Below are 230,686 nucleotides of genomic sequence, written 5' to 3'. Positions count from 1 at the left end.
TTCATGATTCGTCCTCCCAATGGAGCGAGTCGATTGCATCGAGCACGCGGTCAACGTCGGGAAGATGCCAGTGCTCAAGCTTTGGAGAGGGGTAAGGGATGTCGAAGCCAGCAACCTTTCGCACGGGTGCTTCGAGATACTCAAAGCACTGCTCAAAGATGCGGGACTGTATTTCAGAGGCAACGCTCGCGAAGCTAGGCGCTTCGGCAATCACGATCGCGCGGCCAGTGCCGCGCACGGCATCCATAACTGTTTTGTCGTCGAAGGGGGTGAGGGTGCGAACGTCAATCACTTGCACGCTACGACCTTCGGATTCTGCTGCCTCTGCCGCACTAAGGGCCACGGGAAGCGACTGGCCATAGCTGATGAGAGTGAGATCGCTGCCATCCCGCACGACCTGTGCCTGCCTGAGCACTGCGGTCACTGACGTATCGACGGGACCCTTTGCCCAGTACAGCTTTTTGGGTTCCATAAAGACCACCGGGTCGGGTGAGGCGATTGCTGCACGTAATAGCGAATAGGCGTCCTGGGGCGTTGCTGGGGAAACGACAGTGAGGCCCGGTGTGTGCGCGTAGTAGGCCTCCGACGAGTCGCAGTGGTGTTCTACGCCGCCAATGCCTCCGCCGTATGGAATTCGGATGACGATGGGTAAGCGAACCGAGCCCTTCGTGCGGTTTCCGATCTTCGCGACGTGACTCACAATCTGTTCGAAGGCGGGGAATGCAAAGGCATCGAATTGCATTTCCACGACTGGACGCATGCCGTTCAGTGCCATGCCGACTGCGGAACCCATGATGCCCGATTCTGCGAGTGGGGTATCGAAGCAGCGGGCCTCGCCGAATCGCTCGGTGAGGCCATCGGTGATACGAAATACGCCGCCGAGCGCCCCAACGTCTTCACCAAAAATCAGTACGCTGCTGTCTTGGGCGAGTGAATCGGCAAGTGCGAGGTTGAGTGCAGCCGCCATCGTGAGGTTTTTGATCTGATTCATGAGTCTTCCTCCGTGCGCTCGATCTCGTCTCGTAAGAAATTCCATTGCGTTTCAAGTGACTCTGGGCGCTCGGCAAACACGTGGGTGAAGAGCTCTTCGGGATCAACTTTCGGCTCGGCGTGCATGACTTGGCGAAGTGTTGCGGATAGCTCATTCGCTGAAGCTGCAAACTTGTCTTCGAGAGAGTCCGTCAATATGCTGCGGTCGCGCAGGAGCTTGCTGAGCCGCACGAGCGGATCTTGTGGCTCCCATTCCTGCACGGCTTCCGGTTCTCGGTAACGACTGTCGTCATCGGCGTTGGTGTGAGCAAGCATTCGGTAGGTGTGAGCCTCAATCAAGGATGGGCCGTCGCCACCGCGCGCGCGGTCAACCGCTTCACCGAGCACAGCAAGGAGTGCCGCAACGTCATTGCCGTCGACCCTCTGGCCAGGCATGCCATAGCCGATTGCCTTGTGTGCGAGGGAAGGCGCCGCGGTTTGGCGGGCGAGGGGCACCGAGATTGCGAACTCGTTGTTTTGTACGAAGAAAACGACGGCCAGTTTGAATACAGCTGCAAAATTCATTGCCTCGTGGAAGTCGCCTTCGCTGGTGGCTCCGTCGCCGCACATCGCGAGTACGACGGTGTCCTCGCCGCGAAGCTTTGCTGCGTGGGCAAACCCCACCGCGTGCAGTAGCTGGGTTGCAAGGGGTGTAGCCTGCGGTGCGACCCTGTATTTGCAAGGATCGTAACCCGAATGCCAGTCCCCGCGAAGAAGCGTCATGGCGTCCTCTGCTGGAACGCCACGTCCGATTACAGCGACCGAATCTCGATAGGTTGGAAACAGCCAGTCGCTCGATGCGATTGCTAGTGCTGCAGCAACCTGGCACGCTTCCTGGCCATTCGAAGAAGGATAGACGGCGAGGCGCCCTTGTCGGACCAACGCGTTGCACTGGTCGTTGATGCGGCGGCCCGTCACGAGTGCTGCGTACGCGGCGAGAAGGTGCTCGTCTTCGGGCGTTACATAGTCCGCATCTGGCGTGTGTGTGCCGTTGGGGGAGATGAGCTGCACGGGGGTATCCCGCGGCAAAAAGCGTAGGACCGAATTCGGGGTTGTTTGGTGAGGCAACTGCTCCTCCTTGAGCTTGGCCGCAGCAATGTGTGAATACGATTGCTGTTTCGGTGCCCCCAAAGGTAGTAATTCTCTTATGGATTCAACTGATTGTTGAACAACCGTTTATAAATTCCTCAAAAATATGTACGATTGCCCATCCAAGGTGTTCATCAAGTGACGCAGGAGCAACATGGAACTGGACGATGTGGATCTGGCCGTTCTGGAAGTATTGCGAGGTGATGCGAGAGCCTCAATGACGACTATCGCTGAGGCCGTGCATATTTCGCGGGCAGGTGCGCACGCGAGGGTGAAGCGGTTGCGCGAAAGCGGGGTCATCGCAGGGTTCACCGTGCGCACTGACCCGTTGAAAATGGGTCAGCATGCCTCTGCGTATGTGACGCTCCATGTCGAACAGCCGTCGTGGCAGGAGGTTCGGGAGCGCCTAGTGCTCATCCCGGAAGTAGAGCACATCGCCCTTGTTGGGGGCGAATATGACGTGCTGCTGCTGGTTCGTGCGCGGGACAATCGAGACCTGCGACGTGTGGTGCTGGAGGAAGTGCAATCGATCCCGTCCGTGCGAAGCTCACGGACACTGTTGATCTTCGAAGACTTCCCAAACATCACGAAGGGATAGTGGATTTTGCTGGGCCGCGACCATTTTTGGGGTCGCGGTCCTTTTTGTGTGCGTGTACACTCGACACCTATCCGACCGTTCGGTCAGGATTTCATGCAGCAGCGGACGAACAATGGAGTTCTCAATGAATGACACTGCAACACTTGAAAGAGACGCGGAATGGGCCAAGGCTCGACGTAAAGAAGAACGAAAGGTACTGGCCGGAACGGTCGTCGGAACCACGATCGAATGGTACGACTTCTTTATCTACGCACAGGCTGCCGGCGCAGTGTTTGCGACCCTCTACTTTGCTCCCGCGGGCGAGACCGTGGGGCAGATCGTTGCGTGGGCATCGCTGGGAATCTCCTTCCTCTTCCGCCCGCTTGGTGCAATTGTGGCGGGCCACCTAGGAGACAAATTGGGTCGAAAGCGCATGCTGGTGCTGACGCTCATCCTGATGGGTCTTGCGACGGCGCTCATTGGTGTGCTGCCCACCTACGCTCAGATTGGTATCGCGGCGCCAGTGCTACTCATTTTGCTTCGAGTGCTGCAAGGATTCTCAGCTGGTGGAGAGTGGGGCGGAGCCGCGCTCATGTCAGTCGAACACGCGCCGAATCACCGCCGCGGCTTCTTCGGCGCCTATCCTCAGATTGGTGTGCCGCTTGGCATGATCCTGGCGACAGCAACCATGTGGGTGATCACTACGACGCTCACGGAAGAGCAGTTCCTCACTTGGGGTTGGCGCATTCCATTCTTGTTCTCGATTGTCCTCATTGTTGTTGGCTATTTCATTCGAGGAGCAGTCGAAGAGTCGCCAGTGTTCAAACAGCTGCAGGAACGCAAGGGTGAGTCGGCTACCCCGGTCAAGACGCTGTTCTCGAAGCATTCGCGCGAGGTTGTACTTGCGGCGCTGATCTTTATTGCGAACAATGCGGCTGGCTATCTACTTATCGCGTTCTTCACGGCCTACGCGACCCGACCTGTCGCTGACGGTGGACTCGGACTCGAGCGCCCACCAGTGCTCCTAGCAACAACCCTGGCATCGTTTGGTTGGCTCTTCTTCACGCTGTACGGCGGCATCCTGTCTGATCGAATCGGTCGTGTTCGAACCTTCCAGATTGGCTATGTGTTACTGGGAATCTGGGCTATCCCCATGTGGCTTCTGATCGATACAGGCAACCTCTGGATGTACTTCATTGCGCTGTTTGTCATGACGATCGGCTTGGGGCTCTCCTACGGGCCGCAGGCGGCATTGTACGCAGAGATGTTCCCCGCTGACGTGCGCTACTCGGGAGTCTCTATCGGATACGCAATTGGCGCGATCCTTGGTGGAGCGTTCGCGCCCATGATTGCCGAGCTGGTTTTTGGGGCAACTGGCGCTTCTTGGACTATCGGCCTCTACATCCTCGGCGTCACCATTATTTCGTTGATTGCGGTGTCGCTTGTTAAAGAACCAAAGGGCGTGAACTTGCACACGCGCTCGAACGAAGTGATTGTTCCTAACTAGCGCTGAATCCCTCTCGGCGCGGATAACCCCTCAGCGGTGGCAGAGAATGTTCTGGCCACCACTGAGGGGTTTCGTCTTAGACCGTCTCCGTGCTGATTTTCGATCTACAAGGGTCAGACCTCGAAAGTGACTGAAGCATTGATCGCAGGCGGTGTGAAGCTCGCGCAGAGCTACCACAGCAGGAAAGGCCGCCGAGCCTGGTAGATGGTGCACTGCGACTCGCTGTCGCAATCATCATGAAGTGATGAAATCGATCGCGGCTGGCAGGTGCTCCGCCACATCGAGCGCGGTGATTGGTCGGCCCTGAGATGACGTCCCAGCCGCCGACCTGGCGGCTGCGTCGTGCAGCAACGCTGCCGTCGCGGCGAGCTCGGCGAAGCGGCGGCCGGTCAGGGTGATGTCGGCTGCATGCCGGGCGGCAAGTGCGCCGAGGATCCCCGCGAGGACGTCTCCTGTACCGGCGGTTGCGAGCCACGGCGTTGCGGGACCCACCCGCAGAAGCGTGCCGTCAGGTGCTGCGATGAGCGTGACTGGCCCCTTCAGTACGACCGTGCAAGAGAGCGCCAGGGCGAGCGCCGCGGCGGCCTCGGAGTTATCTGCGGGCTGTGGCCGACCGAGAGCCCGCCATACGGCAGCAAACTCGCCCGCGTGGGGCGTGAGGGCGAGCGGTGCTTTCGGGGATGCGGAGAGTCGCGTGCGCACACAGAGTTCAAGCGCGCCAGCGTCGGCTACGACGGGTCGCGACCCGGCGAGAACCGCGAGCAGCTCGGCGGTCTCGGCGGGGGAACGCTCTGCCGGATCGGTGCCGCTCCCGATGAGCCATGCGGTGAGTTTGCGATCCGCCCGAGAAATCACGGTCTCTGGTCGCGCCGCGAGGACTGCCGCAGCTGGGGTTGGAAGGCCGAACTTGGGCGCGTTCGCATCGATCTGCGGTACGAACTGCACGAGACCGACACCGGTTCGCCATGCGGCTTCAGCCCCGAGCACAGCTGCGCCGGGGTAGGTGACTGATCCGGTGCGCAGTCCAAGCACTCCGCGGCTGTATTTGTGATCGTGGGTACCGGGCGGCAATAGGAAAGAGGCGGCATTCGATGGCTGCCAACGGCTAACGGCGTCGCTCACGTGTGCTCCTTCACGACCTCGGTGCGGCAACATCGGTTCTGGCGTCAGTCTTATGTGGCTGAGTCGCGGCTCAACTCGGCCTGGAGCTTTTTCGAGAGCGAGCCGAATACGATCTCGTAGGCGTGTTCAATGAGCTCGCGAACTCGTTCCTCGGGAATTGTTGCATCTGGCACGAAGCGGATCGTGTTCCAATGCACCTTGTGTGAGTAGTACCCGGGCACGACCTCGGGATACGCCTGGCGCAGGGCCTCGTTTTCGTGTGGGTCGCCCTTCAGTGTGATGGAAGGAACTCCTTCGCCGTCTTCACCGAGCCTTGCGAACTGCTTTGTTCCGACCGCGAGAATGTACGCGTCCCACTCAGGCTTCACGAACGTGACGGCCCCCGGGAGCTTCACCACGAGTTCGTCGAGCCAGGGGATGGTGATGAGTTCTCGAAGTGTGTTCGCTGTCATAGCTCACAGCATGGCACCTCAATCGACTGAACGGAATAGGCGGTGGCGAAACCGTCGCGTCGCTTTCCCCCTTGTGTGGCTTCGCCCCAGCATTGCTACTCCGAAGTAGTGGCCAAAAACCGCCGCGCCAGCGGTGACAGCTGCCCATCCCATACGCCACGGAATACCCGGGTCATGACGGGTCCGCTGAGTGGCACGCGCACAAGTTTGCCGAGCGCGATTTCACCCTCCACGAGGCGTAGGCTCAGCACGGCAGGAGCGATCCCGGCGCGGGCGTTCGCGCGAATGATGCCGCTCGTCTCGAGCACCGCGGCTGGTGTGGCGAGACTGCGTCCTACCGCGCCGAGATAGCTTTCGATCGTTGCGCGCGTGCCTGAACCTTCCTCGCGCACGAGGAGGGGAGTAGCCGCAAGTATCTCGGGCGTGATTGACACCGTGTGCGCCCACGGGTGCGTGGGTGACGTGACCACTGCGAGTTCGTCGCTTGCGACATCGGCCGTGTTCAGGCCGACTGGCGCGTGCGGGCCTTCGCAGAATCCGAGGTGGGCGGATCCTGACCGCACGAGATCAGCCACCGTCGTCGAGTTGCCCGCCACGAGCCGGACCGTCACGGATGGCGCACGTCGCTGGAACTCGAGGAGCCAGTCGGGAAGCATGAGTTCAGCAATCGTCTGTGACGCCGCAACGACGAGTTCGCCACTGGGCTGCTGCAGTGCTCGCACGCCGGCGTCGAGTCGATCTGCCGCCTCGAGCACGGGCTGGGCGAGGCCAAGTACGAACCTCCCAGTTTCTGTGAGTGACGAACCAGAGGGGGAGCGGCGCACGAGTTGATGGCCGACGGCGCGCTCCGCGATCCGCACTCGTGCAGAGACTGCTTGCTGGGTGACTCCAAGGGAATCTGCGGCGCGAGTAATCGACCCGGTCGCAGCGACCTGCTCGAGCACCTCGATCGTGTCGAGGTCGAGCGTGCGGTCGGTGATGCGTCGATTGGAGGTCACAATTATCTATTGTGCCCTACCAATCTGACCGACGTAGTGGGCAAAGCTGTCGCGCGCCAGACTGGATACATGACCGCAACCACCAGTGCACCGCCCCAGTACACGCCGCCTGCTGCGCACCATGGGAAGGCGCCGCACCGCCTCTTCGCGGCGCTCAGCTCACCGCGCGAGATCTACTCGAACCTCACCCCGAACTGGTATGCCTCGATCATGGGCACCGGCATCGTCGCGATTGCTGCCGCCTCACTGCCGCTCCAGTTTCCCGGACTGCGCACCGCAGCGACGGTGATCTGGGCGCTCGCCGCAGTGCTTCTGGTGGCGCTTACCGTGACGACTGTGCTGCATTGGATCCGGTTTCGCGGCACTGCATCAAAGCATCACCTGCACCCGGTAATCTCACACTTCTACGGCGCTCCACCCATGGCATTTATGACCGTCGGCACTGGCACGCTGTTGCTCGGCAAAGACTGGATCGGGATCGACGCCGCTGTCTCGATTGACTGGGCGCTCTGGACCATCGGCACGATCGGTGGCCTGATTACCGCGGTCATGGTGCCGTACCTCGCGTTCACGCGTCACGACTACAAGCCCGAGTCGGCGTTCGGTGGCTGGCTCATGCCGGTCGTGCCGCCCATGGTCTCGGCGACCGGCGGCGCCCTGCTGCTCCCGTACGCTCCGGAAGGCCAGATTCGCGAGACGCTGCTCTGGACCTGCTACGGCTTCTTTGGTCTCACGCTCATGGCCGCGGTCATCATCATCTCGCTCATCTGGAGCCGTCTCATGCAGCACGGTGTCGGTGCGGCGGGCATGGTTCCGACGCTCTGGATCGTGCTTGGCCCCGTGGGACAGTCGATCACCGCGGCCTCGCTGCTCGGTGCAAACGCGAGCGGCGTCGTGAGCGATGAGATCGCCGCGGGCCTCAACACCTTCAGCTTAATCTACGGCTTTGCAATGCTCGGCTTTGGACTGCTGTGGACAACGGTCGCACTCGCCATCACGATCCGCACCGCCCGCGCTGGTCTGCCCTTCAGCCTGACCTGGTGGTCGTTCACCTTCCCCGTCGGCACCTGTGTGACCGGACTCAACGGGCTTGCAGCACACACCGGCCTCGTCGCGGTGCAAGTGCTCGCCGTGATTTACTACATCGGTTTGGTCGCCGCGTGGATCATCGCGGCATCGCGCACCTTCCACGGCTCCGTCATCAAGGGCACGCTGCTCGCGCCGCCCCAAGCTGCGTAAACTGGTCTGCGGCCGTTTCTTCTTTGCCAGTGACGCGAGGAAAACGGCCAGAGAAGGGGAGTGCGACGTATGCAGCGCGAGAATCAGACGGCCACGAAAATGAGCGGATCAGCGCACCCTCCCACGGTGCTCAGCGCGCTACGCTCGCCGCGGTTGCTCACTCGTGAGGTGCTCGCGGGACTCGTCGTTGGTCTCGCGCTCATTCCCGAGGCAATCTCATTCTCGATCATCGCTGGCGTTGACCCGAAGGTTGGCCTGTTCGCTGCCTTCGTGATGGCAGTAACGATCGCTTTTGTGGGCGGTCGCCCCGCAATGATCAGCGCCGCGACCGGCGCCGTCGCTCTCGTGATCGCACCGGTGTCGCGCATCTACGGCATGGACTACTTCATCGCCACGGTCATGCTCGCAGGCGTCTTCCAGATTCTGTTCGCGGTGTTTGGCGTCGCCAAGCTCGTAAAGTTTGTGCCGCGCAGCGTGATGACTGGATTCGTGAACGCACTGTCGATTCTCGTGTTCATTGCGCAGCTGCCGCACCTCATCGATGTCCCGTGGGCGGTGTATCTGCTTGTTGCTGCTGGGCTCGTGATCCTCGCGGTCCTGCCGCGCTTCACGCGCGCGATCCCAGCGCCGCTCGTCACGATCGTCATCATCACCGCCGTCGTGATTCTCTTCGCTATCAACGTGCCCAACGTTGGCGATCAGGGCGAACTGCCGCACAGCCTGCCTGAGCTCTTCATCCCGAACGTGCCACTCAACCTCCATACGCTCGCGATCATTGCGCCGTACGCAATCGCAATGGCACTTGTTGGCCTCATGGAGTCGCTCATGACCGCGAAGCTCGTCGACGACATCACGAAGACGCCATCGAACAAGACCAGGGAAGCGTGGGGTCAGGGCGTCGCGAACATCGTGTCTGGCTTCTTTGGCAGCATGGGTGGTTGCGCGATGATCGGCCAGACGATGATCAACGTGAAGGTCTCGGGCGCCCGCACCCGCATCTCGACGTTCTGCGCCGGTGGCTTCTTGCTGCTGCTCGTGGTCGTGTTCGGCGACCTCGTCGCTATGATCCCGATGGCGGCACTCGTTGCCATAATGATCATGGTCTGTGTGGCGACCTTCGACTGGCGCAGCATCACGCCCCGGGGACTCAAGACGCTTCCCAAGCGCGACACCATCGTCATGGTCATCACGGTCGCGCTCGTCGTCGCGACCTCGAACCTCGCGGTTGGCGTGATCGTCGGAACGCTTCTTGCAGCGCTCATCAACGCGACCGCGCGCAAGTTCGCGCTCGAGCGTTAGCCCCAACGCGAGCCCCAACGCGAGCGCCAGGCCGTCACCCGGCGCCCCGCACAACGTTCGCTGATCCGCGCCCGGTAGAATTGAACGATGCCCCCGAAGTCTCCGCTCGCGCAACGCAACGGTCTTGATCCTGCGTGGTTGCGCACTGACGGCTTCGATCGCAACCAGCCGAGCCCGTGGCTGACGATGCGCGATTGGCTCGATGATCGCCTGCGTGTGCACATGGACGTCGATGAGCGCATTGCCGAGGAGCGGTTCATTCTCGCCGATGGTCAGCCCGTCAGAGCGGAAGACCCATATAAGCCGTACACCTTCGTCTGGTTCCATCGTGACCTGCGCGAGGAAGCGACGGTTCCTGGCAAGATCCACACGGTGTTTGAAGACGAGCGCATCATGGTCGTCGACAAACCGCCGTTCCTGTCGTCGATTCCGCGCGGCAGGCACGTTATGCAGAGCGTCGTGGTTCGCCTACGGGCCGAGCTCGGGCTGCCAGAACTGACGCCCATGCATCGCCTCGACCGTGTGACGAGCGGACTCCTGCTCCTCGCGAAGGAGCGGCAGTGGCGCGGCCCGTACCAGTCCATGTTCCAGTACGGCCAGATCACCAAGACCTATCGTGCGATCGCTCCGCTGCGCGAAGGTCTTGAGATCCCGACCGTCGTGCGCAGCCACATCCAGAAGGAACACGGCATCATGCGCGCGACCGAGATCGCGGGAGCCGAGCCGAACTCGGAATCCATCGTCGAGCTGGTGGGGGAGCTGGCTGGGGGATCCGCGCCCCTCGCATACCCAGAACTGCCAGGAGCAGACGGCGAAATTGCCGCGCCCCCGCGCCTCGGCGAATACAAGCTGTCACCCGTGACCGGTAAGACGCACCAGCTGCGCATTCACCTCGCCAGCCTCGGGATCCCGATCGTGGGCGACCCGCTGTACCCGGTCGAGCGCGACGTCACGATCGACGATTTCACCACCCCGCTGCAGCTGCTCGCGAACCAGCTGTCGTTCACCGATCCTGTCGATGGAACCGAACGCTCATTCACGAGTGCACGCGCGCTGCCGTTGCTGACGAACGAGTAGGGCGCGGATCCGCCCACCCCTCAGCAACCTGCAACGTTAGGCGGCGGGGTGCGAGCCGATCGCGGTCTCGAACGAAGCGCCGTTGAGCTCAACGTACAGCGTGCCCTCCGTGCGTGACACCGACATCGTGTTGCGACGATCGAGTGCGCCAGCGAGGTCATCGATGAACTTCGAGTCAAAGCTGTGCACGACAAGGGCCTCTGCGTTGTAGATGGTCTTGCCCTCCCACGCGCGCAGCACCTTCGCGGGATCGCGATGGGTGTACACCGCAGCGTAGTCAGCGAGCTTGCTCCCGAAATGCATGCGAGCTGCATCGGGTGCGCCAATCTCGATCCACGAGGTCACCTTGCCAGTGAGGTCCTTCACCCACAGGGTGGGTTCGTCGGTCGTTGAAACGCCGCCACCAAAGTCGATGCCCTCCTGAAACTCCAAGCAATATGCCAGCACGCGCGTCACCATGAAGGCCTCAGTCTCAGACGGATGCCGTGCTACGCGCAGCGAGAAATCCTCGTAAACGCCGCGATCAATATCAGCGAGCTGAATCGAGAAATTAAGAATGGTCGAACCGATAGCCATAAACACCGATTTTAGAGGCTCCGTGCGCCGAGTGTTTCTCGTACGCTGGGGATATGACCGCAACACGTGGAGCACTCATCACCGGATCATCCCGCGGCATCGGCGCCGCCATCGCCAAGGCGCTCGCCGCGGCTGGGATTCCGGTGGCGCTGCTCGCGCGCGACGAGGCAAAGCTCGCGGCTGTCGCTGACGAGATTCGTGCCACAGGTGGAGTCGCTGAGTATCAAACGGCAGACATCACTGACGCGGCCGCTGTTGCGGCCGCGGTCGATGAGCTTGTCGCTGCGATGCGGGTACCGCTCACGCTCATTGTGAATGCGGCAGGTCGCATCGATCGTGAGGTGCCCCTTTGGGAAGCAGACGTCGAACAGTGGCGTGCGGTCGTCGAGACAAACCTCATCGGTTCGTTCCATGTGTCGCGCGCGGCGATCCCTGGAATGCTCGCAGCGGGCGGTGGACGTGTGGTAGAGCTCGCTTCTGGTGCTGGCGCGAATGATTGGGCGAAAGCGTCGGCGTACACCCCGAGCAAGGCGGGTGTCATCCGGCTCGCAGGCCACCTGCACGAGGCTGGCTTCGAGCAAGGGCTGCGGGCGTTCGCGGTCGCTCCGGGCGTCGTGAAAACCGACATGACCGATTCGATGGACCTGCACAAGGGTCGCACCGAATTCACCCCGGTGTCAGATACCTGTGACTTGGTGCTCGCGATCTTCGCTGGCGAGCTCGATGCCTGGTCGGGCAAGTATCTGCGTGCGGGGCAGGATTCGCCCGCGTCACTCGCGGCGTATGAGGCGGCGAACGGTGCTCCTGAAAGCTGGGTGCGTCGGCTCGGCATTGAGTCGTGGGGAGAAGGCGACCCCAGCGCGCGACGCTGACGACCGATCGGCAGTTGGCTAGCGGCTGAGCGTGCCGATCACGTCGCCGTCGACGTTGCTGATTTCTAGTACGTTGTTGACGACTTTGCCGGTAGCCATCCCGTTCAGCCAGTCGTCGACGTCCATGCATGCCATGAGGGTCATCGCGCCGTCTGTACCGAACGTGATCGTGTCGCCCGAGGTGGAGAAGCTACCCATGAGCTGGTTACAGCCGTCATTGCCGGTGTAGGTGCCGTCGTCAACGAGGGTGAGGTTTGGCTCGCCGTCGTTCACGGAGCCCCAGGTGCCGAGGACCTGGGTGCTGAGGTCAGTGGTGGACTCGATGCCCGGGGTGTCTGCCTGGCCGGCGGTGCCGTTGCCTGCGCAGCCCGTGAGTGCGAGTGCGAGGGCGCCGGTGACGCCCGCGGCGAAGAGCAAGCGGCCGGTCGAACGAGAGGTGATGTGCATGCTTCACATCTTCCCAAAGAAGTGTGTGAACGGGGTGGAAAACAGATGAAAAGTCGCGAGTCTGAAAAGTGGGTTGGCGTAAGCTGAGAGTCGTCTCCCGTTCGTACAGAAGGGCGTTGCTGGATGGCTCATCCTTACCTCACAGGTGCTACTCAACCGAAGATCTTCGCGCACCGTGGTTTCGTGCCGCTTGAAGCCCGCGATACGTTCGTTGAAAACACCCGGGAAGCGTTTCGTGCAGCGGTTGCTGCGGGGGCTGAATACGTAGAGACTGATGTGCATCTCACGCAGGATGGCGTCGTGGTCTGCTTCCATGATGCAGATCTCGTTCGGGTGGCTGGTGATCCGCGCCCCGTCGCCTCCCTCACGCGTGCCGAATTGGCGGCGGTCATGACCGACAAAGGCGGGTTGGTTACGCTCGAGGACGCGCTTGCGGAGTTTCCAGGTACGCGATTCAATATCGACGTGAAGGCTGTCGCTGCTGCTGAGCAGACCGGCTGGATCGTTGCTGGGGCGGCGGATCGCGTGCTCCTCACGAGCTTCTCCGACCGCGCACGTACTCGTGCCCTCGCTGCAGCCCGTGAGCGTGGTGCGCTGCCAGCGACCTCCCTTGGCAAGCGTGGCATCATGACGTTGCTTGCTGCGTTGGCGACCCGCTCCGAGTGGGCAATTGACCGAGCGCTTGCTCGCGTTGATGCGCTGCAGATTCCACTAAAGAGTGGTCTCGTGCCCGTGCTGACTGAGCGGCTGGTGCGCCACGCACATCGGAACGGCGTCGAGGTGCACGTCTGGACCGTGAACAACCCGCTTGATATGCGCGTGCTTATGAAGTTCGGTGTCGATGGCGTCGTGACTGATCGCACAGACCTCGCGGTGGCAGAGCTGCGCTAACTGGCGCGACGAGCGTCGCGCGCTGGGTACCGTGGGCGACGATGTGAGGGTTTTGCTTGACAACATGAATACCCCCGGGGGTATAATTTTGGCAACGAAAGAACGAACTGAATGGAGCCCCCATGCGCATTGTTGTTGTCGGTGGAGTTGCCGCGGGAATGAGCGCGGCCGCACGTGCCCGCCGCCTTGATGAAGACGCGCAGATTATCGTGCTCGAGCGAGGTGAGCATGTCTCGTTCGCGAACTGCGGTCTGCCCTACTTCGTTGGCGGCGAGATTGTTGAGGAGTCCTCGCTGCTGCTGCACACGCCCGCGACGCTGCGTGACGCCCTCGACCTCGACGTGCGCACGGGTCACGACGTTATCGGCCTGAACGCTGATGCGAAGACCATTACGGTGCGAAACGCGGCAGGGGAGCAGGAACTCACGTATGACGCGCTGATTCTCGCGCCCGGAGCGACCGCAGTGCGCCCGAGCATTACCGGCCTCGATTCGCCGCGCGTACGCACGCTGCGAACTGTCGGAGATGCGGTCGCTCTGCGTGAGACCGTCGAGGCAGGCGCGCGCCGCGCGGTTGTGCTTGGAGCTGGCTTCATCGGCGTCGAAGCCGCCGAAGCGCTGCGCCTGCAGGGGCTTGACGTTGACGTTGTGCAGTCGGCTTCACACGTGCTTGCGCCGCTGGAAACTGAAATCGCGAGCCGCGTGACTGCAGAGCTCGGACGCCTGGGCATCACGGTCCACGCCGGGACCACCGCGAACGCAATCACTGAAATCGGTGATGGTGCAGAAGTGATGCTGAACGATGGGCAGCGGATCGCCGCAGACCTGATCGTGCTTTCTGTTGGAGTGAGTCCAGACACTGAGGTGTTCTCGGCAGCTGGCATCAAGGTCGAGCGCGGCGCAATCGTGGTTGATGAGCACGGCCGCACCAACCTGGCAGACGTGTACGCCGCAGGCGATGCAACGGTCTCGACGGACTGGGTGACCGGGATCCGTCGTCCGGTAGCGCTCGCAGGCCCCGCGAACCGTGCTGGTCGTCAGATTGCAGACGCGATTCTGCGCCCCGAAACCGCGCGCCCAGTGCCGGCGCCAGTCGGCACCGCAATCGTGCGCGTTGGTGAGTTGACCGCCGCAATGACCGGTGCGAACCGTGCCGCGTTGGATCAGGCTGGCATCGCGTATGAGACGCTGCACCTGCATCCGGCCCAGCATGCTGGCTACTTCCCTGGCGCTACCTCGATGGCGCTCGTAGTGCACATTCGCAAGAGTGACGGACTTGTGCTCGGCGCTCAGGGCGTTGGCAAAGAGGGCGTCGACAAGCGGATCGATGTGCTCGCTACCGCGATCCGCGCGCAGTTCACTGCGGCAGACCTCATTGACCTTGATCTCGCATACTCGCCGGTATACGGCAGTGCAAAGGATCCCGTGAATATGATCGGGATGGTCGGCTCAAACGTGATCGATGGGACGCTCACGCTGTGGTACGCCGAACAGTGGGCATCGCTGCGTGAAGACGCGCTCATTCTTGATGTGCGCAGCGTCGGTGAGTTCGACTCGGGACACCTGCCCGGTGCCTTGAACATCCCGCACACCGAGCTGCGCGAGCGCATCAGTGAGGTGCGTGAGGCCGCGGCAGGCCGGCCCGTGCGCGCGCTCTGCGGTTCTGGTGTGCGATCGCACATCGCGAACAGAGTGCTTGTGCAGGCAGGATTCGACTCTGCGTCGATGTCGGGCGGCATGAACACGCTGCGCGACGTGCTCGGCACCGATATTCTCGTTCGCTAGGAGCTCCTGGCCTGTATGCCGCTAGGCAAGAATATTGCTGAGCGGCATACTGGGCACAGGGATCTGCGGAGCAGAGGAGACGATGGTGAGCGAGCCGCTGAACGAGCAGAGTGTATCTGGCGAGCGCCAGGAGGCAGCCGAGCGCGGTGACACGGGCACGAATGCACCATTGCGCGGGTGGGTGAAACGTCTTACCTCGCGGATCCTCAAGCTCCGCATTGTTCGAGCCTTCATGTTGTACGGCGAGAACCGTGGCGCAACCTATGCTGACTCCATCACTTACCGGGCGCTCTTTAGCGTGTTTGCCGGAATCCTGCTGGTCTTTTCGTTTGCGGCACTGTGGGTTGGGGGAGACCCCTCAGCGATGCGCTCCCTTGAAGCTGCGCTGTCTCGTGTGGTCCCCGGCGTACTGGAGCTCGTCGACCTTGAACAGGTGAACATGCCCTCGGCGTTCACGATCGTTGGCGCCCTCTCGCTCGTCGGCCTCATTGGCGCTGCTATCAGTGCGATCGGCAGCCTGCGCGTGGGCTTCCGTGAAATTGCAGATGAGCTCCACGATGACGGATTCTTCGTCTGGGTTGTACTGCGCAACCTCCTGGTTGCGATTGGATTTGGGGGCTTACTGGTAGTTTCCGCTGGCCTCAGCGTCGTGAACTCGATCGGTGTCGGCGCGCTTGCATCGTGGATCGGAATTGCAGAAACCTCTCCGGTGATGCGCGTGCTCACCCAAGTGCTCGGGGTGGTCGCGGTACTGATTATCGATACCTTGGCCATCGCGATTGCATTCTCCCTGCTCTCGGGGTTCCGTGCAGCTGGGCGAGCGTTCTGGGCTGGCTCCCTGCTTGGCGGCATCGGCTTGACTGTGTTGCAGGAGCTCTCTGGACTGTTCGTGCGTGGCGCAACTTCGAACCCGCTGCTCGCCTCGTTCGCGGCACTGATCGCGCTGTTGCTCTGGTTCAATCTTTCGGCGCAGGTGATCTTGCTCGCGGGAAGCTATATCGTCACGGCAACCAGGGAACTGGCGGATCGCAAAGCCGGAAACCAGGCACCCGAAACCATGGCCGAGTACCGAGTACGGCGTGCCGAGGTGGTGCATCAGGTGGCCACGCGTGACCTGGCGATCGCACGGGCAACCGCCGTGCGCGAGAAGGATAAAGGGTGACGCGAACGGTAACGCGGCGCTCACATAAACGTATACACTGCGGGGTATCCTGAGGGTACCTTGAATATTTGGAGGATCACTTGACTGAGCAAACCGTCGAAACACCCGAGGCGAGCCAGCACGATGCTGAAGCGCAGCGCAAGGTATTGAATCGTTTGCGACGCGCTCAGGGTCAGCTCGGCGCCGTGATCTCCGCAGTCGAGCGCGGCGACAACTGCCGCGATATCGTGCAGCAGTTGTCAGCCGTCTCGAAAGCGCTCGACCGGGCAGGGTTCCTCGTGATCTCGTCTGCACTCAAAGACTGCATGACGAACCCTGATGATGGAAACAACCCAAATCCTGAGGAGCTTGAGAAGCTCTTCCTATCACTGGCCTAGTGAATGAAATAGTGAGGGCGCATGCAGTATCTGCATGCGCCCTCACTATTTTGGGTGAGCGCCCGCTCAGTAGGTGCGAGTTTGGGGCGCCTTGGTGATCCGCCGGTACTTGCGGTTGCGGGGTACCAAGATGATCGACGCGACCAAGATCGCAACGAGCGATGCCGCAATGATGGCAACCTTTGCGTCTGATTGCTCGAAACTGCCCGCGGCGAAGCTCAGCTCTGCGACGAGCAAGGAAACGGTGAAGCCGACACCGGCAAGCGCGCCGATGCCGATGAGGTCGATCCAACGAATCGATGGGTCAAGCGGCTTGCGGGTGACAAGCGTCATGATCCAGGTCACGAGAGTGATGCCGATCGGCTTGCCGAGGACGAGCGCGGCGACGATCGCAAGTGTGAGCGGGGCCGTGACTGCCGCCTGCACGCCTGCCCAGCCGCCGATGTTTACGCCCGCTGCGAGGAACGCGAAAACTGGGACGGCAAAGCCCGCTGACATTGGTCCGAATCGGTGTTCCATGCTCTCGGAAAGCCCCGGTGTGCCCTCTGCTAGCTTGCTGCGTCGTGAGTGCAACACCGGAACGGTGAAGCCCAACAGTACGCCGGCGATGGTTGCGTGGATACCTGAGGTGTGCATGAGTGCCCATGCAATGACGCCGAGTGGTAGCAAGATGCACCATGCGAGCAGTGGGCGTGTCAGGAACGCTGACTGCCAGCGCTGCGCGACGAAGCCGTAGATCGCGATGACGAGCAGCGACAGCACGAGCGGGACGAAGTTCAGAGTGTCCGTGTAGAAAATCGCGATGATGCCGATCGCGATGAGATCATCAACGACCGCGAGCGTGAGCAGGAAGATGCGGAGCGCGCTGGGAAGATACGAGCCGATAATCGCGAGCACAGCAACCGCAAAGGCAATATCGGTGGCTGTCGGAATCGCCCAACCACCAAGTAGTGCCGTGTCGTCGCGCAAGAGTGCTACGTAGATGAGCGCGGGAATGGCCACGCCACCAGCGGCCGCGGCGATCGGCACGATCGCTGTACTGAACTTCCGCAGGTCGCCGGTGACGAATTCGCGCTTCAATTCAAGCCCGACGACGAAGAAGAAGATCGCAAGCAGGCCGTCTGAAGCCCACTGGCCAAGTGAGAGGTTCAGGTGCCAGGGTTCGTAGCCGATTGTGAAGTCGCGCAGGGCGAAGTAGCCGTCGGACGCGGGGGAGTTTGCCCAGATGAGAGCTATGATCGCTGCAATGACGAGCAGCATGCCGCCGACGGTCTCGCGGCGAAGAAAATTACCGAGTGCCGAGCGCCGTCTGCGAGGCGACGGAGTAGGAAATGCGGGGGAAGTAGTGGCTTCAGCCATGAGACTCCTTGGGTGCGTGGAACAGAATGTCGACCAGGCTTCCCGACGCACCATCCATGTGCTGAACACGGAACTCTGTTAATACTACCCATACCGGCTGGGGCAGCGGGATACAAGGGATTCAGAGGAATTCGTGGAAACAGAGAGAATCGGTCGCTCACCCCGTGCGCTGGATAGTGTCTGGAAGTATGAAGCAGCCAAATTCGACCAAACGATTAGCGCGTGCGTTCACAGGCGTCAATGACACCACCCAGATCCCGCACCCGGCCCTCCTCCCCGGAATCGGAGTAGAGCAAACTGCGACGCGATTCCCAACCAACAAGTTCGTGCTTGGTGGCGCCGTCGTAGTGACGCTTGCGGTGATCTCGTGGGCGTTCATTGCGCCAGACAATCTCCTCGACGTGGGTTCGACGTCGCTCACCTGGGTCACGATGAACTTCGGCTGGCTGTTCGGTGCGCTGGCAATAGTGGCTGCGCTATTCATGGTCATCGTTGGCTACGGTCGCACCGGCGGCATTCGTCTCGGAGCCGACGATGAAGAACCTGAGTACTCGACCACCTCCTGGGTCTCGATGCTTTTCGCCGCAGGCCTGGGTATTGGCTTGCTCTTCTACGGCCCGCTTGAACCGCTCACCTATTTCCAGTCACCTGCCCCGAGCCAGTCGGTGGTTGGCGGAACCCCTGCTGCCGCGCTGCCCGCAATGGCGCAGACGATCTTGCACTGGGGTCCGATCGCCTGGGCCTTTTACGCGCTCGTTGGCGGCGCGATTGCCTACAGCACCTTCCGTCGCGGTCGTGCCCCGCTCATCTCGGCACTCTTTGAGCCAGTCTTTCCTGGTTCGAGTCACCGTGTGCTCGGTCGCCTCATCGATTTCTTCGCGATTGTCGTGACGCTCTTCGGAACGGCGGTCTCGCTCGGTATCGGCGCGCTGCAGATCCAGAGCGGATTCATGCTCGTGACCGGCCTTGGCGACATGGGCAATATGTTCCTTATCGGCTCAATCGCAATCCTCACGGCGCTGTTCATCGCTTCGGCGGTGTCTGGCGTGAAGCGCGGCATTCGAATTCTGTCGAACACGAATATGTTCCTCACCGGCATGCTTGGCCTCTTCGTGCTTATCGCCGGGCCAACGGTATTCTTGCTCAACTACATGCCGGCGTCGCTCGTCGAATTCGTGAACCAGCTCGGCGCGATGCTCTCGCTCAACGCGAACGACGGCCCGGAAGCAGTGGACTTCCTTGGAGCTTGGACCACCTACTACTGGGCGTGGTGGGTGTCATGGACGCCGTTCGTTGGCATGTTCATTGCGAAGATTTCTCGTGGCCGTACGCTGCGTGAGTTCGTCACCGTTGTGGTGTTCGTGCCTTCAGCGATCGTAATCGCCTGGTTCGTTGTGTACGGCGGCACCGCGATCTGGATGGCGCAGCAAGGCGTCGACCTGCAGGCCGGCGGTACGAGCGAAGAAGTGCTCTTCCAGCTGCTGCAGCGCCTGCCGCTCGGCATGATTACCTCGGTCATCGCGATGATTGCGGTCATCATCTTCTTCGTCACCGCGGCCGATTCTGCCTCGATTGTGATGGCATCAATGTCACAGTCTGGCCGGCCAGAACCCGCGAAATGGGTGACGGTTCTGTGGGGACTCCTGCTCGGCACGATTGCGGCGTCGCTGTTGCTCGCTGGCGGCCGCACTGCGCTGTCTGGTCTGCAGTCAATCATGGTCGTTTCGGCGCTCCCATTCGCGATCATTGTGATCGGGATCATGATTTCCTGGGCAAAGGAACTGCGCACTGATCCCTTCATCATCAGGCGCCGCTACGCGAAAGCGGCTATCGCGCAGGGCGTGCGCCGCGGCATTGATGAGTACGGGGATGACTTCGTATTCGGCACTAGTGAGGTTCCGGCGGAGGAGGGTGCCGGAGCTGGCTTCGACAGTGAGGATCCCGCACTCACCGAGTGGTACATCGATGCGACCACTGGGCCGATCGATACGATCACCGCCGAGGACGTTCGCCGTACCCTTGAACCGGGTCGTATCCAGCCGCCGGCAGAAGCCCCGCCCGCACGCGCTGCCTCGGGCGATGCCTCGCTCACGGTTGGCGAGAAGGTCGATGACACTGGTGCGGATCCCGATGCCGAAAACACTGACGGCGATCCGAAGCCGCAGGCCGATCCGCCAACGGTCTAACGGGCGCGGATCTCACGCGCTATCGTGCACAAACACCGAGGGGTGCAGCCGAACGAATCGGCTGCACCCCTCGGTGCGTGAAACGGATAACCGGAGTTACTTCGCCTCGTTCTGAGCCTTCAGGAGATCGCGGATCTCAGTGAGGAGCTCGTCGGTGCTGGGGCCAGCTGGTGCTTCTTCAGCGGGCTTGCCCTTGAGCTTGTTCATGGGAAGTACAAACACGAAGTAGACAACAGCCGCGACGATGACGAAGTTCAGCAGGGCGCCAAGTACAGCGCCGAATGCGAGCGCGCCGCCGCCGGGCAGAGTGACCACCATCGCGCCGTCGAGCGAGTCAGCCTTGAACACCATTCCGATGATCGGATTGATGAACGACGTCACAACGCGCTCAATCACCGCATTGAACGCTGCGCCGATCACGACAGCGACCGCGAGGTCGATGACGTTGCCGCGCATCAAAAACTCTTTGAATCCCTTGAGCATGGATTAACCCCCTGTGCCAGAACTATGAATAGTTCGAGCGTAATCTACTTCGCGGCAGCAGCAAGCGCCTTTTCGAGATCAGGATCAACTGAGTAGTCCCACTGCTCACCGTTGATGAGCACGAGCGGGGTGCCCATGAGGCGCTGCGGGCCGTCTGCCTGCGGCTGACCGTACTGGTCCTGCAGCTTCGCACCGTCAGCGAGCTGCACTACACCTGCGCCGTTGAGTACCTCATCTGAGTTGGTATTGAGGAACTCAGCGTAGGGAGTCGTCTTGGCGCAGTCGATGAACTCCTGAGTTGCCTCAACGCCTGCCTTGGTCGCCACCTTAATGAGTTCGTCGTTCGAGAGACCCTTGGTGTTTTCTGCTGGCTGCACCTTCGAGCTAAAGAGCGAGGCGTGAACCTCGTACGCGTGCTCAGGCTGCTGCGAAACGGTGCAGGCGAAGAGGTTTGCCGCGCGCGTCGAGTAGTCGGTGCCCTGCGACATGCGGTTGAGGAAGGTCATCGGCGTGACCTCCAGCGAGATTTCACCGGCATCGAGCTTCTCGGTGAGCATGTCGCCAAAGCTCTGCTCGAACGAGCCACACGCGGGGCACATGAAGTCAACGAAGACCGAGACCTGGGTCGGGGCCTTCAGCGTGGTGGGGTCGACAGCCACGCGATCCGCGCCCTGTGCGAGCGGCTCTGACGCAACAACCGCGTCGGTGGAAGTGAACACCGCGCCACCCGACTGCATATTCGCCGGGGTCGAATCGAACTTGGTTTGTGCGACGTAGTCTGCGTCACTTCCCGCCGAGCAAGCCGTCAGGCCGCCGAGCGCGAGCGCCGTGATAGCGCCAGCCCCCGCCAGAATGGTCAGTTTCTTGCGGAGGTTGTTCGCGTTCTTCATACCGGGTGCATCCTTTGCGTCGTAAAGTGTTCTGCGCATAACCGTAGTCGGCAAAAGCGTAAAGATCCGTGAGAAAACTCTTCAAGTTTCGCGTCGGCATGTGAATCCTGGAAGAATGAGGACGGTCGGCACACAGTGATGTGGCGACGGACGACTGGCCTGCAGTGGCCTGGACACGGCCAAAGGAGCGACGTGAAGTACATTTCGACCCGTGGGGGTATGGATCCGGCAGAGTACGGTGAGGTGCTCCTCGAAGGCCTCGCGACTGATGGCGGCCTCGTAGTTCCAGAGACCGTTCCCCAGGTGACGAGCGAGACGATTGAATCGTGGCGCGACCTTTCGTACCCTGAGCTCGCAGCTGAGGTGCTGAGCCTTTATGCGCACGACATTCCTCGCGCCGACCTCGATGCAATGTGCGCACGCGCATACACTCGTGAATCGTTCGTTGCAGACGAGGTAGTCCCCGTTACGAAGCTCGATGCTGACATCACACTCGTCGGCCTTTCGGAGGGCCCAACCCTCGCGTTCAAAGACATGGCAATGCAGTTCCTTGGCCAGTCGCTTGAATACGTGCTCGCGCGTACCGACCGCACACTCAACATTGTTGGTGCGACCTCGGGAGACACTGGTTCGGCTGCGGAGTACGCGCTGCGCGGTAAAGAAGGCATCTCTGTCTTCATGCTGTCGCCTCAGGGGCGCATGAGCGATTTCCAGCGTGCTCAGATGTACTCGCTCGACGACGAGAACATCCACAACATCGCGCTCGAGGGCGTATTCGACGACTGCCAGAACCTCGTAAAGGCACTCTCGGGCGACCTCGAGTTCAAGCGTGAGAACCACCTCGGCACCGTCAACTCGATCAACCTCGGCCGCATCAGTGCGCAGATGGTCTACTACTTCTGGGCATGGCTGCGCGTCACCGATTCATTGCCCGTCACCGAGCGTGCCGGGTACGAGGTGTCGTTCACTGTTCCCTCGGGCAACTTCGGCAACATCCTTTCGGGCCACATGGCGAAGACGATGGGTCTGCCTGTTCGTAAGCTGGTTCTCGCTGCGAACGAAAATAACGTGCTTGATCAGTTCTTCCGCACGGGCATGTACGCACCGCGCAGCTCGGCTGAGACCTACCTCACTTCGAGCCCTTCGATGGACATTTCGAAGGCTTCAAACCTCGAGCGCTTCATCTACGACCTGCTTGGCCGTGATGGCGAGCGCCTCTCGGCCGCATGGCGCGAGCTTGATGAGACCGGCAAGATCGACCTCACCGCAGAGCTGCCACGCCTTGAAGGTGAGTTTGGCTTCGTCAGTGGCACGAGCACGCACGCGGATCGCGTTGCCACGATCCGCTCGACCTTTGAGAATACGGGCGTCATCATTGACCCGCACACCGCAGATGGCGTGAAGGTTGCTCGCGAGCATCTCGAGCCGGGTGTGCCCATGCTCGTGCTCGAGACGGCAAAGCCTGAGAAGTTCCCCGAGATCGTGTTCGAGGCAACGGGCAAGCAGCTCGGCATGCCTGAGCACCTCGCCGGGCTTCTCGACTTGCCGCAGCATGTCACTGAGATGGCAAATGACGAAGCGCAGCTTCGCGAGTTCGTTGCGGCGCGTGCGGTCAAGCCGTAACCTCGACAGCTGACGCGCCCGAGTCGCACAGAACGGGGCGGGGAGTTTTGCTCCTCGCCCCGTTTTGCGTCGTCTGAGAGGTGGGGCAAGGGGCTCGTGGCGGGGTCTGGGGGGATTGAGTGTGTCGGGCGCTGAACAGGGAAAAGTTATGTGACACTCCCGAATGAGTCTGCTCGATTTGCGCGGGGTGTATGCAACGTGCCAAGATATATCTCGTTGCCACGGCAGCGGGAAGCGATTCCCGAAGCGAAGTCAGCATGGCCCCATCGTATAGCGGCCTAGTACTCCGCCCTCTCACGGCGGCAACGCGGGTTCGAATCCCGCTGGGGTCACAACTAGGCAAAATCCCTCATCTATTGCAGATGGGGGATTTTTTGTTTCTGGGTTGGGATTTCCCATCGCCCCATGGAGTGGGTCGTTGGTGGGTTTCAACTGTTGAGCGGCGCAGCGCGTGGGGTCGGAGCGCTCAAAACTGAGACCATTGCTTGCGACTTGCCGAGCGTATGCCTCGATTTGCGAGTGAAGTTCACTGCGTGCAAAAATATATACGTTGCCACGGCAGCGGGAAGCGATTCCCGAAGCGAAGTCAGCATGGCCCCATCGTATAGCGGCCTAGTACTCCGCCCTCTCACGGCGGCAACGCGGGTTCGAATCCCGCTGGGGTCACAACTAGGCAAAACCCTCACTCGGTAGAGTGAGGGTTTTCTGTTTCCCGGCCTGAATCTCGTCCGATCCGCTCTAATGGGACGTTCTGCGGAATGCACGCGCAGCCTCTCTGGGGAAGCGTGGACGCCTGAATTGACTTGGATGTCCGTCATCGGCGGCAGCGGGGGCGTTGCTGCCCGTGAAAGTCGTGGACTGCGTACGCCAGGCTCCTGCCAGAGAGACACGCTGTAGGTGCAGCGCGGAGAAAGGCTGGAGCGCCGAGTATTTGGACAGGTTGCCGGGCTGCTCAAATCATTGGAGTCTCGGATGTGTATCGCCAAGATCGTTGAGAATAGGCCAAACACTGCGCCTTGGGGTGCACCAGTTTGTGCGGTGGTGTCGCTGAAGCCTGGGTTGCTGGTGAGGTGCTTCGGGGTGCGTCGCACGGAGTGTGCCTCGGAGTGTGCAAGAATTGATCCGTTGCACAGATGAGCTTGCTCAGAAGCGCCGCACGGCCCCATCGTATAGCGGCCTAGTACTCCGCCCTCTCACGGCGGCAACGCGGGTTCGAATCCCGCTGGGGTCACCAACTAGGCAAAAAACCCTCACTCATACAGAGTGAGGGTTTTTTGTTGCCTCAGTGAGGTATGTGAACGATTCGAGTCTTACTCGGACGTGCCGCGGAGCGCCTCGGTAACGAACTGGGAAATAACCGTCGGGCCGAACCCGAGAGCGCGCAGATCTGCGACGTATGTGGTGCTGAGCGCTGCCGCTGTGCCGGCCGCCTGCGGATCCGCGGGCGCGATATCCGAAATAAAGGTACCGGCCCGACCGCGTGTGATGACGTAACCGTTTGCCTCGAGCTCGCGATACACGCGTGCAACGGTATTGGCAGCCATGCCAAGCTGCTCAGCGAGCCTTCGTACGGGCGGAAGACGGTCTCCAGCGGCAAGCTCATGGTTCATGATCTGCTTCGCGATCTGACGACGTAGTTGTTCATATGGGGGAACTGCCGATTGCGGGTCAACCGAGAGCGACAGGGTGAGGTCCATGTGTTTCTCCTGCTCGGGTGTAGCGGTACCGGGCGGCAATGCTCGATATCCAGCTATTTTACCGCGTTACGGGGTGGTTAACGTATCTATGTGATCCAATGAACAACTACATGAAGTGGTTAGGGTAAGAATTATGAGTACTCCAAAGACACAACCTACTGATGCGAACGTCGATGTGTTTCTTGACGCGGTCGAACCCGCGAAGCGGCGGGCAGATGGCCTCGAACTGGCGCGTATCTTCCATGAGGTGACAGGCGAAGCACCCGTGCTCTGGGGGCCGACGATGATTGGCTACGGCAGCTACAACTATGTTTCACCGGCAAATCCGGCAACGCGGGGCACCTGGCCAAAGGTTGGCTTCTCGCCGAGAAAGGCGCAGCTCTCGCTTTACGGCCTGAAAGACCTGCCCGCAGGGGAGCAGCTGCTCCCAAAGCTCGGGAAATACACCGAGGGTCGCGGGTGCGTGTACGTGCGCAAACTCGAAGACATCGATGAGTCCGTACTGCGCGAGCTCATTCGGATCGGGGCCGGCCGCGCTGACGATCCCGATCCGCGCGCAGTTTGAACGAGTGCGTCAGCGCTACGCGAGCAGACGCACAGTGCGTAAGGGTGCGTCTGCTTACTCGGCCTTGCCGCCAGCAATCGCGTCGTCGATGAGCTCGCGGTAGGTGTCGGTGGTCTTTGCCGCGGCTTCCTTGACTGCTGGGCGCTCAAGACCGGGCAGTGGCAGCATCGCCGCATCGCGGAAGTACGCGAGCTCCTGAATTGATTCCGCAATGTCCGCGAGTGCACGGTGGCCACCGCGCTTCTCTGGCGCAAGCGAGTAAGCGTTGGGGTACCAGCGGCGGCTGAGCTCCTTGATTGTGGAGACATCGATGCTGCGGTAATGCAGGCGCTCCTCGAGCGTCGGCATGTACTTCGCAATGAAGCGACGGTCCATGCCGATGGTGTTACCTGCGACGAGCGGGCGGCGGCCCTTCGTGACGAGGCTATTCACGTACGCAAGTACCTGTTCTTCGGCTTCGGCCACGGTCGCGCCCGAGGCGATCTTCGGCAGGAGGCCCGACTTCTCGTGCATGCCGCGTACAAAGTCATTCATGTGCTCCATGGCAGCTTCACCCGGGTTGATGATGATCTCGAAGCCCTTGGCGTCAAGCGGCTTCAGATCGAAATCGGTGATGATGAGGGCGATTTCGCAGAGCCCGTCGAGATCCGCATCGAGCCCGGTCATTTCGCAATCGATCCAGACGATCTGCTCAGCGGGTGTGTTCGACACGGGTGCCTCCTGTGGACATGCGAGAAAAGTGGCGCGAATTCCTGCAATAAGTTGCAGGTCACGAATCTCCAGTCTATCTCCGTGGGTATTCTTAGAGGTATGGCTGTTCTTCCCATTACGATCTGCGGCGAGCCCGTATTGCATCATCCGGCTGAGCCGGTGACCGAATTTGACGCAGATCTGCGCAAGCTCGTTGACGACATGTACGACACGACCGTGGCAGCGCCCGGAGTCGGCCTCGCGGCACCGCAGGTCGGCGTGAACAAGCGCATCTTCGTGTGGATGTACGAAGATCAGGACGAGGCTCCAGCAACGGGCGTCGCGATCAACCCTGAACTGTGGATTTCCCCGCCCGTTCCAGGCATCCCCGGCGAAGACGAAGAAGAGGGGTGCCTCTCGTTCCCCGGTGAGCGTTTCGCGCTTCGCCGCTCGGAGCGTGCGCTCCTCCGCGCACAGGACATCGACGGTAACCCCTTTGAGATTGAGGCCTCGGGGTGGTTTGCTCGCATCCTGCAGCACGAGTACGATCACCTGGACGGTTTGCTCTACGTAGACCGTCTCCAGCACCCCGAAAACAAGGGTGCTCAGAAGGCTCGTCGCCGCAACGGTTGGGGCCAGCCCGGCCTCACCTGGATGCCAGGAGTAGACGACATCGACGCCTAAGCGATCCGCCAACTACTGCTTCGTAAGCCCCTCCTTGTGAGGGGCTTACGCATTTATCGGGTGCGCAGGGTGCGCGAATCGGGCATGGTCGCCCAGTAGACGGCCGCAATTGCCGTGAGCGCCGCAGTTACTGCGAACGCCAAGCCAAAGCCGGCGGCGTCGACGATTGCGCCAGCGACAAGGGGGCCGAGTAGACCGCCAAGGTCGCTCGACATCGAATACGTCGAAACGACGGTACCGCCGCGACGATTGCCGAGCACATCTGCGAGCACTGCCTGCTGGCCAGGGTTGGCGAGCGCTGATCCCAAGCCCGCGACCACCATGATCACGGCGGCCTGCCAGACCGAATGCGCGAGTGGGAACACGAGGTAACTCACCGAGACGACGCTCAGGCCAATAATGAGGAGCGGTTTGCGGCCGATCGTATCGTTCCAGCGGCCTGATGGCAGGATGAGGATCGCATTGCCAGCGGCGTACCCCGCAAGGACCCATGCCGCGAGGGCGGCATCGCCGTTAAATACGATCGCCACGAAGAGCGGAATGATCGAAATGCGCACGCCGAACGATGTCCAGCCGAAGGCAAACACGGAGACCAGGAGCGCGCGGTAGTGCCGGATGCCGAGGGCTTCACGGAGCTGCATTGGCTGATCCGCGCTCTTCGCCTGGGCCGTGCCCCCGGTCGCGCGCTTGCTGCGGAGCGCGATGGTGACAATGATCGCCGCAATGACGAGCGTGATGAAGTAGAACACGAAGGGGGCGCGCACACCGTAGCCAGCGACGACACCGCCGAGGACGGGGCCAAGGAGGCCGCCGAGGAGGAAGGACGCCGCATTGACGCTCGCGACGCGTCCGCGGGCATCTGGGGGACTGACCTCAACGAGGAGCGCGGTCGCGGCGATCGTGAACATCGCCGACCCGAGACCGCCAATGCCCCGCAGCACCATGAACTGCGCGTACGTCTGTGCGAGCGCAGCCGCCCCCGTCGATGCAGCAACGATCAGAATGCCAAGCGTGTAGGTGCGTCGTTCACCGAGCTTGACGACGATCCAGCCGGCAAGCGGGGCGCCAACGAGACGCATGAGCGCAAAGGCACTGACGATCGCTGAAGCAGCAAAGGTCGACACACCGAACTCGAGCGCAAACTGCGGAATGACCGGAGCCACCACGCCGTACCCAAGCGCGACAGTAAACCCACCCGCGACCAGCGCCCAGACTTCAAACGGCAGCTTGTGCTTCGCGGGTTTCGGCATCCTCCTAGCTTAGCTCTGGGGCGCGGATCGCGGCTGCCCAGAAACAAGTCAACGTTACGCAGTGCGCGCTGCGATCTCGGGGTCTCGCTTCGTATAAGCTTGAGTGGTTGCCTCCGTAGCTCAGGGGATAGAGCAAGAGCCTTCTAATCTCTTGGTCGCAGGTTCGAATCCTGCCGGGGGCACGATCGTGCGGGGCAGGGTGCCAAACACCCTGCCCCGCACCTCTTTACGGACGTGTCGCCTGCGCCTCGTAGGTCACCCAGGTCGTGCGCGATGCGAGCGAGTCGTACAGCGTCTGAGCGGTGTGGTTGTCGTCTGCGGTTTCCCACTGCACGATGTCGCATGCCTCTGCGCCCGCGAGGTCGGTGAGCGCACCGATCAACGCGCGGCCGACACCCTGGCCGCGGGCTGCGGGATCGGTGAAGAGGTCGTCAAGGAAGACGTTCTTCGTACCGACGTATGGCGAGAAGAAGAAGCGGTGGTGTGCAATGCCCTGGATGGTGCCGTCGACCGAGGCGACGAGTCCGGAAGTGGGGTGCGCAGGGTCGAGCAGCCAGCTCCACACGCGGTCCAGCACCGCGTCCGATGGTTCGAGCTTGTAAAACTCGCGGTATGCAGCAAACAGCTCGCGCCAACGGGGCTCGTCTGCGGCGGTAATGGGGCGAACGGTGACGGCAGGTTTGGTAGCCATTGCGGGGTCCTCACTGTGACGCGCCAGGTAGGCGCGGACTTCTGATGATCACTCTCCATCCTGCCCAAAACTGGTATGTTTCAAAATGCCAGAATGCGCATTCTGACGCATACCACTTGAAGGAGTTTGTGTGGACCCCATGTCGTTCGTGCGGCTCAACAGAAACGGGGCGGCTTCGCTGTCTCGACAGCTGGCAGACCAGATCCGCGCATCAATCGTGAGCGGGCAGCTACACCCGGGGGAGCGCGTGCCAGCGACCCGCAAGCTCGCTGAGTCGCTCGGCGTCTCACGCACGGTCGTCGTGAACGCCTACGATCAGCTGTTGGGTGAGGCTTTCTTAGAAGGTGTCGCGGGGTCTGGCACGCGGGTATCGCGCGAGCTCCCTGATTGGTTGCAGCCGCGAATGCACGAGATAGTGCCACCGCCGACGCTCACAGAGCAGCAACCGCTACCCAGTTCCCCGCTCATTGATCTCGCACCTGGCTATCCCTACGTCGCCCCTGATCCGCCGCGGGACTGGCTTCGCGCGCTTTCCGCTGCCGCGCACGATGCATGGTCGGCCCCCGTGCCGGGAGCCGTTGGCGCGCGTGAATTGCGTGAGCAACTTGCCGCGCATGTGCGGTTCTTCCGCGGGGTGCCGTGCAACGCCGAAGACGTCGTGATCACGTCGGGAACGTCAGAAGCGCTCCTGCTCGTCGGGTTGGCGTTGCGTACCGTGCAGGGATCCGCGCCCAGAATCGCGGTCGAGACTCCTGGCTATCCGGAAGGGCGACGCGCACTCGAGCTGGCCGGCGCCGAATGCCATGCGGTGCCAGTCAGTGCGAACGGCATCGATCTTGCCGCCTTGCAGAGCGCGGATCACAGCCAGCCACTCGCAGCGGTTATGCTCACGCCGAGCCACCAGTATCCGATGGGAGGGCGGCTCCCCGCCGATGAGCGAATCGCGATCCTCGAATGGGCGCATGCGCGTGGGGCGACAGTGATTGAAGATGACTACGACAGCGAATTTCGGCACACCGGCCCTGCGCTTCCCTCGATGGCATCGCTTGATGCGCACGGCAGGACGGTCTATATCGCGAGCCTGAACAAGACCTTCCATCCGTCACTACGGTGCGGGTTCATTGTGCTTCCAGCCGGCGATATGGAATTTCGAGCCGCGATTCTTGCCGCTCGGGGCGGTGTGGGTGCCACGGTCTCAGCGCACACGCAGTTCGCCCTCGCGCGGTTCATTGAAGGCGGCGGGCTGAAGCGAGCAGTCGCACGAAACCGGCGCGAATACCAGCACCGGCGGTCCCTCCTGCTGGCGCACTTTGCCGACAGCGGGTTGCCAGTTTCGGGTGCCGACGGCGGGCTGCATGTGGTCTTGCAGATGCCGGCGGCGATTGACGCGAGGGAGCTCGCTGGTGAGCTTCGAACGCGCGACGTACACGTTGAGCCGCTCGCTGACTTTACGGTGCCACCTGGCAGCCATGAATCAGCAAATGGGCTGATCATTGGTTACGGCCAGGAGACCGTTCCGCGCCTCATGCAAGGTCTTGCTCGTGTCACCGAAGCGCTGCGGGCGCGGGGCTACCCGGGCTGATTGATGAGTGAGAAAGCGGCTCGTTCGACGTAGTCGCGAATCGCAGCATCGTGCATCGGGGGCAGCGCCGCAGCGTCGAGTGCCGCGTTCATGTGCGTGAGCCAGCGATCGCGCGCGTCTGAGTCGATGTGGTATGCCGCGTGGCGCATACGCAGGCGTGGATGGCCACGCTCTGCAGAGTAGGTTGCTGGGCCTCCCCAGTACTGTTCAAGGAACATGCGGAGGCGACGGGTTGCGCCATCCCAGTCATCTTGCGGGTACATGGGGGCGAGAACGGAGTCGGCCTTGACTCCCTCGTAGAACTTGCGTGCGATGAGCTCGAAGGTCTCCTCGCCGCCTATTTGTGACCAGACCGTATCGGTGAGTGCATCACCGTTTTCGTCCTTGCGCAGCGTCAAGCGCGGCTGTGCGGGAGTCTGTTCGGTCATGCTTGTCCTCCGAGGGCTGGGGGGAGTTCGTCTGCGAGTTTGATGCCTTGTTCGTTAAAACTGCGGCGGATCGCGGCGCGGAGTGCGCGGCGAACCTCGTCGCGCGCTTCAGGTCTGGTGCGCATGGTGAGACGCAGGGTCGCGCGGTTACCAGACACACTCTCGAGGCCGAGGATCTCAGGGAAACCCGTGACCTTGCGACGGTACTGCTCTTGTGCGAGCAGGTCTTCTGCGGCGTCGATCGCGACTTCGCCAACGTGCTTGAGGTCTTGGTCGGCTTCAACAGTGATGTCGATCACTGCTCGGCCCCACCCCTGAGAAGCATTGCCGAGCATGAGAATTTCGCCGTTGCGGATAAACCAGAGCGTGCCGTCGTATGCGCGTACCTGGGTGACGCGGATACCTACGTCTTCGACCGTGCCAGTCACCGCGCCAATGGTGACGGAGTCACCGACGCCGAGCTGATCCTCAAACGCCATGAACAGTCCGTTGAGGATGTCTTTGACGATGTTCTGCGCGCCAAAGGTGAGGCCTGCGGCGACGATACCCGCTGATGTCAACAGTGCCGCGAGGTTCACGCCCATGTTCGCGAGAATCGCGATGAGGGCGAAGACAACGATCGACCACGTGATGACGTGGCGGCCGACCGTGCCGAGGGTGCGGGTCCGCTGCACCGCACGTGCGTTGATGTACGGTGCAGCGGTGAGCTCTGAGGTGGAGTCGACGTCCTGTGCTTTCTTCACTCCCTGCACGATTCGCTGAACCGTGCGGCGCAGTGTGAACCGCAAGAGCCAGTTCGCAAAGAGCGCGATCACGATGATCAACACAATGTTGATCGGTCGCTTGAAGGTTGTATAGAAGTCAGTGAGCGGCGCCGCCACCTCAGAGATGAACATCATTAAGCAGCCGCGTCAGCCTGCTGTGCTGCGAGTGCGCGCACGATGCCCGAGTGGTTCTCGATGATGAGTCGGCGCAGCGCGGGTGCTGCGTCGGCGTTAGCGTCGAGCCATGCCTGTGTAGCCTGCTCGAGCGCTGCATCAGCGAGGGGTGACGGGAAGAAACCGTCGACGAGTTCTTCGACGATTGCGTAGCTGCGCGAATCCCAAAGTGCGGTGAGCGACGAGAAGTACTGCTCAACGAACGGGGTCAACAGCTCACGATCGTGTGCGCGCAGGAAGCCAAGGCCCGTTGCGCGAACGATGGCGTTCGGCTTGTCTGACTCAACGAAGACCGAATCCCATGCTGCGGACTTCGCCTCTGCAGTCGGGAGCGCTGCGCGCGCGTGCGCGGCCGACTGATTACCAGTCGCGGTGCGGTCGCTTGCGAGTGCCTTGTCGATCTCTGCAGTAGTTGCGCGATCGCCAGCTGCGAGCGCGATGAGGAGCTCCCAACCGAGGTCAGTGTCAATGTCGAGCTTCTCGAGTTCGATCTTGCCTTCGAGGAGCGCGAGCACCGAATCGAGCTGATCGTCGGTTGCAGCGAGCTGCGCGAACGACTTCACGAACTGGAACTGTGCGTCGGTGCCAGGCTCTGCATCGATCGAGCGCTGCCACAGGGTGTCAGCAACCTTTTCGAGGGTTTCTGCACGACGCTCAGGAGCGACGTAGCTCGAGGCCGAGAGGATGAGCTGGTTGAGCAGGGTGCGCAGGGTCGTTGAGTTGGTCTCACGATCCATGTGCGCGAGCACGATGTCAACGAAGCGCGAAGCAGGGAACTCTGCGTCACGGGTTGCGTCCCACAGTGCGCTCCACGCGAGCGCACGAGCGAGTGAATCGGCAATGTCGCCCAGGCGAGCTGAAACCGTCTCAAGCGAGCGCTCGTCGAAGCGGATCTTCGCGTAGGTCAGGTCATCATCGTTGAGGAGCACGAGTGCGGGCTGGGTCTCGCCGATAAGCTCGGTGACCTCAGTGCGCTCGCCATCAACGTCGAGTTCGACACGCTTGGTGCGAATGATCGCGCCGTCCTGCTCCTCGTAGAGGCCAACCGCGATGCGGTGGGGGCGAAGCGTGGGGTAGTCGGCGTGCGCGGTCTGCTCGATCACAAAGCTCGTGAACTTGCCGTCTGCGTCAACCTCAAAGACCGGGCGGAGCGTGTTCACGCCAGCGGTCTCGAGCCACTTCTTGGTCCAGTCTGTGAGGTCGCGGCCGCTCTGTGCCTCGAGCTCGGTCATGAGATCAGGAAGCTCAGTGTTCGAGAACTGATGCTTGACGAAGTAGTCGTGCACACCGGTCATGAACGGCTTGCGGCCAACCCAAGCAACGAGCTGCTTGAGTACCGAAGCGCCCTTGGCGTAGGTGATGCCGTCGAAGTTGACGAGCACGTCCTGCAGATCACGAATTTCAGCCTTGATCGGGTGCGTCGAAGGCAGCTGATCCTGGCGGTACGCCCACGACTTCTCGCTGGCAGCGAAGGTCGTCCAGCAGTCTGACCACTCGGTTGCCTCAGCAACACCCAGCGTCGACATGTACTCAGCGAACGACTCGTTCAACCAGAGATCATTCCACCAGCGCATGGTGACAAGGTCACCGAACCACATGTGCGCGAGCTCGTGCAGAATCGTCACCACGCGACGCTCGCGAATGGCATCGGTCACCTGGCTACGGAAGACATAGGTCTCGGTGAACGTGACAGCGCCAGCGTTCTCCATTGCGCCCATGTTGTACTCGGGGACGAAGAGCTGATCGTACTTATCGAACGGGTACGGGAAATCGAACTCGTTCTCGAAGAACTCGAAGCCCTCACGGGTCTTGTCGAACACGTAGTCGGCGTCCATGTACTCTGACAGCGAATGGCGGCAGAAAACGCCGAGGGGGATGATCCGCCCATCCTTGCTCGTCAGTTCGCTACGAACCTCGTAGTACGGGCCGGCGATGAGCGCAGTGATGTAGCTCGAGATCACCGGGGTTGGCTCGAACGTCCAGGTAGCGAGTTCCTCGCCGCCGAGCGCACCAATGCCAGAGGGCTCAGCAACTGCGACGGGCTCAGGCGTCGGCTGGTTGCTCGTCACCTTCCAGCGCGCAGGAGCCGTGACGATGAACTGGAAGTTCGCCTTCAGATCAGGCTGCTCGAACACGGGGTACATACGACGCGAATCAGGTACCTCGAACTGCGAGTACAGGTAGACCTCATTGTCCGCAGGGTCGACGAAACGGTGCAGACCCTCGCCAGTGTTCATGTAACGCTGGGTCGACTTGATCCGCAATACGTTCTCAGCAGCGATACTGGGCAGCTGCACACGCGAGTCCGCAAATACCTCTGCGGGGTCGAGCGCGACACCGTTCAGCTCAACGAGCTCAACCGATGCAGCAATGAGGTCGATGAACGTCGAAGCGCCAGCTTCGCCCGTGAATCGAACCGTCGTATCTGACTGGAACGTCTCGTCGCCCGAAGCAAGATGCAGAGCGATTTCGTAGCTCTGACTCTGTACTACGCGGGCGCGTTCCTGGGCCTCAAGACGAGTGAGGTTTTCTCCTGGCACTGTGATCTCCACTCCACGAAAAACAATGTAATTGAGTCAACTGTATTCGCATATCCAATGACCGCGCTGAACGGCCTGCAGAACCGCAGTCATTCTGTGCGGAAAAGGCATGCGCGCGAAGCCAGTACGCAGATAGGGTGAAGCCATGACCGAGCAGACCCCCACCGTAGAGTTTTACTTCGACCCAAGCTGCCCCTGGTGCTGGATGACCAGCCGTTGGGTCCACGAAGTCTCAGAAGTTCGTAACTTCCCTGTGCTGTGGCGCCCCATCAGCCTCGCCATCTTGAACGAGGGTAATGAAGCGCTGCACTCCAGCCCCGAGGCTGCCCCGTACGTCGAGGGCCACCGGCGCGGCAAGCGCTTTGGCCAGATCGCCATTGCAATCGGCGAAACCGCAGGCGACGAAGCCGTCGGCAAGTTTTACACCGAGGTCGGCACCCGCATTCACCCCGAAGCCCGCACCGATGACGACGCGATTGCGCTCGAAGCGCTCGCTGCAGTTGGTCTCTCTGCTGAGTTGGCGGATCGCGCAGACGCCACCGACGACACCATCCTTCGTGCGAACACCGACCACGCAATGGCGACCGCCGGCCCCGACGTTGGCGTTCCGATCATCTCCGTCGACGGCAACGCATTCTTTGGCCCAGTGATGACCCCCGCGCCGACCGGTGATGACGCACTTCGGCTGTGGGACGGCATGGTAATGATGGCAAGCGTTCCCGGTTTCTACGAGCTCAAGCGCGGTCGTACCGCGGGTCCGCAGTTCTAGTTCCGAGCAGGTAAACTAGAGATTATGCGTATTCACGTTGCCACCGACCATGCAGGCCTCGAGTTCAGCCAGCAGCTTCAGCAGCACCTGGCAGACCAGGGCCACGAAGTAATTGACCACGGCCCTGAGGCCTACGACGCGCTTGACGACTACCCCTCGTTCTGCATCAACGCAGCACTCGGCGTTGCGCGTGATGAGCGCGACGGCGTGCAGGCGCTCGGCGTCGTGTTCGGCGGTTCGGGCAACGGCGAGCAGATCGCTGCAAACAAGGTTGAGGGTATCCGTGCGGCACTCGTGTGGAACGACTCGACCGCTGAACTCGCGCGTGAGCACAACAACGCCAACGTGATCTCGATCGGCGCGCGCCAGCACCCGGTCGAAGACGCGATCCGCTTCATCGATCTCTTCATCGCTACGCCGTTCCCCGGTGATGAGCGCCACGTGCGCCGCATCGGTCAGCTCGGCGAGTACGAGCGCACCGGTCTTATCGCAGGCAAGCAGGTCGATTCGCTCTAGAGAGTTTCTCTCGGAGTTCGCGAAACTAACTCGCGAGGTGGGGTTTCGGGTTCGTGCGCAGCGCGTTCCTGAGCCCCACTTCTTGTATATGTGAGGTGAAATCCATGCCTGAAGGGCATTCCGTACACCGAATTGCGCGTCAGTTCGGCGTGAACTTTGTTGGCACCGCGCCTGAAATCACGAGTCCTCAGGGACGTTTTGCGCAGGGCGCAGAGCTTATTAGCGGCCGCAAAATGATTGATGCGCGTGCCGTTGGGAAGCAGATGTTTCTCGAGTTCGAGGGCGGTTACTGGCTGCGCGTCCACCTCGGCATCTATGGTGCCTGGGACTTCGCGGGCGAGGTTCGGGTCGATGACTCAATTCAGATCCATGGCCAGACGCCGGGCCATTCGAAGCTTGGCCAAACGGGGGAGCACTCGCGACCGAGCGGCTCACGCCCGGTCGATGCTGACGCGGAAGACTCAGTCACCTCGATCGGCGCACCTCGTCGCAGTCGCGTACGTATGGCCGAGAGCGACAAGGCATCGGCAGCGTCGTCGGTCTGGCCGCCCGAGCCCGTTGGGCAGGTGCGGGTGCGATTGCTCAATGATCTCGTGTGCGCGGATCTGCGCGGCCCCACCGCCTGCGAAGTGCTGACGCCTGCCGAAGTCGATGCGGTAATACAGAAGCTTGGGCCCGACCCGGCAAACGCGAACACCCCGCTTGAGAAGCAGCGGTTTGTGGAGCGTGCGGGCAAAAAGAAGACCGCAATCGGCATCGTGCTTATGGATCAGTCGGTCGTCGCTGGCATCGGCAATGTCTACCGTGCCGAGATGCTGTTCCGTGCGGAAATCGATCCGCACACCCCCGCAAATACCATCGACCGCACGGTGCTTGAAGACATGTGGGACGACTGGGCTGCGCTCCTGGACACCGGTATTACGGTCGGTCAGATGATGACGATCGACGGCCTCGAGGGAGAAGCGTACGAGAAGGCCCTGGTCGAGCGCGATGAGCGCCACTGGGTCTACAAGCTCGAGGGCACTCCGTGTAAGCGCTGTGGGACGAACATCGTTCTCGAAGAAATGGCGAATCGCAAGCTGTACTGGTGCCCCGGCTGCCAGCACTAGCTCTGCCGGAGCCCCCTCATTGAGCCCCGGTAGCAAAACGAGCGTTGGGTACGACGATTCTCAGGGAAAACGTCTTACCCAACGCTCGTTTTCTGCGTCTAGCGGTGCGACGAAGCGAGCGCGCGAGTTGCCGTAGATATGCAATCGGCCGTCAATATGCCAGATTCTGCGTTCTGGAGCATATTGACGGCCGATTGCATGTCTCCGGAGAATGATTCCGCGACGGGAGCCGAGACACCGCACCGAGCGGCGCCAAGCGTCTACTCGTTAATGTCGACGTTCTTCGTCTCGGGCGTGAAGATCAGCGAAACGAGCGTGATGACCGCTGCGATCGCGAGGTACCAGCCGACGTAGACGGGGCTGCCATCTGCGAGGCCCCACAGCCAGACCGCGATGATTGGCGCAAGTGCTGCACCGAGAATCGACGAGACGTTGTACGCAAAGGCCGAACCCGTGTAGCGCACGTTTGTGGGGAACATCTCTGGCAGGAACGCGCCCATCGGGCCAAAAGTGAGGCCCATGAGTGTGAACCCGAGTGCGAGGAAGAACATCACTGCAGCGGTTTCGCCGCCGAGCAGCGGCGCAAACGTGAAGCCGAAGAGGACAATCGCGATGGTCGTCCAGATGAGCGTGCGGCGGCGGCCAAAGCGGTCGGCAAGCGGACCCGAGACCAGCGTGAAGATGCCGAAGAAGACGACGCCGAAGACCAGCATGAGAATGAACTGGTTGTACGTGTAGCCCTGGCCAGCAACGTAGGTCGAGGCATCGAACGGAGTGCCTGCAGCCTCAGCGTTTGCCTGCGCGGTCTCGAGCGTCGGGCGCGTGCCGAAGGTGAGAGTGAACGAGGTCATGAGGTAGAAGAGCACGTACGTTGCGAGCATCGCGAAGGTCGCGCGCACGAGCGCCTTGCTGTGGTTCTTGAACGCCTCAACGAGCGGCATGCGGATGACCTTGCCGGTCTGCTTCGTGCGCTCGAATGCCTCAGACTCAACGAGCTTCAGGCGTACCCACAGGCCAACGATGACCATGACAGCCGAGAAGAGGAACGGGATGCGCCAGCCCCAGCTCAGGAATGCTTCGGAAGCAATGCCGGGAGCTGCCGGGTCTGCGAGTGCATTGTTGATCACGAAGAAGAGCATGTTCGCGATAACGAATCCGAGCGGTGCGCCAAGCTGGGGGAAGGTGCCGTACCAGGCGCGCTTGCCCTCAGGCGCGTTTTCGGTGGCGACAAGTGCGGCGCCCGACCACTCGCCACCGATGGCGAAGCCCTGCGCGAGGCGCAGGATGAGCAGCAGAACCGCTGCCCAGATGCCGATGTTCTCGTGCGTGGGAAGCAAGCCGATGAGGAACGTCGCGATGCCCATCGTGAGCAGTGACGCGACGAGCGTGGTCTTGCGGCCAAGTCGATCGCCGAGATGGCCAAAGAAGATTGCGCCAACCGGGCGTGCAAGCATCGCAGCACCGAAGGTTGCGAATGATGCGATGAGCGCGGTGGTCTCGTTCCCAGTGGGGAAGAACAGCACGGGGAAGACGAGCACTGCAGCGGTCGCGTAGACGTAGAAGTCGTAGAACTCAATCGTCGTGCCGATGAGGCTCGCGAGAATCACGCGTGAACGAGAGTTTGCGGGCGCGGCGCCCGAGTTCACAGTTGAGGAAGCTGAAGTAGACAAAATGTCGCTTTCGAAGAATCAGGTAGTAGGCCTGAGTCACTCAACTGGGGGTGCTGCTTCGATGACTCAGCGCCGTTGACTGTCGTGACCATAGGTGTTGGTCATCGTGTCAGTCTACGCCGATTCTGGCCGTCTGCTGACACGCGCGGGAGCCTGTGACGAAGAGTGGTCGCAGTTATGGCATAATTGAAGCTTGTGCCACGACGCGACGCTGCCGCGAGGGTTTCGCATGGTTCGTGTTGCACGCATTTACTTTTCAATTTATATTTCAGCGTTCCGGCTTGCGGCGGGCGCAGAGAGAGACAATCATGCAGAAGCTCGACCACGTCGATGCATCGTCGCTCAAGAGCGACATCCCCGCATTCCGCGCCGGTGACACCGTTAAGGTTCACGTGAACATTGTCGAGGGCAACCGTTCGCGTGTTCAGGTGTTCCAGGGCGTTGTTATCTCCCGTCACGGTGATGGCGTTCGCGAGACCTTCACTGTTCGTAAGATCAGCTTCCAGGTAGGCGTGGAGCGTAAGTTCCCCGTCCACTCGCCCGCGATCGAGAAGATCGAGGTCGTCAGCCGCGGTGATGTTCGCCGCGCAAAGCTGTACTACCTCCGTGGCCTCACCGGCAAGAAGGCAAAGATCAAGGAGAAGCGCGACAAGTAATTGTTGCCTTCGTGATCTTCTCAGGCTCTCATCTACTCGTAGGTGGGAGCCTGAGGCGTTTTTAAGTAGCAATGCAATACGCTGAGTACATCCCCGCGCGCTGCGGGGATCCGCTAATTTCAGGAGCGATATGAGCGAAACAGCCCGCGGGCGCCGATCCGGTTTTCTTACGTTTATCCGGGACCTGCTCGTCATCATCGTGGTGGCATTCCTGGTGTCGTTCCTGCTGAAGACGTTCCTCGTTCGGAGCTTCTACATTCCATCGCAGTCGATGGAGAACACCTTCCAGATCGATGACCGCATCCTCGTGAACCAGCTGGTCCCGAACGTGCAAGACATTAAGCGCGGCGACATCGTTGTGTTCAGTGACCCGGGTGGGTGGCTATACCCGCGCGCGCACGAGACTAAGCCAACCGGTGCCGAGAAAGTCTTGCAGGCGGTGGGCCTCGCAGCTGACACCAGTCATGACTACGTTGTGAAGCGTGTCATCGGTGTTGGTGGCGACCGTGTCGCCTGCTGCGATACCGGGGGGCGGGTAACCGTCAACGGTGTTCCGCTTGACGAGCCGTACATTGTGCTCCCCGAAGGTGAAAAGCGCGCCTCAGCGATCGATTTTGACGTTGTCGTGCCAGAAGGATCGCTCTGGGTTATGGGTGACAATCGCTACGCGAGCAAAGACTCGCGTTACAACCAAGACGGTCCCGGTAAGGGCTTCGTCCCAGAGGCTGATGTCGTTGGCCGTGCGTTCCTCCTGAACTGGCCGCTGAATCGTCTGAGCTGGCTGTCAAACCCCGAGAACACCTTCGTTGGAGTGGAAGAAGCACGTGACAACTGAGTGTGAGCCGCTGACCTGCAAGGCCCCACCCGAGAAGGACCCGACGCTCGACATGGAGTGGCAGTGGTTCGACGAGGGGGCAGAACTCGTCATCGGAATCGATGAGGTGGGTCGCGGTGCGATTGCTGGCCCGGTCGCGGTCGGTGCTCATGTGGTCACGCGCGGCACTGACTCGTTCCCTGAGGGGCTGCGCGATTCCAAGCTGCTCACTGAGAAGCGACGGGAGAAGATCGCACCGCTCGTCGAAGCATGGGGCGCAGGGGCAGTTGGCTATGCAACCGCAGCTGAGATTGATGAGCACGGGATCACCGCGATGCTCGGTGCTGCCGCGCGGCGTGCGTTGCTGCAGCTCCATGAGCAGGGCGTCGATGTCACTCGCGCAGTGATTCTCGTCGATGGCTCGCAAGACTGGCTCACGCCGCAGCTCAAATCACCGCTCGATGTGCGCACTCGCGTGGGCGCGGATCGCGCATGCGCGAGCGTTGCAGCCGCCTCCGTGCGCGCGAAGGTGGAGCGCGACGCGCTGATGCGTGAGGCGCACGAACAGCATCCCGGTTATAGCTGGGACACCAATAAGGGCTACGGATCCGCCGCTCACTATGCGGGCCTGGAAGAACATGGCGCAACCGAATTGCACCGCATCACCTGGTTGAAGGAAAAGTAGCCGAAAGGCCGAAACGGTAGACTTGACCCGTGAAGTTTGGCAGTAACCCCCAGCACGCACCCATCGGAGTCTTCGATTCGGGCGTCGGGGGATTGACGGTGGCGCGAGCAATTCGAGATCAGTTGCCGAATGAATCCATGATTTATGTCGGCGATACGGCCCATACGCCGTATGGTCCCCGGCCGATTGCCGAAGTGCGTAAGCTCGCGCTTGAGGTGATGGATCGGTTGGTTGCCGAGGGCGTGAAAATGCTCGTGATCGCGTGCAATACCGCCTCGGCTGCGGTGTTGCGTGACGCGTACGAACGCTACGACGTTCCCGTGGTTGAGGTCATCGGCCCAACCGTGCGAAGCGCGCTCGCGATCACTCGCAATGGTCGAATCGGGTTGATTGGCACGAAGGGGACGATCCGTTCCCGTGCCTACGAAGACCTGTTCCGTGTGAGTTCGAGTGTGAATCTCACCTCGCGCGCGTGCCCCCGCTTCGTCGAGCTCGTTGAGGCGGGCAAGACCTCTGGCGAAGAAACGCTTGCGATCGCCTCCGAGTACCTTGCACCGCTCAAGGCGAAGGAAATCGATACACTCGTGCTCGGCTGCACGCACTACCCGTTCCTGCGCGGCGCGATCCGCCAGGTCATGGGTCCCGATGTTGCGCTCGTCTCGAGCGACATTGAGACAGCCAATCGTGTCTACGAGGTGCTCACCGATGAGCAGCTGCTGCGACCCGAGGGCGCGGGAGACCCCGTGATCCGCTATGAAACTACCGGTGAAGACGGCGAGCATTTCGCTGATCTCGCGCGCCGAATGCTCGGCATCGAGATCGATCCCGTCGAGCCACATCCCCAGAAGGAGAACTGATGAGCGATATGACCCGCGTTGATGGCCGCACGCCCGAGCAGAAGCGCACCGTAACGATCGAGCGTGGCTGGAGCAAGCAGGCTGAGGGCAGCGCGCTCATCAGCTTCGGCGACACCAAGGTGCTCTGCACCGCATCATTTACCCCCGGTGTTCCCCGTTGGCTCAAGGGCCAGGGCACCGGTTGGGTAACCGCTGAGTACTCGATGCTGCCCCGCTCGACGAACGACCGCATGCAGCGCGAGTCGGTGCGCGGCAAGATCGGTGGCCGTACCCATGAGATTTCGCGCCTTGTTGGCCGGAGCCTCCGCGCGGTAATCGACACCGCTGAGCTCGGTGAGAACACCATCGTCATCGACTGCGACGTGCTGCAGGCAGACGGCGGCACGCGCACCGCATCGATCACCGGCGCGTACGTCGCGCTCGCTGACGCGATCGAGTGGGCACGCGCGAACGGTCACATCGGCCGCAACGCGAAGCCCCTGAAGGACAGCGTTGCAGCGATCTCGGTCGGCATCGTTGGTGGCGTTCCCATGAGTGACCTGGCATACGTCGAGGACTCGAAGGCCGACACCGACATGAACGTTGTCGCGACCGGCAAGGGCGGCCTCGTTGAGGTGCAGGGTACCGCTGAGGGAGCTCCCTACAGTCGTGATGAGCTCAACACCCTCCTCGACCTCGCACTCGCAAGCATCGCTGAGCTTGCTGAGGCGCAGACTGCTGCACTGGCAGGGGAGTAATCGTGACCAAGGTTGTTCTGGCAAGCCACAATACGAAGAAGCTCGCTGAGCTTCGTCGCGTGCTTGAACCGCTCGTGCCTGGCATTGAGATTGTCAGCTATGACGGCCCTGAGCCCGTAGAAGACGGCCTGACGTTCGAAGCCAATGCGCTCATCAAAGCCCGCGCTGCTGCGAAGCACACGGGGCTGCCCGCTGTCGCAGATGATTCGGGCATTGCTGTTGACGTGCTCGGCGGGTGCCCCGGCATCTTTTCTGCCCGTTGGTCTGGCCCAGAGCGTGACGACACGAAGAACCTCGAGCTGCTGCTCTGGCAGCTCTCTGACGTCGCTGAGCCAAATCGTGCGGCAAGTTTCGTCTGCGCCGCGGCGCTCGTGATGCCAGATGGCGAAGAGGTGTGCGAGCTCGGCCATTGGCAGGGTGAGATTCTTACCGAGCGTGCTGGCGTTGAAGGATTCGGTTACGATCCGATCTTCCGCCCGGCGGGAGAGCGTCGTTCTGCCGCTGAAATGCGGCCGGAGGAGAAAGACCTCATCTCGCACCGCAACCGTGCCTTTAGCGCACTCGCGCCTGAGATTGCGAAGCGCATCACCGCGGACTAACGCACTCAAGCGCACCGTGATGCCGCCGCAGGGAAGCCCCTGCGGCGGCATTCGTGCGTTCTGGGCGGTAATATTTGAGCTGTACCCGCTTCGCGCAGCGAGGCCTGGAACAAAGGAACTGTAAAGATGCACAACCTGACCGACATCACCGAGCCGGGCGGCCTTGTACGCCCCAACGTACGTGTGGCTGACGCGATTACTATCGCGTTGGATCTGTACGGGGTCGAGGTGTCTGCGACGGAACTTGGGAGCAACCAAGATCGCAACTTCATGATCGTCGAGGCTGACGGCACGAAGAGCGTATTGCGCATCGACAATCCGGTGTTCGGCGACGAGGCGCGCGATGCGCAGCACGCTGCGCTCGACGCCTACCGCGCGGCGAACGTGCGTGTCGCAAGCGTCCTGCCCGGTCTGAACGGTGAGCTGACGCAGCGTTGGAACGGTTTCGCCGTGCGCCGCAGCGAGTTCGCACACGGGAAGTCACTCGTCGACCATGGCTACCTCGCGCCGGTCGTGCTTGAAGAGTTCGGTGCCCTCGCGGCGGCTTCGGTCAACGCGCTCGCTGACCTCGAACACCACGGTCTCGGCCGCCCGAACCCGTGGGACATGCGCGGTGCGTTCGAGGAGACCCTGCGTCTTGCTGCTGCGATCACCGACGAAGACCTGCGTGAGGACGTCCTTGAAGCCGCCATCGCCGCGCACTCTGCGCTGCAGCCGCTCATCGAGTCGCTGCCGGTGCAAGCAATTCACGGTGACCTCACCGACGACAACGTTGTGGCCCAGCCCGGGGATGATCGTCGATACCACCCACACACCCTGCTCGATCTCGGTGACCTCGGTTACGGCTGGCGCATCGCAGAACTCTCGGTCACGGTGTCATCGATGCTGCACCACGAGCCCGCACGCCCGCTGCGTGCGCTCGACACCATCGTCGCGTTTGACCGCGTTGCGCCCATTGCTGACGCAGAGGCGCGTGCAGTGTGGCCGCTCGTCGTGCTGCGAGCTGCGCACCTGGTTGCGAGTGGCTGGCGTCAGCTCGAGATCGACGGTGACAATGACTACGCCCGCGAGCGTATCGCCGGCGAGCAGGCAATTTTTGACTCCGCGACCCACTTCACGCTCGCTGAGATGACCGAACAGGTGCTCGCAGCGCTCGGTCGCGATGGAATTGCGTGCGGAGCTGGGCTGCGTGAGCTCGCAGCGCCCGCTGCTTCGGTGGCGGATCCGCTGCGCGCCCTGCTCTCCGCCCTCACGGGTGAGGTCGCAGTCATTGACGCTGGCGTCGAATCTGAGGCGCTTGAGGCTGGCAAGTTCCTCGCAGCAGATGCTGATGTCACGCTCGTACATGAGGCGCTCGGTGGGGGAGCAGCTGCGGTTGTGCTGCCCTATGGCGTCTTCCGTCTGACTCGCACTGCGATCAATTCAGCTGATGGTGCTGAGACCTGGCCGCTCGCGACCGAGATCGTTGTCGCAGCTGGCGAGGAGCTCGCGGTTGCTGCCCCGGTCGATGGCAAAGTGGTCGTTGCGACCGACCGCGGTCTGCTCATCGAGCTGGCAGGCGCCGAGTGGTACCTCTCGATTGACGGTGTGCAGGCGACGGCTGAGGCCGACGCACAGGTGCAGGCCGGCGACGTGGTGGCGACTCTGGTGGCTGCTGCCGATCCGCGCCCCATCGCCGTTACTCTGTGTCGTGCCGATGCCGTAGGTGAGACCGCTGGAAACACGCAGTCCGAGTTCGGTGAACTCGTTGAGAGCGTGCCGCCGATCCTCGCACTTGAGGTGCCAGAGACCGGCCGCGCGCAGTTTGTCGCGCCGGAGCGCGTGCCAGCGTGGGATCGCTTCACCGTTGATCCCGCTGACATTCTCGGCCTGGAATCCTTCGCCCAGCGCGACGAGGCAGCTGCGGAGCTTGAGCGTCGCCAGCGCATCTTTGCGAGCGCGCAAGAGCGCTACTACGAGCGTCCAATGCAGATCGAGCGCGGCTGGCGCCAGCACCTCATCGACACGACCGGCCGGTCGTACGTCGACATGGTGAACAACGTCACGGGTCTTGGCCACGGGCACCCGGGAGTTGCTGCGGCGGCGAGCCGACAGATCCGCATCCTCAACACGAACTCGCGCTTCCTGTACCGCGAGTTGACTGAGTACAGCGAGCGCCTACTTGAGATGCTGCCCGAGGATACCGGTCTTGACACCGTGCTGCTCGTGAACAGTGGCTCGGAGGCGGTCGATCTCGCGCTCCGGCTGGCGCAGGCGGCGACCGGCCGCAAGACCATCGTCTCGCTGCGTGAGGCGTACCACGGCTGGACCATGGCGAGCGACGCTGTCACGACGAGCGCATACGACAACCCGTACGCGCTCGATAACCGCCCCGATTGGGTGCACGTTGCTGACGTGCCGAACCGGTTCCGCGGCACCTACCGCGGCGCGGTGACTGACGCGACCATTGGCGCGCAGTATGCGGCGGATCTCGGCAACGACCTCACCGCCCTCGCCGAGGCCGGGCGAGACGTTGCAGGGTTTATCTGCGAGTCGGTGCTGGGGAACGCCGGCGGCGTCCTCCTGCCTGACGGCTACCTGCGTGACGTGTACGCACGCGTGCGTGCCGCAGGTGGCGTGTGTATCGCTGACGAGGTACAGGTCGGCTTCGGTCGTATGGGATCGAGCTTCTGGGGCTTCGAACAGTCGGGTGTCACACCTGACATCATTACGATTGCGAAGCCCATGGGTAACGGGTTCCCGATCGGTGGCGTCATCACGACCAAGAAGATCGCCGACGCGCTCGCGACCCAGGGCCAGTTCTTCGCATCGGCAGGCGGCAACCCGCTGTCGTGCCGCGTCGGCATTGCCGTGCTTGATGCGATGCGTGACGAGCAGCTGCAGGAGAACGCGCGCGTGGTTGGCTCGCGCCTCGCGGCCGGATTCCGTGAGCTCGCGGAGCGCCACGACATTATCGGCCCGATTCACGGCGAAGGCCTGTATCTCGGCGTTGAGCTCGTGCGCGATCGCGAGACGCTCGAGCCAGCAAAGGAAGAGACCGCAGCGATTTGTGAGCGTCTGAAGGAACTCGGCGTGATTGTGCTCACCACCTCGGAGCGCTCGAACGTGCTCAAGGTGAAGCCGCCGCTGTGCCTCACTGAGGAGAGCGCCGACTTTATGGTTGCGCAGCTTGACCGCGTCTTGACCGAAGGCTGGTAACCCCGGGTGCTCGCGCGTATTCCGAACGCCCCGCGCACGGGCATTCCACCGTGGCTGCTCGCGGTCGCGGCAATGGCGATGATTCAGTTGGGCAACGCCCTGTCGGTCCACCTCATAGCTGGGGTTGGGCCGGCGGGTGCCTCCTGGATGCGCATGATGTTTGGGGCGGTGTTCCTGCTCCTCATCGCGCGTCCGAACCTACGGTTGGTGCGCAAAGCTGACGTCCCGCTCCTCATCGCACTGGGTGTCGTGACGGGCTACATGACCGCAGCGTTCCTTGCCGCGGTCGAACGCTTGCCGCTCGGCACCGCCGTTGCCATCGAGTTCCTCGGGCCGCTGACGGTTGCGGGCGTGATGAGTAAGCGTCGATCCGCGCTCGTTTGGCCAGCACTCGCGCTTGTCGGCGTCGTGCTGCTTGCCGAACCCTGGAGTGGGAGCGCGGATCTCGTAGGCATCGGCTTCGCGTTGCTTTCCGGTGTGTGCTGGGGCTTGTACATCGTTCTGACCCAGCGCGTGGGCGACCGATTCAGTGGCATCTCTGGACTGGCGATCACGATCCCGATTGCGGCGATCGCGACCATGCCAGTCGGCTTGCCGCAGGTCGTCATGGGCGACCTCACCTGGCAACTCATCCTGCTTGCCGCGGGGGTTTCGTTGCTCGCGCCCGTCATCTCGTTCGGGCTCGAGATGCTCGCGCTCAAACGCATGACGCCGACGGCATTCGGTACGCTCATGGCCATCGAGCCGGGCATCGGCGTCGTTATTGGGTTCCTCGTGCTCGCGCAGGCGCCCGTGCTCATGCAGGTGCTTGGCATCTTGCTGGTGGTGATTGCTGGGGCGGCGGCACAGCGCGGCGGCCGCAGGGAAATCGATACCGCTTAGATAGATTGTCAGCATGAGAATGTGGTCGCTTCACCCCAGTCACCTTGATCGTGCCGGCCTGGTTGCCGGCTGGCGTGAAACACTGCTCGCTCAGGCGGTGCTTGCTGACCTCACGAAGGGGTACAAGAACCACCCACAACTTGAACGATTCCGTGAGACGAGCGACCCGCTGCTCATGGTCGGGGCCTACCTGCGTGGGTTGCACGAGGAGTCCCTCGCGCGCGGGTATCGCTTCGACGGCTCGAAAATCATGCGTACTGAGCACGTTACAGAGCTCATCCCCGTCACCGACGGCCAGCTTGCATTCGAATGGACGCACCTCGGGTCAAAGCTTGCGCATCGGAGCCCAGAAGACGCAGCTCGTTGGGCAGAAAGCTCGCCAACACCCCATCCGCTGTTTACAGTGGTGTCAGGCGGCGTTGCCACCTGGGAGAGGGTGTAATCATGCGAGTGCTCATCGGCGGTGCATCGGGACTCATTGGTTCGGCACTGAGCGAAACGCTGCGTGCCCGCGGCGATGACATCGCAACCCTCGTGCGGCGGCCCGCTGTCAGCGAGTCTGAAATATCCTGGAACCCAGTGCGCGGCGAGCTCGCGCCAGAGGCGATTGCAGGGGTCGATGCGATCGTGCTGTTGAACGGCGCGAGCGTTGGACGCTTACCATGGACGGCAAAGTATCGTGGTGAGCTGCTCACCTCTCGACTGGACTCGACGAACACCGTCGTCAGGGCACTGCAGCGAATGACTGGTCCGCGACCCATGCTGCTCTCTGGCTCTGCGGTGGGGTTCTACGGTTCAGTTCCCGGGGCCGTCTTGACCGAAGACTCCCCGGCAGGCGATACCTTTCTTGCGAAACTCTGCGTCGACTGGGAAGGCGCCGCACGCGAAGCGGAAGCGGTGACTGACGTGGCCTTGCTCCGCACCGCTCCCGTGATTCACCCCAGGGGAGTGCTGCGTCCCATGATCACGCTCACGAACCTCGGTCTCGGTGGCCCGCTCGGTTCGGGCAAGCAGACGTGGCCTTGGATTTCGCTGACCGATGAGGTGCGAGCGATCTTGCACATTCTTGACCGGCGGATCACTGGCCCCGTTAATCTCTGCGGGCCGATCACAGCCACCGCCAACGAGACGGGCCGCGCGCTCGCACGCAATATGCATCGCCCATTCCTGCTGCCTGCGCCTGCGTGGGCATTGCGCCTCGTGCTCGGGCGCGAGGCGACTGAATCATTGCTGACCGCTGATGCTGACGTGCGGCCAGACGTACTGCTGACATCTGGCTTTGTCTTTACGCACGAAACCGTTGAGGCAGCGGTCGCTGATGCGATCCGAGCGGGAAAATTGATCAACACTTGACGGCTCGCATGTACTCGACTTGAGTCTTTCGTATGAGCTTCTTCACGTTTGTGCCAGTGCCTGATGGCGATGAAAACACTGAACCCGTTGCGGTGCCGAGTTGGGTGCAACCGAGTCAAGATGAGATTCCTGTCGCCGTGCCGTACGTGCGAGAACTCGGGCGCGCGAGAAATGTGATGTTGGTGCTGGAGCGTGCGGACGTGTACACGGAAGGCGTGAAGTTTATTCTTCGCGTCGAGGCGCGTTATTCACAGGGCATGACCTCTGCAGAAAAAGCAGCGTTGAGTAGGTCGTTGGGTGAGCACCACTATTGGGGTGACCAAGAGGCCTACTTGAAAGACGCGCTTCGCGTAGGGCTTGAGTTTTCGGATGGCAGCGTTGTTGACTCCTTTGAGGGTCCTGACCGGCCCTGGGGTGAAAAGCCACAGAAGTTTGTGCTGAGTAGTCTCGGTGGTTCTGGGGAAGGCAGTGAAGATTACTCCAGAACAGAACACGGGTTCTGGTTGTGGCCACTACCTCCCCAGGGTGTGATGAAGCTTCATTACATGCATCGCGGAATCGGCGTCGACGAAGGTACCGTGGAAATTGATGCCGCTCCGCTCATTGAGGCGTCATCACGGGTTTTGGCGATTCCCAATCCAATTCTGCCGTAGACGAGCTGTAGCTGTCTCCGCAATCTCATTGACAAAATCGCTTTCGGTGCGTAGGTTCATTAGTGAAGTAATGAACCAGATAAGCCGATAGGCTCGCTGCGAGAGTGAAAGTGAGGTGGCAAGTGTTCGACGACACGCGCCCAATCTTTCTGCAGCTTGCCGACCGCATCGCTGGCGACATTCTGCGGGGTCGATATGCAGAAGGTGAGCAGGTTCCGTCAACCAACGAGCTTGCGCAGCATCTGCGCATTAACCCTGCAACCGCCGGGAAGGCGCTGAACCTGTTGGTTGAGCGTCAGGTGCTGGTGAAGCGTCGCGGTATCGGCATGTTCGTCGCGGCAGGCGCATTTGATGCGCTCTCTGCAGAACGTCATCAGGAATTTGTTCAGAGCTTCATCCGACCGATGCTTGCGGAAGCGGCGATGCTCGGAATCGACCAGGTTGCGCTTGCACGCCTCGTCGCTTCTGAGGCTGAGCGATCCGCGCTCCCATCGGAGTCCGCTCACACAGAAACTGAGACATCATGACATTTGCCATTGAGGCGCGTGACCTCACGCGAGCGTACGGTGACATCCGCGCGCTCGATGCGGTGACGGTGCAGATTCAGGCCAATACGATCACCGGTCTCCTCGGCCGCAACGGCGCAGGAAAGACAACGTTCATGTCGCTCGTGACCGCGCAGGATCGTCCGACTGCCGGCATCGTGAAGGTGCTCGGCGAAGAGCCGTTCGAGAACGAGCGTGTGATCGAACAGCTGAGCTTTGTTCGAGACAACCAGCGCTACCCAGACGACTACAAGCTCAAGCATGCGCTGCGCGCGGCACGGGTGTTCCATCCCGGTTGGTCGCAAGAGCTCGCTGACGAGCTCGTGGCACTGTTCCGTATCCCAGCCAAGACCGTAGTGAAGAAGTTCTCTCGCGGTCAGCTCTCGGCGCTCGGGATCGTGCTCGGTCTCGCTTCGCGTGCCCGGGTCACGTTCTTTGACGAACCGTACCTGGGGCTCGATGCGACCGCACGCACCTACTTCTATGATGTGCTGCTGCGGGATTACCAAGAGCATCCGCGCACGATCGTGCTCTCCACACACCTCATCGATGAAATGGACCGGCTGCTCGAGCGGGTGGTGATTCTGGATCGTGGACGTGTGGTTCAAGACGCCGACGTCGATGAGCTGCGGGGACGTGCGTACCAGGTCGCTGGTCGCCGCGCGGCGGTTGAGGAGTTCGTGGCCGCCCGGACGGCACTCAGCGTACATCGCACGGGTGGCCTTGCGACTGCGGTGATCGAGGGCACATTGACCGAGGCGGATCGGGCAGCCGCGGTGGCAGCTGATCTTGATCTCAGCTCGGTGACGCTGCAGGAACTCGTGTCAGCGTATGGATTCGACCGTGATGCAGACGCGGGTGGCGATGCCGGCGAAGCGCTGGCTCGCGATGCGAAGGGAGCACGCTCATGAAGCACATCACGCACGTGACTCGATTGCACCTGAATAAGCCTGAGATCATGTTCCGCACCCCGGCGTTTATTATCGCTCTGGTGTTGATCATTACGATGATCATTTCATTTGCGCTGCAGCGCGCTGGGCTCGACCCTGCGAACCCAGCGTACGCCGACGGCGCACGGTCAAACATTGCGGTGGCATACGCCCTGCCAGGCTTCCTGGTTTATTACGGCGTGCAGGCGGTATCGACCACCTTCCCGTTCGCGCTTGCACTTGGCACGACGCGACGTGCTTACGTACTCGGCACTGCACTGGCGAATCTGATTCTCTCGGTATTCGTTGCGGCAATGCTCACGGTGCTGCTCTGGATTGAGCTGGCGACCGATCACTGGTTCTTCGGCTCGTATGCGCTCGACAACTACGCACTTGGCAGCGGCGACGCCTGGGTGCTCGCGGTAACGGTGTTCCTCGGGACGTTTGTCGCGGTCACCATCGGTGGTTTCTTCGGCGCGATCTGGGTGCGGTTCGGGACGAAGGGCCCGACCATTGCCGGAGTCGTACTCGGGCTGATTATCGTGCTGATCCTGCTTGCGATTGCGCCGAACTTCATCGAGATCGTGACGAGTATTACGCGGGTAGATCTCGCGGTCGGAGCTATCGTTGTCGCGCTGCTGGCGCTTGTCGGCACCTGGGTGACGATGCGCCGCGCTGCGGTGCGCTAGCCTGGCAGCAGCCAGGAGCGGACCCCCCGAGACTAGGGGTTTCTCCCGAGACTGGGCCTTTCATACGCATGAAAGAGGCCGTCTCGGGAGAAACGCCCCTTTTCGAGGGGCTGGGGTGAATTGACGAAGCACTAAAGCACGGCGCGGGTAACCGCGGCAATCGCCTCTTGTGCGCCAGCCGCGTAGAACGCCTTCGTGCACACCGCGAGCACGCGGAATTCCGGAGTTCCAGGCTCGCCAATGACGGCGACGTCGTGGCGGATACCTTCGTCCCAGCCGCTCTTTGCGCCCCAGACAGCGCCAGCGGGAAGCGCTGGCGCGATCATCGGGAACAGCTGCGCCCGCATGTAGCCAAGGATGACCGCGCGCGAGGAAGGTGCGAGCTCCTCGCTGGACACGACAGCGAGAGCCAGATCCGCGAGACTGCGCGTGGTGACCGAGTGCGTGTAGCCTGCAAGCGCAGCGGGATAGTCACAAATGAGGCGAGACATCTCTACATTGCGCACGCCGAGGCGATCGAGTGCAGCCTCGACCGCGTTGATGCCAGCCACCCCAGCGCCCAGCGCCTCAATGAGAATGTTCGTGGCCTCGTTCGACGACACCGTGATCATGCGCTCGAGATACCAGTCAACGCTCATCATGGTGCCGACCTCGGGAAGGCCAGGGTCCTGCTCCGCTGGCTCGAAACCGAACGGCTCTGCGTCAGGAATGCGGCTCGCGAACGAGAGCCGCACGGGGAACTCATCGGTGAGGTGCAGCGTGCCGGCTTCGACCGCGAACATGACCGCAGCCGCGACGGCAAGCTTCACCGTGCTCGCTGCGTAGTAGGTCTGCGTCTCGTCACAACCTGCGAGGGTGGTGCCGGCCTGATCGATGAGGGTGAACGAGACATTGGGCTCACCGCGCTTCGCGACGCTCATGCCTGTGCTCCGTCCTGAGAAATGCTCGCTGAGGTGGCCGAAGCCGCTGTCGCGGGAGTCGAGGAGAGTAGCGCCGCGGTGATCGCCGAGATCGCGGCAGCACCCTGCTCATAGGTGTAGCCGCGGGTGCAGACCGCGAGGCACTGCATGATGCCGTCGCGCGAGATAAAGGCAAAGTCATGGGCGATGCCGTCGACGCTGCCGCCCTTGCTGCCGGTGTCGATTGCGACGCCGGTGCGTTCACCGAAGACCTGTGCTGCCGTGCTGATGACGGGCTCCTCACGCTCTCGCAGGAGCTGCATCGCGATTGCGGTGTGCTCTGCGTCGAGGAGTGCGCCACGAACCAGCGCAGCCATGAGCCGTGCGAGGCCGAGTGCCGAGGCGCGGTTCGTGACGCCGGCTTCGAGGCCTGCAACGTCGGAGTAGGGCCGATCAAGGCCGGTGTCTGGCGAGCCTGCGTCGAGTGAGACGGCGGCGATGCGATCCGCCCCCAACGCTTCGAACAGCATGTTCGTGGCGCAGTTGGCGCTCACGGTCGTCATTCGGTTGAGCAAGTGCGCGAGGGGGACGGTGTCGCCGGGGGCGCCGAGGCCGGGATCGGTCTCCTCGATCTCAATCGTGAACCGGGGCGCGTCGGGCACGATGCTCGCATACTCGTGCGTGACGATGTGCGGATCGTCGAGACGCCATTCGCCAGCTTGCACCCGCCGCAGTGCAGCGACGAGGACACCGACCTTGACAGTTGATGCGGAGTAATAGGGGAGTGAGGCATTCTGCTCGCGCAGGACGGTACCGTCAGCGTCGACGAGCGTGTAGGAGATGACGGGGATGCCGTCGGAGTAGTCGCTGACGATGCCGCGGGGGTCATCGTCGAGACCGAAGTCTGGATTCTTCATGGTGTTCCTTGACAGATGAGGGTTAGACCGAGCGCAGGAAGTCGCTGAGGATGAGCTGGCCGCCGTTGACTGAAGCCACGGGGACTCGCTCGTCAACGCCGTGCACGCCACCTGAGCGGCGACCGTCGGGGTCGGGGGTGAGCGGGGCGAAGCCGAAGCATTCGATGCCGAGCTTGGCGAAGGACTTTGCGTCGGTACCGCCGCCCATGCAAAACGGGACGACGACCGCTTCGGGGCGTGAGCGCAGTACCGCTTCGCGCATTGCCGCGAACCATGGTGAATGGTGCGAAAAGTCGGTGGGCTTGCCCGGGTCGATGTACTCGTGCGAGACATCGGGGCCGACGAGCTCGGCGAGCACCGCCTGCGTTGACTCGAACGTGCCTGGCACGCAGCGCACGTCGATCTCGGCTTCGGCGACGCCGGGAATAACGTTGACCTTGTAGCCGGCGTTGAGCACCGTGGTAGTAGATGAGCAACGGACGGTGACGCGTGCGACGGTACCGGCCTCGCCCATCTGCTCGATCGCCTTGGCAACGCCCGCTTCATCTGTGAGGTCGGCTTCGTAGCCGAGCGCGGCGTTCGTGTCGGTGATGTAGGTGCGCACGGCGTCGACCATCTGCAGCGGCCACTTGTGCTCGTTGAGGCGCTGCGCTGCTGCGAGCAGCTTGGAAATCGCGCTGCCCGGCGCGGGGCGCGAGCCGTGGCCTGAAACGCCCTCAGCGCGCAGCCGCATGTGGAGTGTGCCGCGCTCGGCAACCGCGATGGGGACGAGCGTCACGGGAGAGCCGTCCTTCGCCGTCAGGGGCATCGCCTGGCCGCCAGATTCGCCGAACGCTGCGCCGATGCCCGCGAAGAGCTCCGGACGTTCCTTCACGAGCCAGCCGGCGCCCCAGTCGCCGCGATCCTCCTCGTCGGCGACCCAAAGGAAGACAACGTCGCGTTCTGGCACGATCCGCCGCTTCGCCCACTCGAGCGCGGTCACGACCATCATCGCGACCATGTCCTTCATGTCGACTGATCCGCGACCATATACGTATCCGTCTTCGATTCGCCCTTCGAAGGGCGGCACGCGCCACTGCTCCGGCTCGGCGGGTACGACGTCGAGGTGGCCGTGCACGAGCACGCCGGGCAGGCTGCGATCGCGACCGGGAATGCGGATCAGGACCGATGCGCGGTCGGGTTCCGGCGCGTAGAGCTCGGGCGCATAGCCCGCATCAGCGAGAATGCGAGCGATCTCCTCCGCAAGTTGAGTCTCGCCCCTGCTCTTGCCGTTACCGAAGTTTGAAGTGTCGTAGCGAACGAAGTGCGCACACAATTCGGCCGCTGTCATCTCTGCGGTCATTCGCGAACCGTCCTCTCTGAGGTTCGTACCGTGCGCCGCCGTTGGCGCACCGAAGTTACGTCACATAAACACTATCTGTCGCCGGTGAATAACGCAGCAACTTTTATTGATTTACATGAGGATCTGACCCAGTCGCGACTCTTGTGTTCCTGTCTTACGAATCGTAAAGTGGGCTGCGTGGGTCCCGCCACACTGTCACAAAGGAGCGACATGACCATTCGGAACACCTCACCCGCACTCCGCACACTCGCGCCAGGTGCCCGTTGCGCGCTGGTGAGCCCATCGGGGCCGTCGACCGAAGAAGCCGTCGAGAAAGCCGAAGCGCTCCTGCGCTCGTGGGGCCTCGTTCCCGTCCGCGGCAAGCACGTGCTTGACCGGCATGAGCGCGCTCACGGGTATCTGGCTGGCAGCGATGCAGATCGGGCGGCGGATCTCACGGCAGCGTGGACAGACCCCGAGATCGACGCTGTCTTCTGTGTACGCGGTGGCTACGGCGCGATCCGCATCATCGATCTCCTTGACGTCGACGTGCTCGCCGCGGCTGAGTCGAAGCCGCTCATCGGGTCTTCTGACATCACCGCACTCCACGAATTCTGGGAGCAGCGGCTCGGAGTTCCCACCTGGTTCACCCCGATGATCGCCACCAACGACCTGCTACTGTCGCCGAACAACGTCGAGGACCTGCGCGTTGCCGTGCTGGGCGAGGGGCCACTGGAGATCGCCGGCGATACCGACACCGCAACCATCGTGCCGGGCGCCGCAACAGGCCAGCTCACCGGTGGCAACCTCTCGCTGCTCGTAATGAGCGTCGGCTCACACCCGACCACACTCGAGCGCGCGAAGGGCAAGATCGTGCTCATCGAAGAGGTCCACGAGTCGCCGTACCGGATCGATGGCCTCATGCAGATTTTGCTGCGCTCGGGCTATTTCGAGGGTGCGCTCGCGGTCGGTCTCGGCACCTGGGTCGACTGTGGGGACCTGGACGAGGTGAAGGCGCTGTTGACCGAGCTGCTCGAGCCGCTCGGTATCCCGGTCATCTGGGGTCTGCGCTTCGGGCACGGTCCCGATGTGTCTTCGTTCCCGATCGGCGCTGGCATCACTGCGACGCTCACCGCTGACGAGAACCCACGCATCGAGTTCGATGCCTAACGTATAGCGCGCCACAGCTCGGAACGCGAAAGGCCCCCGGCATCACACGATGCGCGGGGGCCTTTCGCGTGGGCGCTACGAAATGCAGCCACCCATGCCAGGGCTAGTCGTCGAGCAGAATCGTCTCGCCGTGCGTGAGCAGCGCGTCGCCGTGCAGGTGCAGGCTGGTCACGAAGTCGTCGATTGCCACGCGCGAGGGATGCTCGGGCGACATGTCCTCGCCCATCGCGAAAACGGCGTACACGAGATCTGCGCCATCGAGCGTACGAACAACGCCCGCGAGCGAGTGCACCGAATTGATGAAGCCGGTCTTGCCGCGCACGGCATCGCCGACGATGGCGTTCTCGCCAGTGAAGCGTGCGCTGTACATAGTGCCGTTCGGCCCGGTGCGGCTCAGCCGGTCGTCGAGCATGCCAAGGATTCCCTCGCGCAGTCGCGCGCGGCGAATGAGATCCGCGATAGTGCGCGCGGGCACCTTGATGTAGTCGCTCAGACCAGAGCCGTCCTGCAGCTCCACACCCTCGGTGGGGACGCCAAGGTCGCGCAGCACGCCGGTGAGGCCACGCTTCACCCCGTCGAAGGTGCCGTCTTCGCCGCGCTCGATCACCGCGAGTTTCGCAAGCGCTTCCGCGAGCCCGTTGTCCGAGGTGCGCAGGCACTCGCGCACGAGTTCCTCGATCGTGTGTGACTTCGCGACCGCGAGTTCTTCGGCATTTGCGGGAGCGGATCCGCGCACCACCGCAATATCGTCCCCCAGGAAGGCGGCAAACGCACGCGCTGCGTTCCCAGCTGGATCGGCGCTGCGGGGACTGTCGTCTGCAGCGGGATCCTCGCGATCGCCGTCTGCCTGGAGTGACGAGATCATCGGGATGTAGCCTTCGGGGTTGCGGTCTTCGTCAAGCCACTGGCCAGTGAGCCACTCGCCGCCAGCAAAGAGCGAATCGTCGTAGACCAGGCGGGTGGGCGCCTCATTGCCGAGTGCCGCGAGGGTGTCCCGTGCGAGCACGTCCATGCGAGCGGGGGAGTCGTAGTACGTTGGTCCGTCATCAGGCACCCGGCTGAGGGTGACGTCGCCGCCACCGATGATGACGATTTCGCCCGGTGCCGATCCGCGCACCACGCGTGTCTCGATACGACGGTCCGGGCCGAGCTCGTGCAGTGCGGCAGCGCAGGTGATTGTCTTCATGACGCTGGCGGTCTCCTCGCCGCGGTCAGCGGCGCGTTCGAGGAGCGAGCGGCCAGTATCGGCCTCAAGTACCAGGATACGGGGACGCGTGAAGCGCGGGTCGGTCGCCCGAGCGAGGATAGTTTCGGTGCTGGTCATCTGCTCTTCCTACTGCCCTTCGACGTGATCGTTCGAGGCCTGCGCCGCAGCTGGCTGGCGCATGGTTGGGACTGCCGCGAGCAGCTGCTTCGTGTACTCGTGTTCTGGGCGGAGGAGCACATCCTCCGCGGCGCCAGCCTCGACGATGCGTCCCTGGTGCATAACGAGCACGCGGTCACCAATGTTCCACGCGACGCCGAGGTCGTGGGTGATGACCAGACAGCCGAGGCCGAGGTTGCGCTTGAGACGCAACAGCAGCGCGAGGATCTCACCACGCACCGAGGCATCGAGCGATGCGACGGGCTCGTCGGCGATGATGAACTCCGGTTCAAGCGCGAGTGCGCCCGCGATGACGACGCGCTGACGCTGACCGCCGGAGAGCTCGTTCGGCAGCTTCGCGAAGAAGCGCTCTGGCGGAGACAGCTCGGCAGCAATGAGCGCCTCACGTACACGCTGGCGCTCGTCACCCTGCAGACCCTGCACCCGAATGCCCTCTGCGATGAGCTCGTAGACGGTGTGCTTGGGGTTGAGCGCTGACATTGGGTCCTGCAATACGAACTGCACGCTTCCGCGGTAGTCACGCAGGTCGCGCTGCTTGCGGCTGAGCGGCTTGCCGCGGAAACGGACGTTGCCGCCCGTCGGTGCCTGGAGCCCGAGCACCGTGCGAACGAGGGTGGTCTTGCCAGAGCCTGACTGGCCGACGAGAACGGTGATCTCGCCCTCGCGGCAGCTGAGGTCGACGCCGTCGACCGCGCGCACCTCACCGACGCGCGTCTGGAAGCGCACCGACAGGTTGTCGGCGCCGAGCAGCTCGTCGCCTGGCCCCTCCGGCACAACGCTCACGACGGTCGTGCTGCCTGGCTCACTCTGCTTCCGGCTTGCGGGGTTCATCCGGCTCTTCGGATCGCCGATGACCGGCACCGCGTCCGTGAGCGCGCGAGTGTGCGGGTGCTGCGGGTTCGTGAGGATATCGAGCGAGGGGCCCGACTCCACAATCTCGCCGTGGTACATGACCGCGATCTCCTTGCACGTGCGCGCAAGTACCGAGAGGTCATGGGTGATCATGAGGAGCGAGAGACCGCGGTCTTCGACGAGCTTCGTGAGGAGGTCGAGGACGCGCTCCTGCACGATCACGTCGAGCGCGGTGGTCGGCTCATCAGCGATGATGACCTCGGGGTCACACGCGAGTGCCATCGCGATCATGACGCGCTGCTTCTGGCCGCCAGAGATTTCGTGGGGGTACGAATCTACGGTGCGCGCCGGCAGGTCCACCTGCTCGAGCAGCGAGATGACCTCGGCGCGGTAGGCGTTCTTGCCACGCTTGGTGTGCGCCTTCGGATCGTGGAGCTCCATGGCTTCAGCAATCTGCTTGCCGATGCGCTGTACCGGGTTGAGCGAGTGCATCGCGCCCTGGAAGACAATCGATGCTTCCTTCCAGCGGACGGCTCGCACCTGACCCCAGGAGAGCTCGTTCATGTTCTTGTCGCCGAGCTTGACGGTGCCGGTGACGGTCGCGCTGTCGGGGAGCAGACGCAGCGCCGACATGATGAGGGTCGACTTGCCAGACCCTGACTCGCCAGCGATGCCGAGCGTGCCGCGCTTCGGAAGACGGAGCGTGACGTTCTTGACCGCTTCGTAATCGATCGGCTCGCCTGCCTCATTGCGGGTGCGGTAGGAGATCGAGACATCCTCGAACTGCAGTGCATACATTAGCGACCTCCGAGCGTCGGGTTGACCACGGTCTCAAGGGCGCGGCTCACGAGGGTGAAAGAAAGAACAACGATGAGGATCGCGGCACCCGGGGCCACAATGAGCCACCAGAATCCTGCAACCGCGGCACCCGAGCCCATGGCCTGCTGGAGCATGGTGCCCCATGAGATACCGCCACCGTTAATACCGAGGAAGGCAAGCGTTGCCTCTGAGATGATCGCGACGCCGACCGCAAGCGAGGTGTTTGCGAGGACGAGCGGCATCACGCCAGGCAGAATATGGCGCCAGGTGATGTGCGACTGTGACGCGCCGAGTGCGCGTGCGCGCTCAACGTAGCCGCGGTTTTCGAGCGACAGGGTCTGCGCGCGGATCATTCGCGCGGTACCAGCCCACGAAGTCACACCAATCGCGACCACAATCGTGAAGGTGCTCGAGCCGAGCACCGCGCCCAGCACGATCGCGAGAACGAGGCCGGGAATGATGAGGAAGAAGTCGATCACGCGCATGACAATTGCGGATCGCCAGCCGTGCAGCGTGCCTGCCATGAGGCCCATCAACGTACCGATGATCATCGACGTGATCGTTGCCGCGATGCCAACCGTGAGCGAGGTTCGCGCGCCCCAAATGAGGAGCGGCAAGACCGAGCGGCCGAGATAATCCGTGCCGAGCCAGAAGGTGCTTGAGGGAGCCTCGAATGGGCGACCCTCGGCGTTCGTGGGGTCGAGCACTGAGACATCGGCGATGAGGGGCGCGCACGCCGCGAGGCCGAGCACGATGATGAGCACGATGAGTCCGATGACGCCACCAGGCTGCTTCGCGAATGCGCGCCAGTTGGCACGGGCCGCATCGGCACGGCGCTTCCGCGCGAGGGTGCGAGCGCTGGTCGTTGAGACTGTTGCAGTATCCATTTCCGTCGCCGCCTTTCTATGCCGCACGAACGCGGGGATCGATGAAGCGGTAAAGAATGTCCGCAAAGAAGTTCATGACGATGACGATCGTCGAGAACACCACGAAGGTGCCTTGCAATACGGGGAAGTCAGGTCCCTGAATCGCTTGGAAGGTGAGGAAGCCAAGGCCTGGCCAGGAGAACACTGTCTCGACGGTGACCGCACCGCTAATAAGGCCGGCGAGCTGCAGGAAGATCATGGTGACGGTCGGCAGCAGAGCGTTCGGGAGTGCGTGCTTGCGACGCACGCCATCCTCGGGGAGGCCCTTGGCCCGAGCGGTCACGAGGTAGTCCTGACCGAGTTCTTCAATGAGTGAGGAACGCATGATGAGGACGTACTGCGCATACGACGCGATTGAAAGCGCCAGTACTGGGAGTACGAGGTGGCGTGCAACGTCGAGGACGTGTGCCCAACCAGTCAGGTCCGAACCGACGGTGACCATGCCGCTGCTCGGGAAGAAACCGGTGCCGGAGAAGGCGAGGAGCAGAAGCAGGCCGAACCAGAAGGTGGGCATCGACCAGAAGAAGAGGGAGGTCCAGGTGGCCGACTTATCGAACCAGCCGCCGCGCTTCCACGCAGCACGCTGACCGACCCATACGCCGAGGCTAACGGTAAGCACCATCGAGACGCTCATGAGGAGCAGCGTCGGGCCGACGTACTGAGCCATGAGCTCGGTCACGGGCCGACGGAAGACAAAGGAGGTACCGAGGTTGCCGTTGAGCAGCCCCACGAGGTACTCCCAGAACTGCACGAGAACGGGCTTGTCCAGACCGAACTGTTCTCGCAGCTGTTCCATTTGGTCCGCGGTGACCCGGCGGCCTCGAGTCATCAAGGCCACCGGGTCGCCGGGGAGCACGCGGAACGCGAAGAACCCGAGCAGCACTACCATCAGCAGGCTGACTGCTGAACCGCCCGCCTTGACGAGTAAGTACCGCCAGGTACTTCCGCCGTGACGTACGTCAGCGCTTTCGTCAGAGGCGTGACCGGTCATCGGTTTCGTCTCTGTTTCTGGGGCAGCATTGCCCGGATTCACACGTTCCATTGTGCTTTCACTTACTTTCGGTCGTCCGCGTTCTGCTTACGACGAGTGGAGAGGAAGATAGCCGCAGCCGCGATCACGACGACTGCGATGCCGCCGCCAACGATCCAACCGGTTGCGCTACCCGAACCTGCTTCGTCCTGGCCCTTGATGGTCGCCTGAGCGATCGAGAAGCGGTTGTAGGGCGAGCCATTGACCTCTACGAGGTTCTCGAGACGGTCGGTGCGGTATGCGCCGAGTGCGTCGTCGTAGTAGAACATCGCGGTGTTGCCGTGTTCGTAGATCATCTGGAGAGCCTGGTGAACGAGAGTCTCGCGCTTCGCGGGATCGAGCTCAGTGTGCTGTGCCTTGAAGACCTTGTCGTACTCGGGGTCACACATGCCCGACTGCGAAGAGTTCGAACCACCGGGGGTCTCGGGGAGCACCTTGCAGGTGTTGATCGAGAGCATGTAGTCGGGGTCGTCCGAAACGCCCCAGCCATCGATGTACATGTCGTACTCACCCTTGGGGAGCAGTTCGCCCATTTCGTCCCAGTTGGTGTTCTTGAGCTCCATCTTGATGCCGAGGTCGGTGAACCACGACTCGACGAACTCTGCGGTAGCGGTGTTCGCGGTGCTGCCACCGTTGAACATCATGCGGAGCGTGATGGGGTTGCCGCTCTTATCGAGGCGGTTGCCCGAAGCGTCGGTGGTGTAGCCAGCCGCTTCGAGCGACTTTGCTGCTGCTTCAACACCCATGGGGAGTGCAACGTCTTCGAGCTCGGTGAACATGCCACCGGGGCTGCCGGGAGGCAGGATGGTCGGGCCCTGGCTGCCGAGGCCGTTGAGCACACGATCAACGAGGACATCGCGATCGATAGCCTGGCCGAGTGCGCGGCGGAACGCCTGATCCTCGAGGACCGGGTTGTTGTCGCCGAATGCCTCGCCGCCGGTGGTCTTCCAACCGCCGTTGATGGTGAGGTTGAAGAAGTGCTTCGACTTCACCTGGTATGCCTCGATGCCGTCGACGCCCTTGAGGGAATCGAACTGCGCCGAGTTCAGGCCGCCGAGCATGTCGATCTCGCCATTACGGAGTGCGAGCACAGCAGCATCGGTGTTCTTGAAGCCAACGATGTGGAGCTTGTCGACACCGGTCTCGCCGCGCCAGTAGTGCGGGTTCGCCTTCATGGTGATCGAGGTGCCCTGCTTGTACTCATCGATGATGAAGGGGCCGCTGCCCACGACGTCTTCGGTGTTTGCGTACTCGTCGGGGTTGTCAATCTTTTCCCAGATGTGCTTCGGGACGATCGGCAGGATGCCGGGGTGAAGCGGCGTCGGGTCTGCGGTGATGATCTCGACGGTCTTGTCGTCAGTCGCGACGACCTTTTCGATGTTGCCGACCGACTCTCCGTTCGCAACCTGGAGCGCCTTGTTGTTCATGACAGCCTCGTACGTCCAGACGACGTCGTCAGCGGTCACGGGCTCACCGTCTGACCAGGTTGCCTCTGGCTGGATCTCGTAGGTCCAGGTCTTGCCGTCAACCTTGAAGTCTTTCGCGAGGATCCCGCCGTAGTCGCCGGTCTCAACGATGCCTGCGAGCGGCTCGTACTCGTAGTCGAGCACGATGAGCGCCTCGTTGAACACCGCGGTGAACGGGTTCAGCGTGTCAATCTGGCTCATGTCACTCGAGAGGCGGATCGACGACTCGGCGTCGCTGGAATCTGCTGCAAACGCAGCAGTCACCGGTGCAACAGCGAGCGCGAGCGCTGCGGTCGTTCCGATGAGTGGTTTCATGATCTTCATTACCGGATCTCCTTTAATTCGGTTGTCACACGAAATGGGTTTGTGAGGCGGTGCCGACCTGGGGCCGCGCCAAGTGTGTTGTTGCCATGGCGGGTGAGGAGCGCGTTGACTCTGAACGAAACTTCGCTGTTTCGTTGTGCTGTCGTGTGTAGACGCATCGTTCACCCCATCATGACCGTGCTGATTCAAAGATATGAATCGTATTTCTCGTTTCGAGTTACCCCGATAGTAGGGGTACTTCCAAGAGTTTGTACAGACAATTCAGTGGACTTTGTGTGATTGTGATCGAATCTTCGATGGAACTTACGTTTCAAATCATTGGTTACTGAGAGGGCGCGCGTGTTCGCGCGCGATACTCACGGTTGCCTGAGCGCTTCCGTGAGTAGGTCGATGCGTTCCATGAGCGATGAAACGAAGATGTGTTCGGTGACCGCGTGGGCGCCACCGCCGCGCGGGCCGAGGCCGTCGAGCGTTGGAATGCCGAGTGAGCCGAGCAGATTGGTATCGCCCGCGCCATGCGCTGGGCGCCCGCTCACGGTTTGCCCGATGCGGTGTGCGGCTGAGGTGACTTCGGCAAGGAGTGCGGTATCGCGTTCGCTTGCTTGCCACGCCGGCCTGCTGCTCAGGGTTTCGACCGTGAGCTGAGCGCCAGCGCGGCAGGGAGCGAGACTCGCGAGTCGATCGAGCACTGAATGCTCCGACTCGGGGTTCACGAAGCGCAAGCCGATCTCGGCACTCGCATGATCGGGGACAACGTTGGTGCGGCCACCGCCAGCCACAGTCCCGACGTTGCAGAGCACCGGCGACACAAGCGTAGGGTCATTCGTGATCTCGCGCACGCGCATGAGCTGATCGACGAGTTCATCTATGGCAGAGATTCCGTGTTCCGGATCGAGTGCAGCGTGCGAGGCCTTGCCGGTGATTCCCAAACGCAGGCGCGTGCTGCCCCAGCGCCCCACCTTGAGCGCCCCGTCAGGGTGGGGGGACTCAAAGCCAAGTACCCCAGCGACGTCTGCCGCGGCTGCCCGAAGCAGGCCCTGCGTGGTGGGCGATCCGATTTCTTCGTCGCAGGTCAGCACGATCCGCGCCCTGCGGTGGGCGTGACCGGCCAGCCGTGCGAGTGCGGCGTGCATGATGACAATGCCCGACTTCATGTCGAATGCGCCTGGGCCTGCGATGCGGTCGCCGTCATGGCTCCACGGCACGTCGCCTGCGAGGGTGCCAACCGGCCAGACAGTGTCTGTGTGTCCGACAAGAAGTAACGGTGCGCGCCCGGCGTCCTCGCCCGCACCACCCACGTCGATCGTGAGGCTCGTGCCCGCTTCGGTGCGGGTGTGGGTGACGGCAGCATCGAGGCGCGAAAACTCGGCCTCGATGAGTTGAGCGATCTCGTCGCTCGCCTGGGTATCAAGGCTCGGGGATTCGATTTCGACGAGCTGACGAAGCAGCGCTACCTCATCGACCCCGGCGTTGCGGTCTGATGATTCTAAAGTCATGTTACGAAACGTATCCCAGACTTTGGACTCTGGCAATAGCCGAAAAATAAAAGCCTTGCCGGACTGTGGTCGGAGACATAGGATACGAATCATGATCACAACGATGTCGATCGGGACCGCTGTCGCTCCCAGTCCACGGACCACACTCGCGCACCTGAATGCTCAGGGTGGTCGCGGGCTATTCGGCCGAGAACTCTCGACGTACGAAGACTTCCGTGCAGCGAATGAACTCTACGTTCGGGTGTTCGGTTACGAAGATCCTAGCTTTGCGCTGAACCCAAACCTTATGTTTGCGCTCAAAGACAACGGCGGGTCGGCCGTCGGTGTGTATACCCGCAACGAAAAGCTTGTGGGTTTTGCATACGGCTTTGCCGGGCGCGATGAGCATGGCCGCGACTTTCACTACTCGCAGTCGGCTGTTGTTGATCCCGCGTATCAAGGTTCCGGTATCGGCCGTGAGCTCAAGCAGCTCCAGCGCGCGGTCGCCGAACGTTGGGGGCACACGACGATGCGCTGGACGTTTGATCCGATCCTTGCCCGCAATGGACACTTCAACTTCGGTACCCTCGGCGCTACCGGCACCGGCTTCCTCCACGACTATTACGGTCGGAGTGAGACTGATCGACTCATCGTTGAGTGGGCAATCGGCGATGCTCCGACGCCCCATCTCGCACTGCGCGGATCGACGCCGCCCCGGCTCACCACGGCACAGTGGGCGACCCCGGTCGAAGACGAGCATGGTGTTTGGGTTTCGTTACCCACTGATCAGGACGCTGCTGCGACCGCTGAAATTCGAGGTGCTCTCGCCGGTGTGCTCGGCGGCCTTATTTCCGACGGCCACGTCTTGATCGACTGCCGCCGTATAGATGAACTTTCCGCCGCGTATCTTGCGGTGCCAGCGGACCGGCCGCCCACACCCCACGAGGAGAGCGCATGAAGCACGAAGAGGAAGACGCACTCAACCGTTCGCTCGTCTCACCGCAAGATCGGTTTGGCGAACGGCTGAAGACCAACCTGTCTGCTGAGGGTATTCAGTCACAGGTGATCGAGAGCGAACTCAGTTCGCTCGCACAAACACTTGAAGAGCTCGCGGAGACCGGTGATGTTCCCCGTGCGGCCGCCCTCATTCTGAGCGCGCGCCGGCGTTACATCGGCGGCGAGGGAAAATCTGCGGCCTACGCGCAGCTCCTGAACGCCGACCTGTCTGCGACGCTGTCCAACGTGTTCCTCATCGATGGACGGGGATTGTCGCCAATCACGGTGCTCACCGATGTGCGCGCGAGCGACGTGCTCATCGTGTTCTCGATGCGGCGCTACCGTGAGGAAACCATCAAACTTGGTCGACTCTTCAAAGAGGCTGGTGGTCAGCTCGTCGTCATTACTGACAGTGAAGAATGCCCGCTCGCGCACTATGCGACGGCACTCATCAAGGTACGCACGGGTTCTGTCTCATACGCGGATTCCCCGACCGCGGTTGCCGCGGTCTGCCACCTCCTCAGCACGCTGACGACGGCGAGCGCGAAGGGTGCGCGACGTCGTCTGGCGGTGCGTGATCAATATGCGGCGCAAATTGCGCTGTATCAGCCGGGACATGGAGCAGGGGAGTAAACGTGACTGCAGTGACAATTCAGCGTGTGCGCGTATATTCAATGGGCCTCCCGTTGCGGCACAGCTTTCAGACAAGCTCCCACCGGAAGTCTGGCATCGAGCACCTGCTCGTAGAGCTGACTGACTCCGATGGGCGGATCGGTTGGGGCGAGATCGCTTCACCGAGTGACCCATTCTTCTGCTCAGAGACCATTGATACGGCCTGGCTGCTCGCAACGAAGTACTTGGCGCCAGCGGTGCTCGGTGCATCGTGGGATTGGCCCGAGGAACTCGAAGCGACGTGGGCGAAGGTGCGCGGGCACGAGTTCGCGAAGGCTGGCTTCGCTGGTGCGGCGTGGGATCTGTTCGCCCAGCGCGGTGGTGTCTCGCTGTCGCAGGCCCTCGGTGGCACGCGCACCGAGGTCGTCGCTGGTGTCTCACTCGGGATCGAACCGTCGATTGACGCGCTGCTTACTCAGGTGGCGCAGCACACCAGCGCGGGCTACGGCCGCGTAAAGCTGAAGATCGCGCCCGGTTGGGACGTCGAGGCCGTGCGTGCGGTGCGCGGAGCGTTCCCCGCGCTCGACGTTCACGTCGATGCGAATGGCGCCTACCCCCGTTCGGTGGAATCGACTCGTATCTTCCGTGAACTCGACACTCAGGGGCTCACGATGATCGAGCAGCCGTTCGGTGTGCGTGACTTCGTATCGCACGCCGAACTGCAGGCCATGATTGAGACGCCGATCTGTCTCGATGAATCGGTCGTGACGATTGAAGATCTCGAAACGATGTTGCGCCTTGATGCTGGACGCATTCTCAACATCAAGGTCTCGCGGATGGGCGGTCTTTCGCAGGCGAAGCGCGCGCACGATGTTGCTGCAGACGCTGGTGTGCCCGTGTGGTGTGGTGGCATGCACGAGTTCGGCATTGGGCGTGCTGCAAACGTTGCGATCTCGTCGCTGCCGAACTTCCTGCTGCCGTCGGATGTCTCCGGTTCAGATAAGTACTACGAGCGTGACATCATCGACCCGCCAGTGGTCGCGGTCTCTGGTGTCGTCGCGGTGCCGACCGGAACGGGCCTCGGGTTCGAGGTAGACACCGCACGTATCCAAGAGCTTTCGACCGCAATTTTCGATTCCGCTGAGGAGGATCTCGCATGACCACTCGTTACCCGGTCATCGACGGCCACAATGACCTTGCATGGGCATGCCGTATCGACCGTAAATACTCGGTTGCCGAACTCGACACCGGCGTCCCGAACCTGCAGACTGACCTGCCTCGCCTCGCGGCTGGCAACGTTGGCGGCCAGTTCTGGTCGGTGTGGGTGGATCCTGTGCTTCAGGGAGCAGAGCAGGTCGTTGCGACCCTCGAACAGATCGACTTCGTCTACCGCTTTGTCGACACCTATCCTGACCAGCTCCGCCTGGCGCGCACGGCAGCTGATGCCCGATCCGCGCTCACTGACGGCAAGGTTGCCTCGCTGATTGGCATTGAGGGCGGTGCCCAGATCGGCGGATCGCTTGCAACACTCCGTCAGTTCGCTCGCCTCGGTGCCCGCTACATGACGCTTACCTGGTCGCGCACGATTGACTGGGCAGACTCGGCAACCGACGAGCGTGTGCATGGCGGACTCACCGACTTCGGCCGCGAGGTCGTACGTGAGATGAACCGCATTGGTGTGCTCGTCGACCTGGCGCACGTGTCACCCGACACCATGCGGCACGCGCTCGAGGAGAGCACACGCCCCGTGATGGTGAGCCACTCTGGTGCGAGCGCGATCTGTGACCACAAGCGCAACGTCCCTGACGATGTGCTCGCGAAGATTGGCGAGGGTGGTGGCGTTGTCATGGTGGCGTTCGTTCCCTCGTTCCTCAACGAAGAGCGCAGGCTCTGGGTTGAGGCCGGTGAGGTCGGCGAAGCGCCGTACGTCGGCGTCGAAGATGTGGCAGATCATATCGATCATGTCCGTAAGATTGCGGGTGTCCACGCGGTCGGCATTGGCGCGGACTACGACGGCACCGATGCGTTGCCTACAGGACTCAGCGATGTGTCTGGCTACCCGGCACTCTTTGCCGAGCTGGAGCGTCGTGGCTGGACCGAGCCTGAGCTGCGCGGTCTCGCGCACGAAAACGTACTTCGCGTCCTCGACGCGTCGGACGACGACTACCGTGCATTCCTTGCTGGCACTGCCGGTGAAGCTGCTGCGCCCGTGATCGTCCCCGCGGTCGATACCGAACAGCGAAACTGAAAGAACTAAGGAATTCCCCATGACTAGCCCGCACACCCCGAGAGCACTCGTGGTCGTCAACTCGCCGAGCTCGGGACCGCGTCGCCTCGCAACGTGGCTCGAACATGCAGGAGTCGAGGTCGTCGCTGTTCACGGCGCCGACGGCCTTCCTGAAACGCTTGACGGGTTCGACGGTCTCGTGCTGCTCGGCGGCGGACTCATGCCAGACGACGACGAGCGCGCCCCCTGGCTGCCAGCAGAGCGCGATCTCGTGCGCCAGGCAATCGAACAGGACTTGCCAACGCTCGGTATTTGCCTAGGTGCGCAAGTGATCGCGAAGGTCGCCGGCGGCGAGGTCCAGGCGAAGACCGGCCCGAAGGAACGCGGGGCGACCGCGATCCACACCACGCCGGCTGGCCGTGAAGACAGTGTCATTGGTGTGATTGGCCACTCGGCCCACATGATCGAAAACCACGAAGACATGATCACGCGGCTTCCCGAGACCGCGGTGCTGCTCGCGTCGAGTGATGCGATCGAGAACCAGGCATTCGTCATTGGCGAGCATGTGCGTGCGGTGCAGTTTCACCCCGAGGCCAGTGCCGCAGATCTGCAGAATTGGGATGATGCAGCGCTCCGCGAGGAGGGGCTCGACATTGCCGACCTGCTGGCGGCAGCGCGTGCGGTGCACGGTGAGAACACGTCTGCGAGCCGGCAGCTGATCGATGCGTTCGCTGCAGAGATGGGCGGATCGCCCCGCATCGTCGCTGCCGCAAAGGGCGCGCTCGATGAGGCCGCCGCGGCTGCCGCGACTGAGGTTGCGCCCGCCGTGAGTGTGGCGCTCTTTGACCGCACCGGCATCATTGCTTGGCGCGGAATCGGCGAGCCCCGCCGCGACGGTGACGCCACTGCCAGAGACACCGTCTTCCGTATCGCGTCAATGTCGAAGAGCTTCCTCGCGGCAACTGCCCTCGCACTGAGCGATGAAGGGCGGCTCGATCTCAACCGAGATTTGGACGAGTACGTTCCTGGGGTCCTGTTCCGGTGGCAGGGCGAAGCCCGACAGGTGACCGTAGGTGAGCTCCTGGCGAACCGATCGGGCATGCCTGAGGACAATGCGTACGGCGACCGCGCCCTCGGCGTCACCCGGGAGGAAATTGCCGCGCTCGGTGAACACGGCTTCGAACTCACCGCACTGCCTGGCGAGAAATACCAATACTCGAACATCGGCATGTCCTACGTCGGTCGTGCAATCGAAGCAGTCACCGGAAATACCGTTGAGTCAGAGGTGCGCTCGCGCTTCCTCGGCCCGCTCGGGCTCGACTCGACACGTTACGAAGCGGGAGAGTACGTCCCCGGTCACGATCTTGCGCACGGTTTCCGCACCTTTGACGACGGTGCGAGCTTCGTACCCGAACCATTCGTCGGCTCTGGCGCGCTCGCGTGCATCGGCGCACTCTTCAGCACGGTCGATGACATTGCGGCCTGGTCGGCTTTCCTCGCCTCTGGGTTCTCGGTCGCTCCGCTGCGCCCCGAGGTGCTTTCGGCACACAGCCGCCGCGAAATGCAACGCGTGCATGCGGTTATTCCCGTCGGCGATGCTGGCCCCTATCGCGATCTTGCGGCGCTCGGTTATGGCTACGGGCTCGCAGTTGAGCACGATCGTCAGCACGGCAGAATTGCCCAGCATTCCGGCGGTCTTCCTGGCTTCAGCTCGCACATGCGTTGGCAGCTCGCGACCGGCATCGGTGCGGTGGCATTCGGAAACTCCGATGTCTTCCGCACGGAACGCCTCGCCGCCGACGCACTCGTTCGCGTGCTCGCTGCGGTCGACGCTCCCGCTGAGGAGACGCGGCCATGGCCAGCCACCCTCAACGCTGCCGAGGTACTTGACGCTGCGATCCGCCACAATACGACGTTCGCAGACACGGGTGTGCTCGCGACCAACGTGCTGCTCGATGTTCCCGAGCCGGTTCGGCGGGCGCGGATCGATGCCTTGCTCGCCGACATCGGTCCGATCTCTGCCGGTCAGTCGGCATTCGCTTCGCGGATTCACTCAGCAGACGATGCTGCCCACTTGCGCTGGTCGATTGCGTGCGATCGCGGTGAGTTGTTCTGTGAGGTCCGTCTGATTGGTCTCGCAGAACCCCTCGTGCAGAGCCTGTCAGTGACCTCGGCCGAGGCATCAGAACTCGACGGACGGCGCCCACGCGTCATCATCGGCTAGTCGGCCACTCAAATCTACCCCCGTTCACTCGAAGGAGAGATGAATTGAAGAAACAGCACGTTGTCGTGGTCGGTGGCGGCCTCATCGGTCTGAGTTCGGCGTACGCGCTGCTGCGCGATGGCCACCGAGTCACGATCATTGAGCGCGACCATCTTGGCGCTGGCGCCGCCACTGGCAACGCTGGTGAACTCACTCCGCAGCAGGTTGCCCCGCTCGCGTCGCCAAACACAGCTCGCGACGTTTTGCGTGGCGTGTTTACGCGCACTTCCTACCTCTCGATCGATGCCCTGCGGCTCCCAGCGCTCGCGGGCTTCGGCCTTGGCTTCATCAAAGCGTCGGGTAAGCGCGGCACTGCCCGCGGATCGGCAGCCCTCGCCCAGTTTTCTGGTGAGATTCTGCCCGCGATGCACCGTATGGCCGCAGACGGTATTGACATTTCGGGTGGTGGCGACGGCTACCTCATGACCTGCTCAGAGGAAGGCGCGCTGCAGGCAGCGCACGCAGGCTACCAGCATCGCGCCGACCTCGGCTGGGGCGAGGCGCCTGGCAAGATCATGCGCAACGCTGAACTTGCGGCCCACGAGCCAACGCTTGACCCCGGCGTCACCGGTGGCTTCATGCTGCCCGCAGAATTCTCGCTGGATCCCGTGACGTTCGTTGCGAGCCTCGCCGACCACATTCGTGCAGCTGGTGCCGACGTGCGCACCGGACTTACCGCACTGCGCCTTGGCCAGGGCGCGAGCGTTGAGTGCGAAGACGAGATTCGCCAGCCCGTGACGATCTCTGGTGACAAGGTGGTCGTCGCCGCTGGTGCGTGGACCACGCCGTTCTTGCAGCGCTCAGGCGTGCGCTCGACCAAGGTGGTCTCGGGCAAGGGCTACAGCTTCACGGTGTCCGTTGAGACGATGCCATCGACCCTCATTCACGCGATGGATCGCCACTGCGTCGCCATTCCTATGCACGGCCGCTTGCGCATCGTCGGCATGATGGAATTCGACCAGCAGCCCACCCGCATGAACCGCGATCGATTTGACGTGCTGACTCGCGCGGCAGCCGGACTCATCACCGGTGGCGACTGGGAAAATCGCACCGATGAATGGGTTGGCCCGCGTCCCATGACCGCAGACGGCATGCCCTTGCTTGGCCGCGTGCCTGGCCGCGCAGACGTCATCGTCGCGTCTGGCCATAACATGCACGGCCTCTCGCTCGGCCCCGTGACCGGTGAGGTGGTTGCAGACCTCGTCGCGAACCGCGTTACACAGGTGAAGGGGAAGAACCTTGACCTGACGCCGTTCGCGGTGCGCCGCTAGGGATCCGCGCCCGCGCCTCACCTACAACCCAGCGCTGCTGACCGCCGCCGCAACAATACTTGCGCGCATGGTCGGCAGTGCTGTCTGCGTTCTGGTGGGGTGTACGCGGTTCGTAAACAGGACGAGTGAGAAGGAGCCGCCAGGCTCAGTGAGAAATGCCGTGCCGGTGAAGCCAGTGTGGCTCACTGCGGTGCGTGGGGTCGCAGCACACCATGGCTCTGCTCTGCGGAGACCATAGGTGTGCTCGTAGGGCGCTCCGGCTGGCAACTGCACTGGCTCGGTAAGCCAAGTGTGAACCTGGGGAGTCAGCCCAGTGCCCGTACGCACGGTCTCCGCGAACCGCATGATGTCTGGCGCGGTGCCGAAGATTCCTGCGTTGCCCACAGCACCGCCGAGCGCGAACGCTGTCTCATCGTGCACCTGTCCCTGCACCATGCCCCGGGCCGGCTGGAACTCTGTCGCTGCGATGCTCGACCAGTGCTCGCGGGCAGGCAAGTACCCGGTGCCGCGCATTCCGAGCGGATCAAGCACTCGGCGCCTGACAAGCTCAGGAAGCGGTGCTTCGGCGAGCGCTTCGGCGAGGTATCCGGCCCAGATGAAGTTCAGGCAGGAATACTCGTGTTGCGGCATGGGTACACGGCTCGGCTGTGCGGCTGCGCGAAAACGACGACCTCCCGGATCGGGAGAACGGTCTGGCCACGTTGGGGTGAACCCAAAAGTGTGGGTGAGGAGGTGACCGACGGTAAGCGATTGTGCTTCTGGCGTGCGGAACTCGGAGAGCACCTCAGCGACGGGCAGCTCCGGTCCGTAGCCGCGCTCCGCGAGCTCGGTGAGCAGGGTTGCCGCTACGAGCGGCTTGGTGAGCGAAGCGAGGTCAAAGGCGGTGTCACGAGTGACCGGCTTGCCAGGCACAGTGGTTGGAACGTCAACGCTGTCGTACTGGCGGGTCGTGCCCAGCGCATGGTCGCTGACGACTGTGCCATCCACGGCTGTGAGCAACACTGCCCCGCAACCGATGCCGGGGGAGACCACGCGCTGCAGCAGGCCATCGAGCGTGTCTGTCGAGCGTGCCAAGGTCATCGCTTTGATCCGCGTTGCGTGACGATGCCGCGGACCACCTCGAGGTAGCTCGGCGCGTAGGCTCCCCAAGAGCTCTCCACTTTGGTGATGTCGAGCTTGCCGGTGTGGATCTGTTCGCAGAGCCGCGTCCAGCCCTCACCGGTCGCTGCGGTCAACGCCGAAGCGACTCCGGCGTTGAGTACGCTGCCCGCGCCGGGGATGAGTTTTAAGAAGCTGCTCGCGAGTGCGCGCCCCGCAAACTGTACGCCCACCTGCGCGAGGCCGGCAGCTGACATCATCGTCGTGAGATCAAGATCGTAGATGGCAGCGATCCGCCCCATTAGTCCGAGTTGGATCGGCGCGAGGACCACGGCGTCTGCAAGCGGGAGAGGGACTGCGGCAGCTGCGCCAGCGGCGGCCACGGCAGCCTTGGTCGCGGTGCGCGCCATCTCCCGTTTCCACGGGAGGTTGAGTCGTTGGGCGACGCGAAAGGAATCCTTGACGCGTTCTGGCGAAAGCGCCAGGGTTTCTTCGACAAGTTCACCGAGTCCGTGACCCGACCCCTTTCCGTCACGGTCCATGGTCGAGGTCGGCATGACTCGCTGGTATGGGATGTCAATGGGCGTGCCGTTGTCCTCGGGACGCTCCAGCCAATCCATGAACTCAGAGAGCGCCTTCACCGGTCGTCGTACGCCGGTAATTGGGTTGCGGTCCCAGTCCACCTTGGTGAGTACCAGCATGACCGGCAGGCCACTCGCATCGAGCTCGCGGATCATTTCAATATCTGCTGGTGTGAGACGGGCGTCATTGGCTTTCACGCAGTACCAGACCACCGCGATCTGGGTATCGGCAGGATGCTTCGCGATCTCCGCAAGGTGCTGCCGCAGCTGTTCGCGCGGTGACACCGACGAGCCAATCTCGAAGCCCTCGATGTCCCAGATACCCAGTGAATCGTCCTGGTAGTACTTCACGCCCCGTGTGACCGGAAGACCGGCCCCCGTCTTCGCGAGATTCCGACCAAAGACCGCGTTCACGAGCGATGACTTGCCAACGCCTGTCCCGCCAACCACCGCGAGATTGAAGCGCCCAAACTCCGCCTGCGCAGTGCTGCGAGACTCGATGAACGCGCTCGGGTCAAGCGGAGACGCGCCTCGCTTCGTTGCGTCGGTCTGAGGTGCCTTCGAGATAGGAGCCTTATCCACCGGAGACGAAGCGGGTAACGAAGTCTGATTGGACTCTTCTTCGTGAGGCATGAGATGGCTCCTTCTTCACTCAGACACTTTCGGAGAACGATACATCTACTACTATGCATCGCCCGAGGCTGAGGCGCGCGTAAGCTGAGAAATTATGACCTCAGTGTTCAGTGCCGCATACCGACGAGTCATTGACCGCCAGAACTGGCGTTGGGCACAAACAGCGCAATTTCGACTTCTGCTCGGCTGCGTGTCCCTCACCGGTGGCGTGATACTCGCGGTTACCCCGTTTGCCTCACTCCAGGTACTCGTCATCCTCTTCGCGTGCGGCATGCTGCTCAACGCGTTCCTCCCTGGCTCGCTCACGAGAAAGTCCGCAACACGCGTCCTCTCGGTGTTCGCCCGGGCCGCGTGGTGCATTGCCGCAGCGGCAGTGCTCCTTGTCCCTGCGCTCACCATTGCATTGCTCACCCTGATCCTCGCTGCCGCGCTCGTGATCAGCGGTGCGGTCAAGCTCGTACAGGCAGTTCTTGCGCGACAGGAGGGGTGGATCGCAGACCTGTGCTTTGCCATCGCGTGGATTGCCTTCGGTATCGTTGCGTTCGCCTGGCCCGACCTTTCGGTGTTCGCGCTCGCCGCAGTGTTTGGTGTGCAGCTCATGCTGTTCGGCCTCGAGAACATCGGCACTGCGGTGCGGACGCTCCGTAGACAGCACATGCGCGAGGATGGCAAGGGCCGGAACGCGCAGCGGGAACGGATGCGCCGATGGGGTCGCCCGATCGCCGCTGGTCTGGTGTGCGCTCTCGCGTTCGGCTCACTCTGGGTGAGTACCAAGCTGTCCGGGACACCGACCCCTAGTGCTTTCTATGCTGCCCCAACGCAGATTCCCGCGGAGCCAGGCACCCTGATCAGATCAGAGCCGTTCGAGACCGACATTCCCGCAGGCAGCGCTGGCTGGCGCATCTTGTATTCGACGACCAGCGCTGACGGTACCGCAACCGTTGCGTCTGCGATCGTGGCGGCACCGTCTGGGGTGCGAGACGCGCCCGTAATCGCGTGGGCGCACGGCACGACCGGAGCTGCGACTGGGTGCGCACCCTCATTGCTTTCGCATCCGTTCGAAGCCGGTGCGCTGCTCAACGCAGACGCTATGCTTGCCACAGGATGGGGCATTGTCGCAACTGACTATGCAGGGCTCGGCACGCAGGGCACCCACGGATACCTCGTGGGTGAACCAGCGGGACGCAACGTCCTGGACGCAGTCCGCGCGGCGCAGCAGCTTGAGGCCGCAGACCTCGGCACCCAGACCGCAATCTGGGGCCACTCGCAGGGTGGCCACGCTGCTCTTTGGGCTGGCGGAGTCGCGTCACGCTACGCACCTGAGCTCGATATCGTCGGCGTCGCGGCACTTGCGCCAGCGAGCGACCTCCCCGCGCTGCTTTCCGGCCTCACCCAAACCCGGGTCGGAAGCGTCTTTGGTGCATTCATGATCACCGCATACGCAGACACCTACGACGATGTCACGCTCGGAGCATACGTGCGACCCGGGGCGCGGATCCTCGTCGATGAATACGCTCAGCGCTGCCTCACCGACCCAGGAACGCTCGCTTCCATCGCGACCGCTTTGCTCGCAGACGGCACCGTGTGGCGTGGCGACCCGGTGCACGGTCCGCTGCTCGAGCGCGCTGCGGAGAACACTCCGACCAAGCTCATTGACGCACCCGTATTCATCGGCCAGGGCGGGGGAGACACGCTCGTGCTTCCCGCGGTGCAGGCGCAGTTCGTGGCGGATCGCTGCGCAGCGGGACAGGCCATCGAATATCGAACGTATCCGGGCCTCGACCACATGGGGGTCGTTGGTGACGACTCTGCGCTGCCAGGCGACCTCATCGCGTGGACGGCGGATCGGTTCACCGGCGCCGAATTCGCCCCGACCTGCTGATAGGGCGTGCTGCTGTGCGATCCGCGTCCTACGCGACCGGCCCAGCCAGCACCATGCGGGGACGACTCACTGCGATGCCAGCAACGACCTGCAGCACGAGGATCCCGCCCAGTAGCCAGAGTGGAGCATTCCACGAACCCGTGACAGAGTGCAGCGCGCCGAAGAGAATTGGGCCGAGGCCAGCCAGGAGATACCCGAAGCCCTGTGACATCGTCGACACGAGCGCCGTGGTCTGCACATCGGGTGAGCGCCACACGATGTAGGTGAGTGCCAAACCGATCGCAGCGCCCTGGCCGAGGCCGAGCAGCGTCATCCAGAGGTAGGTGCCGTGCAACGGCGAGAATGCGAGTCCGAGGTATGCGGAAGCCGGCAGGAGCGCCGCCACCACGAACGGGACCCACGTGGGGCGGACACGCTGAGCGATCATCGGCGTGAACAGTGACGCAACGAGGCCGGGGAGGGCAGTGAACGCGATCAGGAGACCGGCGGTGTTCTTGTCCACACCGAAATCCTGCAGGAGCGCAGGGAACCAGGTGAGGCTCACGTAGTACGAGAGACTCTGCGTGCCCATAAGGATGGTGATGGCGATCGCGACTCGATCCCTGAAGAGATCTCGGAGCCGTGGGGTCGCGTGTGACGCTGAATTCGATGGTGTGGTGTCGGTGGTGCGGGCTGCCGGATCCGCGCCCACCTCGCGTGGACGAAGCATCTGGGGAAGGAACAGCAGGAACGCCGCCAATGCAGGCAGCGCCCAGACGCCGACAGCGGGGCGCCAACCGCCGGCAGCAACTGCCAGGGGAGCGGTGAGGCCAGAAGCGGCAGAGGCACCGACGAACATTGCCGTGGAGTAGAAGCCCATCATGAGGGCAGAACGAGAAGCGAAATCCTGCTTGATTGCGGCAGGCATCACGACGTTCGTGATGGCAATTGCGGCGCCGATGCAGACGGTACCGGCGAAGATCCAAAGCATTGACGGTGCGAGACGCAGGGCGATTCCCGCAGCCAACACGAGCATCGTGAGACCGAGTAAGCGGTGCGTGCCGAGCTTGCGCACGAGCACAGGGGTGAAGAAGGCGAAGACGCCGAACGAGAAGACCGGGATCGTCGTAAGGAAACTGGCGACCTCAGCTGACAGACCGAGATCGGTGCGGATCTCCAGCAGCACCGGGCCAATCGCCGCGATGCCTGGACGCATGTTGAGGGCGATCAGCATGAGTCCCGCTGCGAGCAGCACGAGGCTCCAGCGAGAACGGGCAGGCTGGGTTGCCGACGCTGCCGACGCTGCCGACGCTGCCGACGCTGCGGTCGTGTTGTGCAGTGCGGGCACGGTCGGCACTGGTGCGGTGCGTGGTGTGCTGGGGGAGGCGAGGTTCACTCTGATGCTCTTTCCGGGAAACGAGACAGCCCCCAAGCGGACCTGCCCGGTGACTCTATGACCCAGTGAACCTCCTGGCTTCATTGGCGTACCACCAATAAACTGACGAGTAATGACTGAAACACGCCACGATGCATTTGATCCCGAGCTCAGCCTGTTGCTCGGGCACGATGAGCGCACGCCAACGCAGACCCACGTACAAGGCCACCTGGTCTATCCCGCGACAGGCGTGCTGTCAGTCGTCACGCAGCACGGGGCATGGATCGCGCCGTCCAACCGCGTCATTTGGATCCCCGGGGGCTTCGAGCACGCGCACCGCGCCCACGGTCACACAGATATGCGGGTGATATTCCTTGATGCTTTGCTCGCCGCTCTGCTTCCCACACACCCTGCCGTACTGGTCATGACCCCGCTCGCGCGCGAAGCCATGCTTGCGGCAACGGGAGCGGATCGGCGCCACACCGTCGAGTCCCTCACGCGGCTGCGCGAGGTCATCATTGACGATGTGGTTGCCGCCCCAGAGCAGCCACTGCACCTGCCGGTGCCGGAGGACGATCGGCTACTCGCGGTGACTCGCTTGGTGCAGGCGGACCTCTCTCACCCCGCGACGCTCGCAGATCTCGGACGCAGGGTCGGGGCGAGTGAGCGGACGTTGAATCGACTGTTCCGTGCTGAGACCGGAATGGGATTCGTACACTGGCGGACCCAGCTTCGGGTGCATCACGCGCTGCTCATGCTGACAACCGGAACCTCGGTCACCGAAACCGCTGTTGCCTGCGGGTGGTTGAACCCGAGCGCGTTCATCGACGCCTTTACCGTGTTGGTCGGGCAGACTCCTGGGCGGTATCAGCGGTCGCTGCGTTGATGCGGTCGGAGGGCGGGGGTAGATGGGAAAAAGTGTCTCCGCTATGACTCGGTGACGCGAAACGCAGGCAAGACGGGTTTCCTTGCGTCGAATTTTCGTGTAAATTCTTAGTTTGTGATGTCGCGTCTCTGCTGAACAACTCGTTCAGGCCGGCATTCATCTCCCCTCAGCTTTGATGCGATGGTGTGAGTACCTCAAGTGTTGTGATCTAGAAACTCGATTTTCCGGATGCAATTGCTTAGATTGATTGGTCTTTTATTTTCACCCCTGCTACTCCTGTGGCTCTTTCACATATTTCTTGGCTCCAGGCCGACTGCGACATCTATGTTGCAAACATTGGCGGCGAATTCGCTGGATATGTTGCGATCGACGGAACTACTTTTACCGCCCACGACGCGCACAGTAGCGCGCTGGCGGAGGTGAGTTCCTTGAGCAGCGCTTGCGCGCTCGTGGAATCTCACGTCACTAAACGTCTCACTGGAGCGGCCAGTTCTGGTCGCCAGGTAAGTCGATTTCCTCGGCACCACTGTCGAGGCACAACTGACCGTTTCGGTCTTCTCACTACGTAAGGAAATAATTATGGCAACTGGAACAGTGAAGTGGTTCAACGCCGACAAGGGCTTCGGCTTTATCGCACCTGACGACGGATCTGCTGATCTTTTCGCACACTTCAGTGCAATCAACAGCAGCGGCTACCGCAGCCTTGAAGAGAACCAGAAGGTTTCGTTCGAGGCAGAGCAGGGTCCGAAGGGCCCGCAGGCAGCAAACATCCAGGTTATCTAAGTAAAACCTGATTCACAGCGGAGTATCGGTGTATCCGGTACTCCGCTGTTGTGTACTCACGCATTCGTGCCTCTGAGCACACGTTGGCGGCTTGCGACCACACTCGGTGCAGGGTGAAAAGCGTGACAGCTAAGGTGCACTTTTGCGGCACAAACAACAAAGGGAAGTAGCTCCGAAAAGCTACTTCCCTTTGTTTATGAGGTGGTGCGCAAGGTGGGACTTGAACCCACACGCCCGAAGACACTAGAACCTAAATCTAGCGCGTCTGCCAATTCCGCCACTCGCGCATTGTGCCCGTGGGCACCGTTTTAGCCTAGTGGGTTTTGTGAGCAGACGTAAACTTCATAGCCGCGTGTTTTTGCGGCGGAGTGCCTAGCGTTCGATGATCTCTGCACCCTCGGGCAGCTGCGCGCCCGCGGGGAGTCGAACAGTGACGAAGCTTGCGGGATCCGCGCTCGGGTTCGACGCGCCGTGAGTTGCAACCGGAGCAATGACGACGGGAGCGATGGGAGCTGCTGCTGCGGGCGCATCGTCCTTGTGGCCGTGCTGACTCATACGGTCGATCCATGCGAGTGCGAGTGCCGAAATAATGAAGGCGACGTGGATGAGTACCTCCCACATGACACCCTCAGAGGAGTAGATGACGCGGTCGGCGCTGTCCTTCACGATGCCGTTTTCCATGCGACCGACCTCGATGAAGGTCTTGAGCAGGTGGATCGACGAGATCGAGATGATGGAGATCGCGAGCTTGACCTTGAGGAGGTTCGCATTGACATGTGAGAGCCAGTCAGGCTCATCGTGGTGGCCATTGACGCGGATCTTTGAGACGAACGTCTCGTAACCGCCAATGATGACCATGATGAGGAGGTTCGCGATCATGACGATGTCAATGAGGGCGAGCACGCTCAGCATGACATCTGTTTCGTTGATCTGACCCGTGATGATGACGTTCTCGATGAGATGCCAGAGCTCAACGAAGAACAGCACAACGTACACGGCCTGCGCGATGATCAGACCAAGGTACAGGGGTGCCTGAAGCCAGCGGCTGGCAAAGATGAAGCCCGCAAGCGTGCGCGAGGCAGCGCTCGGTCCCTTCGCGGCGGTGCGTTCAATATGAGGTTGGCTAGAGCGGGACACGGGCGGCCTTTCGGTCGTGGGTAAGTTGTTAAATGTTAGCGCAGCACAGATGTCAAGGCGCTACACTTAAACCCGCGAAGGGGAGTATTCCACTTCTTCATTGTCGTCAATACGTAGTGCTCCGTGGCGCTGCCGGCATGGAGCAGGCTCAAACTTGAGTTTGGGAAGAGACTTTCAGAATCTGCCGCGCCAAAAACGCGGCCTACTGAAACAGGAGTCTGAGTGAACTCGGTTCTTCCATTCTGGTTCGAGGCCGGCTCAATGATCGTCCTCGTGACGATCCTTATCGTCGATCTTCTGATGATCATCAAACGACCGCACGTGCCGTCGATGCGCGAGGCAAGCTTGTGGGTTGGGTTCTATGTGCTGCTTGCGCTGGTCTTCGCCGGAGCAATTTTCTTGCTGGGCGATGTCCAACACGGCACAGAGTTCCTTGCAGGTTGGCTCACCGAGTACAGTCTCTCGATTGATAACCTCTTTGTCTTCGTGATGATTCTCGCGAGTTTCAAGGTGCCGACGGCGTATCAACAGCGCGCACTGATGGTTGGCATCGTGCTGGCGCTGATCTTCCGCGGCATTCTCATTGTTGCTGGCGCTGCGGTAATCGAGCGTTACATCTGGGTCTTCTTCATCTTTGGTGCGTGGCTCATTTGGACCGCAATTCAGCAGGTGAAGCATGACGATGATGCGCCCGTAAAGGACGGCATGATGGTCCGCCTTGCAAAGCGCTTCCTCCCATACTCCGAGGAATTCGATGGTGGCCGCATGGTGACCAAGATCGACGGCAAGAAGCTCATCACACCGATGCTGCTCGTCTACATCGCGCTTGGGAGCACTGACGTCCTCTTCGCGCTCGATTCGATTCCCGCAATCTTCGGTATTACCCAGAGCCCCTTCATTGTCTTCACTGCAAACGTGTTCGCCCTCATGGGTCTGCGCCAGCTCTACTTCCTGCTTGGTGGCCTGCTCGAGAAGCTCGAATACCTCAAGTACGGTATCGCTGCAATTCTTGCGTTCATTGGTGTGAAGCTGGTGCTGCACGCGCTGCACGAGAATGAACTTCCGTTCATCAACGGTGGCGAGCCGGTGCACGTTCCCGACATTACGACGGGTATGTCACTCGGCTTCATCGTCCTCGCAATGGCTGTTGCAACGATCTTCAGCGTTGTGAAGATGAAGCGCGTCGCAAAGGAGACCGGCGAGCGTCTGCACCTTGGCGCTGCCGAGCTTCCGAAGGACGACTCAGGGAAGTAATTTCTCCCAGAGTTCTGCCATTCCAGGGCGCCTTACCAATCGGTAGGGCGCCCTGAGTGCTAGACTCCCGACATGCGTTCGTGGCAACAGCTTCTTGTTTGCCGCGGCGGGGAATAGCCCATATCGGTCGCCCGCCGCGGAGTCTTTGTGATGACCGGTTTCACGCGCGGGCGATGAGTTTTCGCGCATGCAGAGAATGAAGAGAAGCAAACATGACTGAGCAGAGCAACGTTTCGACGAAGCCCCGCACCCTGGCAGAGAAGCTGTGGGACGATCACGTCGTCGTCAAGGGTGAAAACGGCGATCCTGACCTGATTTACATCGACCTCCACCTCATTCACGAGGTGACGAGTCCGCAGGCATTCGACGGTTTGCGCATGGCAGACCGCCCGTTGCGCCGTGTCGACCTGATGATCGCAACTGAAGATCACAACACTCCCACGCTGAACATTACGCGTGAGATCGAAGAGCCGACCAGCCGCGTGCAGATTGAGACCCTTCGTAAGAATGTCGCAGAGTTCGGTGTGCGCGCACACCCGCTCGGCGACAAGGAGCAGGGCATCGTTCACGTTGTCGGCCCGCAGCTCGGTCTTTCAATGCCTGGCATTACGGTCGTCTGTGGCGACAGCCACACGTCGACTCACGGCGCGTTCGGCGCGCTGGCATTTGGCATTGGCACGAGCGAGGTAGAGCACGTCATGGCGACGCAGACGCTCCCGCTCAAGCCGTTCAAGACCATGGCGATCAACGTCGATGGCGATCTCCGCCCCGGCGTGACGGCAAAAGACATCATCCTTGCCGTGATCGCCCAGATCGGCACGGGCGGCGGCCAGGGCTATGTCCTGGAATACCGGGGCTCTGCGATCCGCGCACTGTCGATGGACGGTCGCATGACGATCTGCAACATGTCGATCGAGGCAGGCGCACGCGCGGGCATGGTCGCTCCTGACGAGACCACGTTCGAGTACGTCAAGGGCCGTCCCCACGCTCCCGAAGGTGCTGACTGGGACGCGGCAGTTGAGTACTGGAAGTCGTTGCCCACTGACGAGGGTGCGACCTTCGACAAAGAGATTTTCATCGACGCGAACTCGCTCGAGCCGTTCGTGACATGGGGCACCAATCCTGGTCAGGGCGTCGCGCTGAGCGATCGTGTGCCGGTTCCCGCAGACATTGCGGATCCGAATGAGCGCGCCGCCGCAGAGCGTGCCATCGAGTACATGGCGCTCGAACCAGGCATGGACATGAAAGACATCAAGGTCGACGCAGTGTTCATGGGTTCGTGCACCAACGCGCGCCTCGACGACCTGCGCGAGTTTGCTCGGCTGATTGAGGGCAAGCAGATGGCAGAGGGGATCCGCCTTATGGTGGTTCCCGGTTCCGCACGCGTGCGTCTCGAGGCAGAAGCTGAGGGTATTGACAAGATCGTCACTGACTTCGGTGGCGAATGGCGCTTCGCTGGTTGTTCGATGTGCCTCGGTATGAACCCCGACCAGCTCGCTCCCGGTGAACGTTGCGCTTCGACTTCGAACCGTAACTTCGAGGGACGCCAGGGCAACGGCGGCCGCACGCACCTCGTGTCGCCGCTCGTGGCAGCAGCGACCGCGATCCGCGGTACGCTCTCGAGCCCCTGGGACCTCCAGGAAGACCTGGCCAACGGTGTAGACCACGCAGCTCAGAAGGTTGAGGCGTAATCATGGAGAAATTCGAAACATTCTCGGGTGTTGCAGCGCCGCTGAAGCGCTCAAACGTCGACACGGATCAGATCATCCCCGCGGTGTACCTGAAGCGCGTCACGAAGACTGGCTTTGACGATGCACTCTTCGCGCGCTGGCGTGAAGACGCTGACTTTGTGCTGAACCAGGACGTGTTCAAGAACGCGCAGATCCTCGTGGCAGGCCCGGACTTCGGTACCGGTTCGTCGCGAGAGCACGCCGTGTGGGCACTCCGTGATTACGGCTTCAAGGTCGTTATCTCTTCGCGTTTTGCAGATATCTTCCGTGGCAACTCGGGCAAGCAGGGTTTGCTTGCGGCGCAGGTTGCCGAGGCTGACGTTGAGCGACTCTGGGCAGCAATGGACGCTGAACCCGGGCTTGAGCTGACCGTCAACCTCGAGGATCAGACCGTTACCGCAGGCGACCTGCAGGTTCCTTTCGAGATCGACAGCTACACTCGCTGGCGTCTGCTTGAAGGACTCGACGACATCTCGTTGACCCTGCGTAACGAGGCAGACATTACCGCTTTCGAGAAGCGTCGTCCGGCTTGGATGCCGCAGACGCTTCCGGTGAAGGAGAACGCGTGACTCAGCTAGAGCATCAGGACGACAACGGCGAAGCTTCTGGACTCAAGAAGGATGCCCAAAAGGCGGGCGCTCGTGTCGGCTTGACCTCTGACGAGATCATCATCAACGGTGGTCGTCCGCTCATGGGTCGTATTGAGGTGCGTGGCGCCAAGAACCTTGCTCCTAAGGCAATGGTTGCTGCGCTCCTCGGCAAGACCCCGAGCGTGCTCCGCAACGTGCCGAATGTCTCTGACATTCGCGTTGTTGCGGGCCTGCTCGCGTTGCACGGAGTCCTCGTGACTCGCGGCGAAGAGCCGGGCGAGTGGCGTTTCGATCCGTCGAACGTTGAAATCGCACACCACGCTGACATCGATGCGCACGCTGGTTCCTCGCGTATCCCCATCTTGTTCTGTGGACCGCTGCTGCACCGCCTTGGTGAAGCGTTCATTCCAGATCTCGGTGGCTGCCGAATCGGCGATCGTCCGATTGACTTCCATCTTGATGCGCTCCGCAAGTTCGGTGCTGTTGTCGAGAAGTTGCCGAGCGGCATTAGCCTGACGGCACCCAATGGTCTCCACGGCGCAAACATCGAACTGCCGTACCCGTCGGTTGGTGCGACTGAGCAGGTACTGCTCACGAGTGTGCTCGCTAAAGGCCAGACTGAGCTCCGTAACGCGGCTATCGAACCTGAGATCACCGACCTCATTTGCATCCTGCAGAAGATGGGCGCGATCATCACGGTCGAGCCCAACCGCGTGATCTTTATCGAGGGCGTTGAAGAGCTCCGTGGCTACGACCACCGTGCACTGTTCGACCGTAACGAGGCTGCAAGCTGGGCCTCGGCTGCGCTCGCAACCAAGGGTGATGTCTTCGTTGGCGGTGCTCGTCAGGAAGAGATGATGACCTTCCTCAACGTCTTCCGTAAGGTTGGCGGCGATTTCGACATTCACGACGACGGCATTCGCTTCTTCCACCCCGGTGGCGACCTGAAGCCTGTGACCATCGAGACCGATGTGCACCCCGGTTTCATGACCGACTGGCAGCAGCCCCTCGTTGTTGCGCTCACCCAGGCGGAGGGCGTCTCGACCATTCACGAGACTGTCTACGAGAACCGCTTCGGCTTCACCGACGCGCTCAACAAGATGGGTGCGAACATCGAGGTCTTCCGAGATGGTCTGCATGATGAAAGCCGTCGCGTGAAGCGTCGTGAATTTGAGCAGGCTGCGGTTATCTCGGGTCCGACTCCGTTGAAGGGTGCTGAGATTGAGGTTCCAGACTTGCGTGGCGGCTTCAGCTACCTCATCGCTGGTCTTACCGCAGAGGGGCAGACGAAGGTGACGAACCTCGGAATCATCTCTCGCGGTTACGAGAACTTCATCGAGAAGCTTCGTCTGCTCGGCGCAGACTTCGTCTTCGAAGGCTAAGTACAACAGGCCACCAACGCGGTTTCTCTGTTGTTGGGCTGACAAGATTCATCCATGATGGCGCGTGCATGCACGCGCCATCATGCTTTTCCGGGATAATTGGGGACATGACTAACACGGTGAAGCTGCGAGGGCGATCCTCCGCCGAAAAACGACGCCCATCCGTGTTCTGGATCCTCGCCGGGCTGGTGCTTCCGATCTGGGCGCTGATGACGCGCTACCGGTACACACCCGACTCGAAGATTCCGCTTGAGGGTCCGTTTATTCTTGCGCCAAACCATTACAGTGAGATCGATCCAATTGCGATGGGTGTTGCGACCTGGCGGCTCGGCCGCGTTCCTCGTTTCATGGCTAAGGCAAGCCTGTTCAAGATTCCTGTGTTCGGTTGGCTGCTTCGAAAGTCGGGTCAGATTCCCGTCGAGCGTCAGGGCGCTGCACGTTCGGCTCAGTCGAAGAGCAACCCATTGGGCGCGGCAAGCCAGCTCATTGAGCAGCGCTCGGGCGTGATCGTGTACCCCGAAGGTACGCTGACGCGCGACCCTGACCTCTGGCCTATGCGCGGCAAAGCTGGCGCGGTTCGCCTCGCGCTCGAATCGGGTATTCCGCTGATCCCGGTCGCGCACTGGGGCACACAGGAACTGATGCCGCGTTACGCGAAGCGCATTCACCCGTTCCCGCGAAAGACCATTCATGTCGCGGTTGGCCAGCCAATCGACCTGAGCCGGTTTGACGGCAAACCCCACGACCAGAAGACCATCAACGAGGCCACTGTGCTGCTCATGAACGAGATCACAGCGTTGCTCGAAGGTCTTCGCGGCGAAAAGGCTCCAGCGGAGCGGTGGGATCCAAGTAAGCATCAGCAGACAGAGACGGGGCGCTTTTGATCGACACCGGGCGAACGCCAACTGGCAAGCGCGGCCGCCGCGTTGCCGTCGTCGGCGCGGGCAGCTGGGGCACGACCTTCGCGAAGGTGCTCTGTGATGCTGGCTCTGAGACGCGCATCTGGGCGCGACGCCCAGAGGTCGCTGAAGAGATCAACATTGAGCACCGCAACAGCCGGTACCTGCCTGACATCGAACTTCCTGAGTCGCTGTTTGCCTCTGCTGATCTCGAAGAGGTCTTGACGGGCGCTGAGATCGTGTTCCTCGCTGTTCCGAGTCAGACGCTGCGTCAGAACCTCGAAGACATCGAGCCCTACCTCGATCCGCGCAGTGTGCTTGTGAGTCTGGTCAAGGGCCTCGAGCGTTCGACGACGATGCGTATGACTGAGGTCATTGAAGACACGCTCGACCTCGATCCGTGGCGCATCGGTGTCGTATCTGGCCCGAACATCGCGCTTGAGATCGCAAAGGAGCAGCCCACCGGTGCTGTTGCTTCCTGTGCAAACCTAGCGATCGCGCAGGAGATTGCTTCGGCTGCGGCTGCACCGTACTTCCGTACGTTCGTGAACACTGACATTCCAGGCACCGAGCTTGGTGGCGTGCTGAAGAACCTCATTGCGCTCGCGATCGGCATCGTTGATGGCGTGGGGTATGGCGAGAACACGAAAGCGGCGATCATTACGCGCGGTCTCGCGGAGATGACCGAATTTGCCGTCGCGCTTGGCGCGGATCCGGTGACGCTTTCCGGCCTCGCCGGCCTGGGCGATCTCATCGCTACCTGCCAGTCGCCGCTGTCGCGAAACAACACTGCTGGGCGACTCATTGGCCAGGGGTTCACGCTCGAAGAGACGAAAGCACAGATGAACCAGACTGCTGAGGGCATTACCTCGGTTGATCCGGTGCTCAAGGTCGCATCTGAGCTCGGCATTACGATGCCGATCGTGCAGCAGGTGAAGATGGTGCTTGAGGGCACCATGAAGCCACACAATCTTGGTCCGCATCTCGCGACCGAAGACGATATCCCGCAGCCCGAGTTGAAGCTCGCGGTCGAGGTGGGAGGCCGCTGGAAGCGGTTTATTAGCCGATTGAAGGGGAGCAAGTGATGAGCTCTACGAAGCGCACTGTTGTCATCCTGTTTGGTGGCCGTTCGAGCGAGCACGGCATCAGCTGCGTGACCGCTGCTGGCGTGCTGCGTGCGATTGATCGCGAGCAGTTCGATGTGATCCTTGTTGGTATCACTAAGCAGGGGGCAAACGTCCTCATGCAGGAGTCCGATCTTGCTGAGTACCGGCTCGAGGCTGGCGCACTGCCCGAGGTGCGGAACAACGGCACGCGTGTGCTGTGGCCCGCCTCCACTGAGACGCGCGAGTTGTCTGTCATCGACGCATCTGGCGCGATCCGCACACTCGGCGACATCGATGCGGTGCTGCCGATGCTTCACGGCCCGTACGGCGAAGACGGAACAGTGCAGGGCATGCTCGACCTCGTGGGCGTTCCCTACGTTGGTAGCGGCGTGCTCGGTTCGGCGCTGTGCATGGACAAGCACGCCGTCAAAACCGTGCTCGCTGACGCTGGCATCGCTGTTGCGCCGTGGCGCACCGTCACCCGCGAGCAGATCGAGCGTGATCCGGCGTTTGTTGCGCGGATCGACGAAGGCCTCACCTACCCGCTCTTCGTGAAGCCTGCCCGCGCCGGCTCGAGTGTCGGAGTCAGCCGCGTCACTGAGGCATCGCAGATTCCCGCTGCGCTCGAACTCGCCTTCGCAGAAGACCGCACCGTGCTCGTCGAGTCAGGCGTCACCGGCCGTGAGGTCGAGATCGCTGTGCTCGAGGGTCGCGGTGAGTCGCGCGCGCGCACGAGCTCGGTGATTGGTGAAATCATCTTCACCGGCCGTGACTTCTATGACTTCGAGGCCAAGTACCTCGGCGCAGCAGGCATCGAGCTCGCACTGCCCGCAGACGTGACCGAGGCGGAGTTTGCGGCGATCCGCGATGCAGCCGTGCTCGCGTTTGAGGTTTGCCAGTGTGCTGGACTCTCACGCATCGACTTCTTCCTCACCGAGGAAGGACCCGTGCTCAACGAAATCAACACCCTGCCCGGATTCACTCCGATCTCGATGTACCCGCGCCTGTGGGAGGCATCAGGTCTCGGGTACACCGACCTCATCACTGAGCTCGTTGAGCTCGCAATCGAGAAGCGCCCGATGTACTAATCGCCGCGCACGCGAAAGGCCCCGAGGAGAGATCCCCGGGGCCTTTCGCGTTGTCGTCGTTGCGGTGACGGCTACTTGTCGTTTGCGATCGCCATGCTATCGGCGTAGCCGGTGCACTCGCGCACCTGCGGGAGCTGCTTCGCTACCGCGGCAAGGTCGGTGACGACCGAGGTGCCACTCACCTTGTCGCCGTTCACGTAGACCTCGAGACCGGGCTCGCGGCCGTATGCTTCGAACCGGTAGAGGGGAGCCTGTGATTCGTCGATGATCCAGTCGACGTCGTTGACGTTTACGCACATGTCGGTGGTTGGCCCGCTCGTTTCGACCCCACAACGCAGCTCGACATCGGCGGGATTTCCCCACGCGCCGGTTGACTGTGCGTTGGTAGCGCGCTTTTGCAGGTCTGCGACCGTGTCTGGCAGGCGCACGATGACCTCGGCGCAGGCAGGATTATTTGCGTCGTCAGCCGCGTGCATGGGAGCGGGGCCGGCGCAGCCTGAGAGGGCGAGGGGAGCGGCAACTGCAATCAGGCCGATAGTGGCGAGCGTACGCGGGCGGCGGATCAGCGAATCAAACACAGCACCAACTCTAGCGAGCCGCGCTGGAGGAAACCCCGAGAGGCTACAGTTGCGAGTGTGATTGGCTCAGAAGACGTGACGGTTGGCGAACTTGGCGAGGCAGGTGTGCTTGCGCGCGTGCTCCGGAATCTCGGCCCTGCGACGGCAGCAAGCGTCGGCCCCGGTGACGACTGTGCGGTGTTGGCATACGTGGGCGAAAGCGTTGTGACAACCGACACGATGATCGAGGGGCCCGACTTCCGCCTTGCGTGGCATAGCGGGTTCGAACTCGGGTGGAAACTTGCGGCCACGAACCTCTCGGATGTCGCGGCGATGGGGGCGGTCCCTGTCGGGCTCACGGTTGCCTTCGCTGTTCCGCGCGATCTGCCGGTCTGTTACCTCGAAGAGGTTGCGCGCGGACTCACGGCCGCGTGCGCTGAACTGGCGCCGGGCTGCGGCGTTGTGGGCGGCGATCTCGGTCGTGCCCCGGTGCTCATGGCTGCGGTGACGGCCTTCGGTGATCTGGGACCCCAGACGCCAGTGTTGCGCTCAGGTGCGCGGGTCGGTGACGTGGTGGCCTACGCGGGCCAGCTCGGGCTCGCATGTCAGGGGCTCGCGCAGCTTTTTGCTGGCGCCACCGAGGCTGACGGCACGGCGCACTCGCGCACGCTGGGGGAATTGCGATCCGCGCACCCTGCTGCGATTGCTGCGCAGTTTGCTCCGATGCCGCCGATCGCGCTTGGCGTCGTCGCAGCACAGGCTGGCGCGACCGCAATGATGGACGTGTCAGATGGGCTTGCCCTCGATGCGTCGCGCATCGCGGCGGCGAGCGGGGTGACGGTGGCGCTGCATGCCGATCTGCTGCGCGCCGGGTTCGGTGAGCAAGGGGGCGAGGCCGTGAGCGTGCCCGCGATGTTGTTCGGCGGGGAAGACCACGGCCTGCTTGCGACGTTCCCCGCCGATGTCACGCTTCCCACTGGCTTCGTGCGGATCGGCGAGACAGTCACGCGTGAGGGCGACGAGCCGGGCACTCATCAGGCGGGCCGCTCAGTGACGACGCCCGGCGTGCTCCTCGACGGAGCGCCCGTGTCGCCAGCTGGCTGGGACCCGTATCTCGTCGTGCCGCCAGGATCGAACTAGCGCGCGCTCTCACCCTGCTGTTCGGCGTGCAGGAGGCGAAGCGCCGTCCAAATCTCGGCACGAGTATCAGGGGAGTCGATGTCACGCTGCAGGAGGCTCGCGGCAGTCCGAATCCGTGAGCGGAGCGTGTGTCGGTGCACACCGAGGTCGTCAGCGGCTGGTGAGAGCTGGCCATTGTGCGCGAGCCAGGTTTCGAGGCTTATGAGAATGGTGTCGCTGTGCCGCTCATCGTGTGCCGTGATCGGGGCGAGCAAGCCGTGCGCGCGACGCCGCGCCTCACGGCTCTTCGTGAGCAACTGCAGTACACCCGAGTGCATCGAGGGGCGATACTCAACGATGCGCGGCGCTTCGAGCGACTGCGCGTTTTCGAGCGCGCGATCCGCCTGATCGATGAGGGTCGTGAGGTCATCATGTCGGCCACGCTCGGACACGCCAGCGGCAACCTGGTTGCGATCGAGCAGGCGGCGGATCGGCGCAAGCCGCGACGTCTCACACACAATGAGCGAGCGATGATCGAGGTCACCCGAGATGACGCCGTCAATCGCGGAGTCGATCGCCGGGCGCGCGGCCCCGGAACGATCATCGAGGCTCAGTACCACGATTTGGCCACGCGGAAGCGGGGGAAGTAACTCGGCAGCAACCGAGGTTGCGAGCTCGATTTCACCAGCGGTGAGTAGCCGTAGCACCGCGGAACGAACGGCCGATTCGACACGCGCCAGATGGGGTGCGGATCGCTGCGCCCGCGAAAGGTTATCCGTGCGATCCATGCTGCGGGCGTGCACGGCAGCCTCAATGAGGCGGGTTGCCGCGCGCGAGATCGCAATGAAGGGGGTGTCATAGGGAACGCGGACGAGCGGAAGACGGTGCTCTTCGCACGCGCGAATGAGCGTCGGTGGGATGCGATCCCACCGCAGCCCGACCGCGACGCCAAGTGCCGACACGCCTGCATCAACAAGTCGCGTGACATAGGTTTCCGCGGTGCCGGGGGAGAGTGTGCCGGGGAACTGAACGCCGGTCGTGAGCAGGACGGTTCGCGGGGTGAGGAACGGGGCAGGATCGACGAGATCACTGGGATGTACCCATTGCACCGGCCGTGCACCGGCGTCGCCGCCACCACCAGCAATCACGACGAGACCCAGCTGATAGTCGTGCAGGAGATCCTCGAGAGGGATCCACGGCTGGTGGGTCAGGCTGTCAGCTGCGGGTGTGTTTGCCGGATTGGCGAAAGCTGTGTTCATCAATCTCCATTATGGCACCGCGAATCTCAGGAAAGGAAGCATACACTTATGACTAGTTACGTGGGAGCACCCCTGCGTGGCCTATCACTGACAAATGGAGGCACTTCAAACATGTCTGACGCAACCGTCATCGGCGGCCCCTCGCTGCCCCAGGAGCGCAAGCTCGTCACCAGCATTCCTGGCCCGAAGTCGCAGGAAATCATCGCTCGCAAGAACGCTGCTGTTGCAGCGGGCGTTGGCGCAGCTCTCCCCATCTCGGTCGTAGCAGGCGGCGACGGCGTCCTCGTTGACGTCGACGGCAACTCGCTCATCGATCTCGGCTCGGGCATTGCAGTTACCGGCGTTGGTAACTCAGCACCCCGCGTTGTAAAGGCTGTTCAGGAGCAGGTTGCTCAGTTCACCCACACCTGCTTCACCGTGACCCCCTACGAGGGCTACGTTGCAGTTGCAGAGAAGCTCAATGAGCTGACCCCCGGTGACCACGAGAAGCGTTCGGCGCTCTTCAACTCGGGCGCTGAGGCAGTAGAGAACGCGATCAAGATCGCTCGTCACTACACCCGCAAGAACGGCGTTGTTGTCTTCGACCACGCTTACCACGGTCGCACCAACCTCACCATGGGCATGACCGCTAAGAACATGCCTTACAAGGAGGGCTACGGCCCCTTCGCTCCCGAGCTCTACCGCGTACCGGCTTCGTACCCGTACCGTGACGGCCTGACCGGCGCAGAGGCTGCAGCACAGGCAATCAGCCAGATCGAGAAGCAGGTTGGCGCAAACAACCTCGCTGCGATCATCATCGAGCCGATCCAGGGCGAGGGTGGCTTCATCGCTCCCGCTGAGGGCTTCCTCCCCGCAATCCAGGAGTGGGCAACCGCAAACAAGGTTGTCTTCATCCTTGATGAGGTTCAGACCGGCTTCGCACGCACCGGCCAGATGTTCGCTGCGAACTTCGAGGGCGTTGTCCCCGACATGATCACCACCGCAAAGGGCATCGCAGGCGGCCTCCCGCTTTCGGCAGTGACCGGCCGCGCCGAGATCATGGACTCGTCGCACGCAGGCGGCCTCGGCGGCACCTACACCGGTAGCCCCGTTGCATGTGCAGCAGCTCTCGCAACCATCGAGACCTACCTCGAGGACGATCTCCTCAGCGAGGCAAAGCGCATCGAAGCGACCATCACTGAGGTCTTCGCAGAGCTCCAGAAGTCGGACGATCGCATCGGCGAGATCCGCGGCCGTGGCGCAATGATGGCTGTCGAGCTCGTTGAGTCGGGTTCGAAGAAGGCTAACTCGGCCCTCACCAACAAGGTTGCACAGGTTGCAGCTGACCAGGGCGTTCTCGCTCTTACCTGCGGTACTTACGGCAACGTCATCCGCTTCCTGCCTTCGCTCACCATCTCTGACGCGCTGCTTCGCGAGGGCCTCCAGGTCGTCGTTGACGCGATCAAGGCAAACTAACTTTTTCCCAACAAGGAAAGTAGGTCATTCTTATGGCTTTGAAGCCTAACGAGCAGGAACTGCTCGATCGAGTTTCTTCGGGTCTCGCAATCGGTGGCAAGTTCGAGGCATCGTCCTCGGGCGCAACCTTCGACGTGCACGATCCCGCAACCGGTGACGTCATCAAGACCATTGCTGACGCAACCGTTGATGATGCAGTTCGCGCGCTTGACGCTGCAGTAGCTGCTCAGGACGCATGGGCAGCAACCTCAACCCGTGAGCGTTCGAACATCCTTCGTCGTGCATTCGACCTCCTCATGGAGCGCAAGGAAGACTTCGCACTCCTCATGTCGATGGAGATGGGCAAGCCCATCTCTGAGGCACGTGGCGAGGTCAACTACGGCGGCGAATTCCTTCGCTGGTTCTCGGAAGAAGCAGTGCGCGTGCGCGGCGACTACCGTCCGAACCCCGAGGGCACCGGCAACATTGTTGTCTCGCACCAGCCTGTCGGCCCCTGCTACTTCATCACCCCGTGGAACTTCCCGCTGGCAATGGCGACGCGTAAGATCGCGCCTGCGCTTGCAGCTGGTTGCACCGTCGTTGTGAAGCCTGCAGCACTCACCCCGCTCACCACCATCTTCTTCGTGCAGCTGCTCGAAGAGGCTGGCGTGCCCGCAGGTGTTGTCAACGTTGTTCAGACCAGCAAGTCGAGCGCTCAGTCGAGCGCACTGCTCAGCGACAGCCGCCTCCGTAAGCTCTCGTTCACCGGCTCGACCCCGGTTGGCGTAAAGCTTCTCGAAGCAGCAGCGCAGAACGTTCTCCGTACCTCGATGGAGCTCGGCGGCAACGCTCCCTTCGTCGTGTTCGAAGACGCAGACATCGATGCAGCAGTCGAGGGCGCAATGCTCGCGAAGTTCCGCAACATCGGTCAGGCTTGCACCGCAGCTAACCGCATCATTGTGCACGAGTCGGTTGCTGACGAGTTCGCAGCGAAGATTGCAGAGCGCGTCAACAAGTTCTCGATCGGCCGTGGCGCTGACGAGGGTAACGACATCGGCGCACTCGTCGACGGCAAGGCAGTGGCAAACACCGCTCGCCTCGTTGCAGACGCAGTTGACACCGGTGCAACCGTTGTCGCTGGCGGCGAGATCATTGAGGGTGCTGGCAACTTCTTCCAGCCCACCGTGATTGACAAGCTCAGCAAGCAGTCGGCAATCATGCGCGAAGAGATCTTCGGCCCGGTTCTCGGCATCATCCGCTTCTCCACTGAGGACGAAGCAGTTGAGATCGCGAACAACACCGAGTACGGCCTCGTGAGCTACGTGTTCACCGAGAACCTTGCTCGTGGCCAGCGCATGATCGAGAAGCTTCAGAGCGGCATGATGGGCCTCAATACTGGCCTCGTCTCGAACGCTGCAGCGCCCTTCGGTGGCATGAAGCAGTCGGGCGTCGGCCGTGAGGGTGGCTTCGAGGGCATCCACGAGTTCCTCGCAACGAAGTACACGCTCATCCCGCGTTAATTCTTCGCCTAGTCAACGGGCGGTCTTGCATCGAGTCATCGGTGCGGGGCCGCCCGTTTTCTGTTGCGCGGTGTGCCGCTGTGCCGCTGTGCTGGTCGTTGGGTGGGGCGCCAACTCCTCGAGAATGGCCGTTTCTTCCGAGACTGACGCTTTCATACGCATGAAAGGGGACTTTTCGGCAGAAACGGTCGATTTCGCGGGGTTGGGTCGCGAGAAGTGTTTGGGCGTGCGCCAGCGTGCTGAGGTGCGGGTGGCTAGCAGCGCGTCTTGAAATGTCAGTGGTCGGACGTAGCGTAGGAAACAGGCGCACATCGTCGGCTGAGTACAGAGGAGGGCGTTTATGAGGTTCATTCGAAACGCCTGGTGGCTCACCGTAGAGTTCATCGCAAACCGGTACTTGTTCATCGAGATGGCTCCCTGGGTGTTGCCGCTCATTGGTGGCCCGATGGTGTCAACCCACGTCGGGGAGAGCTTCGATGCGTTCTGGTTCTGGCTGGGGGTCGCTCTCATTGCGGTGGGCACGTTTCCGCTCGCAATTCGCCAGTATTTTCTGCGCCATATTCAGAAGAAGCAAGATGAACAAGATGCCCGGGAGCGTGCAAGTCTGCGTTTGGTTTCGCGCATGGTGCCACTCCTCTCGGCGATGGAGACCGCGGGGCCCCGCGACCGCCATCGACTGCGGGACCAAGCATTCGAGGAGATCGTGGCACAGCTGGTGAAGACTGCGTACCCAGGAGCACTTGGCTATCGGGTAACGCTCTTCGAGTTGGGGCGTGACGGGCGGGGAAACGTGCAAATGCGTCCAGTCGCAAGTGCTGGGCGCGAAGATCGGCCACGGGCACACGACGATGGAGATGACGTCTTTGTGGGGATGATGAGTCTGCTTACGGGCGATAGTGATTCCCTCAGCAAGCGGAAAGTCGTCGGAAACGAGTACACCAGCTTCGCAGCAGTGTCTGTGTCGCGGGGTGACCAGGTATTCGGAATTCTCACGGTCGACACGACGTCTGAAACTGACCTGTTCGAGGTCGATGAAGCAAACCTCATCCCGATTGCCGACGTGCTCGCCGAATACTATGCCGCGGCAAATCGGAAGCATCACACCCGTAGGGGAGCACTTTTCAAACTGGGGATGTATTCTGTGGGTAACGTTTTTAGTCAGAGAGGGAGCGGATCATGACCTTCACGCCAATGCCATATCGCCTCTCGCCAGAGACCTTCGCCGCGCGTCAGCAGAACCGAGAGGCGAAGCTTAACCAGACCTTCGACGAAACGGTGCGCGAAGTGCGACGTGAGCGCAAGGCAGCTCAAAAGATGCAGCTTCGGAAGATCATTCGACGTTACTCAGTTGGGCGCGCAACAGACCGTTAGCTTCTTGACAGATCATGCCGTCGCTGCGCTTTCGGCCGACTCGGCCCACCACACGGCGGTCTCACCGTACGACTTCTTCTTGAACAGGACTAGGCCAGCGGGCCACGTAGGCTCTGGCGAGCGGCTCGAACGTTCCACCATGATGAGCGCTTGCGGGCGAAGCCGCAGTGCGACAGCCTCGAGGTTTTCGACGAGTTCTGCCTCGCCAAGGTCGTAGGGCGGGTCGATAAACACCACGTCCCACAACGGGGTCTCAGCGCAGCCTGCAAGGTAGCTGGCCGCTGCCTGGCGGTGAACGTCGATACGAGGTGCGGATCCGCGCAGCGACGCCTGAATCTTCGTCGCATTTCGTGCAACGATTTGCGCCGCAGGCCCGTGTTTCTCGACAAGATCGAGTTCGGCAGCACCGCGACTGATGGCCTCAAACCCGAGTGCGCCAGAACCGGCGTACAAGTCAAGGACATTGACGCCCTTGAGCATGTCCCAGGCTTCAAGACTCGAAAAGAGTGCCTCACGTACGCGGTCACTCGTTGGCCGAGTGCCTGCCTTGGGGACGTCGAGCGTGAGCGAGCCGGCTGCTCCTGCGATGATTCTGGTCACACCTCAAGTGTATTTCAGTTCGAGACGACGAACCGTTCGCGCAGCGCGTCGATGCGGCACTTGCTGAGTCCGAGCCCCTCGGTGAAGTAGCCCTGCATTGACCCGAAGCGCTGTTCAACTTCACCCAATGCGGCATCGAGGAAGCTGTCCTGCACGGACAACACTGGGAGCAAGAGATCAGGATCAATGCCAGCCGCGGCGGCCTTGTCGAGTAACGGCCGAAGCGCAGGAAGTAGATCGACGTTCGTCTGCAGGTAGTCGGCGCGCACCGTCTCATCTTCTGCTCCGAGGAGTAGAAGTAGTGCGGCAGCTGCCCAGCCGGTGCGGTCTTTGCCAGTCGTGCAGTGGAACAGCGCGGTGCGAGTTTCGCCAGGCTCGGACAGCGTCTCGAAGAACGTCCGGTACGCCCACCGCGCGGAAGGCTGCGAGACGATATCGCAGTAGGAATGTTCGAGCATCGAGACCGCTTTGCCGCTAGCGAGCATCGCATTCGTTGCGGCAGGATCCGTATCCAGCATCGCCATGCTTGCGGCGAGATCAACCGGGCTATCTGCGAGGACATCGAGATTCACGAGATCTATACCGGCTGGCAGACGGTCTGGCTGCGCCGCGCATTCGCCTTTGGTGCGCAGATCAAACACCAGCCTGATTCCGAGATCTGTGAATGCCAGGCCATCAGCGTCGGACAGGTGCGCGAGGGTCGCTGAACGGAAAATCACACCGTCACGGATTCGCCCACCTGACACCTCAAGGCCACCAAGCGTGCGCATGTTCGGCGCGGTCGCGAGAGAAACTGTGCGGTGCGGATGCTGGCTCATGTGGCGTCCCTATCTCGATTGTTCTGAGTCTTGTGCTGAGAGTGTAACGAATGCGGGTGATTATGCGGCGTGCGGCAAGCTGTCAATATCCTGACCCGCTGACCGCGTAGCCTGGAGGCATGGTTTCCGTCACGCTCGATTCCGGCATCGCAGACGTGGTCGGCGCGCGCACCGCGAAGGCGCTTGAGAAGGCGTTCGCGATCCGCACCGCCCGTGAATTGCTTGATCATGTACCGCGCCGGTACTCGAAGCGTGGCGAGCTGACGCCGTTGAATTCGCTCCCGATTGGTGAACAGGTTGCGGTTGTCGCGCAGGTGCTCGACGTGCGTGAGCGGCGCATGCAGCGACGCAATGGCGTGCTGACCGAGGTGCGGATCACCGATGGCGTCGGCACCCTCGCGCTCACGTTCTTCAACCAGAAGTGGCAAGCAGAAAAGCTCAAGCCCGGCGTGCGCGGAACGTTCGCCGGCAAAGTGAATGCGTACCAGGGCCGCTTGCAGCTGCAGCATCCTGATTATCAGCTGTTCGATGACCCAGATGAGGCCCCGGGTGCCGAGTTGCTTGATGAAGCAGCGGCGAAGGCGTGGTCTGAAACTCCGGTACCGATTTACCCAGCGACGTCGCAGGTGCCGACGTGGACGATCCAGAGCTCCGTGGAGCTCGTGCTCGATGCACTTGGCCCGATTGAAGATCCGCTCCCGGCCGAGGTGCAGCGTACCGAAGGTATCTTGCCGCTCGGCCAGGCGATCGAACTCATCCACCGCCCGAAGCGGGACGCTGACTGGCAGCGCGCGCAGCAGAGCCTGCGTTTCCGCGAGGCGTTCGACCTGCAGCTCGCGCTCCTTGCGCGACGCATGCGGATGCAGATTGCTGAGAGTCGGGCGCGCAGCGCGGTGAGCGGCGGCCTGCTCGACGCGTTCGATGATGCGCTGCCGTTCTCACTCACGGGCGATCAGCGCGCGGTGGGTCAGGTGATCCGCGCTGAAATGGATTCGGAACGCCCCATGCACCGCCTGCTCCAGGGCGAGGTGGGTTCGGGCAAGACGCTCGTGGCGTTGCGCGCGATGCTCCAGGTCGCTGAGGACGGCGGCCAGAGCGCAATGCTTGCACCGACCGAGGTGCTGGCAGGGCAGCATTTTCGCTCGATTGTCGAGGCGCTCGGCCCGGATCTCACCGCGAGGCTCAACCCAGTGTTGCTCACCGGCAAGATGCCTGCGGCTGAGCGCAAGCGCGCGCTATTGTCACTCGCGTCTGGGACAGCGCGGATCGCCGTCGGTACCCACGCGCTTCTCAGTGACACGGTGTCCTTCTACGACCTTGGTCTCATCGTCGTCGATGAGCAGCACCGGTTCGGTGTGGAGCAGCGTGAGACTCTGCGTCAAAAGGGTGCGCAGCCGCACGTTCTCGCGATGACAGCAACGCCGATTCCGCGCACGATCGCGCTGACGGCCTTTGGTGATCTCGAAACGCTGACGATCCGTGAGCTGCCGCCTGGACGCCAGGGAATTGAGACGTTTGTTGTGCCGGAGCTTGAGATGCCGCGGCGCGCGGCACGCGTGTGGGCACGGTCTGCCGAAGACATCGCATCCGGTCGCCAGGTGTACGTGGTGTGTCCCGCGATCGAACCTGGCGGCAAAGCAGAGGATCCCGAGGCTGCGTCACCTGAAGACGCAGAAGACGGTAAGGCAGCAAAGCCCATGGCAAACGTCATGGAGACCGTGGCGTGGCTCCGTTCGATGCCGCAGTTTGAGGGCATGCAGATCGAAGCGCTTACGGGTGCGATGCCGAGCGATGAAAAAGACCGTGTCATGGGGGAGTTCTCCAGCGGGCGCACCAACATCCTTGTCGCCACGACCGTCATCGAGGTCGGCGTCAACGTACCGAACGCATCAATCATGATTGTGCGGGACGCGGATCGCTTCGGCGTCTCCCAGCTCCACCAGTTGCGCGGCCGTGTCGGTCGTGGCGAGCATCCCGGTCTGTGCCTGCTGATGACCACTGCTGAACAGGGCACCAAAGCCCGAGAGCGGATCGAAGCAGTCGCCGCTACGAGCGATGGCTTCGTGCTCGCTGAGATCGACCTGGAGCTGCGTCGAGAGGGCGACATTCTCGGTACGGTGCAGTCGGGTAACGGTTCAACCCTGAAGCTGCTTCGTGTCACGAAGGACGGTGACATCATCGCCCACGCGCGTGACGTTGCCGAAGCATTGCTCGCAGCCGACCCTGCGCTGACGGAGCATCCAATTCTCGCCGCCCGATTGGTGCAGTACGGCGAGAGTGGAAGGCTCGAAAACCTCGCAAAGTCCTGACCAGGGAAAGAACTCTGCCCGGAGGCCCGGGGTCTCTGGTACCCAGGTACTACGGACAGAATCCCTCAGGGGGATCCGCGCCCCACCTCCCTCTGCCTAACGTGTCTATTACGCACCCATGCGAAAGGACACCCGATGATCGAAGCACGAGGCCTTACCAAGCTGTACGGCAGCAAGACAGCGCTCGAAGACGTGAGCTTCGACATTCGGCCGGGGCAGGTTACCGGCTTCCTCGGCCCGAATGGAGCAGGCAAGTCGACGTCCATGCGCCTCATGCTCGGACTCGACCGGCCCACCGCGGGCACCGTGACGATTGCGCGCAAGAACTTCACCCGCTCGACGGCCCCACTCGCAGAGGTGGGGGCACTGCTTGACGCAAAAGGTGTGCATCCTGGACGATCAGCGCGCAGCCACCTCCGTGCGCTCGCCGCGACACATCGCATTCCAGACTCCCGCGTAGACGCCGTACTTGAACAGGCCGGCCTGACAGAGGTCGCGCACAAACGGGTCGGTGGGTTCTCGCTTGGCATGGGGCAGCGGCTCGGAATCGCAGCCGCGCTGCTGGGTGATCCGCACACGGTGATCTTGGATGAGCCGGTGAACGGTCTTGATCCTGACGGCGTGCTGTGGGTACGACGCCTGCTACGTCAGCTCGCATCGGAAGGGCGCACGGTTCTGCTGTCGAGCCACCTCATGAGCGAGATGGCACAGACGGCAGATCACCTCATCGTGCTCGGCAAGGGCAAGGTCGTAGCAGACGCACCGATTGGTGAGCTACTCGCGTCATCCCACCAGGCAAGCGTCACGGTTGGGAGTCCCGAAGCAGCAAAGCTCGTGGCGATTCTCTTGGACGCGAGCACACCGGGGAATGCGCCACATATTGACTCACTTGGCGAGTACCGCTTTACCGTCACCGGTATGAGCGCAGCGACGGTCGGCGCGTGTGCGGCAAACGCGGGCATCGCATTGCACGAGCTCACGCCAGTGACGGCAACCCTCGAAGACGCCTATCTCGCGATCACACGAGACGTCCTCGAATACGAGACCGTCTAACGCTCACACCGTGACACCCAGTAACGCGCAGCACCCAGCAACGAAAGCAGCAATGTAGCGATGACCACACCAACCAGCACTGCACCAATTTCCTCCAGCACGGTGTCTCGCCCAGTAGGGATTCTTGCGAAGGGGCTCACTGAAGCACCAAAGTTGAACTTTGGGGGAGTGATCCGCTCAGAATGGATCAAACTCAGCTCACTCCGCAGCATTCGTATCATCGTGCTCCTTACGCTGATCGGCGGCATCGCCCTCAATCTGCTCATCGCCCTGGTCGCAAGCTCCGAGTTTGGAATGGACGGGCTCTCCCAAGCGGGCGACGCCATGCACCAGACCTACCTACTCACAGTCGCGACCTTCGCCTCGCCCTTCATGGCTTTGGTGTTCGGCGCACTCGGCGTATTCGCTATTGGCTCCGAATACTCCAGCGGGATGATCCTCTCCACGCTCATAGCCGTACCCGGTCGCAAGGCGGTCTTTGCCGCGAAGACAATCGTCACCGCAATACTCGCGCTCGGCATGGGGCTCATCCTCACGCTGGTATCGCTCGGTATCGCCGTACTCACGTTCCCCGCAACAGGAGACCAGGTGTTCTCTGTCCCCGTGATTTCCGGAGTACTCGGCACCGCACTCTTCCTCACCCTCATTACGACCTTTGCCCTCGGAGTTGCAGCACTCCTGCGTTCCACAGCCGGTGGCATCGTCGTGGTCGTCGGAATCATGTTCGTTCTTCCCATTGCCATTGGCATCCTTGCCGGACTCAGCACATGGGAATGGCCTTACGAACTCTCCCGCTACCTCCCAGACCACCTCGGCGCGACCCTCTCCCAGGGAATCCAGGACCCAGAACTCAGCTCGGAGTCGTTCGGATACTGGAAAGCGCTCCTCTGCATGATCGGCTGGGCCGCAATTACGCTCATCCCCGCAGGCGTTCTGTTCACCAAACGTGACGCACGATAAGCCACTCACTAAGGTGAGAATGTGACCCAACAGCCCCAGCCAACGATCTCACTCAACACTGAGGAGATTCGGCTCCCGCGCCCGCCAGGATTCATCCGGCGGGCGCTCGCCGCACACCCACTCGCCGTCGACATATTCATCGTCGTCTGGTTCGTTATCGGCTGTCTCATGGGCATCGGACTAGACGTCGTCGACGCGTCCTTCGTGAGTGACCCCGCCACAGGTGAAATCATCGCCGACAGTCCGCTCCCCGGCTATCTCACCTGGCCATGGTGGCCATTCGCCGTTCTCCGTATCGCCATCATTGCTGCAGCGCTCCTGTTCCGACGCAAGTACCCACTACTCGCGCTCGCCGCAGGCGTGGTGGCGAGCTTTGGTGATCATGGAATTCAGTCACTCGCGACAGGCATCGCGCTGATCTTCTTGCTCTACGCGGTTCCGGTGTACCGCAGTGCCCGGGCTGGCTGGGCTGGGTACGGGATCGTCATGCTGGGCACGGTACTGCAGTACTGGATGACCCCGGACCCCAATAGCGCGTCGGGTTCACTGGTCGTTGCAATGGGGCCGAGTCATAAGAGTCTTGGCGAGTTCATTACCCTCATGCTCATCTCTGCTGCTTGGATGCTTGCTGTGTTGCTCGCCGGCATCAATATTGGTAATCGGCGCCGCTACGTCGATGCGATTCTTGATCGTGCTCACCAGCTCGCTCGCGAACGCGAACAGCTCGCACAGCTTGCTGTTGCCGAGGAGCGTTCACGTATCGCCCGCGAGATGCACGACATCGTCGCGCACTCCGTGTCTGTCATGATCGCGCTCTCTGAGGGGGCGTCACGTGCAGTGACCGCTTCGCCTGAGGCTGCGGCAAACGCGATGCAACGGAGCGCAGAGACCGGCAGGACCGCGCTAGCGGAAATGCGTCGATTGCTCGGGGCTATTACCCCGAACAACGGTCAAGCTGAAATGACTCCGACACCTGGGCTGAGTGATCTGCCTGGGCTGATCCGCGACTTCAACGATGCGGGACTGCGCGTCACCCTCGTTACCGAGGGCGACGAGACCGGCGACCGGGGCCAAGGGCTCGCGATCTACCGAGTCGTGCAGGAGTCGCTCACCAACGTGTTGCGATACGCGGGAAGCGGAGCGCAGGTGGAAGTGCGGATCTCGCATGGCCCGAACCTGACACAGGTCTCGGTGCGAGACTTCGGCTCTGTCGGGATGCAGCCACCCGTCACTGGCGTTGGATCAGGGCGAGGCCTGCAAGGGCTGCGGGAGCGCACCCGTATGTTCGGCGGAACGCTTGAGGCAGGGCCGGTGCCCGACGGTCGCGGGTGGCTCGTGCGCGCGGAGATCCGCGCAGACTCAGGTGCAAAGAACGCCAGCTAAGTGACCGGGCAGCGGCCAGCAAGCAGCGGGCAGTAGGCAGTAAGCAGTAATCAGCAGAAAGAAGGCGGCGAACGAGCGCGCCGCAGCGAAAGCGTGCGCAATGCGCTGCGCACTGCGAGAATGAAATCTACGAACGAAGGAATCAGCGTGACCGAAAGCACCATTAACGTAATGCTGGTCGACGACCAGGAGCTCATCCGAACAGGGTTCAGCTTGGTACTCATGGCCGAGGCTGGCATCACGGTCGTGGGAGAGGCCTCCGATGGACGCGAGGCGCTAGCAACCCTTGCGCGGCTGAGCGGTGAGGGGTCGTCGTGTGACGTAGTCCTCATGGACGTGCGAATGCCGGGTATGAATGGCATCGAGGCGACTGAGCGAATCGTTCAGGAGTTCCCTGACGTGCGCGTGCTCGTGCTCACGACATTCGACCTCGATGAGTACGCGATCGGTGCGATCCGTGCTGGTGCGAGCGGCTTCCTGCTGAAAGACGCGCGACCCACCGAGCTTGTTGACGCGATTCGACGCGTTGCTGCCGGTGACGCCGCCATGGCCCCCGCGGTGACGCGCCGCATGCTTGAACAGATGCAGGCAGGTGACGGTGGAGCACTGCTCGGCGACGCACAAACCTCCGCAGCTGATAGCACCGCACTCGATATCCTGACCGACCGCGAACGCGATGTCCTCGCGCTCATCGCAACCGGGCGAAACAACGCCGAGATTGGCGCGGATCTCTTCCTCTCTGAATCCACCGTGAAGACCCACGTTGGGCGAATCCTCGCAAAGCTTGAACTTCGAGACCGCGTCCAGGCAGTCATTTTCGCACGAGATCACGGCCTGTAATCAGCATGAGTGATGGTCGGGGTCATATGCTCTTAGGTATGAAGAAGATTGCAGTGGTACCCGGATCGTTCGATCCGATCACTCTCGGTCACCTTGACGTGATCCGCCGAAGTGCGGAGCTGTTTGACGAGGTGCACGTTCTCGTCGTGCACAATCCCAGCAAGGCAGCAATGCTGCCGATCGCTGAGCGCGTGAACCTCATCAAGAAGTCACTCAATGAAACGCCTGGCATGCCTGACAACATCATTGTTGCTTCATGGTCGGTAGGGCTGCTCGTTGATTACTGCACCGAGGTGGGCGCGTCTGTGCTCGTCAAGGGCATCCGTTCGCAGATTGACGTCGCATACGAAACCCCGATGGTGCTGATGAACCGCAGCCTCGCGGGCGTAGAGACGATCTTCATGCTTCCCGATCCCGGGCACGCACACGTATCGAGCACGCTGGTGCGTCAGGTAGCTGAGCTTGGCGGCGACGTCAGTGGCTACGTTCCCGCACCCGTATCGCGGTTCCTTGAAAAGGCAAGGCTTGCATAATGGCTCAGAAAAACCCCTACCTCATTGAGGTACGCGACCTGATGGGTCGCCCCGGTGAGATGCGCGAGCGCGAAATCACGGTCGTCGCACCCGAAACTTTTGGCGAGGCGCTCGCCCAGGTTCGTGAGGGCAGCGAGATTGAGATCGACCTCAAGCTCGAGTCGGTTCACGAGGGTGTCCTCGTTACTGCCGACGTAAACACGACGATGGACGCTGAGTGCGGACGCTGCCTTGAGACATTCGCCACGCCGTTTCATGTCGAAATCCAGGAACTTTTCGCGTATACTCCCAGTGAGGCCGAAGAAAGCTTGGTTCAAGGAGATCATGTAGATCTCGAACCGACGCTTCGAGACGCGGTTGTGCTTGCACTGCCGTTTCAACCTATGTGTCGCCCCGACTGCCCGGGACTCGATCCCGAGTCTGGTGAGTTGCGTGACGTAGAGGATGAAGGATCGCATGGCGGGATCGTAGATCCGCGCTGGGCAGCTCTGGCCGGTTTCACTGAAACCGTGACTGAGCCCGTCGAAGCTGCAGAATCAAATGGTTCGGGTTTACCTGAATCTGACTAAGGAAAAGAGAACATCATGGCTGTTCCCAAGCGGAAGATGTCGCGCTCTAACACCCGCCACCGCCGTTCGGCGTGGAAGGCTGTTGCGCCCAAGCTGGTAAAGACCGTTGAGAATGGCCGTACCGTGTACAGCCTGCCCCACCGCGCACGCGTAGTTGAGGACGCACAGGGCAACGCTCTGTTCCTCGAGTACAAGGGCCGCAAGGTCGCAGACGCCTAAGTCTCACGTGAACGGGAAAGAACATTCGATCCCGGGGAACGCGAAGACTGCGTCTCACGCAGAAGGTGTAAAGCCGTCGGACTCCTCTCAGAGTGAGTTCGGCGGCTTTCTCCGTCCCTTCAACGTTGACGTAGACCCCGGGCTTCTAGAACTTGCACTGACTCATCGTTCGTGGGCGTTTGAGCATGATCATGCTCCGCACAACGAGCGACTCGAATTCCTGGGGGACTCGATCCTCGGGCAAGCGGTGACAGTAAAGCTGTACAACGACTACCCAGCCCTGCCTGAGGGCGAGCTGGCGAAGCGACGTTCAGCTTTGGTGTCAACGGTTGCACTCGCTGAGATTGCGCGCGGCCTGAACCTTGGCGAATCCCTTCGCCTGGGCAAGGGTGAGGCGAAGAGCGGTGGCCGCGACAAAGATTCAATCCTTGCCGACACGGTTGAAGCCGTGATTGGTGCGGTCTTCCTGTCGACGACGCCTGCAATTGCCAACACGTTCGTGCTCGACCTCGTTGCGCCGCTGTTTGCCGATCGGAAGCGCTTTACCAAGGCGCTCGATCCGAAGACGCTGCTCCAACAGGAGGCCGCAAAGCGTGGCGAACCGCACCCCACCTACGAAACCATGGGTGCTGGCCCCGATCACGATCGTCGCTTTGTGGCGCGCGTGAGCCTCGGCGGCATTCGTGGCCGTGGCGAGGGCACGAGCAAGAAGACGGCAGAACTCGCTGCGGCGCGTGATGCTGTCGAACAGCTTCAGGCACGCGCGGCAAAGCGAAAGCGCCGCTAAGTGCCTGAACTTCCCGAGGTTGAGGTCGTCCGGGCCGGGCTTGCGCCCGCGGTGGACGGCGCTCGCATCGTCGGCGTCGAGGTGCTCGACGGCCGCGCACTGAAACGGCATGTGCCGATGGTGGGCGACGACGGGCGCGGTGGGCACGGCGTGACACTCACGTCGGAGGCTGCTGCGATCCGCGCCGCCGACTTCGAGCGCCGGCTGACCGGTGTCGTGCTCGGTGCGCCAGCGCGACGCGGGAAGTTCATGTGGATACCGGTCGCGAGTGAGCGCGGGGCGTCAGGCCTCGCGCTTCTCGCGCATCTGGGGATGAGCGGGCAGATGCTGCTGCGGGCGCATGAGGCCGCTGATGATCGGCACGTGCGGATCCGCATCTGGATCGATCATCCCGAGCATGGCGAGCTGCGATTAGATTTCGCGGATCAGCGACTCTTCGGCTCGCTCGCCCTCGACGAGCTTGTGCCGACCGATGATGGCGCTCCCGGCGGCTTCGTTGGCAACGGTCTGTTGCGGGGTGCTGGTGAGGCGAGCGCTGGCGGCGCACCGGTCGCTCCCGCGCTGATTCCTGCGCAGGCGGCGCATATTGCGCGCGATCCGCTCGATCCGGCGTTTGACGATGCGCGCTGGGTTGAGCGTGTGCGTTCGCGCGGGACCGGTGTGAAGGCACTGCTGCTTGACCAGGCCGTCGCGAGCGGCATCGGCAACATCTATGCTGATGAGTCGCTGTGGCGTGCTCGCCTGCACCCTGAAACTCCCGGGCGCGCGGTCGGCCTACGCAAGGTACGTGAGCTGCTCGGGCATGTGCGCGAGGTGCTCGGTCAGGCGCTCAGCGAGGGCGGCACGAGTTTCGACGAGCAGTACGTCAACGTGAATGGCCAGGCTGGTTACTTTGCGCACTCGCTGAATTCATATGGGTGCACCGGCGAGCCGTGCAATCGCTGCGGCACGGCGATCAAACGAATTCCGTTTGCTGGTAGGTCTTCCCATTTCTGTCCGAGGTGCCAAAGCTTGGCCCGTTAGTAGTATTTTGCCCTGATCAAGTCACTATTCCAACCTGAACCTCAGGTAGCTCCACATGTCCCCTGTGAGCTCCGAGCACCCGGTTTCCCGGGCTGCGTGACGTTCGCTGGATGGGGTCTTGCGCCTGTCGCCACGAAGTAGCTGGGGGAGACCACGCCGCGATCGGCGCGCAGCCGACGCCGCTGTCGGGCCGGGGTCTTCGCTACTGCGATGCTCGTCGTGTTCATGCCCATTACACTATTCGGGTGTCGGAGCCCGAGCGTAACTTAGCCTCTGAGAGCCCGACAGAGCGTGTGCTATGGTTATTTTGCCTTGATCGCATACTGGGTTCTCACTCTTGAGAGCACCACTCAGCGGACGTGATCGATTGGCGTGATCGGTGCAGGTGAGTCGATCCGGCGCAGGCTCGGCCAGGGGCTGTTCTGAGAAGAGAAGTGGCAGGCCGCACTGGGGTAACCCGCGGCATATACCGAGGGGTCTCCGCGCCTCTCGGTGAAGCAGAGCGGACTAGAACGTGTATCCGCTCGCAAACCACCAACCTTCAAAGAGATAAAGTGGCCACCACCCCGACGCTGACGACTCGCGATGACGAGACTCGGAACGGCAAGGCCACCGGCCCCGCTGGATACGGTGCTCTCGCGCCAGCGGACGCGGCCCGCTATCTCGGTGTCGGATACTCGACTCTCAAGAAGCGGCGCAGCGAAGGAACTGGCCCTCGGTATGCCAAGATTGGCGGTTGCATTCTCTACCGGCCGTGTGATCTCGAGGCTTTCCTTGCCGAGCAGCTAGCGTCCTAGACGTCTTCGGATGAAACGTTGTAGGCGTGCTCTCCGCCGCTCGGTTGGCACCTGTCGTGATCGCGACAGTTGAGGGCGGGAGACTGTGGATACGCTTTTCGCCTGGCACTCTGGCGGTATTGAGTAGTTCACGAGCTGCCACAACGCGTGCACCGCCCCTGCTCAGAAACAGAACTATGAGAACCCCGCAAGCGCCGATGGGGGTCTCCTTCTTTTGGCGTGGTCTCAATAAAAATCAGCCCGCGCCTTGCGGCAACGGGCTGATCATGATGCGAACAAATCCATCGTACTTCGGCCTGCTCGCGGGGACTGCTCATTCGACGTGCGTGCTTGTTGGCGAGCATGCGACCCTTTTACGCCTCGACGCACGCGGCCCACGGGGTGCTCGACGAAGAAGTCCTGCAATGACAGAGCTATTGATCGCGCTCCCTCAGTCCCTGTCAGTCGGTCGTGTCCGATCTAAATGGCAAAGACGGCTATTCCATTTTGGAGCTCGGTAGCGGACGGGCGCTCCGGATCTTTTATTTCGAAGATCTTGAGGCGTTGGCGAAGTCGCTCGTCCCTTCGGGCGACTGACGCCATCTTAACGCGAGCATTTCTCAGACGAAACGCTCGGAGAGCTACCTCAGGTCTTCAGACGTGCCCGCCGGGCTCTGGATGCCATGCTCAGGGCACACGAACGGATCCTCGCGCCGTGCTCGTCGGAGTTGTAAGCCTGGTCAGGCCTACAGTCACCTCCGTACACCGAGCACGTCCGGTACTCGTCGTTGGCAGACACCCGCACGGGTACACCGTTCAGGTCCCCGACCTCGCGATACTCCACGACTGAGCCTAGACGTTGGGTTCTAGTTGCCGTCAAGCTTCTTCGTTGCCTGTCCACGTTGAAATCTGAGTACTTCCTGGCGTGGAAGCTAAGAAGGCGTGCTCCGGGTGGGAGAATGGCAGCATTGTGCCCGGCCCACCCGTGTACTCACAAATCTCGCCGATCATTGGTGCGCGAGCAACAAGAAGAGGAACTCCTGTATGAAGGCCAGCCCGATGTATCTGCTTGACTCGTTGTCAAACAACGACGTCACGTTCTTCATCCCGCCCTACCAACGTAACTATGAGTGGGCAACGGAAAATTGCAAGGTGCTGCTTGCGGATGTCGAAAAGGTCACGGACTCCAACCTGAAGAACGTGCGGACTGAGCACTTCTTCGGCAGCATCGTCTACGTAGTCGAAGACTCAGGCTTCGGAGTTCCCGCCAAGTATGTCCTTACTGACGGCCAGCAACGCATCACCACGACGATGCTGCTCTTGATGGCTCTACGCGATAGCATCGAGGACGAAAAGTTTCAGACAGAGATCCAGCGACGATACCTTCAGAATGATCGTGCAGACGAGGACGTCGAGTACAAGATCAAGTTGAAGCAGGTTGAGACCGACTGGGAAGCCTATATGCGACTTGTGCTGCGCAGCGAGGTCGATGCGAAACACAAGAATACCGCCGTTCACCACAACTACCAGTTTTTCCGTAAGGCGCTTGAGTCGATGAGCGATGAGCGTAAGAAGAATTTGCTGACGATGGGGCTTTCTAAGTTCAGTATTATCTCGATCCAACTCGAACCAGAGCGCAACCCATGGGAAAACCCACAAGAGATCTTCGAGTCGATGAACTCGCTCGGCAAGCCGCTCTCACTTGCTGATCTCGTCCGCAACTATCTGCTCATGGGCAAGAGCAGTCAGGAGCAGACTGAACTGTACAACGGGTATTGGCTTTCTCTCGAAAAGCGTCTGCCCGGTCAGCTGTCCGAGTTTATTCGCGACTGGATGCAGGCAGACCAGCACCGGAGCTTCAAGGTTGCACGAGAGAGCAACTACAAAGAGCTGTATGGCTCCTTCAAGGAGATCGTGCGTGGGCGAAGTGTCGAGGCGCTCTTCGAGAGCTTCGTTCGGTACTCTCACCCCTACGCCGTGATCTGCGGTCTTGAACAAACTGGTGTGCATCGTGTCGATCAAGCCATCTCTGACCTAAACGTGATCGGCGTCAATCCTGCGTACTCGTATCTGACGGAAGTCTTGGCAGCCTGGGAAGAGAAGCTGCTGAGCGACGGCGAAGTCATCAGCGTGCTCACCGGGTTCCGCACCTATCTGCTGCGCCGACGCGTGCTTGGCATGACTCAAGCTGAGAACAAGTTCTATCCCGTTCTCGGCTCTAGACTTGCTGAGCTCTACGACTCAGAGGACATCTCTGACACTCTGTATAGCCAACTCTCTTCTCAGGAGTATGCGCTCCGTGTTCCGAACGACGACGAGATGGGTGCTCGTCTTCGGGGCATGAACTTCTACAACCTAGGCCGCTCGAGGAACTACCCGCGCCTACTGTTGTCGATGGCAGAAGAGTCACTTACTAAGTCGCGCCCGCAGTGGGATGACACACATTTGCAGCTCGAGCACATCATGCCGCAGAAGCTTAGTGCGGACTGGACCCGAGCTCTCGGCGACGAAGCTGAAGAAGTTCACCAGGAGCTAGTGAACAACATTGGCAACATCACGCTGATCCGCCACAACCAGGAGCTCGGCAACAAGGGATTCCCTGAGAAAAAGAAGACCTACGAAGGCCAGTCTGGCCTGCAGGTCACTCAGAATCGCATCCTCGACCGCGAAGTGTGGGACGGACCCGCGATCCGGCGTCGACGCGATTACATCATCAATCTGCTACTGCAACAGATCCTCGAACTTCCGGCTCGCTTCAAGAGGGCAAGTAACTGGAATCAGAACGATCGAGCTTCCGCGCAGTTTGCCTCACGCGAGACGCTGAATCAGCTCATCGGAGAGACTATCGAGTTCATCGCGAACCCGATGCTTACCGCTCACGTCGTCAGTGATTCCAAGGTGCTTTTCGAAGGAGCTGAGTGGTCGCTTGGCCCGCTCACTAAGGTGCTCAAGGAGCGCAGCGGAGCTAAGATTAGCCAGTCCAGCAACTTCCACGGTGCCTCGAACTGGAGCTGGGACGGAACCCGCCTTCTCGACCTCGAGATCTAATCAGTCCCGAGCGCCGAAGGGGCACCCAGTGATCCACGAACTACTACGGCTACAGCGAGGCGCAGCTGCGCGCGGGGTACGGCTACAGATGCCCTGCCCTTCGATGAGTAAATGATGATTTAGCCGGCTCCGGTTTGCACAGGCCCCCGTGACGTGGTTCTGAGCATCGGCTACGAGCGCACGTGCTCCGCCGGTCACGGCCGCGTCTTCTAGGTCCAAGGCGTGGAGCACCTTTAGAGCCGTGGGGCCTGATGTACGTTTAGGTGACAGTGTTCGACCTAAACGCGCATCAGGCCCCGTCGCGCAGTCGGGGAGTAACCCGACTGCCTATCACCACAATGCGTTGCCCATGATGTCGCGCCGGACAATCTCGATCACATCGTCGGGAATCTCATCGACGGTCAACCGATACATAGTATTCAGTCGCGGGTTGAAGACTCCGATGTGAGTCTGCGTCGTGAACTGGGGGAGCCCTGACTGCTTGCCCATCAAGTGGTGAACGAGCAGCTGCAGCAAATGGTCCTTGTTCGGTCTCGAGGCTGAGGCGTCGAAACTCCACAGGGTGTCTTCGATCAAGAACTCGCCGTCTCCATCGCCGAAGAAGATATTGTATCCGCCGCGCCCACCGTCTGCACGCATTTCCTCGTCGTCCTCGTCAACGAAGAAGAAACCAACATCCAGACCAGGCCCGTAATCCTCGAAGAAATGCTGTGATCTCTCGACCATGGTCAGGGTGTGAGATGTCGTCGTTTCATCCGGCGCGCGCAAGGTGGAGCAATCTGAGCCCAGGTGTATCGCGGGATCGCAGACTGCCAACTCGCATGCGATTCGAACGGCATCGTCATCCATGACAAAGGTCTCGCTACCGTCCTCATGTTCCAGTATGTTCAGGTTGAGTGCTGCGTGGGCGGCTTCTTCTTTCGTGGATGCGTGAGTGCCCGAGTCCCGAGGGCGTCGTGTTCCGAACAGCGACCCGCAGACGGCTTCGCTGGCCAGCTGCAAAGGACTGTCGTCAGGGCCGAGGCGGATATCCGCTAACCGGCTGAGATAGTTGACCACCATGCCGATAGCGCCGGCGTGCTGGTTCTCGACTCTGTGATCAAGCGATCCGAGCCCGTCGTCGAACTGCGTCACTGTCAACAGCTTCGGGTTCACCAGCCCGCAGCGTCGCTGGCCCACTTCTTTGTTGTACTGCGCGATGCGCTGCGTTACTGAGGTCATGAGAACCCCGCCTGTTCAGTTGTAGTGCTCCATTCAATGGCTTTGAGCCAAGTCAACCTGGATTGATAAGCAAACACCTGTTCAGCGGTAAGAAATGCGCTCGTCGCACTGTGAGGGGTGCCGTGGGTTCAACCTCACCGTTATCGCCAGCGTTAAGCTCTCCTTGTTGTCTGCGTTTTGCATAGATTGCGGGGGTATTCACCGTCCAAACCGCCATTTGAAATAGATCGATGCTGAAGTCTCAATAACATCGTCACCCAGTGGCCGGTGCACACGAGTGTGTGGATTGAGCTCACCATCGCGTTGCGTCCCGGAGGGGCATAGTGATTCGCTATCATCATCACCATGGCAGTCGCTCCTAAGATGAGCCCGTACGGTTCCGCTCGAGATCTTCCTTCGGTCCAAGAGCTGGATAAGCAACTCGCGGCGTTCAAGCTCTTCGGTGTCCTGCTGCCTAAGGAGCAGCGGAAGCAAGTCAAGGAGCTTGAGCGCGAGCACAAACGCATCACTGGGATTGTTGACGCGTTCTATGAGCTACTTGGAACGCGCAATTGGGTATTCACTGGCGACTTGAATCTGCCTGCGATTGAGCACGTCATCGATGCCGACGATTCTGATGCGGCCGAAGCGCGCCTTATCAGCTACTACAAGGAAGACGGCCGGATCGCGCTCCTGCTCCGACGCCTACAACGCTTCGACGCGATGCGGCCGCGCATTGGCTTGCTCCAGAAAGCGCTCGCCGACTACGAGGCTGGCCGCTACTACAGCACAGTGTTGGTGGTTCTTTCCGTGATGGACGGATTCGTCAATGATCTCGACACGGCAGTCCGTCAAGGACTCCACACCCGCCCTGCGGAGGACATGGTGGCCTGGGATAGCGTAGCGGGCCACCACCTGGGCCTGAGTCACGCTCACCAGTCCTTCCTCAAAGGGTTCTACAAGACCGACGACACGGAAGTGACTGAGCTGTTCCGCAACGGCATCGTACACGGCACCCTGGTTAATTTTGATAATGAGGTCGTCGCTACCAAAGCGTGGAACCGTCTCTTTGCCGTCGCCGATTGGGCGGACTCACGAGAGCATAAAGCCAAACCCGGGGAGCCGACACCCACATTGCGCGAGTCGTTGCGTCAATGGAAAGATACCCAAGACCAAAAGTTTCGAATCGAAGAATGGCAGCCCTACGAGTACGAGCCCGGCCCCGCGGCTGAGCCAGCGTCCGAGGTCGTGCAGACCTCTAGAGAATTTCTAGAGAGTTGGGAGAAGCGACGGTGGGGGCCGGTCGGAGCTCACTTCATGGAACTTGGAGGCGCCCGGTCATCAGTGGGCAAGCTCGCCGTCCTCGCCAAAGACCTGTATGGGGCACTTGAACTATCAGAATGGGCAATCCTGCGCGTACGTCACGTTGCTGCGGCAGTTGCGCACACTGACGTCGAGTTGCTTGTGAGCGGCACCATGTATCGCACCGATCTGCGCTGGGTTCGAGTTGATGACAGCGGGAGCACGGCTGCGGAGTGGGAGTCCGGGCATTGGGTGCTCTCCCAGTATGGGCCATCCCTCTTTCTAAAGCCCGAATCTGCTGTAACCGAACTCTAGAGCAATCGGCCGAACGCTAGATTTCGGCATTCAGGTAGCCCTTCTCATGCGCAGCAGTCACCAGCGGAACGACTTCTTCCGGTGAGAGGGACGCGCTGGCGCTCTCGACTATTTCGTTGATTCGGTAGGCGAGCATCATGTTGTTCGACTCACTGTTTGTCACCCGCTCCGCTAAGAACTCAACGAGCGCCGGCCCGTGAGCGCTGAGAGCGTCGCCGGGAATGTCGACGGCGGAGTTGTCCGCGTCTAATCCCGGTGCGCGGCCGTGAAACGCTGCAATTCCCTCTGGCACGCGTGACCCGAGCAACGGAACTACATCAGCCCATGCAGCCAATTCCGCAGCCTCGGGTTCTCGAGGCACGCCGTTCAAGCGGTCTTCCAGATGTGCTCGTAGCCAGGTGTCCCAAGCTGCTTCTCCGTCCTCCACACCCGACGTCAAGTCTCGGCCGACCTCCTCGGCAAAGCTAGATGCATGAGCGCCGTTCTCAGCGGTGACGCTCTTAATGCACAGTTGTCTGCGCTCCAATTTTGAGATTCCTGCGTACGCGGCGATAGAAGCAGCCAGGGAAAGAAATCGCCGAACCAGAGACTCGTCATCGAGGTCGGACAGCCGTTCCCACATACCCAACAGCGCGGCGAACATGCCGTTCCTCAGCATCCGGTCGTTGACGCGCGCACCGTAGAGGTATGCCTTCCAGACTCCGACCATCGCGGTCGAATCGGTGAACAGTGGGATGACGTTGTCTGTGGTGAAAACTTCGTCAGCGGCGAAAAGAAAGAAGAGCTGGCCGGCGATAGCAGGGGCGGTCGCTGCCGACAGATTTGCGCGCGTGAGCAGTGTAATAAGCGCGGTGCTTTCGTCGCCGTTCAGGCCAACCCAACCGTCGCGATCACTGCGCCATCGCCGGTCGATCTCGGTCAGCCAATACATGGTGAGCTCACCTGGCCAGGAGTTCAAAGCGAGCATCGGCCCGTCGTATCCGACGGGGAGCTCGACCTCGTCGTCTTCGTTCTTCGCGAGCAGATCCCGTGCAAGTGTACGCAGGCGGTCCGCGGATGTCGATGCGCCAGAATCGACGATCTGACGGATCTGGCCGAGTAAGAACTGCGCCACTGCCCGTCGAGAGCCAGCGAGTATCGAGTCGTGGGAGAGTGCATTCATGACGCTCACTCTCATCGCCTCGTCCATAACTGCTTCGGCCCAGCCGGAAACAAGCTCGTTCCGAATCTGCCCTTGCTTTTCCTCGTCGAGCGATTGCAATTGCTCCAGGATCTGAAGACCGGACGCTGCGTCTTCACGCGCCACACGACTGAACAGATTGAGAGCGTCGTCCCAGGTGGGCTCATTGAAGTTGCGCTCGGAGTAGTCCCGAGCCAACACCGAGGTCAGTGCGACATCGGCCCCGTCTTTTTCGACCATCCCAATGAAATCCTCGGGTTCCATGGGGAGCACTCCGCCCCACGTTCCAGTGCTTGTCGTGAAGTCCTGGTCGGGCTCATCGCGCTCGGCAAAGTAGGAATACTCGGCACGGATCGCCGCGATTTCGGCTGCCGCCTCCGCCCATTCCGGTGCTGCACGCGTGAGCCAGATCAAAACATTGAACTTGCTGTAGGCGATGTGCCGCTCGACGTCCTCGACACCCGTGGGAAACTGTGGTCCGCGACGCACTTCGTCGAGCACTGCCGCACGCTGCACAGCGCCTGCTACCGCGATATTTTCGGCGAGGATTCGGAAAACCTCGTGCTTTACGCCGCTGAGGAAAACAGTTTGTCGGGCCGTCAGCCAAGCAATCTTGTCGTCTGCGGAGCGGTGAGGGTCCTCTGCGATGAGATGAAGCGCCAGCCTGCGGAACAGGACGCGCTCGAATAGCCACCACCGATCAGGCAGACCGGGCATGTCATGGATAAGACGCTCCCCGACAAGCCGAAGCCCGTCGATCACGGAGTCGATGTGATTGATCTGACGCGGGGGCTGCTCCTCGATTCTGCTTCTGCTGAAACGGAAGCTGGCGTGTTCTGTGGCTCCGTTGTATGCCGCGATAAGGTCGTATGCGCTGTGGAGCGCCTCTTCGAAGAAGCTGAGGGTTCGAGCGTCATCAAGGGTTACGGCTATCGCGTGCTCGGTCACGATCTTGTGTAGATCCCGCGGTTTGACCGTCCATTCGAGGTCGGCGCTCGGCGGAGAATTCCTTTCGTCATTCTGTAGCCAGCCCCGTTTCAGCGCCAGGTAGGGGCGCAGCAGGGACCGGACGACAGCACGAGTGTTCGAAATCCCCCCGCGCCCGAAGCGAAGCGCGGGCCCCGGATCTCCTGGGGCTGTATGTCCTTCGATGGAGGTCATCAAGAGCACGCGCCATCGTGCGGCCCTGGTTGGATCGACTCGGAAGAGCGCTTCGGTCGCGAGCGCTACGGAGAGGAGGAGACTGTCAGAGAATCGTCGTCCGAGGCGCTGCACCGTGTGGAGTGCGAGATCGCTCGTCTCGGGATTCTCGATGAATGTTGCGTACCACTGGGCAAGGATGCTGCCCGGAGTCGAGGCCGATCCGCCGTGGAAGAGACTCTTGAAGACATCTGTATCTTCGAGCCAACGCAACCAGCGGTGCTCGGTTACACTCGCGGCAAAGCGACGGGCCCCTTCCTCGGTCTCGATCTGCGAGATCAGGTAGTCGCGCTCGGGTAGAGGGAGGGTCGTCGACTCGCCCTCGATGATCTCCCGGACTCGAGCATCGTGCTCGAGCGCTCCCATCGTGGCGCGCTTGGCCCACGTGGTCAGAGCGTCTTCGAGGTTGCCGTGGTCGTATTCTCCGCGAAGCGTGTAAGTGAGGGGAGTGATTTCAAGGTGCTTCCACTTCGGATCGCTTCCGTCATTGGTGAACGCATATCGGCGGGTGTTGGACGGAAGCCCGAGCGCGAGGTACCGCATGATGGTGTCCTCGTGACTGTATCCGACGAAAACCACCGTGCGCTTATCGAACATCGGCAACAGGAATCGCGTGGCCCAGGCCTCTGTGATGTAGGCCCGGCCGAAGTCACGGTCCGTGACAATGAGCTCCTCCGGTGGGCGACGGACGGACCCGTGCAAGTACACGAGCCCTTCATAGTCTGAACCGATGGGTAGCGCGGGACTGTGCCAGATATCATCCGGGCTGACGCCGGCGTCTGTAGCAGCACTTTCGAGATGCAAATCAAAGTTTGTTGTGACGATCCGAAACATCCCACTTGTCGCAGCGAGTTGCACGATGGCCGTGTGGATCGGGTTGTATTTCGCTGATCCACCTGCGATTTCGTCACGAACATGGCGGTGAGTATCGAAACCCGCGGGCAAAGACCCGAGGAAGAAGTCGAGTCCACCATCGTCGGAAAAAGTCTCCCCAGCCTTCTCTGCCATGATTTCCGCCAGGCGTTTGAAGGACGGTAGTTTCGAAGGTTCACCCATGGACGCCCCGGCTCCAACAAAAAGGACCAAGTCGCCATTTGCGTGCGCGTCCAGGACAGGCTGCGGGATTTCAACGTCCCCAGTGATCCACATGTACACCCTCTCCTGCGACTTGCTGACCCAAGTAGGGTTCGAACTCCTCAAGCCTAGCTATAGGCCCTCCATCCTCATCTTGTAACACGATCTATGCACGCCCGCTTGGGGGCGAAGAGGCCCGCATAGACGAAATTCCATGAGGTCGAACCATCCCGCTCTAGGGTCTAGAGATGACGATGGATGCGTATTCGCACCACATCCCCGGGAAGAGCGTCTTGAAGTTGCGGCTCGGTTCCGAGTCGATTGTGTGGACCGCTGCACGCACACGGTGTACGAGGTCCTCGATCTCAGGAATGCTGGGCACTACTCGCTACTCAACAGTCGCAAGCAGGTCCGCCGGCCGGCCCTCTAACGCGTGCGCCAGCTTCACGATTACGTCCAGCGTCGGGTTCCGGCGGCCGCGCTCGATCGAGCTGATGTAAGTCCTGTCGAGTCCCGCGTGATGTGCAAAGGCTTCTTGCGATGCCCAGCCGTGCTCCTGGCTCATTCTGCGCAGTTGATCGCCGAAGGCAACTCGATGCGCAGGGGTAGGCATCCTTCAACGATGAAGCGAGTGTGACTCATAATCCACGGACTATGAGTCACACTTGTGCGTGGCGACGCCAAGTTCTCGACAACGGTGTTGAGAAGGGTGGAGTCAATGGAACAAGCGGACGAGCGGATGGATATTCCCTCCGCCGCAGAGAGGCTGGGGCGGCCCACCCAAGCCATCTATCTCCTGATCCGGACGGGGCAGCTTCCGTCGGAAAAGGTTCGCGCGCTCGGACGAGATGGCCGCTACGTGCTCAAGCACATGATCCGTGTTCAGGATCTCGACGCGATCGATCAACGCCGACGCCTCGAAGAGCATGTTGCCGCGATTCGAGCTGCCGTGACGCCGCTTACCGAGACGCAGATCTATCGCATTCGGCACGCACTCTGGCGTGGGGGACAGCGATGGTAGAGGCGCACCGAACCTTTCGATTCCTACCTACATTCATATTGGTTGGACAGGACTCTTGGCTTTCAGCTTGCTTGGACAGCGCTCGAGCGATCTGAGGCTTAGGAAGAAGCCCATGAATCAAACGGAAAGGGGATCTGGTGGCTGTGAGAGCCGACTCGACATTCGTGCGGCCGCCGAGCGGCACGAGTGCAGTCGCAACACGATCTACAACCTCATCAAGAAGGGAGCGCTGCAGTCCGAGCTGATCGTCGTGGCTGGGCGCGACGGCCGTCACGTAAGGAAACACCTGATCAAGGTAGAAGAATTGGATGCTGTCTTCTCTACGGAAGAACAGGACCGCTACGTCGCGGCGCTCAGGTCAGCAGCACCTCCGTTCACCGAAGACCAAAAAGCTCGCCTCGCGGTGCTTCTCAATTCAGGTACCCGCCGCTGACTTGGACAAATTGAGCAGGGTGAACGTCTATTACTGCTGTAGTGGAGGGTACTTCGCACATTCGTTGAACGCGTATGGCCGCGGGGGAGAGGCGTGCCCGCGCTGTGGTGACCCAATCAAGCGCGTGCCGTTTGGTGGGCGTTCGTCGCACTACTGCCCGAGGCGTCAGCGTCGAGTCGCTGCACCGAGTATCTGACTGGCGCGATGCCTTCCTTCGACGTGTCACACGACAGTCGGGCATCGACGTTGCGCCGGTAGAGTGTTGTCGCGTGACTGAAGAGAAGCGCCCTGATCTGACGGACAGCCTGACGGGTTTCGAACTGCTGCGTTGGTACTGGCTTAAAGACGAGCTCTCCGACTTCGCTAGGCGTTTGGGCATTCGCGCAACGGGCGGGAAGGAGCTACTCGCGCAGCGCATAGCTGCGAAGCTCGACGGTAACGCATTCGTGGAGCCGCAGCGGGCACCTCGAAATGCTGGGCAGCAGCTTGCAGGGCCACTTACGGCCGCAACGGTAATCCCCGTAGGGCAGCGGTGCAGCCAGATCGTCAGGGCATGGTTCGTTGACCAGGTGGGTCCGTCCTTCGGGTTCGACGGTGAGATGCGTGCCTTTTTCGCCGGGGTGGATGGCACGCAGACCCTAGGAAATGCGCTCGAGCACTACATTGCGACGCGCGGTCAAGGGGCGAGGCCCATTGACTCGCAGTTCGAGTACAACCGCTTTACCCGAGCGTGGCATGAGGCGAATCCCGCAGGCGCGCGATCAGAACTTCTTAGAGCGTGGCAAGAGTACCGCTCCCGACCGAGAGATCAGCGCGGAAAGGTGTAGATCCCCTCAGTTGGCCTGTTCAACGTGTCCGTTGAAGTGCTAGAGGTACTTGCCCGCCTTTTGCGAAAAATCAGTAGGCCTGCAATTACCGAGTCCACGCCGACTGCGAATCCGATCCCGCTCGCGACGTACAGCGGCCTGATGCGCGCAAACGTGGCGTCGATATTCCAGTTGAAGAAGGTGTCTTCGACGGAATTCATGTTTCCGAAGGACGTGAAGACGCACGCGGGGCGCCGAGCGAAGTAAGCAGGAATCTCATGATTTCGACCCGAGGCTGCTCAATTCTCGCGTGGCAATGGCTCCTCGGAGCCTGATCCGATTTGGCTACTCAGAACCGTGGATCGCGCACCGCGGGCATTACGATCTCGCGAACGAAGGAGGCCGAAGACAACGAGAGCAGTGCGCGGATCATCTCAACAACATCGTGGACAGGGATCAGGGTCCCGTTTCCGCGAAGTGCAGCCTCCTCAACGGTGACTTCGAGGCCGTCCTCGGTGTTGAGGTCGCCGAGCTGCAGTGTGGTGACACGCAGCCCCTCATCGCGGTAGCCTTCGCGCAGCGCGTCCGCGATCCCATTCAGCGCGGTCTTACTTGCACCAAACGCAACCTCCGGGCGACCGCTTTGGCGAAGCGCGGAGGTCGAGCCTGTGAGGATCACGCGGGGCGCGTCACTCTCGAGCAATGTCGATATGAGTGCTCGCAGCGCGAGGATAGGTGCCGTCACGTTCGTTGCGATGAGCTCGGTCGTCACCGCGTCCGGAACAGCGTCGAAACGGTATGCGTCGGTGAATGCGGTGGGTTCCCAGATGCCCAAGTTCCAGATGAGGGTGTCTAGGTCTGTGGGGCACTGATCCGCCATTGTTGCGACCGCGGCCTCTGGGATGGAGAAATCGGCGGTGATCCAGGGGCCTTCCAAGTCGATCGGCGCGCTTCGTGAGACTCCTATCACCGTGTTGCCGTCTGAACGCAGCGCTTCCACAATTGCTCGACCGAGACCCTTACTGCCGCCCACCACCATGATGCTCATGTTCTCGAGTGTGGCAGACGAACGAGAAGTGGTGTCTGTGAAAACGCAACTGAGGGTGAGGCTCGAAGCGACAACTGGATGTGCTGTTAATCTGCTGTGTGTGAAGACTCTTCGTGTGGTGTTAATCCTGCTTGGGCTTGCCGGCCTTGTCGGACTGACTATGTTCGGGACCTTGGCATTTGCAAAAAGCAGTTTCATGACCCCAACCACAATCACCGAGAGTCGCAGTTCTCAGGTGGTCATGTCGGTCCAGCGAGAAGATCAGGTCGTTCTGATGAGCCTCGGCATCCAGGGCCTTGAGCAGACCGATTCACACGGCGAAATCTGGGGTCTGTCGGTGCCCGGCAGCGGTAAGAAGGCGTTCCTGCCGTATTCTTTCACCGCAAAGCTCGGCATCGACGGCGGCAAGGTGCGCATCTCAGAGGTCGACGAGAACAAGTACCACATCGCGATTCCGAAGTTCATCTTCGTCGGCAACGGTGACGTGAAATTCGACGACATGCTTGAGGTCGGCGGGATTTTGAGCGGTACCGCGGGCGAGATAAACCAGAGCGAAATGACGAACCGAATTCTCAGTGCCGAGAATGAGGACGCCTACGTCGCCAAGAACCTCGACATCCTGAAGTCGCAGGCGCGCACCTTTTACACGAACATCGTGATGAGCGTTGACCCAACCGCAAAGGTCGAGTTCTCGTTCGAGTAACCCCGCCGTGATATTCGTAGGTGATTCAACGCTGATGTCGCTGCATCGGTAGCTACGATGTGCCTATGACCTCTCCGCACACTGCTTGGAATCTGCTTTTCGCCTCGGGCAATGGCGTCGCGCCCAGGCCCGGAGACCCTGCAGCCTTCGCGACGCCCACCTACGCTCCGTCGGGATGGTTGGCCACGAAGGGCCAGGAATCGCGTGGCAGCATTGGCCCCGCAGCACCGCCACCGGACTCCCGATGATGCACGCCATCACGCTGGTGCTCCCGGCTGAGTATCGCCGCAAGGGCGAGCAGTACCCGGCGATTTCATTCTTCGCGGGGGAGGGGCAGTTTGCTCCAGAACCAGTCCAGGGCGACGCGTCATCGGCGGATCCATTCCTCCGTGACCTCGCGGCCGCGATCGAGCATCCCGCGTTGCATCGCAGGCGCGATCTCATCGACGGTGAATTCGCGCTGCTCTGGCTCACCGCAGAAGAGCTCGCTGCCGGGCCAACCGGACCCCACGCTGACCTGCGAGCTGCGGGTTCGTGGATCGATGAGAGCGAAGGCTGCAACGCCTGGGACGAACGTGATCCGCGCTCGGACGTATGGCTGGTCCCGCGCACTGACCCGAATGCCGGAATCATCCCGCAGGAGTTCTTTGACTCTGAACCCGCGACGGCTGGGTATACGAACCCGTTTGACGCGCAGTCAGAAATCCAGCCTTGGGCAGAACCGCTGCTGGGCATGAGCCACCTCGGCGGAACGACGTTCCCTGTGCAGGGGCTTCCTGAGGGGCTGACCCCGTGGTACCTCGAACTTGAAGAGATCGTCGGCCTCAACTTCGGCGGAGACGGCAACGCCCAGATCGACCTCGAGTCAGACACCTTCGATTGGGCCTGCGGCTAGCCGCACTCGCTGCACGAGACAGCGGCGGATCAGCCCTGCGCGGTCAGAGGTGACCAGCGCAGTGCAAACAGTGCTTCTGGGGTGATGCCAGCAGCCTGGCAGAAGAAGTCGAGGTGTGCGTCTTCAGGATCCGCGCCCATGCTCAGAATGGATTCGGTCGGGAGTGGATCGCCCTGTTCCTCGATGACTGCACCTTCGCTGAACACGCGGAGGCGACCGGGATTACCGAACGCCTGCACGACGTAGGTGTCGGCAACGCCCGCGAGCGTGACGAGCAACGCGTCAGGGATCCCCGGAAGGCTGTACTCGAGCATCTGCATCGTCGGATCAATGAGGAGCGTGTGCGGCCCGTACTGGGCTGCGGCGGGCTGGCCAGACATGCTGCTTGCGGCCTCGTTGAAACTCACGGTGTCGGTGGTCGATGGGACGGTCGTGTCTGGCGCGAAACCGAGCGCAAAGTTCATTGACATAGGTTGAGCCTATTCGCTGGGCACTGAGCGAAGCGTGGATCGGCGGCGTGTGGCGAGCGTCACACCAGCGCCCGCAAGGGCGAGTGCTGATGCTGCACCAATCGCGATACTCAGGGTTGCCGCGCTGCCAGTATTGGCGAGTGTGGGCTTACCTGCGGTTCCCGTGCCATTCGTCATGAGATCGTCAACGGCGGGGTCCTTGGGAGTTACGGAGCCCTCTTCGAAAGCTTCGAGTGCTGCAAGCGCACGATCGTAAGCCTCGCGCGCATCCTTCAGTGCCTGGTTCGCGGCGGCCAGCTCCTGCTCGGCAGCATCGAGCGCATCAGCCGCCTTGTCGAGCGCGGCCCGCGCTTCCGCCACCTTTTCTTCTGCCTCAGCTACGGCTGCGAGCAAACGATCGAGTGTGTCGACTGCAGAGTCATGTGCTTCTTGAGCAGATGTTACTGATGCACTTGCTCCGTCAGCTGCGGCCTTGAGCTCATTCCGTTTTTCGTTCGCAGCTGCCTCCGCAGCAACGGCATCGCGATGTGTGCCTTGGGCCGCAAGCAGTGTTTCCTTGGCTGCTTCCGCGGCTGCGAGATCCGCCAGTGCACCCGCTTCTGCCGCCTCCGCGGTCTCGCGTGTCGCACGGGCGTCGTTCAGACTTACGAGTGCAGTGTCGACCGCGTCTTGTGCGAGTTCTTCCGCCTGCTGGGCGGCATCAGATGCATCCTGAGCCTGCTGAAGGTTTTCGAGGGCATTGTCGAGCGCAGCGAGTGCGGCGTCGGCCGCAGTCTTTTTCTGCTGTGCAGCAACGACAGCAGCTTCAGCGTCTGTGACGGCCGTATTTGCGCTCGCGAGGTGAGCGGCTGCGGACTTCTCTGCTTCGATCGCAGTCGCTGCGAGCGCCTGGTTATCTTCGAGTTCTGCCTCGGCCGTTGCCAGGTCGGTGGTGTTCTGAGTGTGCGCTGACTGTGCTGCAGCGAGCGCATCGTCTGCGTCTGTGAGCGCCGCCGCAGCTGAGTTGAAAGCTTCATCGGCTGTTTGCTTGGCGCTTGCGGTCAGCTCAGCAGCTGCGATCGCATCTGTATTGCGCTTTTTTGCAGCAGTGAGCTCGCTTGCGGCAGCCGTTGCCGCTTGCGTGGCGAGCATGAGTGCGTCAGCGGCCTCTTCGTGCCGGACGCCCGCCCAGATCTGATCGTAGATGTAAGAGTCGAGGTCTTCCTCGTAGTCCTCGACGGTAAACGGTGCAGTTGTTCGAGAGGTGACCGGCGCACCAGTGTGGTTGGTCACCGAATCTGTCGTGTAGAAGGTATTGACGTTTGCAGGTTGTGGACCAAGCCCAGAGATCGCGAACCCCATGAAACGAAGGTCCTGCTGTAACAAGATGGTTTTCGGAATGGCGCCATCCTGCGCGTCGTAGTACCACTCGTTAAAGGGTGAACCGCTGCCGAAGGCAAGGTTCTCGGTTCCATAGTTAGAGAACTGCATGACTGCCTTGCCTTCGGTGGCTGCGTAGTCAGCATTCGCCATAGCGATAGCCATGTAAGCGTCAGAAACGTTGACGGTGGGCACCCCGCGAAGCTGTCGGATGCTGTTCGCCTCCTTGAGATACTCGAGGGACTGCTTGAAATTGTCGAGGCTCGTGGCGCTATTGTCATTGCCGACTTTTACGTAGCTTTGGTTGAGGGTAAACGTGGAATCAGTCAACACTCTCAGCGCATCAGTGGCACCACGATTTTCGAAGTATCCGGCGGCTCCCATGGGAAGCAGGCGATCGGCTTCCTCGGCGAGTGCCTTGAGTCGAGCTTCCTCTGCCACGGCCGTGAGTCGAGCACTTTCGGCGGCGTCGCTCTGCTGCTGCGCGGTGCCCAAGGCGGTCGCCGCTGCGGCTTTCTCCTGCTGAGCCGTTGCATCAGCGGAATCGGCAGTGGTCTTCTGAGTGTGAGCTGCTTCCTTTGCCGTTGCGGCTGCCGCTTGCTCAGTCGTGGCGCTTGCAACTGCGGTGCTTGACGTTTCTACGGCGGTCTTCAATCGATCGACCTCGGCCTGGCTCGCGGCCTCATTGGCGACAGCGGTGTCTCGCGCGTCCTTGGCATCCGTGTGTGCTGTGGTCGCTGCTTGGTGAACGTTCTTCGCATCAGAAAGGGTTGCATTGGCTTCCTGTAGCGCCTTGTTGGCGGCTGCAACGGCAGCCTCCGCCTGCGCATACTTGTCAGGATCTGTGGCGTCGGCCGCATCCTTTTCTGCCTTCTCGAGGGCGTTCTTCGCTGCGAGGGCCTCGGCTTGCTTCGCCTTGAGGGTCTCAGTCGCTGCGGTGTGGGCGGTTGTCGCGTCTGCTTCCGCCTGCGTTGCGGCCTGCGTGGCAGTCGCGAGCGCTGCGTAGTCGTGTGAATCTGCCTGCGTCTGCTTTGCCGCGGCGTCTGCTTCGGCTGTCTCTAGCGCAATTGCAGCCTGGGAAAGGGCTGCCTGAGACTCCTCATGCACCGAGATTTGGGCCTGCAAATCCGCAGCTGCTTGCTTCTCAGCGTCCTTGGCTGCAGCGAGCTTGGCTGCGGCTGCTGCAACGGTGTTCGTGGCATCGGTGATGGCCGCTTCGTCATTCACCTCACGAAGCGCCGCTTCAGCTGCAGCGAGGTCGGCTAGGGCTGTGTCGTGCGTTTTCCGCACGAGATCAACTGCCGTTGAAGCACGCGAGACTTCTTCCTCAGCTGCGGCCACGACTGCCGCTGCTTCAGCGACGCGTTGCTGTAGTTCAGCAAGGGTGGGCTGCTGTGATGCGTTTGCTTCCAGCCGGGGCGCTGGGGTGGCAAACGCTTGTGAAGGGAGCGCAGACAGGCCAACCGCGGCAATGAGTGCAGTGCTGGCAATCTTCATGGGCTTCTTCATGTGAGCGACATCCTTCATGCAGCAGGAACGATTTCGTGTGTCGCAAGGGAAGAACTAGCCAAAGCCCTCACTGTGGCAACAGAGGGCGTTCCCACAGATGCCCCCAAAATCATCGTAGTCAGATAGACACTGCAAAGAAAGGACTGAGGGGCTTCGCGGGTGAACTTGGTCAATAGCAAAGCAGATGTGCAGCAGGTGTCGTTTAGTTTCAGTGGGGCGTCGCCCTTAACGTTGCAAAGGCGCCCGTCAGGGCAATGCGAGCTCTATGATCTACCACGTCCCCGGTGGTGCGTACTACAACCGCACAAACCCAGAGGAGTGCTTCCGCACGACGGGAGCTGCTGCGGCTGCTGGCTACCGCGCTTCGAAGCGTTAGCGATCCACCGCGAATGCAAGGTGCGGCATCTCGATCCCGCGGTAGTGCTTTACGAAGCGGCCGCGCACGGTCATGCCAAGGCGGATCGCGACTTTCATTGAGGCGATATTCGTATCGCGTACCTGAGCCCAGACGCGGTCGAGACCGAGTTCGTTGAAGCCGTAGTCACGCGAGGCTGCTGCGGCCTCGGTCGCGTAGCCGTGGTGCCAGTATGCGCGGTTAAAGAGGTACCCCACCTCGATGACGTCTTCGTCGAGTATGTGCTGCTTGGTAAGACCGCACTGGCCAATGACCTCGCCGCTTGACTTGAGCTCGACTGCCCACAGCGCGAAACCGGCAGTCATGTACCGATCAAGCATGCGTTGCAGCCAGTCTTGCACCATCGTTTCGGAGAACGCTCCTTCGTAGGCGGTCATGGTTTCTTCGTCCTGCAAGATTGCGCGCAATGCGGGCAGGTCGGCCGCCGACATCTCACGAAGAACGAGGCGCTCAGTTTCCAGGTGCATGTCTTCGAGTATAGAAAGCTGCCAAGTCGAGCGAGGACATCGATCCGCGCCAATGAACAACCAACTGCGGGCCCGAGCAGGGTATGCCCGGGCCCGCAGAAGTGGACGGTGTATTAGCGATGCAGTCGACGCAGTCGTGCACCTCGGACGATGCCGACGAGGACGAAGATCACCGCGAGCGCGATCAGGCCTGCGCTTACGAGCACGGCAATGTTGCCGTCGAGGTAGGCGCCGTCCCACCGCGCAAGGTCAAACTTGCGCTCGGTGACGGGGGAACCGATTACGACAGAGATCCAGTCGTTCATGAAGAATGAAAGGAGGCCGAGAATGCCGAGGACAATGCCGGCACGGGTAAGCCCGTGGAGCGGCACGTAGCGGATCACGAGCGCACAGGCCCAGAACGGAATGAGGCCGATCGCCACGAGTGCGAGCGTCGGCATGACGAGTGCGTCGCCCTGACCGAGCACACACATGGTGACGGTGATGAAGAGCAGGAGCGCAACCGTATCGAGCGCAAGGGAGATCACCATCTTGTGTGAGGCGGCCGGCTGAGGAAGTGTGGCCGACGAAAGCCAAATCGGCCCGAAGCAGATGACGAGCCCCAGCAGAATCGCGGTGAGCGTGATGGGGAGCCAGGCGCCGGCGCCGGACCCTGCGACGAGCGCCGTGATTCCGAGGAGCGCAAGCAGCGAGACCGTTGCGCTTCCGAGCACCAGCCATCCCTTCGCTGGCACGTTGAACAGCGGTAGCGTCGTGAGACTCGCCGCAAGTGCGACGGCGGCGAGCACGATCCAGAACCAGCCCAGTCGGTGCGAGACCGAAATATTCACGATGAAGCATGTGATGAGTGCCACGGCATATGCCAGTGATGTGCTCCAGAGAATCGCAGAGCGCCACTTGCGATAGCTGCGCGCCTCGCGCTTCTCTTCACGAGCATCCTGATCTTCGCTGGCGTTCATGAGTTCATCTGCGCTGACGCCGAGTGCTCGAGACAGTGCGGGGATCACCGTGATGTCTGGGTAGGAGAGTCCGCGTTCCCACTTAGAGATCGCGGATTCGGTCACGTGCAGCGCCTCTGCGAGTTCGCGCTGGGTGAGTCCCTGACCCTTGCGATGCTCGGAGACGAAGCGACCGAAGTCTTGTTTTGTGCTGTGCATGTTTCAATCCAAGCAGCGCAGGTGAATGATGGCCAAGATTCTGGCCGAAATAGCCACTCGACCGTCAGGCCACCCCAGTGCCTGCCTCGAATTTCCGGCGATTCCAGCGGGCTCTATCCGGCGGCGCATCGAATCACAGCGCACAGATTTGGGCAAATATTCGCCGGTTTGTGACACCGAATGACTCCCGATGTCGGTACGTTTCGCTCACAAGTGCGGGGCGTGGATCGGTCGGGCTACTGTCTCGGACATGACTACTGCAACTGCACCCGCAACCGTAATCCCCGAGATCACCGCTGACGAACGCGCCGAGCGTCTGCGCACGGCTGGCGCCGCTTGGAGCGACCGCATCGATGCGAATCGAAACTCGTCGAAGCTCACCTACCGCACCACCGGCGTCGGTGAGGGCAGTGTTGCCACCCGCGTCCGTTCGGGAAAGCACGAGTTCGTGATCGATGAGCCTGCACCGCTCGCGGGTGACGATGTTGCGCCTAGCCCCGTTGAGTACGCGCTCGGCGCACTCATCGGCTGCCAGACGGTGGTCTACCGCCTGTACGCAGATGCGCTCGGCATTCAGGTTGACGACATCAAGGTCATCGCTGAGGGTGACCTCGACGCTGCCCGCTTGCTTGGCAAGGATCCGTCAGTACGAGCAGGGTTCAGCGACATTCGCCTGCGCGTAGAGATCTCTGGCCCCGAAACACTCGAACGCTATGACGAGCTTCGCATTGCGGTCGATGCGAACTGCCCGGTCTACGACCTCTTCGCGAACCCCACCCCGGTGTCCGTAAGCGTCGCAAAGGTCTAAGCGAATCCTGCATTCGGGGCAGCGCCAGGAAGCTGTGTCGCTGCCCCGATAGAATTCAGGCATGGGTTTCTTGCGTTTGACCTGGGGCATGAGCGCCGCGGTCTGGTTCATCATGATTATTCTGTGCTGCGTCATGTGGGGTGTACCTGCGGTTGCGATTGCGATTGTGTTCGGCCTGCTACCCGATATCTCGCTCGTCGGGGCATTCGCTGAGAAGGGTCGCCTGAAGCCGAGTCGTGTGAAGTTCTATAACACGATGCATACGATGACGATCCCCGTGATCATGCTCATCGTGGGTGTCATCCTGTTCTTCCTCACTGGTGCGTTCCCCGGTGGCTTCTACGCGCTTGCCCTCGCGGGTCTTGCCTGGTTCGTGCACATCGCGATCGACCGCACCCTCGGTTTCGGGCCTCGCGCCGCCGATGGCACGATCGTGCAGATGGTGCTCGCTTAGAGCGACACGTCGAAGCCTCCCGTCACACCGTGGCGGGAGGCTTTTCTGCGACTAGGCTTGACGCATATATACCGCCCATAAATAAGTAGGCGGATCGGCTGATCGAGAACGAAGGGACGGCGGGTGCATCTCAAGAGTTTGACGTTGCGCGGCTTCAAGTCTTTCGCTCAGCCAACCACCTTCCAGTTTGAGCCTGGCGTGACTGCAATTGTCGGTCCGAACGGGTCTGGCAAGTCAAATGTTGTCGACGCGCTCGCCTGGGTCATGGGCGAGCAGGGCGCCAAGAACTTGCGCGGCGGCAAGATGGAAGACGTCATTTTTGCTGGCACGTCAACGCGCGGCCCGCTCGGCCGCGCGGAGGTTCGCCTCACGATCGATAACAGCGACGGTGCACTGCCAATTGAGTACTCGGAAGTCACGATCAGCCGTACGCTCTTCCGCAGCGGCGCAAGTGAATACGCCATCAACGGCGAGGGCTGCCGCCTGCTTGATGTACAGGAACTCCTGAGCGATTCCGGTCTCGGCCGTGAAATGCACGTCATCGTGGGGCAGGGGCAGCTCGATGCCGTGCTTCGTGCAACCCCTGAGGAGCGCCGAGGATTCATTGAGGAAGCCGCGGGCATTCTCAAGCATCGGCGCCGTAAGGAGCGCACCCTTCGCAAGCTTGACGGCATGGAGGCGAATCTCACCCGCCTGAACGACCTTGCGGGGGAGCTGCGTCGTCAGTTGAAGCCGCTCGGCCGCCAGGCTGAGGTGGCCCGCGCCGCACAGGGCATCGCTGCTGAAGTACGAGATGCCAAGGCGCGTCTGATCGCTGACGACGTCACGCGCCTCAAACGCGAACTCGAAGACCTCTCACGCAACGAAGCAGAGCGGCACCAAGAACAGGTCGTGTTGCAGGAGCAGTCTGAGCAGAAGCGACTCCGTATCACCCACCTCGAAACTGAACAGCAGGGTGATGCGCTCGACGAAGCGCGCCGCATTACGATGTCTCTCGAGACGGCACAGTCAAAGCTCCGCGGCCTGTACACCCAGGCGCAGCAGCGGTTGACTTTCCTCGCGACGCAGGCTGATCCAGACACGCCTGCGCATCGCATTACGAAGAGCACCGTGAGTGACGCTGAAACCGAGGCTGCCGAGCTTGACCAACTGGTTCCGCAGGCTGAAGAGGCCTGGGAACAAGCGCGCCTCCAGACGCGGACGGCGCAGGCCGAGCTTGGCGCCATCGACGAACAGGTCGCAGCACAGAGCGCGGCTGTGTCGGCATACGACCTGCAGGTATCGCAGTTGCGCGGATCGGTCTCAGCGGCAGAGCAGAAACGCGACGCCGTGACCGCCGAGATCGAACGCCGCAAAACCGCGCTCACTCAAGCTGACGAGCGCGTCGCGGCCGCCGAGCGGGAACTCAATGAATTCGAGGAGCGTGCTGCGGAGGCAGGCGCGGGTGATCTCGCTGACGACACTGGATCTGGCGCGGATCGCGACGCCATCTACCGCGCCGCCCAAGACGCGCAAGTTGCCGCCGAACAGGCCCGCGACGAAGCCCGCGATCGTCTCCACGAGCTTGAGCGTGAAGGCTCGGGCCTTGATGCCCGCATTTCCGCGCTTGCCCGCTCGCTCGAAGCTAAGGATGCCTCAGCTGCCATCCTCGCGGAGGCACCTTCCGGCGTACTCGGCCGCGTCGCTGACCACTTCCGTGTGAAAGAAGGAGCCTCCGCCGCGATCGGTGTTGCGCTTGGCTCGCTCGCAGACGCACTGCTCGCCGAGGATGAGGATTCGGCGGTAGCCGCGATCCGCCAAGCCCACGATGGCGAACTCGGCCGCTTGCGTGCCGTGGTCGCGGGTGCGTCGAGCGCCGCGATCGGTGCCGAAGCTCCCGAGATCGCGGGACTCACGCACGCGAGCGAGCTGATTCTTGCGGCGCCGGCTGGCGTTCGCGCGCTGTTGCAAACGACTTACATTGCGGGAGACCTGGCCGCGGCGCAGGCAGGTGCAGCGGAACTGCGCGCGCACCACGCGGCGACGGACTTCACGGTCGTGACCGAGCTCGGCGACGTTATCACTGCGCACACCCTCGCCGGCGGATCAGGGCAGGCCCCGTCGCGCATCGAGCTCACGGGTGAGCTTGAACAGGCCCGTACTCGTCGCGCAGAGGTGTCCGAGCTGCTCGCGGGTGTCGAAATTGAGCTTGGTGATCTTCGTGCGCTTGTATCGAAGTCGCAGACAGACGCAAAGCGGATCTTCGAGGAGATGCGTGAGGCTGACGCTCGTGCGGCCGCATTCCAGAACGACCGTAATCGGCTGGTCGCGCGTGCCGAGGCTGGTCGGGCCGAGGCTGAACGCGCGAAGGTTGCTTACGACGGCGTCGCGGGCAACGGCGAGGCTGCCGATACTGAGGTAGAGCGCACGGCGCAGCAGCTGGCAGTAGCGCTTGCTGATCCGCGCCCAGTCCTCGACGTCACTCAGCGCGAGGGCGCCCAGCGCGCACTCGACGAGCAGCGCCAGGTCGAGCTCGAAAAACGTCTTGCGCTTGAGACTGCCCGCGAGCGTGCCAGGGCTGCGCACGCGCAGGCGCAGTCGGTCGAACGGCAGTACGCGGCGGAGCGTATTGCGGCCGAAGAGGCTGCGCGCCGGGCGGTGCTGCGTGCGCGCCAGACGGCTCAGGCCGAGAGCGTCGCGGCACGCATTCCCATGATTCTTGAGGCGTGCGATCGTTCGCTCATCGAGGCACGCGTGGCTCAACAGGGCGCAGAACAGGTGCGTGCGCGCAATACGCAGGAGCTCACGCTGCTGCGGGCCGAAGAAGCGGATCTGCGTGCCAGGCTCCAAGAGGTCACGAATCTCGTGCACGGCTCTGAGATGAAGAGCCACGAGCGTCGCATTCAGTTCACATCGCTTGTCGAGCGCGCAGCGAATGAACTTGGCTTACGGGAAGAGGTGCTCCTCGCGGAGTACGGGCCGGCCGTGCTGATTCCCATCGCATCCGATGCCGACGGTGAGAGCACCGGTGACGCGGCGGGCGCGGATCGCGAAGCTCCGCGTGAACTCAGCCTTGAAGAGCAGCTGGCTGCCGAGCTGGGGGAGACGCCGGGCACTGACGTGGAAGAAGGGTCGCTCGCGGCGGCTCTTGCTGATGAGGCTCCCGCTGCTGAAGTGTCTGGGATCCCGTACACTCGTGCCGAGCAGGAGGCGCGTCTCGCGCGGGCTGAGCAGCGTCTCGCCGCGCTCGGCCGCATCAACCCGCTCGCGCTTGAGGAGTTTGCGGCACTTGAGCAGCGCCACAAATTCCTCGTCGAGCAGCTCGAAGATCTCACGCGTACGCGCGCCGACCTTCGCGACATCATTACCGAACTCGACGACAAGATGAAAGACATCTTCGCTGCGGCTTTTGCTGACACGAAGGCGGCCTTCAGCGAGGTGTTCCCGATCCTGTTCCCAGGTGGTGCAGGCGAGGTCATTCTCACGAATCCGGATGACATGCTCACGACGGGCATTGAGATTTCGGTTCGTCCCGCTGGTAAGAAAGTTGAGCGCCTGTCGCTGCTGTCGGGTGGCGAACGTTCGCTTGCTGCTGTCGCCTGGTTGATCGCTATCTTCCAGGCTCGACCGAGCCCGTTTTACATCATGGATGAGGTTGAGGCCGCCCTCGACGACGCAAATCTTGGCCGCTTGCTTGAGGTCTTCGAACGTTTGCGTGAGAACTCGCAGCTCATTGTCATCACGCATCAGAAACGCACGATGGAGATTGCTGACGCGCTCTACGGCGTCTCGATGCGCAAGGACGGTATCTCCGCGGTCGTCGGCCAGCGCCTCGCACGAGACGGGGAAGTGGCCGAAACCTCGGCTGAATAGCGGCCGAATCACGATCCGCGCCGCGCAGTCGGTAGTCTTGTCTGCATGGCAGAGAAATCCTGGTCGTTTTCAAAGGCGTTCCGCAACTTCTTCAGCGGACCCGAGCTCATCACTGATGAGACGTGGGACGATCTTGAGGTTGCTCTGATCACTGCCGATTTCGGGCCCGATATCGCGGAGTCGATCCTCAACGAGCTGCGCGAGCAGGTCGAGCGTCATCGGGTGACCGAGGTCAAGGAGATGCGCCGCATGCTCCAGGACGCGATCGAGGAGCGCCTCGCGGCCTTCGATCCCACACTGCGCCTGTCGGAACGCCCCGCGGTCATCCTCGTTGTTGGCGTCAACGGCGTCGGTAAGACCACGACCATTGGGAAGTTTGCGAACTACCTCCAGGCCTTCGATAAGAAGATCATCGTTGGCGCGGCCGACACCTTCCGTGCGGCGGCTGTTGAGCAGTTGGCCACGTGGGCGGATCGCGCGGGCGTCGCAATCGTCAAGCCCCAGCAGCAGGGTCAGGACCCGGCTTCGGTCGCGTTCCAGACCGTGCAGAGGGCAATCGACGAGTCGTACGACATCGCCATTATTGACACTGCCGGCCGTCTGCAGACCAAAGGTGGCCTGATGGACGAGCTGGGCAAGGTGCGTCGCGTCATCGAAAAGCTTGCGCCTGTCTCTGAGGTGCTCCTCGTGCTCGACGCAACCACGGGTCAGAACGGTCTTGCGCAGGCGGAGGCCTTCATTGAGCACGCTGGTGTGACCGGTCTCGTGCTGACCAAGCTTGACGGTTCAGCGAAGGGCGGCTTCGTGCTTTCCGTGCAGGAAAACACGAAGCTTCCCATCAAGCTCGTGGGTCAGGGTGAGGGCATTGGCGACCTGACGGGCTTCACCCCGCACGTGTTCGCTGCACAGCTCATCGGCTGACTCCCGAGTTTCCGCGTGAGTCGCGCCACAGAATAAGGGTAGAATTTAGCCACTATGGCTACTTTTGGAAACCTGTCGGCGCGGCTGACTGACTCGCTCAAGAATCTCCGCTCTAAGGGCAAGCTCTCGGCGTCTGACGTTGATGGGACAGTCCGCGAGATTCGCCGTGCGCTGCTCGAGGCTGACGTCTCGCTCGACGTCGTCAAGGAATTTACCGGCAAGGTGCGCGAGCGCGCCCTTGGCGATGACGTGAACAACGCACTGAACCCTGCCCAGCAGGTCGTCAAGATCGTGAACGAGGAGCTCGTTGAGATCCTCGGTGGCGAGCAGCGCCGTCTCGAGTTCGCGAAGAACCCGCCGACTGTCATTATGCTCGCTGGCCTGCAGGGTGCGGGTAAGACGACCCTCGCTGGCAAGCTGGCGAAGTGGCTCAAGGGTCAGGGGCACACCCCGCTGCTCGTCGCGTGTGACCTTCAGCGTCCGAACGCAGTGACCCAGCTCAGCGTTGTTGCCGAGCAGGCTGGCGCAGCGATCTTCGCTCCCGAGCCCGGCAACGGTGTCGGCGACCCTGTAAAGGTCGCGAAGGCCGGTATCGCTGAGGCAAAGAGCAAGCAGCACGACTTCGTGATCGTCGATACCGCTGGCCGTCTGGGCGTTGACGCTGAGCTCATGCAGCAGGCAGCCGACATCCGCAAGGCAATCGATCCCGACGAGGTGCTCTTCGTTATCGATGCGATGATTGGTCAGGACGCGGTTGCAACGGCGAAGGCGTTCCAGGAAGGCGTCGACTTCACCGGCGTTGTCCTCACCAAGCTTGACGGTGACGCGCGCGGTGGTGCTGCGCTTTCGATCCGCTCGGCTACCGGCCGTCCGATCATGTTCGCATCGACCGGTGAGGGCCTCGGCGACTTCGAGCCGTTCCACCCGGACCGTATGGCGAGCCGAATTCTTGACCTCGGCGATATTCTCACGCTGATCGAGCAGGCGCAGAACGCTTTCGATGAGGACGAGGCACGCAAGGTCGCCGAGAAGATCGCGAAGGACGCGTTCACGCTCGACGACTTCCTTGGCCAGATGCAGCAGTTGCGTAAGGCCGGCTCCATCAAGAAGATGATGGGCATGCTCCCGGGCATGGGCAAGATGAAGGACCAGCTCGATAACTTCGACGAGCGTGAAATCGTTCGCACCGAGGCCATCATCCAGTCGATGACCAAGGAAGAGCGCACCAACCCCAAGATTCTGAACGGCTCGCGTCGTCTCCGTATCGCGAAGGGCTCGGGAATGACCGTGACCGACGTGAACTCGCTCGTGCAGCGCTTCGAGCAGGCCGCAAAGATGATGAAGACGGTTGCGCGCGGTGGCGTTCCCCAGATTCCAGGCATGGGTCCCATGCCTGGAATGAGTCACGGCGGCAAGAAGAAGCAGCAGGCCAAGGGTAAGGGTAAGAAGCAGTCGGGCAACCCGGCAAAGCGCGCTCAGGAGCAGGCGGGCATCGCCGCGAAGGCAGAGTCTGCTGCGGCTGGCTCGGGCTTCGGCCTGGGGCGCGGTGCGGGTGCTGCACCCTCCGAAGAAGACATGGCAAAGCTGCAGCAGATGCTCGGTGGGAAGCTCTAAAGCTCTAGGCGGCAGCTAAAACCCCTGGTCGCAGCAAAAATTGCATTTCACACCTCTTTTGTGGAAGAATTGTTGAGTTCGCGGTTACCGCGTATTCAGGCTTCCGCACTGGCTTTCGGTGCGGCACACTTCACTTTTTTAGGAGTCACTCATGGCAGTAAAGATTCGCCTCAAGCGCTTCGGTAAGATCCGCGCACCCTTCTACCGCGTTGTCGTTGCAGACTCGCGCACCAAGCGTGACGGTCGCGTCATCGAGGAGATCGGCAAGTACGATCCCACTCAGAACCCTTCGCTGATCGACATCTCGTCGGACCGCGCACAGTACTGGCTTTCGGTTGGCGCTCAGCCCACCGAGCAGGTTGCAGCACTCCTCAAGCTGACCGGCGACTGGGGCAAGTTCTCGGGCGAGGGCAACACCGAGTCGAAGGTGCTCGCACCCGAGGCAAAGGTTGCTTTCGAGGCTGATTCGGCAAAGAAGAGCGTTGTTCGCCCCAAGGCAGCAAAGCCTGCTGAGGCTCCCGCAGCTGAAGAGGCTGCAGCTGAGACCACCGAGGCCTAAGTCCTTTGGCTCAGATGGCACTTGCTGAGGCGCTCGAGCACCTCGTTAGCGGGATCGTAGATCACCCTGACGATGTTCGCGTGGACGCACAGAGCTCCGGCCGCGGCGAGGTTCTTGAGGTGCGCGTGCACCCCGAAGATCTCGGTCGCGTGATCGGGCGCAGTGGACGTACCGCACAGGCGCTTCGCACCGTGATTTCCGCTCTCGCCTCTGGCGAGCGTATTCGCGTTGACGTCATCGATACCGACGGCGATCGGAGTGCTCGCTAATGGCAGACGCTCCACGTCGCGCGCAGGCTCCCCGTCCCGATTGTGGGGCGGGGAGCCTGCGCGTCGGTAGGCTCACGAAGCCCCACGGTCTGAAGGGCGGCGTTAAGCTCGAGCTCTTCACGGATAATCCCGAACTCCGGTTCGTTCCTGGTGCGGTGTTCCACCTCCAGGTGCCGACCGAGTCTGAGTGGTTTGGCAAGACAATTGAGCTGCGCGAACTGCGTTGGTTCAACGACTCGCCCGTTGGCTTCTTCCACGAGGTTCCTGACCGCAATGCGTCAGAATCAATTGTTCGTGCGATCCTGTGGATCGACGAAGAAACCGTCAACGCCAGTGCTGAAGATGATGCCTGGTACGACCACGAGCTCAATGGGCTCGAGGTTATTCGGGAGACCGAAGACGGCGACGTAGTCGTCGGCAAGGTGACCGAAGTGCAGCATTTCCCTGCGCAGGACCTGCTCACAGTGAAGACCGAGAACGGCCCAGTGCTGGTTCCCTTCGTGGAAGCAATCGTTCCCCGGGTAGACATTGCAGGTGGCAAGATCTTCATCACCCCGCCCGCGGGTCTTTTCGAAGACTCGGAATCTGACACTGCGGAGGCAGATCACTCTTGAGAATCGACGTCGTCTCGATCTTCCCCGGCTACTTTGATGCGCTCGAGCTCTCGCTCATGGGCAAGGCTCAGAGCAAGGGGCTCATTGACCTGAACGTGCACGATCTCCGCGACCATGCGCACGATAAGCACCGCACGGTAGACGACACTCCCACCGGCGGCGGCGCTGGAATGGTGATGAAACCCGAGCCCTGGGGGGCGGCACTCGATGGCATCATCGAGGACGCTCACGATTCGGCTCCACTCATCATCTTCCCGTCGCCTGCCGGTGATGTCTTCACCCAGCGCATGGCACGTGAGCTCGCTCACGAAGAGCACCTGGTGTTCGCCTGCGGTCGCTACGAGGGTATCGACCATCGCGTGTTCGACGAGTATGAGTCCCGCGCGCGGATCCGCCTGGTCAGCATTGGCGACTACATCTTGAATGGCGGCGAAGTCGCCTCGATCGCGATGATTGAGGCTATTGGTCGTCTTGTTCCTGGTGTCGTCGGTAACCCAGAAAGCCTCGTCGAGGAATCGCACGAGGAAGACGGTTTGCTCGAGTACCCGAGCTACACCAAGCCGGCGAGCTGGCGTGACCGCTCGGTCCCCGATGTTCTCCTCAGTGGCAATCACGCGGCAATCGCCAAGTGGCGCCAGGAGCAGCGAGTCGAGCGCACCCGTCAGGTGCGACCCGACCTGCTTCCGCCAGGTGAACGTGCTGGCCGCAAAGGTCGGTACGCAGCCGAGTAAGCTTAAACGCCCCGTGATGTCTATCACGGGGCGTTTATCGTCTACGGCTGAAACCCCATGGCGTTCTAGCTGTACGGAAGTTCGTGCTGACTTTACAGGTCGAGTCCGCCGGTGATGCGGCCGCGCACGCGGCCGAGATCCGCCATCAAGGAACCAATCAAAATCCAGTGGTCTGGGTTTGCGCGCGGAATGATATAGGGCGCGGTGAGCGCAGGAACTTCGTCCTCCTGCACCCATTCGGCGTCGCTCGCGGCGAGCAGTAACAGGTCGTGTGCGGCGCGGCGAATCTCGTCAGCCATGCCAGGAACCGAAGGGTCGTTGACGATGTCGGCATCGTACAGATCGAAGGTGGTGCGCGACATACCGATGATCTGCGTGACGATGGGCTGAAGTTGCTGGAAGAGTTCGTCGTCCTCGCGAAGGGCGGAGCGGTAGCGACCGCTGCGCGGGTTGAGCCGCAAGCTCTCGCGCGCCTGACGTAGCAGGGTGTGTACGCGTGCGCGATCGGCGTTGAGCGACCGGGCCTGGTTGTACATGTCTTGCAGCCAGGCTTCGTCACGAGGCTGTTCGAGCGCCTCTGCCAATCGGATGAGCGCATCCGCAGCCTGGTGCGTCAGATCAGTGATCGCGAGCCGCAGTGGGGGAGTGCGCACGGGCGCCACAATCAGGGCGTTGAACAACACGCCGATGGTCGCTCCGATGGCCGTCTCTAAAAGTCGCTCGACACCGTAGTCCATGGAGAGTCCGCCAAGGGCGATCATCAGCAGCGCACTGATCGCGATCTGGTTTGCTGACGACTGTGACATGCGCAGCAGCCAACCGAGCAGCATCGCGACGATGATAGCGGCAATGAAGAGCCAAGGGTGAGGTCCAAAGATTGCGGCGGCGCCAAGCGCAACGGAAATGCCAACGACTACACCGACGACGCGTTCGATGCCACGGGTGAGTGACTGGTCGACGTTCTCCTGCATTACCAGCAGCGCCGCAATGGCGCCAAAGATCGGCAGGTGTGAATCAAGAAGTGCCGTGCACACCAGCCAGGTGGTGATCGCGGCGGCAGCGGCTTTCAGGGGCTGCAGGATTGATTGCCGCTGTGAAACGGTGAATCGTCCGGTGAGGCGCTTCGGCGCACCTCTCCAGTCCATGCGGCCCTGATCGATGGTCATAGCAGTCCGATGTTCTTGAGTTCTTCTCGTAGCGTTGCCCCATCGGGTCCGTAGACCCAGGGCACGCCACTAGTGTTTCGATGCAGACGAGCCTTCGACCGGCCACCGGCAAGCACTGCCTCACCCACCGAGAGCTGGCGGATCGCTACCGCGGCCACACTCTCGGGGTGTTCGGTTGCGAACTCGTGGTAGTGCGTCTCGTCATGTTGGCCGTCATCTCCGATGAGCAACCACTTGACGCCGGGGAACTCCTTTGTGATGCGACGGAGTTCGCGACGCTTGTGTTCTTTACCGCTGCGGAACCAGCGGTCATGCGTGGGGCCCCAGTCGGTCAGCAGCAGTGGACCCATGGGGTACAGGTTGCGTTCGAGAAAACGGCTGAGCGCAGGCGCTGCGTTCCAGGCGCCGGTCGATAGATAGATGACCGGCGCGCCCGGGTGCGCTGCGGTGAAGTGGTCGAGCATGACCGGCATGCCTGGAATGGCGGTGCGCGCGTGCTCATCGAGGACGAAACTGTTCCAGGCTGCTACAAGCGGCTTCGGAAGTGTCGTCATCAGAATGGTGTCATCAACGTCAGAGATCACACCGAGTGTGGCGTTCGGGTCAAGAATGTTGACCGGGGCATGTGCTGCCTCCGCCGCATCTGTCTGCAAGGTGACGGTGTGCCAGCCAGGGGTCAGGCTGACAGGAACGATTGAGTCAATGACACCACCGCGATCTGCGAAGACCTCACCGACTGGTTCACCGTCGATGAGAACCTGAACACGCTGAAACGGGACCGCGAGGCTAGTGAACGTTCGCCAGCCTCGGACGCGTGAGATTGCCGCAACATCAGGCCGAAAGCGAGTGTGTTCGCGAGTGTCTGGCTTCAAATACAGCACCCGACCTAGGACGCGCACCCACTCGGTTGAGCCGTAGCCGATGTAAGGGATCACGGACGGAGTTTTGCCGCGCGAAACCGCACGCTTCTCTCGGAAGCCGTGAATGCGATCTTCGAGGCGCGCTGCGAAGCGCGGTCGATCATCGGGCTGCTGTAGGGAAGTCACCAGCCCAGTTTATGCCGTCGACCCGTACGGTGAATGGAAGGCCGTGCGCGAGGCGGAATGTTCGCGTCGAGCTGAGTTGGTACAACAAGGCACTTTTTGCTTCGGGTCGAGGAAACATTGTTTTGACGTGAAGCTATGAATGGTTTGACGTCAAACTAGAAAAGTTTTGACGTCAAGAATTATTCGCAGGAACCTCATAGATATGCGTAAAATCACAGGTGACGGCCATTTTGGTCTTCACCGAATTTAGGCAATATGCCTGAATCGGAAACTTCACTACGGGAATTCGATTCGCTGGCGCGGAGCAAGATTCCACGTTCAGGAGTCAACAATGCAATATATGACCGAGGCGCTCGATCCGCTCTTGCTTGCCCGTTGGCAGTTCGGGTTGACCACGCTGTACCACTTCATCTTTGTGCCGCTGACGCTCGGCATGAGCTTGCTGGTTGCGTTGCTGCAGACCGCATGGGTTCGCACGGACAACGTTAAGTACCTGCGACTCACCAAGCTCTTTGGCAAGATTTTGCTCATCAACTTCACGATGGGTGTCGTCACCGGTATCGTCCAGGAGTTCCAGTTCGGCATGAACTGGTCAAACTACTCACGCTTTGTCGGCGACGTCTTCGGTGCACCGCTCGCACTCGAGGGCCTCATCGCCTTCTTCTTCGAAGCGACGTTCATTGGTATCTGGATCTTTGGCTGGAACAAGCTGCCGCGCGGCCTCCACCTCATGAGTATCTGGTTCGTCTGGATCGGCTCGACAATCTCGGCGTACTTCATCCTCGTGGCCAACGCGTTCATGCAGAACCCGGTTGGCTTTGAGATTAACGAAGAGCGTGGCCGTGCCGAGCTCACCAACATTGCTGAGGTATTCACGAACCCGGTTGCTGTGTGGCAGTTCCCGCACACGATTTTTGCTTCGATCATGTTTGCTGCGGTCGTCATCGTTGCGATCGCCGCATGGCACCTCAAGCGCAATCAGTTCGTTGATGAGATGCACACGGCACTTCGATTTGGTGCATGGACGAACATCATTGCATTCGCTGGCACCGGCTTCACGGGTCACCATCTCTCGATGACGATGACCGAGACCCAGCCGATGAAGATGGCAGCTGCCGAGGCGATTTATAACACCGCTTCTGGCAAGGACGCTTCGTTCTCTCTCTTCAGCCTCGGCACCCCGGACGGTCTGCACGAGATCTTCTCGATCCGCATCCCGTACCTCCTGTCGTACCTGTCAACCGGTGGCTTCGATGGCACCGTCGAAGGCATTAATGACCTGCAGGCACAGTACAGTGCAGACTTCTGTGGCGCGGATTCACTGATGACCTGCCCGTCTGACGGTAGCTTTACCCCGATCATCTGGGTGACCTACTGGTCGTTCCGCTGGATGATTGGTCTTGGCGGTCTTGCAGTAGTGATCTCTGCGGTTGGCCTCTGGGTGACCCGCAAGAAGACAGAGCTCCCCACCTGGGTGTGGCGAGTTGCGATCTGGACCGCTCCGCTTCCGATGCTCGGTTCGCTTGTCGGCTGGGTCTTCACCGAGATGGGTCGTCAGCCCTGGATCGTGTTCGGTCTCATGACGACTGAGCAGGCAGTTTCCCCGGGCGTCCCCGGTTGGGCAGTGCTCATTTCACTCATTGTGTTCACGGTCGTGTACGGCGCGCTTGCCGTGGTCGAGTTCGGTCTCATTCGCAAGGCAGCGGTTGCTGGCTTGCCTGAAATCGAGTTCGAAGACGGCGACGACACCAAGCAGCCGGATCAGCACAAGCTGACGACGGTCTATTAAAGAAGGAGGGACGATCATCATGGAATTGACGACTATTTGGTTCCTCATCGTCGGAGTGCTGCTTATCGGCTACTTCGTTCTCGATGGATTCGACTTTGGCGTTGGCATGTCGATGCCCTTCATCAGCAAGGACGACACCGACCGCCGAGTCATGATTAACACGATTGGCCCGGTCTGGGATCTCAATGAGACCTGGCTCATCGTGGCTGGTGCCTGCCTCTTCGCGGCGTTCCCTGAGTGGTACGCGACGATGTTCTCTGGCTTCTACCTTGCACTGCTGCTCATTCTCGTTGCGCTGATTCTGCGCGGTGTCTCGTTCGAGTACCGCCATCAGGGCAAGGGAAAGCAGTGGACGAACTGGTTCGACCAGTTCATCATGTGGGGCTCGTTCCTGCCACCGCTCCTCTGGGGCACCGCGTTCGCGAACCTCGTGCAGGGTCTCCCCATCACCAAGATGGACAACGGTGGCTGGCTCTACGAGGGCACGCTGCTCACGCTCCTCAACCCGTATGGTCTGCTCGGTGGCGTTGTCGTGATGCTGCTCTGCTTCACTCACGGCGCAGTGTTCATCGCACTGAAGACTACCGGTGAGCTTCGTGATCGCGCTCGTGCGCTCGCTACTCGCGTTGGTCTCGTTACGATCGTGGCGGCTGCTGGATTCCTCATCTGGACCATCGTGATGAACCTTGACAGCCCGCACCTTGGCCTCATCGTTGCGTGCGCTGCAATTGCTGCTGTCGCGCTCATCGCCGGCTGGTTCGCGAACCTCGCCGGTCGCGAGGGCTGGGCATTCGTCGGCAACACCGTCACAATCGCGTTCGCGCTGCTGACGATCTTTGCCGCGCTGTTCCCGAACCTCATGGTCTCGAGCATCGACCCCGCGTTCTCGATGACGATCGAGGGAGCGGCAAGCTCGGCGAAGACCCTTGAGTTCATGACCTGGGTTGCAGTGATTACCCTCCCGCTGGTGCTCGCGTACCAGGCGTGGACCTACTGGGTATTCCGCAAGCGCGTCAGTCGGGACATGATTCCCGCCGCTGCACACTAGTCTGAGTGCAATACAAGGGCCAGGTTCGGGAAGACCCGGGCCTGGCCCTTGGCGCATTCGGATCCGCTTCACCTCAAGGAGTTCACCGCTGTGAAACCGCTTGACCCGCGCATGCTGCGCACCGCGAGTTCTGCCCGTTCCGTGTTTGGCTGGGGTGCGCTTATCGGCCTGATCCGCACCCTTGCGATTATCGCTTGGAGCTGGTTCCTTGCACAGTCGATTGCGGCGGCGGCATTCCCAGTGCTGCGTTTCGCGAAGGGCTCGGATCTCAGCCTCACCCCGCAGGGGACAGCCCCGGTTGAGCAGCTTCCGTTCCTCCTCGGGTGCGCGCTGGTTGCGCTGTTGCTGCGCGCGGGGTCGAGTTGGGCCATGGATGCGCTCGCTGCGCGCGGTTCAGTGCGTGTGAAGGCGGAGCTGCGATCCGCCGCGCTTGACGCGATCGATGCGCGCTCTCCACAGGCGACTGCTGGCGTTCCCGACTCGCGGCTTGCGACCACACTCGGCCGCGGCCTCGATGCCCTCGATGGGTACTTCGTCGGGTACGTTCCGCAGCTGATACTCGCGGTCGTGGCCACACCTGTGATGATCGCGTGCGTATTGCTGGCGGATCCGCTGAGCGGCATCATCGTCGTCATCGTGTTCCCAGTGATTCCCGTGTTCATGGTGCTCATCGGCCTCGCAACGAAGGCCGTGCAGGATCGCCAGTGGAGCCGTCTCCAGCACCTTTCGGCATCGTTCCTCGACGTGGTGACTGGCCTTGCGACCCTCAAGATTTTCCGCCGCGAGGAGCGCCAGGCCGCTCGCATTGCGCGCGAGACAGATGAATACCGTGAGAGCACCATGAAGGTGCTGCGCGTGACATTCTTGTCAGGCTTCGTGCTCGACCTCGCAGGCACGTTCTCGATCGCGCTCGTTGCGGTCACGGTCGGCACACGATTGGTCGTGGGCGACTTCCCGCTCGCCATGGGCCTCTTCGTGCTGTTGCTGCTGCCCGAGGTGTTTATTCCTATTCGCCAGGTTGGCGCGGCATTCCACGCTTCGGCAGAGGGCCTCACCGCGGTCGGAGACGTGTTCGACCTCATCGACGGCAAGGAGCTCGGCGCTGACGCCGGCGCTGCGGCTGACGTCGATGGTGCTCCTGACGCCAAGTCTGCCGCCACGACCGGTGAAGTTGCCCTCACTGACGGTCTTGTTGGTCTTGATGACGTCCCGCTCGTGCGCGGATCGCGGCAGCTCGCGCCACCGCTCAAGCTTTCGGCCGCGCCAGGTGAGGTCGTGGCCCTCGCCGGCCCCTCTGGCGTTGGCAAGTCAACCGCCGTTGCATTGCTCATGGGCACGCTCGAGCCCACCGAGGGCACGGTCTACCGCCCGAAACAGCTCTCGTGGGTGGGGCAGCGACCCGGACTCATCCAAGGTACTGTCGGTGCAAACCTTGCACTCGGCGGCGCCCCCGACGCTGCGCTCGCGCGCCGCGCGCTCAATACGGTGGGCCTTGACGGTCTCGATCTCGAGTACGAACTCGGTTCGCTCGGCAGTGGTTTGTCCGGTGGCCAGTCGCAGCGCGTGAGTGTTGCGCGAGCCCTTTTCCGCACCTGGCAGCTCGATGCGCCAGCGGTCGTGCTCGATGAGCCCACCTCGGCACTTGATGCTGATTCGGAGCGGTTGGTGATCCGGGCTATGCGTGACGAGGCCGATGCCGGTCGCGCGGTGCTGGTTGTGAGCCATAGACCGGCGGTGCTGAGTGCCGCTGACAGAGTTGAACGAATCGAAGCAGCAGAGGTGCAGGCATGAGTGCAACAGTGACGGCTCGCGAGACGGTCATCGCGCGTGCGGTGCCGACGACGAAGCGCCGAGTGCCTGGCATCTTGCTGGGTGTGCTCTCTGACGGCAGCGCCGTTGGACTGCTCGCCCTGAGCATGTGGCTCATTGTGCGCGCGGGGGAGCAGCCGCCCGTGTTGCACCTCACCTTTGCGATCGTGGGCGTGCGAGCGTTGGCGGTTGGCCGTGCGGCGTTCAGATACGTGGAGCGACTGTCGAGTCATGACTCGGCGCTCAAGCAGCTCGCGCACCTTCGTACTGAGACCTTTGAGCGGTTGATCCCGCGGGTGCCAGGTGCGCTCGAGACGTCGAAGCGCGGCGAGGTGCTGTCGGCATTCGTTGACGACGTTGATCAGCTGCAGGACGAGGCGCTGCGCGTTCGCCAGCCCAAGATTGTGAGCGGCATCGTTATCGGCCTGACGGTGCTGGTCGTGGCGATCGCATCGATTCCCGCGGCGCTCGTGCTGCTCGTCGTACTCATACTTTCAGGCTTCGTTGCGGCATGGCTCGCACGTCGCCTCGCTGGCGAGAGCGACCGAGAGCTCGCTGCTGCGCGATCCGGCCTCATGGACGCGCTTCTCGAGCGATTCGCTTCGGCAGAGGTGCTTGCTGCGTTCGATGCACTGCCAGCTCAGCGCGCGCGCATCGCTGCGGCCGAAGCGCGCCTCGCAGTCGTGCAGGAGCGTCGTGCGCGATCTGCCGGACTGACCGGTGCGATCGTTGCACTCGGCGCTGGCATCGCCACGCTCGGAATCTTCCTCATCGCGCTGCCCGCGGCAGGCGAGTCGATCTCTGCACCGGTCTTTGCTGCAATTGTCGTGGTCCCGGCCGCGGTCTTCGAGGTGTACGCCCAGTTGCTCGCGACCTTCACCGCCCGCCGCGCCGTTGAGGCAAGTGCTGATCGCATCGCCGAACTCACCGAGCAGCCGTTGCCTGCCGAGATCCCGGTCGATCCCGCGTTGCCCGCCAAGCTGCCAGCGGCTGTCCCTGCAGGCACCCCGCTGCTTTCGACGCAGCATCTTTCGGTTCGCCATGCGGGCGCGGATCATGATGCCGTCACCGGCATCAGCTTCGAACTCGCTGCTGGCGAGCTGCTCGTGATTACTGGCCCGTCGGGCTCAGGCAAGTCGACGCTCGCCCTCGCGCTCACCCGCCTGCTGGAGTACCGCGGAGAGTATCGCGTTGCCGGAATCGAGGCGAACACCCTCGCCGGTGCTGAGCTGCGTTCGTTCGTTGGCCTGTGCGAGCAGAGCCCGCACCTGTTCGACTCAGACATTCGCCAGAACCTGAAGTTCGCGCACGAAACCGCGAGCGACGACGAGCTGCTTGCGGTTATCGAGCGTGTAGGACTCGGCCCGTGGCTTGCAGAACGTGGCGGTCTTGATGCCCGTGTCGGCGAACACGGTGCGCTCGTATCTGGTGGTCAGGCGCAGCGCATTGCGCTCGCGCGCGCCATTCTTGCGGATTTCCCGGTTGTCATTCTCGATGAACCGACCGCGGGCGTTGATCGTGAGCGTGCAGACGTGCTCATGCGCGATCTGCTCGGAGCGATTCCCGATGATCGCGCGGTCGTGCTCATCACGCACACCGACCTGCCGGAGGATGTCACCGGCGCGCGACTCGAGCTGTAGCCGAGCCAGAGGTTGGCGGCCCGTTTAAACCGGCTGCCAGCTCTGGTCGAGCGCCTTGCGGAACCTCGCAAGGCGCTCTTCGTCTACCGGCTGCGTTGGCGTGCCGTCGATGCTCGTCACCACGCGAATACCGTGCAGCGCGTTCACTGCCCAGACCTCGAACAGGTTGATCGCGCTGCCAAGCACTGCAATTTCGGAGGCTGCCTGACTCGAGTCGTCTTCCTCGGCGATGACCCGTACCAGGATCTCCGTGACCGAGACGATCCGCCCCTCTGGCCGGCGTTCACCGGCGCCCGGTAGGTAATGGCCACCACCCGTGCTGGGGTTCCACAGCACCAAGCTCGTTGTCGCGCCTTCGATGGCGAACCCATCCTCATCGACGAACAGCGCCTCGGCCCCCAGCTCACGGTTCAGCGCGGCGTAGAACGGAATGTTCGGCCCCTTGCGCCACGGCGTGATGCGCTCACCCAGGCGAGCGGTCGTTACGAGCTCGATCATCTCACCAAGCTCGGGCAGGGGGCGGATCGCGCAGGACAGCTCGAAGTCGTCCTCTTCGGTGCGCCACAGCTCAAAGCGGGGGAAGCCGTCGCCACCCGCGGCGATATCTTCTCCTGCCGCCTCAAAGAAGTCGGTGAGCCAGCCCGCGAGATCATCGAACGGGATCTCACCCGCCACAGCTTCCTCGACGGAGTCAATAAAGCGAGAGACATGCATCTCCATGCCGCGCGCCTCGGTTTCTCCTGTGAAGGAGTTCGTACGGGTGCGGAAAGAGTCGGCGACAAGTAGCTCACGTTCCATGCCGTGAGCGTAGCAGGGCGGCGGATCCCGACGCCCGTTACGCAAGAGCCCGCACGGCGGCGCTACCCTTATGGGGTGATGTTGACCGAGCTGCCGTACGCCGTCGACGCCTCGACCGCTGCGGCCGTGCTGGCTGCCTCGGGGGAGGCGTGGTGCTGGTTTGACGGCGAGGCGCCCGCTCCAGGAGAGCCGGCCGTGAGCCTGCTGGGGGTTGCCACGGAGATTCGTGTGCCACGGCCGGGTGCTGAGCGAGAGTTCCTTGCGGAGCTACGTGCGGATTCCGTTGCCGGTGCCAACTGGGCGCTCGCGCTCTCGTATGAGTTCGGTGTTGGGCTGCTCGGTGTGTCTGCGGCTGCTGAGGCTGCGGCGGCACCCGAAGCTTTGGCCGATGCGAGCTTCGCGATCCGCCTTGATGTCGTGCTCGCGATTGACCACTCGACCGGACAGGCGACCCTGCGCGGATCCGCCCCCGCCCGCACCGCTTGGCTCGAACGCTTCGAAGCTCCGCTCCGCGCGGCGGCAGCGGATGCCACGCTCGTGACCACGCACGCCCGCACGCCGCGCAACCTCGACCTCACCTGGCGCCGCACGGACGCCCAATACGAGGCCGAGGTCGAAGCCTGCCGTGCTGCGATCGCCGAGGGTGACGCCTACGTACTGTGCCTCACCGACACGGCTGAGGCGGTCGTGACTGAGCGGGTTGATCCGCTCGCCCTGTTCTTGCACCTGCGCGCCACAGGCCCCGCCGTGCGCGGTGGTGTGATTGCCGCGGGCGACCGGGCACTCGTGAGCATGAGTCCGGAGCGCTTTCTCAGCGTGCACGACGGCACCGTTCGCACGCACCCGATCAAGGGCACGCGCAAACGTGGCGCGACCGAGGTTGCGGATCGCGAGCTCGCTACCGAGCTGCGCGCTGACTCGAAGGAACGGGCCGAAAACCTCATGATCGTCGACCTCATGCGCAACGACCTCAGTCGGGTATGCGCCGTGGGATCGGTGAGTGTCGAGCGCTTCCTTGAAGTAGAAAGCCATCCGCACGTTCACCAGCTTGTGAGTACGGTCGCGGGCAACCTGGCCCACGGGAACGATGTGTGGGATGCTCTCGCCGCATGTTTCCCAGGCGGATCCATGACTGGCGCCCCCAAGCGACGCGCCGTCGAGATCCTTGGCGTGCTTGAACCGGGCCCGCGCGGGCTCTACTCGGGGTGCTTCGGCTGGGTCGACGCGAACGGCGACGCAGAGATCGCAATGACCATTCGCAGCGTGGAAATCCACGCGCGCGAGGGAGCCGGCGGGGCGTTCGAAACGGCCGTCCGTATCGGCGCCGGGGGAGGAATCACCGCTGACTCCGACCCCGCAATGGAGGCCGCAGAGAAGCATCTGAAGGCAACTCCGCTTCTTGCCGCGCTGTAAGCGGTATTCTTGAAAGATATGCACGTCCGCCGGGGCGTGTGACGCAGTTGAAAACGAGGTATGTGTGACCGAGCAGCAGGGGCGTGACGCCGAAGGCTACGACTTCCGCAAGATCCAAGAACGCTGGCTTCCCGTCTGGGACAAGATGAAGCCGTTCGAGGTCGGCAACGAAGATTCGGGCAAGCCGAAGAAGTACGTGCTCGATATGTTCCCGTACCCGTCGGGCGACCTCCACATGGGTCACGCTGAGGCATTCTGCTTCGGTGACATCATGGCTCGCTTCTGGCGCGGTCGCGGCTACGACGTGCTGCACCCGATCGGCTGGGACTCGTTCGGTCTCCCCGCTGAGAACGCGGCAATCAAGCGTGGCGTTGATCCCCGTGAGTGGACCTACGCAAACATTCAGCAGCAGAAGGACTCGTTCCGCAAGTACGCTCCGTCGTTCGACTGGAGCCGCGTGCTGCACACGAGCGACCCCGAGTACTACAAGTGGAACCAGTGGCTGTTCCTCAAGATGTACGAAAAGGGCCTCGCGTACCGCAAGGCGAGCTGGGTCAACTGGGACCCCGTAGATCAGACCGTTCTCGCGAACGAGCAGGTCCTCGCTGACGGCACCTCGGAGCGCTCAGGCGCAATGGTCGTCAAGAAGAAGCTGACCCAGTGGTACTTCCGCATCACTGATTACGCGGATCGCCTGCTCGACGACCTCGACACCCTTGAGGGCCAGTGGCCCACCAAGGTGCTCAACATGCAGCGCAACTGGATCGGTCGCTCGCGCGGCGCAGAGGTCGAGTTCGAGATCGAGGGTCGCGACGAGAAGGTTCCCGTCTTCACGACCCGTCCCGATACCCTGCACGGCGCAACCTTCATGGTGGTCGCTCCCGATGCTGACCTCGCTGCAGAGCTCGCAGCTGGCGCATCGCCCGAGGTTCGCATGCAGTTCCAGGCATACCTGGAGCAGACGCAGAAGCAGACCGAGATCGAGCGTCAGAACGCGGATCGCGAGAAGACCGGCGTCTTCCTCGATCACTTCGCTGTGAACCCCGTGAACGGTGAGCGCATCCCCGTCTGGGCATCTGACTACGTGCTTGCTGACTACGGTCACGGTGCGATCATGGCCGTGCCCGCGCACGACCAGCGCGACCTCGACTTCGCACTCAAGTTCGACCTCCCCGTTCGCGTGGTCGTCGACGTTCGTGACGAAGACGGTGCCGAGCTTCCCAATCCCGCTGAGAGCGGCAAGGCGACCGCGGGCGAAGGCCTGCTCGTTAACTCGGGTGAGCTCGACGGCCTGCCCAAGGCTGAGGCAATTGCGAAGGCAATCGAGGTGCTCGAGGCACGCGGCACCGGCCGTGCGACCACGACCTACCGCCTGCGCGACTGGCTCATCTCGCGTCAGCGTTACTGGGGCACCCCGATCCCCATCCTGCACGGTACCGGCGAGCACGAGGGCGAAATGAAGCCCGTCTCGCAGGAATCGCTGCCCGTTGAGCTGCCCGCATCTGAGGGCCTCGACCTCAAGCCCAAGGGTTCGTCGCCGCTCGGCGCCGCAACCGAGTGGGCAACCGTCACCGACGAAGACGGCGAATGGCTGCGCGACCCTGACACGATGGACACCTTCGTGGACAGCTCGTGGTACTTCCTCCGCTTCCTCTCTTCGAACGACGACACCCAGGCGTTCGATCCCGAGGCTGCGAAGAAGTGGGGCCCCGTCGACCAGTACGCTGGCGGCGTTGAGCACGCAATTCTGCACCTGCTCTACTCGCGCTTCATCACCAAGGTGCTGCACGACCTCGGCTACCTCGACTTCGAAGAGCCCTTCACCTCGCTCCTCAACCAGGGCATGGTGCTGCTTGACGGCGCGAAGATGTCGAAGTCGAAGGGCAACCTCGTCGAGTTCGCTTCGGAGCTGTCGGAGCACGGCGCTGACGCGCTGCGCGTGACGCTCGCATTTGCTGGCCCGCCCGAGGACGACATCGACTGGGCTGATGTTTCGGTGCAGGGTTCGGCAAAGTTCCTCGCGCGTGCGTGGCGTATCGCCGACGATGTTGAGCAGAACGGCGCCCCCGCTGGCGTTGACTTCGCTGGCAGCGACAAGGCACTCCGCAAGCACACCCACCAGCTCCTCGCAGATGCACCGACCCTCATTGAGCAGTACAAGTTCAACGTTGTCGTCGCACGTCTTATGGATCAGGTGAACTTCACCCGCAAGGCAATCGACTCGGGCTGTGGCATCGCAGACCCCGCTGTTCGTGAGTCGGCAGAGGCGATCGCACAGATCCTCTCGCTCTTCGCGCCGTTCGCGGCAGAAGATATGTGGGCAAAGCTCGGCCACGAGGCGACCGTTTCGCTCGCAGTGTGGCCCGCTTCTGACCCGTCGCTCATCGTCGAAGACGAAGTCACCATGGTCGTGCAGGTCAATGGTAAGGTGCGCGCGCGTTTGACGCTGCCAGCATCGGTTACCGAAGACGAGGCACGCGAGGCTGCACTCGCAGACGAAGGCGTGAAGCGCGCTATCGGCGATCAGGAGATCGTGAACCTCATCGTTCGCGTTCCCAAGATCGTGAGCATCGCGGTGAAGCCCGCGAAGTAGTCGGTTCCGGTTTGCATCACGAAGGCCGCGCAGTTCTTAGGAGCTGCGTGGCCTTCGTGCGTTTAGAGCTTGTGGCGGTCTGCTGGCAAAGGCCAGTAACACCGGCAGAGTGACACTTGACGTGCGCGCTCGCGGGCGTAAAACTTGTGCCGTGTTTCATGCTGTCGCCAGCTACGCAGCCGTGCGCGGGATTTCCCCGCAGCGCGTGAGAGCGTTGGCAAAGGATGGCATGTTCCGAGCTGAGAAGCACAGTGGGCGCTGGGTAGTTATGGAAGATCCCCAAAGTGGGGAGCCGGGAACGCGAAGGCGCCTGTCCGAGAAGTCGCAAGCGAACCTCATCGCCTTTTTAGACACACTGAGCTTTGATCATGTGCGCGGCACTGAGCGTCGTCGACTTGCAGAGCGTTTACGAGCGCTGGAATCGTCTGATTCCAAAGCCAGGCTGATCCGCGAGTATTTTCGGGGCGCCACGTTCGGCGACGACGTGCGCGGAGGCGCTGCAATCGTTTTGGCGGCGCTGGAAGGAAGGGACGAACAGGTCCAGAATGTACTGCGGCTTCGGCCCCAAGCGACTCTGGGGTCGCCTGGAAAAGTGGCCCAGAAACTCCGCGACGTGCGCGTGCTTTCAAGGGTGCCAGCATCGACATGAATCTCTTGGTGCTTCGCCCTGGATTCATGCGATTAGCGCCTTAGAACTTGTGGCGGTCTGCTGACTCCCAGAACTCACGCGCGGTGACGACGCTAACGTACTCCTGCGAGAAGGTATCGAAAACGATCACCTCATCAACGATCTTGTCGACGTCGTACACGGCTCTCGCGTCGTCGAGTTCCCAAGCCCCTTCGAGTACCTCGACAACCTCGATCTGAATTGTCTCTTCGCGGGTGGGATGGCCGTATATGTGGCTCCCGTAACCGAACCTCTGCCTGGTTGAGTGGATCCAAGCGAGTGCAGCGACTGCGGAGCCTGCGTTCCAGGCATCGATTGTCTGCTCAGCCCAACCTCGCGTGTCACCGATCACTGCATAGGGCGCGGGGAGTCTGAATGTCTGCAGAATCTCTTCAGTGATGCCAGTTCGTTCCGAGATCGCGGCAAATGCGAGGTAGCGCGTCGTCATGAGTTAAGTATGCGCGACTGTCGCCAGTATCGTTTGATTCCCTAGTTGAAAGCGGGAGCGGATGCCTGCGGAGATCGTAATGACAGCGCCGCCCTCGCCTGCCAAAATTGGCGGCACCAAAATGACTGTTTCAAGGGAGTCGAAATGCCAACGATCGACGATGAAGAGTGCTGCGACTTTCAACTGATGAAGCCGGCACGAAAAGGTCGTAAGTTCTACACCAGCCTTGCTTTGCATAGGCTTGTGCTCGATCATCTGCACAGTGATCCAGAGAGGGTCCTCGGTGTAGCCGTCCGTAACATGCCTCGTATTGCGGGAAACGTTCGCGGATTCGGGAAGGTCATGCTTGACGTCTGGGCACAAACTATAAACGACCGTGACTTGGATCGGTTGTCAGTTTTCCTCACCGGTGAAAGTGGTTATGCGGCTGAGATGCGTAATCTCACACCATTCGCGGGAGTACTCAACGACGTGGAGCTTCGGGCCGTGCGAGAGCGGGTGAACCGCGAGCGTCAGTGGGAATGATGAATCGCGAGCAACTATTGAATTCGATCCATGTTCTAACTCAGCTCGTTGAGTTGCTCACAACGCTGGTGCTTGGCGGGTGGAGGCTACTTATGCACAATCGATGATCTTCTAGTTTCGGGAAAATGCATTACTCGCAAACTAGGCTGCATGAGACCGCAGCACTGGGAACTACCGCCCATTCCAAACACCGAAACACTGCCCGAGAACCACTACACCGGAGCCACACCTGCTACCAAGCAGGGGTGGCTGCACTTGATTCAGGGCGCCGAAGCGCCGGCGCCGGTAGAGCCTGAACGCCAAGGTCGGTGGGCAGTCGCGTATCCGAAAACTGACGGAGACGCGCCTGCCCTGACCTGGCGCGAGCGAGTCTCAGTGTCGTCCTTGGCCAAGCGATCTATTGCTGTGCCGGCAACGGCAGCGGTCGCGCTCTTCGTTATCGCCTCGATTGTCACGCTGATGCTGATCTGGGAACAGCCTGGCGAAGCTACTGCGCCGTTTGTGGAGGCTGCACAGTCTGCTGAGAACGGCGGCGGAGTCATCGAAGCAGAGAGCCAGGAGGGTGACGCGTCAGCATTGCTCGCGGTCCACGTTGTCGGGGAAGTCGAGAAACCCGGGGTGGTCGAGCTGCCGGAGGGATCACGTGTGCTTGACGCCATGGCTGCAGCGGGTGGTGCGACCGCTGCAGCAGTGCTCACCGATGTGAATCTTGCACGGCTGGTCATTGACGGCGAACAGATCATCGTGCCGAATCTTGAGCAGGCGCTCGCTCCGCCGGCGAATGCTCCGGAGAGTGGCGGCGGGCAAGCTTCAAGCGGCGGGCTGGTGAGTTTGAACAGTGGCACCGCCGCCGACTTCGAAACTCTGCCTCGGGTTGGGCCAGCCCTCGCGGCGCGAATCATCGAGTGGCGCACCGCGAACGGGGGATTCAAGACGATTGAGCAGCTCGGCGAAGTCAGCGGCATCGGTGAGAAGACACTTGAGTCACTCACGCCGCTTGTGTCGCTATGAGCGCGAGGACGCGGGAATCGTTTATTGTAGACGCGAGCGCGGGGCCACCCGGCGCATGGCGACTGTTGCTCCCCGCGCTCGTCGGATGGGCTGCCTGCGCGCTTCTCATCACCGTGCCGGGTTCGAATTGGTGGATCACTGTCGCCGCAGGTCTGGCCGGGAGCGTGTGTGCCGTGTCCAACTGGACAACGTCCCGTAAAGCCGGTTCCCGGCGACCCATGGGTTTTCGGAGCGCAATACTCCTGCTGTGTGGAGTATTGATCGTGCTCGGAGTACGTGTCGAGACTGCCGCATCTGTGAGAAATCATCCCGCGCTCGTTTCGGCACTCGAGACTGGCGCCACGGTTGAATTCGACGCAGACGTGGTCGGGTTCCCTAAAATTTCGAGCTCATTCATCGGCGGAGAAAGCTACGGCATCGCCGCCGCAGCGCACCTCGATGGAGCCCGCGTGCCGGTAATGCTCTGGATTGACGGGCCACCTAGCCAAACAATTGGCCCTGGAACGCATCTTCAAGTCAGAGGAAAACCCGCGCCAGGAAAGCCCAGTTCCTCAACAGCCTGGAGCATAAGCGTTCGTTCCTTGGAAGTACGTTCGCCCGCGTCGGGTTGGAACGCTGCTGCATCCGCGTTGCGAGCAGGTATCGTCGCGGCAGCCGCATCAATCCCGCACGCTGCGCTGGTACCCGGCTTCGCTGTCGGTGACACGTCACTCGTAAGCGAAGAACTCTCCGCAGACATGCTTGAAACAGGACTCACGCACCTCACTGCGGTTTCAGGAGCAAACTGCGCGCTGGTGGTCTCCGCGGGAATCTGGTTCGCTTCGCACCTTGGGTTCGGACGCAGGGCGCGGATCCCGATCGCGGGACTCATGCTGCTCGGGTTCGTCGGCATCGTCGGCCCCGACTCAAGCGTGCAAAGAGCAGCGGTAATGGCCGCCGTTGTGCTGATTTCCCAGTTCTCAGGGAAACGATCGCAAGCATTGTCTGCCTTGGGCATTGCCGTGCTGGTGTTGCTGATTCGCGACCCGTGGGAAGCGGTGCAGGCTGGCTTCGCCCTGTCCGTCACGGCTACGCTCGGGATATTGCTGTTTTCCGCGCCGATCACACGCGCGCTGAGGCGAACCTGCCGAATGCCAGGCTGGCTGGCGACACCATTCGCGCTTTCGATCGCGGCCCAGTTGACCTGCGGGCCGCTGTTGCTGCTCCTGCAGTCGGGGCTGCCCGTAGTGAGTGTGTTTGCGAATGTGCTGGCAGCCCCAGCTGCTCCTGCCGGTACAGCGTTCGGACTTGCTGCCACCATCATGCTCCCGGTGATTGCCTGGTTGGGGGAATGGCTCCTCATACTCGCTTCGTTGTCAGCTCGGTGGATCGAACTGGTTGCGGCATTGGGTGCAGAGGTGCCGTTCGGAAGGTGGAACTGGAACGGCGGATGGTTCGGTGTCGGCACACTTGCCCTCGTCGAACTGTTGATGGTTGCGCTATTTGCATTGCGTTCCGGGGCAATCTCTCGGAGCTCATGGGAAAAGTTCAGCCGTCGCACACCACGGCGAGGAAGAGCGGACGTGCCTCGCTCGGCCAAGCGTGCAGCCGGGTGGCTAGGAGCGGTCGGTGGGGGCATCGCGATCACAATGACCCTGGTCGCACCCGTTGCGTCCCGATTTGGCGTGCCAAACAACTGGTCGATCGTGTCGTGTGATGTCGGCCAGGGCGATGCCACGTTGCTGCGCGACCCGACAGACCCCGAGTTCGTGATGCTGATCGACACCGGTGATGACGAAGACCTACTTCGTACCTGTTTGGACCGCTTCGGGGTGCGCGAGATAGACCAGCTCGTATTGACCCACGACGATCGAGATCACGTCGGGGCTTTGGACACCGTCGCGCCGATCACGCAAACAGCCATCATCGCGCCCGCAAACGCCAAGGACGGAACTGACCGCAAGCTTGTGCGAAGCCTCAACGAGTCTGGTGTGCCATTCGTCGAACTCAGCGAAGGAGCCACCGGCGGTGCGGCCACTGGCGACCAAGGCGGCCTGAAATGGAGAGTTCTAGCTCCAGCACGAGGCACGGTGCCAAAGGACACCAACGCGGCCAGCATCGTCATGTCCGTCCAGATACAGGGATGGCGGATCTTGATGCTCGCTGACACCGGAAAGGATGAACAAAAGAGCATGCTCGCCGCAGGGATCGATGTCACCAGCGACATCGTGAAGATTGCTCACCACGGCTCCAAGGACCAGCACCTTCCGCTCTATGAGCAATCGGGAGCGAAGGCAGCGTTTGTCTCCGTCGGTGAGAAAAACAGCTATGGTCACCCGAACGCAGACTTGCTTGCCTCGCTAGGGGAACTCGGCATGAATGCCTGGCGAACTGACGAGATGGGAACGGTCGCCCTCGTGCTGATCGGCAACGAAGTGCGTGGGTTCCAGGCCCGAGGTGTATACGCAAAGTGAGCGGGCGCGCGGTTTCACCTCCTAATGTCAGTGGTCCCCGGTAGAGTAATTTCCGTGGCAGCAGCACGAGGTACAACGGCAAAGATCGCGAAGGCAAAGGCCCCGCAGTTCGACTGGACTGAAGCGCGCCCAGCGCCGACCGTGCTCATCAGCGGGGTCGAAGAATTCCTTGCCGACCGCGCCGGCCAGCGCATCCGTGAACAGCTCAAGAGCGAGAACGCCGAGCTCGAGGTGCACGACATCGACGCGGCCTCATATGCCGCGGGTGAGCTCTTCACGCTCGCGAGCCCCTCGCTTTTTGCAGAGCCCCGACTTATCCGCGTGAGCGGCGTTGAGAAGAGCTCAGACGCGTTTATCGAAGATGCCAAACGATACGTGCTCGAGCCTGCAGAAGACACCACGCTCGTGCTCCGGCATGTCAACGGCATGCGCGGTAAGGCGCTGCTCGATGCCGTGCGCGGCAGCGCACCCGGCGCGATCGAGATCGTCTGCCCCGAGATCAAGAAAGAGTCTGACCGCCTCGCTTTCGCGCAGCAAGAATTCCGGCGCCTCGGCGCGCAGGCAACCCCGGGTGCTGTCCGAATGCTCGTCGCGGCGTACGCCTCCGGTAGTGTGGGCGAACTCGCAGGCGCGTGCGTGCAGCTCGTCTCAGACGTCGGCCGAAACCTCACCGAGACCGAAGTTAACCGTGCGACCGAGGGTCGCGTCGAAGCAAGTGGCTTCAAGCTCGCTGACGCGGCCATCGCAGGCCGCCGCTCAGACGCGCTCGTTCTCCTGCGCCAGGCGCTCTTGACCGGCCTCTCACCGATCCCCATGCTTGCGGCACTCAATATGAAGCTGCGCGGTATGGCACGGGTTTACGGTGCTCGCGGCAACGCAGGGCAGCTCGCAAAAGAACTCGGCATGGCGCCGTGGATGGTGCAGAACGCCGTGCGTGACGCACAGTCGTGGCGCGAAGAAGACCTCGCTCGCGCAATCGACCTGGCGTGCGAGACCGAGTGGAAGCTTAAGGGTGGCACCCGCGACCCCGAGTACGCGCTCGAGCAGCTCGTGAGCTTCGTTGCCCTCCGAGGCCGCACCAGCCGCTAACGCCGGTTTACCACCAGTACGCGGGGTATCCCGTGTGCTTGATCTTGTTCAGCAGGATGCCGAACACCACGAGAATGATCGCACCGAGCACCGTCGAAATAATCAGCGTCAACTGGCCCGATACCGTCATTGCCGCAATCATCGCAGTCGCAGCACCAGGGGAGTGAGCTGTGCGCAGCACGAGCATCACTCCGAGCGAGAGTGCACCAGCAATAGCCGCAGCCCACAATGAATGACTCACGCAGCCAACGCCTACACCGACAAGTGCAGACAGCAGATGCCCGCCAACGACCTGACGCGGCTGCGACAGGTGCAGGTTCGGGCCCGTGACAATCAGCACCATGCTCGCAGCGAGCGGCGGAATGAGCAGCTGATGGCCGGTCCACGTGCCGATCGCCACCAGCGAGCACAGCGCAATGCCAGCGACCAGCGTGGCCACCACGATCTTCCTCAGTGCAGGGCGCGGCGGGGTCTTCGTTTGCAACAGTGCTTTCCAACCTGCGGGCAAAGCGTGTCTCCTCAATTGAACGCAGCACATCACGACTGCGGATAAACGAAAGCAGCGGACCACCGAAGTGATCCGCTGCTTTGCGATGCTTCAGAAAGCAGTCTTAGATAGCTGCAACCTGCGCTGCGAGCTTCGACTTGCGGTTCGCAGCGTTGTTCTTGTGCAGAACACCCTTCGAAACAGCCTTGTCGAGCTTGCGGGTAGCAACCTTGAGGTTTGCCTCAGCAGCAGTCTTGTCGCCAGCCGCGATCGACTCGCGGGTCTTGCGAATGAGAGTACGCAGCTCGCTCTTGTATGCACGGTTACGCTCGGTAGCCTTGAGGTTGGTCTTGATGCGCTTCAGCTGCGACTTGATGTTTGCCACGTTAAGTGAGTTCCTTCATTTCAAGGTCAATATGAATTGTTCCGTTTCGGTGAGAGAGGGCACCTCCCGGATGTGTGGATAGTTCCACACGCAAGTCAGAGATTAACTCTATCAGATGAAGGCCCACTCCTGCTGGGTGCATTGCTTCGCGTGTTCGCGTTGCATGAATGTCCGCGAAGAATGTGCACTTCTGGGGGAGGCGCCGATCCGCGCCCCGGCAGTGAACGGCAGTGCTATAACAGCGCTCAGGGGGCACGCCACGCGAGCTCTCATATAGGGGGAGCGGCAACTCAGGAGTCCCTGTGAGATAATGAGCCACAATGTCTCCTCGTAGTGTGAACCCCCCAGCGCCGTCGTCGACCGACCCCGCGAAGATTCGCAACTTCTGCATCATCGCGCACATCGACCACGGTAAGTCCACCCTCGCTGACCGCATGCTGCAGGTCACGGGCACCGTCTCTGACCGCGATATGCGCGCTCAGTACCTCGACAACATGGATATCGAGCGCGAGCGCGGTATCACCATTAAGTCGCAGGCTGTCCGTATGCATTGGAACCACGACGGTGGTGACTATGCACTGAACATGATCGATACCCCGGGTCACGTTGACTTCAGCTACGAGGTATCTCGCTCACTGGCAGCGTGTGAGGGTGCGATCTTGCTCGTTGACGCCGCACAGGGCATCGAGGCGCAGACGCTCGCGAACCTCTACCTCGCGATGGAGAACGATCTCGAGATCATCCCGGTCTTGAACAAGATCGACCTCCCAGCTGCAGACCCTGAGCGCGTAGCTGCTGAGATCGCGGATCTCATCGGCGGCAACCCCGATGACATTCTCAAGGTGTCGGGCAAGACCGGCATGGGTGTTGAAGAGCTGCTCAACAGTGTCATTGAGCGCGTTCCCGCGCCCGTCGGTAACGCTGACGGCCCCGCCCGCGCAATGATCTTTGACTCGGTCTACGATCCCTACCGTGGCGTGGTTACTTACGTCCGTATGGTTGACGGCAAGCTCACCCCGCGTGAGAAGGTCCTTATGATGTCGACCAAGACTGAGCACGAAGCGCTCGAGATTGGCGTCTCGGCTCCCGGCCCGACCCCGACCAAGGGTCTCGGTGTCGGCGAGGTGGGCTACCTCATCACCGGTGTAAAGGACGTTCGCCAGTCGAAGGTCGGCGATACCGTCACCACCAAGTTCCACGGTGCTGAAGAGGCACTGCCCGGCTACACCGACCCGAAGCCCATGGTCTTCTCGGGTCTGTACCCGATTGACGGCTCGGACTACCCGGTGCTCCGCGAGGCGCTCGACAAGCTCAAGCTTTCTGACGCGGCGCTTCAGTACGAGCCAGAGACCTCGGTCGCACTTGGCTTCGGCTTCCGCTGTGGCTTCCTTGGCCTATTGCACCTCGAAATCATCTCGGAGCGCCTGCGCCGTGAGTTCGACCTTGATCTCATCGCGACCGCGCCTAGCGTGGTGTACCAGGTGACGAGTGAAGACGGCTCGGAGACGACCGTGACGAACCCGAGCGAGTACCCCGAGGGCAAGATTCGCTCGGTGCGTGAGCCCGTCGTACGCGTCGCGATCCTCACTCCGAAGGATTACGTCGGCACCGTCATGGAGCTCTGCCAGAGCCGCCGTGGCAGCCTCATGGGCATGGAATACCTCGGCGAGCGTGTTGAGCTTCGCTACAGCATTCCCCTCGGTGAAATCGTGTTCGACTTCTTCGACCACCTCAAGAGCCGTACCCAGGGCTACGCGTCGCTCGACTACGAACCCATGGGTGAGCAGGAAGCCGACCTCGTCAAGGTTGACATCCTCCTCCAGGGTGACAAGGTCGATGCGTTCAGCGCGATCGTCCACCGCGACAATGCCTACCACTACGGAACGATGATGGCTGAGCGCCTGCGCAAGCTCATCCCGCGCCAGCAGTTCGAGGTGCCCATCCAGGCTGCGGTTGGCTCGCGCATTATTGCTCGTGAGACGATCCGCGCCATTCGTAAGGACGTCCTTGCCAAGTGCTACGGCGGCGATATTAGCCGTAAACGCAAGCTGCTCGAAAAGCAGAAGGAAGGCAAGAAGCGTATGAAGATGGTTGGCCGTGTTGAAGTGCCGCAGGAGGCCTTCATCGCAGCGCTGTCGGGCGACGTCGAGACGAAGGACGCGAAGAAGTGACCCCGGCGCCGAAGGAAGAACTTCCGCGGCGCTCGACCCATCGCGAGATGCCCGTTGGCTATGCAGCCGTCGGTGCCTCGCGGGCGAGCGATCTGCTCCGCTTTCCGCCGGCTGGCAGCACCTCATATGAGGAGACGGCACAGCTTGGAAGCGGCGAAGAGCGATTCATTCTGGCGTCAAGCTGGCTGATGACCTGGGGTGCGCACCGCGGTGCGGGCTGCGCGGTCGACGATGTCGATCGTGGCGAAGGTAGCAACTATGTTGGTGTCGCGTTCGATGCCGAGGGCTCGCCTCTGCCCAGTGGCAACACCGAAGAATTGTTCGGCCCTGACGGTGAGCCGTTCATTACGGCTGGCACCACTGCACGCCTGCGTATCGGCGATCTTGATCGCGAGATACTCGTGGTCTACACACTCGTCGAGACGAACCGCATCGGCTTCGCATGGGGTGATCGTTCTGCAGAGGGCGGCCCCTACGGCGAGCACTTCGCAGTTGTGGAGCTGAAGGAAGACGGCACGGTCTGGGCCGGCGTTCGTGGTTTCTTCTACTCCTCGCAGAACGGATTCCTCGGCCTCAAGGCGCGTGGCGATCAGCGCAACGTCGTTGATGCGGCAAAGCGCATCCTTGAAGCGCTGCAACCTGGCGCTGCGCCGGTGAACTCGCTGCCGAACGATGATGCCGAGGCTGATTCCGGAGCTGACGATGCCACTGCCGAGACTGGCGCCGCTGCCGAGCCGATCATTATCGAGCTGCCCGCTGACGATTCGGCGGATCGCTAACCGTGCCAAGCACCTTCCCGCCCGGCGAGCCTGCTCCCGCTGACGGTGCCCTTCCGGCCTCTGTGCTTCCTGGCGCAGAGGATCGGAAGTTTGGCGTGTATGTCCACGTCCCATACTGCCGTGTGCGCTGCGGATACTGCGACTTCAACACCTACACCGCGAGCGAGCTCGGCACGACGAATCAGTCGCACTACGCGTCTGAGGCGGCAACTGAACTGAGCTTTGGCGCCAAGGTGATGCGTGACTCGGGTCTTCCCGAGCGCCAGGTGTCGACCGTCTTCTTCGGCGGCGGTACCCCGACGCTGCTTCCCGCTGCCGACCTCGTGCTGATGCTCAACCGTATTCGTGATGAGTGGGGTATTGCGGAGGGCGCTGAGGTGACGACCGAAGCGAACCCCGATTCTGTTGATCGCGCGTATCTGCAACACCTTGCAGACAACGGCTTCACCCGTGTCAGCTTTGGTATGCAGTCGGCTGTGCCCAAGGTGTTGAGCGTGCTTGATCGTACCCACTCGCCGGAGCGCGTGCCGCAGGTGGTTGGCTGGGCGCGCGAGGTTGGCCTGCAGGTCAGTCTTGATCTCATCTACGGTTCGCCTGGCGAGACCATCGAAGAGTGGGAGACCACGCTCGATGCTGCACTCGCGATGGCGCCCGATCATCTCTCGGCCTACGCCCTGATCGTCGAGCCTGGCACGAAGCTTGCCGCGCAGATCAAGCGCGGCGAGTACCCGGAGACCGACGACGACCTGCACGCTGAGATGTACGAGCTTGCAGACGCGAAGCTCGCGGCGGCTGGCTACGACTGGTACGAGGTGAGTAACTGGGCGCGCAGCGAAGACTATCGTTCACGCCACAACCTCTCATACTGGACCGGTGAAGACTGGTGGGCTGCCGGCCCAGGCGCGCACAGCCACATTGGTGGCACGCGCTGGTGGAACGTCAAGCACCCCCGCGCGTATGCCGATCGAATCGCACAGGGCGTCTCGCCCGCGCTCGAGCGTGAACTGCTCGACGACGAGGCTCGGCACGAGGAGCAGGTGCTCCTGCAGACTCGCATTGCTGACGGTCTCCCGATCTCGGCTCTTGCTGAGAGCGAACGCGGAGCGGTTGCCGGACTGATCGCTGACGGCCTCATCGAGGGTCGCACTGCCCTGGGAGGTGGCGGATCCGCGCCCCGAATCGTACCGACGCTCAAGGGGCGGCTGCTCGCTGATCGCGTAGTCGGCGCTCTGCTGAGCTAAGTATTTCTGAGGCTTGCTGCGCTAGACTTGGCACTCGAAGGTGTTGAGTGCCAGGAAGGGAGTCGCGATGGTTACCGAACGCGGTCTCGCTGTCCTGCACGCGATCGTGAGTGACTACGTTGCGACGAGTGAGCCGGTTGGTTCGAAGTCCATCGTTGATCGGCACAGCTTCGGGGTATCGGCCGCAACCATTCGTAATGACATGGCTTCGCTCGAAGACCAGGAGCTGATCGCGCAGACACACACCTCCTCGGGCCGGGTGCCGACTGACAAGGGCTACCGGCTCTATGTCGACACTCTTGCTCGTGCGCGCCCGCTCACGGGGGCGCAGCGCACTGCGATCGAGCGGTTCCTCGGTGAGTCGAATGATCTTGACGATGCCATGAGCCGCACGGTTCGACTGCTCGCACAGCTCACGAACCAGGTGGCCGTTGCGCAGTACCCGTCACTGCGCAGCACGGTCGTGCGTCACATCGATCTCGTTGCCGTTGGTGAAGATCGCGTGCTGTGTGTGCTCATCTTGGGTTCAGGTGTAGTTGAGCAGCAGGTCGCGAAATTGCCTTCGGCGCAGGTAACCGAGGCGTGGGTCAATGGTCTCAGAGGGCGGATCGCGCAGGCGATCATCGGTCTCGACCTTGACTCTGCTGAACGCGCGCTGACCGCACTCGCTGCGAATGCGAATGAGTGGGTCGATCCGCTCGAAAACGAGCTCATCGGGCGCGTGCTCGACATCGTTCTCGGGCAACTCAAGGCGAATCGCAGCGACAAGATTGCTGTGGCCGGCACGGCAAACCTCACTCGACCCGGGGAGTACTCCGGTACCTTGACGACCGTGCTCGAGGCGATCGAGGAGCAGGTCACCCTGTTGCGATTGTTCGAAGAACTCGTGCACGATCAGCGTGACGTTGCCGCTTCGATCGGGCGTGAGAACGCGCTGTATGGCCTGCCCGAAGCGTCGATCATCGCTACGAACTATGCCTCAGTAGGAGACAACGCGGCGCGCCTCGGCGTGCTCGGTCCCGTCCGTATGGACTACGCGGGCAATATATCGAGCGTGCGCGCTGTTGCGCGGTACCTTAATCAGATCCTTGACGAAGCGCACTAGCCGCCTTCGCCGTTTTTCATCAGTTTTCAACCGCAACCACTAAGGAGCAATCAGAGTGGCAGATCACTACGAGGTCCTCGGAGTTTCCCGCGAAGCGACCCCAGAAGAGATCAAGAAGGCGTACCGCAAGCTTGCGCGTCAGCTCCACCCCGATGTGAACCCGTCTGAGGACGCCGCAGAGCGCTTCAAAGACGTCACTCACGCATACGACGTGCTCAGCGACGCAGAGCAGCGTGCGCGCTACGATCGTGGTGGCGATCAGCCCGGCTTCGGTGGCTCCGGTGGCGGTTTCGGCGATATCTTCGAGACCTTCTTTGGTGGCGGCTTCGGCGGCGGATCACAGGGCCCCCGCTCGCGCGCCGAGCGCGGCGAGGACGCCCTCATTCGCATTGACGTTCCCCTCGAAGAGGTTGTCTTCGGTGCGAAGCGAGACATCACCATTAACACCGCCGTGCTCTGCAACACGTGTGATGGTAGTGGCTGCCAGCCAGACACGAGCCCCGTCACCTGTGACGTCTGCCATGGTCAGGGACAGGTGCAGCGCCAGGTTCGTTCGCTCTTCGGCAATGTTGTGACGATGCACCCCTGTGGCAGCTGCTCGGGCTATGGCACGATCATTGAGCACCCCTGCACTTCGTGCGCAGGTAAGGGCCGTGTGCGTGAGCGTCGCGAGTTGCCGCTCGACATTCCCTCGGGCATTGAGACTGGCACCCGTATGCAGATGCGTGGTGGTGGCGAGGTTGGCCCAGGTGGTGGCCCCAACGGCGATCTCTTCATTGAATTCCGTGTGACCCACCACGATATCTTCAGCCGCGATGGCGATGACCTGCTCAGTACGCTGCAGGTGGCAATGACCGACGCGGTGCTCGGCGCTGAGGTCTCGCTCGATTCGCTTGACGGTGACAAGGTTGAGATTGAGGTTCCCGCTGGCGTCCAGTCGGGTGACATCATCACCGTGCGCGGCCGCGGCATCCAGGGCCTCCAGACCACGAACCGCGGCGACCTCAAGGTTGCTGTGCAGGTCGTGACCCCCGCGAAGCTCAGCAAGCGTGAGAAAGATCTCGTGCGCCAGCTCGCGGCACTGCGCAAGGATGAAGATCCCCACTTTGGTGAGTTCCATCAGGGCTTCTTTGGCAAGATCCGCGATCGCTTTTTCAAGAACTAAACACCGTGGCGAATCTCTATTACCGCGAGGATCTGACCGCAGCTGAGTTCGTTCCCGGCGCCGTCATCGAAATTACTGGTGACGAAGCCCGGCATGCAGTTCGCGTCAGTCGCCTACGGCAGGGCGAGCAGATCCTCATCGGCAACGGTGCGGGCGCGCTGGCAAACGCGGAGGCGACCGTCGTTGGCAAGGACCGGTTCTCGGTTCGCCTGCTCGATGTGACGCAGGCCGCCGCGCCAGAGATTCGACTCACGCTCGTGCAAGCGCTTGCGAAGGGCGACCGAGATGAGCGCGCCGTCGAGCAGTCGACGGAATTCGGCGTTGACGGGTTTCTTCCCTGGCAGGCTGCACGTTCAGTGTCGCGCTGGGACGGCGCAGGCGGTGCGGAGAAGTCAGCGAAGGGCATTGCCAAGTGGCAGCGCATCACGCGTGAAGCATCGAAGCAGTCGCTTCGTGCCTGGATCCCGGCAGTTGGTCCGTTGACGACGACGCGTGATCTGTGCCTTGCGGCTGCGGATCCCGAGATCGAAGTGGTGGTGCTGCACCCGCGTGGTGAGCGCGCCCTGAGTACATGGGTTGCTGACGGTCTCGACCGTGAGACCCGTGAGGTGAAGCTCGTTGTCGGCCCAGAGGGTGGGCTTTCTGACAGCGAGATTGACGAGCTTGAGGTTGCAGGTGCGCGTGTGCTCGTGCTCGGAAATACGGTACTTCGCACATCATCTGCTGGTCCGGCCGCACTTGCTGTGCTGAATGTGGGACTACACCGCTGGTAGATAAGTGCATATGCACTTATTTGTTCCACTAAACGGGATCAATTCCACTCTGGCCTTGTTCTGGCTTTTGCGATATAAGTCACCTGGGTATACCATCGTCCTCACGCATGGGGTGCGCTACGAGCGATCCCAGAATATGTGCGTTGAACATAGGTATATAGAGGTTTTTACAAGTGAGTGACAACAACTCAAACGGTGCATTAAACAACGGAGCAAAAGAGATACCGAACGCCTCGACACCGCCTCCCGCCCAGCACAAGAAGCTGGCATCACGTCACGTGACAATGATCACGCTTGGCGGCATCATTGGCGCGAGCTTGTTCGTGGGCTCTGGCAACGTGATTCGTGCGGTTGGACCGGCAGCGGTGCTGTCCTACCTCATTGGCGGGCTTCTGGTCTTCCTGGCGATGCGCATGCTCGGAGAGATGGCGGCGGCGCGGCCCACCATCGGCTCGTTCATGGAGTACGCACGTGTCGGTCTTGGTAACTGGGCGGCATATCTCGTCGGCTGGCTGTACTGGTACTTCTGGGTCGGCGTCCTTGCATATGAGGCCGTACTCGGTGGTGAAACCCTCAACGGCTGGTTCACCTTCCTGCCGGGATGGGCATGGTCGCTCATTCTTATCGCGATCTTCGTCGGTACCAACCTCATTTCCGTTCGTACCTTCGGTGAGGTTGAGTTCTGGCTCGCAAGCATCAAGGTCGTTGCGATTGTGGTGTTCTTGGGCGCTGGTCTACTCTTTGCGCTCGGACTCTGGCCGAACGCAACGTTCTCTGTACCGAATCTTTGGGAGCATGGCGGCTTCGCACCGAACGGTTTCGGCGTGGTCTTCACTGGTGTAGCACTCGTCATCTTCTCGTACTTCGGCACTGAGATTGCGGTTATGGCAGCCGCTGAATCGGAAGACCCAGCGAAGGGCATCCGTCAGGCAACGCACACCATCATTTGGCGAATCTTGCTCTTCTTCGTAGGTGCAGTGCTCATCATTACGATGGTCATTCCCTGGGATGAACTCCCCGAACCCGTGAGCGTCGCAGTGGCTCCGTTCACGCAGGTGTTCTCGCTGCTGGGCGTTCCCGGCGCAGCGATGATCATGCAGCTCATCATCTTCACCGCGGTGATCTCGGTGCTGAACTCTGGCCTGTACTCGGCCTCACGCATGTTCGCTGCTCTCGCAGATCAGGGCTTTGCGCCGAAGCTGATTTCGAAGCGTTCCCGCAACGGTGTGCCTGTCTGGGCTCTGATTGCCTCCACGAGTGGCGCGGTCGCGGCAACGATCGTGAACTTCGCAGCGCCTGACTCGGGCGTCTTCTCGTTCATCATGAACTCGGCTGGCCTCGTTGCGCTCTTTGTCTACGTCTTCATTGCAGTGACGCAGATGCGCCTGCGCCAGAAGATGAGTCCTGAAGAGGTCAAGGGCCTGAAGCTGAAGATGTGGCTGCACCCCTGGCTAAACATTGTCCTCATCCTCGCGATCATCGCGATCCTGATCATCATGCTCACGACTGAGGCTGGCCGAACCCAGGTGTGGACGAGCCTCATCGCGACCGTGGTACTCGTACTCTTCTGGCCGCTTGTGCGGAAGAAGCTGAAGAAGCGAGACGCAGAAAAGTTGCAGGCTGAGGTGCCCGCAGCAGGCGAAGCCTAACGCGGCGTTTCGTCACCGCGTCGTTCGCCCCTGGCTCGAGCATTTGCTGTCTGCCAGGGGCGAACTGCGTTTACGGCTCTTTCGCATCGGCTCTGGCCGGGTAGACTGGTGATATGGCTCAGGACACCATTTTCGCCAAGATCGTTTCTGGAGAAATCCCGGTCGAGATTCTCGCCGAGACCGAGCGCGTGATCGCGTTCCCAGATATTGCGCCTCAGGCGCCCGTTCACATTCTCGTGATCCCCAAATCAACCGAGTATGAGAACGTCGTCGAACTTGCCGCTGGTGACCCCGAAACCCTCGCCGAGATGGTTGCGGTAGCGAAGCAGCTCGCAGAGAAGCACGGCAACGGTGACTTCCGTCTGCTCTTCAACTCGGGTGAAACTGTCGGCCAGACCGTATTCCATGTGCACGCTCACGTGCTCGCAGGAGACCTCAAGGAGAACTCGCTCGTTGGAGCCTGAAACAACCAGTCCCACTTCCGCGTCCGTCAATTCTCGCGAGCTGACACGCACCATCACGCTCTCGGGTGTCGAACTGAGTTCGTTTCTCGGGCACCGAGACCAGCTTGTTCGTGATCTCGAAGAACTTCACCCAGGCGTACGTTTCCACGTTCGCGATGAGGTGATGACCTTGCGCGGAGGCGTCGCACACGTGCGTGCCGCAGAAGCAGTCGTGCTTGAGGTGCTCGATCTTGCTCGCAAGAGCGGCCAGGTGTCAGCGCACGATGTACGCGCGATCACCCATTTGGTGAACAAAGGGCAGGCTGGATCCGCCGCCCCGCGTCTCAGTGAGCCGATCGTGCAGGTGCGAGGCAATGCCGTGCGTGCCCAGACCGACGGTCAGCGCAGTTACGTCGACGCGATTGATGACAACACGATTGTGTTCGGCATCGGACCCGCTGGCACAGGCAAGACCTACTTGGCGATGGCGAAGGCTGTGCAGGCCCTGCAACGCCGCGAGGTCTCGAAGATCATGCTCACCCGTCCCGCGGTCGAAGCGGGGGAGAGCCTTGGCTTCCTGCCCGGTGGTCTTGAGGAAAAGATCGACCCGTACCTGCGCCCGTTGTTCGATGCGGTGAGCGCGATGATGGATCAAGATCTCGTCGGTCGTATGCTTGCAAACGGCACCATCGAGGTCGCGCCGCTTGCCTACATGCGCGGTCGCACCCTCAACGAAGCATTCGTCATTCTTGACGAAGCGCAGAACACGACGCCCGAGCAGATGAAGATGTTCCTGACCCGTCTCGGCTATGGCTCGAAGATGGTCATCACAGGCGACCTCACTCAGGTTGATCGACCAAAGGGTCGGAGCGGGCTCGGTGTTGTGCAACGCATCCTCGGCGACGTAGAGGACATTCATTTTGCGGAGCTCACCGCAGACGACATCGTTCGTCATAGCCTGGTCGGTCGCATCGTCGACGCATACCAGGATTACGATGAGCAGAAGAACCAAGGAGACGCCTCATGAGCGTAGAGATCAATAACGAATCAGCATTCGAAATTTCTGAAGAGCAGCTGCAGCGCCTCGCGCTTTTTGCGCTCGACGCGATGCATGTGCACGCCGACACCGACGTCGCAATCATGCTCGTCGACGAGCCCGCGATGTCTGACCTCCACGAGCAGTGGATGGGCGAACCCGGTGCGACTGACGTGCTGAGCTTCCCGATGGACGAGCTGCGCCCCGGACGTCTCGATGCGAAGACCCCCGCGGGTATTCTCGGCGACATCGTTATCTGCCCCCAGGTGGCGGATCGTCAGGCCGACGCAGCGGGTCACGACCTCGCGCAGGAAATCATCATTCTTACCACGCACGGCATGCTGCACCTGCTCGGATTTGATCACGCAACCCCGCCCGAGGAAGCCGAGATGTTCGGCATCCAGCGCGACATTGTGACCGCGTTTCACGCGCGAGAGCGTTCACTTTGAGCGCTGGCTTAGCTGCCCTACTCATCATCGCGGCGCTGCTGCTTGCCGCGATCGGTGGGCTGCTCGCCGCAACCGATGCGGCACTCTCGGTGCGCTCGCGGGCTGAACTACTTGCGCTCGCAGACGAGGGGGGTCGTTCAAGTAAGTCGATCCGCGCGATTGCTGAGAACGAAGAGAGTCACGTCAACGCGCTCTCCTTTGCGCGTGTATTCGCTGAGGTACTCTCGGCCGTGCTCATTACACTCGTGCTCGCGTACATGCTTGACGAACTGTGGCTCGAGCTCGTCCTCGCGACGATCGTCATGACTGCGGTCACGTTCGTGCTCGTCGGCTCAAGTCCCCGCACTGTCGGCACCCACCACCCTGACGGCGTAATTCGTTTCACCGCACCGACCGTGCACGCGATCCGCGTCCTGTTGGGTCCCTTGTCGAACGGCCTGATGAGGTTTGGTCACCGTGTAGCCCCCGGACGCGACGGGGCCGCTCGCATTCGAGATGAGCAGCAGCTCCTCTCGGTCGTCGATCAGGCTGCGGAACAGGCCGTGCTCGAAGATGACGACCGCGATCTCATCCACTCGATCGTTGAATTGAACGACACCTACGTTCGCGAGGTCATGGTGCCGCGCATCGACATGGTGACGGTGAGCGCCGATCAGAGCGTGCGCGAGGCGCTTGAGGCGCAGTTGAGTTCACGTCATTCGCGGCTCCCGGTCGTCGGTGGGGACACCGATGACATTGTGGGCGTGGTGCATTTGCGCGACGCAAGCAAGTTCGTGTTGCGTCGACCAGATGAAGCAGAAGCATCGCCCGTAACTCGTATCACGAAGGCGCCGGTGTTCGTCCCTGAGCTGCAACGCGCGGATCGTCTCCTACGGCAGATGCAGGCCGAGTCCAACCATCTCGCGTTCGTTGTGGATGAGTACGGCGGCATTTCTGGGCTCGTGACCTTGGAAGACCTCATTGAGGAACTCTTTGGTGAGATTAGTGATGAGCATGACCGTGAGACTGTCGACATCGTCGAAGAAGGTGACGAGACCTACCTCGTGAGTGCACGCTTGCCGATCGACCGCCTCGCAGACCTGTTCGAGGCAGAACTCGACGTCGAAGACGTTGATACGGTCGGCGGTTTGCTCACCATGCTCGTGGGCAAGCTTCCAGAACCAGGCGACTTTGCGATCGTCGAAGACATCAGACTTGAGGCCGTCGAGGTCGAACGTCGCAGACAGCGGCTCGTGACGATCCGCGCCCAAAAATTCAATGACGACGAAGCGTCGTCAGCACAGCAAGAGGAAGAGTAATCATCATGAGCGAAGAAGTTTCGCAGCCTGCTGGTGACGTGACCGAGCCCACGGAGGGCGCTGAGAAGCCATTCCGTGCAGGGTTTGTCTCGTTCGTCGGTCGCCCCAACGTCGGCAAGTCAACCCTGACTAACGCACTCGTTGGTGAGAAGATCGTGATCACGAGCGAGAAGCCGCAGACGACGCGTCGAGTCATCCGCGGTATTGTGCACCGTCCCGATGGCCAGCTCATCATCGTCGATACCCCGGGTATTCACCGCCCGCGTACGCTCCTCGGTGAGCGCCTGAACGCGCTCGTAGAGACCACGCTCGGTGACGTCGACGTGATCGGATTCTGCGTTCCCGCGAACGAGAAGATCGGCCCAGGCGATCGCTTTATTGACGAGCGCCTCAACGATTTCCCGCGCGCGAAGAAGGTGGCGATCCTGACCAAGATCGATAGCGCATCGCAGACCGAAATCATCGACCAGCTCACCAAGCTCGGCGCAATGCGCGAGTGGGACGCGGTCGTGCCGATCTCGTCGACGGAAGACCAGCAGCTCGATATCCTCTCTGAGGTGCTCCTCGAGCTCATGCCAGAATCGCCCGCGCTGTACGAGAACGAGACGATCACCGATGAGAGTGAAGACGAGCGGATCGCGGAGCTCATTCGTGAGGCTGCCCTCGCGGGCGCCCGTGAGGAATTGCCGCACTCGCTCGCAGCATCGGTCGATGACCGTGAAGAGCGCGAAGACGGACTTATCGAGATCTACGCTTCCGTCTACGTCGAGCGCGACAGCCAGAAGGGCATCGTTATTGGCAAGGGTGGCCAGCGCCTGAAATCAATTGGCGAGACCGCGCGCAAGGGCATCGAGGAGCTGCTCGGTCGTCGCGTGTACCTCTCGATCCGCGTAAAGGTATTGAAGGAATGGCAGCGCGACCCGAAGGCACTCGGTAAGCTCGGTTTCTAAAGCCGGTACATCGCTGGCACAAACCGACCTCTAAGAGGAGACCGAAGTGGACGTAAGTGAGCAGTTTGCCGCATTGATGCAGGGTGGTCTCGGAGTAATTTCTGTGGCCTGGTACATCCTCGTCGTCGTTGCGATGTGGAAGGTCTTCACCAAGGCCGGGTACGCGGGTATCCTCGCGATTATCCCGATTGTGAACATCGTCTTCCTCGTGAAGATTGCCGGCTACTCAGGTTGGCTTTCGCTGCTCTACATCGTTCCGATCATCGGTTTCATCTTCAACATCATGGTGTGCCTCCGCGTGGGAACTAAGTTCGGCAAGAGCACGGCGTTCTCGGTGTTCCTGATTTGGATCTTCTCCACCATCGGTTTCTTCATCATCGGTTTCGGCCAGGCGAAGTACGACCGCAACGCGCAGTAGCGCAGTAACGCGGTTGCGCGGCCCAGTGGCGGCGATCAACCACGCGAAAAAGGCCCGTTCTCTCGAGATGTGCAGCTATTCACAGCTGCAACTGTCTGTTTCGAGAGAACGGGCCTTTTTCGCGTGTGCATGGCGAGGGAGCGTGCCTCGGGCTGCCGACAGCTAGCGACCGCCGCTGAACCCGCCTCCGCCACCGCCGCCGGCGAAGCCACCGCCGCTCGATCCGCCCGAGCTGCTTGAGGTGTAGCTCACCGAGGAACTCATGTTGTCGGTGAAGCGTGAGATCTCGCTCGCGAAGCGATCGATCCCGCCGTGCATCATCAGCGCGGGATACCAGAGCGGCGAGTACCCCGGCGTCTCGGCATACTTCGTCTGCAAGGTCTTCGTCCACTGCTTCTCAAGACCGAACAACATGGCGTAGGGGAGGAGTTTCTCGTAGAGGTCAACCACCATCGCCTGGTCGATCTCACGGCGTTCGGCGCCGGTAGGTGACTGCAATACCCGAATGCGATCCGCCTCTGCGACAGAAATGAACTCCTTCACGCCAAGCAGGTATTCGCGCGCTTCGGCCCCGTGCCGTGTGTGCATCTCGTGTGGCACCAAGCCATAAATAATGCCGACAATGGCTGCGATTGCGAGGATGAAGAACAGTACCGACGCGCCGGAGTCGCGCTGCACCATCGCCATAATCGTGAGCACAATGTGGACCGCGGCAATTGGCATGCTGATGAAGGCAAGCATTCGGGCGAGCGGCACTTGACGTTTCTCGAAGTAGCCGCGCGAGTGAGCCTGCTTACTCCCTGCCTCGGTGAGCTTCTGCATGCTCGCGCCGAACTTCTCGTCCTTCTTCGGGAGCGCCTTGCTGGCGCCGGGAGCCGCGCTCCCGAAGAGCTTGTTCAGTGTCGCGCCGTCGAGCGCATCTACCGCTGCCTCGTGACTCACCAGGCGCAGGGTCGGCCGGGCCGAGCGAGAGCCCGGTTTCTTTGGGTCATCTTCGATGCGGATCGCGCCGTTCACCGCGAGGTGTACAAACTCGGCGGGCACGGTGGAGCTGGTGCGCCCTGCGATCTTGGCCGCGAGCAGTGGCGGGAGGTTCCGGGGAACATCGTATTGCGCAATGATGGTGCCGCGATCGACCCGCCGTTTGCGAACATATCGCATCCCCACGAACATCGAGCCAAGGCTCAAGAGCGCGGCCAGGCCGCCGGTCACGAACGGCACCGTGTCGAGGAGTGCGTTGGGGAGGCGCACGGGTGGCTGGGTGAAGGTACCCGGCGCGAACCCGATTGCTACCGTGACGCCCTCGTGCGCGGCAAGTGGGACAGGTGTGACGCTGAACGTAGCGCCTGAGTGCGAGATGTCACATCGTTGTGTTGACTCGCCGACCCCGACGTAGCAGGCAGTGTTGCCATTGAGTGCAGATGCAATTGTGGGATCTACGGTGATTGACGCCTGGAATGCGTCAATCTGCTGGCGGTGTTCGAAGTCGACGAGGTCCCAATAGAACTCATCTGCAGTGCCGTCGTCGCGCGCGAGGATGGTGTCGCTCAGCGTGTAATCGATGATGTAGGTCTGGCTGCCGTGGACGTAGTCATTGTTCCCGGTGAGGACCGCGATGAAATCTCCATCTTCGTCCACCTCGGTGTCGAAGGGGACTGCTGCACCATGCTCATCGGTAACAGTGAAATCTCGTGGATCGATTGCCGCCTTTTCGTACCTCATGGGCAGACCGCGAACAATTCCGCGGTTTTGATCGACCTCGGGAAACTGGGCCACGAGGGTCTCGGTTACGTGGGTGAGTGCACGGCCGTCGTCATCTTGCGTAATGCGGTAGTCCACAGACCAGCTGCTGTACGAGAAGTCGTCAACATCGGCCGAAGCCGGTGCTGATCCGCCAAATATTGCGGCAGAAGATGCTGCCAGCAGCAGTACAGGGGTTAGTACAAAGCGTGTCCATGGCATGTGGCTAGGTTATCTGGTGCTATAGTGAAAAACATGCTGTTCGGCACGCTTCTCCTTAGTTGCCGCGACGAGGCCTAATCCTTCTGGCCTTCCTCGTCGCGGTGTTTGTGTTTGGCGGAACAAACAAGCGAACGTAGAGAGATACAAGGTTCATGAAGAACATGCAGCAGCCCTCGGGCATGCCGGCCCACCGTTACCGTCCGTACAGCGAGATCATCAAGGTTGATCTCCCCGATCGTACGTGGCCAACGAAGCAGATCACCGAGGCTCCGCGCTGGTGCGCAGTCGATCTCCGCGATGGCAACCAGGCACTCATCGACCCGATGAGCCCCGAGCGTAAGCGGATCATGTTCGATCTGCTCGTCAAGATGGGCTACAAAGAGATCGAGGTTGGCTTCCCCTCGGCAAGCCAGACCGATTTTGACTTTGTGCGTCAGCTCATCGAAGACAACGCGATTCCCGATGATGTCACGATTCAGGTACTGACCCAGGCGCGTGAGCACCTGATCAAGCGCACCTTCGAGTCGCTCATTGGCGCGAAGCAGGCGATTGTTCACCTGTACAACTCGACGAGCATCCTGCAGCGCGATGTGGTGTTCCGTCAGGATCGCGAGGGCATCAAGCAGCTCGCTGTTGAGGGCGCAAAGCTCTGCAAGTCCTTCGAATACATCTGTGCAGGCACCGACATCTTCTATGAGTACTCGCCTGAGTCGTACACGGGCACGGAGCTCGAGTACGCGGCCGAGGTTTGCAATGCGATTCTCGACGTGTTCCAGCCGACTCCAGAGCGCAAGGTTATTCTGAACCTGCCTGCGACCGTTGAGATGGCGACACCCAATGTCTACGCTGACTCAATCGAGTGGATGTGCCGCAACATCAATAACCGCGAAAACGTCATTATTTCGCTCCACCCGCACAACGACCGTGGCACCGGCGTTGCTGCGGCTGAGCTGGGGTACATGGCGGGTGCGGATCGCATCGAGGGTTGCCTCTTCGGCAACGGTGAGCGAACTGGCAACGTTGACCTGGTCGCGCTGGGCATCAACATGTTCACGCAGGGCATTGACCCGCAGATTGACTTCTCGCGTCTCGATGAGGTTCGCCGTACCGCTGAGTACTGCAATCAGCTCCGCGTACCCGAGCGCAGCCCTTGGGCTGGCGACCTCGTGTACACCGCGTTCTCTGGCTCGCACCAGGATGCGATCAAGAAGGGCTTCGAGCGCATGGCTGCCGACGCTGAGGCGGCAGGCAAGAGTATCGACGACATCGAGTGGGCAGTTCCGTACCTGCCGGTTGACCCCAAGGATCTCGGCCGCTCATATGAGGCCGTCATTCGTGTGAACTCGCAGTCGGGCAAGGGCGGTGTTGCGTACCTGCTCAAGACCGATCACAACCTGGATTTGCCGCGTCGTCTGCAGATCGAGTTCAGTGCTGTCGTGCAGGACGTCACTGACAGTGAAGGTGGCGAGGTGTCGAGTGAATCGATCTGGCGCATCTTCCAGGATGAGTACCTGCCGACCGCTGGAACCGAGTTTGACCAGTGGGGTCGTTACGAGTTGTTCCGTACCGCATCGACGAGTGCGGGTGACGGTGTTACCGAACTCGTAGTCGACTACCGTGATGGTGAGACTCGCGAGCAGATGACGTCGCGCGGTAACGGACCTGTCGACGCGTTCATCTCAGGCGTGAATGAAAGCGGTCACGAGGTCACACTCTTTGACTATGTTGAGCACGCAATGAGCTCCGGTGGCGACGCAGTTGCCGCTGCGTACGTCGACCTCGAAGTCGATGGTCAGCGCCTGTGGGGCGTCGGTATTGATCCCGACACCACCCGTGCGACCCTCAAGGCGATCGTATCTTCGATCAATCGCGCTGAGCGCACGAAGGTCGCTGCGTAAGTAGTCGTACATTTGTTCGAATGGTCGGAGTGGCGTGAGTCACTCCGACCATTCGTGCGTTTAGGGTTGGCACTGTGATTTCTTCGATTAATGGACCGGTCCTCTCGCAGGGAGCCGGCTGGGTCGTTATTGGTGTTGGTGGCTTGGGCTACCGAGTCGAGGTACCTGTAGGCCGTGGTCCAAGCGTGGCTGTCGGCGACCATCTCTCGCTCGTTACCTCGCTTATTGTGCGCGAAGATTCACTCACGCTGTTTGGCTTCCAAGATGATGTCGAGCTTGAGCTCTTCACGCGTCTTCTGAGCGTTTCGGGTGTCGGTCCACGCATGGCGCTTGGAGTGCTTTCCGCGCTCGCCCCGACCGAACTTGTTGAGGCGGTCAAACGCGAAGATGAGAAGCCTTTCAAGAAGGTTTCTGGTGTCGGTCCGAAGACCGCGAAGCTCATCGTTGTGTCGCTCGCGGGCAAGCTTGACGGCTTGCAGATCGAGTTGCGTCACGACGCTGCCGAGAGCGCGGATCCCAACGAGGCCGTTGTTGCTGCGGTGGCGGAGGGGCTTGTTGGTCTCGGCTGGCGCGAGTCTGACGCACAACAGGCTGCACAGGATGCGCTCGACGCTGGCGCTCCCGCGAGTCACGCGGGTCTGTTGCGTGCAGCGCTCGCGCTTCTGCAGAACAACCGTGGAGTTGGTCGATGAGCGTCGACAATGGCGAACTGTCCCCGCAGGGTCGATCCGCCGAACTCACCTACGAGGGTGCGCTGCGCCCTGGGTCCCTCGCTGAATTCGTTGGTCAGGAGAAGGTTCGAGATCAGCTCGGGCTCCTGCTCGGAGCGGCGGCCATTGACGGACGTACGCCCGACCACATTCTGCTTGCTGGCCCTCCCGGGCTCGGCAAGACTACGCTCTCAATGATCGTCGCGGCAGAGCTTGAGGTGCCGTTGCAGCAGACGTCCGGGCCCGCGATTCAGCATGCTGGTGACCTTGCTGCAGTACTGTCTTCACTGTCGCCCGGCGAAGTGTTGTTTATTGATGAGATCCATCGCATGGCGCGAAGCGCCGAAGAGATGCTGTATCTCGCGATGGAGGACTTCAAGGTTGACATCATGGTGGGCAAGGGCGCTGGTGCGACCTCCGTGCCACTTGAGCTGGCACCGTTCACGCTCGTTGGTGCAACCACCCGAGCCGGATTGCTCCCCAACCCGCTGCGAGACCGCTTTGGCTTTACTGCGCACCTTGAGTACTACGCGCATACCGAACTTGAGCGGGTGGTCGCGCGCGCGGCTCGCCTTCTCGGGTTCCCACTTGCTGATGCTGGCGTCGTTGAGATCGCGGGCCGTTCTCGTGGAACGCCCCGTATCGCGAACCGTCTGCTGCGTCGCGTGCGTGATTACTGCCTCGTGCACGAGGTGGAAGCCGACGTGCTCGCGGTTCGTGCGGCGCTCTCGCTGTACGACGTCGACGAGAATGGTCTTGACCGTCTCGACCGTGAGGTTCTCAGCGTGATTATTGAGCGCTTTGGCGGCGGTCCAGTCGGTCTCTCGACCCTCGCAGCATCGGTCGGGGAAGAGTCGGAGACGATTGAGGCGGTCGTCGAACCGTTCCTCATGCGCGCCGGACTCATCGCTCGTTCGCCGCGTGGGCGGATCGCCACGCGCCTCGGCTGGGAACACTTGGGAATGGTGCCGCCAGCCGCATAACTCGCCGCGTTGGCTGCTGCTGGCAAAAGTTCTAGATTCGGGATAGGGTTGAGTGTCACATTTGTGGCGAAACCTGTCCACGCGGACCATGCCTCGGGGGCCCTTGGGTCTCACTAACGCGAGTTAGTGTGTGTCCGCCTGATTTCCTGTCCATTCTGGAGACCAATTTCATGACTAACTCAACGACCACCAGCAAGGTCGCAATCAACGACATCGGCTCGGCCGAGGACTTCCTTGCAGCGGTCGAACTGACCATCAAGTCTTTCAACGACGGCGACCTCATCGAAGGCACCGTTGTAAAGATTGACCGCGACGAGGTTCTCCTCGACGTAGGCTTCAAGACCGAGGGCGTCATTCCCTCGCGCGAGCTGTCCATCAAGCACGACGTTGACCCCGATGAGGTCGTCAAGGTCGGCGACTCGGTTGAGGCACTCGTTCTCCAGAAGGAGGACAAGGAAGGCCGCCTGATCCTCTCGAAGAAGCGTGCTCAGTACGAGCGTGCTTGGGGCGATGTCGAGCGCATCAAGGAAAGCGACGGCGTTGTTACCGGTACCGTCATCGAGGTTGTCAAGGGCGGCCTCATCGTTGACATCGGACTCCGTGGCTTCCTCCCCGCGTCGCTCATCGAGCTCCGCCGCGTCCGCGATCTCACGCCGTACCTCGGCCAGGAGATCGAGGCAAAGATCCTCGAGCTCGACAAGAACCGCAACAACGTTGTGCTTTCGCGTCGCGCACTCCTCGAGGAGACCCAGTCGGCTACCCGTTCGTCGTTCCTTGCAGAGCTCAAGCCCGGCCAGGTTCGCAAGGGTGTCATCTCGTCGATCGTCAACTTCGGTGCATTCGTGGACCTCGGTGGCGTCGACGGCCTCGTGCACGTTTCGGAGCTCTCGTGGAAGCACATCGAGCACGCTTCGGACGTCGTTGAGGTTGGCCAGGAAGTAACCGTTGAGGTTCTTTCGGTTGAGCTCGACCGCGAGCGCGTTTCGCTGTCGCTCAAGGCTACGCAGGAAGACCCCTGGCAGGTATTCGCACGCACCCACGCAATCGGTCAGATTGCACCGGGCGTCGTCACCAAGCTCGTACCCTTCGGCGCGTTCGTTCGCGTTGCAGACGGCATCGAGGGCCTCGTGCACATCTCGGAGCTCTCGGGTCAGCACGTTGAGCTCGCTGAGCAGGTTGTACAGGCCGGCCAGGAAGTCTTCGTCAAGATCATCGATATCGATCTCGAGCGTCGCCGCATCTCGCTCAGCCTCAAGCAGGCTAACGAGGGCGTTGACCCCGAGGGCACCGAGTTCGATCCCGCACTCTACGGTATGACCACCGAGTACGACGAGAACGGCGAGTACAAGTACCCCGAAGGCTTCGACCCTGAGACTCAGGAGTGGAAGGAAGGCTTCGAGAGCCAGCGCGAGAACTGGGAGAAGGAATACGCTTCTGCTCAGGAGCGTTGGGAAGCACACAAGAAGCAGGTTGCAGCTTCGATCGCTGAGGCAGCAGCAGCTCCCGCAGTTGAGGCACCCGCTTCGAGCTTCTCGAGCGACTCGAACGCTACCGGCGCACTCGCTGACGATGAGGCACTCGCTGCACTCAAGGCTCAGCTCGAAGGCAACTAAGTCCTTCTAGCTCGATAGCTACTTATGAAAGCCCGGTTCCTTTTGGAGCCGGGCTTTCTGGTTTGATGGAGACATGACACTCATTGCACTCACGGGCGGCATTGCCTCCGGCAAATCGACGATTCGGACGCGCTTCGCTGAGCTCGGTGCGGTTGTCATTGACGCGGATCAGCTCGCTCGCGAAGCCGTCAATCCTGGAACACCCGGTCTCACGGCCATTACGGAGACCTTCGGCTCCGAGATGCTCGATGCCGCATCGGGGGAACTCAACCGCGCTGCGCTTGGCGCACGTGTCTTCGGCGATCCTGAGGCGCTCGCGAAACTGAACGGCATTGTCCATCCCGAGGTGCGCCGGATCGCCGCCGGACGAATTGCTGCGGCTCGTGCAGCGGATCCGCGCGCCGTCATCGTCTATGAGATTCCGCTGCTTGTCGAGTCTGGTCACGGACTCTCCCGAGACGGGATGCCGCGGCAGTGGGATGTCATTGTGGTTGCGGATGCACCTGCTGAGGTGCGGCGCAAACGATTGCGCGAACTCAGGGGACTGACTGAGGAGGAAGCGCAGCGTCGTATCGCAAGCCAGGCGACTGATGAGGAACGTCGTGCGGTCGCTGATGTCATCATCGACACTGCCCAGTCGCTCGACTCGACCCGCGCCCAGGTCGACACGATCTGGCAGTCGCTGGGGGAGTGATCCGCGCACTCTTACGTGCAGATACCAATACAGGTCTGGTCCGCACTGACTGCGAACCAGACCTGTATTGGTGACGTGGTTAGCGCGTGAACTCAGCGAACCAGTCGAGACGGAACTGCGCCGCCGCAGCAATGATGATGTAGCAGAGTGCAATCGCAACCCATACCCAAGAGCGCATGTTGACGAAGCGCTGCTGAGTGCGGTCGGAAACATTGACGTATCCTGCCGCCTCTGGCTGGAACAGTGTTGTCCAGAAAAGCGGGATGGTGGCAGCCCACACAACCATGCACCACGGGCACAGTGTGCCGAGGCTGTAGATGCTCTGGTAGGCAAGCCAGCCGACAAAGATAAGACCGAGCGCGAGTCCGATGCGGTAGAGAATCCAGAACCAGTTCGCGAATCGGGCGCCAGCGAGAATCGCGAAGCCGACGATAATCGGTGCCATGAACGCGCCAACGCCGATGATCGTGTTGCTGAAGCCGAAGATGGAACCCTGCCAGGAATCCATGTTCGGGCCGCAAGTCACGAGGACGCTGACGTTACAGTTCGGAATGTAGCCCGGTTCTTGGATCTTCTTGATGTACTCGGTGATCAGTTCAAAAGCCGCGAAAAGCCCGATAAATCCGAACACAATCGTTGCAATCGGAAACACACGGGAACGGTTTGGGGTCTGTGTCACCTCAGTCATGCCCCGATTCTAAACCCACGACACTGAACGTCAGACGAGACTATGTAGCAAGTCGCATGTAATAATGGAGGTTGTGGCAACGCATAGTCGTGTTACCCACAAGAGTCTTGCACCGCCGGAAAGCAATGCCAGTCGCACGGGCGACGGTCTGCCGGTACGCGGAAGAGTACGAGTTGTTAAGGCGCGCGAGCGCCAAGAGTTTTTGCTCCAGATCCCGTATTTGGGGCAGTGAATGGAGAGCACCAGGAATGGTGACGAACACAGATACCGAGACCCCAGAAATGGGCGAATCGGGAGAAGAATCCGTAGAAACTGTCGAGGCTACCGAGGTAGCCGTAGTTGAAGAGCCCGCTGAAGCGGCAAATGTTTCAACTGAAGGCGCACGAACCCCTGAAGCTGCACTGCCTGCAGAAGATGAGGAAAAGGTTGCAGAGCCTGAGGCTGTGAAGGGCTCGGACGGTTTGCCGCTCGTGTTGCCCCTCGCCTCGTTGTCGCCCGAGGATCAGTTCCGTGCGACCACGCGACTGATCTTCCTTGCGCCTGATGTGCCGCCGATTGATCCGCGCCCCCGTCGTGGCAACTTCCGTCAGCTTGACGATATCTTCGAGGAGCAGCACCAGGCGCTCCGCCAGCATGACCGCGAGGTTGACCAGCCCGCTCGTCGTGAACGTCGTGAGCGTCGTGCAGCAGCGCCTCAGGCGGCAACTGGGGTAGAGCCCCAGCGTCGCCAGGCGGCGCCCGTGGTGACCGAACCGCAGCGCGTGAAGGGTTCGACTCGACTCGAAGCGAAGAAGCAGCGACGTCGCGACGGTCGTGATGCTGGTCGCCGCCGTACCGTCATCACCGAGTCCGAGTTCCTTGCGCGCCGCGAGGCAGTGGACCGCGAGATGATCGTGCGCAGTTCGGCCGATCGTATCCAGATCGGTGTGCTCGAAGACAGCGTTCTCGTTGAGCACTACGTTGCTCGTTCGAGCGAAAACTCGCTGATCGGCAACGTCTACATTGGCCGCGTGCAGAACGTGCTCCCGAGCATGGAAGCTGCGTTCGTTGATATTGGACGCGGCCGCAATGCTGTGCTCTACTCGGGTGAAGTTGACTGGTCTGCGTTCGAAGGTGGCAACACTGCTCGCAAGATCGAGAATGCTCTGAAGCCCGGCGATCGTGTTCTCGTACAGGTTACGAAGGACCCGGTGGGGCACAAGGGTGCGCGCCTGACCAGCCAGATTTCGCTTCCGGGTCGCTTCCTCGTGTACGTTCCCGGCGGTGCGATGAACGGCATTTCACGCAAGCTTCCTGATACCGAGCGTGCACGCCTGAAAAAGATTCTGAAGGAAGTGCTCCCGACCGGCGCTGGCGTCATTGTGCGTACCGCTGCGGAGGGTGCGACAGAAGAGCAGCTCACTCGCGACGTTCAGCATCTCGCACGCCAGTGGGAGCATATTCAGTCGCGCATGGCGAAGGGCGGCGGTCCCGCACTGCTGCACTCTGAACCTGACATGCTCATTAAGATCGTGCGCGACGTCTTTAACGAAGATTTCCAGCGCATGGTGATTTCGGGCAACGACACTCACGCGACAATTTCAAACTACCTTGAGCAGGTTGCTCCTGACCTGCTGCAGCGCGTTGAGCGCTACGAGGGTGAGCGCGATGTCTTTGATAAGTTCCGTGTGACGGAACAGATCTCGAAGGCGCTCGACCGGAAGGTCTGGCTGCCCTCGGGTGGTTCGCTCGTCATTGACCGCACTGAGGCAATGACGGTCGTTGACGTCAACACTGGCAAGTTCGTTGGCTCTGGTGGCAACCTCGAAGAAACCGTCACCAAGAACAACCTTGAGGCCGCTGAGGAAATCGTTCGTCAGCTGCGTCTGCGCGATGTTGGTGGCATCATCGTGATTGACTTCATCGACATGGTTCTCGAATCGAACCGTGATCTCGTGCTTCGTCGCCTCGTCGAATGCCTTGGTCGCGATCGCACCAAGCATCAGGTGGCCGAGGTTACCTCGCTTGGTCTTGTTCAGATGACTCGTAAGAAGCTTGGCCTTGGTCTGCTCGAGTCGTTCAGCGAGCCCTGTGATGTGTGCGCGGGTCGTGGCGTCGTGGTGCACCACGATCCCGTCTCGAAGCATCGTAACGAGGCCCCTCGTTCGTCGAAGCGAAACCGCAATAACAGTGGCGGCGGTAACTCAAGTAATAACGGCGGCAATAAGAATGACAACGGCAATGCACAGGCTGAAAGCCAGTCGCAGCCTGTTGCTGCCGACGCGAAAGCTCACGCCATCACCGATGGTGCTAAGAACATGCTGGCTCAGGTAGCCGCTTCGACCCTTCCTGTTTCGCAGGCTGACGAGACCGCGCACGCGGTATCGAAGCCAGTCGTCGCAGAGGAAAAGAAGAGCGGCAAGGTAGTAAGTGGGAAGGCTCGCCGCAGCGGCGCTGCACCCGCAGCTGCCGATCCGAGCCCTGCAGCGAACCTGCTTGATAGCGTTCTCGACGCTCTTCCGGACGCTCCCGCGGTCGGAACGTCGCGAGCTCGTCGCCGGGCTTCGCAGCCGGCAGGCGGATCGGCTCGCGCGACTCGCGCGACCCAGCCCGCTGGACCGGCAACGGAAGAATCGGCACCTCAGGTGGCGAAAGACGTCGCGGTAGATCCGCAGCAGCTCATTTTTGATGCGCTCGATGTGCGCGTGCAAGAAAAGGCTTCCGAGCGGGACTAACAGTCCCATCAAGTCCGGAGAGTGGTCGAATCCGGGCTCGACACGCTGGCACATATTTGACCGAAAATAGAAGTTCAAGTTAATATTGATCGTTGTGCTAGATGCTTTTATGTGCATCGGCGACAGTGTTTCGGTTGCAGACCAATTGCGACTGACTTTGAAAGACGATCCTAGGAAAAGGGTGACAAGTGGTTTACGCAGTTGTGCGCGCAGGCGGCCGGCAGGAGAAGGTCGAAATCGGTTCGATCATCACCGTTAACCGTATGGCAGGTGACGCAAAGGGTAAGGTTCAGCTTCCCGCAGTTCTCCTCGTCGACGGCGAGACCGTGACCACCGATGCAGCGAAGCTTGCAAAGGTGAAGGTTACTGCTGAGGTTCTCGGCGACCTCCGCGGCCCGAAGATCGTCATTCAGCGCTACAAGAACAAGACCGGTTACAAGAGCCGCCAGGGTCACCGTCAGGACCTGACCCGCCTCAAGGTCACCGGCATCAAGTAACCAGCTTCGGCTGCTACCTAAGGAGTAGAGACTCATGGCATCAAAGAAGGGCGTAGGCTCTAGCAAGAACGGCCGCGACTCGAACGCACAGCGCCTCGGCGTAAAGCGCTTCGGTGGCCAGGACGTGAACGCAGGCGAGATTATCGTTCGCCAGCGCGGCACCAAGTTCCACCCCGGCGTAAACGTCGGCCGTGGCAAGGATGACACGCTGTTCGCACTTGCTGCAGGCGAGGTTGAATTCGGCGCAAAGGGCGGCCGCAAGGTCGTCAACATCGTCACCGCAGCGTAAGTTCGCGGGTTTTCGCAAGAGGCGGGCTTCGGCTCGCCTCTTGTTGTTTTACGGCCATACACTTGGAGGTGTAATTGGCCGCAGGTGAGAGGGTGGAAAAGTCATGGTGACGTTCGTTGATCAGGTGCAGGTGCATCTGCAGGCAGGACGCGGTGGCGACGGCTGTGTCTCGGTAAAGCGTGAGAAGTTTAAGCCTCTCGCTGGCCCAGACGGTGGCGCAGGCGGAAACGGTGGTGACATCGTATTCGTTGCTGACCCGCAAAGCACGACGCTGATCGATTTCCATCGACGCCCACACCTCATGTCTGAAAACGGCGGCTACGGTGCCGGCGACTACCGCGATGGTACGAACGGCACGGAAATGTTGCTGAGCGTTCCCGTTGGAACCGTCATCAAGAGTTCTAAGGGGGAGACCCTCGCCGACTTCACCGAGGCTGGCATGCGGTATCTCGCCGCCCGCGGTGGTATCGGTGGCCTGGGCAACTGGGGACTCGCGAGCCCGAAGCGAAAGGCGCCAGGCTTTTCGTTGCTCGGCACGAAGGGTAAGGCGCTTTCGCTTACTCTCGAGCTGAAGACGATCGCCGATGTTGCGTTCGTTGGCTACCCGTCCGCTGGTAAGTCGAGTCTGATCGCGGCAATGAGTGCTGCAAAGCCGAAGATTGCCGATTACCCCTTCACGACGCTCCACCCAAACCTCGGTGTGGTCGTTGCTGGTGAGCACCGCTACACCGTTGCAGACGTTCCCGGCCTCATCGAAGGCGCGAGCGAGGGTAAGGGCCTCGGCCTTGACTTCCTCCGTCACGTCGAGCGCTGCAGCGCGCTGCTGCATGTCCTTGACTGCGCAACGCTTGAGCCGGGCCGAGATCCGCTGTCTGACCTCGAGGTCATCAAGGCAGAGCTTGAGGCTTACCCGGTACCAGAAGGTCAGAAGCCGCTGAATGAGCGTCCGCAGTTGATCGCTCTAAACAAGATCGACGTCCCTGAGGCTCGTGAGCTCGCACAGTTCGTGCGTGGTGACCTCGAGAAGCAGGGCTACCGCGTCTTTGAGATTTCGACCGCGAGCCACGAGGGTCTGCGCGAGTTGTCCTTCGCATTGGCTGGCCTTGTCGAGGAAGCACGCGCCGCTGAGATTGCTGCTGCTGCAGAAGTGCGCGAGCGCATTGTTCTTGAGCCCAAGCAGCGTAGCCGAGGCGGCCGTCAGGCATCCTTCACGGTTCGCACCGAAGGTGGCACGCACGGCACGATCTTCCGTATTCTTGGCGAGCGTCCCGAGCGCTGGGTCGAGCAGACCGACTTCGCAAACGACGAAGCTGTGGGATACCTCGCAGACCGCCTGCAGAAGGCAGGCCTCGAGGACGCGCTGGTCAAGGCTGGTGCTGTCTCTGGCTCAACCGTCGTGATTGGCCCAGGCTCGGGTGTCGTCTTCGACTGGGAGCCCTCGATCACGAGTGCAGCCGAGGTGCAGGTTGGTGCTCGTGGCTCTGACGATCGCATCGATCGCAGCTCGCGCCGTACCAACAACGAGCGCCGCGCTGACTACTACAAGATGATGGATGCGAAGGCAGAAGCGCGTGCCGAGCTCGAGCGCGAGCGCGAGGCAGGGCTCTGGAAGGAAGAAGAGTGAATCTGAGCGAGAAGATCTTCGCCGCGAAGCGAGTCATTGTCAAGGTTGGCTCCTCCTCGGTAAGCGGCGATAACGCCGCACAGATCCCACTCCTCGTTGATTCGCTCGCAAAGCTTCACTCGGCTGGAGCGCAGGTTGTGCTGGTGTCGAGTGGCGCGATTGCAACGGGTGTTCCGTTCTTGAACTTGGACGCACGCCCCGATGATCTCGCAACTCAGCAGGCCGCGGCAGCGGTTGGCCAGAACGTTCTGGTCAACCGCTATCAGCGCGCGTTCACGAGCCATGAGATCGTTGGTGGACAAGTGCTTTTGACCGCGAACGATATGGAGAACCCGACGCACCGCGGCAATGCGAAGCGTGCGCTTGAGCGTCTGCTTGAGCTTGGAATCCTCCCGATCATCAACGAGAACGATACCGTCGCGACCCACGAGATCCGCTTCGGCGATAATGATCGGCTCGCCGCACTTGTTGCTCGCCTCATTGGCGCCGATCTGCTCGTGCTGCTGTCAGATGTCGATGCGCTGTACACCGCGCCGCCCGAGAATCCGGGCGCCAAGCGCATTTCGCGAGTTGGTTTCCGCGATCCGCTTGAAGGTATTGAGATTGGTGAGAGCCGCTCAGGTTGGGGCACCGGTGGTGCTGCGACCAAGGTTCAGGCGGCTCGCCTCGCGGCAGATGCTGGCGCTGAGGTGCTGTTGACTGAGGCGCGACTGTTTGATTCCGTCCTTGAGGGTGCGGATCGCGGAACCTGGTTCGACGCCCGTCCCGCATCCGCCTAACTCGTAGGCAATCTATAGCTCTGAGGTAGCTGTGACCGACACATCTGTGTCCTAGAATGTGGTCATGGCTACCTCAGATCTGTTTCTCGCGCGCTTGCAGCGCGCTAAGACCGCGTCGCGCCGCCTCGGCACCGCGACTACCGATGAGAAGAATCGCGCTCTAGAAGCGATTGCACAGACCATTGAGGCGAACATCCCAGAGATCGTGGCAGAGAACGCCAAGGATCTCGATCGTGGACGTGAGCAGGGCATCGGTGATGGCCTGCTCGACCGCCTCCGTCTCGACGAAGATCGTCTGATGGGTCTCGCAGCAGCGGTGCGCGAGATCATCGCGCTCCCTGACCCGGTTGGGGAGATCGTGCGCGGCAGCACGCTTGCAAACGGCATCCGTATTTCGCAGGTCCGTGTTCCGTTCGGCGTCGTAGGCGCGATCTACGAGGCACGCCCGAACGTCACGGTTGATATCGCTGCGATCGCGCTCAAGAGCGGTAACGGTGCGGTACTTCGTGGCGGATCCGCCGCCGCATCCTCTAATGAGGTCCTCGTACGCCTCATTCAGCAGGCAATTACTGCATCGGGTCTCGACGGTGACGTGGTCCAGACCATTGATGAATTCGGCCGTGAGGGCGCGAACCGTCTTATGCGCGCCCGTGGGTTCATTGACGTACTCATCCCGCGCGGTAGCGCAGGTCTCATTTCGACCGTCGTGCAGGAGTCGACTGTCCCTGTCATCGAAACAGGTGCCGGTGTTGTGCATGTCTATGTTGACGCGTCCGCTGACGAAGACATGGCTGTCGAAATCGTACGCAACGCAAAGACCCACCGTCCGAGCGTCTGCAACGCGGCTGAGACCCTCCTCGTGCACCGTGACGCGGCTGAGCGCATGCTTCCACGGATCCTTGCGTCGCTCGCAGAGAGCGGTGTGAACCTCCTTGGTGACGACCGCGCGCTTGCCGCGAATGACACCGTTAGCGCGGCTAGCGACACAACTTGGGAGACAGAGCATCACAGCCTCACCATGGGTGTTCGCGTGGTCGACTCGCTGGACGAAGCCATTGATCACATCGAGCGATACTCGACCCGTCACACCGAGGTGATTGTCACGAACGATATCTCGAGTGCGGATCGATTCCTTGCCGAGATTGATGCAGCGGTAGTCATGGTGAATGCCTCTTCTCGCTTCACTGATGGCGGAGAGTTCGGCTTCGGTGCAGAGGTCGGAATTTCAACCCAGAAGATGCACGCACGGGGCCCGATGGGACTGCCGGAGCTCACGAGCACGAAGTGGCTCGTACGCGGCGCTGGCCAAATCCGCTAGCGGCTACCGCTACACTTATATTTGAACATCTGTTTCTTGAGTTTCCACACAAGGGGTTTTCATGTCACTTGCAGCAACCGTTCTCGCAGCCTCTGAGGGCGCGCACATCGTGAACGAACTGCCGATTCCGGCGGTTGCTTACGGCGTTATCGTCGGGGCTCTCTTTGCCGTTATGGGTCTCGTTGTTTTCTCCTTCCGTGACGTTGCAAACCGTCACTCGGAGAAGGCAGAGGCATACGCACGTGAGCACGGCGGCGAGTCGCAGCACTAATCGTGGTGAACCGACGCAGGGTCGGGGTGATGGGCGGCACGTTCGATCCCATTCACCACGGCCACCTCGTCGCAGCCAGTGAGGTGGCACAGAGTTTTGACCTCGATGAGGTCATCTTCGTGCCGACTGGTCGGCCGTGGCAAAAGAGTAACGTTTCCGAGGGGGAGCACCGTTATTTGATGACGGTAATTGCGACCGCCTCGAATCCGCGCTTTAAGGTGAGCCGAGTTGATATTGATCGACTCGGCCCCACCTACACGGTCGACACGCTCGCGGACCTCCGTGAGCAAATGCCCGATGCAGAACTCTTCTTCATCACGGGTGCCGACGCTATCAAGCAGATCGTCGGTTGGAAAGACGTAGACCGCCTTTGGGGCCTCTCGCATTTTATTGCGGTGACTCGCCCCGGCCATGAACTTGAACTGTCTGGGCTCTCCCATGAAAACGTAAGTACTCTGGAGATTCCGGCGCTTGCGATCTCATCGACGGATTGTCGAGAGCGTGTTGGACGAGGATTTCCCGTGTGGTACCTCGTGCCAGACGGCGTCGTGCAGTACATTGCAAAGCATGGGCTATACGCCGAGGGAGCATTGGAATCATGAGTGAGCAGGAACGACCGCTAACGCGTCGCGAGCTGCGTGCCCGCGAAGAGGCGGAGCGCGCACAGAATAGTGCCGCAAGTGAACAGCCGGTAGAGCCGGCCGAGGAGACCACTGAGGAGCCGGCGCCGATCACGGCATCGATTCCAGAGGTTGTCCTCGAAAAAATAGATATTTCGCCAGTCCATGAGGACGGCACGCCGCGTTCGCGTCGCGAGATGCGACAGCTTCGAGAAGAGGCTGTTGCTGCATTGCAGGAAGAAGTTGCTACCGAGAACTTCGCTGCAGAGGTACTTGTACCTGCAGTGGAGGCGGTAGAAGCTGTCGAATCTGGCGACGCTGAGCCCGAGGCAGAGATTGTGGCTCCTGGAGCTGCAGATCTTTTCGCCGAGGAACCGGCGATTGATGATAACGCGTTCCCTGAGACCGCGCCGTACACCTTTGCGGAGCTGAAGCAAGCTGAAGAGCCTACTGCTGAGACTCCTGAGGTGGCTGAAAATGCAGCTTCGGTTGAAGATGCAGACTCGGCTGACGGTGCTGAGGAGTCAGACGAGAACGAGCAAGATACGAAGTCCAAGCGTGGCTTCGGCTCCCTGTGGCGTCGCGGCAAGAAGTCTGACGAGACCGCGGTAGAGACCGACGCTGATACTGATGCAGCGGCCGAAGCAGAAGCTGACGTCCCCGATACTCAGGTCACAGACGACGTCGAGGAGCAGATCGAAGCAGCGGAAGCTATTGAAGAGCTTCCCGTTACCGCCGTCGCTCCTGTGCTTGGCGAAGAGGTGAGTGGAGACGAGTCGTCTGCATCGGATGATGCGCCTGCGTACACGTTCCCTGACATTCGTCCGCCTGAGGAGTGGCACCCCGTCATCGACGACCCCGCATCGCGCGTGGGTGGGAATTCGTCGGCACAGGGCGATTTCGAGTCGTTGATTTCACGTGCTGTTGCGCAGGAAGGTGCTGCGAGTCCGAGTAACACTTCCGCACTTATCCTTCCCTCGCATCCCGAGGACACCGACTCGCTGACTGGCCCATTGGGTATGACTGGTGAACTTTTTGTCACCGGCGCAATTCATCTTCCAAAGTCGCTCGGTGAAACCGGCACTCATGCATCACTGCAGCACTCCGCTGAGTACGATCCGTTTGTCGCCGAGGTAGTCGAAGATTCGCTCAACGCAACGGCAGACCACGGTGTCGCTCCGGTTTCCGCGCGTGCTGCTGTGAGTGCGCAGACCGTTCGCGAGGCGCCTGTCGTTGCCGCTCCGACACGTGAGAAGAGCAAGCTCCCGATGGTCCTTGCGCTCTCGGGTGGCGGACTGGTCGTAGTCGTTGGCGGTATTATTGTTTGGGCCGTAAACAGCGGCGCATTCTGATTCCATCAGAAACACTTCTTCGAAAGGGTCACCGTAGTGGAGACGCAGCCGCTTGAGTCCATCATTGAGACCGCGGTCCTCGCCGCCGACGCGAAGGGCGCAACCGATCAGGTTGCCTTGAACGTAGCCGAACAGTTCGGTTACGCTGACGCGTTCCTGATTGTGAGTGGCTCGGTCGAGCGCAACGTTCAGGCTATCTCTGACAACATCGAGGACGAACTGAATAGGTCTGGCATTCGCACGGTTCGCCGTGAGGGCCGCTCGGGTGGACGTTGGGTTCTGCTTGACTTTGGCGATTTGCTCGTTCACGTGTTCCATCACGAGGACCGCGAGTTTTACCAGCTCGAGCGCCTCTGGGGAGATTGCCCGAGCATTGAGGTCAACGACACGCTCGAGCGTGCGCGATTGGCTCACGAGGCTCGTCTCGAGGTAGAGTAAGAGAGTCGTCGGGCGAGTATTCGTCCGACTTCACTTGGGTCTATGGCGCAGTTGGTAGCGCACCTGCATGGCATGCAGGGGGTCAGGGGTTCGAATCCCCTTAGATCCACCATCAAGCTCTTATTAGAACCTTTGACCAGGTTAATAACCACCTCGTCACCGGTATCACTCGCAAGCTCACCCTTCTGGGTGGGCTTGTTTGTCTTCTCGACGTACTCACGTGCGGCAGTCCGGATGCTGCCAGAAGTCAGGAACATAAACTCCGGCGTGTAGTCGGCCTCGACCGCCCAGTCGCCGCCTTCTCCGTCAAAGACGACCCGGATTCCCTCAAAGAGCAGCTGGTTGAGGAGCCGCCGGATGTGCTCCGGTGCCCGGCGGTACTTCTGGAACATGTCTTCGCAGAGGTCAAGCGCCAGGGAGAGTATCTGCTCACCCTTGTCAGCACTGGCCTGGTGGCCTGCCAGTTCCCGCTTGACCTTGGTCAGTTCGGTGTCGAGCTTCTTCTGTTCGCGGCTGAGCAGGTCTACCGGGATGGCGTCGTTGTAATGTGCCTCAAGCAGCTTCTGCTGTTTGCGCTCCAGTTGCAGCTTCGTCTTTTCCAGCTGTTTCCGTTCGTCGTGCTCGGAGCGTCGCATCTCCCTGAGGGATGCTCGCAACAAGGCTTCCATCTGGAGCCGGAGGAGCGGGTCGAGCGAGATGCGCCGTTACAGATCCGCAATGAGGTCTTCCAGGTGCGGGATCTGGATTGACCGGAAGTTGCAGTTGGTGCGTTTGTTGTGCCGTCCGCCACAGGAGTAGTACTCATACACCTCACCGTTACCACCAGAACGGCTGTGTTGCACAATGAGGCGCGACCCGCAACCGCCGCAGACGACACTGGATTTCAGGTAGTGGTCGTGTTTGCGGGAACGCTCCCCGGTCAGGCGTGACCCCAAGATGGTCTGCACTTTGGCAAAGGTCTCGCTGTCCACCAGGGGCTCGTGGCTGCCGGGGTACGTTGCCCCCTTAAACGGCACTACGCCGGTGTAGAACGGATTGGTGAGCATATGGTGCACCTGCCGGATCCCCATGGGCTTCTCCGGGAGTTTCGGGGTTGGCACGGTGGTGAGGCCGCGCCGGTTGAGTTCGTCAACCAGGGTGGCAATCGTCCAGCCGTCCTCGGCGTAGGCGGAGAAGGCCCACCGGACATGCTCTGCTCGCTGCTCGTCAACCGCGACGGTGCGAGTCTCAGTGCTACCCTCCAGTGTGCGGATGTTGCGGTAGCCAATTGGAGCACGGCTGACGTGGCCTCCGGCTTTGACTTTCTCGGTCATGCCCTTGAGTACTTCGTTGGCGAGGTTGCGGGAGTAGAACTCGGCAATGCTGGACATAATGCCGTGCAGCAGCATGCCGCCCGGAGTTTGGTCAATGTTCTCGCTGGTGGAAACGAGCCGGATGCCGAGCTCGTCAAAGCGAGCATTGAGGGTGACATCGTCGGCCCGGTTGCGTGCCAGACGATCCACCTTGTGCACAATGACGTAGTCAATGCTGCCGGGTTCTTCTTCCAGGTAGCGCAGCATGGCCTGGAGAGCTGGGCGGTTGGTGGAGGTGCCAGAAACGCCGCGTTCCACGAACTCCTTGACGACCATGGCTCCCATGGCGGTGGCCTTCTTCTTGTTGGCATCTCGCTGGGCCGGGATAGAGAAGCCTTCTTCTCTGCCACCACGTTCTGCTTGCTCGCGAGTGGAGACCCGGAGGTACGAGACAGCACGCTTTGGCGTAAAGGATTCTGTGAACGCCGCGAACGGGTCGGTCACGGGCGGCGCAGCAACTGCTGGGCCTGGGGTGTACTGAGACAGAGTCATGACACCATTGACGCTTCTTTTGACGAAAGAGTCCAGTGCATTCTTTGGCGGCACGGCGAGGGCTGTCCACTGCTCCCTCGAAGAACACAAAATGTACTCAGAGCGCAGTACCAACGAGTGCCGCCCAGCGGCGACTGTGCAAGCCTCTACAGCAAACTACGAACGCTCGAAAGCCGATGCCCAAGCTCCTATCTCGGCAGCATGCCCGTCCAGGCGCGCCTCTCGGCCTCGTGGTTGGCCCGGGAGGGGCTTCCGATGCATAGCAAGGAGTCACAGCCACCTTCTGCGGGAACACTGGCGGGTTCCCGCCGCAAGGGGTGGAACCCCGGGGAGAGCGGAATGTCTACGGAGATGTCTTGAGGTGGAGCCAATGCAGACGCTCGATTGCCGCGTAGGGCCTTGCGTCTACTGACCTCTGTTTCGCTTGACCGATTCCCTCGAATCCCGCACAATGAGGCGCAGAAAATACATAAGCAGGATCCCCATGCATGAGAGGAACATCCCCACAGGCACACTACGCCAATGAATCACCAACCAGGCAACTCCGAGCAGCAGGGCACGGCTTCAGCCTCGGCCAACAGCCCCTGCAAGGCCTCTCTCACCTTCGCCAGGGCTCTTCTCGTCGTGGTTTCACCATCGTGGAACTGCTCATCGTGGTGGTGGTCATTGCGATCCTCGCTGCCATTACGCTCGTTGCCTACAACGGCATTACCGCCAACGCCAAGGAGTCTGCCCTCAAGGCAGACCTCAACACCACTGCCAAGAAGGTCGGTATAACTCAAGCAGAAACTGGCTCCTACCCAAGCTCAGAGCCAGCTGGCCTTCCTGACTCTATTCAGTACTCTCAAACCAGCTCAGGCCAAGGTTTCTGCGCCACTGCCTCCAAGGACGGCAAGGCCTTCCATATTACGGAGAGTGGCACCATCCAGAGCGGTGCTTGTTCCGGTCACACCATTGCTGGCGGCGGAGGTGGAGGCGGTACTGAAATCGCCGCCAACTCACCAATCCAAAACGTCACCTCAGCTCAGTGCCAAGCTTTGCCAACATTCACGGGGAGTAACAACGACGCTGTCCGTACCGTCACTGACAACCGCGGTGGCACAACAAGAACATACGAAATAGCCAAACTCGCTGACGGTAAGTGCTGGATGCTGACCAACCTCAAGCTCGGCTCGACCAGTAGCTCCATTACCCTCACCCCAGCCGACAGCAATGTGGCGAGCAACTTTACGTTGCCACAGCTCACAACCGGCGGTAACGCAGAATACGACCTCCCACGTGCCTACGGCCCCGTCGATAACGACCCAGGCAACTATGGCTATCTCTACAACTTCGCAGCAGCAACTGCCGGAGAAACGCTAGCCTCCCTCACCACCGGCAACGCTCAGCATTCCATCTGTCCAGCGAATTGGGGGCTGCCGAGTGGCGGTGGAGGTTCAGGTAACGACTTTGGAGATCTCGACATTGCCTTTGGCGGTACTGGCAACTACGCAGGGGGCGGCGAAGCCAACATAGCCAAGTGGCAACCCTCCGGCCCGTTTAGAGGGTCGTTCTCGGGCGGCTGGGTTGACGGCTTCGACGGCCAGGGCGTCGCGGGTTACTTGTGGTCGGCTTCTGCCGACCCGGCCTATCCAGGCACCGCCTTCAGCGCGGGCTTCGATCCGAGTTACGTCGACCCCGGTGATGGCTACAGCGGTCGCGGCGACGGTATCGGGGTTCGCTGTCTCTTAAATTAAGCCTGATGGGGTTGCCGTGACCCCTCAAGGGGCGCGGTGACCCCGACAGGGTTGGTGTCTGGTGCGACCACAAAGCCGCTGGGCGATGATGTCAGTCGGGGACGCCCTGAATTCTTTTCATTCCCTGAGCATCTGCCGCAGATGCCGAATGGACGCAAGGAGTTTAATCACTACGCCCCGGACTTTGTCTACAAATACGTCAAGGTGTCGGGCATGACGATCGCGGACCTGAAAGAAGCAGCAGTAGCGATTCATGCGGAACTAGAAGAACTGCGCGACTGAGTCGCAGATCCCCACCCTCCGCCGTTAGCTGCCCTACAGATACCCAGGCCGTGGTCGTAGCGTCACACCCTGCTTCTTGAGGTGTGAGCCAACAGTGCCCGGGGAGAGACTGTATCGCATGCCGATGGCGGCCAGTGATTCGCCGTTGGTGTAGTGCTGGATCATCTGGCGAACCGTTGCAGCGTCAGGTGTGGAGCTGCGGATGGTGACACCGTTTCGCTTCAGGACACCGCTGATGGTGTTTCTACGCCAGCCAAGACGTTCTGCGATAGTGACAGTCGATTCTCCGGCAGTGTAGGCAGCGATGATCTCCTGGGTGGCTTTCTTGGAGATGAAGCGCTGCTGACGGGTTTTACGCTGATTGTCGCCAGTAGAAGTGGCCCCACCGGGGTTATCTGAGGGTTCTGAGGCAAAGTATGCAGTGAGGCGTTCTAATTGTTTTGCATAGCAGGAAAACAGTGCCACCAAGAAAGGCTCCGATCGATTGATCGGAGCCTTTTGGTTTTTCGGCACCTTGAATTGTCAGTGGGTAACTCTAGGGTGAGTGGATGACGACTGTTACCGCAGTTCTGGGGAGCATCACTGAACAGCACGTTGATGCGATTGTCAATGCAGCGAACTACCGAATGCGTGGTGGTGGAGGAGTTGACGGCGCTATCCACCGGGCTGGAGGGCGTTCGATTCTGGAAGAGTGCATTGCTCGCTTCCCGGACGGGCTCGCGACGGGTGATGCTGGGTTTACGACCGCCGGTGATCTTCCGGCGAAGTGGGTTATTCACACCCCGGGGCCCAATTATGGCCGCGGGCAGAATGACCCTGAACTGCTGGCGTCCTGCTATCGCCGCTCGATGGAAGTGGCGAGCGAACTGGGGGCGCAAAGCGTGGCGTTCCCGCTCCTCAGCTCCGGAATCTATCGCTGGCCTATTGAAGATGCCATCAAGATTGCGGTGCACACGCTTTCGCAAGTGAAGTCAGACGTGAGTGAAGTACGTTTGGTGACGATTGATGCAGCTGTCCATGTGCTCCTGCAATCGGCGCTTGTGGCTGCATAGGCCACGCGCTGTATGCTGATCGCGCTGGGTGGTGAGGTGGCCGCATTTCGGGCGGCTCCTCAAGCACGTTGCCCCCCCTGTTGCCAAATACCCCTGGGGGTATAGTAAGGTGATGGTGTTGGCGCTCTCACGCCTGCAAATCTTGCACACCAGACGTAAGGTCAGTTATGACTCATTCGCACCGCGATATCTCGCTCAGCTTGGACCCTGTACAGCAGGGTGCTCTCCGGGTTGGTACGTGGGTTCCTGGCTACAAAATTCCCGTGATCAATGAGCGTGTAGCCCGGGCTGGTGCTGGGCTATTGTTTCTGCCTGGCCTGGTGCTGTACGTTGTCGCCACAACTACAGGCTCAGCGGACCCGTTGAAGCCTTTCGGGGCGTTGTTCATTATTGACATGTTCATTCGTGTGACGGCGGGCGAGAAATGGGCACCCTCCCTTGTGCTTGGTGCACTGTTTGTTCGGCGACAAACCCCAGAGTGGGTTGGCGCTCCGCAGAAGCTCTTTGCGTGGTGGATGGGATATGGGATGGGCGTTGTCGCCTGCGCGGCCACGGGGCTTTTTCAAGCTCCGCTGTGGGTCACACTCGTGTTGTGTGGCCTTTGCCTGAGCTTCCTGTTTCTTGAAGTCGCGTTTGGTATTTGCGTGGGATGTAAGCTGCAGGCGCTTTTTTCGAGACGCCCACCGATGTACTGCGCGGGCGGCACCTGCGCAGCGCCTGCTTCCGGCACTCACATTTCCCCGATCGAAAGGACGACCGATGTTTCGTAAGATGCTCACCACGCTCACCTTCCCACTCGCCGCCATTGCTCTTGCTGTTGGGCTCACCGGGTGCGCTCCAGCCGCAGGTGATGTCGCAGCACCAAATTCCAGTGCACAGACCATCGAGGTGCCGGCTGACGCAGTGATACTTGATGTGCGTACCCCTCAGGAGTTTGCGAGCGGGCACCTCACCGGTGCAACGGTGCTTGACTTCAACGCGGGCGAAGTGGCTGCGCAAGCGGCATCACTCGATCCGGAGCAGGAGTATTACGTGTACTGCCGCTCTGGGAGCCGCTCAAGCCAGGCCGTCAAGCTCCTGCAAGCGGCAGGCATTGAGCAGGTGACAGATCTTGGTAGTCTCGACGCAGCCGCCGTTCTCACTGGAATCCCGGTGATCGCCGAGTAGGGAAGTGCGTACACACGTTAGGGGGCTGGGTTCCACACCGAAATGTAGAACCCAGCCCCCTAACGTTGCAGCAGACTTATCGCTGTACGCGAGCGCGACGACCGAAGAGCGTCGCAGCTGCGCCAGCGACTACGAGTGCGAGGCCCGCGACGCCGAAGGCCATGCCAGCGGTTGCATGAGAGCCGGTATTTGCGAGTGCGCCATTCTTGGCGATGGTGCCTGATCCGCCCGTCGCGACGCCGCCGGTACCGGCATTCGGGTCAGGCTTGGTCCCGGGTTCAACCGGAGCGACGGGATTCGCGGGGACTCCAGTTACGGTGAATACCTCACTCGAAGCGATGGTTGCGTCGATACCGAGGGGAACACCGTCGAGCGTGCTCGGGGTAGCGCTCACGCTCGGTACGAATTCCTGAGCGCCAAGCTTCGCGCTGATGGGTGCGGTGACAGTGACAGACTCGCCGGGGAGCAGTACTGGTGCGACGGCCCGAGCGGAAGCCGCAGCCGCGCCGTTGGCGGCGATGTTGATGAAGCCCGTGCCACCGGTGTTCGTGATGGTGAACTTCAGGGCGGTCTCCTTGCCAGCGATGACCTTATCCAGATTGGACGCTGCTGAAAGTTCGAACGAAGCCTGGTTCGCGATCGTCATTTCCAGACCGGTGAAGCTGCCTTCAGTGGTCCACTGAGTGTTCGCGGTGCGGTTGAAGGTGGTGACAAACCGGGGCTTGCCATCGCCTGCGTCGCAGGTAGTGCCAGAGAGCGTCGACTCGGTCGACGGGAGGAGCGTCTCAATAACGTTCGTGGTGCCGAAGATGCCGTCATTGCAGTCGGCCGAACCCCAGATGTCTTCCTGCGACCATCCTGCAGGGATCGTCTCCGTGCCGGGACCGGTTTTGATCTCGCCGGGCAGGGTGATCTCGCGGGTCGCGAAGTCAATGGTTGAGCCGTCCTGGAAGTACGAGTAGCGAACGCCGGTCACGTTTTGACCGTCCGATGACGCATTGCTCACGTCGAGCATGGTCGCCCCGAGCGCACCGATGACGCGGCCCTGACGGGTCGCGCGATCGACGATGAGCGCGGTCTTTTCCTCGACGCCGAATGCCAGCTCGTGACCACGATCAAGCGCGAGGCGGATCACACGGGGCTGGCGATCGCGACGTGCGAAGTGAGAGTCCATCGTGCCCTCATCGAAGAAGCCAAAACCACCCGACGGGACATAGGTGAGCGGATCGCCGATCACGGGGTCATCGCCGGTAAACCAGCCTGGGCGAGGGCCTTCTGACCACGACTGGTAAAGAGATCCGCCAGAAATCATGTCCTTGCCCTGCTGAATCGCAAGGCCGGCGCTCGTACCGCCGGTGACCCCGCCGCTATCGACAACGGAGCGAATTGCCGTCATCGCAACGGTATCGGTGCAGCTCGTGTAGGCATGGATCGCTTCGGCTTCGGCACTCGGCCCGGTGCAGTCCATGAACGCACGAACATAATTGGTCTGGTCGCCGCCGCCGAAGAAGACGCCGTCAGCCTTCGCGATCTCGTTTGCAACAGCTTGGTCGCGCGCGTTATCGGCGCTGTACGGGTCGCCGTCGTAGTCGAGGCCAGGGTTCACGTCAACCGGTATCGGGTAGACATCAGCGCCATAGTCTGCGAACCACTGCTTGTAGTACGCCATGCCGTTGATGGATGCGTTGTCTTCATCCTCGTCTGCTGCCTCGATGGCGTTTGCTGCGGGCGTGGACGCCGCAGTTGAAACAGCGATGAGTGGCTTCTTGCCTGGGCCTGCGTGCTCCTGCGCGAGTCGTACGATCTCTGTCATGATCGCTTCCGTGTTACCGGAGTCATCACTCGGGCTGATTGCGCCGCCAATCATGACGACGGTGCCTTTCTTGCCGGTGTCGACGGACGCCGGGGTGGCTGGAGCGGTATCGTTCGCAAGCGCAGTGGCTGCGCCGAAGGCCAGGCTGCTTGCCGCGAGTGACGCAACCACAGCCGTGACGCCGAGAGTGCGTCGGATTTTGAGGTGATCCACGTGATTCTTCCATTCTCTTCATTGAGTTTGGCCGCGCGCGGGCATGCCGCGGCTCAGCCTTGGCCAAGAGACCAGGGACAGTTGGTGGCGAATTGTCGCGAATGTGCGACCCAAGCGAGTGGGGCAGCGCGCGAGTGGAACGTGCCGCTGGTCGCATAGGCCTCAGGTCTAGTGCACCGCGGCCAAGAACGCTTTGGTGCGCTCGTGTTGTGGGTTTCCGAGTACGTCGGCTGCGGGTCCCTGCTCCACGATCTGGCCGCCGTGCATGAAGACCACGCGATCTGCGACCTCACGTGCGAAGCCCATTTCGTGGGTGACGACGATCATCGTCATGCCCGAGGCTGCAAGGTCACGCATGACCTTGAGCACTTCACCGACGAGCTCGGGGTCGAGAGCGCTGGTCGGCTCATCAAAGAGCATGAGCTTGGGATCCATGCAAAGTGCTCGCGCGATCGCGACGCGCTGTTGCTGCCCACCAGAGAGTTGGCGCGGGTATGCCTTGGCCTTGTCTGCAAGGCCAACCTGTTCGAGGAGTGCCAATGCGCGAGGTTTGATCTCAGCTGTGCGCTTGCGCAGCACTGTCTTCGGGGCCAACATGATGTTCTCCAGAACGGTCATGTGACCAAAGAGGTTGAACTGTTGGAAGACCATGCCAGTCTGGGTGCGGTCCTTGCAGATCTCGCTGTAGTTCTTTTCATGCAGCGTCTTGTTGCGGAGCTCGTAGCCAACGACGTTGTCGTCAACCCAAATGCGGCCGCCATCGAGCTTCTCGAGATGGTTGATGCAGCGCAGAAGCGTGCTCTTGCCCGACCCCGATGCGCCGATGAGGCAGACGACCTCTCCTCGGCCGACCTCGAGGTCGACGCCCTTGAGTACCTGGAGGGAACCGAAGTGCTTGTGCACGTTTGCAGCGCGCACCATGAGATCTGGGTTGGTCATGACTTGAGACCCTTCGGGTTGCTTTCGGGTGCGTGGACGCGCATAGCGTTACGGATTCGCTGGGTCCAGCTGACCTGGACGGTACGGGTTGCCCCGCGGGAATACCGGTTTTCGAGCCATGCTTGGCCGAGTGTAAATACGGTGGTCATGATGATGTACCAAATGCTCGCGACGATGAGCATTGGGATGACCTGGAAGTTCTTGGTGTAGATCACCTGGGTGGTGTACAGCAGCTCGGAAACGGCGAGCACACTGACGAGTGAGGTCTGCTTGAGCATGCCGATGGTCTCGTTGCCTGTCGGCGGGATGATGACACGCATGGCCTGGGGGAGCACGACTTTGATCATGGTCTGCAGGCGGTTGAGACCAAGTGCGCCCGAGGCTTCGGACTGACCCTGATCAACCGAGAGAATGCCGGCACGAACGATCTCGGACATGTAGGCGGCCTCATTAAGACCGAGGCCGAGGATCGCCGCCATGAGTGGCGTGACGATCTGGTTGGCATCGAGGTGTATGCCAGGAATGCCAAACGTGATGTCCGGGTAGAGCGCGGCGAGGTTGTACCAGAGGAGCAGCTGCACGAGGACCGGAGTGCCTCGGAAGAAGAATACGTAGAGGCCAGCTGCCCCCCTGATAACCGGATTGACCGAAAGTCGCATGACCGCGAGCACAATGCCGAGCAGGACGCCGACAACCATGCACACAATCGTGAGGAACAGGGTGAGCTTGATGCCTTCCGCGATGGACACATCGCGGAAGTATAGGCCGATGACATCCCAGCGGAACCGGGGGTTCGTAATCGCCGAGTACACCAGCATCCCGATCAAGAACAGGATGATGCCGCCAGAGATCCACCGCCAGGGGTGCTTCTTCTGGGCAATCGGGTAGTCCTCTGTGGGAGGAGCTTTGGATATAGTTGTTGCGTTCATCGGATCCACCAATGTACTCATCGTGATCTTGTACCTCTGTGCTTACGATCGAGCGGGGAAATTACGAAACGGGAACTTCGTCAGGGGTGACGTAGTTGCTTTCGTTGATGCCCCACTTTGCGAATGCCTCGGTGTATGCGTCGGTGGTGACGAGCTCCTGCATTGCTGCGGTGATAGCGGGGGTGAGATCCGAGCCCTTGGGGAGCACGAGGCCGGTGGGCTTCGATGCGTAGTCGCCACCCTCTGCGAGGTCGAATGCGCCGGTGATCTTTGCCTGGTAGCCAAGACCGGTCGCACCCGAAACAACTCCGGCAACGCGGCCAGAGGACAGTGCGGTGATCGCCTTGTCTGTGCCGGGGAAGAGCTTGATGTCGATGGCTTCCTTGCCTGCGTCGGTGCAAGTGGTACTGAACTCGGGGAGCATCTCCATGCCCTGGGTGGTGCCCTTCTCTGCACCGATGGTCTTACCGCACAGTGACAGCGGATCCATCGACAGCTTGTCGGGGTTGCCGGTCGGCACCGCGACGCCACTGCCTGACTGGTGGTAGATCACGAAGTCAGCGTTTGCCTTGCGCTCATCAGTGACCGAGAACGCCGACATGGCCATGTCATACTTTCCCGAGCTCAGGCCGGGAATGATCGCGTCGAAGCCGGCGGGGACAAACTCAATCTTGAGGTCGAGTAGCTGTCCGAGCGAGGTTGCGAGATCTGCGTCCAGGCCGACAACGGTCTTGTTGTCGTCTGCGTAGACCTCGAAGGGCGCGTACGTAGGGTCGGTCGCAACGCGCAGCACGCCTGCCTCGGCAATGTTTGCCGGGAGGAGCTTCACCAGCTCGGGGTTTGCGGTGAGCGCGGTGATCTGCTCGGTGGGAAGTCCAGAACCGGTCGACTGCTCAGCGGTTTCACCTTCAGTGCCGGCCGACTGCTCAGCTGCGTTGGTGCAACCGGTCAGCGAGATGGCGAAAGCGATACCTGCTGCTGCGATGAGCGGGGTAAACGACTTCAGTTTCATTGAGAGCTCCTTTGCTCCTTAGATGGTGTGAAATGATCATTTCATGTGGGTGTCTTAATTGCAATAAGAGAAATAGATATTTCTACCTCGTTGAACACCCAGCGTTCCCGGGTAGAATTTTTCGCATTATGCCTACGACATCTGGAACCGCACCCCGTCTTTCGCGCGGTAAGGCTGTCGCCGCCGTCGCGTTTTCGGGGCTGCTGCTCGGCTCTGCCGCGCTTGCGCCAGTAACGCATGCGGACGCATCGGCTCCCTCAGAATTTGACCTCACTGCGGGGAGCCAGGTCCAGGCATTCGTCGTCGCCGAGGGGCCCGAGAAGATGCTCGATCTGCGCATTCCCTCGGTGAAAGACGTTGAATCTGCAGCGCAGCCGAACGGGGCGCTGTATACGCTCGAGCAGTTCCTGTTCAGTGGCGTCGTGAACTGGGGTGGCTATCGCTTCACTTACTACAGCCAGCAGGTGTTGCCGGGTGAAGGTCTTGAAGTGCCGGGTCGACATGTGAACGCTGGCGGGTACGTAGCAGATGCCGACGGGTATATCGTGCTTGCCGGTGACGCGGCGAAGGGAACGGTCGTTGATACGCCGTTCGGTTTCAAGGGCAAGATCTACGATCGCGGCACCTTCGGCAACCATCTCGACGTCTACATTCGGTAGGACTCAGTAGACCCGGCACATAGAATTGGGCTATGAAACAGGCCCTGCCGCTGCGGGAAATCGCACTTGTTGCGCTCGGTGGTGCGCTTGGCGCTGTGGCACGCTATGCGCTCTCGCTCGTGATTCCAGCGAGTGACGGAATCCCCGTCGCGACGCTCACGGCAAACCTCGCGGGCGCGTTCTTGCTCGGCCTTATGACCTTCTGGCTGGGCGCGCGCGGTACAGACGTTGGCGGCCGCCGGAACGCGCGCCTCTTCCTCGGCACTGGTGTGCTCGGCGGGTTCACCACCTACAGCCTGCTCGCCGTTGAGCTGGGCGAGTTCGTCCTCGCGCAGAACTGGACCCTCGCCGCGATCTACGCCAGCACGACCCTCGTCGGTGGCGCGCTCGCTAGCCTGCTCGGAATGATTGCCGGTGACGCGATTGGCCGCGGCCAGCCCGAGGCTGAGATTGGGGCGGATCATGCCTAGTGCACTCCTCGCCTTCGGCAGTGTCGCCCTTGGCGGCGGCATCGGTGCGGTGCTTCGCCATGTTGTTGACACGCTTGTGCAGGGACGGATCCGCGCCCACTATCCAGTGGGTATCACGATCGTGAACCTCACTGGGTCGTTCTTGCTCGGATTGCTCGTGGGTCTCGCGTCGTCGGCGCCACTGATGCTCCTGTTGGGAACTGGTGTGCTCGGCGGCTACACGACCTTCAGTACCGCGAGTCTCAACACGGTACACCTCATTCGCGAGCGCCGATATGGTGCGGCGCTCGCGAACGGTGTTGGCATGATGGTTGCAGCCGTCGCGTGTGCGATCGCGGGGATCGTTCTCGGCCGCGCGGGTATTTAGCGGATCTGTTCCACCGCGAACTGCATGCTCGGGTTCGCATATGCCTCCTGCGACTCGATGAGCTGCAGTTCGCGCTCACCCGAGTTGAGGGTGTTCTCCAGCAAGGTGTAAACGCTAGAAGCGGTGCGCGCGAGCGCATCTGCAGCGTCGCCGGTGCGTGCAAAGTGTGCGGTGAAGAGCGCTGCGGTGACGTCGCCAGAGCCGTTTGCCTTGAAGGGCAGGCGGGGGGTCGTGATCATCCAGGCGCCCTCACCGGTTGCCGCGATCATCGAGATCGAATCGGCCGCCTGCTCAGGGTAGGTGACGCTGGTGACGAGTACATACTTGGGGCCAATGGCCATTGCAGCATCGATCGATGCGAGGGTCGACTCAAGCGTGTCAGGCGAAGTGCCAGTCAGGAAGCCGAGCTCGAACTGATTCGGCGTGATGAGATCGGCGTGGGGGACGACGCGATCACGAATGAGCGCCTGCACTTCTGGCGCAACGTGGCATCCCGAAACGGCGTTGCCCAGTACGGGATCGCACGCGTAGATCGCCTCGGGGCTGTGCTTCTTGACGCGGGTAACGGCGTCGAGAATTGCGTCGCCGATATCGTCGCCGCCCTGGTAGCCCGAAAGGACCGCAGAAACTCCCGCGAGGCCGCCACGATCTTCGATTCCCGCGACGATGTCGCGCACGTTGTCGCCGGTAAGCATCGGGCCGCCCCATGAGCCGTACCCGGTGTGATTCGAGAAGCACACGGTCGAAACGGGCATGACCTCAACGCCGATGCGCTGCAGGGGGAAGACCGCTGCCGAATTGCCAACGTGACCGTACGAGACGGCGGACTGAATTGAGAGCATTCGCATGGCTCGATTTTCCCACCGGGTCTCAGCGTGGACCACTGCGCGTGCGTTCCGGTGAACCAATTTAGATGCCGCGGCCAGGCGTCAGAATATTGCGCGGATCGAGCGCACCCTTGATGGCGAACTGCACGTCTCGGGCGACCTCGTCGAGCTGCCACGACACCTCGTGCTGCTTCACCGACCCGATGCCGTGCTCGCCCGTGATGGTGCCGTGGAACGACAGGGCGAGGCGCGTGATGTCGTCAATGAGCGCATCTGCGGCGGCGATGCCAGCTGGGGTGTCGGGGGACTCCACCGTACAGTGCAGATTGCCGTCACCAGCGTGCGCGACGCTCGACACCCGAATTCCATGTGCTGCGGCGAGCGCTTCGACACCGCGGAACATCTCTGCGAGGGAGGAGACGGGGACGCCGACGTCGCAGGAGATTTTCAGGCCGCGTGCGTTGAGCGCTGGGTTGGAGAGGCGTCGCGCCTCGATGAGGGCGTCCGTTGCGGCGATTCCTGCATCGACGGCGCCTGAGGCCTTGGCGATTGTGCAAATGAGTTCTGCGGCCGCGAGGGCGTCAGAGCCTGCGGTCTGGCCGACGAGGAGCGCGCCTTTGGGGACGCGGATCCCGGTGGGGTTGAAAGACTCAATGATTTCGACGCTGAACGCATCCATGAGTTCAAGCACCTCTGGGCCGGCGGTACTGTTCACAATGGCTACGACGGCATCGCCAGCCTCGCCGACGGAGTCGAAGTCTGCCCAGAACGTGACAGGTACACCCTCTGGCAGTGGCTTCAGGCGCACGGTTGCTTCCGTGACGATGCCGAGTGTGCCTTCGGAGCCAGTGAACAGACTCGTGAGGTCATAGCCGACGACGTTCTTTCGGGTGCGTGCGCCGGTCTGCATAATGCGTCCGTCCGCAAGTACAACTGTGAGGCCCGCGATCCAGTCACTCGTGACGCCATGAGCGACGCAGCGCAGGCCGCCGGCGTTGGTGGCGATGTTGCCGCCGATGGTGCTGATTCGGGAGCTCGCGGGGTCGGGCGGGAAGAACAGTCCGTGCTCGGAACACGCTGAGGTGAGATCCGCATTAATCACCCCGGCTTCAACCACTGCAATGCGGTTAGCCGGATCGATCTCAATGATCTGCGTCATCCGCTCGAGCGAGATAATGAGTCCGCCATCGTACGCCACTGCGCCACCGGTGAGACCGGTACCAGTGCCGCGCACACTGACGGGAACCGCGTGCGCGTTCGCCCATGCGAGCGCGGTCGAGACGTCTGCGGTTGACTCCGCGAACACGACGCCGAGGGGAGTCCCGGTAAATGCGGCACGTGAGGAATCCAGCGCGTGTGTGATGATGGCCTCGCCCTCGGTCACGAATCGATTGCCGAGTGCAGTGTGCAGTGCCTGTGGATCCACTATTTCCCCCTCATTGGTTGCTTGCAGCCTATCGACGCAGGGCGCACCGCACTCGCTGCGACGCGGTGCCGTGAGAAACTGGGAACATGACGATGAGCGATGCCCTCCGTGGTGCTGGTAGATACGCCCCGAGCCCATCTGGCGATCTGCACCTCGGAAATCTCCGCACGGCGCTCCTCGCGTGGCTCTTCGCCCGCTCGACCGGGCGTGCGTTTGTCATGCGCATCGAAGATCTTGACCGGGCCCGTGATGCTGGAACGGGGGAGCAGCAGCTCGCCGACCTCGCGAGTCTGGGCATCGAGTGGGACGGTCCTGCCGTGTTGCAGACCGACAGGGGCGCGGATCACGCCGCCGCGATCGCCAAGCTACAGGCGCTCGGCCTGGTGTACGAGTGCACCTGCACACGTAAGGACATTCTCTCGGCGCCAAGCGCGCCACACGCCCCGCCTGGCGCGTACCCCGGTACCTGTCGCGATCGGTCGGATGCGGAACGATCCGTGGCACGCGCTGCGATCGCTCCCAGGTTCCCGGCACTTCGACTGCGCGCCCCGGAGGGGATGACCTCGCTGAGCTTTACCGACGTCATGCTGGGCGATGTTCGGGGTGACATCGACGATTTCGTGCTCGTGCGCGGGGACGGTACTGTCGCCTACAACCTCGCTGTTGTCGTTGATGACGCCGCAATGGGGGTCGATCAGGTGGTGCGCGGATCAGACCTCGCGCCCTCGACGCCTCGCCAGATTCTGTTGCAACAGCTTCTGGGCTTGCCGACGCCGCCGGCGGTGGAGTACGCCCACGTGCCACTCGTGCTCGGGCCGACCGGACAACGCCTTGCAAAGCGCGACGGTGCGGTAACGCTGCCGCAGTTGCGCGAGCAGGGAATTACCGATGGCCAGGTACTCGGTGCACTCGCAGTCTCACTCGATTTGGCAAACGAAAAGGAGCAGGTCACCACTGACCTGCTCCTTGAACGCTTTGATCCGCAGACGCTGCCGCGGGAGGCCTGGACTTGGCCCGGAGTTACTTCTTCAACGCGCGAATAACGCGAGCGAGCGCGCGACCTGCAACCCAGACGAACGGAACACCGATCGTGAGGAGCGCGATGATGTTCGGCTCGAAACGGGTGTAACCGTCGCGGGTCACGTAGGCACCGACGGGAATCGATGATCCGCCGCCGCCACCGCCCGAGCCTTCACCCTTGGTATCAGTGTCGCCTGCATCGCCCTCAGCTGCGCCGAAGCCGTAAGAGACGCACGCGACCGGAATGATCGTCGTGCCGTCAACATCAATGGGATCGCCGTATGCTGCGCTCACGCCATTTTTGGTGACGGCGTCTGCGAGCTGCTTCGTGAGGTTCGTCATGTCTTCAACCTACCGCGCACCCGCAGGAAATGCACCGAAAATTCTCGGCGCGCCCGCGTCTCACGCCTGCGGTGGTTGGGGAGCCAACGGAATGCCAGGCTCGGGACGCTTAGCGACGATGTTGTCGCCGGAAGAAACATGTTTCAGCCGGCGAATGACCCAGGGCACCAGGTGCTCCTTTGCCCACACCACGTCATCCTTGCGCGCCGCACGCCAGCTGCGTTCGGGAAGCGCCGGGGGAGTGAGCGGTTCAAGGTCGTTCGGCACATTCAGTGCGGCAAGCGTCGCGCGCGCGATCGTGTGATGTCCGAGCGCGTTCATGTGCAGGCGGTCACCAGCCCAGTATCGGCTATCTTGCAGTTCCTCAATTGCCCACTGATCAACAACAATCGCATCTTGTCGCTGGGCAACCTTGCGCACGTTCTCGTTGAAGATGGCGACCTTGCCGCGGATCGATCGGAATACCGGCTGGAACGAAACATCAACACCCGTGAACACGATGACCGTTGCGCCGCCCGACTTGAGTTTGGCAATGAGGCGCTCAAGCTTCTCAGCAACTTCGTCAGGATCGGTGCCGGGGCGGATAACGTCATTGCCGCCAGCGCACACACTGATCAAATCTGGACGCAGCTCGAGCGCCTGCTCTAGCTGCTCATCCATGATCTGCTGAATCAGCTTTCCGCGCACCGCGAGGTTCGCGTAGGCGAGCTCCGGATTCTTCTCGTGGAGCACCTCGGCAAAGCGATCCGCCCATCCCCGCAACCCGCCCGGGCTATCGGGGCTTGGATCGCCAACTCCCTCGGTGAAAGAATCGCCGACTGCAACATACCGAGTCCACGGCAGAGCGGTGTTATCGCGGTGCTGTTCAGCTGGGTGTTCCATATCTGACGTCTCCTTCAAAACTCCAGGCCTGCTGAGAAACGCGGCAGTCAGTGTCGGGGGTTCACCGGTAGTCTATTGGGCTGTGACCGATCAGCAGGAAGCATTTCACCTTCCGGGAACAAGTGCCGCAGAGCACCTGCCCCCGGCGTACCCAGAGCGTGCAGCTCACGGTACGGCGGGAACGCTTCGTGCCTGGCAGGAGGAAGCGATTAACCGCTACCTCGAAACAGGTCCCCAAGACTTCCTCGCGTCGGCAACGCCGGGCGCAGGTAAAACGACATTCGCGCTTCGCTTGGCTGCGATTCTACGAGCGAACCGCACAGTCACCCAGATTATCGTGGTTGCTCCGACAGAACACCTGAAAACGCAGTGGGCAGATGCTGCCGCGCGTGCCGGTATTCGTCTCAACCCTGATTATTCGAACAACGACGGTCTTGGCTATGGCCGTCATTATCACGGTGTTGCAGTGACCTACGCTCAGGTCGCAATGAAGCCAATCCAGCACAAACTCCTCACAGAGAACGCAGACACGCTCGTCATTCTCGATGAGGTGCATCACGGTGGCGATGCGTTGAGTTGGGGTGACGCGATCCGCGAGGCATATGGCACCGCGCGCCGCAGGCTCTCGCTCACCGGTACGCCGTTCCGTTCCGACGAGGCACGGATCCCGTTCGTTCAGTACGCGCCGCAGCCCGACGGTACGACGATTTCACTCACTGACTACGATTACGGCTACGGACGCGCACTCGCTGACGGCATTGTCCGCCCAGTCGTGTTCATGGTCTATGCGGGCAAGATGCGCTGGCAGACCTCGGCGGGTGAAGAGATGGAAGCGCGCCTGGGCGAAGGCAATGCCAAGGACGTTACCAACCAGGCATGGCGAACCGCGCTTGATCCGGCCGGTGACTGGATGGCCAAGGTCTTGAACGCGGCGGATCGGCGTCTCACCGAGGTGCGGCAGCAGGTTCCAGACGCAGGCGGCCTAGTCATTGCGACTGACCATGCCTCAGCAAAGGCGTACGCGGCAATGCTGCGTGAGATCTCGAAACAGCCGGTCGCGCTGATTCTGTCGGACGACCCTGAGGCGAGCTCCCGCATCGACGACTACTCCAAGGGAGATTCGCGCTGGATGGTCGCGGTCCGCATGGTGTCTGAGGGTGTCGACGTTCCTCGGCTCGCCGTGGGCGTCTATGCGACGAGCTCATCGACACCGCTGTTCTTTGCGCAGGCAATTGGGCGCTTCGTGCGATCGCGCCGTCGAGGCGAAATTGCGTCAGTCTTTATTCCGAACGTGCCTCCTCTGATGCGCCTCGCGGCGGAACTCGAGAAGGAACGCAATCACGTACTCGAGGGGCCAAAGAGTGCGGAAGAGATGTGGGATGCGGAAGCCGCACTCATGTCGGAGGCGGAGCGTGAGGACAAAGCGTCTTCTGAACTCATCGATGATGGCTTCAAATACGAGGCGCTTGCGTCTGACGCGCACTTTGATCGTGCGGTGTTCGACGGCAAAGAGTTCGGCGGCTATGCCGAGGTCGAGACCGAGGAAGAGCTTGAGTTTCTTGGGTTCCCTGGACTACTCGAGCCGCAGGAAGTGCAAGCACTGCTGCAACAACGGCAATCGCGCCAGGCGAAGCGCAGCGCTGTTCGCCAGGGGTTGCACGAGCACGCGCCAGAGAAGGCTGAGGCCCCTGAAGCGCTGCACCGTACATTGGGGGAGCAGCGCAAGCTCTTGAGCAGCCTGGTGGGTATGTACGCTCGCGTAACGGGTGAGCCCCACAAAGACATTCACAATGAGCTTCGTCGCATTTGTGGCGGGCCGACGGTTGGTCAGGCGTCGGTGACTCAGATTCAGAAGCGCATCGAGCTGTTGCGGCGACGATTGCGGCCGTAGGCGACTGATCCACTGAGAACACGGCGTCCACGGCATTGGTTGCGGAGCGGCCGCTGAGTGCGCGCTACGGTAGTGCCATGGCAAAGAAGACTGGCGGCTCCACCCCTGCGACCCTCGCGCTCACTCGTGCCGGCGTCACGTTCGCGGCGCGCGAATACGTGCACGACCCTGCCGTGACCGATTTTGGTGCTGAGGCGGCCTCTGCGCTCGGTATTGAGGAAGCCCGCGTGTTCAAGACGCTGCTCGTTGAAGTCGATGGGCGCGACCTCGTCGTCGGAATCGTGCCCGTTTCTGGTCTCCTTGACCTTAAAGCAATCGCCGCGGCCATTGGTGGCAAGAAGGCGGTCATGGCCGACCCGAAGGTCGCCGAACGCAAAACCGGTTATGTCGTCGGTGGCATCAGCCCGCTGGGCCAGCGAACCAAGCTTCCCACCGTGCTCGACGAGTCGGCACGCTCGCATGCCACCGTGTTGGTCTCTGGTGGAAAGCGCGGATTCGATGTTGAACTCGCCGCCAACGATCTCGCAGCGGTCACTGGCGCGATTTTTGCAGCAATTGGGCGATCTGGGTCGTGAGCGCGGATCGGTGCCTTGCGGCCGTTTTCGCTCAAAATTCGCTTGTTTTCGGGGCGACGCGCGCGAGAGTGCAAGCGAATTAGTGGCGCGGGCGAGATTCCGTGTAAGTTATTACTTGTTCAGCCGATGACGGTGTGAAACGGTTCGCGCGGGTGGCGGAATGGCAGACGCGCTAGCTTGAGGTGCTAGTGTCCGTATTAGGACGTGGGGGTTCAAGTCCCCCTCCGCGCACGAACATAAAGAAGCGGTGAGATCGTAAGATCTCACCGCTTCTTTGTTTTCTGGGTTCTTAGGCATGTCTCGCGTGGCTCTCTCGAGATCTGACCGCTGGAATGGGGCAGGAATGTCTCTCCCGCAACTTTGCAGGTACCCGTACTCAGCTTCATTAGTTACCCTTACGGTACCGATCGAGGTTGGGTGAGTAACTTGATGACAGCGTCACTGTGGATTGCCGTGCAGTTTGTCATGCTTGCCCTCGTTCTCAGTTTTGGCGCCGCGACACCAGAGTCGCCGAGCCAGGCGATTCTCGTTGTTCTGCTGAGCGCACTGGTGATCGCCGGCGTCTCGAAGCGGGCTCGCCGCGGGATATTGCGCGTGTGCGGCTGGCTGCTGCATGATCCGCCCTCCGTGCCTTCCGTCTTTGGCGCTGCGACGCGCCTATTCTCTGGCGTTCCTGGAGTTTCGGGCACCGTTGTGGTCCGAGCCCCTGCTGTGGCTGCATACGCTTTCGCCTGAGCCCGCTGCTACCGTGCCCACTGGGCGTAGCTAGGGGAGTACTGTCACCGCGACGAATGGTGCAGTGGCATATCCTCTATCGTTCGTTGTGCCCGCGCTCAGACGAGGCGTTTTGGAGACCAAAACACTTCGCTTGAGAAACGAGAACACTGTTGAACCTGTATGACTTTCTACCAATCCGTCTATTGATTGAGGGCGCGTATTGGATCGTTACCCACCTGAGTGATCTACTGGAGCCTCTCGCCGGCGCCGAAAGTGCCGCCATTGCCATCGTGTTGTTGACGCTCGCGGTACGTGCTGCATTGATTCCGGTGGGTCGCTCGCAGGTGAAGGCAACCGTCATGCGGCAGCGCCTTGCGCCGGAACTTGCGGAGCTGCAGCGGCGATACAAGAAAAACCCAGAGCAATTGCAGCGAAAGACAATGGAACTGTATAAGCGCGAGAAGGCCTCGCCTATGGCCGGGTGCTTGCCAATGCTGCTGCAGATGCCAGTGTTGATGGCGGTTTACGGGTTATTTATGCGACCTGAGATTCACGGCGAAGCGAATCAGCTCCTGAGTCACACCTTTCTGGGTGTGCCGCTCGACTCGCGACTCTCTGTAATGCTTGGCGGCACGTCTCTCGAGTTTGGTTCGCTGGCGGTATTTGTGTCGATCATGGCGCTGATTGGCGGCGTGACGTGGCTATCGCGTCGATATGTTCAACAGCCTGCGGCGCAGCGTGCTGCGCAGGCGCAACCGGCGCGACCCGCACCGGTTGATGGCCTTCCGCAGATGCCTGATCTCTCGGGGTTGACGAAGATGCTCGGGTTTATGCCGTTCTTGACGGTACTGTTTGCCGCTTTCGTTCCTCTGGCCGCTGCACTCTATTTGCTGACCACAACAACGTGGACGTTCTGTGAACGATTGATTCTTAGTAAGACGATTGGTGCGACGGTTTCTGCTTCAAGTTAGGAGGGCTGATCCCTGTCCCTGCCTCGGAATTGCGTGTTCGCTTGGCGTGGCGAAACGCCGAAAAGCGCATTCGATTAGGTGCATGATTCCGATCCCGTGTAAGTTATTACTTGTTCAGCCGATGACGGCGTGAAACGGTTCGCGCGGGTGGCGGAATGGCAGACGCGCTAGCTTGAGGTGCTAGTGTCCGTATTAGGACGTGGGGGTTCAAGTCCCCCTCCGCGCACGAACAGAAAGAAGCGGTGAGATCGTAAGATCTCACCGCTTCTTTGTTTTTCCAGAGACTAATGTCATAGGTCTTCACGTTTCCTTGAATTGTCGGTGGTTACGACTACGGTGGATGACATGAGCAACGACCAGCCCGAACAGCACCTGTCCGAGACCGCGCGCATCGCCCGCGACCTCATTCGTTTTGACACGACCAACCGTGGTGGTGGCGACGCAGAGCCAGAGCGCCCAGCGGCTGACTACGTAGTTTCTTATCTGCGTGAGCTCGGGCTGGAGCCGCAGGTCTTCGAGTCCGCTCCGGGTCGTGCGAGCGTTGTCGCTCGCATTGCCGGTGCTGACCCCTCGCTGCCCGCGATGGTGCTGCACGGGCATCTTGACGTTGTGCCCGCAGACCCTGAGAACTGGAGTGTAGATCCGTTCGAGGGGGTCATTAAAGACGGCATGCTGTGGGGCCGTGGCGCGGTCGATATGAAAGACATGGATGCGATGATGCTGACCGCGATCGCAGAGATTTTGCGCGCAGGTGAAAAGCCGCGACGTGAAATCATCCTTGCATTCTTCGCTGATGAGGAGAACGGCGGCCTGTATGGCTCGCACTACCTCGTGGAGAATCACCCTGAACTGTTTGCTGGCGCTACGACCGCGGTGAGTGAAGTCGGTGGCTATTCAGTAGACGTCGAAGGCACGCGCGCCTACCTGATCCAGACAGGCGAGAAGTCACTCGACTGGATTCGTCTGCGTGCACGAGGAACGGCTGCGCACGGCTCGCGGTACTGGAAGGACAATGCGCTCACCACCCTTGCTGAGGCGATTGCTGCGCTTGGTCGTCACGAGTGGCCGATCGCGCTGTGTGATACCACGCGTGATCTCATCACTGAGCTTTCCCGCATCGTGGGTGCAGATCCCGCAGAGGTGAACCCTGACGAGTTGGTCCTGCGACTCGGTAAGGGGGGTGGCTTTATTCAGGCAAGTCTCCGCAATACGGCAAACCCAACGGTGCTCGACGCTGGCTACAAGCACAATGTGATTCCTGACACGGCTGATGCACTCGTCGACGTTCGCTCAATCCCGGGGGAGCAGGAGGCCGTCATGCGTAAGATCCAGGAGATCGTTGGCGATCACGTCGAGGTCGAAGCACTGCACTCCGACATCGGCCTTGAGGTTCCCTTCTCGGGTGAGCTCGTTGAGGCGATGACCGCGAGCCTCTCGCGCCACGATCCTGAGGCAAAGGTGCTCCCGTACTTGTTAGCCGCTGGCACAGATAACAAGGCGCTGTCGCGTCTCGGCATCACCGGGTACGGTTTTGTCCCGCTGCGTCTGCCTGCAGACCTTGATTTCCCCGGCATGTTCCATGGCGTAGACGAGCGTGTGCCGCTCGATGCGCTCGACTTTGGTCACCGCGTATTGGTCGACTTGCTGCGTACGTACTAAGAATTACGGGCAACCCTCGGCTATTCTTGACGGCGGCCCTCCGCGTGAGTGAACTTGCGCGGAGCACAGAGCCGCTGGCCACGAAAGGAAACGATGAGTTTCGTAGACGCAATCCTGCTCGGCATTCTGCAAGGGCTCACTGAGTTCTTGCCGGTCTCTTCCAGTGCGCATCTGCGCATTGCAAGCGAGCTGCTCGGAATCGGTGATGCAGGTGCAGCGTTCACCGCGATCACGCAGATCGGCACCGAGGCTGCGGTCATTGTGTTCTTCTGGCGCGACATCGTGCGAATCATTGGCAACTGGTGGAAGTCGTTGACGGGCAAACTCCCGCGCAAGAACCCCGACGCGCTGATGGGTTGGTGGATCATTCTGGGTTCGCTGCCGATCGTACTGCTCGGCCTCGTCTTTGAAAGCGCGATCGATACGACGCTCCGATCGCTGTGGTTCACCGCGACGATGCTCATCGTGTTTGGTCTGCTGCTTGGCTTTGCAGACCGTTACAGCCCTAAGGTGCTTCCGCTCGAGAAAATGACTTGGCAACACGGCCTGGCGTACGGCTGTGCGCAGGCACTCGCGCTCATCCCCGGCGTATCGCGTTCGGGAGGCACGATTACCGCTGGTCTCTTGATGGGATACAAGCGTGAGGCTGCTGCGCGTTACTCGTTCCTGCTTGCGATCCCTGCAGTTCTTGGCTCGGGCTTCTATAAGCTCCTGAAGGAAGTCAAGGAACCGACCGCTGGAGTGCCTATGTCACTGACCCTCGTCGCAACAGTGATTGCGTTTGTGATCGCAATCTTCGTCATCAAGTTCTTCATGGGTTACATTTCGAAAAAGAGCTTCATGCCGTTCGTGATCTACCGGATCGCACTTGGCATCATTGTCTTCATCCTCCTCGGCACCGGTGTTCTCGATGCTGATGGTGGAGCAGCAGCGAGTGCGGCTGCAGCTGCGCTCGCAACGAATGGAGTTGGTTAATGCGCACTTGGACCCAGCCTGAGATCCCCGATCTTCCCGGCGAGGGCGTCACCCCAAAGCTGTTCAACACAGCGACCGGGCGGCTCGAGTATCCGGCGATCGAGGATGGCAAGGCTTCATTGTATGTGTGCGGTATCACGCCCTATGACGCGACGCACCTCGGCCACGCCTTCACCTACCTCACGTTCGACATCATGCAGCGGGCCTGGCGCGACGCTGGCATCGAAACTGTTTACGCGCAAAACATCACTGATGTTGATGATCCGCTTTTGGAGCGTGCGAACGCAACCGGTGTTGATTGGCGTGAACTTGCCGATGACCAGATCGGGCTTTTCCGTTCTGACATGTACCGCATGGGGATGATTCCGCCTGCGCACTACGTCGCAGTGACCGAGCAGATTGATGAGATTGCGGCGGCCGTGGCCGAGCTTATGGCTCGCGGGTTTGCGTACACCGTCCCAACGGCTGATTCGCTTGGCGGCGATGACATCTACTTCGACGTGCAGGGAGCTCAAGAGCGCTCGCAGTGGCGGCTTGGCGACGTGGCTCCGTACGACCGTGAAACCATGGCAAAGTTTAGTGCGGACCGCGGGGGAGACCCCGACCGCTACGCGAAGCGCGATGCGCTTGACCCGCTGCTGTGGCGCTCGGCACGTGACGGTGAGCCCAGCTGGGACACCGTTGTCGGCGCTGGCCGTCCTGGCTGGCATATTGAATGCTCGGTTATTGCAACAAGAGCGCTTGGGGGCACCTTCACTGTGCAGGGGGGCGGCGAAGATCTTGTCTTCCCGCACCACGAGTTCACCGCGGCGCACGCAACTGCAGTGACGGACACCCCGCTTGCGCACCTCTACAGTCACGCTGGCCTCGTCGCATATCGCGGCCACAAGATGTCGAAGTCGCGCGGAAATCTCGTGTTTGTTTCGAAGCTCCTTGACGCTGGCGCTGACCCTAGCGCGATCCGCCTTGGATTGCTTGCTCACCACTACCGCTCGGAGTGGGAATGGGAAGATGCTGATCTTGAACAGGCAGATCGCCGCTTGCATGCGTGGCGTGACGGTCTTGAGCGCGAATGTGCCGAGCCGTTGTCGTCGGCCACCGTCGTTCAGCAGCTCCGCACGGCGCTTGCAAATGACCTTGACACCCCCGTGATGCTCGCCACGCTCGATGCCGCGCTCGACCGAGGCGTTGATGATTCTGGATTGCTCGCTGACGCGGTACTCGCGCTGCTGGGAGTCACACTGTAAGGCAACAGTTGTGCCTTAACTCTTGTGCAGCACCAAGTTAGCGCATAGGTTACACGTAGACCCAACTCGGGTTTGTGATAGTAACCTGTGCGCTTTTTGGTTGTATACAAGGGAGTATCTAGTGTCTGAGTCGAATTTCAGCGGTGCATCATTTACGAAAAAACGAACTGTCGCGACCTCTGTGGCTGCCGCAGCAGTCGTAGCGAGTATGGCGGTCGCTCCCGCCCTCTCTTCTGCGACGACATTGGCGCCTGATTCGGCGACCGCGCGTCACAACGCCGATACGAACGCAACATATCAGGCGGCCAAGTTGCGTCTTGAACAGGCCAAGCAGGCCCTCGCAAGTGCCGAGCGTACGCTTCAAGTAGCAATCACTGAGCACGGCGAAGCTTCTGCGGCGACGGAGACTGCGCGCGTGGCCTTTGCCGCTGCGGAGGTAGCGCACGAGGCTGCAGTTGAAAGCTTTGACGCAATTGCGGCCGTGAGCGAACTTGACTTTGCTACCGCTATTCACGAAAAAGCTGCGGCGGAACAGGAGGCTGCGAGCAGCGCTTTGCGCAACCTCCAAGAGCAGATTGATCTCAAGGAAGCGGCAGTCGACGACGCACGTGTCGCCGTAGAGGGGCTTGAGAGCGCCACCTCAACCGCGCACGAGGCTGCTGATGCCGCCGCCACAGAAGCCGCAGTAGTCGATATTGACGCGCTAGAAGCTGAAATCGAGGCTGCTACTTCAGGTCTCGCAGGAGGTAGGAGTGCGGCGGCTGCAGCACAGACCTCTCACGATGAGCTCGTTGCTGCGATCATCTCGAATCAGACAGAAATTGCCGAGCTTCAGACTCACGCGCCGCGCGATGTTGAGGATATCGCTCGAGAACTCGATGCGCACACCCAAGAGCTGAACAATCTGATCAACGTTGCACCGGGCCTTGCTGCCGCGATGATTCAGGAGGCAGAACGGCAGGTGCTCGTTGCCCAGACAGCTCTCGTAACTGCCGAGACTGAGCTCGAGACGGCCAACGAAGAAGTTGTTGCGGCTCAGAACGCTCTTGACGCAAAACTCGCAGACCCTGATGATCTGGGGTTCCTTGCCGCGTTCGAGGAACTCGAGAATGCGGCAGCAGGGGCCACCGCGATCGCGCAGAATGCCCGTGATGCCCTTGGGGCAGCGAGCCATGCAAAGAATGCCGCGCAGGAAGCACTTGACGGGCTTGCCCCGGAGGCCACACTAGAGGAACGTGCGGCTGCTGAACTCGCACTTGCGGCCGCTGTTGCCGCTGAGGAAGCTGCTGCGGGGGCATTGGACCGAGCGGATGAGGCTGCGACTGCAGCGCAGGAAGCAGTCAACAACGCTCAGGAAGGCGTCGATGCAATCCTTCTGCAGCGGGCACACCTCAGTGACAACGTGGATGCTGCACACGGTGCTCTCGGCGTAGCAGAAGACGCACTGGCCGCTAGTACAACAGCCGTCGAGTTGGCGCACGCTGGCCGTGACGAAGCTGTTGCCTACGAAGCAGGCCTTCCGGCCATGGTTGCAGATGCTGAGGAGAGCATTGCGCTCCTCAGTGAAGAGCTGGTCCTCGCACGTGCATACGGAGAGACGCTTGCTGCACTCACACAGACGGCGGTTGAGCTCTCGGAGTCACTTGTTGAGGCAGAAAATGCACTCGCCGCTTGGCCCGAGATGCTTCAACGCTTTGAAGAACGGCTCGCTGCTGCAGTGCTGGCACGAGACGCTGGCGCTGCAACGATCGCGGCTGCGTCTGCCGCAGCGGAAGTGGTAGATAGTCTGGAAAATGAGCTTGCGGAAGCGCGCGTGATGCTCGCACAGCTCGTACAAGAGCTTGAGGCCCTCAACGCACAACTCCCTGACGTCCTGGCGCGTGCTGAGGAAGCCGAGGCGGCACTGGAAGCAATTGAGGCTGAGCTCGATTGGCTCAATAGCCAGGCCGGTGAACTTGTGCCCGGGCCGGCGTTCCGCAGTAATGCAACACTCCTGGCTGAGGCCCCATCGTCATCCCGAGACCGCGCGCTCGCTGAAGCTGGTGGCGTCGTTGATGTCTCGCAGGCACAGCTGAATGCTGCGCGGGCTGCGCACGAGGACTCGCAGGTAGCGCTGGCGCGCAGTGGAGCTGCGCTAAGTGACGCACAACTCGCAGCAGAGGCTGCAGCGGCTGAATTGGCAGCCGCGCAAGCGAGCTACCAGGCACTCGGTGGAGACAACGGTCCGATAGCTGGCGAGGTTGTCGATACTGATACGGGCAATGGCGGAAAGGGCGGGACCGACGCCAATACCGGCGCAACAAACACCGGCATCGCGACAGGCGCGTCAGCAAAGCATGCCGCTGGCCTAGCGGACACTGGTACCGACATGAGTGCGTTGTATCTGAGCGCGGTAACACTGATGGCGCTTGGCGGCGGTGCGACGGTACTCGGCGCGCGTCGAAAGCAGCAGGGCTAAGCCACGAAACGTGGTACACAGCGAAGCGCCCACTCGCGGAATTCGTTCCGGTGAGTGGGCGCTTCGTCTGTGCTGTGTCAAAAGGTCTACTTCTGAGACGCTTGGCCTTCCTCGGGAGGCTCGACGTCCGAGGCATCTTCTGCGTGCTCATCTGCGCGATCATCCGCGACGCTCCTCGCGTTCGAATCAGAATCGGCGTCCGTCTGAGTGTGCGGGCTAACGCCAGAGCTATCGGACTTCAAGAGGTGTTGATCCGCGCCCAAAAAACGCTCGAACTCAAGGGCGAGCGCATCACCCGCTCCGTCAGCGGCGTGCAGCTCATCGCGGGCCTCCTCGAGGCGGGTGATATACCGCGACATCTCCTCATCGACGTTCGCAATGTTGTTGATGTTGTTCTCCCAGTCGGTGGCCTGATCGAGCAGATCACCGCGAGGGACGAAGATATCGAGAATCTCTTCGAGCTTGTCGAGCAACGCAAGCGTTGCCTTGGGGGAAGGCGCGCTGTGCACGTAGTGTGGCACCTGCGCCCAGAGCGCGACGGTCGGAACATCGCGTGCATTGAGCGCGAGATCGACCGCCGTCAAGACACCAGCTGGCCCTTCGTACGTGGCCTTTTCTGCTTCGAGTGCTTCGCGCAGCGCCGAATCTTCGGAGCTGAGGGTCGTGACAATCGGACGTGTGTGAGGTGCATCAGCGAACAGGGCGCCAAGAAACACGACGACGTCGATGTCCCAAACGTCGACAAGATCGACGATTTCCTCCGAAAAGGCAGACCAGTCACGGGTGGGCTCCACGCCAGACAGCACGAACAGATCAGTCACTGCCGTTCCGTCGAGCCGGGTCACGCGATCCGCAGCGACGGCTTCGACAGCCCCCGCAGGCACCGGTAGGCCCTCCAGCTCGGCAAGCTCGGCAATTCCGGCGAGCTGCTCAATCTCGGGACGGCGCACCGGACCCCAAAGCGTGGTGTCTGGCCAGCTGATGATGCGCTTACCGTCTTCATCACGACTCACGCGCGGCCGATTCAATTGCAAGTCACAGTACTGTTCGCCGGAGATCGTGTGAATGACCTCATTTCCGAGCATTTCGGTGAGGTGAGCAACGGCCTCGGTTGTCGCATCGCCGGCATTGCTCCACCCTTGGAACGCGGCAATCAGAATGCGCGCGTCTTCTCCGGATGCGGAGCGAATACTCACGAAGAATCTCCTCTACAGGGTTTCAGCGCGGTACAGAATTGTCGACCCGAGGGCCTCGGCGCGCTTGCAGACCACCAGAGTACCGGAGATTGGCCGGTAGACTCGGGTGAATGAACGCCCATCTCTCTGTGCTGAACAGCCAGAACCACGTGCTGCCCGTGGCGACTCTGTGGGACATGGACGGCACGATCATTGATTCTGAGCCGTTGTGGCTTCGAGTTGAGCTTGCAATGCTTGCTCGGTATGGCATCGAAATGCCTGCTGACTTGCCCGAACAATTGGTCGGCACCGGCCTCCGGGATGCCGCACGACGTTTCCAGGAACTCGGTGTACCGCTCTCGGTCGACACCATCGTCGACGAGTGGGCTGACGGTGTCGTTGCGGGCATGCAGACGGAACCAGCGGTGTGGCGCCCCGGCGCTCGCGAGCTTCTCGCTGAGCTGGGTGGCCTCGGGATTCCCGCAGCGCTGGTCACAATGTCAGTTCGGCCGATCGCAGATGCCGTCATCGACTTGCTGCCTGCTGGCACATTTGCTGCCGTGGTGGCTGGCGACGAGGTCACGCATGAAAAGCCGCACCCCGAGCCGTATTTGCTCGGCGCGCAGGCGCTCGGTGTCACGATCGAGGATTGCGTCGCCTTCGAAGATTCGCGCACGGGCGTTCGCTCGGCAGCTGCCTCCGGTGCCGTGACGATCGGCCTGCCAAACATGGTGTCGCTCGTAGACGCGCCCGCCCACGAAGTCTGGGATTCCGGACTCGCGGTCAGAAACGCAGACGACGTCAGCAAGACTTTTACCCTGTACCGATCCGCCCACTCGGCGGGTCAGGACTCACATCTCACATCCACGATCGAGGAGACAGACATGACCGATCAGCCCAGCGCGACTGACGCGGCAGCAGAAAACGTGGGAACTCCCGCACTGCGCGGCCCGTTTGTGTACGGCGACCGCGTCCAGCTCACCGGCCCCAAGGGGCGCATGAACACGTTCACCCTTGAGGTGGATGGCGAGTTCCAGAGCCACCGTGGCACGCTGCCGCACGCCAAGATTGTCGGTCAGCCCGACGCATCAGTGGTGACGAACTCGTCGGGCGAGGAGTACCTGCTGCTCCGCCCGCTGCTGTCAGACTTCGTGATGTCGATGCCCCGCGGCGCAGCCATTGTGTACCCGAAGGATGCGGCGCAGATTCTCTCGCTCGCAGATATCTTCCCTGGTGCGAACGTCATCGAGGCTGGCGTCGGTTCTGGTGCGCTCTCGCTGCACCTGCTCCGCGGTATCGGCTCGACCGGCACCCTGCGTTCGTTTGAGCGTCGCGACGAGTTTGCTGAAATCGCTCGCGCGAACGTACGTGCCTTCACTGGCGAGGACCCTGCAAACTGGTCAGTGACGGTCGGCGACCTCCAGGACGAGCTCCCCAACGCGGTTGAGCCCGGCTCAATTGACCGCGTTGTGCTCGACATGCTCGCTCCCTGGGAGTGCGTCGACATCGCGGCTGATGCGCTCGCTCCTGGCGGCGTAATCATTTGCTACGTTGCAACCGTCACCCAGCTGTCGCGCACCGTTGAAGAGATGCGCCGCTCGGGCATGTACACCCACCCGCAGGCATCGGAGACGATGGTGCGCGGCTGGCACGTTGAGGGCCTTGCAGTCCGCCCCGACCACCGCATGGTTGCGCACACCGGCTTCCTCGTCACTGCTCGTCGCCTCGCGCCGAACACGACGGTTCCCGATCTCAAGCGCCGTGCGTCGAAGAGTGACTTCACAGATGCCGACCTTGCGAACTGGCTGCCTGACATGGGAGACGCCACCTCAGAGGAGACCTGGACCCCAGAAGCCGTTGGCGAGCGCGTGAAGAGCGACAAGATTCTTCGCAAGAAGGCTCGCGAAGCGCAGAAGGTCGCTGACCAGCGAGCAGATCGCGCAGAAGGTTAATTCTCAGTACACACAGGGCGGCGAGCTTGCAGGAATCGCCGCCCTGTGTGGCACTAGGATGACAATCATCCCGATCGTTTATCCGATCTGTCCCCTCGAGAGGTTTCTCCATGCTTCGTCGCATTGTCCCGGCCACTGCTGCGGCCGCCCTTCTGGTCGCTGGTCTGACTGGCTGCACCTCGGCTAACTCAGCTGAGGCAAACTGCAAGCCGATGTTGACTTCGGGTTCCTCGAGTGACTCGGTATCGGTGCAGGGCGGCATCGGGGATCCGATCGCCGTGAGCCTTGCCTACCCGCAGCAGGACCTGCTGACGCAGCGCACGATCTTGAACAAGGCTGCTGACCGTAGTCGCGTGATCACTGAGGGTGACATTGCCACCGTGAACATGGTCGTCATTGATGGCGGATCGGGCCAAACGATCTACGACAGTAAAGCGCAGTCGGGCGGAAGCTCGCAGCAGCTTGTTTCGGTAACCGAAGCGCAGGCGTCGCCCTTCTCTGAAGGTATTCGCTGCGCAGCGCCCGGTGATCGCGTGGTGGTGACCTTGAGTTCGCAGACCGCGACCCAGTACGGCATGACCATGGGTACGCCCGCAATCGCTGTCATCGATGTCATTGATGCGTTTGGTCCGAAGTCGGAGGGCCGCACGAAGGGCCTGCCGAACGGTTTCCCCGCAGTTGTCACGAACGAAGCTGGTCAGCCCGGTATCGTGCTTCCCCCAACGAAGGCACCTACCGGCACCAAGTCAGCCGTTCGCATCGTTGGAGACGGGCCCGTCGTGAAAGACACCGACATCGTGCAGGTGAACGCTATGGGCGTGAACTGGGCCGATCAGTCGGTATTCGTGAACACCTGGGACAGCGGTATGACGGCACCCCTTGGCGCAGACTCGGGCGAAGACCCGCTCCGTGCTGCACTCACTGGTAAGAAGATCGGATCACAGGTTGTCGTCATCACTGATGCTGGCGGCCAGGCACAGATCTTCGTCATGGACATCGTCGCGGCAGGTTAATCTGCATGGCGGAAGTCGAGTGGGATGACCTCGACGACTGGGACGCGCTGTTCGGGCCTCTGAAAAGGAATCGGCCCGAACAGCGTCTCTTCAATCTCGTCCTTGCGTTGTTGTCAAGTGAACGAGGTCTCACAAAACAGGAAATCTTCGAGATCGTCGAAGGGTACGACGCGCAGCCTGCCGCGGGGGAGACCCGCAAGCAGCGACTCGCGGCACTTGAGCGACAATTTGAACGCGATAAGACGAAGCTGCGGGACATTGGAGTCCCGCTCGAAGTGATCGAGTCACCTGTGGAGCCTGGCAATAACCAGATGCTCCGCTACCGCGTTTCCAAGCGAGAACTTCAGGTACCAGAGGGTCTGACGTTTAGCGACCGCGAGCTTATGCTCCTGCGCCTCGCAGCACTGTCGTGGCGTCGCGGAAGCCTTGATACGGTAAGCCGCCGCGCGACGCTGAAAGTTGAGGCATTGCGTGCGCCCGATGCTGCGCTGCACGGTCATATCGTTCCGCGCTTCGGCCTAGCTGAGCCTGCGGCGCCGGCTCTGCTAGCCGCAATTGACACGGGGGAGAGCGTGCGGTTTGGATATCAACTGCATGGTCGATCCGCGCCCCTTATGAGGAACGTCGCTCCGCTCGCAATTCACCGATTTGAAGGTCGCTGGCACTTGCTCGGTTATGACCTAGATCGCGACCAGCCGCGAGTGTTTCTGCTTTCGCGGATTACCTCAGCGGTCAAGCAGACGCGTCAGACGTATGACCGAGATCTTCGTGCGCTAGTGCCCGACCAGATTTCGGCACTGGTGTCGCTCCAGGAGCGACAGCCGGTGCGTGTCGCCGCCCGCGTTGGCTCATTTGCGGCTGGCCAGCTGCGTCAGAGAGGCGAGCCACAGCTCACCGCTGATGGTAGCTATGCGGTCGTTGAGTTTGGCACGATTGATTACTCCGAACTCGCGACCGAACTTGCCGCCTACGGCGCTGACATTGCCGTACTCGAACCGGCATCACTACGCGACAATGTACGCAATGCGTTGCTCGCGGTCGCTGCCGCCCACGCGGGAGAGGCTCCAATACCTGCCGCGGCTCCTTCACGGCAGCATCGCTCGGCAGTGGCGAGGCGCGCGCCTCTTGCGATGGAGGATGCGGTGCTGCTGTTGCTCGCGCTGGTGCCATTTCTGCGGGAGAGTGGTCCGGTGTCACTGGCCGAACTCGGAGAACGATTTGAGGTGGATGAGTCGCGTCTGTTCGATCTCATTCGCTTCCTTGGTACAGCCGGCATTCCGGGGGAGTTACTGTCTTATCAGCACGATGATCTCTTTGACATCGACTGGGATGCGCTCAAGGACGGCATTGTCAGCCTCTCTCACACGGTTGCGATTGATGATGCGCCCCGCTTGAGTGGTGTTGAGCTTTCATCGCTGTTGCTCGGCCTTGAAGCGCTGGCGCCGGCGCTTTCTGATGCTGATGCCGGACTTGCTGCCGGGCTACGGGCGCGCCTTGGAGGGCTGGTTGATGCCGCAGGTAACGCGGCAATTTCTGCTGCTGGTGCGCCAGCAGATCCGCGCATCGCCACGATTGCCCAGGCGATCGAACATCGCAAGGCCGTTGGATTCAAGTACGTCAGCCGCAATGGCGTTGAGAGCGAACGCGTTGTCGACCCATATCTCTTGGTCGAGCTTGATGACGCGTGGTATCTCCGTGGGTGGTGCCGCGAGCGCGTTGGCGAGCGAATGTTCCTCGTCGCAGGCATGACAGACGTGAGCAGTGCTGGTCCGGCAGATGACACGCACGTAATGAGTGACCACCGGGGCGAGGACAACGCAGACAACCTCGTCGCACGCCTTCCAGCGCGGTTGCTCTCACGCATTGACGGCTTTTCACCGACGGTCGTTGAGCAGCTTTCTGGAGATCGCGTGCGTGTGCAATTGGCGAGTTGGCATGCTGACACAGCCGCGCGGCTCGCGCAACGTGCGCCAGGCGAACTTGAGGTTGAGCAGCCGACGGTTGCGCGATCAGCCGTGCGTGAGTGGGCAGAACATGCCGCACGCTGGCATTCTTCTTTCACCGCTGCGACCGCGTCGCAGTTCGGGTTGAGCGAGCTGGGATAAGCTGAGAATCATGGCAAAAAAGGCGAAGGATCCGCAGCGCAAGACTGGGCGGATGAGTCTGGGCTCGCACCTTGTGGAGTTCCGCAACCGACTGGTGATCTCGGCGATCGCCATTGCGGTTGGTCTAATTGCTGGTTGGGTACTTTCAGACTGGGTCTGGGAAATGCTGCGCAAGCCCATTAATGACCTGTCCATCGACGGACGTACGGCGCTTATCCAATACACCGACGTGACCAGCGGATTCGACACCAAGGTGCAAATCTCGCTGTTCATCGCTGTGATCATTGCCTCGCCGATTTGGTTGTACCAGATCTGGGCTTTTCTCGCCCCTGGTCTGACGAAGCGGGAGAAACTCTACGGGGTTGGTTTTCTCGGTGCAGCGGTTCCGCTTTTCCTCGGAGGTATTTACGCAGGCTGGATGGTGCTGCCAAACATTGTCCGCCTCATGTCAACCTTCCAACCAACTGAGGATGCGTTCTTTATTAACGCGCGCACCTACCTCGACTTTACGGTGAAGCTATTGCTTGCGGTTGGCGTTGGCTTCGTGATGCCAGTGTTGCTCGTTCTGCTGAACTTCATCGGTGTTCTGCGTGGCAAAACCATTTTGAAGAGCTGGCGCATCGCGATCATGATTATCGTGTTGTTTGCGGCAATCACTACCCCTGCAGCTGACCTGATGAGCATGTTCTTGCTCGCCGTACCCATCACCGTGTTGTTTTTCCTCGCGACGGGCGTTGCTATCTTGCATGACCGCCGCGTTGACAAGCGACGCGCAAAAGAATTTGCAGACTACGATCGCGATGACATTCCAGATATTGCGGATGTCACAGAGGAGCCCAAGTAGCTATGACTGAGGCCGGTTCAGAGATGACAACGCATCCCGCCCTTGACCACTTTGAATCGCGCCTTCAATACCCGCTCGATGCGTTCCAACGGGAGGCATGTGCGCGGCTTGAAGACGGAAAGAGCGTACTCGTCGCTGCGCCGACAGGGTCTGGCAAAACGACGGTTGCAGAATTTGCCGTGTACCTCGCGCGCCGCGAACGTGATGAGCGCATCTTCTATACCGCCCCCATCAAGGCGCTTTCGAACCAGAAGTTTCATGAGCTCTGCGAAGCCTACGGTGAGGACGAAGTCGGCCTCTTGACAGGCGATGTCAACCTGCGTGGTGATGCACCAATCGTCGTGATGACGACCGAGGTGCTGCGCAACATGATCTATGCAGAATCATCGGCGCTCGACAGCCTGGGATTCGTCGTGCTCGACGAAGTGCACTTTTTGGGTGACCGCTTCCGTGGAGCAGTCTGGGAAGAAATCATTCTCCACTTGCCGCCAGAGACGCGTCTCGTGTCGCTGTCTGCGACCGTGTCAAACGCGGAAGAGTTCGGTGACTGGATGCACGCGGTTCGCGGCGACACTGACGTGATTCTGTCAGAGCATCGACCGGTGCCGCTGTATCAGCACGTGCTCACCTCTCGTGAACTCTTGCCGTTGTTCGTCACGAAAGATGGCGAGACAACGACCGGCGGTCGCGTGAATCCTGATCTTCGACAGTTGGCGGGAAGTCCGCGCCCGAGTGGGGGAGGTCGAAACGCTCGCGATCGCCGCGAACGCGCACGTGGCCGCGCCCCTGAGCGGCGCTCGCGTCGTATCTCGCGCGCTGATATTGCGCGGTCGCTCGACGAAGCTAAGCTGCTGCCAGCTATCGTCTTTATTTTCAGCCGAAATGGCTGCGACCAGGCCGTCAAGCAGTGTCTCTTCGAAGGTATGAATCTCACGTCTCGCGAGGAGCGTGCTGAGATTCGAAAAGTGGCGGATCGCGTTGTACGCGACCTCTCCGCCGAAGATCGCCGGGTGCTTGGAGTGCGCGACTGGATCGCAGGCCTCGAGCGCGGCATTGCGGCTCACCACGCCGGTCTGCTTCCCGCGTTTAAGTCTGCGGTAGAGGAGCTCTTCCAACGTCGTCTTGTGAAGATCGTCTTTGCCACTGAAACGCTCGCCCTCGGTATCAACATGCCAGCTCGCGCAGTCGTTATCGAACGCTTGGATAAGTTCAACGGTGAGCAGCGCGTGCCGCTCACCTCAGGCGAGTTCACGCAGCTGACAGGTCGTGCTGGACGCCGCGGTATCGATGTTGAAGGTCACGCCGTCGTTGTCTGGCAGGACGGACTGAACGTAGAAGAACTTTCGCAGCTCGCAGGCGCTCGTTCGTTCCCAGTGAAGTCAAGCTTCCGGCCGACACCGAACATGGCTGTGAACCTGCTTGAGCGCCTGACGGTGGAACAGGCGCAAGACACGCTTGAGCTATCGTTCGCCCAATTCCAAGCAGACCGCGCGGTTGTTGACCAGGCCCGTGATCTCCAAACTGAGCAGCGTTCACTTGCCGGCTATGAGCAAGCGGCAGAAAAGGCTCAGGGGTCAGACAAGAAGCGTTGGGAAGACCGGGCTCGCAAGCTCCGGCGCAAGATTGAGCGTGGACGTCGCCAGGTCACCAATAAGACGGGCACGATTGCTCGCACGTTTGGCCGTGTGGTCGATGAGCTTCTTGAACTCGACTATCTTGAGAAGACTCGGATCAATGACCAGACAGAAATCGTGGTCACGGGGTGGGGCGAGATGCTCCGTCGAATCTATGGTGATCGTGACCTGCTCGTCGCACAGTGCATTCGATCGGGACTGTTTGATCCGCTTGATGCGACTGGACTTGCTGCGATGTGCTGCACGCTGAGTTACGAGCCGCGGCGAGATGACGAGGAGTCACCACGCTTGCCTGGAGGTGCGTTCTCTGCCGTCTACGATCGGATCCTCGATGAGTGGGTGTATCTCGACGATCTTGCAGAGCGTTACCGGCTGCCACAGACGACCATGCCGCACGCTGGCCTCGCCGCAGCCATGTATGACTGGGCAGCAGGTTCGACGTTCGAGAACGTGCTTGCACAGAGCGGTATTGGGGCAGGTGATTTTGTGCGCTGGTCGAAGCAGACCATCGACCTACTCGATCAGGTCGCGCAGGCCTGTGCGCACGCGGCCCAGTTCGAGGGAGCGCCAGAATCATTGGCGGAGCTCACGAATCGCGCACGTGATGCCAAGCGTCTCGTCAAGCGTGGCATCGTCGAAGCCTCGAGCTCGAGCTGATGGCCTGGCTCCACACCGCGGGTCAGCCTGCCCGTCTTGCGTGGTACGTTGCCGTGCCTGCCGCAGCGGCAGGTGGTGCGCTGTTTGACCTTGCGAGTCCCGGGGTCGGGGCCTGGCCACTCATGCTGCCTGGAATTGCACTCATGCTTGCAGCGTGGTGGCAGCAGCGCATTGGAGTGGCGCTCCTCGCCGGGCTTGCGGCGGGTGCCTCGTATTGGCTCTTGCATATTTCCTGGTTGACGCTGTACCTCGGCCCGCTGCCTTGGATAGGCCTCGCGGGCGTCATGACGGTGTGGATGGTATTGCTTGGCGGCATCACGGCCGTCACAACACGAGGCTTGGCGCAACTTGCGTCGAGCCGCCCGCATCTTGCGCGTTGGCTCGTCCCCGCGCAGGCACTTTCTGCGGCGGGACTCTGGGTCCTCCGCGAGCAGGGGCAGACCACGCTGCCATACGGTGGATTCGCGTGGGGGCGCGCGGGCTTCCCGCTCGCAGAATCACCCTGGAACGCTCTCGTTTCTTGGACCGGATTTGCCGGTTTCAGTGGACTGGTCGTGCTCGCTATTGCGTGCGTGGTCGCGTTTGTCTGGCCTCGCACGAGCGGGCCGCGGATGACCCCACGTCGCCGAGTCGTCGGTCTGGGGGTGACAGCGGCTGTTGTCGCGGCTGCCGCGTTCGTGCCGCCGTTTACATTGCCAACGACCAGCACTCTGCGCGTCGCGGCTGTGCAAGGAAACGCGAAAGCAGCGATCTTTGATGATCGTGAGGCTGGTGCGGTGTTCCGTGACCACATCACTGGCACCGAGGAATTGCTCGACGAGCTCGAAGTCGCAGGGGAACGCGTCGACCTCATCGTGTGGCCTGAGAACTCTGCTGAGTTCGATCTGCCGGGGAAGCCGTTCCGCACCATGGAGATCGCTCGTTTGTCGGCTCGCGCCGATGCGCCGATCGTTGTTGGTACGATTCTGCAGGATTTCACGCCAGAGACACCGGAGGGCACATACTCGAACAGCGTTGTGGTGGTTGACCGATTCGGTGTTACTGACCAGCGTTACGACAAGCGCTTCCCTGTGCCGTTTGCAGAGTACATGCCGAACCGAGATTTCTTCCACATGCTCGCCCCAGATCTCGTGGATCTCGTACAACTGGAGTACACGCCGGGGGAGCGATCCTCAGTGCTCGCAGCAGAGACCGCGCGTGGCCCCGTGCGCATGGGCACCGCGATTTGCTTCGACATGGTGATCGATGACCAGGCACGCGCAATGAGCGCGGACGGCGCTGAGATTCTCCTCGGACCGACGAACAACGCAGACTTCGGCCGTACCGACCAAAGTGCACAACAGCTCGCGATTGCGCGATTGCGCGCAATTGAGAGTGGTCGATCGCTGGTGAACATTTCGACTGTGGGGACGAGCGCGATCGTCCTCCCCAACGGCAGGTCTGCTGATGCGCTGACGCCGTTCACACGCGACGCGATGGTAGCTGACGTGCCGCTCGTCGAAGGAAAGACAGCAGGCATCGTGCTGGGGCCGTGGTTCGCAGCCCTCTGGATGCTCCTCGGGACGCTCGGATGTGCGGCCGGCGCAGTCGGTCTCTGGCAGGGGCGCGGATCGCGCAAGCGCAACGACCCCGCAGCCTAGGAGGCGTTACTTCTTTTTGTGGCCACCGCGGCGAGCGCGCAGGATCTTGAGGCGTTCCTCAAGAACTTCCTCAAGCTCTTCGCGGCTTCGGCGCTCGATCAACATGTCCCAGGGTGTACGCTGCGTTGACTCTTTGCCTTCGAACTCAGCGCGCGCAGCCTTGCCTGCCTCGTCGTCGAGGAAGCCGAGCTCGCCACTGCGAAGGTCGGTCCACTCAGCCGGCGGTTCAGCGTCGGCGTCAAAGACCACCTTGAAACGGGTGCCTTTGTCGGTCAGGTATTCAACGGTCTTGCGGGGAGCCAGCTCAACGCCTTGCTCATTCTGCATGCTCGTAGCGCCAATGCGGGCTCCGCGAAGTGTACGATCGGCCATCTTGGACCTCCATGTCGAGGGCGACACCTCCTGGCTTCTTCATCATCGCCCACCTATGTGCAGGCTATCGGGGATCGCGTCGTGGCGGTAGGGGGAATGTTTCTTCCAGTACGCTGGGTGGGTACGTATGCAGAGTCCTCAAAGGAGCATCGCAGATGACTGAAACCGCTCAGCCCACCGTCCTCGAGTCGGGCAGCCTTGCTGGCCGCCGCGCACTGGTCACGGGATCCTCCCGCGGCGTTGGTGCCGACACTGTCCGCTACTTTGCAGAAGCCGGCGCAGACGTGGTCGTCAACTTCCGCAACAAGGCACCCCGTGCGGAGAAGCTAGCTTCACAGCTGCAAGATCTCGGTGTTCGCGCCCTTGTCCAGGGCGCTGACCTTACCGACCCTGAGTCGGTCCAGGCGATGATGGCGAATGTGAAGGAGGAGTTCGGCGGTCTCGATATCCTCGTGCTCAACGCCTCGGGCGGCATGGAGAGTGGCATGGCTGAGGACTACGCCCTGCAGCTTAACCGCGATGCGCAGCTCAGCGTGCTCGACGCAGCGCTTCCGCTGCTCGGTGAAGGCTCGCGCGTGGTGTTCGTGACGAGCCACCAGGCGCACTTCATTCGGACGACCCCAACGATGCCCGAGTACGTTCCGGTTGCAGAGTCGAAGCGTGCCGGCGAAGACGCACTCCGTGCGCGTATTCCCGAGCTTGAAGCTCGCGGCATTGGCTTCGTCGTGGTCTCGGGCGACATGATTGAGGGCACTGTTACCGCAACGCTCCTCAACCGTCTGAACCCCGGCGCGATTGAAGAACGTCGTGAGCAGGCAGGCAAGCTGTACAACGTCGCAGAGTTCGCTGCTGAGGTTGCGAAGGCTGCGGTTGAGGCGGTCCCCGCAGACAACACCCGTCTCGTTGGTGACACCTCAAGCTTCAACGGCGAAGGCTAAGCGCTTTCTCGCACAATAACAGTGGTCGCTCCCGTGTGGGGGGCGGCCACTGTTTTGTGTCACGAGACGTATGCCGTATGGCTGTCAAATCCTCATGCGGCGGGTTTGCCCAGTGTGAGCTGGCAGCACTGTGCAGAGGCGCCAGTCGCTTGCTTTGAGTGATCCGCGAAACTAATTGAGACGGTTCTCACCAGGACCTGGCAGTGTTGCCATCTGGCTTGTTCAGCAGCGTGGCAGCAAGCAAAGAGTCTCGATTTTTCAAGGGCGAAACATGCAGAGTGAATCTCGCTACGACAAGCCGGTATCCCCGGCCACATCAGCAGGCCAAGTTGTTTCTGGTCAGCAAAAGCTTCGGTCACGGCATGTGACCATGATCACGCTCGGTGGCATCATCGGCGCCGCACTGTTCGTTGGCTCAGGCAACGTCATTCGTAGCGTCGGTCCCGCAGCGATCATCTCCTACCTCATCGGTGGCCTGTTGGTCTTCCTTGCGATGCGCATGCTCGGTGAGATGGCTGCTTCGCGCCCAGCGACGGGTTCCTTCATGGAATACGCGCGTGTTGGGCTCGGCGGCTGGGCGGCTTACCTCGTTGGCTGGTTGTACTGGTACTTCTGGGTCGGTGTGCTCGCATATGAGGCGGTGCTCAGCGGTGAGACGCTGCATACGTGGTTCCCGGTGTTGCCATCGTGGGCCTGGGGTATTGGTATGCTCGTGCTCTTTATCGGCGTCAACATGGTGTCGGTGCGCGCATTCGGCGAGGTGGAATTCTGGCTTGCGAGCATTAAGGTCATCGCGATCGTTGTCTTCCTCGGCGCAGGCTTGCTCTTTGTGTTTGGCCTGTGGCCCGAGTCACACTTCTCAGTTCCCAACCTGTGGGAACACGGTGGCTTTGCGCCGAACGGTGTGGGTATTGCCCTCACGGGCGTTTCGCTTGTGATCTTTTCGTATTTCGGCACCGAGATTGCAGTCATGGCTGCCGCTGAATCGGAGGATCCCGGAAAGGGAATTCGGCAGGCAACAGGTACCGTCATTTGGCGCATCCTGCTCTTCTTCGTTGGTGGCGTGTTGATCGTCACCATGGTCATCCCCTGGAACGAGCTGCCTGCCCCGACGAGTGTCGCAAACGCACCGTTCACCCTGGTCTTCGAGCGCTTCGGCTTGCCATTCGCGACTGAAATCATGCAGCTCATCATCTTCACCGCGGTGATCTCGGTGTTGAACTCCGGCCTCTATTCCGCATCACGCATGTTTGCTGCGCTCGCTGAGCAGGGGTACGCGCCCAAAATCGTTGCTCGTAAGAGTCGTCGTGGCGTCCCGGTGTTCGCCCTCATCGCATCGACGTTCGGTGGCATCATTGCGACCCTGGTGAACTTCTTCGCACCTGACTCCGGCGTGTTCGACTTCATCATGAACTCTGCGGGTCTCGTCGCACTCTTTGTCTACGTGCTGATCGCACTCACCCAGATGCGCATGCGTCAGCAGATGACTCCCGATGAAGTGGGCAAGTTGAAGATCAAGGTCTGGCTACACCCGTGGCTCAACATCTTCCTCATTGCTGCGATCGTTGGGATCGTGATCGTCATGCTCACCTCCGAAAGCGGTCGCACGCAGGTCTTTACGAGTCTCGCCGCAACACTGGTACTGGTCATCTTCTGGCCGCTCGTGAACAAGAACCTCAAAAAGCGTCGTATTGCGGGTCCGAATTTTGACACGGTGATCTCGACGCAGGTCAACAGCTCGGTAACGAAGCGCTAGTCACAGCGCATCCCGAACGCCCCGGCACCGTGTCGGGGCGTTCGGCATTCGTGCAACGCACACCGTAAGCTTGCACGGTGAAGATCGACCTTATTGACCAGCTGCGCCACGACCTTGACCACGCAGACTACTGGGCAGAAGCCGTGATGGCTGAGCTTGGCGTGATTGCCGACGCCGCGCGTCTGCGCGGCGTGTTCGCGCCTGGGCTGCGGGTGCTCTCGGAACGGGCGCAGGGCGCGGATCAGCAAACGCCGCTGAGTATCCTCATTCAGATCTTCCTCCTGGGTCAGGAGGTGGCCGCCGAGGACCTCAACCATGCGCTCCCGAGCCTGACGGCCACTGGCGCGGTTGAGCTCGGCCTCGTTACCTGCATCGCCGATCGTGCGAGCGACGCAGATGATCGGTTCCGGGCAGCGCTTTCGTTGAATCCCGTGCAGGTCGAGGACTCGCGGAGCGACGATCCGCTGGATTGGCGCATTATTTCTGACCTTGATGATCAGCTGCGCCGCGGCCCAGCCCGCACCGATCATGTCATGGGAATCGGCGGTGCGACCCGTTCACTCATCTCGCAGGCGCCAGGCCGTGATGTCGCAAGCTCACTCGATCTGGGCACCGGTTGTGGCATTGTGGCATTGCACCTCGCGCTCCGCGGCCCCGTTGTCGCCACAGACATTTCTGAGCGCGCGCTCATGATTGCGCGCGCGAACGCACGCCTCAATGACGTGTCAAACATTGAATTCCGACAGGGTAATCTGTTTGCTCCGGTCGAGGGAGAGTCCTTCGAACTCGTACTGTCGAACCCGCCCTTTGTGATCACGCCACGTGACGATTCTGCCCCGGTGTATGAGTACCGAGACGGTGGGATGACCGGAGACGCGCTCGCTGAACGGGTGGTACGCGAGGGGCCAGCGCTGCTCGCAGCTGGCGGCACGCTCATCTGCCTGGCGAACTGGGAATCTCCGTGGGGACAGAATGGACTCGGCCGTGTGCAGGCATGGATCGAGGCCGCAAGCGACGCGCACGGTGCGCTTGCCGCATGGGTCATCGAGCGAGATCGCGTCGAACCCGCGCAGTATGCGGAGACCTGGGCCCGCGACGGTGGTGCCCGCCCCGGCTCTGAAGAATTTGAGCGCCTCATGAATGGTTGGCTCAACGACTT

212 protein-coding genes, 8 tRNA genes and 3 pseudogenes (2 of these 223 only partly in view) are annotated in these 230,686 nt (G+C 61.2%); 156 read left to right on the top strand and 67 right to left on the bottom strand.

Annotated elements, in window-relative coordinates:
- The 3 genes in view from ICL81_RS06490 to ICL81_RS06480 are tightly spaced (each overlapping or abutting the next) and all read right to left on the bottom strand, a layout consistent with a single transcriptional unit that may run on beyond the window.
- Positions 1-5, bottom strand: the 5' portion of a protein-coding gene (locus ICL81_RS06490; protein WP_188034092.1) for a dihydrolipoamide acetyltransferase family protein. Its footprint begins 1,330 nt before the window's first position; only the first 5 of its 1,335 coding nucleotides appear in the window; the start codon lies at positions 3-5; its stop codon lies beyond the left edge, outside the window.
- Positions 2-991, bottom strand: coding sequence for an alpha-ketoacid dehydrogenase subunit beta (locus ICL81_RS06485; protein ID WP_188034091.1), 990 nt, complete (start codon positions 989-991; stop codon positions 2-4). The genes ICL81_RS06490 and ICL81_RS06485 overlap by 4 nt, the downstream gene beginning before the upstream one ends.
- The gene (locus ICL81_RS06480; protein ID WP_370566853.1) at positions 988-2,040 is read right to left on the bottom strand and encodes a thiamine pyrophosphate-dependent dehydrogenase E1 component subunit alpha; all 1,053 of its coding nucleotides are present in this window, start codon (positions 2,038-2,040) and stop codon (positions 988-990) included. The genes ICL81_RS06485 and ICL81_RS06480 overlap by 4 nt, the downstream gene beginning before the upstream one ends.
- A 232-nt stretch (positions 2,041-2,272) precedes the next feature.
- Between ICL81_RS06480 and ICL81_RS06475 the strand changes: the two genes are divergently transcribed.
- Together ICL81_RS06475 and ICL81_RS06470 are read left to right on the top strand one after the other, a co-directional pair.
- Entirely contained in the window at positions 2,273-2,716 is a 444-nt protein-coding gene (locus ICL81_RS06475) for an Lrp/AsnC family transcriptional regulator (RefSeq protein WP_188034090.1), read from the top strand.
- A gap of 124 nt (positions 2,717-2,840) precedes the next feature.
- Positions 2,841-4,202 (top strand): MFS transporter, encoded by a 1,362-nt coding sequence (locus tag ICL81_RS06470; protein WP_188034089.1) that lies wholly within the window; start codon positions 2,841-2,843, stop codon positions 4,200-4,202.
- Positions 4,203-4,436: 234 nt separating this feature from the next.
- On the opposite strand, the gene ICL81_RS06465 is transcribed toward ICL81_RS06470, so the two are convergent.
- The 3 genes from ICL81_RS06465 to ICL81_RS06455 all read right to left on the bottom strand — a co-directional run bounded on the left by ICL81_RS06465 (position 4,437) and on the right by ICL81_RS06455 (position 6,774).
- Complete coding sequence (locus ICL81_RS06465; RefSeq protein ID WP_353055445.1) at positions 4,437-5,324, bottom strand: ADP/ATP-dependent (S)-NAD(P)H-hydrate dehydratase; 888 nt, start codon at positions 5,322-5,324, stop codon at positions 4,437-4,439.
- A gap of 50 nt (positions 5,325-5,374) precedes the next feature.
- On the bottom strand, positions 5,375-5,776 hold the full coding sequence (locus tag ICL81_RS06460; protein WP_188034087.1) for an MmcQ/YjbR family DNA-binding protein: 402 nt from the start codon (positions 5,774-5,776) through the stop codon (positions 5,375-5,377).
- Between the two features lie 95 nt (positions 5,777-5,871).
- The gene (locus ICL81_RS06455) at positions 5,872-6,774 is read right to left on the bottom strand and encodes a LysR family transcriptional regulator (protein WP_188034086.1); all 903 of its coding nucleotides are present in this window, start codon (positions 6,772-6,774) and stop codon (positions 5,872-5,874) included.
- A gap of 69 nt (positions 6,775-6,843) precedes the next feature.
- On the opposite strand from ICL81_RS06455, the gene ICL81_RS06450 reads away from it, so the two are divergent.
- From ICL81_RS06450 to ICL81_RS06440, 3 genes and pseudogenes are all read left to right on the top strand, one after another.
- On the top strand, positions 6,844-8,013 hold the full coding sequence (locus tag ICL81_RS06450; protein ID WP_188034085.1) for a TDT family transporter: 1,170 nt from the start codon (positions 6,844-6,846) through the stop codon (positions 8,011-8,013).
- 69 nt (positions 8,014-8,082) lie between these two features.
- A pseudogene (locus tag ICL81_RS06445) lies at positions 8,083-9,276 on the top strand (SulP family inorganic anion transporter); the annotation flags it as partial.
- Positions 9,277-9,399: 123 nt separating this feature from the next.
- Positions 9,400-10,389: a pseudouridine synthase gene (locus ICL81_RS06440; protein WP_188034083.1), complete on the top strand. Its 990-nt coding sequence runs from the start codon at positions 9,400-9,402 to the stop codon at positions 10,387-10,389.
- A 36-nt stretch (positions 10,390-10,425) separates the two neighbouring features.
- Here ICL81_RS06440 and ICL81_RS06435 read toward each other — a convergent pair whose 3' ends face one another.
- Positions 10,426-10,965, bottom strand: a complete 540-nt coding sequence (locus ICL81_RS06435) for a YaeQ family protein (protein WP_188034082.1) — start codon at positions 10,963-10,965, stop codon at positions 10,426-10,428.
- 53 nt (positions 10,966-11,018) lie between these two features.
- On the opposite strand from ICL81_RS06435, the gene ICL81_RS06430 reads away from it, so the two are divergent.
- The gene (locus ICL81_RS06430) at positions 11,019-11,837 is read left to right on the top strand and encodes an SDR family NAD(P)-dependent oxidoreductase (protein ID WP_188034081.1); all 819 of its coding nucleotides are present in this window, start codon (positions 11,019-11,021) and stop codon (positions 11,835-11,837) included.
- 18 nt (positions 11,838-11,855) lie between these two features.
- On the opposite strand, the gene ICL81_RS06425 is transcribed toward ICL81_RS06430, so the two are convergent.
- Positions 11,856-12,284, bottom strand: a complete 429-nt coding sequence (locus tag ICL81_RS06425; protein WP_188034080.1) for an META domain-containing protein — start codon at positions 12,282-12,284, stop codon at positions 11,856-11,858.
- 123 nt (positions 12,285-12,407) lie between these two features.
- Here ICL81_RS06425 and ICL81_RS06420 point away from each other — a divergent pair, with 123 nt between their 5' ends.
- The 4 genes from ICL81_RS06420 (at position 12,408) to ICL81_RS06405 (ending at position 16,498) form a co-directional block, all read left to right on the top strand.
- Complete coding sequence (locus tag ICL81_RS06420; protein WP_188034079.1) at positions 12,408-13,175, top strand: glycerophosphodiester phosphodiesterase family protein; 768 nt, start codon at positions 12,408-12,410, stop codon at positions 13,173-13,175.
- 122 nt (positions 13,176-13,297) lie between these two features.
- Complete coding sequence (locus ICL81_RS06415; protein ID WP_188034078.1) at positions 13,298-14,959, top strand: FAD-dependent oxidoreductase; 1,662 nt, start codon at positions 13,298-13,300, stop codon at positions 14,957-14,959.
- Between the two features lie 85 nt (positions 14,960-15,044).
- Complete coding sequence (locus ICL81_RS06410; RefSeq protein ID WP_353055444.1) at positions 15,045-16,121, top strand: YihY/virulence factor BrkB family protein; 1,077 nt, start codon at positions 15,045-15,047, stop codon at positions 16,119-16,121.
- Positions 16,122-16,201: 80 nt separating this feature from the next.
- The gene (locus ICL81_RS06405; protein ID WP_188034076.1) at positions 16,202-16,498 is read left to right on the top strand and encodes a metal-sensitive transcriptional regulator; all 297 of its coding nucleotides are present in this window, start codon (positions 16,202-16,204) and stop codon (positions 16,496-16,498) included.
- 66 nt (positions 16,499-16,564) lie between these two features.
- On the opposite strand, the gene nhaA is transcribed toward ICL81_RS06405, so the two are convergent.
- On the bottom strand, positions 16,565-17,857 hold the full coding sequence (gene nhaA / locus ICL81_RS06400) for a Na+/H+ antiporter NhaA (RefSeq protein WP_188034075.1): 1,293 nt from the start codon (positions 17,855-17,857) through the stop codon (positions 16,565-16,567).
- A 188-nt stretch (positions 17,858-18,045) separates the two neighbouring features.
- Between nhaA and ICL81_RS06395 the strand changes: the two genes are divergently transcribed.
- Positions 18,046-20,043 carry a BCCT family transporter gene (locus tag ICL81_RS06395; RefSeq protein WP_188034074.1) on the top strand — a complete coding sequence of 666 codons (1,998 nt, stop codon included), beginning with the start codon at positions 18,046-18,048 and terminating at the stop codon, positions 20,041-20,043.
- A 96-nt stretch (positions 20,044-20,139) separates the two neighbouring features.
- On the opposite strand, the gene mscL is transcribed toward ICL81_RS06395, so the two are convergent.
- Both mscL and ICL81_RS06385 read right to left on the bottom strand, forming a co-directional pair.
- The gene (mscL, locus tag ICL81_RS06390; protein ID WP_188034073.1) at positions 20,140-20,526 is read right to left on the bottom strand and encodes a large conductance mechanosensitive channel protein MscL; all 387 of its coding nucleotides are present in this window, start codon (positions 20,524-20,526) and stop codon (positions 20,140-20,142) included.
- Between the two features lie 44 nt (positions 20,527-20,570).
- The gene (locus ICL81_RS06385; RefSeq protein WP_188034072.1) at positions 20,571-21,416 is read right to left on the bottom strand and encodes a thioredoxin domain-containing protein; all 846 of its coding nucleotides are present in this window, start codon (positions 21,414-21,416) and stop codon (positions 20,571-20,573) included.
- Positions 21,417-21,608: 192 nt separating this feature from the next.
- Here ICL81_RS06385 and thrC point away from each other — a divergent pair, with 192 nt between their 5' ends.
- From thrC to ICL81_RS06365, 4 genes are all read left to right on the top strand, one after another.
- Positions 21,609-23,039, top strand: coding sequence for a threonine synthase (gene thrC, locus ICL81_RS06380; protein WP_188034071.1), 1,431 nt, complete (start codon positions 21,609-21,611; stop codon positions 23,037-23,039).
- A 259-nt stretch (positions 23,040-23,298) separates the two neighbouring features.
- Positions 23,299-23,371: transfer RNA gene (locus ICL81_RS06375), tRNA-Glu, on the top strand.
- Between the two features lie 261 nt (positions 23,372-23,632).
- Positions 23,633-23,705 (top strand) — tRNA-Glu (locus tag ICL81_RS06370).
- Between the two features lie 492 nt (positions 23,706-24,197).
- Positions 24,198-24,273: transfer RNA gene (locus tag ICL81_RS06365), tRNA-Glu, on the top strand.
- Between the two features lie 76 nt (positions 24,274-24,349).
- Here the strand turns inward: ICL81_RS06365 and ICL81_RS06360 are convergent.
- Positions 24,350-24,736 (bottom strand): GntR family transcriptional regulator, encoded by a 387-nt coding sequence (locus ICL81_RS06360; RefSeq protein WP_188034070.1) that lies wholly within the window; start codon positions 24,734-24,736, stop codon positions 24,350-24,352.
- A gap of 133 nt (positions 24,737-24,869) precedes the next feature.
- Between ICL81_RS06360 and ICL81_RS06355 the strand changes: the two genes are divergently transcribed.
- Positions 24,870-25,301 (top strand): DUF1801 domain-containing protein, encoded by a 432-nt coding sequence (locus ICL81_RS06355; protein WP_188034069.1) that lies wholly within the window; start codon positions 24,870-24,872, stop codon positions 25,299-25,301.
- 54 nt (positions 25,302-25,355) lie between these two features.
- On the opposite strand, the gene orn is transcribed toward ICL81_RS06355, so the two are convergent.
- Positions 25,356-26,012 carry an oligoribonuclease gene (gene orn, locus ICL81_RS06350; RefSeq protein WP_353055443.1) on the bottom strand — a complete coding sequence of 219 codons (657 nt, stop codon included), beginning with the start codon at positions 26,010-26,012 and terminating at the stop codon, positions 25,356-25,358.
- Between the two features lie 99 nt (positions 26,013-26,111).
- Here orn and def point away from each other — a divergent pair, with 99 nt between their 5' ends.
- Complete coding sequence (gene def, locus ICL81_RS06345; protein WP_188034068.1) at positions 26,112-26,675, top strand: peptide deformylase; 564 nt, start codon at positions 26,112-26,114, stop codon at positions 26,673-26,675.
- A 53-nt stretch (positions 26,676-26,728) separates the two neighbouring features.
- Here def and ICL81_RS06340 read toward each other — a convergent pair whose 3' ends face one another.
- Positions 26,729-27,925, bottom strand: coding sequence for an MFS transporter (locus tag ICL81_RS06340; RefSeq protein WP_188034067.1), 1,197 nt, complete (start codon positions 27,923-27,925; stop codon positions 26,729-26,731).
- A gap of 109 nt (positions 27,926-28,034) precedes the next feature.
- Here ICL81_RS06340 and ICL81_RS06335 point away from each other — a divergent pair.
- Positions 28,035-28,107, top strand: a tRNA-Arg gene (locus ICL81_RS06335).
- 44 nt (positions 28,108-28,151) lie between these two features.
- Here ICL81_RS06335 and ICL81_RS06330 read toward each other — a convergent pair.
- Positions 28,152-28,616, bottom strand: coding sequence for a GNAT family N-acetyltransferase (locus tag ICL81_RS06330; RefSeq protein WP_188034066.1), 465 nt, complete (start codon positions 28,614-28,616; stop codon positions 28,152-28,154).
- 139 nt (positions 28,617-28,755) lie between these two features.
- Between ICL81_RS06330 and ICL81_RS06325 the strand changes: the two genes are divergently transcribed.
- Positions 28,756-30,198: a PLP-dependent aminotransferase family protein gene (locus ICL81_RS06325; RefSeq protein WP_251381889.1), complete on the top strand. Its 1,443-nt coding sequence runs from the start codon at positions 28,756-28,758 to the stop codon at positions 30,196-30,198.
- On the opposite strand, the gene ICL81_RS06320 is transcribed toward ICL81_RS06325, so the two are convergent.
- The 3 genes from ICL81_RS06320 to pepN are packed head-to-tail and all read right to left on the bottom strand — an operon-like array spanning position 30,186 to position 34,104.
- Positions 30,186-30,626, bottom strand: coding sequence for a globin (locus tag ICL81_RS06320; protein ID WP_188034064.1), 441 nt, complete (start codon positions 30,624-30,626; stop codon positions 30,186-30,188). The genes ICL81_RS06325 and ICL81_RS06320 overlap by 13 nt on opposite strands.
- Positions 30,623-31,525 carry a mechanosensitive ion channel family protein gene (locus ICL81_RS06315; protein ID WP_188034063.1) on the bottom strand — a complete coding sequence of 301 codons (903 nt, stop codon included), beginning with the start codon at positions 31,523-31,525 and terminating at the stop codon, positions 30,623-30,625. Before ICL81_RS06315 ends, ICL81_RS06320 begins: the two co-directional genes overlap by 4 nt.
- The gene (pepN, locus tag ICL81_RS06310; RefSeq protein WP_188034062.1) at positions 31,525-34,104 is read right to left on the bottom strand and encodes an aminopeptidase N; all 2,580 of its coding nucleotides are present in this window, start codon (positions 34,102-34,104) and stop codon (positions 31,525-31,527) included. Before pepN ends, ICL81_RS06315 begins: the two co-directional genes overlap by 1 nt.
- 145 nt (positions 34,105-34,249) lie before the next feature.
- Between pepN and ICL81_RS06305 the strand changes: the two genes are divergently transcribed.
- The 3 genes from ICL81_RS06305 to ICL81_RS06295 all read left to right on the top strand — a co-directional run bounded on the left by ICL81_RS06305 (position 34,250) and on the right by ICL81_RS06295 (position 36,498).
- A complete protein-coding gene (locus tag ICL81_RS06305) occupies positions 34,250-34,873 on the top strand; it encodes a DsbA family protein (protein WP_188034061.1) in 624 nt (207 codons plus the stop codon).
- Positions 34,874-34,897: 24 nt separating this feature from the next.
- Positions 34,898-35,389 (top strand): ribose-5-phosphate isomerase, encoded by a 492-nt coding sequence (locus ICL81_RS06300; RefSeq protein ID WP_188034060.1) that lies wholly within the window; start codon positions 34,898-34,900, stop codon positions 35,387-35,389.
- Between the two features lie 104 nt (positions 35,390-35,493).
- Positions 35,494-36,498, top strand: a complete 1,005-nt coding sequence (locus ICL81_RS06295; protein WP_188034059.1) for an Fpg/Nei family DNA glycosylase — start codon at positions 35,494-35,496, stop codon at positions 36,496-36,498.
- A 260-nt stretch (positions 36,499-36,758) separates the two neighbouring features.
- Here the strand turns inward: ICL81_RS06295 and ICL81_RS06290 are convergent, their stop codons facing one another.
- Positions 36,759-38,168: an MFS transporter gene (locus ICL81_RS06290; protein ID WP_223160598.1), complete on the bottom strand. Its 1,410-nt coding sequence runs from the start codon at positions 38,166-38,168 to the stop codon at positions 36,759-36,761.
- Positions 38,169-38,476: 308 nt separating this feature from the next.
- Between ICL81_RS06290 and rplS the strand changes: the two genes are divergently transcribed.
- The 14 genes from rplS to ICL81_RS06220 all read left to right on the top strand — a co-directional run bounded on the left by rplS (position 38,477) and on the right by ICL81_RS06220 (position 50,765).
- Positions 38,477-38,824 (top strand): 50S ribosomal protein L19, encoded by a 348-nt coding sequence (gene rplS / locus ICL81_RS06285; RefSeq protein WP_188024216.1) that lies wholly within the window; start codon positions 38,477-38,479, stop codon positions 38,822-38,824.
- Positions 38,825-38,954: 130 nt separating this feature from the next.
- Positions 38,955-39,659: a signal peptidase I gene (gene lepB / locus ICL81_RS06280; RefSeq protein ID WP_188034058.1), complete on the top strand. Its 705-nt coding sequence runs from the start codon at positions 38,955-38,957 to the stop codon at positions 39,657-39,659.
- 52 nt (positions 39,660-39,711) lie between these two features.
- A complete protein-coding gene (locus tag ICL81_RS06275) occupies positions 39,712-40,323 on the top strand; it encodes a ribonuclease HII (RefSeq protein WP_188034166.1) in 612 nt (203 codons plus the stop codon).
- Positions 40,324-40,352: 29 nt separating this feature from the next.
- Positions 40,353-41,180: a glutamate racemase gene (gene murI / locus ICL81_RS06270; RefSeq protein WP_188034057.1), complete on the top strand. Its 828-nt coding sequence runs from the start codon at positions 40,353-40,355 to the stop codon at positions 41,178-41,180.
- On the top strand, positions 41,180-41,917 hold the full coding sequence (gene rph, locus ICL81_RS06265) for a ribonuclease PH (protein ID WP_188034056.1): 738 nt from the start codon (positions 41,180-41,182) through the stop codon (positions 41,915-41,917). Before murI ends, rph begins: the two co-directional genes overlap by 1 nt.
- A 2-nt stretch (positions 41,918-41,919) precedes the next feature.
- Entirely contained in the window at positions 41,920-42,516 is a 597-nt protein-coding gene (gene rdgB / locus ICL81_RS06260) for an RdgB/HAM1 family non-canonical purine NTP pyrophosphatase (RefSeq protein ID WP_188034055.1), read from the top strand.
- 126 nt (positions 42,517-42,642) lie between these two features.
- Entirely contained in the window at positions 42,643-45,714 is a 3,072-nt protein-coding gene (locus ICL81_RS06255; protein ID WP_188034054.1) for an aminotransferase, read from the top strand.
- Positions 45,715-45,720: 6 nt separating this feature from the next.
- On the top strand, positions 45,721-46,596 hold the full coding sequence (locus ICL81_RS06250) for an EamA family transporter (RefSeq protein WP_353055442.1): 876 nt from the start codon (positions 45,721-45,723) through the stop codon (positions 46,594-46,596).
- A 13-nt stretch (positions 46,597-46,609) separates the two neighbouring features.
- Positions 46,610-47,038, top strand: coding sequence for a pyrimidine dimer DNA glycosylase/endonuclease V (locus tag ICL81_RS06245; RefSeq protein WP_188034053.1), 429 nt, complete (start codon positions 46,610-46,612; stop codon positions 47,036-47,038).
- A 2-nt stretch (positions 47,039-47,040) separates the two neighbouring features.
- Positions 47,041-47,949: a TIGR01777 family oxidoreductase gene (locus ICL81_RS06240; RefSeq protein WP_188034052.1), complete on the top strand. Its 909-nt coding sequence runs from the start codon at positions 47,041-47,043 to the stop codon at positions 47,947-47,949.
- Between the two features lie 32 nt (positions 47,950-47,981).
- Entirely contained in the window at positions 47,982-48,602 is a 621-nt protein-coding gene (locus ICL81_RS06235; protein WP_188034051.1) for a hypothetical protein, read from the top strand.
- 122 nt (positions 48,603-48,724) lie between these two features.
- Entirely contained in the window at positions 48,725-49,129 is a 405-nt protein-coding gene (locus ICL81_RS06230) for a GntR family transcriptional regulator (protein ID WP_188034050.1), read from the top strand.
- The gene (locus ICL81_RS06225) at positions 49,126-50,058 is read left to right on the top strand and encodes an ABC transporter ATP-binding protein (RefSeq protein ID WP_188034049.1); all 933 of its coding nucleotides are present in this window, start codon (positions 49,126-49,128) and stop codon (positions 50,056-50,058) included. The genes ICL81_RS06230 and ICL81_RS06225 overlap by 4 nt, the downstream gene beginning before the upstream one ends.
- A complete protein-coding gene (locus tag ICL81_RS06220; RefSeq protein WP_188034048.1) occupies positions 50,055-50,765 on the top strand; it encodes a hypothetical protein in 711 nt (236 codons plus the stop codon). The genes ICL81_RS06225 and ICL81_RS06220 overlap by 4 nt, the downstream gene beginning before the upstream one ends.
- Before the next feature lie 131 nt (positions 50,766-50,896).
- Here the strand turns inward: ICL81_RS06220 and ICL81_RS06215 are convergent, their stop codons facing one another.
- The 3 genes from ICL81_RS06215 to ICL81_RS06205 are packed head-to-tail and all read right to left on the bottom strand — an operon-like array spanning position 50,897 to position 53,923.
- Positions 50,897-51,685, bottom strand: coding sequence for a serine hydrolase (locus ICL81_RS06215; RefSeq protein ID WP_188034047.1), 789 nt, complete (start codon positions 51,683-51,685; stop codon positions 50,897-50,899).
- Positions 51,682-52,581 carry a serine hydrolase gene (locus ICL81_RS06210; protein ID WP_188034046.1) on the bottom strand — a complete coding sequence of 300 codons (900 nt, stop codon included), beginning with the start codon at positions 52,579-52,581 and terminating at the stop codon, positions 51,682-51,684. The genes ICL81_RS06215 and ICL81_RS06210 overlap by 4 nt, the downstream gene beginning before the upstream one ends.
- A gap of 22 nt (positions 52,582-52,603) precedes the next feature.
- Positions 52,604-53,923 carry a M20/M25/M40 family metallo-hydrolase gene (locus ICL81_RS06205; protein WP_215394758.1) on the bottom strand — a complete coding sequence of 440 codons (1,320 nt, stop codon included), beginning with the start codon at positions 53,921-53,923 and terminating at the stop codon, positions 52,604-52,606.
- Positions 53,924-54,133: 210 nt separating this feature from the next.
- Here ICL81_RS06205 and ICL81_RS06200 point away from each other — a divergent pair, with 210 nt between their 5' ends.
- Complete coding sequence (locus ICL81_RS06200; RefSeq protein ID WP_188034045.1) at positions 54,134-55,072, top strand: LD-carboxypeptidase; 939 nt, start codon at positions 54,134-54,136, stop codon at positions 55,070-55,072.
- 103 nt (positions 55,073-55,175) lie between these two features.
- Here the strand turns inward: ICL81_RS06200 and ICL81_RS06195 are convergent, their stop codons facing one another.
- The 6 genes from ICL81_RS06195 to ICL81_RS06170 all read right to left on the bottom strand — a co-directional run bounded on the left by ICL81_RS06195 (position 55,176) and on the right by ICL81_RS06170 (position 63,369).
- Entirely contained in the window at positions 55,176-56,396 is a 1,221-nt protein-coding gene (locus ICL81_RS06195) for a D-alanyl-D-alanine carboxypeptidase/D-alanyl-D-alanine-endopeptidase (RefSeq protein ID WP_188034044.1), read from the bottom strand.
- Between the two features lie 9 nt (positions 56,397-56,405).
- Complete coding sequence (locus tag ICL81_RS06190; protein WP_188034043.1) at positions 56,406-58,106, bottom strand: ABC transporter ATP-binding protein; 1,701 nt, start codon at positions 58,104-58,106, stop codon at positions 56,406-56,408.
- On the bottom strand, positions 58,106-59,014 hold the full coding sequence (locus tag ICL81_RS06185; RefSeq protein ID WP_188034042.1) for an ABC transporter permease: 909 nt from the start codon (positions 59,012-59,014) through the stop codon (positions 58,106-58,108). Before ICL81_RS06185 ends, ICL81_RS06190 begins: the two co-directional genes overlap by 1 nt.
- A 16-nt stretch (positions 59,015-59,030) precedes the next feature.
- Complete coding sequence (locus ICL81_RS06180; protein WP_251381837.1) at positions 59,031-60,095, bottom strand: ABC transporter permease; 1,065 nt, start codon at positions 60,093-60,095, stop codon at positions 59,031-59,033.
- An 11-nt stretch (positions 60,096-60,106) separates the two neighbouring features.
- The gene (locus tag ICL81_RS06175; protein WP_188034041.1) at positions 60,107-61,873 is read right to left on the bottom strand and encodes an ABC transporter substrate-binding protein; all 1,767 of its coding nucleotides are present in this window, start codon (positions 61,871-61,873) and stop codon (positions 60,107-60,109) included.
- 356 nt (positions 61,874-62,229) lie between these two features.
- Positions 62,230-63,369, bottom strand: a complete 1,140-nt coding sequence (locus ICL81_RS06170) for a M20/M25/M40 family metallo-hydrolase (protein WP_188034040.1) — start codon at positions 63,367-63,369, stop codon at positions 62,230-62,232.
- Positions 63,370-63,460: 91 nt separating this feature from the next.
- On the opposite strand from ICL81_RS06170, the gene ICL81_RS06165 reads away from it, so the two are divergent.
- From ICL81_RS06165 to ICL81_RS06135, 6 genes are read left to right on the top strand one after another with little or no spacing between them, the layout of a single operon-like run.
- A complete protein-coding gene (locus ICL81_RS06165) occupies positions 63,461-64,306 on the top strand; it encodes a GNAT family N-acetyltransferase (protein WP_188034039.1) in 846 nt (281 codons plus the stop codon).
- Complete coding sequence (locus ICL81_RS06160; RefSeq protein ID WP_188034038.1) at positions 64,303-64,977, top strand: MurR/RpiR family transcriptional regulator; 675 nt, start codon at positions 64,303-64,305, stop codon at positions 64,975-64,977. Before ICL81_RS06165 ends, ICL81_RS06160 begins: the two co-directional genes overlap by 4 nt.
- A 2-nt stretch (positions 64,978-64,979) precedes the next feature.
- Positions 64,980-66,116: an o-succinylbenzoate synthase gene (gene menC / locus ICL81_RS06155; RefSeq protein WP_353055441.1), complete on the top strand. Its 1,137-nt coding sequence runs from the start codon at positions 64,980-64,982 to the stop codon at positions 66,114-66,116.
- Complete coding sequence (locus tag ICL81_RS06150; RefSeq protein WP_188034037.1) at positions 66,113-67,204, top strand: dipeptidase; 1,092 nt, start codon at positions 66,113-66,115, stop codon at positions 67,202-67,204. Before menC ends, ICL81_RS06150 begins: the two co-directional genes overlap by 4 nt.
- A gap of 19 nt (positions 67,205-67,223) precedes the next feature.
- Positions 67,224-69,407 carry a serine hydrolase gene (locus tag ICL81_RS06140; protein ID WP_251381835.1) on the top strand — a complete coding sequence of 728 codons (2,184 nt, stop codon included), beginning with the start codon at positions 67,224-67,226 and terminating at the stop codon, positions 69,405-69,407.
- Positions 69,365-70,717 (top strand): FAD-binding oxidoreductase, encoded by a 1,353-nt coding sequence (locus ICL81_RS06135; protein ID WP_353055448.1) that lies wholly within the window; start codon positions 69,365-69,367, stop codon positions 70,715-70,717. Before ICL81_RS06140 ends, ICL81_RS06135 begins: the two co-directional genes overlap by 43 nt.
- Positions 70,718-70,738: 21 nt before the next feature.
- Here the strand turns inward: ICL81_RS06135 and ICL81_RS06130 are convergent, their stop codons facing one another.
- Entirely contained in the window at positions 70,739-71,797 is a 1,059-nt protein-coding gene (locus ICL81_RS06130; protein WP_188034035.1) for a serine hydrolase, read from the bottom strand.
- A complete protein-coding gene (locus ICL81_RS06125) occupies positions 71,794-73,029 on the bottom strand; it encodes a GTPase family protein (protein WP_188034034.1) in 1,236 nt (411 codons plus the stop codon). Before ICL81_RS06125 ends, ICL81_RS06130 begins: the two co-directional genes overlap by 4 nt.
- A 94-nt stretch (positions 73,030-73,123) precedes the next feature.
- Between ICL81_RS06125 and ICL81_RS06120 the strand changes: the two genes are divergently transcribed.
- Positions 73,124-74,911, top strand: a complete 1,788-nt coding sequence (locus ICL81_RS06120) for a lipase family protein (protein WP_188034033.1) — start codon at positions 73,124-73,126, stop codon at positions 74,909-74,911.
- Between the two features lie 28 nt (positions 74,912-74,939).
- Here ICL81_RS06120 and ICL81_RS06115 read toward each other — a convergent pair whose 3' ends face one another.
- Positions 74,940-76,286 (bottom strand): MFS transporter, encoded by a 1,347-nt coding sequence (locus tag ICL81_RS06115; protein WP_188034032.1) that lies wholly within the window; start codon positions 76,284-76,286, stop codon positions 74,940-74,942.
- Between the two features lie 112 nt (positions 76,287-76,398).
- On the opposite strand from ICL81_RS06115, the gene ICL81_RS06110 reads away from it, so the two are divergent.
- Together ICL81_RS06110 and ICL81_RS06105 are read left to right on the top strand one after the other, a co-directional pair.
- Positions 76,399-77,151: a helix-turn-helix domain-containing protein gene (locus ICL81_RS06110; RefSeq protein WP_188034031.1), complete on the top strand. Its 753-nt coding sequence runs from the start codon at positions 76,399-76,401 to the stop codon at positions 77,149-77,151.
- Between the two features lie 579 nt (positions 77,152-77,730).
- Positions 77,731-77,934, top strand: coding sequence for a cold-shock protein (locus ICL81_RS06105; protein WP_188034030.1), 204 nt, complete (start codon positions 77,731-77,733; stop codon positions 77,932-77,934).
- Between the two features lie 202 nt (positions 77,935-78,136).
- Here ICL81_RS06105 and ICL81_RS06100 read toward each other — a convergent pair.
- Positions 78,137-78,221, bottom strand: a tRNA-Leu gene (locus ICL81_RS06100).
- 85 nt (positions 78,222-78,306) lie between these two features.
- Positions 78,307-79,071 carry a TIGR00645 family protein gene (locus ICL81_RS06095; protein ID WP_188034029.1) on the bottom strand — a complete coding sequence of 255 codons (765 nt, stop codon included), beginning with the start codon at positions 79,069-79,071 and terminating at the stop codon, positions 78,307-78,309.
- 222 nt (positions 79,072-79,293) lie between these two features.
- Here ICL81_RS06095 and ICL81_RS06090 point away from each other — a divergent pair, with 222 nt between their 5' ends.
- The 7 genes from ICL81_RS06090 (at position 79,294) to ICL81_RS06060 (ending at position 87,120) form a co-directional block, all read left to right on the top strand.
- Positions 79,294-80,325, top strand: a complete 1,032-nt coding sequence (locus ICL81_RS06090) for a TerC/Alx family metal homeostasis membrane protein (protein WP_188034028.1) — start codon at positions 79,294-79,296, stop codon at positions 80,323-80,325.
- Between the two features lie 212 nt (positions 80,326-80,537).
- On the top strand, positions 80,538-82,016 hold the full coding sequence (gene leuC / locus ICL81_RS06085; RefSeq protein WP_188034027.1) for a 3-isopropylmalate dehydratase large subunit: 1,479 nt from the start codon (positions 80,538-80,540) through the stop codon (positions 82,014-82,016).
- Positions 82,017-82,018: 2 nt separating this feature from the next.
- Entirely contained in the window at positions 82,019-82,624 is a 606-nt protein-coding gene (leuD, locus tag ICL81_RS06080) for a 3-isopropylmalate dehydratase small subunit (RefSeq protein ID WP_188034026.1), read from the top strand.
- Positions 82,625-82,704: 80 nt separating this feature from the next.
- Positions 82,705-84,027: a UDP-N-acetylglucosamine 1-carboxyvinyltransferase gene (murA, locus tag ICL81_RS06075; protein WP_223160615.1), complete on the top strand. Its 1,323-nt coding sequence runs from the start codon at positions 82,705-82,707 to the stop codon at positions 84,025-84,027.
- Between the two features lie 107 nt (positions 84,028-84,134).
- Entirely contained in the window at positions 84,135-84,911 is a 777-nt protein-coding gene (locus ICL81_RS06070) for a 1-acyl-sn-glycerol-3-phosphate acyltransferase (protein WP_188034024.1), read from the top strand.
- The gene (locus ICL81_RS06065) at positions 84,908-86,011 is read left to right on the top strand and encodes an NAD(P)H-dependent glycerol-3-phosphate dehydrogenase (protein ID WP_223160597.1); all 1,104 of its coding nucleotides are present in this window, start codon (positions 84,908-84,910) and stop codon (positions 86,009-86,011) included. Before ICL81_RS06070 ends, ICL81_RS06065 begins: the two co-directional genes overlap by 4 nt.
- Positions 86,011-87,120: a D-alanine--D-alanine ligase family protein gene (locus tag ICL81_RS06060; RefSeq protein WP_188034023.1), complete on the top strand. Its 1,110-nt coding sequence runs from the start codon at positions 86,011-86,013 to the stop codon at positions 87,118-87,120. The genes ICL81_RS06065 and ICL81_RS06060 overlap by 1 nt, the downstream gene beginning before the upstream one ends.
- Before the next feature lie 71 nt (positions 87,121-87,191).
- On the opposite strand, the gene ICL81_RS06055 is transcribed toward ICL81_RS06060, so the two are convergent.
- The gene (locus ICL81_RS06055; protein WP_353055440.1) at positions 87,192-87,698 is read right to left on the bottom strand and encodes a DUF3515 family protein; all 507 of its coding nucleotides are present in this window, start codon (positions 87,696-87,698) and stop codon (positions 87,192-87,194) included.
- Between the two features lie 57 nt (positions 87,699-87,755).
- Between ICL81_RS06055 and thiL the strand changes: the two genes are divergently transcribed.
- Positions 87,756-88,817 carry a thiamine-phosphate kinase gene (thiL, locus tag ICL81_RS06050; protein ID WP_353055439.1) on the top strand — a complete coding sequence of 354 codons (1,062 nt, stop codon included), beginning with the start codon at positions 87,756-87,758 and terminating at the stop codon, positions 88,815-88,817.
- Here thiL and ICL81_RS06045 read toward each other — a convergent pair.
- On the bottom strand, positions 88,814-90,055 hold the full coding sequence (locus tag ICL81_RS06045; protein WP_188034022.1) for a PucR family transcriptional regulator: 1,242 nt from the start codon (positions 90,053-90,055) through the stop codon (positions 88,814-88,816). The genes thiL and ICL81_RS06045 overlap by 4 nt on opposite strands.
- Positions 90,056-90,166: 111 nt before the next feature.
- Between ICL81_RS06045 and gabT the strand changes: the two genes are divergently transcribed.
- The 4 genes from gabT to ICL81_RS06025 all read left to right on the top strand — a co-directional run bounded on the left by gabT (position 90,167) and on the right by ICL81_RS06025 (position 94,380).
- Positions 90,167-91,510 carry a 4-aminobutyrate--2-oxoglutarate transaminase gene (gene gabT / locus ICL81_RS06040; protein WP_188034021.1) on the top strand — a complete coding sequence of 448 codons (1,344 nt, stop codon included), beginning with the start codon at positions 90,167-90,169 and terminating at the stop codon, positions 91,508-91,510.
- A gap of 32 nt (positions 91,511-91,542) precedes the next feature.
- The gene (locus ICL81_RS06035; protein WP_188034020.1) at positions 91,543-93,009 is read left to right on the top strand and encodes an NAD-dependent succinate-semialdehyde dehydrogenase; all 1,467 of its coding nucleotides are present in this window, start codon (positions 91,543-91,545) and stop codon (positions 93,007-93,009) included.
- 340 nt (positions 93,010-93,349) lie between these two features.
- Positions 93,350-94,189 (top strand): hypothetical protein, encoded by an 840-nt coding sequence (locus ICL81_RS06030; protein WP_188034019.1) that lies wholly within the window; start codon positions 93,350-93,352, stop codon positions 94,187-94,189.
- Complete coding sequence (locus tag ICL81_RS06025; protein WP_188034018.1) at positions 94,186-94,380, top strand: hypothetical protein; 195 nt, start codon at positions 94,186-94,188, stop codon at positions 94,378-94,380. Before ICL81_RS06030 ends, ICL81_RS06025 begins: the two co-directional genes overlap by 4 nt.
- Positions 94,381-94,392: 12 nt before the next feature.
- On the opposite strand, the gene rsmD is transcribed toward ICL81_RS06025, so the two are convergent.
- Together rsmD and ICL81_RS06015 are read right to left on the bottom strand one after the other, a co-directional pair.
- Positions 94,393-94,980, bottom strand: a complete 588-nt coding sequence (gene rsmD / locus ICL81_RS06020; protein ID WP_188034017.1) for a 16S rRNA (guanine(966)-N(2))-methyltransferase RsmD — start codon at positions 94,978-94,980, stop codon at positions 94,393-94,395.
- A 14-nt stretch (positions 94,981-94,994) separates the two neighbouring features.
- A complete protein-coding gene (locus ICL81_RS06015; protein WP_188034016.1) occupies positions 94,995-95,798 on the bottom strand; it encodes a tyrosine-protein phosphatase in 804 nt (267 codons plus the stop codon).
- A 119-nt stretch (positions 95,799-95,917) separates the two neighbouring features.
- Between ICL81_RS06015 and ICL81_RS06010 the strand changes: the two genes are divergently transcribed.
- From ICL81_RS06010 to ICL81_RS05955, 12 genes are all read left to right on the top strand, one after another.
- Positions 95,918-98,107, top strand: a complete 2,190-nt coding sequence (locus ICL81_RS06010; protein ID WP_188034015.1) for an ATP-dependent DNA helicase RecG — start codon at positions 95,918-95,920, stop codon at positions 98,105-98,107.
- Between the two features lie 135 nt (positions 98,108-98,242).
- Positions 98,243-99,160, top strand: coding sequence for an ABC transporter ATP-binding protein (locus ICL81_RS06005; protein WP_188034014.1), 918 nt, complete (start codon positions 98,243-98,245; stop codon positions 99,158-99,160).
- Between the two features lie 60 nt (positions 99,161-99,220).
- Positions 99,221-100,120 (top strand): ABC transporter permease, encoded by a 900-nt coding sequence (locus ICL81_RS06000; protein WP_188034013.1) that lies wholly within the window; start codon positions 99,221-99,223, stop codon positions 100,118-100,120.
- 21 nt (positions 100,121-100,141) lie between these two features.
- Positions 100,142-101,503 carry a histidine kinase gene (locus tag ICL81_RS12175; protein ID WP_353055438.1) on the top strand — a complete coding sequence of 454 codons (1,362 nt, stop codon included), beginning with the start codon at positions 100,142-100,144 and terminating at the stop codon, positions 101,501-101,503.
- Positions 101,504-101,623: 120 nt separating this feature from the next.
- Positions 101,624-102,343: a response regulator transcription factor gene (locus ICL81_RS05990; RefSeq protein ID WP_188034012.1), complete on the top strand. Its 720-nt coding sequence runs from the start codon at positions 101,624-101,626 to the stop codon at positions 102,341-102,343.
- Positions 102,344-102,381: 38 nt separating this feature from the next.
- The gene (gene coaD / locus ICL81_RS05985) at positions 102,382-102,876 is read left to right on the top strand and encodes a pantetheine-phosphate adenylyltransferase (protein ID WP_188034011.1); all 495 of its coding nucleotides are present in this window, start codon (positions 102,382-102,384) and stop codon (positions 102,874-102,876) included.
- Positions 102,876-103,445 (top strand): DUF177 domain-containing protein, encoded by a 570-nt coding sequence (locus ICL81_RS05980; RefSeq protein ID WP_188034010.1) that lies wholly within the window; start codon positions 102,876-102,878, stop codon positions 103,443-103,445. Before coaD ends, ICL81_RS05980 begins: the two co-directional genes overlap by 1 nt.
- A 15-nt stretch (positions 103,446-103,460) precedes the next feature.
- The gene (gene rpmF / locus ICL81_RS05975) at positions 103,461-103,664 is read left to right on the top strand and encodes a 50S ribosomal protein L32 (protein WP_188034009.1); all 204 of its coding nucleotides are present in this window, start codon (positions 103,461-103,463) and stop codon (positions 103,662-103,664) included.
- Between the two features lie 7 nt (positions 103,665-103,671).
- Positions 103,672-104,451: a ribonuclease III gene (gene rnc, locus ICL81_RS05970; protein ID WP_353055436.1), complete on the top strand. Its 780-nt coding sequence runs from the start codon at positions 103,672-103,674 to the stop codon at positions 104,449-104,451.
- Positions 104,452-105,474, top strand: coding sequence for an Fpg/Nei family DNA glycosylase (locus ICL81_RS05965; protein WP_188034008.1), 1,023 nt, complete (start codon positions 104,452-104,454; stop codon positions 105,472-105,474).
- A gap of 554 nt (positions 105,475-106,028) precedes the next feature.
- The gene (locus tag ICL81_RS05960; RefSeq protein WP_215394757.1) at positions 106,029-106,271 is read left to right on the top strand and encodes a helix-turn-helix domain-containing protein; all 243 of its coding nucleotides are present in this window, start codon (positions 106,029-106,031) and stop codon (positions 106,269-106,271) included.
- Between the two features lie 1,023 nt (positions 106,272-107,294).
- On the top strand, positions 107,295-109,298 hold the full coding sequence (locus ICL81_RS05955) for a DUF262 domain-containing protein (RefSeq protein ID WP_188034007.1): 2,004 nt from the start codon (positions 107,295-107,297) through the stop codon (positions 109,296-109,298).
- A 330-nt stretch (positions 109,299-109,628) separates the two neighbouring features.
- Here ICL81_RS05955 and ICL81_RS05950 read toward each other — a convergent pair whose 3' ends face one another.
- Positions 109,629-110,519: a hypothetical protein gene (locus tag ICL81_RS05950; protein ID WP_188034006.1), complete on the bottom strand. Its 891-nt coding sequence runs from the start codon at positions 110,517-110,519 to the stop codon at positions 109,629-109,631.
- Positions 110,520-110,864: 345 nt separating this feature from the next.
- Between ICL81_RS05950 and ICL81_RS05945 the strand changes: the two genes are divergently transcribed.
- Entirely contained in the window at positions 110,865-112,115 is a 1,251-nt protein-coding gene (locus ICL81_RS05945) for a hypothetical protein (RefSeq protein WP_188034005.1), read from the top strand.
- A gap of 16 nt (positions 112,116-112,131) precedes the next feature.
- Here ICL81_RS05945 and ICL81_RS05940 read toward each other — a convergent pair whose 3' ends face one another.
- The 3 genes from ICL81_RS05940 to ICL81_RS12170 form a co-directional block, all read right to left on the bottom strand.
- Entirely contained in the window at positions 112,132-115,503 is a 3,372-nt protein-coding gene (locus ICL81_RS05940) for an SIR2 family protein (RefSeq protein ID WP_188034004.1), read from the bottom strand.
- 301 nt (positions 115,504-115,804) lie between these two features.
- Positions 115,805-115,951, bottom strand: coding sequence for a hypothetical protein (locus ICL81_RS05935; protein WP_188034003.1), 147 nt, complete (start codon positions 115,949-115,951; stop codon positions 115,805-115,807).
- A gap of 6 nt (positions 115,952-115,957) precedes the next feature.
- A complete protein-coding gene (locus tag ICL81_RS12170; RefSeq protein WP_188034002.1) occupies positions 115,958-116,182 on the bottom strand; it encodes a helix-turn-helix transcriptional regulator in 225 nt (74 codons plus the stop codon).
- A 105-nt stretch (positions 116,183-116,287) separates the two neighbouring features.
- Between ICL81_RS12170 and ICL81_RS05925 the strand changes: the two genes are divergently transcribed.
- The 4 genes and pseudogenes from ICL81_RS05925 to ICL81_RS05910 all read left to right on the top strand — a co-directional run bounded on the left by ICL81_RS05925 (position 116,288) and on the right by ICL81_RS05910 (position 117,850).
- Positions 116,288-116,590, top strand: a complete 303-nt coding sequence (locus ICL81_RS05925; RefSeq protein ID WP_188034001.1) for a hypothetical protein — start codon at positions 116,288-116,290, stop codon at positions 116,588-116,590.
- Between the two features lie 112 nt (positions 116,591-116,702).
- Positions 116,703-117,023: a hypothetical protein gene (locus ICL81_RS05920; RefSeq protein ID WP_188034000.1), complete on the top strand. Its 321-nt coding sequence runs from the start codon at positions 116,703-116,705 to the stop codon at positions 117,021-117,023.
- A gap of 46 nt (positions 117,024-117,069) precedes the next feature.
- Positions 117,070-117,219: pseudogene (locus ICL81_RS05915) on the top strand (zinc finger domain-containing protein); the annotation flags it as partial.
- A 73-nt stretch (positions 117,220-117,292) separates the two neighbouring features.
- The gene (locus tag ICL81_RS05910) at positions 117,293-117,850 is read left to right on the top strand and encodes an SAP domain-containing protein (RefSeq protein ID WP_215394755.1); all 558 of its coding nucleotides are present in this window, start codon (positions 117,293-117,295) and stop codon (positions 117,848-117,850) included.
- Between the two features lie 328 nt (positions 117,851-118,178).
- On the opposite strand, the gene ICL81_RS05905 is transcribed toward ICL81_RS05910, so the two are convergent.
- Complete coding sequence (locus ICL81_RS05905; protein WP_188033999.1) at positions 118,179-118,877, bottom strand: SDR family oxidoreductase; 699 nt, start codon at positions 118,875-118,877, stop codon at positions 118,179-118,181.
- Between the two features lie 196 nt (positions 118,878-119,073).
- Between ICL81_RS05905 and ICL81_RS05900 the strand changes: the two genes are divergently transcribed.
- Together ICL81_RS05900 and ICL81_RS05895 are read left to right on the top strand one after the other, a co-directional pair.
- Positions 119,074-119,580 carry a DUF4230 domain-containing protein gene (locus ICL81_RS05900; RefSeq protein ID WP_188033998.1) on the top strand — a complete coding sequence of 169 codons (507 nt, stop codon included), beginning with the start codon at positions 119,074-119,076 and terminating at the stop codon, positions 119,578-119,580.
- 175 nt (positions 119,581-119,755) lie between these two features.
- Positions 119,756-120,475 carry a hypothetical protein gene (locus ICL81_RS05895; RefSeq protein ID WP_188033997.1) on the top strand — a complete coding sequence of 240 codons (720 nt, stop codon included), beginning with the start codon at positions 119,756-119,758 and terminating at the stop codon, positions 120,473-120,475.
- Between the two features lie 29 nt (positions 120,476-120,504).
- Here the strand turns inward: ICL81_RS05895 and ICL81_RS05890 are convergent, their stop codons facing one another.
- The 4 genes from ICL81_RS05890 to ICL81_RS05875 all read right to left on the bottom strand — a co-directional run bounded on the left by ICL81_RS05890 (position 120,505) and on the right by ICL81_RS05875 (position 125,852).
- Positions 120,505-120,945, bottom strand: a complete 441-nt coding sequence (locus tag ICL81_RS05890; RefSeq protein ID WP_188033996.1) for a hypothetical protein — start codon at positions 120,943-120,945, stop codon at positions 120,505-120,507.
- Between the two features lie 9 nt (positions 120,946-120,954).
- A complete protein-coding gene (locus ICL81_RS05885) occupies positions 120,955-123,813 on the bottom strand; it encodes a hypothetical protein (RefSeq protein ID WP_188033995.1) in 2,859 nt (952 codons plus the stop codon).
- A 372-nt stretch (positions 123,814-124,185) separates the two neighbouring features.
- Entirely contained in the window at positions 124,186-124,695 is a 510-nt protein-coding gene (locus tag ICL81_RS05880) for a GNAT family N-acetyltransferase (RefSeq protein ID WP_188033994.1), read from the bottom strand.
- Positions 124,696-124,808: 113 nt separating this feature from the next.
- Positions 124,809-125,852: a helix-turn-helix domain-containing protein gene (locus tag ICL81_RS05875; protein ID WP_188033993.1), complete on the bottom strand. Its 1,044-nt coding sequence runs from the start codon at positions 125,850-125,852 to the stop codon at positions 124,809-124,811.
- 250 nt (positions 125,853-126,102) lie between these two features.
- Here ICL81_RS05875 and ICL81_RS05870 point away from each other — a divergent pair, with 250 nt between their 5' ends.
- The 9 genes from ICL81_RS05870 (at position 126,103) to trmD (ending at position 135,674) form a co-directional block, all read left to right on the top strand.
- Complete coding sequence (locus tag ICL81_RS05870; protein ID WP_188033992.1) at positions 126,103-126,660, top strand: OsmC family protein; 558 nt, start codon at positions 126,103-126,105, stop codon at positions 126,658-126,660.
- A 61-nt stretch (positions 126,661-126,721) separates the two neighbouring features.
- Positions 126,722-127,114, top strand: coding sequence for a DUF4260 family protein (locus tag ICL81_RS05865; RefSeq protein ID WP_251381833.1), 393 nt, complete (start codon positions 126,722-126,724; stop codon positions 127,112-127,114).
- 123 nt (positions 127,115-127,237) lie between these two features.
- Positions 127,238-130,966: a chromosome segregation protein SMC gene (smc, locus tag ICL81_RS05860; protein ID WP_188033991.1), complete on the top strand. Its 3,729-nt coding sequence runs from the start codon at positions 127,238-127,240 to the stop codon at positions 130,964-130,966.
- Positions 130,967-131,011: 45 nt separating this feature from the next.
- Positions 131,012-131,887 (top strand): signal recognition particle-docking protein FtsY, encoded by an 876-nt coding sequence (gene ftsY / locus ICL81_RS05855; RefSeq protein WP_188033990.1) that lies wholly within the window; start codon positions 131,012-131,014, stop codon positions 131,885-131,887.
- A gap of 54 nt (positions 131,888-131,941) precedes the next feature.
- Positions 131,942-133,501 (top strand): signal recognition particle protein, encoded by a 1,560-nt coding sequence (ffh, locus tag ICL81_RS05850; RefSeq protein ID WP_188033989.1) that lies wholly within the window; start codon positions 131,942-131,944, stop codon positions 133,499-133,501.
- Positions 133,502-133,652: 151 nt separating this feature from the next.
- The gene (gene rpsP / locus ICL81_RS05845; protein WP_188033988.1) at positions 133,653-134,060 is read left to right on the top strand and encodes a 30S ribosomal protein S16; all 408 of its coding nucleotides are present in this window, start codon (positions 133,653-133,655) and stop codon (positions 134,058-134,060) included.
- Positions 134,061-134,074: 14 nt separating this feature from the next.
- A complete protein-coding gene (locus tag ICL81_RS05840) occupies positions 134,075-134,329 on the top strand; it encodes an RNA-binding protein (RefSeq protein ID WP_188024259.1) in 255 nt (84 codons plus the stop codon).
- The gene (rimM, locus tag ICL81_RS05835) at positions 134,329-134,943 is read left to right on the top strand and encodes a ribosome maturation factor RimM (protein ID WP_188033987.1); all 615 of its coding nucleotides are present in this window, start codon (positions 134,329-134,331) and stop codon (positions 134,941-134,943) included. The genes ICL81_RS05840 and rimM overlap by 1 nt, the downstream gene beginning before the upstream one ends.
- The gene (trmD, locus tag ICL81_RS05830; protein WP_188033986.1) at positions 134,940-135,674 is read left to right on the top strand and encodes a tRNA (guanosine(37)-N1)-methyltransferase TrmD; all 735 of its coding nucleotides are present in this window, start codon (positions 134,940-134,942) and stop codon (positions 135,672-135,674) included. The genes rimM and trmD overlap by 4 nt, the downstream gene beginning before the upstream one ends.
- Before the next feature lie 92 nt (positions 135,675-135,766).
- Here the strand turns inward: trmD and ICL81_RS05825 are convergent, their stop codons facing one another.
- Entirely contained in the window at positions 135,767-136,840 is a 1,074-nt protein-coding gene (locus tag ICL81_RS05825; protein ID WP_251381831.1) for an aromatic acid exporter family protein, read from the bottom strand.
- Positions 136,837-137,886 (bottom strand): phosphatase domain-containing protein, encoded by a 1,050-nt coding sequence (locus tag ICL81_RS05820; RefSeq protein ID WP_353055433.1) that lies wholly within the window; start codon positions 137,884-137,886, stop codon positions 136,837-136,839. Before ICL81_RS05820 ends, ICL81_RS05825 begins: the two co-directional genes overlap by 4 nt.
- Before the next feature lie 340 nt (positions 137,887-138,226).
- Between ICL81_RS05820 and ICL81_RS05815 the strand changes: the two genes are divergently transcribed.
- The 4 genes from ICL81_RS05815 (at position 138,227) to cydC (ending at position 144,172) form a co-directional block, all read left to right on the top strand.
- Positions 138,227-139,675 carry a cytochrome ubiquinol oxidase subunit I gene (locus tag ICL81_RS05815; RefSeq protein WP_188034152.1) on the top strand — a complete coding sequence of 483 codons (1,449 nt, stop codon included), beginning with the start codon at positions 138,227-138,229 and terminating at the stop codon, positions 139,673-139,675.
- A 19-nt stretch (positions 139,676-139,694) separates the two neighbouring features.
- Entirely contained in the window at positions 139,695-140,723 is a 1,029-nt protein-coding gene (gene cydB, locus ICL81_RS05810) for a cytochrome d ubiquinol oxidase subunit II (protein ID WP_188033985.1), read from the top strand.
- Positions 140,724-140,813: 90 nt separating this feature from the next.
- Complete coding sequence (cydD, locus tag ICL81_RS05805) at positions 140,814-142,514, top strand: thiol reductant ABC exporter subunit CydD (RefSeq protein ID WP_188033984.1); 1,701 nt, start codon at positions 140,814-140,816, stop codon at positions 142,512-142,514.
- Positions 142,511-144,172 (top strand): thiol reductant ABC exporter subunit CydC, encoded by a 1,662-nt coding sequence (gene cydC / locus ICL81_RS05800; protein ID WP_188033983.1) that lies wholly within the window; start codon positions 142,511-142,513, stop codon positions 144,170-144,172. The genes cydD and cydC overlap by 4 nt, the downstream gene beginning before the upstream one ends.
- A 24-nt stretch (positions 144,173-144,196) precedes the next feature.
- On the opposite strand, the gene ICL81_RS05795 is transcribed toward cydC, so the two are convergent.
- On the bottom strand, positions 144,197-144,970 hold the full coding sequence (locus tag ICL81_RS05795) for a hypothetical protein (protein ID WP_188033982.1): 774 nt from the start codon (positions 144,968-144,970) through the stop codon (positions 144,197-144,199).
- A 78-nt stretch (positions 144,971-145,048) separates the two neighbouring features.
- Here ICL81_RS05795 and ICL81_RS05790 point away from each other — a divergent pair, with 78 nt between their 5' ends.
- From ICL81_RS05790 to ICL81_RS05780, 3 genes are all read left to right on the top strand, one after another.
- A complete protein-coding gene (locus ICL81_RS05790) occupies positions 145,049-146,383 on the top strand; it encodes an anthranilate synthase component I family protein (protein ID WP_188034151.1) in 1,335 nt (444 codons plus the stop codon).
- Between the two features lie 64 nt (positions 146,384-146,447).
- A complete protein-coding gene (gene leuS / locus ICL81_RS05785) occupies positions 146,448-148,976 on the top strand; it encodes a leucine--tRNA ligase (protein ID WP_188033981.1) in 2,529 nt (842 codons plus the stop codon).
- A 151-nt stretch (positions 148,977-149,127) separates the two neighbouring features.
- Positions 149,128-149,625 carry a hypothetical protein gene (locus tag ICL81_RS05780; protein WP_188033980.1) on the top strand — a complete coding sequence of 166 codons (498 nt, stop codon included), beginning with the start codon at positions 149,128-149,130 and terminating at the stop codon, positions 149,623-149,625.
- Positions 149,626-149,665: 40 nt separating this feature from the next.
- Here ICL81_RS05780 and ICL81_RS05775 read toward each other — a convergent pair whose 3' ends face one another.
- Positions 149,666-150,091 (bottom strand): hypothetical protein, encoded by a 426-nt coding sequence (locus ICL81_RS05775; protein ID WP_188033979.1) that lies wholly within the window; start codon positions 150,089-150,091, stop codon positions 149,666-149,668.
- Between the two features lie 3 nt (positions 150,092-150,094).
- Positions 150,095-150,346: a hypothetical protein gene (locus ICL81_RS05770; protein WP_188033978.1), complete on the bottom strand. Its 252-nt coding sequence runs from the start codon at positions 150,344-150,346 to the stop codon at positions 150,095-150,097.
- Positions 150,347-150,391: 45 nt separating this feature from the next.
- Here ICL81_RS05770 and ICL81_RS05765 point away from each other — a divergent pair, with 45 nt between their 5' ends.
- The 4 genes from ICL81_RS05765 to holA all read left to right on the top strand — a co-directional run bounded on the left by ICL81_RS05765 (position 150,392) and on the right by holA (position 155,169).
- Positions 150,392-150,616 (top strand): hypothetical protein, encoded by a 225-nt coding sequence (locus ICL81_RS05765; RefSeq protein WP_188033977.1) that lies wholly within the window; start codon positions 150,392-150,394, stop codon positions 150,614-150,616.
- A 150-nt stretch (positions 150,617-150,766) separates the two neighbouring features.
- Positions 150,767-151,627 (top strand): ComEA family DNA-binding protein, encoded by an 861-nt coding sequence (locus ICL81_RS11965; RefSeq protein ID WP_251381829.1) that lies wholly within the window; start codon positions 150,767-150,769, stop codon positions 151,625-151,627.
- 581 nt (positions 151,628-152,208) lie between these two features.
- Complete coding sequence (locus ICL81_RS05755) at positions 152,209-154,080, top strand: ComEC/Rec2 family competence protein (RefSeq protein WP_188033976.1); 1,872 nt, start codon at positions 152,209-152,211, stop codon at positions 154,078-154,080.
- 54 nt (positions 154,081-154,134) lie between these two features.
- The gene (gene holA, locus ICL81_RS05750; RefSeq protein ID WP_353055432.1) at positions 154,135-155,169 is read left to right on the top strand and encodes a DNA polymerase III subunit delta; all 1,035 of its coding nucleotides are present in this window, start codon (positions 154,135-154,137) and stop codon (positions 155,167-155,169) included.
- Between the two features lie 7 nt (positions 155,170-155,176).
- On the opposite strand, the gene ICL81_RS05745 is transcribed toward holA, so the two are convergent.
- Complete coding sequence (locus ICL81_RS05745; protein ID WP_215394754.1) at positions 155,177-155,611, bottom strand: HPP family protein; 435 nt, start codon at positions 155,609-155,611, stop codon at positions 155,177-155,179.
- A gap of 169 nt (positions 155,612-155,780) precedes the next feature.
- The gene (rpsT, locus tag ICL81_RS05740) at positions 155,781-156,041 is read right to left on the bottom strand and encodes a 30S ribosomal protein S20 (RefSeq protein WP_188033974.1); all 261 of its coding nucleotides are present in this window, start codon (positions 156,039-156,041) and stop codon (positions 155,781-155,783) included.
- A gap of 320 nt (positions 156,042-156,361) precedes the next feature.
- On the opposite strand from rpsT, the gene lepA reads away from it, so the two are divergent.
- The 13 genes from lepA to ICL81_RS05675 all read left to right on the top strand — a co-directional run bounded on the left by lepA (position 156,362) and on the right by ICL81_RS05675 (position 169,518).
- Complete coding sequence (lepA, locus tag ICL81_RS05735; protein WP_188033973.1) at positions 156,362-158,212, top strand: translation elongation factor 4; 1,851 nt, start codon at positions 156,362-156,364, stop codon at positions 158,210-158,212.
- The gene (locus ICL81_RS05730; RefSeq protein ID WP_188033972.1) at positions 158,209-158,991 is read left to right on the top strand and encodes a DUF1990 family protein; all 783 of its coding nucleotides are present in this window, start codon (positions 158,209-158,211) and stop codon (positions 158,989-158,991) included. The genes lepA and ICL81_RS05730 overlap by 4 nt, the downstream gene beginning before the upstream one ends.
- A 2-nt stretch (positions 158,992-158,993) precedes the next feature.
- Positions 158,994-160,232 carry a radical SAM family heme chaperone HemW gene (hemW, locus tag ICL81_RS05725; protein ID WP_188033971.1) on the top strand — a complete coding sequence of 413 codons (1,239 nt, stop codon included), beginning with the start codon at positions 158,994-158,996 and terminating at the stop codon, positions 160,230-160,232.
- Positions 160,233-160,299: 67 nt separating this feature from the next.
- Entirely contained in the window at positions 160,300-161,337 is a 1,038-nt protein-coding gene (hrcA, locus tag ICL81_RS05720; protein ID WP_188033970.1) for a heat-inducible transcriptional repressor HrcA, read from the top strand.
- Positions 161,338-161,392: 55 nt separating this feature from the next.
- Positions 161,393-162,502 (top strand): molecular chaperone DnaJ, encoded by a 1,110-nt coding sequence (gene dnaJ, locus ICL81_RS05715; RefSeq protein ID WP_188033969.1) that lies wholly within the window; start codon positions 161,393-161,395, stop codon positions 162,500-162,502.
- A gap of 5 nt (positions 162,503-162,507) precedes the next feature.
- Positions 162,508-163,275, top strand: coding sequence for a 16S rRNA (uracil(1498)-N(3))-methyltransferase (locus tag ICL81_RS05710; protein WP_188033968.1), 768 nt, complete (start codon positions 162,508-162,510; stop codon positions 163,273-163,275).
- 173 nt (positions 163,276-163,448) lie between these two features.
- The gene (locus ICL81_RS05705; protein WP_353055431.1) at positions 163,449-164,924 is read left to right on the top strand and encodes an amino acid permease; all 1,476 of its coding nucleotides are present in this window, start codon (positions 163,449-163,451) and stop codon (positions 164,922-164,924) included.
- Between the two features lie 113 nt (positions 164,925-165,037).
- Positions 165,038-165,388 (top strand): HIT domain-containing protein, encoded by a 351-nt coding sequence (locus tag ICL81_RS05700; RefSeq protein ID WP_188033967.1) that lies wholly within the window; start codon positions 165,038-165,040, stop codon positions 165,386-165,388.
- Positions 165,330-166,394: a PhoH family protein gene (locus tag ICL81_RS05695; protein WP_188033966.1), complete on the top strand. Its 1,065-nt coding sequence runs from the start codon at positions 165,330-165,332 to the stop codon at positions 166,392-166,394. The genes ICL81_RS05700 and ICL81_RS05695 overlap by 59 nt, the downstream gene beginning before the upstream one ends.
- Positions 166,391-166,852, top strand: coding sequence for an rRNA maturation RNase YbeY (ybeY, locus tag ICL81_RS05690; RefSeq protein WP_188033965.1), 462 nt, complete (start codon positions 166,391-166,393; stop codon positions 166,850-166,852). The genes ICL81_RS05695 and ybeY overlap by 4 nt, the downstream gene beginning before the upstream one ends.
- Positions 166,849-168,150 carry a hemolysin family protein gene (locus ICL81_RS05685; protein WP_188033964.1) on the top strand — a complete coding sequence of 434 codons (1,302 nt, stop codon included), beginning with the start codon at positions 166,849-166,851 and terminating at the stop codon, positions 168,148-168,150. Before ybeY ends, ICL81_RS05685 begins: the two co-directional genes overlap by 4 nt.
- Positions 168,151-168,155: 5 nt before the next feature.
- A complete protein-coding gene (gene era / locus ICL81_RS05680; protein WP_188033963.1) occupies positions 168,156-169,100 on the top strand; it encodes a GTPase Era in 945 nt (314 codons plus the stop codon).
- 46 nt (positions 169,101-169,146) lie between these two features.
- The gene (locus tag ICL81_RS05675) at positions 169,147-169,518 is read left to right on the top strand and encodes a DUF5684 domain-containing protein (protein WP_353055430.1); all 372 of its coding nucleotides are present in this window, start codon (positions 169,147-169,149) and stop codon (positions 169,516-169,518) included.
- Between the two features lie 162 nt (positions 169,519-169,680).
- On the opposite strand, the gene ICL81_RS05670 is transcribed toward ICL81_RS05675, so the two are convergent.
- On the bottom strand, positions 169,681-171,480 hold the full coding sequence (locus ICL81_RS05670; protein WP_188033962.1) for a DUF2207 domain-containing protein: 1,800 nt from the start codon (positions 171,478-171,480) through the stop codon (positions 169,681-169,683).
- A gap of 152 nt (positions 171,481-171,632) precedes the next feature.
- On the opposite strand from ICL81_RS05670, the gene leuA reads away from it, so the two are divergent.
- The 5 genes from leuA (at position 171,633) to coaE (ending at position 177,378) form a co-directional block, all read left to right on the top strand.
- On the top strand, positions 171,633-173,378 hold the full coding sequence (leuA, locus tag ICL81_RS05665) for a 2-isopropylmalate synthase (RefSeq protein ID WP_188033961.1): 1,746 nt from the start codon (positions 171,633-171,635) through the stop codon (positions 173,376-173,378).
- Between the two features lie 74 nt (positions 173,379-173,452).
- Positions 173,453-174,070, top strand: coding sequence for a Holliday junction branch migration protein RuvA (gene ruvA / locus ICL81_RS05660; RefSeq protein WP_188033960.1), 618 nt, complete (start codon positions 173,453-173,455; stop codon positions 174,068-174,070).
- On the top strand, positions 174,067-175,071 hold the full coding sequence (gene ruvB, locus ICL81_RS05655; protein ID WP_188033959.1) for a Holliday junction branch migration DNA helicase RuvB: 1,005 nt from the start codon (positions 174,067-174,069) through the stop codon (positions 175,069-175,071). The genes ruvA and ruvB overlap by 4 nt, the downstream gene beginning before the upstream one ends.
- Positions 175,072-175,241: 170 nt before the next feature.
- A complete protein-coding gene (gene rpsA / locus ICL81_RS05650; RefSeq protein WP_188024099.1) occupies positions 175,242-176,684 on the top strand; it encodes a 30S ribosomal protein S1 in 1,443 nt (480 codons plus the stop codon).
- Positions 176,685-176,757: 73 nt separating this feature from the next.
- Complete coding sequence (gene coaE / locus ICL81_RS05645) at positions 176,758-177,378, top strand: dephospho-CoA kinase (RefSeq protein WP_188033958.1); 621 nt, start codon at positions 176,758-176,760, stop codon at positions 177,376-177,378.
- A gap of 79 nt (positions 177,379-177,457) precedes the next feature.
- Here coaE and ICL81_RS05640 read toward each other — a convergent pair whose 3' ends face one another.
- Positions 177,458-178,066, bottom strand: a complete 609-nt coding sequence (locus ICL81_RS05640) for a vitamin K epoxide reductase family protein (protein WP_188033957.1) — start codon at positions 178,064-178,066, stop codon at positions 177,458-177,460.
- 248 nt (positions 178,067-178,314) lie between these two features.
- Here ICL81_RS05640 and ICL81_RS05635 point away from each other — a divergent pair, with 248 nt between their 5' ends.
- The 12 genes from ICL81_RS05635 to ICL81_RS05580 all read left to right on the top strand — a co-directional run bounded on the left by ICL81_RS05635 (position 178,315) and on the right by ICL81_RS05580 (position 188,717).
- Positions 178,315-180,780: an Rne/Rng family ribonuclease gene (locus ICL81_RS05635; RefSeq protein WP_188033956.1), complete on the top strand. Its 2,466-nt coding sequence runs from the start codon at positions 178,315-178,317 to the stop codon at positions 180,778-180,780.
- Between the two features lie 188 nt (positions 180,781-180,968).
- A complete protein-coding gene (gene rplU, locus ICL81_RS05630) occupies positions 180,969-181,277 on the top strand; it encodes a 50S ribosomal protein L21 (RefSeq protein ID WP_188024095.1) in 309 nt (102 codons plus the stop codon).
- A gap of 34 nt (positions 181,278-181,311) precedes the next feature.
- Positions 181,312-181,566, top strand: a complete 255-nt coding sequence (rpmA, locus tag ICL81_RS05625) for a 50S ribosomal protein L27 (protein ID WP_188024094.1) — start codon at positions 181,312-181,314, stop codon at positions 181,564-181,566.
- Between the two features lie 103 nt (positions 181,567-181,669).
- Positions 181,670-183,190, top strand: a complete 1,521-nt coding sequence (gene obgE / locus ICL81_RS05620) for a GTPase ObgE (protein ID WP_188033955.1) — start codon at positions 181,670-181,672, stop codon at positions 183,188-183,190.
- Positions 183,187-183,969, top strand: coding sequence for a glutamate 5-kinase (proB, locus tag ICL81_RS05615; protein WP_188033954.1), 783 nt, complete (start codon positions 183,187-183,189; stop codon positions 183,967-183,969). The genes obgE and proB overlap by 4 nt, the downstream gene beginning before the upstream one ends.
- Positions 183,970-184,033: 64 nt before the next feature.
- Positions 184,034-185,287, top strand: a complete 1,254-nt coding sequence (locus tag ICL81_RS05610; protein ID WP_188033953.1) for a glutamate-5-semialdehyde dehydrogenase — start codon at positions 184,034-184,036, stop codon at positions 185,285-185,287.
- 61 nt (positions 185,288-185,348) lie between these two features.
- Positions 185,349-185,558: a hypothetical protein gene (locus tag ICL81_RS05605; RefSeq protein WP_188033952.1), complete on the top strand. Its 210-nt coding sequence runs from the start codon at positions 185,349-185,351 to the stop codon at positions 185,556-185,558.
- On the top strand, positions 185,558-186,160 hold the full coding sequence (gene nadD, locus ICL81_RS05600) for a nicotinate-nucleotide adenylyltransferase (RefSeq protein WP_353055447.1): 603 nt from the start codon (positions 185,558-185,560) through the stop codon (positions 186,158-186,160). The genes ICL81_RS05605 and nadD overlap by 1 nt, the downstream gene beginning before the upstream one ends.
- Positions 186,157-187,530: a hypothetical protein gene (locus tag ICL81_RS05595; protein ID WP_188033951.1), complete on the top strand. Its 1,374-nt coding sequence runs from the start codon at positions 186,157-186,159 to the stop codon at positions 187,528-187,530. The genes nadD and ICL81_RS05595 overlap by 4 nt, the downstream gene beginning before the upstream one ends.
- Before the next feature lie 36 nt (positions 187,531-187,566).
- On the top strand, positions 187,567-187,968 hold the full coding sequence (rsfS, locus tag ICL81_RS05590; protein ID WP_188033950.1) for a ribosome silencing factor: 402 nt from the start codon (positions 187,567-187,569) through the stop codon (positions 187,966-187,968).
- Between the two features lie 36 nt (positions 187,969-188,004).
- Positions 188,005-188,080: transfer RNA gene (locus ICL81_RS05585), tRNA-Ala, on the top strand.
- A 247-nt stretch (positions 188,081-188,327) separates the two neighbouring features.
- Positions 188,328-188,717: a hypothetical protein gene (locus ICL81_RS05580; protein ID WP_188033949.1), complete on the top strand. Its 390-nt coding sequence runs from the start codon at positions 188,328-188,330 to the stop codon at positions 188,715-188,717.
- Here ICL81_RS05580 and ICL81_RS05575 read toward each other — a convergent pair.
- Positions 188,673-189,812 (bottom strand): recombinase family protein, encoded by a 1,140-nt coding sequence (locus ICL81_RS05575; protein ID WP_188033948.1) that lies wholly within the window; start codon positions 189,810-189,812, stop codon positions 188,673-188,675. The two genes, ICL81_RS05580 and ICL81_RS05575, sit on opposite strands and share 45 nt — an antisense overlap.
- Positions 189,813-190,300: 488 nt before the next feature.
- Between ICL81_RS05575 and ICL81_RS05570 the strand changes: the two genes are divergently transcribed.
- Both ICL81_RS05570 and ICL81_RS05565 read left to right on the top strand, forming a co-directional pair.
- Complete coding sequence (locus tag ICL81_RS05570) at positions 190,301-191,548, top strand: prepilin-type N-terminal cleavage/methylation domain-containing protein (protein WP_255498826.1); 1,248 nt, start codon at positions 190,301-190,303, stop codon at positions 191,546-191,548.
- A 36-nt stretch (positions 191,549-191,584) separates the two neighbouring features.
- Complete coding sequence (locus ICL81_RS05565; protein ID WP_188033946.1) at positions 191,585-191,830, top strand: hypothetical protein; 246 nt, start codon at positions 191,585-191,587, stop codon at positions 191,828-191,830.
- Positions 191,831-191,863: 33 nt separating this feature from the next.
- Here ICL81_RS05565 and ICL81_RS05560 read toward each other — a convergent pair whose 3' ends face one another.
- The gene (locus ICL81_RS05560; protein ID WP_188033945.1) at positions 191,864-192,343 is read right to left on the bottom strand and encodes a hypothetical protein; all 480 of its coding nucleotides are present in this window, start codon (positions 192,341-192,343) and stop codon (positions 191,864-191,866) included.
- A gap of 35 nt (positions 192,344-192,378) precedes the next feature.
- On the opposite strand from ICL81_RS05560, the gene ICL81_RS05555 reads away from it, so the two are divergent.
- The 3 genes from ICL81_RS05555 (at position 192,379) to ICL81_RS05545 (ending at position 194,049) form a co-directional block, all read left to right on the top strand.
- A complete protein-coding gene (locus ICL81_RS05555; RefSeq protein ID WP_188033944.1) occupies positions 192,379-192,882 on the top strand; it encodes an O-acetyl-ADP-ribose deacetylase in 504 nt (167 codons plus the stop codon).
- Positions 192,883-193,145: 263 nt separating this feature from the next.
- Positions 193,146-193,652, top strand: coding sequence for a DUF4395 domain-containing protein (locus ICL81_RS05550; RefSeq protein WP_353055429.1), 507 nt, complete (start codon positions 193,146-193,148; stop codon positions 193,650-193,652).
- The gene (locus tag ICL81_RS05545; RefSeq protein WP_251381825.1) at positions 193,642-194,049 is read left to right on the top strand and encodes a rhodanese-like domain-containing protein; all 408 of its coding nucleotides are present in this window, start codon (positions 193,642-193,644) and stop codon (positions 194,047-194,049) included. Before ICL81_RS05550 ends, ICL81_RS05545 begins: the two co-directional genes overlap by 11 nt.
- A gap of 76 nt (positions 194,050-194,125) precedes the next feature.
- On the opposite strand, the gene ICL81_RS05540 is transcribed toward ICL81_RS05545, so the two are convergent.
- The 4 genes from ICL81_RS05540 to ICL81_RS05525 all read right to left on the bottom strand — a co-directional run bounded on the left by ICL81_RS05540 (position 194,126) and on the right by ICL81_RS05525 (position 198,955).
- Positions 194,126-196,075 (bottom strand): cyanophycinase, encoded by a 1,950-nt coding sequence (locus tag ICL81_RS05540; protein WP_188033942.1) that lies wholly within the window; start codon positions 196,073-196,075, stop codon positions 194,126-194,128.
- 168 nt (positions 196,076-196,243) lie between these two features.
- Positions 196,244-197,014, bottom strand: a complete 771-nt coding sequence (locus tag ICL81_RS05535; RefSeq protein WP_285895411.1) for an amino acid ABC transporter ATP-binding protein — start codon at positions 197,012-197,014, stop codon at positions 196,244-196,246.
- Positions 197,011-197,943, bottom strand: a complete 933-nt coding sequence (locus ICL81_RS05530) for an amino acid ABC transporter permease (RefSeq protein ID WP_188034144.1) — start codon at positions 197,941-197,943, stop codon at positions 197,011-197,013. The genes ICL81_RS05535 and ICL81_RS05530 overlap by 4 nt, the downstream gene beginning before the upstream one ends.
- 61 nt (positions 197,944-198,004) lie before the next feature.
- Entirely contained in the window at positions 198,005-198,955 is a 951-nt protein-coding gene (locus ICL81_RS05525; RefSeq protein ID WP_188033941.1) for an ABC transporter substrate-binding protein, read from the bottom strand.
- Between the two features lie 128 nt (positions 198,956-199,083).
- Between ICL81_RS05525 and ICL81_RS05520 the strand changes: the two genes are divergently transcribed.
- Genes ICL81_RS05520 through ICL81_RS05510 form a run of 3 tightly spaced genes read left to right on the top strand, consistent with a single transcriptional unit; the run spans position 199,084 to position 200,451 of the window.
- Positions 199,084-199,614, top strand: coding sequence for a hypothetical protein (locus ICL81_RS05520; protein WP_188033940.1), 531 nt, complete (start codon positions 199,084-199,086; stop codon positions 199,612-199,614).
- Positions 199,615-199,646: 32 nt separating this feature from the next.
- Positions 199,647-200,084, top strand: a complete 438-nt coding sequence (locus tag ICL81_RS05515) for a CrcB family protein (protein WP_188033939.1) — start codon at positions 199,647-199,649, stop codon at positions 200,082-200,084.
- Entirely contained in the window at positions 200,077-200,451 is a 375-nt protein-coding gene (locus tag ICL81_RS05510) for a CrcB family protein (RefSeq protein ID WP_188033938.1), read from the top strand. Before ICL81_RS05515 ends, ICL81_RS05510 begins: the two co-directional genes overlap by 8 nt.
- Here ICL81_RS05510 and pdxY read toward each other — a convergent pair.
- Complete coding sequence (pdxY, locus tag ICL81_RS05505) at positions 200,448-201,299, bottom strand: pyridoxal kinase PdxY (RefSeq protein ID WP_188033937.1); 852 nt, start codon at positions 201,297-201,299, stop codon at positions 200,448-200,450. The two genes, ICL81_RS05510 and pdxY, sit on opposite strands and share 4 nt — an antisense overlap.
- Positions 201,300-201,360: 61 nt before the next feature.
- Positions 201,361-202,704, bottom strand: a complete 1,344-nt coding sequence (locus tag ICL81_RS05500) for an FAD-binding oxidoreductase (protein ID WP_353055428.1) — start codon at positions 202,702-202,704, stop codon at positions 201,361-201,363.
- 86 nt (positions 202,705-202,790) lie between these two features.
- Here ICL81_RS05500 and gluQRS point away from each other — a divergent pair, with 86 nt between their 5' ends.
- Complete coding sequence (gene gluQRS, locus ICL81_RS05495) at positions 202,791-203,747, top strand: tRNA glutamyl-Q(34) synthetase GluQRS (protein WP_188033935.1); 957 nt, start codon at positions 202,791-202,793, stop codon at positions 203,745-203,747.
- On the opposite strand, the gene ICL81_RS05490 is transcribed toward gluQRS, so the two are convergent.
- Together ICL81_RS05490 and ICL81_RS05485 are read right to left on the bottom strand one after the other, a co-directional pair.
- The gene (locus tag ICL81_RS05490) at positions 203,725-204,066 is read right to left on the bottom strand and encodes a GerW family sporulation protein (RefSeq protein ID WP_188033934.1); all 342 of its coding nucleotides are present in this window, start codon (positions 204,064-204,066) and stop codon (positions 203,725-203,727) included. The genes gluQRS and ICL81_RS05490 overlap by 23 nt on opposite strands.
- 60 nt (positions 204,067-204,126) lie before the next feature.
- Positions 204,127-204,948 carry an SGNH/GDSL hydrolase family protein gene (locus ICL81_RS05485; protein WP_188033933.1) on the bottom strand — a complete coding sequence of 274 codons (822 nt, stop codon included), beginning with the start codon at positions 204,946-204,948 and terminating at the stop codon, positions 204,127-204,129.
- Between the two features lie 82 nt (positions 204,949-205,030).
- Here ICL81_RS05485 and ICL81_RS05480 point away from each other — a divergent pair, with 82 nt between their 5' ends.
- The 10 genes from ICL81_RS05480 (at position 205,031) to ICL81_RS05435 (ending at position 215,441) form a co-directional block, all read left to right on the top strand.
- Complete coding sequence (locus tag ICL81_RS05480; RefSeq protein ID WP_188033932.1) at positions 205,031-206,839, top strand: DEAD/DEAH box helicase; 1,809 nt, start codon at positions 205,031-205,033, stop codon at positions 206,837-206,839.
- 77 nt (positions 206,840-206,916) lie between these two features.
- Complete coding sequence (gene ybaK, locus ICL81_RS05475) at positions 206,917-207,414, top strand: Cys-tRNA(Pro) deacylase (RefSeq protein ID WP_188033931.1); 498 nt, start codon at positions 206,917-206,919, stop codon at positions 207,412-207,414.
- Positions 207,415-207,560: 146 nt separating this feature from the next.
- A tRNA-Leu gene (locus tag ICL81_RS05470) sits at positions 207,561-207,645 on the top strand.
- A 186-nt stretch (positions 207,646-207,831) separates the two neighbouring features.
- Positions 207,832-208,149, top strand: coding sequence for a hypothetical protein (locus ICL81_RS05465; RefSeq protein WP_188033930.1), 318 nt, complete (start codon positions 207,832-207,834; stop codon positions 208,147-208,149).
- A 152-nt stretch (positions 208,150-208,301) separates the two neighbouring features.
- Positions 208,302-209,102, top strand: coding sequence for a YidC/Oxa1 family membrane protein insertase (locus ICL81_RS05460; RefSeq protein ID WP_188033929.1), 801 nt, complete (start codon positions 208,302-208,304; stop codon positions 209,100-209,102).
- Between the two features lie 141 nt (positions 209,103-209,243).
- Positions 209,244-209,328 (top strand) — tRNA-Leu (locus ICL81_RS05455).
- Positions 209,329-209,447: 119 nt separating this feature from the next.
- A complete protein-coding gene (locus tag ICL81_RS05450) occupies positions 209,448-210,761 on the top strand; it encodes a M20/M25/M40 family metallo-hydrolase (RefSeq protein ID WP_188033928.1) in 1,314 nt (437 codons plus the stop codon).
- A 93-nt stretch (positions 210,762-210,854) separates the two neighbouring features.
- Complete coding sequence (locus ICL81_RS05445) at positions 210,855-211,736, top strand: undecaprenyl-diphosphate phosphatase (RefSeq protein ID WP_188033927.1); 882 nt, start codon at positions 210,855-210,857, stop codon at positions 211,734-211,736.
- Positions 211,736-212,983 carry a cysteine--1-D-myo-inosityl 2-amino-2-deoxy-alpha-D-glucopyranoside ligase gene (mshC, locus tag ICL81_RS05440; RefSeq protein ID WP_188033926.1) on the top strand — a complete coding sequence of 416 codons (1,248 nt, stop codon included), beginning with the start codon at positions 211,736-211,738 and terminating at the stop codon, positions 212,981-212,983. Before ICL81_RS05445 ends, mshC begins: the two co-directional genes overlap by 1 nt.
- Positions 212,984-213,104: 121 nt before the next feature.
- Positions 213,105-215,441: a hypothetical protein gene (locus ICL81_RS05435; RefSeq protein WP_188033925.1), complete on the top strand. Its 2,337-nt coding sequence runs from the start codon at positions 213,105-213,107 to the stop codon at positions 215,439-215,441.
- Between the two features lie 86 nt (positions 215,442-215,527).
- Here the strand turns inward: ICL81_RS05435 and ICL81_RS05430 are convergent, their stop codons facing one another.
- A complete protein-coding gene (locus ICL81_RS05430) occupies positions 215,528-216,637 on the bottom strand; it encodes a PAC2 family protein (RefSeq protein ID WP_353055427.1) in 1,110 nt (369 codons plus the stop codon).
- A gap of 110 nt (positions 216,638-216,747) precedes the next feature.
- Here ICL81_RS05430 and ICL81_RS11960 point away from each other — a divergent pair.
- The 7 genes and pseudogenes from ICL81_RS11960 to lnt all read left to right on the top strand — a co-directional run.
- Positions 216,748-217,323, top strand: a pseudogene (locus ICL81_RS11960) (HAD family hydrolase); the annotation flags it as partial.
- Between the two features lie 177 nt (positions 217,324-217,500).
- The gene (locus ICL81_RS11955) at positions 217,501-218,568 is read left to right on the top strand and encodes a tRNA (adenine-N1)-methyltransferase (protein ID WP_251381857.1); all 1,068 of its coding nucleotides are present in this window, start codon (positions 217,501-217,503) and stop codon (positions 218,566-218,568) included.
- A 110-nt stretch (positions 218,569-218,678) separates the two neighbouring features.
- Positions 218,679-219,581 (top strand): peptidylprolyl isomerase, encoded by a 903-nt coding sequence (locus ICL81_RS05420; protein WP_188033923.1) that lies wholly within the window; start codon positions 218,679-218,681, stop codon positions 219,579-219,581.
- Positions 219,582-219,586: 5 nt separating this feature from the next.
- Complete coding sequence (locus ICL81_RS05415; protein ID WP_188033922.1) at positions 219,587-221,686, top strand: YafY family protein; 2,100 nt, start codon at positions 219,587-219,589, stop codon at positions 221,684-221,686.
- Positions 221,687-221,696: 10 nt separating this feature from the next.
- Complete coding sequence (gene tatC, locus ICL81_RS05410; RefSeq protein ID WP_215394753.1) at positions 221,697-222,530, top strand: twin-arginine translocase subunit TatC; 834 nt, start codon at positions 221,697-221,699, stop codon at positions 222,528-222,530.
- Between the two features lie 2 nt (positions 222,531-222,532).
- Positions 222,533-224,821, top strand: a complete 2,289-nt coding sequence (locus ICL81_RS05405; RefSeq protein ID WP_188033921.1) for an RNA helicase — start codon at positions 222,533-222,535, stop codon at positions 224,819-224,821.
- On the top strand, positions 224,821-226,461 hold the full coding sequence (lnt, locus tag ICL81_RS05400) for an apolipoprotein N-acyltransferase (protein ID WP_188033920.1): 1,641 nt from the start codon (positions 224,821-224,823) through the stop codon (positions 226,459-226,461). The genes ICL81_RS05405 and lnt overlap by 1 nt, the downstream gene beginning before the upstream one ends.
- 6 nt (positions 226,462-226,467) lie before the next feature.
- On the opposite strand, the gene ICL81_RS05395 is transcribed toward lnt, so the two are convergent.
- A complete protein-coding gene (locus tag ICL81_RS05395) occupies positions 226,468-226,833 on the bottom strand; it encodes an RNA polymerase-binding protein RbpA (protein ID WP_188033919.1) in 366 nt (121 codons plus the stop codon).
- 155 nt (positions 226,834-226,988) lie between these two features.
- On the opposite strand from ICL81_RS05395, the gene ICL81_RS05390 reads away from it, so the two are divergent.
- From ICL81_RS05390 to ICL81_RS05380, 3 genes are all read left to right on the top strand, one after another.
- Entirely contained in the window at positions 226,989-227,771 is a 783-nt protein-coding gene (locus ICL81_RS05390; protein ID WP_188033918.1) for an SDR family oxidoreductase, read from the top strand.
- A gap of 370 nt (positions 227,772-228,141) precedes the next feature.
- Complete coding sequence (locus ICL81_RS05385) at positions 228,142-229,527, top strand: amino acid permease (protein ID WP_188034141.1); 1,386 nt, start codon at positions 228,142-228,144, stop codon at positions 229,525-229,527.
- A gap of 77 nt (positions 229,528-229,604) precedes the next feature.
- On the top strand, positions 229,605-230,686 hold the 5' portion of the coding sequence (locus ICL81_RS05380) for a methyltransferase (protein WP_188033917.1). The gene runs 490 nt beyond the window's last position; 1,082 of the gene's 1,572 nt are visible here — the first part of the coding sequence; its start codon is at positions 229,605-229,607; its stop codon lies off the right edge, out of view.

The organism is Leucobacter sp. cx-328, assembly GCF_014530035.1.
GTDB lineage: Bacteria > Actinomycetota > Actinomycetes > Actinomycetales > Microbacteriaceae > Leucobacter.
This window is presented reverse-complemented; position numbering and strand designations above follow the sequence as displayed.

Excerpts from the sequence above, each read along its gene's own strand:
- ICL81_RS06485 (WP_188034091.1), bottom strand. The coding sequence starts at position 991 with ATGAATCAGATCAAAAACCTCACGATGGCGGCTGCACTCAACCTCGCA.
- ICL81_RS06475 (WP_188034090.1), top strand. The coding sequence starts at position 2,273 with ATGGAACTGGACGATGTGGATCTGGCCGTTCTGGAAGTATTGCGAGGT.
- ICL81_RS06470 (WP_188034089.1), top strand. The coding sequence starts at position 2,841 with ATGAATGACACTGCAACACTTGAAAGAGACGCGGAATGGGCCAAGGCT.
- ICL81_RS06460 (WP_188034087.1), bottom strand. The coding sequence starts at position 5,776 with ATGACAGCGAACACACTTCGAGAACTCATCACCATCCCCTGGCTCGAC.
- ICL81_RS06450 (WP_188034085.1), top strand. The coding sequence starts at position 6,844 with ATGACCGCAACCACCAGTGCACCGCCCCAGTACACGCCGCCTGCTGCG.
- ICL81_RS06440 (WP_188034083.1), top strand. The coding sequence starts at position 9,400 with ATGCCCCCGAAGTCTCCGCTCGCGCAACGCAACGGTCTTGATCCTGCG.
- ICL81_RS06435 (WP_188034082.1), bottom strand. The coding sequence starts at position 10,965 with ATGGCTATCGGTTCGACCATTCTTAATTTCTCGATTCAGCTCGCTGAT.
- ICL81_RS06430 (WP_188034081.1), top strand. The coding sequence starts at position 11,019 with ATGACCGCAACACGTGGAGCACTCATCACCGGATCATCCCGCGGCATC.
- ICL81_RS06425 (WP_188034080.1), bottom strand. The coding sequence starts at position 12,284 with ATGCACATCACCTCTCGTTCGACCGGCCGCTTGCTCTTCGCCGCGGGC.
- ICL81_RS06420 (WP_188034079.1), top strand. The coding sequence starts at position 12,408 with ATGGCTCATCCTTACCTCACAGGTGCTACTCAACCGAAGATCTTCGCG.
- ICL81_RS06415 (WP_188034078.1), top strand. The coding sequence starts at position 13,298 with ATGCGCATTGTTGTTGTCGGTGGAGTTGCCGCGGGAATGAGCGCGGCC.
- nhaA (WP_188034075.1), bottom strand. The coding sequence starts at position 17,857 with ATGGCTGAAGCCACTACTTCCCCCGCATTTCCTACTCCGTCGCCTCGC.
- ICL81_RS06395 (WP_188034074.1), top strand. The coding sequence starts at position 18,046 with ATGAAGCAGCCAAATTCGACCAAACGATTAGCGCGTGCGTTCACAGGC.
- mscL (WP_188034073.1), bottom strand. The coding sequence starts at position 20,526 with ATGCTCAAGGGATTCAAAGAGTTTTTGATGCGCGGCAACGTCATCGAC.
- ICL81_RS06385 (WP_188034072.1), bottom strand. The coding sequence starts at position 21,416 with ATGAAGAACGCGAACAACCTCCGCAAGAAACTGACCATTCTGGCGGGG.
- ICL81_RS06360 (WP_188034070.1), bottom strand. The coding sequence starts at position 24,736 with ATGGACCTCACCCTGTCGCTCTCGGTTGACCCGCAATCGGCAGTTCCC.
- ICL81_RS06355 (WP_188034069.1), top strand. The coding sequence starts at position 24,870 with ATGAGTACTCCAAAGACACAACCTACTGATGCGAACGTCGATGTGTTT.
- def (WP_188034068.1), top strand. The coding sequence starts at position 26,112 with ATGGCTGTTCTTCCCATTACGATCTGCGGCGAGCCCGTATTGCATCAT.
- ICL81_RS06340 (WP_188034067.1), bottom strand. The coding sequence starts at position 27,925 with ATGCCGAAACCCGCGAAGCACAAGCTGCCGTTTGAAGTCTGGGCGCTG.
- ICL81_RS06330 (WP_188034066.1), bottom strand. The coding sequence starts at position 28,616 with ATGGCTACCAAACCTGCCGTCACCGTTCGCCCCATTACCGCCGCAGAC.
- ICL81_RS06325 (WP_251381889.1), top strand. The coding sequence starts at position 28,756 with ATGTCGTTCGTGCGGCTCAACAGAAACGGGGCGGCTTCGCTGTCTCGA.
- ICL81_RS06320 (WP_188034064.1), bottom strand. The coding sequence starts at position 30,626 with ATGACCGAACAGACTCCCGCACAGCCGCGCTTGACGCTGCGCAAGGAC.
- ICL81_RS06315 (WP_188034063.1), bottom strand. The coding sequence starts at position 31,525 with ATGATGTTCATCTCTGAGGTGGCGGCGCCGCTCACTGACTTCTATACA.
- ICL81_RS06305 (WP_188034061.1), top strand. The coding sequence starts at position 34,250 with ATGACCGAGCAGACCCCCACCGTAGAGTTTTACTTCGACCCAAGCTGC.
- ICL81_RS06300 (WP_188034060.1), top strand. The coding sequence starts at position 34,898 with ATGCGTATTCACGTTGCCACCGACCATGCAGGCCTCGAGTTCAGCCAG.
- ICL81_RS06295 (WP_188034059.1), top strand. The coding sequence starts at position 35,494 with ATGCCTGAAGGGCATTCCGTACACCGAATTGCGCGTCAGTTCGGCGTG.
- rplS (WP_188024216.1), top strand. The coding sequence starts at position 38,477 with ATGCAGAAGCTCGACCACGTCGATGCATCGTCGCTCAAGAGCGACATC.
- lepB (WP_188034058.1), top strand. The coding sequence starts at position 38,955 with ATGAGCGAAACAGCCCGCGGGCGCCGATCCGGTTTTCTTACGTTTATC.
- ICL81_RS06275 (WP_188034166.1), top strand. The coding sequence starts at position 39,712 with ATGGAGTGGCAGTGGTTCGACGAGGGGGCAGAACTCGTCATCGGAATC.
- rph (WP_188034056.1), top strand. The coding sequence starts at position 41,180 with ATGAGCGATATGACCCGCGTTGATGGCCGCACGCCCGAGCAGAAGCGC.
- ICL81_RS06255 (WP_188034054.1), top strand. The coding sequence starts at position 42,643 with ATGCACAACCTGACCGACATCACCGAGCCGGGCGGCCTTGTACGCCCC.
- ICL81_RS06245 (WP_188034053.1), top strand. The coding sequence starts at position 46,610 with ATGAGAATGTGGTCGCTTCACCCCAGTCACCTTGATCGTGCCGGCCTG.
- ICL81_RS06240 (WP_188034052.1), top strand. The coding sequence starts at position 47,041 with ATGCGAGTGCTCATCGGCGGTGCATCGGGACTCATTGGTTCGGCACTG.
- ICL81_RS06235 (WP_188034051.1), top strand. The coding sequence starts at position 47,982 with ATGAGCTTCTTCACGTTTGTGCCAGTGCCTGATGGCGATGAAAACACT.
- ICL81_RS06225 (WP_188034049.1), top strand. The coding sequence starts at position 49,126 with ATGACATTTGCCATTGAGGCGCGTGACCTCACGCGAGCGTACGGTGAC.
- ICL81_RS06220 (WP_188034048.1), top strand. The coding sequence starts at position 50,055 with ATGAAGCACATCACGCACGTGACTCGATTGCACCTGAATAAGCCTGAG.
- ICL81_RS06215 (WP_188034047.1), bottom strand. The coding sequence starts at position 51,685 with ATGAGCGTCGCGAAGCGCGGTGAGCCCAATGTCTCGTTCACCCTCATC.
- ICL81_RS06210 (WP_188034046.1), bottom strand. The coding sequence starts at position 52,581 with ATGAAGAATCCAGACTTCGGTCTCGACGATGACCCCCGCGGCATCGTC.
- ICL81_RS06205 (WP_215394758.1), bottom strand. The coding sequence starts at position 53,923 with ATGACCGCAGAGATGACAGCGGCCGAATTGTGTGCGCACTTCGTTCGC.
- ICL81_RS06200 (WP_188034045.1), top strand. The coding sequence starts at position 54,134 with ATGACCATTCGGAACACCTCACCCGCACTCCGCACACTCGCGCCAGGT.
- ICL81_RS06195 (WP_188034044.1), bottom strand. The coding sequence starts at position 56,396 with ATGACCAGCACCGAAACTATCCTCGCTCGGGCGACCGACCCGCGCTTC.
- ICL81_RS06190 (WP_188034043.1), bottom strand. The coding sequence starts at position 58,106 with ATGTATGCACTGCAGTTCGAGGATGTCTCGATCTCCTACCGCACCCGC.
- ICL81_RS06185 (WP_188034042.1), bottom strand. The coding sequence starts at position 59,014 with ATGGATACTGCAACAGTCTCAACGACCAGCGCTCGCACCCTCGCGCGG.
- ICL81_RS06180 (WP_251381837.1), bottom strand. The coding sequence starts at position 60,095 with ATGGAACGTGTGAATCCGGGCAATGCTGCCCCAGAAACAGAGACGAAA.
- ICL81_RS06175 (WP_188034041.1), bottom strand. The coding sequence starts at position 61,873 with ATGAAGATCATGAAACCACTCATCGGAACGACCGCAGCGCTCGCGCTC.
- ICL81_RS06170 (WP_188034040.1), bottom strand. The coding sequence starts at position 63,369 with ATGACTTTAGAATCATCAGACCGCAACGCCGGGGTCGATGAGGTAGCG.
- ICL81_RS06165 (WP_188034039.1), top strand. The coding sequence starts at position 63,461 with ATGATCACAACGATGTCGATCGGGACCGCTGTCGCTCCCAGTCCACGG.
- ICL81_RS06160 (WP_188034038.1), top strand. The coding sequence starts at position 64,303 with ATGAAGCACGAAGAGGAAGACGCACTCAACCGTTCGCTCGTCTCACCG.
- ICL81_RS06150 (WP_188034037.1), top strand. The coding sequence starts at position 66,113 with ATGACCACTCGTTACCCGGTCATCGACGGCCACAATGACCTTGCATGG.
- ICL81_RS06140 (WP_251381835.1), top strand. The coding sequence starts at position 67,224 with ATGACTAGCCCGCACACCCCGAGAGCACTCGTGGTCGTCAACTCGCCG.
- ICL81_RS06130 (WP_188034035.1), bottom strand. The coding sequence starts at position 71,797 with ATGACCTTGGCACGCTCGACAGACACGCTCGATGGCCTGCTGCAGCGC.
- ICL81_RS06125 (WP_188034034.1), bottom strand. The coding sequence starts at position 73,029 with ATGCCTCACGAAGAAGAGTCCAATCAGACTTCGTTACCCGCTTCGTCT.
- ICL81_RS06120 (WP_188034033.1), top strand. The coding sequence starts at position 73,124 with ATGACCTCAGTGTTCAGTGCCGCATACCGACGAGTCATTGACCGCCAG.
- ICL81_RS06110 (WP_188034031.1), top strand. The coding sequence starts at position 76,399 with ATGACTGAAACACGCCACGATGCATTTGATCCCGAGCTCAGCCTGTTG.
- ICL81_RS06105 (WP_188034030.1), top strand. The coding sequence starts at position 77,731 with ATGGCAACTGGAACAGTGAAGTGGTTCAACGCCGACAAGGGCTTCGGC.
- leuC (WP_188034027.1), top strand. The coding sequence starts at position 80,538 with ATGACTGAGCAGAGCAACGTTTCGACGAAGCCCCGCACCCTGGCAGAG.
- leuD (WP_188034026.1), top strand. The coding sequence starts at position 82,019 with ATGGAGAAATTCGAAACATTCTCGGGTGTTGCAGCGCCGCTGAAGCGC.
- ICL81_RS06070 (WP_188034024.1), top strand. The coding sequence starts at position 84,135 with ATGACTAACACGGTGAAGCTGCGAGGGCGATCCTCCGCCGAAAAACGA.
- ICL81_RS06060 (WP_188034023.1), top strand. The coding sequence starts at position 86,011 with ATGAGCTCTACGAAGCGCACTGTTGTCATCCTGTTTGGTGGCCGTTCG.
- ICL81_RS06045 (WP_188034022.1), bottom strand. The coding sequence starts at position 90,055 with ATGAACACAGCTTTCGCCAATCCGGCAAACACACCCGCAGCTGACAGC.
- gabT (WP_188034021.1), top strand. The coding sequence starts at position 90,167 with ATGTCTGACGCAACCGTCATCGGCGGCCCCTCGCTGCCCCAGGAGCGC.
- ICL81_RS06035 (WP_188034020.1), top strand. The coding sequence starts at position 91,543 with ATGGCTTTGAAGCCTAACGAGCAGGAACTGCTCGATCGAGTTTCTTCG.
- ICL81_RS06030 (WP_188034019.1), top strand. The coding sequence starts at position 93,350 with ATGAGGTTCATTCGAAACGCCTGGTGGCTCACCGTAGAGTTCATCGCA.
- ICL81_RS06025 (WP_188034018.1), top strand. The coding sequence starts at position 94,186 with ATGACCTTCACGCCAATGCCATATCGCCTCTCGCCAGAGACCTTCGCC.
- ICL81_RS06015 (WP_188034016.1), bottom strand. The coding sequence starts at position 95,798 with ATGAGCCAGCATCCGCACCGCACAGTTTCTCTCGCGACCGCGCCGAAC.
- ICL81_RS06010 (WP_188034015.1), top strand. The coding sequence starts at position 95,918 with ATGGTTTCCGTCACGCTCGATTCCGGCATCGCAGACGTGGTCGGCGCG.
- ICL81_RS06005 (WP_188034014.1), top strand. The coding sequence starts at position 98,243 with ATGATCGAAGCACGAGGCCTTACCAAGCTGTACGGCAGCAAGACAGCG.
- ICL81_RS06000 (WP_188034013.1), top strand. The coding sequence starts at position 99,221 with ATGACCACACCAACCAGCACTGCACCAATTTCCTCCAGCACGGTGTCT.
- ICL81_RS05990 (WP_188034012.1), top strand. The coding sequence starts at position 101,624 with ATGAAATCTACGAACGAAGGAATCAGCGTGACCGAAAGCACCATTAAC.
- coaD (WP_188034011.1), top strand. The coding sequence starts at position 102,382 with ATGAAGAAGATTGCAGTGGTACCCGGATCGTTCGATCCGATCACTCTC.
- ICL81_RS05980 (WP_188034010.1), top strand. The coding sequence starts at position 102,876 with ATGGCTCAGAAAAACCCCTACCTCATTGAGGTACGCGACCTGATGGGT.
- rpmF (WP_188034009.1), top strand. The coding sequence starts at position 103,461 with ATGGCTGTTCCCAAGCGGAAGATGTCGCGCTCTAACACCCGCCACCGC.
- ICL81_RS05955 (WP_188034007.1), top strand. The coding sequence starts at position 107,295 with ATGAAGGCCAGCCCGATGTATCTGCTTGACTCGTTGTCAAACAACGAC.
- ICL81_RS05950 (WP_188034006.1), bottom strand. The coding sequence starts at position 110,519 with ATGACCTCAGTAACGCAGCGCATCGCGCAGTACAACAAAGAAGTGGGC.
- ICL81_RS05945 (WP_188034005.1), top strand. The coding sequence starts at position 110,865 with ATGGCAGTCGCTCCTAAGATGAGCCCGTACGGTTCCGCTCGAGATCTT.
- ICL81_RS05940 (WP_188034004.1), bottom strand. The coding sequence starts at position 115,503 with ATGGCAGAGAAGGCTGGGGAGACTTTTTCCGACGATGGTGGACTCGAC.
- ICL81_RS12170 (WP_188034002.1), bottom strand. The coding sequence starts at position 116,182 with ATGCCTACCCCTGCGCATCGAGTTGCCTTCGGCGATCAACTGCGCAGA.
- ICL81_RS05925 (WP_188034001.1), top strand. The coding sequence starts at position 116,288 with ATGGAACAAGCGGACGAGCGGATGGATATTCCCTCCGCCGCAGAGAGG.
- ICL81_RS05920 (WP_188034000.1), top strand. The coding sequence starts at position 116,703 with ATGAATCAAACGGAAAGGGGATCTGGTGGCTGTGAGAGCCGACTCGAC.
- ICL81_RS05905 (WP_188033999.1), bottom strand. The coding sequence starts at position 118,877 with ATGAGCATCATGGTGGTGGGCGGCAGTAAGGGTCTCGGTCGAGCAATT.
- ICL81_RS05900 (WP_188033998.1), top strand. The coding sequence starts at position 119,074 with ATGACCCCAACCACAATCACCGAGAGTCGCAGTTCTCAGGTGGTCATG.
- ICL81_RS05895 (WP_188033997.1), top strand. The coding sequence starts at position 119,756 with ATGGTTGGCCACGAAGGGCCAGGAATCGCGTGGCAGCATTGGCCCCGC.
- ICL81_RS05890 (WP_188033996.1), bottom strand. The coding sequence starts at position 120,945 with ATGTCAATGAACTTTGCGCTCGGTTTCGCGCCAGACACGACCGTCCCA.
- ICL81_RS05885 (WP_188033995.1), bottom strand. The coding sequence starts at position 123,813 with ATGAAGAAGCCCATGAAGATTGCCAGCACTGCACTCATTGCCGCGGTT.
- ICL81_RS05880 (WP_188033994.1), bottom strand. The coding sequence starts at position 124,695 with ATGCACCTGGAAACTGAGCGCCTCGTTCTTCGTGAGATGTCGGCGGCC.
- ICL81_RS05875 (WP_188033993.1), bottom strand. The coding sequence starts at position 125,852 with ATGCACAGCACAAAACAAGACTTCGGTCGCTTCGTCTCCGAGCATCGC.
- ICL81_RS05870 (WP_188033992.1), top strand. The coding sequence starts at position 126,103 with ATGACTACTGCAACTGCACCCGCAACCGTAATCCCCGAGATCACCGCT.
- ICL81_RS05865 (WP_251381833.1), top strand. The coding sequence starts at position 126,722 with ATGGGTTTCTTGCGTTTGACCTGGGGCATGAGCGCCGCGGTCTGGTTC.
- ftsY (WP_188033990.1), top strand. The coding sequence starts at position 131,012 with ATGGCAGAGAAATCCTGGTCGTTTTCAAAGGCGTTCCGCAACTTCTTC.
- ffh (WP_188033989.1), top strand. The coding sequence starts at position 131,942 with ATGGCTACTTTTGGAAACCTGTCGGCGCGGCTGACTGACTCGCTCAAG.
- rpsP (WP_188033988.1), top strand. The coding sequence starts at position 133,653 with ATGGCAGTAAAGATTCGCCTCAAGCGCTTCGGTAAGATCCGCGCACCC.
- ICL81_RS05840 (WP_188024259.1), top strand. The coding sequence starts at position 134,075 with ATGGCACTTGCTGAGGCGCTCGAGCACCTCGTTAGCGGGATCGTAGAT.
- rimM (WP_188033987.1), top strand. The coding sequence starts at position 134,329 with ATGGCAGACGCTCCACGTCGCGCGCAGGCTCCCCGTCCCGATTGTGGG.
- ICL81_RS05825 (WP_251381831.1), bottom strand. The coding sequence starts at position 136,840 with ATGACCATCGATCAGGGCCGCATGGACTGGAGAGGTGCGCCGAAGCGC.
- ICL81_RS05815 (WP_188034152.1), top strand. The coding sequence starts at position 138,227 with ATGACCGAGGCGCTCGATCCGCTCTTGCTTGCCCGTTGGCAGTTCGGG.
- cydB (WP_188033985.1), top strand. The coding sequence starts at position 139,695 with ATGGAATTGACGACTATTTGGTTCCTCATCGTCGGAGTGCTGCTTATC.
- cydC (WP_188033983.1), top strand. The coding sequence starts at position 142,511 with ATGAGTGCAACAGTGACGGCTCGCGAGACGGTCATCGCGCGTGCGGTG.
- ICL81_RS05795 (WP_188033982.1), bottom strand. The coding sequence starts at position 144,970 with ATGGAACGTGAGCTACTTGTCGCCGACTCTTTCCGCACCCGTACGAAC.
- ICL81_RS05790 (WP_188034151.1), top strand. The coding sequence starts at position 145,049 with ATGTTGACCGAGCTGCCGTACGCCGTCGACGCCTCGACCGCTGCGGCC.
- ICL81_RS05775 (WP_188033979.1), bottom strand. The coding sequence starts at position 150,091 with ATGACGACGCGCTACCTCGCATTTGCCGCGATCTCGGAACGAACTGGC.
- ICL81_RS05770 (WP_188033978.1), bottom strand. The coding sequence starts at position 150,346 with ATGATCGAGCACAAGCCTATGCAAAGCAAGGCTGGTGTAGAACTTACG.
- ICL81_RS05765 (WP_188033977.1), top strand. The coding sequence starts at position 150,392 with ATGCCTCGTATTGCGGGAAACGTTCGCGGATTCGGGAAGGTCATGCTT.
- ICL81_RS11965 (WP_251381829.1), top strand. The coding sequence starts at position 150,767 with ATGAGACCGCAGCACTGGGAACTACCGCCCATTCCAAACACCGAAACA.
- lepA (WP_188033973.1), top strand. The coding sequence starts at position 156,362 with ATGTCTCCTCGTAGTGTGAACCCCCCAGCGCCGTCGTCGACCGACCCC.
- hrcA (WP_188033970.1), top strand. The coding sequence starts at position 160,300 with ATGGTTACCGAACGCGGTCTCGCTGTCCTGCACGCGATCGTGAGTGAC.
- ICL81_RS05700 (WP_188033967.1), top strand. The coding sequence starts at position 165,038 with ATGGCTCAGGACACCATTTTCGCCAAGATCGTTTCTGGAGAAATCCCG.
- ICL81_RS05695 (WP_188033966.1), top strand. The coding sequence starts at position 165,330 with ATGTGCACGCTCACGTGCTCGCAGGAGACCTCAAGGAGAACTCGCTCG.
- ybeY (WP_188033965.1), top strand. The coding sequence starts at position 166,391 with ATGAGCGTAGAGATCAATAACGAATCAGCATTCGAAATTTCTGAAGAG.
- era (WP_188033963.1), top strand. The coding sequence starts at position 168,156 with ATGAGCGAAGAAGTTTCGCAGCCTGCTGGTGACGTGACCGAGCCCACG.
- ICL81_RS05670 (WP_188033962.1), bottom strand. The coding sequence starts at position 171,480 with ATGCCATGGACACGCTTTGTACTAACCCCTGTACTGCTGCTGGCAGCA.
- leuA (WP_188033961.1), top strand. The coding sequence starts at position 171,633 with ATGAAGAACATGCAGCAGCCCTCGGGCATGCCGGCCCACCGTTACCGT.
- ruvB (WP_188033959.1), top strand. The coding sequence starts at position 174,067 with ATGAGCGTCGACAATGGCGAACTGTCCCCGCAGGGTCGATCCGCCGAA.
- rpsA (WP_188024099.1), top strand. The coding sequence starts at position 175,242 with ATGACTAACTCAACGACCACCAGCAAGGTCGCAATCAACGACATCGGC.
- coaE (WP_188033958.1), top strand. The coding sequence starts at position 176,758 with ATGACACTCATTGCACTCACGGGCGGCATTGCCTCCGGCAAATCGACG.
- ICL81_RS05640 (WP_188033957.1), bottom strand. The coding sequence starts at position 178,066 with ATGACTGAGGTGACACAGACCCCAAACCGTTCCCGTGTGTTTCCGATT.
- ICL81_RS05635 (WP_188033956.1), top strand. The coding sequence starts at position 178,315 with ATGGTGACGAACACAGATACCGAGACCCCAGAAATGGGCGAATCGGGA.
- rpmA (WP_188024094.1), top strand. The coding sequence starts at position 181,312 with ATGGCATCAAAGAAGGGCGTAGGCTCTAGCAAGAACGGCCGCGACTCG.
- obgE (WP_188033955.1), top strand. The coding sequence starts at position 181,670 with ATGGTGACGTTCGTTGATCAGGTGCAGGTGCATCTGCAGGCAGGACGC.
- ICL81_RS05610 (WP_188033953.1), top strand. The coding sequence starts at position 184,034 with ATGGCTACCTCAGATCTGTTTCTCGCGCGCTTGCAGCGCGCTAAGACC.
- ICL81_RS05605 (WP_188033952.1), top strand. The coding sequence starts at position 185,349 with ATGTCACTTGCAGCAACCGTTCTCGCAGCCTCTGAGGGCGCGCACATC.
- ICL81_RS05595 (WP_188033951.1), top strand. The coding sequence starts at position 186,157 with ATGAGTGAGCAGGAACGACCGCTAACGCGTCGCGAGCTGCGTGCCCGC.
- ICL81_RS05575 (WP_188033948.1), bottom strand. The coding sequence starts at position 189,812 with ATGACTCTGTCTCAGTACACCCCAGGCCCAGCAGTTGCTGCGCCGCCC.
- ICL81_RS05570 (WP_255498826.1), top strand. The coding sequence starts at position 190,301 with ATGAGAGGAACATCCCCACAGGCACACTACGCCAATGAATCACCAACC.
- ICL81_RS05555 (WP_188033944.1), top strand. The coding sequence starts at position 192,379 with ATGACGACTGTTACCGCAGTTCTGGGGAGCATCACTGAACAGCACGTT.
- ICL81_RS05545 (WP_251381825.1), top strand. The coding sequence starts at position 193,642 with ATGTTTCGTAAGATGCTCACCACGCTCACCTTCCCACTCGCCGCCATT.
- ICL81_RS05535 (WP_285895411.1), bottom strand. The coding sequence starts at position 197,014 with ATGACCAACCCAGATCTCATGGTGCGCGCTGCAAACGTGCACAAGCAC.
- ICL81_RS05530 (WP_188034144.1), bottom strand. The coding sequence starts at position 197,943 with ATGAACGCAACAACTATATCCAAAGCTCCTCCCACAGAGGACTACCCG.
- ICL81_RS05525 (WP_188033941.1), bottom strand. The coding sequence starts at position 198,955 with ATGAAACTGAAGTCGTTTACCCCGCTCATCGCAGCAGCAGGTATCGCT.
- ICL81_RS05520 (WP_188033940.1), top strand. The coding sequence starts at position 199,084 with ATGCCTACGACATCTGGAACCGCACCCCGTCTTTCGCGCGGTAAGGCT.
- ICL81_RS05515 (WP_188033939.1), top strand. The coding sequence starts at position 199,647 with ATGAAACAGGCCCTGCCGCTGCGGGAAATCGCACTTGTTGCGCTCGGT.
- ICL81_RS05510 (WP_188033938.1), top strand. The coding sequence starts at position 200,077 with ATGCCTAGTGCACTCCTCGCCTTCGGCAGTGTCGCCCTTGGCGGCGGC.
- pdxY (WP_188033937.1), bottom strand. The coding sequence starts at position 201,299 with ATGCGAATGCTCTCAATTCAGTCCGCCGTCTCGTACGGTCACGTTGGC.
- gluQRS (WP_188033935.1), top strand. The coding sequence starts at position 202,791 with ATGACGATGAGCGATGCCCTCCGTGGTGCTGGTAGATACGCCCCGAGC.
- ICL81_RS05490 (WP_188033934.1), bottom strand. The coding sequence starts at position 204,066 with ATGACGAACCTCACGAAGCAGCTCGCAGACGCCGTCACCAAAAATGGC.
- ICL81_RS05485 (WP_188033933.1), bottom strand. The coding sequence starts at position 204,948 with ATGGAACACCCAGCTGAACAGCACCGCGATAACACCGCTCTGCCGTGG.
- ybaK (WP_188033931.1), top strand. The coding sequence starts at position 206,917 with ATGGCAAAGAAGACTGGCGGCTCCACCCCTGCGACCCTCGCGCTCACT.
- ICL81_RS05450 (WP_188033928.1), top strand. The coding sequence starts at position 209,448 with ATGAGCAACGACCAGCCCGAACAGCACCTGTCCGAGACCGCGCGCATC.
- ICL81_RS05445 (WP_188033927.1), top strand. The coding sequence starts at position 210,855 with ATGAGTTTCGTAGACGCAATCCTGCTCGGCATTCTGCAAGGGCTCACT.
- mshC (WP_188033926.1), top strand. The coding sequence starts at position 211,736 with ATGCGCACTTGGACCCAGCCTGAGATCCCCGATCTTCCCGGCGAGGGC.
- ICL81_RS11955 (WP_251381857.1), top strand. The coding sequence starts at position 217,501 with ATGACCGATCAGCCCAGCGCGACTGACGCGGCAGCAGAAAACGTGGGA.
- ICL81_RS05420 (WP_188033923.1), top strand. The coding sequence starts at position 218,679 with ATGCTTCGTCGCATTGTCCCGGCCACTGCTGCGGCCGCCCTTCTGGTC.
- ICL81_RS05415 (WP_188033922.1), top strand. The coding sequence starts at position 219,587 with ATGGCGGAAGTCGAGTGGGATGACCTCGACGACTGGGACGCGCTGTTC.
- tatC (WP_215394753.1), top strand. The coding sequence starts at position 221,697 with ATGGCAAAAAAGGCGAAGGATCCGCAGCGCAAGACTGGGCGGATGAGT.
- ICL81_RS05405 (WP_188033921.1), top strand. The coding sequence starts at position 222,533 with ATGACTGAGGCCGGTTCAGAGATGACAACGCATCCCGCCCTTGACCAC.
- lnt (WP_188033920.1), top strand. The coding sequence starts at position 224,821 with ATGGCCTGGCTCCACACCGCGGGTCAGCCTGCCCGTCTTGCGTGGTAC.
- ICL81_RS05395 (WP_188033919.1), bottom strand. The coding sequence starts at position 226,833 with ATGGCCGATCGTACACTTCGCGGAGCCCGCATTGGCGCTACGAGCATG.
- ICL81_RS05390 (WP_188033918.1), top strand. The coding sequence starts at position 226,989 with ATGACTGAAACCGCTCAGCCCACCGTCCTCGAGTCGGGCAGCCTTGCT.
- ICL81_RS05385 (WP_188034141.1), top strand. The coding sequence starts at position 228,142 with ATGATCACGCTCGGTGGCATCATCGGCGCCGCACTGTTCGTTGGCTCA.